Origin of the sequence: Kribbella sp. NPDC051952 (assembly GCF_040680855.1) — a bacterium.
Lineage (GTDB): Bacteria > Actinomycetota > Actinomycetes > Propionibacteriales > Kribbellaceae > Kribbella.
In genome coordinates this window covers 170,719-395,476 of record NZ_JBFAXQ010000004.1, presented here as the reverse complement: position 1 = coordinate 395,476, position 224,758 = coordinate 170,719, and the positions used below count along the sequence as shown (strand labels likewise).

Below are 224,758 nucleotides of genomic sequence, written 5' to 3'. Positions count from 1 at the left end.
CGGGTATCGCGACTATCCGGCGGACGCGGTGGAGTTGCTGCGGTTTATCAAGCGGGCGCAGGAGCTCGGGTTCACGCTCGATGAGGTCGGGGAGCTCTTGCATCTCGGCAACGGCGGCCCGGAGGCTTGCGATACGGCCCGCGTACTCGCGGAACACCGGAAGGCAGACCTGGAGCGACGGATCGCCGATCTGCAGCGGATGCGGGACTCCCTAGCCGAACTCGTCGACACCTGCGACCTACCGCCGGCCGACCGCAACTGCGCCCTACTCGAAGCCCTCCGATGAGCACACCCGCCCTCGAGCTCCTGCAGGTCCCGGACGGCCGGAACGCGGAGCTGCTCCTGGAACGCCTCGCCCAGGTCGTTGACCTACCGGTCACCCGCGACGAGATCAGGTCTCCTTCGATCATCTGGGTCGCCGCGGGGCAGTGTCGGAGGGGGTGGTTAGGGTCGGGGCATGGATCGGTTTGTGGTGGTTCCGGCGGCTTATGTGGTGTTGCGGCGGGGGGATGAGGTGTTGATGATGCTGCGGGCGAACACCGGGTACATGGATGGGTTCTGGGCGGTGCCGGCGGGGCATGTGGAGAAGGGCGAGTCGGTGCTCGAGGCCGCCGTACGCGAGGTGCGGGAAGAGGTCGGGGTGGAGATCGATCCCGCCGATCTGGTGCCGGTGACTGCGATGCATCGGACCGGCGGGAACGGGGATCCCATCGATGAGCGGGTCGACTTCTTCTTCACCACGACACGCTGGACCGGCGACCCAAAGCTAATGGAGCCCGAGAAGGCCGCCGGCCTCGACTGGTTCTCCCTAGACAAGCTCCCAGACCCCGTGGTGCCACACGAGGCCCGAGTACTAACCGCGCTACACGACGCCGGTCTCCCCCCAGTAATCACCCACGGCTTCCACTAACCCCACGAACTCCCTGGGCCGCGCCACCCTCCCCTCACCCCGCACGTCGTTCCCGCCCTCACCCCTCTCGGCTCGGATCGCGGTCTTGGAGGGTTCTTTTGGTGTTTACCGGGGGCTGGGGGGAATGGTTTTAGAGTTCGTTGCGGTGTCGGTGAGGTTGTGGAGGCGGGTATGGGACAGCAGGGTGGCGGGACGAGTCGGCGGCGGGTTTTGCAGGCGGGGGCGATTGGGGCAGGGGCCGTGATCGCACCCGGTGTGATGAGTGCCGGGGAGGCCAGTGCGGCTACCGCTGGGGCTTCCAAGGGCGGGATTGATACGGAGCACCCGCGGTTCACGCTGGCTGTTGTGCCGGATACGCAGTATCAGTTTGATCAGGATCGAGGCGACCCCGCGCCGTTGACCGCGACGTTCGAGTATCTGATCGAGCAGCGCACGGCCGAGAACATCGTGTTCACCGCGCATCTCGGTGACGTGACCGAGAACGCGCTGGCGTCGGAGTTCGCGCAGGCGGATCCGGTGTTCAAGGTGATGGACCGGGCGCGGATGCCGTACAGCGTTCTCGCCGGCAATCACGACATCGACGGGTCGAAGGACGACACGCGTGGGCCGTCGCCGTACCTGGACACGTTCGGACCGCAGCGGTTCCGGCGGATGGCGACGTACGGCGGATCGACGGCGAACGGGTACAACTCGTACCACGTGTTCCGGGCGGCCGGGCGGCAGTGGTTGCTGCTGGCAATGGATTGGCGGCCGTCGGACGCGAGCTTCGCCTGGGCCCGCGACGTCATCGCCAAGCACCCGAAACTGCCCGTCATCCTCACCATCCACGAACTGGTGAACGCCGACCACGGACAGCCCGTCGCCTACTTCACCGACCAGGGCAACCGGGTCTGGGACCAGCTGGTCAACGAGACCGACCAGATCTTCCTCACCCTGAACGGGCACTACTGGCCGCCCGGTCGGGTGACCCGGAAGAATGCCGCAGGCAACGATGTGCACCTGCACCTGACCAACTACCAGGACCGGTACTACGGCGGTTCCGGGATGGTCCGGTTCTACCACTTCGACCTGGCCCGGAACACGATCGACGTCGAGACAATCGCGCCGTGGATCCTCGGCCAGGACCCCGCTCGGCGGAATGCGCTGGAGGAAGGCGAACTGGAGCTGACCGACGACACCAACCGGTTCAGCATTCCGATCGACTTCGAGCAGCGGTTCAACGGGTTCGCTCCCGAGCCGGTGCGGCCGGCGCGGCCGGCGTCGCAGCTCGTGATCGCCGGCACTGCGGCGTACTGGCGGTTTGATGGACCGGTCACGGACAAAGTGATCGATTACTCGGGCAAGGGGAATCATCTGACCCGTGCGCAGTTGGGTGGGGATACGCCGACGGCCAGCGGTGAGTTTCATCCTGATCAGCCTGGACATGCCAGCTGGTTGTTTGCTGGGGGCAAGGATCCGGCGCGGGGCGGTTATCTGCGTACGGCGGACAACGCGCCGCTGAATGCGATGACGTTCAGCCAGGGGTACACGATCGAGGCGTTCGTGAAGCTGGCCGATGATGGGCAGGACCACTCGTGGGAAGGATTGCTCTCGCGGGTCGGGACCGGGCGCGATGCGGGGAAGACCGGTAGCGACCCGGATGAGCCGGTGGTGAAGCTCGGGTTCTCCGGCGGACTACAGGTGCAGTGGGCGGTCTACCCGGCGAACAAGAACGACACGTTCACGAACTGGGGCCACGAGCAGGTGGCCGGCCGGTGGTTCCACCTGGCGGTGGTGAACGACGGGCGGCACAGCATCGTGTACGTCGACTCCTCGGAACTACTCCGCAACCCGGCGACCCCGTCGAACGGACTGGCGACAGTCGGCAAGCCGTGGCTCGTCGGCGCGGGTCACTACGCCAACACCATCGACCAAGGTTTCGCGGGCCACATCGGCGAGGTCCGGATCGTCACCCGCGCCCTCAAACCCGCACAGTTCCTCAACGCCTGACATCCCCGCACGGTCGGCAGAACCCGAGCGGGACCGCGGTCCCTGGGGTACGCGGTTGGCTAGAGGTGGGAGCGGATCAGGGCTTCCTGGGCGGGGAGGAGGGCCTTCTCCGCCGGGGTGAGCGTGACGTTGCGAGCGCGTTCGGCCATTGCGTCGGGAAGGCCGGGTGAGGGGTCGATCGTGTTGGCCAGGTAAACGGTCAGGGCCTCGCGGATCAAAGGTGAGAGGTCCTCGAAGGACGGGTCAAGGATTACCTGCGCGAAGATGATCGCAGTCATCGCCACGTCGAACTCCGGGGTGCCCTCGATCGCGTTGCACCAATCGATCACAACCGGGCCGTCCGCGGTGGCGATCACGTTCAACGGGTGCAGATCGCCATGAACGACAACGCGTCCGGGCGTGCCGCTGGGCGCCGGGATCGCCTGCAGGCGGCGATGCAGATCGGCGTGGATCTCACCGAGCTCGACCGCGGTGAAGTCACCGGCGATCGCAGCGTCCGCGAGGGTCGGCCCGTTCAGCCGCTGGAGCACCATGTCCGGACCGTCGATGTCCCGGACGGCCGGCACCGGGTAGTCGTACTTCGCCACCCACCGCATGAAGTCGCCTTCGTCGCGCACGGGATGGCCGTTGCGATACCGCCGCAGCACCCATTCGTCGTCGATGGCGTAGATGTCCGCATCCCGCCCGAAGGCGAACGGCTCAGCACCGGGCGCCAGGAACGGCGACGGGCGCTGCACGACCTCCGCGTCAGACCGCCCCAGCCTCGCGCCCAGCCCAGCGCTCTCCCCCGGAGTGCTCATCCGACCTGGCACCCGCCGGTCGCCGGTTCGAGCGGTGTCGCGCCGACAGTCGGCATACCAAGCATGACTCCAGGGCTGGCGGACTCCGGCGTCTCCTGCGCGCGTTCCCACGCGTCGCCGGCCCGCGTACGCCGTACCGCTCCGAAAACGTCCGCCACCAAGTGATGCGGCGCGGCATACGTGACCTCGACAGTCGCCAGGTCACCCGGCCGCGGTGTCTCAACACCCTCGGGAAGCGCGAAGTGGACGAGCCGGTTGTCGCGAGCCCGACCACTCAACCGGTGGGTGGCCGCGTCCTTCCGCCCCTCCCCCTCAGCGATCAGCACCTCGACAGACCGGCCGACGAGCTTCTTGTTCTCGTCCCAAGCCATGTCGTCCTGGAGAGCGACGAGACGCTCATACCGCTCCTGCACGACGTCCCGCGGCACCTGCTCCTCCATCGACTCAGCCGGCGTCCCCGGCCGCTTCGAGTACTGGAACGTGAACGCGCCAGCGAACCGCGCCTGCCGAACGACGTCGAGCGTGCCCTGGAAGTCCTCCTCGGTCTCCCCCGGGAACCCAACGATGATGTCGGTGGTGATCGCGGCGTCCGGCATAGCCGCCCGCACGTCCTCGATGATCTTCAGGTACCGATCCCGCCGGTACGAACGCCGCATCGCCTTCAGCACCCGGTCGGACCCGGACTGCAGCGGCATGTGCAGCGACGGCATCACGTTCGGCGTCTCGGCCATCGCCTCGATCACGTCCGCGGTGAAGTCCCGCGGATGCGGCGAGGTGAACCGGACCCGCTCCAGCCCTTCGATCCCGCCACACGCCCGGAGCAACTTGCCGAAAGCGAACCGGTCGCCGAACTCCACGCCGTACGAGTTCACGTTCTGACCGAGCAGGGTCACCTCGAAGACGCCCTCGGCAACCAACGCCTCGACCTCGGCCAGGATGTCGCCCGGCCGCCGGTCCTTCTCCCGGCCGCGCAGCGCGGGGACGATGCAGAACGTGCAGGTGTTGTTACAGCCGACGCTCACCGATACCCAGGCCGAGTACGGCGATTCGCGCCGGGTCGGGAGCGTGGACGGGAAGACGTCGAGCGACTCGAGGATCTCGACCTGCGACTCCTGCTCGACCCGGGCCCGCTCCAGCAGCACCGGCAGCGCGCCGATGTTGTGCGTCCCGAAGACCACGTCGACCCACGGCGCCTTGCGCACGATCGACGCCTTGTCCTTCTGCGCCAGGCAACCACCGACGGCGATCTGCAGGTCGGGCTTCTTCGCCTTCACCGGCGCCAGGTGACCGAGGTTGCCGTACAACTTGTTGTCGGCGTTCTCCCGGACCGCGCACGTGTTGAAGACGACCACATCGGCCTGGTCTCCCTCGGGCGCGCGGACGTAACCAGCGTCCTCCAGCAGCCCGCGCAGGCGCTCGGAGTCGTGGACATTCATCTGACACCCGTAGGTGCGGACCTCATAAGTACGCATGACAGCCACCAAGAGTACGTGCCGCGGTAGACATTTCCCTACCTGGGATCGGCTCCCTGCACCCCCTGACCGGCGCGCGGCCGCCGACAATAGTGAGGGGCATGAACAGTTCTCGCCGTCAGTTCCTCGCCCGCACCGCCGCCGGCGCCGCAGTCCTCGCCGCCGGCTCGTTCACCGCGACGACCACCGCGACCGCCAACGCGACCGCAGCCGCGGGTGCCGCCAGCAAGACGCGGCCGACGATCATCGCCCTGACCAACGCCACCGTCATCGACGTCGCCACCGGGCGCCGCACCCCTCACCAGACCATCCTGATCAGCGGCGAGCGGATCGTCGCCGTCGGCCGACCGGCCGTGCCGCACGGCGCGACCGTGATCGACCTGGCCGGCAAGTTCGTCATCCCCGGCCTCGCCGACATGCACGTCCACAGCCTCGGCGACGAGCACGTGTCGCCGCCGCTGTACCTCGCCAACGGCCTCACGACGATCCGGGAGATGGCCGCGCCCGACCCCGCGCTGTACGACTGGCGCGACCGGATCGAGGCCGGCACCCTGCTCGGCCCGCGGATGATCGTGGGCAGCCAGATCATCGACGGCGACCCGACCCTCTGGGACCCGAACCTCCTGCGCGTCCTTGTCGTCGCGGACGAGCCGACCGCGCGCGCCGCCGTACGCCAGGTCAAGGCCGAGGGCGCCGACTTCGTGAAGGTGTACTCACGGGTGAGCCGGCAGTCGTACGCCGCCATCCTCGACGAGGCCCGCAAGGTCGGCCTCACAGTGCACGGTCACGGACCGGACGAGCTCAACTCGAAGGAGGTCAGCAACGCCGGCCAGCGCAGCATCGAGCACATCCACTCCCTCGGCCTGTCCGTCTCCACACGCGAGGCCGAGGTACGGCGGATGGTCCGCTCGATCAACGTGAAGACCGGCGACTACAACGGCTGGTTCCGGCAGATGCACCCGATCGAGTGGATCGCCGCCAACACCTACAGCCCGGCCCGCGCCGCCGACGTCTTCGGCACGCTCCGCCGCAACAACACCCGCGTGACGCCGACCCTGACCATGCACAACGTGCTCGACCAGATCGACTACACCCGCCTCGACCCGGCCCTGGCCAAGTACCTGAGCGAGGACTCGATCGGCACCTACGACTACGTCATTCAGAACCTGTACGGCGCCAACCGGACGGCCGAGGAGATCTCGCACCAGCACCAGATGTGGGCCTGGCACAAGCGGTTCGTCCGCGAACTGATCGACCACGGCGTCCCGATCATGGCCGGCACCGACACAGGTACGCCGTACTCCGTCCCGGGCTTCGCACTGCACGACGAACTCGAGCACCTGGTCAGCGCCGGCGCCACCCCACGCCAGGCCCTGTACGCCGCAACTGTCGAGCCGGCCAAGTTCCTCGGGATGTCCGCGGACCTCGGTTCGGTCGAGGCACGGAAGATCGCGGACCTGGTCGTCCTGGATGCCGATCCGATCAAGGACATCCGGAACAGCCGGCGGATCCACAGCGTCGTCACCCGCGGCCGCGTGATCTCACCGGCTCAGCGACAGCGGATGCTCGCCGACGTGGAGGCTGCGGTCAAGGCGCCGCCGACGGCGTCGGCCATTGCCGCCGGCGGCTGCTGTGGGGGGCATCCCAAGCGCTGACCGGTGGGTCGGGCGCAAGCGTGCCGTCGGGCGCGACGTGCTCGAAGATCTGCTCGACCAACGCGACAACGTGCGGGTCGTCGACGGTGTAGAACTGCCGGCGGCCCTCACGTCGTGCACTGACCAGTCCGGCCAGCCGGAGCTTGGCCAGATGCTGGCTCGCCGTCTGCACGCTGACTCCCACCCGGGTGGCCAGCGTGCCGACGTCGTACTCACCGCAGCTCGCCAGCGCCACCAGGTGCAGGCGAACCGGCGCCAGCAACAACCCGAAGGTCCGGGCCGCGGTGGCGAGCTGCGGTGCGGTCGGCTCGATCATGCGTCGACGCGAGCCTTGGGTGGAATCGACTCTCCGCGCACGTCCCGCGCCGGATACCCGAGCGCCGCGTCGATCAAGTCCTCGAGCCGGTCGCTGAGACCCTGAGCGAGGGCAACGGCCTCCGCATCCACCTCGTCCAGAGGTACGCCGAGCACCCGGTGCAGGAAGGTCTCGAGCAACTGACGACGTCGGTCGGGCATGGCAGTACTCCTGACTCAATAGATGTTGGACGGACGGACCATGCCCTCGGCGAGATCGCCGAAGCCGGGCGCCATGATCGCGCCGGGGTTGCCGATGATCTCCTCGACCACGGCGGTCTCGGTGGTGATCAGCAGGGCCGCGATCGAGGCCGCGCTCTCCAACGCCGCCCGGGTCACCTTGAGCGGGTCGATCACCGCGTCCTGGATCAGATCGCCGTACTGGCCGGTGAGCGCATTGAACCCATGTCCCCGCGGCAACTCGGCGACGCGGGCAACTACCTCGTCGCCGTCGTACCCGGCATTCACCGCGATCCATCGCAGCGGCTCCGGCAAGGCTCGACGTACGACCTCGCGGCCGATCGCCTCGTCCCCGGTCAGCTCCAGCTTCGACAGCGCGGCCTGGGCCTGGACCAGGACCGTGCCACCGCCGGCCACCACGCCCTCCTCGAGCGCGGCGCGGGTCGCGGCCAGCGAGTCCTCGACCCGCAGCATCCGTTCCTTCAGCTCCACACTGGTCGCGCCGCCGACACGGATCACCGCGACCTTGCCGGCCAGTCGGGCCATCCGCAGCTGCAGGCTGTCCTGGTCGGCGTCGATCTTGGCTCGTTCGAACTGCTTCTCCAGCTGAGAGATCCGCGCCTCCACCAGTGACGTGTCCCCGTGCCCACCGACGATCGTGGTGCTGTCCTCGGTGATCGTGATCCGGTCGCACGAGCCGAGGTGCTCGCGGGTCACGTCGGTCAGATCGAGACCGGTGTCCTTCGCGATCACCGAACCACCGAGCGCGGTCGCGAGGTCCTCCAGCTCGGCGATCCGCCGGTGGCCGAACCCGGGAGCGCGGACGACCACCGATCGCATCGTGTTGTGCATGTTGCCGCCGACAAGCAGTTGCAGAGCGGGCCCGTCGACCTCTTCCGCGAGTACGACGAGAGGGCGCTCGGCCCGCTGCGCGACCTCGAGGGTCGGCATGATCTCCTGCACCTGCGTGATCTTCTTGTTCGTCAGCAGGATCAGCGGGCGGTCGTAGACGGCCTCCATCCGCTCCCGATCCGTGACCATGTACGCCGACACGTACCCGTGGTCGAACTCGATGCCGTCGACAACCTCCACCGACATCCCGAGCGTGTCCGACTCCTCGGTGGTGACGACACCGTTGCGCCCGACCCAGTCGACCGCGTCCGCGATCACCGTGCCGATCGTCTCGTCGTCACTGGCCGCCAGCGTGGCGATGTGCCGCAACTCGTCCCGACCGGCCACCTCGACCGCCCAGCCACGCAGGGTCTCGACAACCACCGGCACGGTCTGCTCGATCCCCCGTCGTACCCGCATCGGGTTCGCGCCCGCGTCGACCTCGCGGAGGCCTTCGCGGACCATCGCCTGGGCCAGCACGGTCGCGGTGGTGGTGCCGTCGCCGACGACACCGTTCGTCTTCATCGCAACTTCCTTGACCAGCTGTGCGCCCATGTTCGCGAACGGCTCGCGCAGCTGGATCTCGCGGGCGATCGTGACACCGTCGTTGGTGATCGTGGGCGGGCCGGTCAGCTTCTCCAGCACCGCGTTGCGGCCTTTCGGCCCGAGCGTCACCTTGATCGCGTCCGCCAGCGCGTTCACGCCGGACTCCAGCAGCCGGCGCGCGTCCTCGTTGAACCGCAGTTCCTTCGCCATCTCAGCCTCCGTCAGGGAATGAGGATCGCCCGGCCACGGACCCGGCCGTGGTCGAGATCGTCGAGAGCCCGCTGGAACTCGTCCAGCGGGTACTTGGTGGTGTGCAGCGCGACCTTGCCCTGCGCCGCGAGCTCCATCAGGTCCTGCAGGTCGTTGTACGACCCGACCAGGTTTCCGACGAAGTTGATCTCGGTCGAGATCATGTCGATGGTCGGTACGTCGAGGTTCTCGCCGTACCCGACCACGTAGTAGTTGCCGGCCCGGCGCAGCATCGCGATCCCGTCGGCGGTGGCGCCGCCCTCACCGACGAAGTCGACGACCGCCTCCGCGCCGTTGCCCCCGGTCAGTTCGAGAACCTGCTCGACCTGGGTGCCGTCGGCAACGATGCCGTGGTCGGCGCCGATCTCTACGGCCAGGTCGACCGCGGCCTTGTTGCGATCGACAACGACCACGGTCGTGGCCGAGATCGCCTTCATCACCTGGATCCCGATGTGCCCCAGGCCGCCGGCGCCGATCATCACGCAGGTGTTCCCCGGTCCGATCGCGCGCGCCGCCTTCGCCACCGCGTGGTACGCCGTCAGCCCGGCATCCGCGAGTGCTGCGACATCGGCCGGCTCCAGCGAGTCGTCGATCCGGACGACGCTACGAGCCGTCGTACGCAAGTACTCGGCATATCCGCCATCGGTGTCGATGCCCGGGAAGGCCGATGCCTCGCAGTGCACATCGTCACCGGATCGGCAGGCTCGGCAGAGTCCGCAGGTGATCAACGGATGCAGGATCACCTTGTCGCCGACGGCAACGTTGGTGACCGCGTCGCCGACCTCGTGCACCCAGCCGGCGTTCTCGTGGCCGATCGTGTACGGCAGCCGTACACCGCTCTTCTCCGCCCACTGCCCTTCCAGGATGTGCAGATCGGTCCGGCACACCCCGGCGCCACCGACCCGCACGATGACGTCGAGAGGGCCGACGAGCTTGGGATCCGGCACCTCGGTCAACTGCAGGTTCGTGTGATAGCCGACGACCTGTACGGCCTTCATCGAGTCCTCCTCGTGTTCGTGATCCGGGCCGTCATCGGCTCGTCGTCGTACCGGGTCGCCAGCAGTCCGCGGCAGAAGTGCGCGTTCCCCTCGACCGAGATCCGCACCGACTTCGCGAACCGCATCCGCAGCGGCACTGCGTCGGCCGGCACCGGTACGCCGTCGTCGTCGACCAGCACCAGGTCGTCCGGGCCGATGCCGAGCCCGATGTCGGTACGGCGCCGCAGCAGCGCCTCCTTGGTGGAACCACCGGGCAGTTCGCCGAGAGTCAGCCCGTGCACCTCGTCGACGGTCCGCCCGGTGGTCCTGAGCAACGCCAGCACGCAACGCTCCATCGCCGCCGTATGAGCCTTGCGCTGAAAGATCTGGCGTAGCTCGTCCAGGTCCTGCTCCGCCTCCGACCCGAACGTGCCGACGTACCCCGCGTTGGCGGCCAGGCCGGCGTTGATCTTGTCCGAGTCGTGGTGATCGTCGAGGAGCACGGTCACCGTGCCCACGCCCGGCACCCGACGCAGGGCGTCCACCGCGTCGGATGCCATCAGGTAGGCGAAGTTGGGCGCGCAGAACGAGGTCGGCAACCGGAGATGCACGGTCACTCCGGTGTCGTCGATCCGGACCGACCGGACGAAGCCCAGGTCGGTGACCGGCTGATCGAGCTCGGGGTCGATGACGGTCGCCAGCGCCGCCACAACATCCGTCTCCAGTCCCAGCGACGTAGCGACCGCGGTCATGACGCCACGGCTTCTTGCTTGGTTCCGGCCTCCGCGGGCAGCCGCAGCTCCTCGGGTACGTCGAGGTCGTACAGCGCCGCCGCGTTGAGCCCGAGGATCTTCTTCTTCTGCGCGATCGTCAGCGGCGCGTACTCCGTCAGGTCCGCCGGGATCTGGAAGTCGACGAACTTCTCGACCAGCCACTTCGGCGTCCAGATGGCGTAGTCGGACGAGAACAGGATCCGGTCCTCCCCGATCCAGTAGAGCAACTCGCCGATGATCTGCGCGAAGTACTTCGGCCGAGTGTGGATGAACGGCATCGCCACCGCGAGACCGCCGTACACATTGGGCTCCTGGGTGGCGATCCAGCAGAAGTCTTCGAGCCGGGGCAGTCCGACGTGCTCGACGATGAAGTTCAGGTCGGTGTAGTCGGTGGCGACCTGGTCGATGTCGGCGACGTCGAACGCGTCCCGGTCCAGGGGCCTGATGGTGGGGCCTTTGTGGACGTGGATGTTCTTGATGCCGAGCTTGAGGCACTCCTCGAGATAGCGCCGCGACCACGGGCTGTCGAGCTTGTAGCCGCGGGAGTCGCCGTGCCACTCGGCGGTGTAGAGCTTGACTCCCTTCAGTCCCATCCGGTCCGCGTCCTTGCGGAGCTGCTCGAGGCCGGCCTCCTCGAACCGCGGGTCCCAGGCGTGGTTGTAGGTCAGCTTGCCCGGGTGCGCCTTGGTCAGCGCGAGGGCGTCCTCGGTCTGACCGAACCCGTTCTTGTAGAAGTCGCCGAGGATCGCGGGCTGGAAGATCGCGTGATCGACGTACCCGTCCTCGAAGAGGTCCTTCAGCAGCCGCTGGCCGCCGTAGTAGGTGTAGGTGTCGTAGTCCCAGACGACCTCCTCGGGGCTGAGGTTCTTGTGGTAGTCGTAGAAACAGTCGATGAACTGCTTGCCGTGGATGTTGCGCTGGTTCTCCGCACGCGCGTCCCACAGCGCGATGTGCGCGTCGCAGATGTAGTACTTCTCACCGTTCTTCTCGTACATGCGACCTCACTTCGTGGTGAGGTCGAAGCCGATGTACTCGGCGGCGTCCTCGGGACTGGCGAACAGGATGGTCTTGTCGTCCAGGTGCACCATCCGGCCGTAGTGGGTGGACGAGATCTCCTCGAACACCGAGCCGTCGAACTCCATCCCGAGCGCCTCGGACAGCTCGGCGTAGTCGAAGTCGAGCAGCCCGGTGCCGTCGACCCGGATCATCGACGGGTACTCGGTCAGCTCGACGCCGTCCTTGGCGCCCATCACCTGGGCGACGACGCGGCCGATCGGGGTGTTCATCAGCGTCACGCCGGTCTTGTTGGAGAACGAGGCCTCTGATCCGAACTGCATGCTCACTGGTCCAGCTCCTTCGGAGAGTCGAGCCCGAGGTCCTCGAGCAGGGAACGGAACTTCTGCTTGGCCGCGTCCAGGCTGTCCGCGAACGTGACCGACTTGTCGGCCGGCTGCGACCAGATCGGCTGCAGGGCGAGCGCGGCGTCGAGGCAGCGCGGTACCCAGGTCGACATCCAGTCGCCGAACAGCACCTTGTTGCTCTCGCCGTACTCGGCGTCCCGGGTCAGCAGCCGGAACAGGTTGCGGCTGTAGCCGAGGTCGCGGTCGTAGTCGTGCTCGCCGGTGCCGACGATGGTCGGCGTGATGTAGTCGCCGTTGCGGGCCGCGATCTGCATCACCAGCTCGGTCCGGAACAGCGATCCGACCAGCTGCTCGAACACGATGTTGGTGGCGAACAACAGCTCGCACCAGTCGCCGACGGCGGTCAGCCGCTCGACCACCTCACGCGTCGGCTGCCACTCCGGCGCGCTCTGCCAGACCTCCTTGTGCGCCGAGCCGTCGAACGGTACGTCTGCCGACCCCCGACCCCCATCTTCTTTCCCTTGTCCAACGGCCTCCGACAGGTCCAGGTTGAACAGCGCCAGGTCTTGCGCGAACCGCATCTTGTGGGCCGCGTTGACGGCGACCGCGGTGTTGATCATGTTGGTCGGGCCGGACCGCTGGATGCTGGTGAAGACGTGCAGCGCGAGACCGTTCTCGGCGTGCATCCAGGCGCCGAGGTTGCGCTCGACGAACTTCAGCCAGGCCGGGTTCCAGGCGTCGTACGCCCTGGCCCGCTTGGCGTTCTGCAGGCCGAGGTCGACCTGGCGGACGACCGCGGAGTTGTTCCGGTAGATCGTCTGGTTCCACTCCTCGTTCGGGTCGAGGAAGGCGTGCCAGTTCGACGACTTCGCCGCGGTCCATTCCTTCGGGTAACCGCCGGGGCCGTCGCCGAAGCCGTAGATCCAGCCCTGGCTCAGATGCCGGTCCGGGTCGGGCTGGACGTCGACCGTGACGTCCTCGTACATCGTCGCGCGCAGCTTGGCCGGCTTGTAGTAGTTGTACGCGCGGCTCTGCGAACTGGGGAACTCCAGCGCACCGGCCTCGGAGTCGGTGAACTCGATCGCCGGGAAGCTGCGTTGCTTGGTTTCTGTCATCTCAGGCTCCATCGGTAACTGGACTGGTGAACTTGTCGTAGAAGACCTGGTCGTTCGGCACGTTGCTTGCCTCCAGCAACGCCAGCGCGGCGTCGACCATCGGCGGCGGTCCGCACAGGTAGATCTCGCTGCGGTGCAGCTCCGCCTCGCGCCGTTCGACGATGTCGGTGACGTTGCCCTCCTCGACGGCCAACCCGTCCGCGTCCTGAGCCGACTCGGACAGGCAGGCGATGAACTCGAAGCCGGTGAGGTCAGCACCGAGCTCCCGGATCGCGTCGAGGTAGAACAGATCAGCCGCCGTACGAGCGCCGTAGTAGAACCGGACCGGCCTCGTGCTACCGGTCTCCTTCAGGTGCCGGAGGATCGACAGGATGGGCGCCATCCCGGCGCCGCCGGCCACACAGACGACCGGCAGCACGTGACCGTCCTTCAAGGTGGACGAGCCGTACGGCCCGGTCAGGGACAGCTCGTCCCCGACCGCGAGTTCGCCGTCCAGCAAGGCCGAGAACCGGCCACCCGGGTACTTCTTGATCAGGAACTCGAGCTGGTCCGGTGTCGACTGCGTCGTCGCCATCGAGAACGACCGGTGGTCCTCGGTGCCGGGGATGGTGATGTCGGCGTACTGGCCCGGCCTGAACTCGAACGCCTGCTCCGTCCTCAGCCGGAGCGAGACGATGTCCCGGGTGACCGGCTCGACACCCTCGACCCGGGCCGTGACGGTCTGGATCGGGATGCCGCCGAGCAACTCGTCCTCGTCGTAGTTGAGCAGCTCGATGGTGCAGTCGCTGAACGCGTGCGCCCGGCACAGCAGCACGTAGCCCTCGGCGACCTCGGCGTCGTTGCAGGCGAAGGTGGAGTACCGCTCCATCTGCAGCTCACCCTCGAGGACGTACGACTTGCAGGCGGAGCACTGCCCCTCCTTGCAGCCGTGCATCAGGTGGATGCCCTGCCGGAACGCCGCGTCGAGGATCTTGTCGTCCTCGGTGACGTCCATCTCGATGTCGACCGGCTCGAACCGGATTCGATGGGTGTCGGCCACGTCAGGAGGCTCTGGTGCCGTTGGCCTTGTAGGCCGCCACATGTGCCTCACGCTCGGCGTCGGACATCTCGTTCAGGAGCACGTTCGGGCTCATGAACGTGTTGCCGCGGACGTCGTCGAGGGTCCACATCTTCTTCGGGTCGTCCAGGTCCAGGTGCGGCTGGCCGATCAGCGTCTTGCCGTCGTCCCGCACGTACCCGAGATCCTGGACGATGTCCGCGAGGTCCTTGTTGTGGTGCAGGGTCTCCCACTCACGGAACCCGGTCAGCCGGCCCATGTTCGGGGTCGGACGGCCGTCGTACTCGGCCCGGAACGCGACCGCGTCGGTCCAGTAGCAGGTCTCCGAGCAGTACGTGCGCCACTGGTCGTCGACCTTCTCGGTGACCATGTCCTCGCGGATCAGGCACGGGACCATGCAGGTCCAGCAGCGGTGCGGGTACTGGTACCCGACCTCCTCGAACGCGATCGGCTTGTTCTTGCCCGGGTAGGCGAGCCGGTTGTAGTTCTCCCACCACTTGCCGTACTTCGAGTACCAGCCTGGGTACTTCTCCTCGAACCACTCGAAGTCCTTGTCGGTCATCGCGTCGATCCGCCAGTAGTTCACCGGCCAGCCGGTGGCGAAGAACCGCGCGACCTCGTGCACGTAGCCCTTGTCGACGATCCGCTTCCAGGCCTCTTCGACCAGGTCGTGCGGAATGGTGAGGCCGTACTTCTCCAGCGGCAGCAGGTAGCTGCGGTAGTAGTCGTCGTAGATCCACCGCCGCCACATCTCCGCATAGCTCTCCCGGTCCTTGCGGCGGTCCTTGGTGCCGTACTCGATGAACGTGCCGATCGCGGCGTCCACGACGCAGTGGTTGTTCCACCAGGCGTAGCGGAGGTCGCGCTCGAGCAGCGGGCGGTTCCGCTCGTCGGCGAGGGCCATCAGCAGGATCGAGTACCCGTTGCTGATGTGCCGGGACTCGTCGGACTGGACCGAGTGGAAGACCGTCGGCAGCAGGTAGTCGCCGTTGGCCGCGGCCTCGTCCGGCATCGCCACGAACAGCGTGTTGGTGAACGCGGTCTCGGCGACGACGGTCAGGTAGATGTTCGCGGCGGTGATCGCGTCACCGGTGATGAACCCCTCGCCGAACTGCCGGCCGATGGTGCCCGCGTAGTTGTTCGCGAACGCCTTCTCGGTCATGTCGAACCCGGCCGGGTCGATGTAGTTGTTCATGTACAGGCGCTTGAGGTTCATCTGGATGGTCGAGTGCCTGACCTCGTCGATCATCTGTACGGCGAGCCCGTTGTGGATCTCCGGGTTCGGTACGGCGTCGATCGCCATCGGCATCGCCCGTGCGGCCGAGATCTCCGGGAACGGGATGATGCTCAGGAACAGCTTCTGCCACTCCAGCCAGCGCTGCTGCACCTGGCGGAACATGTTGCCGCGGATCGCGCCGTCCATGGCGCCGTACACGCGGTTGTCCTTCTCCTCCTCCATCGGGAAGTAGGACCGCATGATCTGCTTCAGCGGGTCCTTCTTCGGCGCCTTCTCGAAGGTGTAGTCGGTGCCGAACCTGGTCGCCGGGGTGGCGAAGGTGGGTTCCCACGACAGCTCGGTGATCTTGGCGTGCGCCTTGGTGAGACTCTGCCTGCTCAATGTGTGCCTCCATGATCGGGAGCGGCTGTCTGCCGGCTCCTGCGGTGCGGCGGGCTGCGTTGAGAAGCGATGAAAGCCGCCGCGAAGGGGTGGCTGTGTCTCAATGTGAGACGGCGGTCACACAGTGGCGAGCTACCGTTGCGGGAATCCGCTGGTGACGGACTGAAGGAGACGGCCTATGAGCGCATCGATGCCGGTCCGCGATTCGATCCGAGTCTCATGGGAGCGCTCGCACGCGTCCCGGGTGGACGTCGATCGGCCGACGCCGACGTACTTCGACCGGGTCGATCGCGAGACGACCCTGCTGCGTGCCGCCAAACCGGTGATCGACGCGCTGTCGTCCGAGCTCACCAACGAGCCGGTCTGCATCATCCTCACCGACGCCGTCGGGGTCGTCCTCGACCGCCGCGGCGGCGACTCGCAACTACTGCGGCGACTGGACTCGGTCGACCTCGCGCCCGGCTTCCGGTACGCCGAATCCGACGTCGGCACCAACGGCATCGGTACGGCGCTCGAGGTCCGCGGGCCGATCCTGATCGACGGAGCCGAGCACTACACCGGCAAGCTGCGGATGTTCTCCTGCGCCGGCGCACCGATCACGCACCCGATCACCGGCGGCCTGCTCGGCGTCCTGGACATCACCACGCAGGCCCGGAACTCGAACTCGATCCTGCTGTCGTTCGCGAAACTCGCGGCCCGGCGGATCCAGGAACGGGTGGTCGAGGAGGCGAACGCGCTCGACCACGCGCTGCTCAGCGATTACTACGCCGCCTGCCGGCACAGCGGCGGCTCGGTGCTCGCGCTCGGCGACGAGGTGTTCATGATGAACGCCTACGCCCAGGCACGGTTCGACGCGATCGACCAGGCGGCGCTGATCGACCGGACCCGGGACGCCCGCGGCACCACCAAGCCGCTGGTCATCCTGACCGACCTCCCCAGCGGTACGACCGCCCGCCTCGCCTACCGGCCGACCTTCGTCGGCGACACCCTGGCCGGCGGTGTCATCCAGATCAAGGAGCAACGACCGCCGACCCGCAACCAGCCGGGCGCCAAGCTTCCGCTGATTCCGGGCACCACCGGCTCCAGCGGGGTCTGGCAGCACGTGACCCAGGAGATGCTCGATGCTCGCAAGCGGTCCGAGTGGCTGATCGCCGACGGTGAAGCGGGCGCCGGCAAGCTGTCGTTGCTGCGTGCGGTGCACCAGCACGTGTCCCCCGGCCGACGGCTGGCTGTCTTTGATCCGGCGCGGGACGACGACCTGTTGGCCGAGGCGCGGATGGAGCTCGAATCCGGTGCTGACCTGGTCATCGCACATGCTCATCAGCTGACCGACGAGGTTCTCGACGGGCTGGCCGAGTTGCTGCAGGGCGTTCGCGACGGTGCCATCGCCGGGGATGCGTGGATCGCGCTGACCCTGCCGGGCGACCGGTCCGACGTCCCCGACCAGCTTGTGGGGTTCTTTCCCCGGACTGTCGATGTACCGCCGCTGCGTCACCATGTCGAGGACATCCCGGCGCTGGTCCGGGCCTTACTGTCCAGGGCTGGTATCGGCGAGCTGACGTTCTCCACGGCAACGATGAATCAGCTCATGCGGCTGCCTTGGTCGGGCAACATCAGCCACCTCCGCGCAGTCCTCGCTGCGATCGCACGGCGGCGCCGTACCGGAGTGGTGGAGATCGCGGACCTGCCACCCGAGTGCCGGGCGACGTCGCGACGACAGCTGACTCCGATCGAGGCCTTGGAGCGGGACGCGATCGTCGACGCGCTGTCCAGGTACGACGGCGACAAGCAGGCGGCCTCCACTGCGCTGGGCATGTCGCGGGCAACCATCTACCGCAAGATCCGTGATTACGGAATCGTCACCTGAGCTGTAGCTGATCGGCTCTCCCGGCAGCGTGCAGAAACGCTCAAACCTACGCGCACCGTGATCATCTGCTCACAAACTGGAGCGGAATATTGCAGATCGTTACCACCGTGGAACCACCCAGCGCTGCGGCCTCGCCCCCCGCTCCGCTAGGTTCTGGCCATGAGCGATTCGGACACCGTGACGAAAACTGGTCTGGTGGCGCTGACCGGTGTCAACAAACATTTCGGTGAGCTGCACGTCCTGAAGGACATCAACTTGTCCATCGCCAAGGGCGAGGTCGTCGTGGTGATCGGGCCGTCGGGGTCCGGTAAGTCGACGCTCTGCCGTGCGATCAACCGGCTGGAGCCGATCGACTCCGGCGCGATCACCCTGGACGGCCAGCCGCTGCCCAGTGAGGGCAAGGCCCTGGCCAGGCTCCGCGCCGACGTCGGCATGGTGTTCCAGTCGTTCAACCTGTTCGCGCACAAGACGATCCTGCAGAACGTCACGCTCGGCCCGACCAAGGTCCGCGGCCAGTCCAAGTCCGATGCCGAGCAGAAGGCCCGGGCCCTGCTGGACCGCGTCGGCGTCGCTGCCCAGGCGGACAAGTACCCGGCGCAGCTGTCCGGCGGTCAGCAGCAGCGCGTGGCGATCGCTCGCGCGCTCGCAATGGATCCCAAGGTCATGCTGTTCGACGAGCCGACCTCGGCTCTGGACCCGGAGATGATCAAGGAAGTCCTCGACGTGATGGTCGACCTGGCCGGTCAGAGCATGACCATGGTCGTGGTCACCCACGAGATGGGCTTCGCCCGCCGGGCGGCCAACCGGGTCGTCTTCATGGCCGACGGCCAGATCGTCGAAGAGGCCGAGCCCGAGAAGTTCTTCACCGATCCGCAGACCAAGCGGGCGCAGGACTTCTTGTCGAAGATCCTCACCCACTGACCGTCTGCGCGGTTTCCCAGCGCAGTACCGAAACAACGGAGGAAATGACATGCGACAGCGAATCATCGCTGCCCTCGGCATCGCGGGCCTGGCTGCGACCGGACTGGTCGCTTGCGGCGACGACTCGAGCTCGGGGGGCTCCGGCTCCGGCAGTGGCGACAAGATCACCATCGGCATCAAGTACGACCAGCCCGGTATCGGCCTGAAGGAAGGCTCGAACTACACCGGCATGGACGTGGATGTCGCGACGTACGTGGCCAAGGAGCTCGGCTACGACGAGAAGAACATCACCTTCAAGGAGTCGCCGTCGGCACAGCGCGAGACGCTGCTGCAGAACGGCCAGGTCAAGATGATCTTCGCGTCGTACTCGATCACCGACGCGCGCAAGGAGAAGGTGTCCTTCGCCGGCCCGTACCTGGTCGCCGGGCAGGACCTGCTGGTCAAGGCCGACAACACCGACATCACCGGTCCGGACGCGCTGAACGGCAAGAAGCTGTGTTCGGTCACCGGCTCGACGTCGGCGCAGAAGGTCAAGGACAAGTTCGCCAAGACCGTGCAGCTGCAGGAGTACGACGGTTACTCCAAGTGCCTCGTGGCCGTCGGCGCCGGCGCGATCGACGCGCTGACCACCGACAACACCATCCTGGCCGGCTACGCCTCCCAGGAAGCCAACAAGGGCAAGTTCAAGGTGGTCGGCAAGACCTTCTCGACCGAGCGCTACGGCGTCGGCCTGAAGAAGGGCGACACCGAGACCTGCACCAAGGTCAACGACGCGCTGAAGAAGATGGTCGACTCCGGCGAATGGCAGAAGGCGTTCGACAAGAACCTCGGGCCGTCCGGCCTGAAGCTCGACGCGGCGACGAACCCGCCGAAGACCTTCGACGCCTGCGCCTGATCTGACGCCGCCGGGGAGGGACCGTTCGCGGTCCCTCCCCGGCGCGCTGATCTCCACCTCGTTCCCAGCAGGAGAAACATGGACGTGATTTCGGAGTTCTTCTCCGAGTACGACGGTCTGCAAGCGTTCCGGACGACCATCTACCTCACGCTGCTGTCGGCGGTGCTCGCACTGCTGATCGGCACCGTGGTGGCGGTGATGCGGGTCTCCCCCGTCCGGGTGCTGCAGGTCATCGGCACCGCCTACGTGAACATCGTCCGGAACACTCCGCTGACCCTGGTCATCGTGTTCTGCAACCTCGGGCTGTTCCTGCAGCTCGGCGTCTCGCTGGCGACCAAGACCTCGAACACCTTCATCGACGACAACAACTTCCGGCTCGCCGTCCTCGGCCTGTCGGTGTACCACGCGTCGTTCGTGGCCGAGGCGATCCGCAGCGGCGTGAACACCGTCCCGCTCGGTCAGGCCGAGGCGGCGCGGGCGATCGGCCTGCCGTTCCTGAAGACGCTGCGGTACGTCGTACTCCCGCAGGCGTTCCGTGGTGCGATCGCACCGCTGGGCAACGTGCTGATCGCACTGACCAAGAACTCGACGGTCGCCTCCGTCATCGGTGTCACCGAGGCGTCGGCGGTGATGAAGGTGATGATGGAGAACCGGCCCGACGTGATCTTCGTGGTGTTCGGCATCTTCGCGATCGGCTTCGTCATCCTGACCCTGCCGGTCGGCGTGCTGTTCACCTCGATGTCCAAGCGGCTGGCGGTGAAGCGATGAGCGGCACCAGCAGCGTTCTGTTCGACGCGCCCGGCCCACGGGCCAAACGCCTGTACGCCGCGGTCGGCGTCGGGAGCATCGTCGTACTACTCCTGATCCTGTGGTTCGTGATCGCCAAGTTCAACGCGAAGGACCAGCTGACCGCGGAGAAGTGGAAGCCGTTCCTCACCGGTGAGATCTGGACCCAGTACCTGATCCCCGGCCTGGTCGGCACCCTGATCGCCGCCGCGATCTCGGTCGTCCTCGCGCTGCTCGTCGGCGTCCTGCTCGGCGTCGGCCGGCTGTCCACCCAGGTGTGGATCCGGTGGCCGTCCAGCGTGATCGTGGAGTTCTTCCGGTCGGTGCCGGTACTGCTGATGATGCTGTTCACGTACGCGCTGTACGCGAACTACGAGGTCTTCCCACCGGATCGCCTCGCACTCGCCGCGGTGGTCACCGGACTCACGCTGTACAACGGTTCCGTGGTCGCGGAGCTGGTTCGCTCCGGTGTCTTCTCGCTGCCGAAGGGGCAGGGCGAGGCGGCGAAGGCGATCGGGCTCACCGGTGGCAAGGCGATGCGGCTGATCCTGTTGCCGCAGGCAATCACGGCGATGTTGCCGGCGATCGTCGGCCAGCTCGTGGTGATCCTGAAGGACACCGCACTCGGCTACATCATCACGTACGAGGAGCTGCTGCGTAAGGCGGAGCAGATCGGCAACTTCAAGTCGAACCTGCTGCCGGCCCTGATCGTCGTCGGCGCGATCTTCGTAATCGTGAACTACCTGCTCAGCCTGGTCGCCCAGCGCGTCGAACGCATGATGCGCCGCCGCGGCCGCTCGGCCGGCGGTCCGATCGCCCCGGACCAGATCGACCAGGCCGCGGTCGCCACGTCGGCCGCTGCCGCCGCACCGCCGCCGGCGCCGTAGTCATCTCACCGCAGAACGGGTCCCCGGAGTCATGCTCCGGGGACCCGTTCTTGTCAGCGGAGGGTGTTGAAGGAGTCTCGGATGATCTCCAGGGCCTCGGCGGTTTCCTCTTCGGTCAAGGTCATCGGCGGCGCCATTCGCAGCACGTTGCCGTACAGGCCGCCCTTGCCGATCAGGAGGCCGCGGTTCTTGGTCTCCTGCTGGAGTTTCGCGCTCGCGGCCGCGTCCGGGCTCCGGTCGTCCGGCTTGACGATCTCGGCGGCCAGCATCAGGCCCTTGCCACGGACGTCGCCGAGCTCGGGGAACTCCTCGGAGATCCCGCGCAGGCCGTCGGCCAGCTGAGCGCCACGCTTGGCCGCGTTCGCCTGCAGGTCGTGGTCGAGCAGGTAGTCGATCGTCGCCTTCGCGGCGCTGGTCGAGATCGGGTTGCCGCCGAACGTGGACAGCGAGCTCGCCTTGATGCTGTCCATCAGATCCGGCTTGGCGACCACGCCACCGATCGCGAACCCGTTGCCGAGCCCCTTCGCGAACGTCATCGCATCGGGTACGACGTCGTGCGCCTGGATCCCCCAGAAGTGCTCGCCGGTCCGGCCCCACCCGGTCTGCACCTCGTCGGAGACGAGCAGGATCCCGTACTCGTCGAGCACCTCCTTGAAGGCGCCGTACAAGCCGTCGGGCGGGGACGAGAACCCGCCGACGCCCTGGATCGGCTCGGCGATCAGGCAGGCGACATCGCCGGAGGTCGTGGTCTCGATGACATTGCGCAAGTCGTCGACGCAGACCTTGATGTAATCCGCGTCGGGCAGGTCGCGGAACGGGCTGCGGTACTTGTACGCACCCTGCACGTACTGGACGTTCACCGGCGACAGGCTGCTCGCGGACCAGCCGCGGTTACCGGTGATCGCGACCGTGCCGAAGGCGCGACCGTGGTACGAGTTGCGCATCGCCAGCACCTGGTTGGAGCGGCGGTTCTGGGTGGCGAGCATCAGGGCGGTCTCGTTCGCCTCGGTGCCGGAGTTGGCGAAGAAGACCTTGGCGTCCGGGATCCCGGACAGCTCGGCGATCTGCTCGGCCAGCTCGATCTGCTTCCGGATCAGGTACACCGTCGAGGTGTGCGCGATCCCACTGCCGAGTTGCTCCCGCACCGCGTCGGAGATCTCCGCGATGTCGTACCCGATCGCGTTGGTCAGAATGCCGGCGAAGAAGTCGAGATAGCTGTTGCCCTCACCGTCGGTGACCCGCCGGCCGGACCCCTGCACGATCTCGATCGGCTCCTCGTAGTACAACGCGAGCCAGTCCGGCATGACGGCCTTGTGACGCTCCCAGAGCTCCGCATGTGTCATGCCCAAGCTTTACCTCAACTGATAGTGCACGTCTATCCAGCTAGGGTGCTCTGCGTGACAATGCCGAGCATCCCGCATGTGGACATCGAGTCGCTGGAGCACTTCGACCGGATCGTGGCCGCCGGGGCCACCTCGATGGACGGGTGGCGGGTGCAGTCGGTGGACCTGACCGCACGGACGGCGGAACTGCTGGGGCTGAGGCCGATGGGCGGCCTGTTCCTGGGCTGCCTGCTCGAGGAGAAGGCCGACACCTGGATCCGCGACGGCGGCGGACTCGTCTTCCCCGCGATCCCGTCCCTGCCCTTCGACCCGTACCGCGGCCGGCTGTACGACGCCGACGACCTGTACGACGGTCTCGAGCGCGGGTACGACGCCACCCCGGACGCCCGGATCTACGCCTGGTCCCGCCAGCACGACGAGAAGGGCGACACCAGCCGGACCCTGGCCGCGGCCCTCCACGACCACGCCATCGCGGACGCCCTCACCGAGCTGCCGGACGACCGCCGGTGGGTCGGTGTGATGGGCGGACACGGGATCGCTCGCGGGAGTACGGCGTACCGCTCAGCGGTCATGCTCGGGCGCAGCCTGGCGCTGGCTGGCCAGACTGTGGTCACGGGAGGCGGTCCTGGTGCGATGGAGGCGGCGAACCTGGGCGCGTCGCTGGCTGCGTATTCACTGGCCGAGGTCGACCAGGCTCTGGCGACGCTGGCCGCCGTACCGTCGTTCCGGCCGTCGATCGGCGCTTGGGCCGCGGCTGGTCTCGCGGTGCGCGCACAGTTCCCGGGCGACGGCGGGGTCTCGATCCCCACCTGGTTCTACGGCCACGAGCCGCCGAATGTGTTTGCCGGCTCGATCGCGAAGTACTTCTCGAACGCCCAACGCGAGGACGTCCTCCTGGGTCGCGCCCGCGGCGGCATCATCTACCTGCCCGGCGCGGCCGGCACCGTCCAGGAGGTCTTCCAGGCGGTCACGCCGAACTACTACGGCGACCCGGCGACCCAGATCCCGCTGATCCTCGTCGATGTGCAGCACTGGACCGTCAACCTCCCGGTCTGGCCCCTGCTCCAGTCCCTGTCCGCCGACCGCCCGATTGCCTCGTCGATCCACCTGGTCGGCACGATCGACGCAGCCTTGGAACTCGTCCTCAGCGCTTGCTGAGCCAGCCGACGGCGAGGTCGAGGAACTGGTCGACCTCCATGATGTCGTAGCCCTCGCGGAGTCGGACGCCGCTGAAGACGACGTTGCGGATCTCGTCGATCGTCACCGGGTCGGCCGCGCGACCGTCGAGGGTCGCGAGGATGCGGTCGACGAAGGCGTCGACCTCGACCATGTCGTAGCCCTCGCGCCAGCGGACGCGGGTGAACTCGGCCGGCGCCGCGGGTCCGGTCACTTGTTCGCGGCGGCGAGCTGGCCGCAGGCGCCGTCGATCTCCTGGCCGCGGGTGTCGCGGACGGTGGTCGGGATGCCGCCGGCCTCGAGACGACGGACGAACTCACGCTCGTCGGCCGGGTCGGACGCGGTCCACTTCGAGCCGGGCGTCGGGTTGAGCGGGATCAGGTTCACGTGCACCCAGCCCCAGTCACCACGGGCGGACAGCTTCTCCGCCAGCAGGTCGGCCCGCCAGGCGTGGTCGTTGATGTCCCGGATCATCGCGTACTCGATCGAGACGCGACGCTTGGTCTGCCGCGCGTACGCCCAGGCCGCGTCGAGGACCTCGTCGACCTTCCAGCGGTTGTTGATCGGCACCAGCTCATCGCGCAACTCGTCGTCCGGCGCGTGCAGCGACAGTGCGAGCGTAACCGGGATGCCCTCGGTCGCGAGCTGGTTGATCCGCGGCACCAGGCCGACCGTCGACACGGTCACACCGCGCGCCGAGATCCCGAGGCCCTCGGGCGACGGATCCGTGAACCGCCGGACGGCGCCGATCACGGCCTTGTAGTTGGCCATCGGCTCGCCCATGCCCATGAACACGATGTTGCTGACCCGACCGGGCCCGCCCGCGATCTCACCGCGTGACAACGCCCGCGCACCGTCTACCACCTGCTCGACGATCTCGGCCGTGGTCATGTTGCGGGTCAGCCCGGCCTGACCGGTCGCGCAGAACGGGCACGCCATCCCGCAGCCGGCCTGGGAGGACACGCACATGGTGGTGCGCCCCGGATACCGCATCAGAACGGACTCGACGAGTGAACCGTCGAGCAGCTTCCACAGCGTCTTGCGGGTCTCGCCGTTGTCGCATTCCAGGTCGCGGACCCGGGTCAGCAGCGGCGGCATCAAGTCGGCCACCAGCTTGTCCCGGGTCGCCGCCGGCAGATCGGTCATCTCGGCCGGGTCGGATACCAGCCGGGAGAAGTAGTGGTTCGACAGCTGGTTCGCCCGGAACGCAGGCTCTCCCAGCGCGGCGACCGCCGTACGCCGCTCCTCCCCGGTGAGGTCGGCCAGGTGCCGCGGCGGCTTCTTGGCACGGCGCGGCTCATCGAAGACAAGAGGAAGGGAGGTAGTCATAACCGATCTATTGTCGCCCGCGGCGACAACCATTCACAAATTCACATCCCATGACCCGCGTCACCCGGGTCAGCCGCGGCGGGCTTCCGGTCCGAGTGGCCGAGCTTGCGGTCCGGCGCGATCCGGTCCCGGACCAGCTGCTTCAGCAGCGGGATCTCGGCGAACCCACCTTCGCCCTTCCGCGACCACAACAGCTCCCCGTCCAGGCTGATGTCGAACACCCCTCCGGTCCCCGGAACCAGTGCGACCTCCCCCAGCTCCTTCGGGAAGGTCGTCAGCAGTTCCTGCGCGGTCCAGGCCGCCCGCATCAACCACCGGCATTGCGTGCAGTACTCGATCTCCAACCGCGGCGCTCTCGTCACGGCGACAACGGTATCGCCGCTCCCGCCGTGACGAGGGACGGTCTCAGGCCGAGTAGCCCTTCGGCGGGATCAGCGTCGCGAGCTGGTTGAACGTGAGCCAGTACGTCGCTGTCGGGGCGAAGCCGGCCGGGTCGGCGATCAGCACGGTCATGTCGCTGGAGTCGTACCCGATCACGGTGAAGTAGTGGTAGATCGTGTAGTTCGGGTAGCCCGGCGGGTGGTTGCTCGCCGGAGCAACGATGTTGGCGACGATCGGGTAGTTGTTGTCGATGTCCAGTACGACGTCGCGCCAAAGCAGGTCGCGCTGCGCCTGGGTGGGCGGATCGTTCGGCATCTCCTTCGTCTCGTACCAGCCGGTGCCGAGATGGTTGTTGAGCACCCGGGTCACCTGACCGATCCAGTCGGTGCCGTTCGTGGTGGTCGGGAGCTCGTTGGCCAGCTGCTGCTGGCTCGGCGGCGAGATCCTTGCCGACAAGGCGATCCGGGTCGCCGCCGGTCCGCACCAGTAGCCGGTCTGCTGGTACTGGAAGTCGATGTTCAGTGTCTTGAGCGTCTGGGTCGAATAGCCGAGCGACGGGACCGTCTTGGCGGCGGCGACGGTCTCCGCCGACAGGGCGGGAGCGGCGGTGACCTGCGCCTGTGCCTGTGTAGATGCCATCGGCAGCGCGGCGGCTGCAACGAGGGTCAGACCGCAGAGCGCGGCCTTCAGTTTCCGCGAAGTGCTTGTCATGTCAGCTCCTCACTTGGACGACTGGGGCGTGTCGTCTCATGTTTGATGCTGACACACTCAGCTGAGTCTGTGTGGAAAAATCACCAACCCTTTCCACCGACGTCGAAAGGGTCGATGATCTCGTCGACCAGCCAGTGCACGGCACGGTCGGGATAGGGCCGGGGCAGTGAGAGCACGATGTGATCGAACCCGAGCTCCACGGCTCGCCGGACGATCGCGCGGGTCGATGCGGGGTCGTCGTACGAGACGATCAGTTGGAGCGACCGGCTGACCTCGCCCGGGTCCCGGCCGATCCGCGTGCACTCGGCGTCCAGTCGCCGTACGCGGTCGGTCAGGAAGTCGAAGTCGTTGTGCGGCGGGCCGGCCACGTTCCAGATGTCGGCGTACTTCGCGATCAGGCGCATCATCCGGTTGCCCCAGCCTCCGATCAGGAGCGGCGGGCCCGGGCGCTGGATCGGCTTCGGCTCGTTCCGGTTCTGCTCGAGGGAGTAGTAGCGCCCGTGGAAGTCGAAGACGTCCTCGGTCCACATCCCACGCAGGATCTCGATCGTCTCGCGGAGCCGATCCACCCCCTCCCCCGGCGGTACGAGCGTCAATCCGTAGGCGGCGTACTCCTCGATGGCCGGGTTCGGTCCGGGGATTCCGCTCAGCCCGGCAGGTTGATGTGTGCCGCCCGCGCCTAGCCCCATGATGAGTCGGCCGCCGGAGATGACGTCCAGCGTGCTCGCGATCTTGCCGAGCACGGCCGGCGGTCGGATCCGGTTGCTGGTGACGAGCAGACCGAGGCGAAGCCGGGTGGTCTGGGCGGCGAGCGCGGTGAGCAGCGTCCAGCCTTCGTAGATCTCACCGTTTTTCGGGCCGGCGAGCGGCAGGAAGTGGTCCCACAACCAGGCGTCGCGGATCTGCGGGACCTCGTCCGCCTCGAGCCAGACGCGCTGGATATCGGCGTACGGGACGTGCATCGGGGTGGTCTTCAGACCGAATGTCAGTGGCATAATCATCAGCCTAACTGATGATCAGCAATCCTGACGATCAGTGCGGCGGTAGATTTGGCGCATGGATCGGTTGGGATACCTGCTCAAGCATGTGCTGGCGCGGCTGACCGACGAGCAGACCAAGGCGCTCGCGCCGTACGGGCTGAACGGCCGCGATCTGGCCGTCCTGTCCGCGATCGTGGCCGGAGAGCCGCTGTCGCAGCTGGAGGTCGCCCATCGGCTCCGCGTGGACCGGACCTCGATCGGCGATCTGCTCGACGGTCTCGAGGAGCGTGGGTTCGTCGAGCGCCGGCGCAGTCCGGAGGACCGGCGCCGCAACGTGGTGGTGCTGACCGAGCAGGGCGAGACCACCTTCGCGACCGCCGAGCGGATCCGGCTGGAGATCGAGCGCGAGTTCCTCGCTCCCCTGGCCGACGGCGCGCGTTTCCGCGATGAGTTGAAGCTCCTACTGGGGGAATGACCGGTCTGCGGTCGCCGTTGGACTCTGCATCATGGGTGCTTTGTCCGGCGTTCCGCTGTCCGTCCTGGACCGCTCGCGAACGCGAGTCGGTGAGACGGAGGCCGAGACGCTGCGCGCGACCGTCGAGTTGGCGCAGGAGGTCGAAGCGCTTGGCTACAAGCGTTTCTGGGTCTCAGAGCACCACAGCGTCCCCGGAGTGGTCGGATCGGCTCCGACTGTGCTGGCTGCCGCGATCGCGGCTCGCACGGACCGCATCCGCGTCGGCACCGGCGGTGTGATGCTGCCGAACCACAAGCCCCTGGTGGTGGCCGAGCAGTTCGGCGTGCTGGAATCGCTGTACCCGGGCCGGATCGACATGGGTCTCGGGCGTTCGGTCGGCTTCACCAACGGCATCCGTCGCGCGCTGGGCGTGGAGAAGGACGCGGCCGAGGACTTCGCCGTACAGGTTCGTGAACTCCTGGCGTATCTCGACGGCACCCAGTCGAACCAGGTCCACGCCCGCCCGGGCGAGGGTCTGCGCATCCCGCCGTTCATCCTGGCCGTCGGTGAAGGCACCGCTATCGCAGCCTCGCTCGGTCTGCCTGTTGTCCTCGCTGTTCGTCCCGGCTCCGAGGCGCTGCTTGAGGAGTACCGCTCGACGTTCCAGCCGTCAGCATCGGCAACGGCGCCGTACGTCGTCCTCGCTGTCACGGCCGCGGTCGGGGAGACCACGGAGGCGGCCCGGGAGCTTTTGTTGCCCGAGGCATGGGCCAGCGCCTACTCGCGCACCCGGGGAGTCTTCCCGCCGCTGGAGCCTTCCGTCCCGTCGGACCTGACCCCGAAGGAGCAAGAACTCTTCGAGAACGCCCTCCGCGGCCAGATCTACGGCACCCCGGCGGAAGTCGATGCAGCCCTCGGCGAGCTGGTACGCCGGACTGCCGCCGACGAAGTGTTGATCACCACGAACACCTATGACCGCAAGGACTTGCTGGCGTCCTACGCCGCGCTCGCGGAGCTCACTGGCTGATGCGGTCCTCTAGCCGCTTGCGGACATCGGGCCACTCGTCGGCCAGGATCGAGAACACCACGGTGTCACGGAACGAACCGTCGGACATCGCCTTGTGCCGCCGCAGCACACCCTCACGGGTCGCACCGAGCTTGGCGATCGCCGCCTGTGACCGGGTGTTCTTCAGGCCGGTCTGGATCTTGACGCGACCGAATCCGCAGTCCTCGAAGGCGTGCTCGAGCAGCAGCAGCTTGGTCGCCGGGTTGACCGCGGTCCCCCACACCGCCGGCGCGTAGCCGGTCCAGCCGAGGTGGATGCTCTCGTTGACCAGGTCGACGTCGCCGAGGCTCGACGTACCGATAACGGTGCCGTCGGCAACCAGTCGGACCACGTAGGCGAACCGCTTCGCCGCGGCGGGAATCCACTCCGCCCGCATCGCGTCCGCACTCGCCGGGATCCCACCGCCGCCGAAACCCCCGGCGTACACCTGCTCGTTGCCGATCGCGGCGTACAGGTCCTCGATGTCACTGTCCTGCAGCCGGTCCAGGCGTACGACGTCGCCGACCAGGGACCGTCCGTCCGGTGCGGTCGTCATGCCTTCACCAGAAGATGCAGCACGAGCCAGACCGCGGGCGCGGTGGCCAGCAGCGAGTCGAGCCGGTCCATCACGCCGCCGTGTCCGGGCAGCAGGTTCGACATGTCCTTGATGCCGAGATCGCGCTTGATCATCGACTCGCCCAGGTCGCCGACCGTCGCGGTCAGGACGGCGATCGCGCCGACGATGGCGCCGACCCACCACTGTCCGTCGAGCAGCCAGACGACGCCGGCGATGCCGGCCCCGATACACGCGAGCACCGATCCGGTGAAGCCCTCCCAGGACTTCTTCGGGCTGATCGTCGGCGCCATCGGATGCTTGCCGAACAGCACACCGGCCGCATATCCGCCGACGTCACTGGCGACCACGACCAGGAAGAACGTGACCACCCGCTCGGGGCCGTCCGCGTCCGGCTGGACCAGCAGGATCGCGAACCCGGCCAGGAGCGGCACGTAGCCGATCAGGAACACCCCGGCGCTCACGTCCCGGACGAATCCGATCGACCCGCCCGGCATCCGCCAGAAGATCGTCCCGAGCACGGTCAGCCCGAGCGCGACCAGCAGTGCCATCGGTCCACCGAAGTACGCCGCCACCAGCATCGCCGTCGTACCGACGAACAGCGGGATCCGCGGGATGATCGCCCCGCCGGTGCGCAGGGCCTTGATCATCTCGTCGACGGCAACCAGCACGACAGCCAGCACCAGAACGGTGAACAAGACCTTCTGCCAGAACAGCGATCCGATGATCAGCGCGCCGAGTCCGACACCCACCGCGATCGCCGCAGGCAGGTTCCGCCCGGCGCGGCTCGGGCTGGGACTCGGCGCGGGCGTGCTCTCGACGCCCATCACACCTCGAGCAGTTCGGCTTCCTTGTGCTTGAGCAGGTCGTCGATGGAGTCGACATACTTCTTCGTCAACCCGTCGAGCCGCTTCTCAGCACTCTTGCCCTCGTCCTCGCCCGCGTCCCCGTCCTTGACGGTCTTGTGCACCTGGTCCATGGCGTGCCGGCGGATGTTGCGGACCGAGACCTTGGCTTCCTCGCCCTTGGTCTTGGCGACCTTGATGTACTCCTTGCGCCGCTCCTCGGTCAGCTGCGGCATCACCACGCGGATGACCGAGCCGTCGTTGCCCGGGTTCACGCCCAGGTCCGAGTCGCGGATCGCCTTCTCGATCGCCGCCATCGCGCTCTTGTCGTAGGGCGAGATCAGCACGGTCCGGGGCTCCGGCACCTGGAAACCGGCCAGCTGCTGCAGCGGCGTCGGGCTGCCGTAGTACTCGGCCAGGATGCCGGCGAACATCTGCGGGTGCGCCCGGCCGGTGCGGATCGCGGCGAAGTCGTCCTTCGCGACCTCCACGGCCTTCGCCATCTTCTGCTCGGCTTCGCGGAGAGCTTCGTCGATCACGACATTCCTCGCTTCCTCTGGGCCGCTGCGGCGCGGCCACTCCAAACCCTACGGAGGCGGGACAACCAGATATCGGACATCCGCCTGTGAGAGAAGATCCTAGTGGTACGCCGGGTGGGCGGGTACCAGGGCCTACTGGCCAGGAGCGACGACCGTACCGATCTTCTCGCCGTGGACGACCCGGGCGATGTTGCCCTCCTCCAGGCCGAAGATCACGATCGGCAGCGCATTGTCGCGGGCCAGGCTGATCGCGGTCGCGTCCGCGACCCGCAATCCGCGCGCCAGGAAGTCGTCGTACGAGAGCTGGTCGAACTTCACCGCGTCCGGGTTCTTCTTCGGATCGGAGTCGTAGACGCCGTCCACACCCTGCTTGCCCATCAGCAGCGCCTCGGCGCCGATCTCCAGCGCGCGCTGGGCTGCGACGGTGTCGGTGGAGAAGTACGGCATCCCGGAACCGGCGCCGAAGATCACCACGCGGCCCTTCTCCAGGTGCCGCTCGGCCTTGCGCGGGATGTACGGCTCGGCCACCTGGCCCATCGTGATCGCGGTCTGCACCCGCGTCTCGATGCCGAGCTTCTCCAGGAAGTCCTGCAGCGCCAGGCAGTTCATCACCGTGCCCAGCATGCCCATGTAGTCGGCGCGGTTGCGCTCCATCCCGCGCTGCTGCAACTCGGCGCCGCGGAAGAAGTTGCCGCCACCGACCACCACGGCGACCTGGACACCGGCCCGGGCCACCTCGGCGATCTGCTTGGCGATCGAATTCACCACGTCGGGGTCGACGCCGAGCTTGCCGCCGCCGAACACCTCACCCGACAGCTTGAGCAGCACCCGGTGATAGGCCGGGGCGTACGGCTCGGAGGCCGGACTCGTCTCGGTACCCAGGGTTTCCGTCACGATTCCGGCCTCCTCGTCGATGCTTTCCTGCTGTCGGTCTGCAGCCTGCGATCAGGCGCCGACCTCGAAGCGGGCGAACCGCTTCACGGTCACGCCGGCCTCGTCGAGCACGGCCTTCACGGACTTCTTGCTCTCCTGGACCGACGCCTGCTCGAGCAGTACGACGTCCTTGAAGAAGCCGTTCACCCGGCCCTCGACGATCTTCGGCAGCGCCTGCTCCGGCTTGCCCTCCTCGCGCGCGGTCGCCTCGGCGATCCGCTTCTCGTTCTCGACCGTCTCGGCCGGGACCTCGTCGCGGGTGGTGTAGAGCGGGCGCATCGCGGCGGCCTGCATGGCAGCGCCACGGGCGGCCTCGACGTTGTCGCCCTCGAACTCGACCAGTACGCCGACCTGGGCCGGCAGGTCCGCGGCACGCTTGTGCATGTACGCGGTGACCTGGCCGTCGAAGACGGCGACCTTGCCGAGCTCGAGCTTCTCGCCGATGACCGCGGCCAGGGCCTCGATGTTCTCGGCGACGGACTTGCCGTCGGACAGCTTCTCGCCCAGCAGGCCTTCGATGTCGCCGACCTTGCTGGCAGAGGCGTGCGCGACGATGTCGGCGGCCAGCTGCTGGAACTGCTCGTTCTTGGCGACGAAGTCGGTCTCGCAGTTGAGCTGGACCAGCGCGTTCTCCGCCGCGGCCACCAGGCCGTTGGTGGCGGATCGCTCGGCGCCACGCTTGGCGGCCTTGGCCGCGCCGTGGATGCGCAGCTCCTCGATCGCCTTCTCGAAGTCGCCGTCGGTGGTCTCGAGCGCCTTCTTCGCGTCCATCATGCCCGCGCCGGTGGCGTCGCGGAGCTTCTTCACGTCAGCGGCGGTGTAGTTCGCCATTCCTCGTTCTCTCGTCTTGTCGATGCGGCTGGATGGGCGGGCTCGAGTGCCGCCCGGAACGAACCGGGCGGCAACTCAGGGCTGTCAGGCCTCGTCGGCCTTGGGGGCCTCGGTGGCCGGCGCCTCAGCGGGGGTCTCCTCGGCAGCCGGGGTCTCCTCGGCCTTGGCCTCGGTCACCGCTGCGTCGGTCGCGACCGGCTCGGTCAGCACGTCCTCGGCCTTCGGAGCCTCGTCGGCCTTCGGAGCCTCGTCGGTCTTCGGGGCCTCGGCGGCCGGGGCGTCGGCGGCCTTGGCGTCGGTGGCCTTGGCGTCGGCGGTGCCGTTCTGGCTCTCCAGCAGCTCGCGCTCCCAGGCAGCCATCGGCTCCTCGGCACCCAGCTCCTCGCCGGCCGCGGCCGCACCCTGGCCACCGCGCGACATCAGACCGTCGGCGACGGCGTCGGCGACCACGCGGGTCAGCAGGCCGACCGAACGGATCGCGTCGTCGTTACCCGGGATCGGGAAGTCGACCTCGTCCGGGTCGCAGTTGGTGTCCAGGATGCCGATGATCGGCAGCTTCAGCTTGCGCGCCTCGTCAACGGCGAGGTGCTCCTTCTTGGTGTCCACGATCCACACGGCGGCCGGAACCCGGGCCATGTCGCGGATACCGCCGAGGGTCTTCAGCAGCTTGTCGTGCTCGCGCCGCTTCTGCAGCAACTCCTTCTTGGTGACGCCGGAGGCGGCCACGTCGTCGAAGTCGATGAGCTCGAGCTCCTTGAGCCGCTGGAGCCGCTTGTTCACGGTCTGGAAGTTGGTGAGCATGCCACCCAGCCAGCGCTGGTTCACGTACGGCATGCCGACCCGGGTCGCCTGCTCGGCGATCGCTTCCTGGGCCTGCTTCTTGGTGCCGACGAACAGGATCGCGCCGCCGGAGGCGACCGTGCTACGAACGAACTCGTAGGCGCGGTCGATGTACGACAGCGACTGCTGCAGGTCGATGATGTAGATGCCGTTGCGCTCGGTGAGGATGTAGCGCTTCATCTTCGGGTTCCAGCGCCGGGTCTGGTGCCCGAAGTGCACGCCGCTCTCGAGCAGCTGCTTCATGGTCACGACGGCCATGAGGGGGTCCTCCTGTCGCGCCCGGTCGTCCGACGGGGCGCTGTTCTCGGTTGTCTCGCGGTGCACCGGGGTTGGTCCACCGCTCCTGATGCCCGTCGGCGCGCAACCACCCGGGGATTCCCCGGGACCGTTGGCGGCACGCTGTTGTGCGGGCATGCGTAGTCGTCCCACTCACATGGGACGCCACCGGAAGTGTACGGGACCAGCCCTACCGAACGCGAACCGGCGGCCGCTTGTCCACAGGCGGCGAATTCGCCGGTCGAAACCGCTCACAATCACGGCATCTTCCCTGGCATGAACGCTCTTCTCTCAGCCCTCATCCTCCCCCTCGCCTCCCCCGACGCCACCGGCTGGCCACTCCAGCCCCGGCCCCAGGTCGTCCACGGCTTCGAGCTCCCCGCCAAACCCTGGCTGCCCGGCCATCGCGGCGTCGACCTGGCCGGCACCCCCGGACAACCAGTACTCGCAGCCACCGCCGGCACGATCACGTACGCCGGACCCCTCGCCGGCCGCGGCGTGATCACGATCGACACCGGGCCCCGGCGTACGACCTATGAGCCTGTCGTCGCGGCTGTGGAAGTCGGTATGGCGGTGTCGGCCGGAGCTGTGATCGGGCATTTGTCCGCCGCGGGCTCGCACTGCAGACCGGCGGCCTGCCTGCATTGGGGTCTCGTTCAGGGACGGCAGTATCTGAATCCGCTCACGCTGGTCCCCGACCGCCCGGTCCGACTGCTTCCGCTCAGCACAACATCACCGGCGCCACCTGGGCACGCCGCCGCGCCCGCCGGCACTGCGTCACCGACCCATGGGCGAACAGCCAGCGCCATCGTTGGGGCGGCCGCTGCCCTGACGGTGGCCGGCGGCCTGCTGATCAGGCGGCACTAGGCAGGCAGGTTGAGCTGCCAGGACACCCCGAACCGGTCATTGACCCAGCCGAACTTCCGGCTGAAGCCGTAGTTGGCGAGCCCCATCAACACCGCGCCGCCCTCGGACAGCGCGGCGTACAACCGGTCGAGCTCGGCCTCGTCCGGGCAGTCGACGAACATCGACACCGACGGCGTGAAGGAGAAGTCGTGATGCACGAAGCTGTCGCTACACATGAACTCCCGTCCCGCGAGCGTGAAGACCGCGGTCATCACCGACCCCTCGGGACCTGGACCCTCGGGCCTGTGGCGCTGGATCGAGACGACCTTGGCGTCGTCGAACAGCGACAGGTAGAAGTTCATCGCTTCCTCGGCCGCGCCCTCGAACATCAGGAACGTGGTGATCTTCTGCTCCGCCATCGCCTTCCTCCTTTAGTCACGACTTATATAAGTCGTGACGGTAGCAGGCTGCAGCCGGGAACGCGAGGCTCAGCTGCCGGGGACGCGGGCCTGCCAGGCATCCTCGTCGCGCGAGCGACGTTCGACGCCGGCCGGAAGCTTGTTCTTGGCGAGGTCGACCAGCGTGGTGTGCTCGAGGACGTCACGCAGGCTGGCGCGAGCTGCGATCCAGACGCGCTGGAGGACGACGGCCCGCTCGTTGTAGGCGACGCTCTCGGGCCGGACACCGGAGATGCTCACGATCGGCCCGTCCACCGCACGCATCACGTCGGCGACCGAGATCTCGTTCGGGTCGACAGCCAACCGCCAGCCGCCGGACTGGCCGCGCTGGCTCACCAGGACGCCGGAGCGCCGGAGATCGGCGAGGATGCCCTGCAGGAAGCCGTGCGGAATGCCCTGCGCGCGGCTGAGCTCCTCGGCCGACACGACCGAGGGGTCGTTCGCGACCCATCGCTGGGTGATCTCGATCAGAGCTCGCAACGCATAGTCAGACTTCGCCGAAACCCGCATGTTCCGCAGTCTGCCGCATCGGCCCGCCACCGCGCCGCATCCCCACTCCATCCGAGCCAGGATCAGTCCCGGGGATCAGGCGCGCGGATGTGCCTGTTCGTAGGCTTTGCGGAGGCGATCGGTCGAGACGTGGGTGTAGATCTGGGTCGTCGCCATCGATGCGTGTCCGAGCAGTTCCTGCACGCTGCGAAGGTCGGCCCCACCCTCGAGCAGGTGGGTGGCGGCTGTGTGCCGGAGGCCGTGCGGCGAGAGATCGGGTGCGTCGACGACCCCGATCCGCTCGTGGACGAGACGCCGTACCGCTCGTTGATCGATCCTGCCGCCGCGAGATCCCAGGAACACCGCCGGTCCACTCCCCTGCCGGACCAGCTGCGGCCGGGCCTCGGTCAGCCAGCGATCGAGCGCTTCGGCGGCCGGCACGCCGTACGGGACCGAGCGCTCCTTACGGCCCTTGCCGAATACGCGGACGACGCGCCGCGACGGGTCGATCTCGTCGATGTCGAGGGCGCAGAGTTCGCCGACGCGGATGCCGGTTGCGTAGAGAAGCTCCATGATCGCGAGGTCGCGGAGGCCGACCGGGCTGCCGTCGTCCGCCGCCACCGCGGCGGCATCGAGGACGGCACGTGTGTCGGCCTGACCCAGGACGCCGGGCAGGCTCTTGTGCGGCTTCGGGCTCACCAGCAGCGCGCCCGGATCCGAGCTGATCCGGCCCGTTCGCTGTGCCCAGGCAGTGAAGACACGCGCGGCGGTCGCGCGGCGCGACATCGTGCTGCGCGCCTTCCCAAGGCTCTGCTGCTTGGCCAGCCACGACCGCAATCCGCGGATGTCGAGGCCGTCCAGCTCATCGTGACCAAGCCGAATCAAATGATCGAGTAAATCCGCGACGTCACCGATGTACGCTCTGACCGAGTGAGTGCTGAGGTCTCTCTCCGCCGTCAGATGCCGTTCGTAGTCAGCCAGTAACACAGTGAAACCTTCCGGCCAGGAAGGGCTCGTACTGACATCGTCCGGCGTCATGATTCGACGATGCGGGAGGCGGCCTGGCATCGCAAGCCACCGCGCGGGGGCGAGGAGAGGAGGGACTGGTCGATAGCCCGACGGTCGACTACTGTTCGGCCCGATTGCCCTAGTAGCAACGGAGGCACCCCTGACCATGGCCCCCTCAGCGAACGGACAGACCGTAGGCCGGCGTTTGCCGGTCGAGTCGGCGTTCACTCGAGTCGAGGACGCACGACACCGTCTGCCGCGCTTGTTCGGTCGTCGCGACCTGGTTGTACTTGGCCTGGGCGTGATGATCGGGTCCGGCATCTTCAGCATCAGCGGTAACCAGGCGGCCAAGGTCGCCGGTCCCGCCGTGATCGTCTCGTTCGTGATCGCGGCGATCGTGTGTGTTCTGGCTGCGGCCTGCTACGCCGAACTGTCGTCCACGATCCCGGTCTCGGGTAGCGCGTACACCTTCAGTTATGTGACTTTCGGCGAGATGTGGGCCTGGCTGGTCGGGTGGGCACTCGTGCTCGAGCTCGTCACCGCGGCCGCCATCGTCGCCCGCGTCTGGTCGGCCTATTTCCTCGCCACCCTGGACGGATTCGGTGTGACGCTGCCCACCAGTGTGGCCAAGTTCTTCGGCCCGGACGCGCAGGTCAACCTCGTCGCCCCGGCGCTGCTGCTGATCCTGACCGCGATGGTTGTCACCGGCACCAAGTTGTCGGCCCGCGTCCTGACCATCGTGGTGATCGCCAAGGTCGCCGTGATCATCCTGGTCGTCGTGGTCGGCGCAGCGCACATCAGCATGGACAACTACCACCCGTTCGTGCCGATGGCCCGGGCCGCGCCGGCGACCGCGAGTCCGACCTTGCTCGGCTGGATACTCGACTCGTCGTTCGGATCGTTCGGCATGATGGGCATCTTCACGGCCGCCAGCTCGATCGTGTTCGCCTACATCGGGTTCGACCTGATCGCGACCGCGTCCGAGGACGCCCGCAGCCCGCGCAAGACGGTTCCGCAGGGCATGCTGCTCGGCGTCGGCGCCGTCACGATCCTGTACATCGCGATGGCCGTCGTACTGGTCGGCATGCGCCCGTACGGGCAACTGGGCGGGAGCGCACCGGTCTCCGAGGCGTTATCCGCGGTTGGCGTCGGCTGGGCCGCAAACGTGGTCAATCTGGGCGCCTTGCTCGCTTTGATGACTGTGGTCATGGTGGTTTTGATCGCCCAGAGCCGCGTGCTGTTCAACATGGGTCGTGACGGCCTGCTGCCGAAGAGCCTCGGCCGAGTCAGCCGGGTGTACTCCTCCCCCGCTCGCGCGGCCGCCGCAGCCGGCTTCGCTGCCTTGTTACTGACGCTCTACCCGAAGGTCCTGGAGCTCGAGGAGCTGCTGGTCATCGGTGCCCTGTTCTGCTTCGCGTTCTGTGCGGTCGGTGTCCTGACCCTGCGCCGCTCCGAGCCGAACCTGGAGCGCGGGTTCCGGGTGCCGATGGTGCCGCTGATCCCGTTGCTGTCGCTGGCCTCGACGGTGTGGCTGATGCTCAACCTGAAGACGAGCACCTGGACGAAGTTCGGCGTCTGGATGGTCATCGGCATCGCGATCTACGGCCTGTACGGGCGCTGGCACAGCCGGCTGGCGAACGAGGACAGCTGGGACTTCGACATCGGCGACACCGACCCGGGCACGGGCGGCCTGCAGGCCGTCCAGCACCAGCCGGACATCCGGTCGAACGAACTGCGCGCGATCCGCACGCCACCAGAGCAGCAGCAGAAGCCCACCCGCGGCAAGCACATGCGCAACTGAAGTCGCTTGCCCTTGGCAACTGTGTTCTCCACAGGCGAGCTGTCGCCCGCAGGTGGGCTGTTGCCCGCAGGTGGGCTGTTGCCCGCAGGCGAGCTGTTGCCCGCAGGTGATTTGTTGTCCGGAGGTGGGCGGTTTGTCCACAGGTGAAAAGTGAGGTCCGAAATCGTGGCCTGATCCCGGCATGTTCTGTGTCGGAGGTGGTCAGCGATGCGGACCAAGAACGTAGTCGGGCGGTACGGCGAAGATCTCGCCGCGAGGTATCTCAGTTCGCACGGTTTCGCCGTGCTCGAGCGCAACTGGCGCTGCGAGCTCGGCGAGATCGACATCGTCGCGCGCGAAGGCGACGCACTCGTCATCTGTGAGGTGAAGACCCGCCGCGGGCTGAATTACGGCTCTCCGCTGGAGTCGATCACCTACCGGAAGCTGACCAGGCTCCGGAAGCTCGCGGGTCGCTGGCTGCAGAGCCACGAGCTCAGGCCCGCGTCGATCCGGATCGACATCATCGCGGTCCTGTTCGACCAGAACACGGCGCCGACCGTCGACCACGTCCGGGGCGCGGCCTGATGCCGCTCGCACACACGTGGTCGGTGGCCCTGGTCGGCCTGGAAGGGCACCTGGTCGAGGTCGAGGCGGACATCGCACAAGGCCTGCCGAAGACGACGCTCATCGGCCTGCCGGACGCATCGTTGTCCGAGGCCCGCGATCGCGTCCGGGCCGCTGTCGTGAACAGTGGCGAGAAGTTCCCCGACCGCAAGGTCACCATCGGACTCTCACCGGCAACCCTGCCCAAGACCGGATCCCACTACGACGTCGCTATCGCCCTGAGTCTCCTCACGGCCGCCGGCGTGGTCGATCCCGATTCGCTTCGGCAGACCGCGATCATCGGCGAGCTCGGCCTCGACGGCCGCATCCGCGAAGTCCGCGGCGCCCTCGCGATGACACTCGCCGCCGCCCGGGCCGGCTTCGACCGCATCGTCGTCCCCGAGCTCAACGCGGGCGAGGCGCGCCTGGTGCCAGGCATCGAGGTGTACGGGGTGCGATCGCTGCGGCAGGTGCTCGCGCTGTTGCGCGGGATCGAGATCCCGGACGAGGCACCGCCGCGGGCCGAGCCGCGGTTGCTGTCTGAATCGCTGACCCGGGTTCCAGAGGTCGATCTCGACGATGTCATCGGACAGCGCGAGGGCCGTCGGGCGATCGAGGCTGCCGCGGCCGGCGGTCATCATCTGTTCCTGCACGGACCACCGGGCTCGGGGAAGACCATGCTGGCCGAGCGGCTCGCTGGGTTGATGCCTGATCTCACCACGGACGACTCGCTGGAAGTGTCGGCCGTGCATTCGCTGGCCGGGCTGCTGACCGGTGATGCCGAGCTCGTGGTCCGTCCGCCGTTCATCGCGCCGCATCACACGGCGTCGATGTCGAGCCTGGTCGGCGGCGGCACGGGGATGCCGCGGCCGGGCGCGATCAGCTGCGCACACCGCGGGGTGCTGTTCATCGACGAGGCTCCTGAGATGCACCCGCTCACGCTCGATACGTTGCGGCAGCCACTCGAGTCCGGGTACATCGAGGTGCACCGATCGGCCGCGGTGGCCAAATTCCCGGCGCGCTTCATGCTCGTGCTCGCCGCCAATCCCTGTCCCTGTGGGCTGTCCGGGACGAACCACGGGATCTGCAACTGCACCCCACAAGTGCTGGCGCGGTACCGGCAGCGGATCAGCGGCCCGATCAAAGACCGGATCGACATCCAACGTCAGATCCTGCCCGCCGCGCGCGGGCTCAGCGACGACGAGCCGGAGTCGACCGCAACCGTCGCCGCGCGCGTCAACGCCGCCCGCGAACGCCAGACACACCGCTACCGCGACACCGCGTGGATCCTCAACAGCGAGGTCCCCGGTCCGGTCCTGCGTCGCGACTTTCCGCTCGACACCACCAGCCAGAAGTTGCTCGAAGGTCTGTACTCCGCCGGCCGGATCACCGCCCGCGGCTTCGACCGCGTCGTCCGCCTCGCCTGGACCTTGGCCGACCTCGAGGGCATCCCCCAACCCACCGTCGACCTGACCCACCAAGCCTTCCAACTCCGCAGCGGCGAACCCCTGACCCCTCTCACCGACACCCGCCCCCTCAAAGGACTCCGAGCATGACACCCACCTGCGCCCCCACACTCAACGACCTCAGCACAGACAAGTACCCCGAGCTGGACCATCGTGCCCACTCAGGCGGAGAACGCGAGAAATGCGCAATTGCAGGCGGTTCAGGTGGTGAGCTCGGGTTGGAGCGAGCCGGGGCAGGTGGGTCGGGTAGTGAGCCCGGGTTGGAACGCGCCGGGGCGGGTGGCCGGGGTGGGGGTGCTCGGGGAGCTGTGGGTGGGGGTGATGATCGGGAAAGGCTGGCTCGGGTTGGGTTGTCCCGGGTGGTGGAGCCTGGCGATCTGGCCGCGTTGAAGGCGTTCGACGGGCTGGGCGTGCTGGAGATCTGGGAGCTGCTGCAGGAGAGCTCTCCCGGAATGGAGCGATGGTCGACCCGGCTCGCCGAGGCTGATCCGGAGCGGGATCTCGAGCGCGCAGCGGATGCCGGAGCGCGGTTCGTGATCCCCGGCGATGACGAGTGGCCCGATCAGGTGGAGATCCTCGCGGAAGCCGGGCAGCTCAGCCGCAGGGCGGGCGTTCCGTTCGGACTGTGGGTCCGTGGGCCGGCGAATCTCCGGCACGTCCTCGCGAGGTCCGTCGCGATGGTCGGTTCGCGCGCGTGTTCGACGTACGGCGAGCATGTCGCGGCGGAGTTGTCCGCGGGCCTGGCGGAGAACGGCGTCACCGTCGTGTCCGGCGGGGCGTTCGGGATCGACGCGGCGGCTCATCGCGGTGCGCTCGCGGCCTCGGGAGTGACGGTCGCGGTGCTGGCGTGCGGGGTCGATGTCAGCTATCCGAAGCGCAACTCGGCCCTGTTCAGCCGGATCGTCGAGCAGGGCCTGGTGATGAGTGAGCTGCCACCGGGATGCTCGCCGACGAAGCTGCGGTTCCTTGCCCGCAACCGGCTGATCGCGGCCGGCACCCTCGGCACGGTTGTGATCGAGGCCGCCGTACGCAGCGGTGCCCTCAACAGCGCGGGGTGGGCCGAGCAATGCGGTCGCGCGGTCCTCGCCGTACCTGGGCCGGTCACGTCACGGATGTCGGCCGGGAGTCATCTGCTGGTCCGAGAGCGCGACGCCGTACTCGTCACCAGCGTCCCGGACATCATCGAGGCGATCTCCCCGTTGGGCACCCGGCTCACGCCGTACCCGCAAGAACCAAGGACCGTCACCGACGACCTGGACCACGACCTCCGTCGCACTCTGGACGCGGTCCCTCGCATCCACCCAGCTCCCGCCCCTCGCATAGCGATCACCGCGGGCCTGGACCTGCTCACAACCCAAACGTCGCTGGAAGCTCTAGCAGATCTCAACCTGGTAGAGCCCAGCGACGAAGGCTGGCGGTTAGCGGCCGAAGTCTGAGTCTTTGGGGACTTCCAGGTCGGACTTGGCGAGTTCTTCGATGTTGACGTCGCGGAAGGTGACGACCTTGGCGTTCTTGACGAAGCGGGCCGACCGGTAGACGTCCCAGACCCACGCGTCGGCCATCGTCACCTCGAAGTAGACGTCACCACCTTCGGTGCGGACCTTCAGGTCGACCGCGTTGCAGAGGTAGAAGCGCCGCTCGGTCTCCACGACGTACTTGAAGATCCCGACGACGTCCTTGTACTCCCGATAGAGCTGCAGCTCCATATCGGTCTCATACTTCTCAAGGTCGTCAGCGCTCATACCTCCACCTCGCAACGCTCGGTTCCGGCATGAGCGCTGAGGGGCGCTGCGTTGTTGGTTCGCTCGCTACGCTCACTCACAGGCTCTCCACTCCGGTGGGACTGGTCACATTCTGTCCCATATCGGGTCGCAGACTGCGGCGGACATTCTCGAACCGCCGTCGATGTTGTGGGCACGGGCCGTATTCGTCCAGTGCCGCCTGGTGTTCGGGCACGCAGTAGCCCTTGTGGATCCCGAAACCGTACTGCGGGTACACCTTGTCCCAGTGCTCCATCACCCGGTCCCGAGTCACCTTGGCAATCACAGACGCCGCCGCGATACAAGCCGCCACGCGGTCACCCTTCCAGATCGCCAGGCCCGGTACGTCGAGACCGTCGACGCCGAAGCCGTCGGTCAACACGTACGACGGCCGCACGTCGAGCCGGAACAGGGCCCGCCGGAGTGCCTGGACGTTGGCGACGTGCATGCCGAGGCGGTCGCATTCGGCAGCCTCGATCGAGACGACCGACCAGGCGAGCGCGCGTTTGCGGATCTCGTCGTAGCACCGGTCGCGGGCCTTGGCGGTGAGCAGCTTGGAGTCGGCGAGCTCGGGGATCTGACCGCGCTTGCCCTCCGGCAGGATCACCGCGGCAGCGACCAACGGGCCAGCGCAGGGTCCACGCCCGGCCTCGTCCACACCGGCGATCGGGTCCAGGCCGACGCGGCGCAGTGCCCGCTCATACCCGTACAGCCCGGCATCCCGCCGTACGGTGCTCCCTCGCGGCAAAGAACTCATACAACCCACTCCACACACCCCACCCTAAGCACGGCGACCCACCCCAACACCACGGGGTTGGAGGGTCGTGCCGGCGCGGCCGAACATCCCACCTCAGGCAGCGCCGACCGGCGCGCGGAGGTGGGGTTGGGGGGTGATTCCGGGGCCGACGGGCGAGGGAGTTTGAGGGGCACCGGGGTTCGCTTACTTGGGGGGTGGAGTGAGGGAGATCGAGGGTTTGTCCGGGGCGGGACCGGGGGCCGGCACCGCCTTGAACGTGTCGGGTACGCCGAGTTTGCCCCACCGTCCGGCGGGCCAGACGATCATGATGGCGCGCCCGGTGATCTTGTCCATCGGCACGAACGCCGCGTCGCCGGTATTACCGCCGTTGGGATCCGTGTCCTGCAAATGGACGCGGGAGTCCCCCGAAGCAGAGCGATGGTCACCCATCACGAACACCCGACCGGCCGGGACAGTCACCTGGAAGTCCATTTGCGACGGCGCGTCACCCGGATACAGATAGCTCGTCTCGTCGAGCGGCTGACCGTTGACCAGCATCCGGCCCTTGGCGTCGCAACACGTGACCTTGTCCCCCGGCATACCGATGAGCCGCTTGATCAGGTGACCGTGGCTGGAGTCCGGGAGCAGACCGACCACCTCGAAGAACCGGCCGACCGAACCGCGCTTCTGACCGCTCTCCTCCGGACCGAGCCAGCCGCCCGGATCCTCGAACACGACCACGTCGCCACGCTTGACGTCCGTCAGCTTCTCGACCACGACCCGGTCACCGACCAGCAGGGTGTTCTCCATCGACTCACTCGGGATGATGAACATCTGCCCGACGAACGCCCGCAGGATCGAGGAGACGATCAGGGCCCCGACCACGATCAGCACGAACTCGCGGGCGGCCGCCGCGAAGCCCGAGCGGTGGGCGGGTTTGGCGTCCGTCTTGGTCGGTGTATCGGTCACTTCTTCAGCCCCGGCTTCTTGAAGGTTTCCGGAGGACGCAGCATCGTCATCCGGTCAGACGGCCAGATTACGCAACAGGCCCGGCCAACCACGTTCTCGACCGGCACGAATCCACCGCCGGGGCCGCCCATATGGGCACGGGAGTCGGCCGATTCGGCCCGGTTGTCGCCCATCACCCACAGATGGCCGGCGGGCACGGTCACGTTGAACGGCACCTCGGACGGTTTGGCGTCCTGGAGCAGGTACTCGCGTTCGTCCAGCGGGATCCCGTTCACGGTGAGCTGGCCGGCCTTGTTGCAGCAGACAACCTTGTCGCCGGCGATGCCGATCACCCGCTTGACCAGGTGGCCCTCGCCGCTGCGCGGCAGGATGCCGACGAACTCACCGACCTTGCGGAACGGGCCGGGCTCGGCCTGCTCCTCGTTCAGCCAGTTACCGGGGTCCTTGAAGACGATGATGTCGCCGCGATCGACGTCGCGGTGCAGGTAGCTGATCTTCTCGGCCAGGATCCGGTCGTCCTTGGTCAGAGTGTCGTACATCGACTCCGACGGGACGTAGAACGCTTCTGCGACGAAGAGCCGCAGTACCACCGTGATGACGAGTGCGAGCACCGTCACGGTGGTCATCTCGACGAGCAGACTGAGCAGCGGATTCCGCTGCTTCAGCCTGCGGTGACGTCCCTTGCTGCGACGTGCCCTCCGGGGTGCCGGGCGAGGGCGAGCGCGAGTCGCAGTGCTCGGCGCCATAGGTGACCGTCGTCGCTAGGGCGATCAGGAGGCCGGGATGTCCCGCTTCTCCTTGATCTTGGCTGCCTTACCGCGCAGCTCACGCAGGTAGTAGAGCTTCGCGCGGCGCACGTCGCCGCGGGTCACGACCTCGACCTTGTCGACGATCGGGGTGTGCAGCGGGAAGGTCCGCTCGACACCGACACCGAAGCTGACCTTGCGGACCGTGAAGGTCTCCTGCAGGCCGCCACCCTGGCGCCGGATCACGACACCCTGGAACACCTGGACGCGGGACCGGTTGCCCTCGACGACCTTGACGTGCACCTTGACGGTGTCACCGGGGCGGAAGGAGGGGATGTCGTCGCGCTTGCTCGCGTTGTCGAGCTCGTTCAGGATGTTGCTCATCAGGTGTCTCTTCCTCGCGCGTGCCACAGGTCACCCACGAATGTCGTTGGTGATGAAGTCATCAGGACGGCTGTGCGTAGTTGCACAGCTCATCGCGTGCCGCCGGTCGGTGGTCACCCCCTGTGGCAGGAGCACCGAAGGGCAGCAACGAGCAATCTTGCCACACCGCCCCAGCGGAACCGAAATCAGCGCCGCCTGCGACGCTTGGCGAACAGAACCAGCTCGACTTTCGCAGTCTGTTGCTCGCGTCGTATCTCACGGTAACCGGCCTTCCGGTACAGACCGAGGTTGCGGTCACTCTCCGCACCGGTGTTCAGCTCGTACGACGTGACCTCGGCCGGCGCGAGCTTCTCGGCGACCTGGAGCAGCCGGGCGCCCAGTCCGCGCCCCTGCCAGTCCGGTGCCACGATCAGCCGCTCGACGCGCCCCACCGAGCCGTCCACGGTCAGCTGGACCGACCCGACGATCCGGGTCCCCGCCACGGCCTTGAGTACGCCGCCCCGCTTGACGCGTTCCACACTCGCCGATGGGTCCTCGGCCAGCGGTGGGATGGTCAGGTCCCCGTAGATCCGCCCCTCCGACAGGAACGACGCCAACTGCAGTGTGTGGATCTCGCCCGCATCAGCCTCCGTCGCGGGCAGTACCCGGACCTGCGCGGCCGCATCGTCCTTCCCCGCGACCGCATCACCCCAGGCCGCGAGCAGATCCGGCCGGCGCTCGGCAGTACGGCGTACCGACTCGTCGTGACGCCACTGCGCGATCACACCGTGGTTCCCGGACAGCAGTACGTCGGGTACGTCGTGACCGCGCCAACTCGTGGGTTTCGTGTACACCGGGTACTCGAGCAGGCCGTCGCCGGAATGGGACTCCTCCGCGAGGGACTCCGGGTTGCCGATCACACCAGGCAGCAGGCGCGCCACCGCCTCGACCATGACGAGTACCGCGACCTCGCCACCGTTGAGAACGTAGTCCCCGATGGATACCTCATCAACGCGCATCCGCTCACCGGCGTACGACGCAACCCGCGCATCGATCCCCTCGTAGCGGCCACACGCGAAAGCGAGCCATGGCTCGGCAGCCAGCTCGTAGGCGAGCTCCTGGGTGAAGGGCCGACCAGCTGGCGTGGGCACAATCAGACGCGGCTGCAGGACGCCGTCCACCGGAGCGATGGCGTCGAGGGCCTCGCCCCACGGTTCTGGCTTCATCACCATGCCCGCGCCACCGCCGTACGGGGTGTCGTCGACGGTCCGATGGCGGTCGTAGGTCCAGTCGCGCAGGTCGTGCAGGTGGATGTCCAGCAGGCCGCTCTTGGCCGCCTTGCCGACCAGGGAGACGTCGAGCGCGGCCAGGTACTCCGGGAAGATCGAGACGACGTCCAGCCTCATCAGTCCGCGTCCGGCTCGGTCGGGACGACCTCGGCGCCCTCCGGGTCCAGGAGACCGGGCCGGTCGGCGACAACGACGTACTGCTTGTCCACGTTGATCTCCGGGACCAGCGCTTCGACCAGCGGCACGAGTACAGCGTTGCCGGCCGGGCGGCGGATCTCCAGGAGGTCCTGCGAGGGCAGGTGTACGACGTCGATCACCTCGCCGGCCTCGACACCGTCGGAGGTCCGAACGGCGAGCCCGATCAGCTCGCGGTCGTAGTACTCCTCCGGGTCCTCGGGACGCTCGTCCGCGTCGATCTCGGCCAGTACGACGAGGTTGCGCAGCTGCTCGGCGGCGGTCCGATCCGGCACCCCGGCGAACTTCACCAGCAGCCGGCCACTGTGCCACCGGCTCGCCTCGATGGTCAGCGTCCGCGGCACCTTCGACTCCGTCACCACGGTCGCCCCGTCCGCGAACCGCCGATCCGGCTCGTCCGTGCGGACCTCCAGCCCGACCTCGCCCTTGATCCCATGCGCCCGGCCGATCCGCCCGACAGTCACCAACACCCGTACAAACCCTTCTGCTCAACAACACGCTCACTTCACCTTCGTGAAGTGACGCTGGACATTTTGTCGCACAACACCTGACGGCTGCCCCACGGGAGCCGACCCAGGTGAGTGGGAAAGGTGGGGTGGCGATGGACTTGAGGATAGGACGAAGGGCCGCGCCCGGGTGGGTGCGGCCCTTCGGAGTACTGCTCGAGTCAGCGGCGCGGGCGCCGGTTGAGCTCGTCGACGAAGTCGATGCGCAACGAGGACTCGGAACTGATCGCGCCGACGACGGTGCGGATGGCGGTGGCGGTCCGGCCGTTGCGGCCGATCACCTTGCCGATGTCGTCGGGGTGCACGTGCACCTCGAGGGTGCGGCCGCGCCGCAGGTTCCGGGACCTGACATTGACGTCGTCAGGGTTGTCCACGATGCCTCGGACCAGGTGCTCGAGCGCCTCGGTCTCCATCATGGTCAGGCCTTGGCGTCGTCGGTGGCGGGCGCCTCGGCGGCAGCCTCGTCAGCCTTCGGAGCCTCGTCCTTGGCAGCCTCGTCCTTGGCAGCCTCGGCCTTAGGAGCCTCAGCCTTCGGGGCGTCGTCCTTGGCGGCCTCGGCCTTGGGGGCGTCGTCCTTAGGAGCGTCGGCCTTCGGAGCGTCGGCCTTCTTCTCGGCCGTCTTCTTCGCCGCGGTCTTCTTGGCGGTGACGGCCTCGGTCTTCAGCGTGCCGTGCGCCTCGGCGAGGGCCTCGTTGAAGATCTCCTGCTTGTCGCGCTTCGGCTCCTTGACCCGCAGCGGCGCCGGGGCGTCCTGGCCCTTGAACTTCTGCCAGTCGCCGGAGGCCTTGAAGATCGCCTCGACGGCCTCGGTCGGCTGCGCGCCGACGCCCAGCCAGTACTGCGCCCGGTCCGACTCGACGTGGATGAACGACGGCTCGGCCTTCGGGTTGTACTTGCCGATCTCCTCGATCGCGCGGCCGTCCCGCTTGGTCCGGGCGTCCATCACGACGATGCGGTAGTGCGGCGCACGCTTCTTGCCGATGCGCTTCAAACGGATCTTGACTGCCACGTTTGTGGGATCTCCTCGGATTACATGTCTGGGTGAGCAGCACAACGTCGTGGGGACAACGGGTAACCGCTCGATTGGGCCGGCCAGCACGTGGAGTTAGAGGGCTGCACGAAATCTGGACGGACTCAGCAGGCCATTGTGCCAGATAGCGGGTGGGCCAACCAACTCGGTGTCAAGCCCGGAACGGAGCCAGGTCGGGGAGTTGGTGGGCGTAGGCGTCCAGGAGCTTTCGGGCGGCGGTTACCGAGTCGATCAGCGGGTGCCAGGCGAGGGCCCGCAGGGCCGCGTCACGTGACCCACTGGCCGCTGCCTCGATCGTGGATCGCTCGACCGCCTTCACCGAGCAGACGAGACCCGCCTGGTGATCGGTCAGCTGCGACACCGTGATGGGCACTGCCCCGTTGGCGTCGACCGTACAAGGGATCTCCACCACCGCGTCGTCGTCGAGGTGATGCAGCACCCCGCGGTTGCGCACGTTCAGGATCAGCGACGCCCGCTCGTTGTGCGCGATCGCCCGCATCAGCGACAACGCGACCTGCTCATATCCCCCAGCAGCCATGTCCCGTTCGTCGCGCTCGCCCGCGTCGGCGACCTCACGGCTCTCCACCATGTACGTCGACTCACGCTCGGCCCGCGTCTTCTGCCACAACTCCAGCGCCTGGTCCGGCCGCTCGGCCGTCTCCGCATAGAACGCGGACTGCTGCTCCAGCAAGAACGTCCCCCGCGTCTGCCGCACAGCCTGTACGGCGGCCAGCGTCTCGCGCGCGAAGTAGTAATAGTGCAAGTACTCGTTCGGGATCGACCCCAACGACCGCAGCCACTCCACCCCGAACAGCCGGCCCTCCTCGAAGGACGCCAGCGCCTCGGACGATGCCAGCAACTCCGGCAGGAGATCACGCCCGCCGGACCGCAGCCCACGGAGCCAGCCCAGGTGATTCAGCCCGGCGTAGTCGTAGAACGCGGTGGACGGGTCCACGTCGAGTGCGAGCGCCGCACGACGCCCCAGGCCAGACGGTGAGTCGCAAATCCCGATCACCCGGTCGCCCAGGTACGGAATCATCGCCTCGGTCACCATGCCCGCCGGGTTGGTGAAGTTGATGGTCCACGCCTCCGGCGCCACCGCGGCGATCCGCTGAGCGATCGACACCGCCACGGGCAGCGTCCTCAGCCCATAGGCGATCCCACCAGCACCAACGGTCTCCTGACCCAGTACGCCGAGGTCCAGCGCGACCCGTTCATCGACAGTCCTGCCTTCCAGCCCACCGACCCGGATCGCCGAGAAGATGAACTGCGCACCCCGCAGCGCCTCGTCCAAGTCGGTCGTCTCGGTCACCACCGGGGCATCAGCGACCCCAGCAGCCTGCTGGCGCAGCACCGCCCCGATCGACGCCAACCGGGACGAGTCCGCATCGAAGAGCACCACCGACGTGATGCGGCCGGCGCCGCGGTCGCCGAGCAAGGCCTGGTAGACCAGCGGCACCCGGAATCCCCCGCCGCCAAGGATCGTCAGCCTCACGTCAACACCACCTGAACCCCTGCCTCTTCCAGTTGGGCCCGGGTCGCCTCGTCGGCGTCGGGCTCGGTCACCACCATGAACAGTTCACTCGGCTCGCACACCCGCGCGACCCCGTGCCCCGGGAACTTCGTCCCGTCCGCGAGCAGCACGACCCGATCGGCGGCCTGGATCATCGCCCGCTTCACCGGCACCTCGATCATCGTGCTGTCCATCACCCGTCCGTCCGGCCGGACCCCACTGGTCCCCAGGAACAGCCAGTCGACATGGATCTGCCGCAGGCTCTCCTCGGTCAAGTACCCCACCAGCGACCGGTAACTCCGGCGTACGAAGCCGCCGAGCACGATCAGCTCGATCTGCTCGTCGTTCTGCAACTCCTCGAGTACGGCCAGGTTGCTCGTGACCACCGTCAACGAACGGCCGCGCAGATGCTGTGCGACCCGCAGTGCGGTGGTCCCGATGTCGAGCAGCACCGACTCACCGTCGTTCACCAACTCGGCGGCCCGGCGAGCGATCCGGTCCTTTTCTTCGGCATGTACGGCGTTGACGTCCGCGAACGGCTCGTCTCCACCGTCGACGGCGAGCGCACCGCCGTACACCCGGGTCAGCCGACCCTCGGTGTGCAACTGCTCGAGGTCGCGACGAATCGTCGCCTCGCTCACCCCGAGCCGCGCGGCCAGCACTTTGACGCCCCCGGCCCCGTCGACCCGGAGCGCGCGCACGATCTCGTCCTGTCGCTGCTTCGGCAACACGCACCGACCGTATCATGCAAACTCCGTCATTATCGATCAAAGTCATGAGCAGGTATTGCGGATCTTGCGTAGGAGATTCAAGATTCATGCACGAGTTTGATCGAGCCTGCAGAGGTTGTGCAGGGGTGTGGAGCGCGCAGCATGAATGAGCTGGACGTGGTCGTGTCCGGCCTGGTCTTCCAGGACCTGGTGCTCGGCCTGCCCGGTCCACCGCGCCCCGGCACCGAGGTGTTCGCCACCGACTCCCACGAGAGCCCGGGCGGCATCGCCAACTTCGCGGTCGCACTGGCCCGGCTGGGCCTGCGGACCGGCATGGCGGCCGCGTTCGGCGCGGACAACGGCGGCGACCGGGTCTGGGACCAGCTGGCTCGCGAAGGCATCGATCTGACTCTCTCCCGCAAGCTCGCCGGCTGGCGGACCCCACTGACGGTGGCCCTTGCCTATGACAACGACAGGGCTTTGGTCACCCGGGGCACCCCTCCCCTGCTGTCGGCCGACGAGCTGATCACCGCACCGCCGGCCGCCCGAGCCGTCGCCGCCCACATTGGTCCCTGGCCCAATGAATGGCTGGCGAAAGCGAAGGCGGCCGGCAGTGTGGTGTTTGCCGATGTCGGTTGGGACCCATCGGAGCAGTGGGACCCCGCTGTGCTCGCGCAGCTCGCGCACTGCGACGTGTTCCTGCCAAACGCCGACGAGGCGATGGCCTACACCGGACGGACAGTCCCGAGCGAGCGCTCGAGCGACTGGCCGAGCTGGTGCCACAGGTCGTTGTGTCGAATGGCGTACACGGAGCCCTGGCGATCGATGCCGGCTCCGGCGAGCGAATCGCCGTACCGGCGTATCGAGTCCCGGCGGCGGACACCACCGGGGCGGGTGATGTGTTCGCCGCCGGCTTCATCGCGGCCACGCTGTGGGAGCTGCCGTTCGAGCAGCGGGTGCGGTTCGCCGCCCTCACCGCGGCCCTGTCGGTCACCCGGCTCGGCGGCGCGGACGCCGCACCCCGTTGGGCAGACCTGGCGCAGTGGCAGGCAGCACACCCCGAAGACCACCACCTCCAAGCGCTGATCAGCGCCCACTCAGGAAGGTAGAACCATGGAGCTCTCACGTCGCACCCTGCTCGGGGGCTTCGCAGCAGTTGCCGGTGGCGCGCTCGTCGGCTGCTCGTCCGGGATGAACAACGCCGGTACGCCGGCCAAGACGAACGCGGCGACCCAGCTGACGATGTGGTGCTGGCCGGGCGGTCTGGGCAAGTCCGTGCTCGACGACACCGTCGCGCACTTCCCGGACCCGAAGATCAAGTACTCCGAGATCGGTGGCGACTACAAGCAGAAGCTGATCACCACCTTCAACGGCGGCACCGGGATCCCGGACATCACCGGCATCAAGGGTGAGGACATCGCGTCCCTGCTCCCGCAGGCCGAGCGGTTCGTGGACCTGAAGACGATCGGCGCGGACTCGATCCTCGGCGACTACCTGGAGTGGAAGGTCAACCAGGCCACAACCCTGGACGGCAAGGTGATCGGGCTGCCGATCGACGTCGGCCCGACCGCGCTGTACTACCGCGAGGACGTCTTCGCCGCGGCCGGCCTGCCGAGCGACCCGGCCAAGGTGGCCGAGGCGATGAAGACGTGGGACGACTTCTTCGCCGCCGGCGTGCAGCTGAAGGCGAAGAACCCGAAGGCGCCGATCGTCTGGGACGCCAGCGACCTGTACGACATGGTGATCGGCCAGGGCACCGAGCGGTACATCTCCAAGGACAACAAGTTCATCGGCGACCAGGACCACATCCGCAAGGCCTGGGACACCTCGGTCAAGGCGATGACGCTGAAGATCGACGGCAAGACCCCGAGCGGCAGCCCGGACTGGAACGCCGGCCTCGACCAGGGCACGGTCCCCGCGCACATCGGCGCCGCGTGGGTCGCCCTCGACATCAAGTCCGCGGTGAAGACCAGCGCCGGCAAGTGGCGGATCGCGCCGACGCCGAGCGGCCCGGCGAACTTCGGCGGTTCGTTCCTCGCGATTACCAAGAACGCCGCCGACCCGCAGAAGGCCTTCGACGTGATCAAGTACATGCTCAGCGCCGACAACGAGGCCAAGGCCTTCGCCGACGCGCAGATCTTCCCGTCGGCGCCGGCGGCCTACGACAAGCCGCAGCTCAAGGCCGCGGACAAGTTCTTCGGCGGCCAGGTGCCGATCGACGTCTTCGGCCCGGCCGCGAAGAGCATCCCGGTCGCGTACCAGAGCCCGTTCGACGACGGCGTCGCGGCGCCGTACCACGACGAGCTGAAGACGGTGCAGACCGGCGCCAAAACCTCGGACGCCGCCTGGGCCAGCGCCGTCTCCAAGGCCAAGGCGATCGCCAAGCGGCAGGGAGTGCAGTGACCGGTACGGCGACGGCACAGCCGGCGACCCGTCCGGCCGGGAAGCTGACCAGCACAGGTCAGCGGCCCGGCCGGCGGGTCCGGTCGTACTGGCGGTTCTATCTCGCGCTGTCGCCGTTCTACATCCTGTTCGCGGTGTTCGGGCTGTACCCGGTGGCGTCCACGATCGTGCTGGCGTTCCAGCGCTGGGACGGTCTGACCCCGCGGCGGTTCAACGGGATCGACAACTTCAGGTTCCTGGTCCAGGACCCGACCTTCTGGCTCTCGCTGAAGAACACCGTGGTGCTGTTCCTGATGTCGACGGTGCCGACGCTGGTGCTGGCGATCCTGCTCGCGGTGATGCTGCAGTCCGCGGTCAGATTCACCAACGTCTACCGGATCGCGTACTTCATCCCCAACGTCACCTCGCTGGTGGCGATGGCGATCTTCTTCAGCTCGATCTTCAGCACCAACTTCGGCCTGGTCAACGCGGCCCTGCGGTCGCTCGGTTTCCAGAACCAGGACTGGCTGGGTGAGCCGTGGGGAATCAAGATCGCGATCACCACGATGATCGTCTGGCAGTGGGTCGGCTACAACACGCTGATCTACCTCGCGGGCCTGCAGGCGATCCCGAAGGACCAGTACGAGGCGGCCAAGGTGGACGGCGCCGGTCCGGTCCGGACGTTCTTCTCGATCACGCTGCCGCAGCTGCGTCCCGTCGTACTGTTCACCGTCATCATGTCGACGATCGGCGGGCTGCAGACCTTTACCGAGCCGCAGGTGATGGTCGGCAACAGCGGCGGCACCGGACAGAGCGGGATGACCGTCGTGCTGTTCTTCTACCGGGCCGCCTTCCTGGACAACGACTACGGGTACGCCGCGGCGATCGCGCTCAGCATCTTCGTACTGGTGCTGTTGTTCACGGCAATCAACTGGCGGATCTTCCGGGGACGGGGTGAGGACCGATGATCAGGTACCGGCTGCGCGGGATCGCGCTGCACGCCTTCCTGGTACTCGCACTGCTGGTGTTCATGTTCCCGTTCCTGTGGACGGTCATCATGGCGTCGAACACGACCGCGGACATCTACCGGTTCCCGCCGAAGCTCACCTTCGGCAGCCACTTCGGCGACAACGTCCAGCACGTACTGCAGAACGTCGCGTTCTTCCAGTCGATGGCCAACACCGCGATCGTCGCGGTCAGTACGACGCTGCTGGTGCTGTTCTTCGACTCGCTGGCCGCGTTCACGTTCGCGAAGTTCCGGTTCCCCGGGCGGAACGCGCTGTTCGTGATCCTGCTCGCGACGATGCTGCTGCCGGCCCAGCTGGCCGCCGTACCGCAGTTCCAGACGATGGCGATCCTCGGATGGGTCGGCTCGCTGAAGGCGCTGATCGTCCCGGGCGCGGCCAATGCCTTCGGCATCTTCTGGATGCGGCAGTACTTCGCGAACTCGATCCACGACGAACTGATCGAGGCGGCGACACTGGACGGCTGCGGCTTCTTCGGCACCTACTGGCACGTGGCGCTGCCGTCGGCCCGGCCGGCGCTGGCCTTCCTCGGCATCTTCACGTTCGTCGGCTCGTGGAACGACTACATGTGGCCGTTGATCGTGCTGACCAACCCGGACCACCTCACGCTGCAGGTCGCATTGTCGACGCTGAACCGCTCGCACGGGGTGGACTACAGCATGATCATGACCGGCGCCCTGATGGCGATGGTGCCGCTGGTGATCATCTTCGGGATCTTCGCGCGGCAGTTCATCAAGGGCGCGACCGAAGGGGCCGTCCGCGGCTGACGCCGCAGGGGTAAGCTGCCGGAACCCACAGTACTGGCGGTACGTCGGAGGGGCGTCATGGTAGGCAAACGGGGGCGCGTGATCGGACGGATCGGACCTGGGATCGTCGGCGAAGTGATGCTGCCGGTCCGCGGTGCCACCGAGGCCTTCTACGCTTACCCCGCGATCGACGAAGTGATCGAGGTGGGCACACAGGTTGTCGTCGTCGACTACGACCCACCGCGCACCGTGTACGTCGCTCGCGCTATCTAACCCACGTTCCCTGGAGGGGAAATGCTGTGGACGTACGTGATCACCGGCGCGATCGCGCTGGTGGTCCTGCTCATCGTGTTCCGGATGGTCTGGCGGGTGGCGGAGCCGAACGAGGCCCTCATCATCTCCGGTCTGGGCGCGCACTCGAGCCAGGAGCAGGTCAACGAGACCCTCGGCTTCAAGATCGTGGTCGGCCGCGGCACCGCCGTACTGCCGGGCTTCCAGACCGTACGGCGGTTGCCGCTGGACATCCGCGCCACCCCGCTGACCGTGACGTGTGTGTCCAGCCAGGGCATCCCGCTGCACATCAAGGGCGTCACGGCGTACAAGGTCGGTGACGACTACGGCTCGATCGCGAACGCGGCCCGGCGGTTCCTGGAGCAGAGCGACGAGCAGGTGATGAGCACGATCCACGAGCTGTTCGCGGGTCACCTGCGCGCGATCGTCGGCTCCACCACGGTCGAGGAGATGCTGCACGACCGGGAGACGCTGACCACGAACATCCGCGGCTCGCTGGCCGGCGACATGGAGAAGCTCGGCCTGGTGGTCGACTCGCTGCAGATCCAGGAGATCGACGACGAGTCCGGCTACATCCGCAACCTCGGCCGTCCGCAGGCCGCCGCGGTCGAGGCCGCGGCCCGGATCGCGCAGGCCGAGCGGGATCGCGAGGCGACCGAGCGCGAGCAGGTCGCGTCCGCCGCCAAGGCCGCCGCGGTGCGGCAGAGCTCGATCGCCCAGGCCGGATACCAGGCCGAGGTCGACCAGGCGAACTCGAAGGCGTCGCAGTCCGGTCCGCTGGCCGAGGCGCTGGCCCGGCAGGAGGTCGTCGTCGCCGAGACGGAGACCGCGAAGCTGAACGCGTCGCTGGCCGAGAAGCAGCTGGAGTCGTCGGTGCTGAAGCCGGCCGACGCCGAGGCGTACAAGCAACGCACGCTGGCCCAGGCCGCCCGGGACGCCCAGATCGCGGGCGCCGAGGCGAACGCCCGGGAGGTCCAGCTTCGTGGTGAGGCCCAGGCGAAGGCGACCGAGCTGAACGGTAAGGCGGAGGCCGCTGCCGTCCAGGCGAAGGCGATGGCCGAGGCGGCCGGTATCAAGGCCCGGGCCGAGGCGCTGGCCACCAACACCGATGCGGTCGTCGCGCAGCAGCTGGCCGAGGCCTACCCGGAGATCGTGGCCGCGGCGGCGGGCGCGTTCGACAAGGTCGGCAACATGGTCGTGCTGAACGGCGCCCAGGGCCTCGAAGACACGCTGGTGAAGACCATCACCATGGGTGGCTCCGGCTTCGCCCTGGCGAAGCAGCTGATCGACTCGCTCTCCACCAAGAAGGACGACGAGAAGCCCGTCCTCGAGCCCGTCCCCGACGAAACCGCCTGACCCACCACGTAACGTCCGAAGAACTGAGGCTGACAGCACTCGGTTCTTCGGACGTTACTGTTTCAGGCGGTGTGGAGGGTGAGGCCGTAGGTCTGGAGGATCTCGTTGACGGGCTGGAACCAGGTTTCGCCGCCGCTGCCGCAGTTACCCCAGCCGCCGGACGTCACGCCCTGCGCCTGGTCGCCGGTGATGAACGACCCACCGGAGTCGCCACCCTCGGCGCAGACGTTGGTCTTGGTCGCGCCGTAGAACAGCTGGCCGTTGCCGTAGTTCACGGTCTCGTTCTTGGCCAGGATCGTGCCGCAGTGCCAGTGCGACGTCGAACCACTGCGGCAGACCGACGACCCGATCGGTGCCTCCGACGAACCGCGGACCAGCTGGTCGCTCACCTGTCCCCAGCCGAGCACCACCGGCACGGTCCACCAGCCGTTGCCGACCGAGACCCAGGCGTAGTCGTTGTCCGGGAACGACCAGCCCTGGAACGCACCGATGGCCGAACCGTCCCAGCCGCTGACCGTGCCGCCGCGACCACAGTGGCCGGCGGTGATGAAACCGCCGTACACGGAGAAGCCGATCGAGCAGCGGATGTTGCTGACGTAGTACGGGTCGCCGCCGACGGTGCCGGCCGCGAAAGTCCGTGGTGCCTGCGCCGCGACCTCCCGCACCGTCACCGCGCCGGCCTTGCCGACCTTGGCCACGAACGCATCGACGGCCTGGGATCGCTTACCTGCTTGGACGTTGACCACCACACTGCCCGTGCGCGGATCAGCGGCCCAGCCGCTCACCGCAGCCGGCACTGCCTTCCCGGCCAGCTTGTCGACCGCGGCCTTGCGCTTGTCGAGGACCGCAGCCGGCTCGGGTACGGCGGTCGTCTGCGCGCCGGTCGCCCGTACGGCGGCCGCGTGCTCGGCGCCGACGAGTCCGATCACCAGCTTGTGGGTGGTCGCGTCGAGCCAGGCGCCACCGAAGTCGGCACCGGCTGCCTTCTGGGCGGCGGGCAGCAGCTTGGCGGCGGACGTCTCGACCGCCAGGCGTTGCTGCATCTGCTGCTCGGTCAGACCGAGGTCCCGCTGCATCGCCGCGGCTTGGCCGGCCACGGTCATGGGCAGCGGTTCGGCCGCGTGGGCCTGACTGGGGACGGTGACCGCGCTCACTGCGAGCACGGCGGCTACTAGGACTTTCATGAACTCTCCTCACCTAGGGGCGGTTCGGTGGATGAGAGCGCTCTCGCACCTGAGAGTGTCGTACTGGGAACAGTGCGTCAAGAGTGAAAGGCCGACGTTGTCAGAGCCCGAGGTGCGCGAGCACGGCGAGCACCCGGCGGTGACCGGAATCGGTCGGGGGCAGGTTGAGCTTCAGGAAGACGTTGCCGACGTGCTTGTGCACAGCGCCTTCGGTGATCACCAGTTTGTCGGCGATCGCGGTATTGCCGAGCCCCTCGGCCATCAGCGCGAGGACCTCACGCTCCCGGGGGGTCAGGCGGTCCAGCGGGCTGCTCCGCTTGACCATCAACTGGCTGACCACCTCGGGGTCGAGCACGGTCCCGCCGGCGGCAACTCGGCGTACGGCCTCCAGGAACTCGTCGACCCGGGAGACGCGGTCCTTGAGGAGGTAGCCGACGCCCTCACTGCCGGCGGCGAGGAGTTCGGCCGCGTAGACCTCCTCGACGTACTGGGAGAACACGAGCACCGGGAGACCGGGCCGGACCCGGCGGGCCTCGATCGCGGCACGCAGGCCCTCGTCGGTGAAGGTGGGCGGGAGGCGTACGTCGACCACCGCGATGTCCACATGGTGCGTCGCCATCGCCTGCGCGAACTCGTCCGCGTCGGTGGCGACCGCGGCGACCTCGAAGCCGGAGTTGTTCAGCAGCAGACTCAGGCCCTCAGCGAGGATCGGGTTGTCCTCGAGGATCATCACCCGCACGGAAGGATCACCTCGACGTTGGTCGGCCCGCCGATCGGGCTCCGCAGCTCCAACTGACCGTCGATCGCCTGCACCCGGCTGAGCATGCCATGCAGCCCACTCCCCCGGCCGAGCAGGTCGGACTGCTCATTGACCCGCGCGCCACCGATCCCGTCGTCGGTGATCGTCAGGTAGAGGTCAGCATCACGCCGTTCCATCAGTACGTCGACATGCCCGGCGGCGGAGTGTTTGGTGATGTTGGTGAGGGACTCCGCGACGACGAAGTACGCAGCGGCCTCCACCGCGGCCGGGACCTGTCCCAGCTCGCCCAACCGGAGGTCGACCGGCAGAGGGCAGCGAGCGCAGAGTGCGGAGACCGCACCGGCCAGGCCGCGGTCGGCGAGGATCGGTGGGTACATGGTCCGCAGTACGCCGCGCAGTTCGTTCATGGCCTGCTCTGCGCCATCACGGGCGTCGTCCAGCAGCTTGGCGGCCTTCTCCGGGTCCTCGGCCATCGTCTGCTTGGCGATGCCGATCCGCATGGCCAGGGAGACCAGCTGCGCCTGCGTACCGTCGTGCAGGTCGCGTTCGATTCGGCGTAGCTCGGCACCGTGCGAGTCCACCGCACCGGCCCGGCTCTTGGTGAGCTCCTCGACCCGCTGCTCCAGTCTGGCCGTCTCCAACTGGTCCTCGCTCGGCGACAGCAGGCCGTGGGCTAAACCAGCGTGCAAACGCGCCAGCGCCGGAGTCCCCCAGCCCAGGACCGCGAGGCTGGTCACTATCTGCGCCGGGCCGTTCGTGAGCGCCTCGAACCAGTTGTTGACGTCGACGCCCATCAGGGCGAAGTCGCCGGGGGCGGTCTGCCACAGCAGCATGCCGGCGATTGCTGCCGGTACGCCGACCACGCCGATCACAGCCACCACCAGCTCCGGGATCATCACCAGTGGCATCAGCAGGAGCCACAGGCTGCGCTTGAACGACTTGTCCCGGAACAGCGCGACCACATCGCCCGGCCGACGCGGGGCCGCGGGCGGCAGCGGCGGTCCCGCCGGTATGCCCAGGTACTTCGCCGCGCGTACCCGCTCGCTGTTGGCCAGCTTGACCAGCGCGCCGGTGAAGGCGGGGATCAGCCAGCCCAGCAGCAGGCCGTTGGGCAGTGCCAGCAAGAGGAGGAGCGCCCGCACGTAGCGGCGGGCCAGGTATGCGCTGGCCCGGCCGCCTCGCGAGAGGATCTTGGTGAACATGCCTCAATCCTCCGCCAAGCAGCCCGGCCAGTCCTTACAGCTGGCTCTACTCTTCCGGTTCTAGCACTCCGGAACCCCGGGGAGCTTCGGGTTCGGGTCCTGGATGTAGATGTTGCTCATGTAGCCACCCTGGTCGCGCAGCTTGGCCCACCAGTTGTTGGTGGTGCCCTCGGCGGTGACGGGGTCGCCCTGCACCTGGCAGGTGACGAACACCTGCGTCGGGCCGGGCAGCTCGGTCACGATCGAGGCGGTCAGGCTCGGTGCCGACCGGACCCTGACCCCGCTGCCGTAGGTGGTGAAGTTGTACTCCGGCGGGTTCGGGTCGCCGCCGTTCACCAGCTGCATGTAGTAGGTCCAGTTCCAGTTCGGACCGGGGTCGGTGTGGGTCTGGTTCGGCATCTCGACGTGACCCTTGATGTGGGCCCGGTCCTTCGGGATGCCACGCCGGTCGGCGATGTTGCGGGTCAGCGCGGCGGACGAGCGATACATCGCGTCGGTGAACCAGGACGGGTCGTCGACGAAGCCCTCGTGCTCGATGCCGATCGTGTAGCCGTTCTCGGAGCCGACGTGCCAGGCGGTGTCCTTCTCGGCCACCATCTGGGTGACCTGGCCGTCGCTCGACCGGATCACGTAGTGCGCGCTGACCTGCGCGGCCGGGTCCTTGAACCAGTTGATCGTGCCGGCGTACGAGCCCTGGGTCACGTGGATGACGATGGTCGAGATGGTCTGGCTGCGGCCGGCCCGGTAGTTGCAGGTGCAGGCTGCGTTCCAGATCGCGCCCGGATAGTCGACCGCCGCGACCGAGGTCGCTGACCGGGTGCCGAGTGGGGCGACCTTGGCGAAGGCGCCGCGGTCCGGGACGACGGGTCGCGGGGAGGTGGTGACGCCGGCGGCGCGGACACCGGTGCCGATGATCCGGTAGACCTCGTCGGTGTACAGCCGGGCGGTCGGGCCGTCGGCGGAGTGCGAGTACTTGGCAACCACGCTGTACCACTTGCCGAGGTTGGCGCGGTCGGTCAGACCGGCCTGATCGGCGTACGAGTCGAGGACGGCGGCGGCGCCGAGGATGTTCGAGGCGTTGTCCTTGGACAGCTGCGCGACCGGGAGGCCGGTGAGCTTGGTTGCCTCGGACATCGTCGTGTTCTGCTTGTTGCTGACCAGATGCATCACGCCGTACCCGTTGGCCTGGCTGGGCTCGCCGTTGTGGCCGTCGAGGTGCGATTCGGCGAACCCGACACTGACGAGCACCTCACGAGGTATGTCGTACTTCGTGGCGGCAGCCTGGAACGCGGACGCGAGGTCCGGTGGGCCGGCGGTCTGGGTTGGCCGGGCCGCGTTGCTCGGCAGTGCGCTACAAGCCAGCACACCGGCGGCGAGAAGGGCGGCTAATTTGGGAACTCGGGCGGCCAGATAGAGAGTACCTAGACCCATGGGGCGGTTCCTTCCCTGATGTGGTCCGCCGAGGGGCGTCGGCGGTCCCGACAGTCACGCTAAGGGAAGATCTTCCGTCAAGACCAGTGGTTGGGTGAATTTTTTCCCGTCACCGCTTGAAGACGACCTGGCCACGGAGTGCGATCAACCGAGGATGCGTCAGTACGGCGGGATTCGCCCGCGGATCCTCGTCGTACACGACCAGATCGGCCGGATCGCCCGGCCTCAGCTCACTCGGCGCCCCGAGCCACTCGCGCGCACCCCACGACCCGGCGGCCAGCGCCTGCTCCCCCGACATCCCGAGCTCGGTCAGCGCCTGGATCTCCTGCGCCACCAGACCGTGCCCGAGGACCCCACCCGCGTCGGTCCCGGCATACACCGGTACGCCGGCCTCGTACGCGTCCCGGAGCCTGGTGATCCGGTGGTCGTAGAGGTCGCGCATGTGGGCCGAGTAGACCGGGAACTTGGCGGCGGCCTGATCGGCGTACTGCGGGAAGTTCTCCAGCTGGATGAGCGTCGGGACCACCGCGACCCTGTGCGCGGCCATCTGGTCGAGCATGTCCGGCAGGACCCCGGTCGCGTGCTCGAGGCAGTCGATGCCAGCAGCAAGCAGATCCGGTAGGGCGTGCTCGCCGAAGACGTGCGCGGTGACGCGGGCGCCGAGCTCGTGTGCCCGGGCGATCGCCGCATTCAGTGCCTCGGCGGGCCAGCACGGCGTGAGGTCACCGGCGTCACGGTCGATCCAGTCGCCGACCAGCTTGACCCAGCCGTCACCACGGCGGGCCTCCTGCTCGACGTACGCGACCAGTTCGTCCGGCTCGATCTCCCAGCCGTAGTTGCGGATGTACCGCTTCGACCGGGCGATGTGCCGGCCGGCCCGGATGATCTTCGGCAGGTCCTCGCGGTCGTCGATCCACCGGGTGTCCGCGGCCGATCCGGCATCACGGACGAGCAGCGCACCCGCCTCGCGGTCGGCGATCGCCTGCTGCTCCTGGACGTCCCGGTCGACGGCACCGTGCTGGTCGAGACCGATGTGGCAGTGCGCGTCGACCAGCCCGGGGACGATCCACCCGCCGGTGTGCACAGTGCTGACATCAGCAACGGTGGGCCGGTCGACGACCAGCCCACCGCTGAGATGGATCTCCTGCTGCTCACCCGCCGGCAACACCGTGCCGACGAGCTTCAGTACGCCGGATGACCGGGGTGGTGGGGCGGGGAAGGAATCCGGCACAGTCATGGCTCGACCGTATCCGGGAGTGGATCAGCCGTGCGAGCCGCCGCCCGGGGTGCAGGTCGGAGCGGTCGGGTCGTTGCCGGCGCACGGCGTACCGCTCGGGGTGCCCGTCGGCGTATCCGTGGGAGTCGGCGTCGGGGTCGGCGTGGGAGTCGGCGTCGGCGTCGGCGTGGGGGTCTTGGTCGGCGGCGTCGTCGGCTTCGTCGGCGGGTGCGTCGGCCGGCGCGTCGGCGGCGTCCAGCTCGGCGGGTCGACCGGCTCCGGCTTCGTCACCTCGCCGATCGGAGTGGACGGCTGCCTCGTCGGCACCGCCGTGGTCTGGGTCTGCGACTGGGTCGGCGTGGTGGTGTCTTCCGGGATGGTCGGCACCGCGCGCGGGTCCACCTTGCGATCGGCGTTGCCGGTCGACTTCGGCGTCGACAGGTTGCCCTTCACGTTCGGGACCAGGACCGCGTTCTTGCTGTAGACCCGCATCCACTTCAGCACGGTGGCGACGAAGTCCTTGGAGTGCTGGTAGCGCAGCAGGGCTCCGACCAGGTCCCGCGGCTGCTTCAGGTCGTCGCCCTCGGCGCAGAGGACCACGGCGACCGTGGTGACGGCGTCGTACACGTTGTTCGGGTTGCGGTAGCCGTCGCCGTTGCCGTCGGCCCCGAACTCGTCCCACACCTGCGGGATGATCTGCATCGGCCCGACCGCACGGTCCCAGGTCAGATCCGTGTCGTACCGGCCCTTGTCGGTGTCGGTGATCCGGCCGTTCCCACTGCGGCCGTTGAGCACCGGGCCGAGGATCTTGCCCCGGGTGGTGCCGGCCACGTCGACCCGGCCGCCACTGGCGTGGTCGGACTCGACCTTGCCGATCCCGGCCAGCAACGGCCAGGTGAGCCCGCAGTTCGGCCGGACCACGGCGAGGTTCGCGGTGGCGCGGCGGTAGGCGGGGAAGACTCCGCGCGGGATGCCGTTGACGGCTCCCGCCCGTCCGGGCCGCACGACGGACCGGCCGTCGGTCGCGCCCTGCACGGGCACGTCGGCGCGGGCGGGTAGATCCGATCCGAGCCGGCCGTCCACTCCGGGACGCTGCGGCACGATCATCGTCAGTTCGTCGAACTCACCGCTGTTGAGCCCGGCTCCAGGCGAAGGAGCAACCGGGCTGTCCGCCGTGAGCGAGCCGGAGGCACCGGTCCCACCCGAAGCGACTGTCACGACGGCCCCGACCAGGAGCGGGGCTGTGCACAGTGAAGCGATGATTATTTTGACCCGACGGTTACCACTACGGGTTAGGCGCATAGACCCCTCAACGATCAATACGCCAGAAAGTTACATCAAGACGACGCAAAGTTACCTGAGCCGCCAACACCCACGGAAACGGGCACCGATCAGGCGTGAAACGCCCGCTTGAGGAGGGTACGCGGCAGGTAACCTGCCCGGTTACCCGCGGCTGAAACCGTACAGGATCAGTTCGCCGCGGTCTTGGTCGGCGTCGGGGTCGCGCAGGTCGGGTCGCCGGTCGGGTCGTCCGACGGGTTGTCGGTCGGGTCCGCGGCCGCCGGAGTCGTCGTCGGGCTGCTCGCAGGCGATCCCGACGGCGCCGTGGCCGGGCTGCTCGGTGTCTCGGAGGGTGGCGTGGCCGGCGTTGTCGGCGTGCAGGTGGGATCCGGCGTACCAGGCGTGTTGGTCGGCGGGGTGCTGACCGGCGGCTTCGTCGGCGGCCGCCAGGTCGGCTTCGACGGCGTCGGCGAGCTCGGAGGCGTCGAACTCGGCGGCGTCGACGTGCTCGGCGTACTCGGCTTCGGCGTGGGCGTCGGCGTCGGCGTCGTCTGCGCGGTGGTTGGCACCGTGGTCGGCACGACGGACGGCGTCGGGGTGGGTGTCGGCGTCGACGTGGCGTTCTCGCGGGTCGGGTCGTTCTCCTGGTCGACGTTGCCTTCGTCGGTCGGCGTGGAGATCGTGCCGGTGGTGTCCGGGATCGTCACAGTCTGCTTGCTGTAGGACTGCATCCAGCGGAGCACGGTCGACACGTACTCCATCGAGTGGTTGTAGCGCAGCACGGCCTGCACGAGGCCTTGCGGATCACCAAGGTTCGCTCCGCCGGCGCAGAGGTAGTCCCCCGCCGCCCGGGCCGCGTCGAACACGTTGTGCGGGTCCTTGACGCCGTCACCGTTGCCGTCGGCGCCGAACGTCTTCCAGGTGCCGGGGATGAACTGCATCGGCCCGACCGCCCGGTCCCAGCTCGCGTTGCCGTCGTACACACCCTGGTCGGTGTCCGCGATCGCGGCCATGCCCGGGCCGCCGTCGAGGACGGGGCCGAGGATCTTGCCGCGGGTGTTCCCGTTCGCCTCGACCTTGCCGCCGCTGGCGTGCGCGGACTCGACCTTGCCGATCCCGGCGAGCAGCGGCCAGGTGATGTGGCAGCCGGGCATCGCCAGCGCGAGATCGTTGGCCGCCTTCTGGTACGCCGCCAGCACGGTGCCCGGGATCCCGGAGGTGTCACCCGTGATGCCGGGAATCGGCTGCACGGTGCCATCCGTCGTACCGGTCAGGGGCACCTGGATCGTCGACTTCTCCTGCGTCGGGAGGCTGCCGTCGACACCGGGCTCGGTCGGGACGTTGTTGGCCAGGTCGTCGAAGACCGTGTCCTGTCGCGGTGCGGCCAGCGCGTGTGCGTCCACGATGAACGTGTTCGACACGCCGCCGACGACGAAGACAGCGATCATGGCAGTGGGAGGCGCCAAGCAGACCCAGGTGGCGGTCAACTTCCCCCGCCACGTATCCAGGTTCTTGAACTGCTGCCTCATCCGATCCGTCCTTCGACGCATACCGCTGGTGTGTTTCCGGGCGTAGGCATGATCTTAGCCGTCACCGGGTCGTGGACAACCGGTAACGGTGTGGCACTTCACGCAGTGACCGGGTGCCGAACGGCGGATTCACCCAAGCGTGACCGAGAACTGCCCTTTCGGGCGCTCAATTACCCCCGAGCATCTTCTTCAGGTCGTCCGGCAGCTCGAAGTCGCCGCCGTTCGCGCCGCCACCGAACGCGGCGGGCAGCTCACCCGGCTGCGCTTCCTGCGGCTGCGGGCTGCCCTGGTTCGCCCGCTTGGCCGGGTTGCCGGAGCCGCGCTTCTTGCCCTTCTTGGCCTGCTGCTTGGCCTTCCGCGCACCGCCCGCACCCGCGCCAGGCATACCCGGCATCCCGGGCATTCCCGGCATGCCCTTGCCGGACGCCATCGCGGACATCATCTTCCGGGCCTCGAAGAACCGCTCGACCAAGCCGCTCACGGTCGCGACCTCGGTGCCGGAACCCTTCGCGATCCGGGCCCGGCGGGAGCCGTTGATGATGTTCGGATCGGTCCGCTCGGCCGGCGTCATCGAGTGGATGACCGCCTCGATCCGGTCGATCTCGCGCTCGTCGAAGTTCTCCAGCTGGTCCTTGAACTGGTTCGCACCGGGCAGCATGCCGAAGATCTTGGTCAGCGGGCCCATCTTGCGCACCGACTGCATCTGGGCGAGGAAGTCGTCCAGGGTGAAGTCCTTGCCGCCCTTCTTCTGCAGCTTGGCCGCGGTCTTGGCGGCCTCCTCCGCGTCGAAGGTGCGCTCGGCGGACTCGATCAGGCTCATCACGTCGCCCATACCGAGGATGCGCGAGGCCATCCGGTCGGGGTGGAAGACGTCGAAGTCCTCGAGCTTCTCGCCGTTGCTGGCGAACATCACCTGACGGCCGGTCACCTGCGCGATCGACAGCGCGGCACCACCACGGGCGTCACCGTCGAGCTTGGACAGTACGACGCCGTCGAAGCCGACCCCGTCGAGGAAGGCCTGCGCGGTGTTGACCGCGTCCTGACCGATCATCGCGTCGACCACGAACAGGATCTCGTCCGGGCTGACCGCGTCGCGGATGTCGGCGGCCTGCTTCATCAGCACCTCGTCGACACCCAGCCGGCCGGCCGTGTCGACGATGACCACGCTGTACTGCTTGGTCTTCGCCTCGTCCATCGCCTTGCGGGCGACCTCGACCGGGTCACCGACGCCGTTACCCGGCTCGGGCGCGAACACCGGTACGCCGGCCCGGTCGCCGACCACCTGGAGCTGGGTGACCGCGTTCGGCCGCTGGAGGTCCGCAGCGACCAGCATCGGGGTCTGGTGCTGGGTCTCCTTCAGCCACTTGGCCAGCTTCCCGGCCAGGGTGGTCTTACCAGCACCCTGCAGACCGGCGAGCATGATCACCGTCGGCGGCCGCTTCGCCATCCGCAGCTCACGGGTCTCGCCACCGAGGATGTTGACCAGTTCCTCGTTGACGATCTTGATGACCTGCTGCGCCGGGTTCAGCCCACCGCGCACCTCGGCCCCGGCCGACCGCTCCCGGACCGCCGCGATGAACTCGCGCACCACCGGCAACGCGACATCCGCCTCCAGCAACGCGATCCGGATCTCCCGGGTGGTCGCGTCGATATCGGCATCAGTCAGCTTGCCCTTACCGCGCAACCCCTTGAACGCACTGGAGAGCCGATCGGAAAGCGTGTCGAACACGAGAACAGCCCATTCCCTCAGAAGCCATGAACTCCCCGAGTCTACCCAGTCCCCCGACCCCTCGTACCTGTGGATAACTCCAACGCCCCCACACCGATCCTCGCTAGCGTTACAACCACCGATCACAAGGAGGAGCAGCCAGATGCCCCTGGACCTCGCACAGTTCAACTCGGCGTTCGCCGACGCCAGATATCGCCAGCGCACGGAGGAGAACTTCGACGTCCCGGCGGCCCAGCAGCAGCTGCGTGGACTGATCGCCGACGAGCCGCCGGGCGACGACCGCGACTTCGCCGAGCGGATGATCGACAAGCTCGCCACGCCGGCCGCTCCACCCCGTGAATGGAGTGCCCTCTACCACGAGGCGGGCGCGATCCATGCCGCTGCTTATCCCGTCGAAGGCACCGTCGACGAGCAGCTCACTGCTCTCGCGGAAGCCCGCCGTCGGATCTGGGAGATCGCCGACCGGGCGACGGACGACGAGGAAGCCGACATCCGGGCAATGACCAGGCCCCTCGAGCACCTCGAGAATCAGCTGCGCGACCCCAGCTGGCCAGTGGACTCGGACTCCCACCAGCGCGACTGACCCATGACGTCCGATCGGCTCATCGCGCGCGACTCCGCGATCTACCAGGAGGTCGCCCGCCTCTATCGGATCGCTCAGTCACTACGCCCGACCGGGATCGATCGCTGGAACGGCGACGTACTAGCAACCACTGCGGACATCTGGGGTGCGATGCATCCGAAATCCGGCGTACTCCGGCTCTCGGAGGCCCGCGTACTGGCTCATCTCGGCGGATCCTCTGGATCCACCAGCAGCCAGCGGGCTCAGGCCCTGGCCACCATCCTGCACGAGGCCACCCACGGCGGGATGCTGGTTGATGCGCCGAACCGGCCGAACGCGGTTCGGACGATCCATTCGGCTGGTTTGACCGAAGGCATCGCCGAGCTACGGACCTTCGCGGACTTCGAGTTCTTCGCCGAACGGGCGTCGTACGGCGACCTGGTTCTCGAGAAACCGCAGTACCCCGGCGTGTTCGTGGCGACCGAGAGCTTGATCGCGCACGTTACCGGTCCCGGTTTCACCAGGGCCGCACTGATCCAGGAGGCCACTCGGGGACCGGTGGTCATGCACTTCGACCAGTTCGCTGAGGCGGCCGTCGCCAATCATCTTCCGGGGATGGTGCCGAATCGTGTCGCCGATCAACTGGCAGTCCGCGCGGCGTTGATTCGACCGATGGTGCATCCGCATTGGCAAGGCTTCCAGTCCATGCCGGCCGGAATCGGCGAGAGCCTCGCCCGCGAGGTACGAATCCGTCTCGACATCACCCTTGAGGAGATCCGGCGGCACTATCGGGTTCGTGGGGGTGTGCCGTTTGCTGAGGGGGCGGGTGGGCGGGAGGTGTCTCGGGAGGGTTCTGGGGGGCGGAAGGCGGGGGTGGACAGTCTTCGGTTTCTTGGGGGGCAGGCGCCGGCGGCTGAGGCTGTGGTGCGGCGTTCGGAGCTGGGCGGGCGTGGGGCGCGAGTGAGGTCTGTTCGTGGGCCGGGGCACGGGGCTGGGCCGCCGAATCGGGGTGGGGTGATTGACAGGCGCGTTTGGGGTCGGGAGGATTAACCGGTTGATGTTTGGTTAATGGTTAGGGGATGGTATGGGGCGGGTTGTGGTGGATGGGACTTCCAACTTGGGGTTGCGGCCGCCGGTGGTGGGGGCGGTGCCGGGGTGTTACAAGTTGGCGGGGGCGGTTCGGGATCTGGGGTTTTTGCGGCGGATCGGGGCTGAGGACGGCGGGGTGGTGACCGCGCCTCGGTATGACCGGGGTGATTGGAAGCCGGGGGACGGCGTGTTCAACGCCGCGGCGATGGCGACGTACTCGGTGAAGTTGGCGGATCGGGTTGAGGGGTTCCTGCGCGAGGGGAAGTTCGTGGTGCTGCTCGGCGGCGAGTGCAGCAACCTGTTGGGGCCGGCGTTGGCGCTGAAGCGGCTGGGGCGGTACGGCGTGGTGTACCTCGACGGGCACTCGGACTTCCGGACCGTCGACAACTCGCCATACGTCGGAGCCGCCGGCGGTGAGGCGCTCGCACTGGTGACCGGGCGCGGCCAGGCGGATCTCACCGACCTCGAGGGTCGCAGTCCGTACGTCGAGGACGCGGCGCTGCTCGGGATCCGGGACGACGACGAGTACGTCGCGGACGTGCACGCGGCCGGGATCCCGGTCTGGCCGGCGGCGAAGATCAAGGATGACCCGGAGGCGGCCGCGAACGGCGTACTCCAGCACCTGCAAACGAAGTCGCCCAGCCGAACGTCAACCAGTGGCACCGATGAGCTCGACGGCTTCTGGGTGCACCTGGACGTCGACATCCTCGACGCCGAGATCATGCCCGCGGTCGACAGCCCGGACCCAGGCGGCATCGACCACGACCAGCTCCGGGCTCTCCTGCGTCCGTTGCTCGCGGCACCGAACTGCGTCGGGATCGACATCGGCATCTTCGACCCCGACCTCGACCCCGACGGTGTCTACGCGGCCGAACTCACCGACACCCTGGTCGCGTCACTCAGCTGACCAGACCAGGTCCTGCCCGTGTGGCGTCGCACGTCCGAGGACCCGGACCTCACCACCCGGCCAGGTCCGCACATCGACGCGATACTCCCAACCTTCCGCCCCGCGCTCGTGGGAGATCGTGTGATGCGGCTCGAGCCGCAGATGGGCCAACGGGCTTGACGCGGTTGCCTGCGCACCAAGCTCCTCGAGCCGGGCCTCGACGGCCGCCCGGTCGGGGCGGCGCAGGTACTGCCACATGATCGAGTGCCACACCACAGTGACGTGGCCCTCCGACAGCTCCAGCCCCTGCAGGAACGAGACCGCATCCTCCCGCCGGATGTCGGCCGGCACCTGCCGCGCGATCGCCAACGCACCACGCAGCCGCGCGAGCCGCTCCGGCATGTCCGGCCAGACGTACGACGTCAACGTGAGCGCACCGTCCTCCGACAACGGGTTCACCGGCGCGATGTCGCACCCCACCCGCTCTGCGATCCGCAGCTCTACATCCGGCACCGGCCCGGTCCACGCCGGATCGAACACCACCGGACTGTCCGCAGGTCCGTACGACGTCCCGCGCGCGACGTACCGGAACCGATCGGCCCGCAGGTTCAAGCCACCGCTGGCACCAATCTCGAACAGCCGCACCGGCAGGGGCACCGCCTCGACCAGGTGCAACAGACCGCCGTACAGCGACGCCGACCGGCCTACCTCGTTCGTCTGCGGCGGCTGGGTCAGCAGCGAACGGATCTCACCCGACCGCGACTGCAGCACCTGCTCGAACGCCTCCCAGCCGAGCACGGGGTCCCAAGACCCGCCCACACTCGGGTAGAACGCCGCCAGCTCAGGCGCCGATCCGGACAGCACCAGCCCGTGTACTGCAGCCAGCAACCGCAGTCCGATCGCCTCACCGAACGAGCGGTTCTCGTAGCCGGCCAGGACCTCGACGGACACACCACCAACTTCGTAGTCGTCCACGAGCAACCGAAGCACCTCGGCGTACATCGGGGACCCGAGGTCCTCACAGGCAGTTGCTTGTCGCTGCAGCGCTTCTACGACGTCCACGAAGCCGAGACTAGAAGGTCAACCGATCCAGTACCGACTTTGCCGTCGTACGCGCGTCCTCTTCCTCCAGAGGCGAGCCATGACTGTCAGTCAGATAGAAGACGTCCACACACTCAGCGCCCAGCGTGCTGACGTGTGCCGACCGGATGTCCGCGCCGGTAGCAGCTATAGCCGCGGTGACGTCGTAAAGCAGTCCAGGACGGTCATGCGCCCGCACCTGCAGCACGGTGGCCGTCTCGGACGCTCCAGGCAACAGATCCACCCGACTGGCGACCCGACTACGAGACGCGTCGCGCGCGGCCAACCGGCGTACGAGATCAGTTGGGTCGCGCAATGCGACCGCGAGGCGGTCCCGCAACCGGACTGGGTCAGGCGGCGACCCAGCCACGGTCCACTGCGAGATCCCGAGCCCTTCCACCGACGTGATCACCGCAGAGCGCACTGCGAGCCGCTCAACCGCCAGTACGGCGGCAACCGTCGACAGCGTGCCCACCTGATCGGGTACGGCGACATTGACCCGGACATCACCGTGGTGGTCGGTCACCGTCAGACCCAGCCGCCCGACGCCGACAATCTGGTGCAACACCGGCACGGGGATCGGCGGAGCCTCGGTCCACATGCCCTCCCCTCCCCCGGACAGCTCGCCGCGGACCCGTCGGCACAACTCACCAACCAGCCGCATCCGCCACGGGGACGAGGCAGCCGGTCCGGCTGCCCGCGCATCGGCGTACGTGAGCGCCTCCAGCAGGTCCAGCGTCTCCGTGGACCGCACGATCCCGACGACGAGGTCCACCGTCATCGGGTCGTCGAGATCGCGTCGCGTAGCAACCTGAGCGAGCATGAGGTGCTGGCGGACCAGCAGGGTGATCGTTTCGGCATCCGCCTCACCGAACCCGAGCCGCCGAGCGATCCGGCCCGCGATGACCGCACCGGTGACACTGTGGTCGCCGTCGACCGCCTTTCCGAGGTCGTGCAGCAGCGCGGCGACCAGCAGCAGGTCAGGCCGCCGTACGTCGCGCACCATCTTCGAAGCCTCGACACACGTCTCCAGCAGGTGCCGGTCGACGGTGAAGCGGTGAATCGCGGACTGCGGCGGCCGGAACCGCACTGTGTCCCACTCCGGCATGATCCGCGAGATGTAGCCGGCCTGGTCCAACGCCTCCCACACTTCGAGCAGTCCGCTGCCCGCACCCAGCAGGGCGCACAGCAACCGCCGCGCCTCTCCCTGCCAAGGCTCAGCCAGGTCAGCAGCCGACGAAGCCAACCGTGCACACACTGCGGGCGACAACACGAGTTCACGATCCGCAGCGACCGCAGCAGCCCGCAGTCCGAGTACGGCGTCCCGCTCGGGACGCGCATCCGGCATCAGCACGACCTCACCCTCGTGCTGACCGACTCCCTCATCGAGTGCCACCAGCAACGGCCCGCCGGTACGCACCCGGCGCCGGGACCGCGGCGGCTTGGTCATGAGGCTCTCGACCCGGCGCCACGACACATCACACACGTGCGCCAGCGTCCGGCCGGTCGAGTACACGTGCCGCAGCAGTTCGTCCCGCCCGGACAGACCAAGCCCAGCGGCGACCTCACCAGCCACGTCAGCAACCAACCTGTCCGTGGCACGACCGGCGACCGTGTGCAGCTCGTCGCGGATGTTCAGCAGATCCAGCCGGGCCCGCTCCACCACCGGATGCGGTACGTCGACCAACCACGAGGCCACCAACGACCGCAGTACGACGGCATCCCGCAGACCGCCGTACGCCTCCTTCAGATCGGGCTCAGCGAGGTGTGCGAGCTCTCCGACCGTCGAGGCGCGATCACGGCACGCCTGGGCCAGTCCGGGCAGCCGGGAGCGCGCCGTACGACGCCAGTCCGCCATCAGCACGGACCGCAACTGCAGAGTGAGATGTGAGTCCCCCGCGACGTGCCGTGCGTCCAGCAGGCCCAGTGCGACCCGTACATCGTCGGCCGCTGCCTGGCGGGCCTCGGCGAGTGTCCGGACACTGTGGTCCAGCTTGGTCCGCGAGTCCCACAGCGGATACCAGATCTGTGCGGCCAGCTCGTCCACCCGTGGGTACCCCTCGGCGTGCACGAGCATCACGTCGAGATCGCTGTACGGCGACAGCTCCTCCCGGCCGTAGCCGCCGACCGCGACCAGCGCGACGCCCTCGGCAGGTACACCGAGGGCGTCGCAAGCCTTCGAGAGGAGCAGGTACAGCAGCGCGTCGGCCTCCTCGGCACGCACGCGCCGCTGTTCTGCCCGATCAACCATCTACAGCGTCCTCACAGGGCGTCGCCGTCCAGCTCACCGGTGCGAACCCGGACGATGCTCTCCACCGACGTCACCCAGACCTTGCCGTCACCGATCTTGCCGGTCTGCGCGGCCTTGACGATCACGTCCACCACGTCGGCACCGTCGCCGTCCTCGACGACGACCTCGAGCCGGACCTTCGGAACCAGGTCCACCTCGTACTCGGCGCCGCGGTAGACCTCGGTGTGGCCCTTCTGCCGGCCGTAGCCGCTCGCCTCGGTGACCGTCATGCCGGTGACACCGAACGTCTCCAGCGCGGCCCGGACGTCCTCCAGCTTGTGCGGCTTGACCACCGCGGTGATCAGCTTCATGCGTTCGCACCTTCCTTCTCGGACGTCTCGGTGGTCCCATTGTCGGTCCCGGCGCCGGCTGCCGCCGGAGCGGGGCGGGCGGACAGCGCGCCACGCAGGCCGCCCGCACTCAGGAAGTCGTACGCCGTCTCGGCGTGCTCGACCTGGTCGACACCGGTGACCTCGTCGTCCTCGGTGACCCGGAAGCCGATGGTCTTGTCGATCAGCTTGCCCAGGATGAACGCCACCGTGAACGAGTAGACCCCGACTACCAGGTTGGCCAGCGCCTGCTTACCCAACTGAGAGGCGCCACCGCCGTAGAACAGGCCGTCGACGGCCGACGGGGCCGCGGCCGAACCGAGGAAGCCGATCGCCAGCGAGCCGAACAGACCGCCGACCAGGTGTACACCGACCACGTCGAGCGAGTCGTCGAAGCCGAGCTTGTACTTCAGCGAGACCGCGAAGGCGCAGACGGCTCCGGCGACCAGGCCGAGGATGATCGCGCCGACCGGAGTCACCGCGCCACAGGACGGGGTGATCGCGACCAGACCGGCGACCGCACCGGAGGCCATCCCGAGCGTGGTGGCCTTGCCGTGCCGGATCCGCTCGATGATCAGCCAGCCGATCACCGCGGCGGCCGTGGCGACCTGGGTGTTCACGAAGGTGACCGCGGCGGTGGTGCCGGCGCTCAGCGCGGAGCCCGCGTTGAAGCCGAACCAGCCGAACCACAGCAGGCCGGCGCCGAGGATGACCAGCGGCAGGCTGTGCGGCCGCATCGGGTCCTTCTTCCAGCCGACCCGCTTGCCGAGCACGATCGCCAGCGCGAGAGCCGCGGCACCGGCGTTCACGTGCACCGCCGTACCACCGGCGAAGTCGATCGCCTTCAGCTTGTCGCCGATCCAGCCGCCGGCACCGTCGTCCAGGAACCAGACCGAGTGCGCGACCGGGAAGTACACCAGCAGGGTCCAGCCGACCACGAACGCGATCCAGCCGCGGAACGTGGCCCGGTCGGCGATCGCACCGGAGATCAGCGCCGGTGTGATGATCGCGAACATCAACTGGAAGGCGACGAATGCGAGCGTGGGCGTCGTCCCGCTCACCGCCTCGGGTGCGAGCAGGCCCTTCAGGCCCACCTCCGAGAAGTCACCGATCACGTGGCCGGTGTCGCCGGCGAACGTCAAGGAATAGCCGACCACCACCCACAGGATCGTGACGACGGCGATGGTGATGAAGCTCATCATCATCATGTTCAGCACGCTCTTCACACGCACCATGCCGCCGTAGAAGAAAGCCAGGCCAGGTGTCATCAGCATCACCAGGGCGGCACTGGCCAAGACCCAGGCGGTATCGCCGGCGTTGATCTCCATCAACGTCATCCCTTCCATCGAACGGGGGTGGCCGGCGTCCTCAGTCGGGAGAACTCCACAACGCCGGGGAGCCCGCGCCTGGCCACATGGCAAACGGTGTCGGCGCGCCGTTTCAGCCGATCGGTCCGTTTGTTTCAGGCATGTGACAAAGCGGCTCGCCAGGTGACATCGAGGTGACATCGACCATGTCAGGGCAAGGTGTGGCACTCTGGCCTGGACCACACGGGGCCGCAGCGCGCCACTGCACCCGTCCGAGGCTGGGACGAGAAATGGGGAGTAACGAAGAGATGCGGCCGCGACGCGGCCGACCACGAGACCCCGACGCCGAACCGCGAATCCGGAGGTACGCCGTCCAGTTGCTGCTGGAGCGTGGATTCGACGGTATGACCGTGGACGACGTCGCCGAAGCCGCAGGAGTGGGCAAAGCGACCATCTACCGGCGCTGGGCCAGCAAGGAACAACTCGCGAACGACGCTATGGCTGACCTGTTCGACCTGGAGATCCCCGACGCCGACACCGGCTCGCTGGCCGGCGATCTGCTCCAGGTTTATCGGTATGCCTTGGCGTTCGTGAACAGTGAGAGAGGGCTCGCGCTGATCCGCCTCGCCGTCTCGGAGGCAAACCGGGACAGACGGTCCGCCGCGATCTACCGGATCTTCCTGGATCGCCGGGTCGACCTCACCAGGGCCGCCCTCGACCGTGCCCGGGCCCGCTCGGAGGCGGTCCGGAGCACCGCGGATCCGGTCCTGATGGTGGAGTGGCTCGCCGGAGTGTTCATCATCCGGGCCTTGACCGGTCAGCCGATGCCGGTGCCGGACGAGGCCGACCGGCTGGTGGCAGTCACCATGCGGGCCATCATGAAGGACGGCTCATGGTCGGACGCCTGGTCCGACAGCCAGACCGTCCACGGCGAGTTCGGTGACGCGCAGCACTCTGCCTAACCGAAGGTCCCAGGCCAAGACCCAGCCTTGGACCTCCAGCAACACCGTGTTGTCGTCGTACCAACCCAGTACGGCGCAGCATCCAGGCGCACGAATCGAGGCCCGATCGGCCGGACCGAGCGGCGTGGTCGGCGAGACCTTGCCCGGATCGCCGAGCACCAACAGGTGACTCGGCATGGTGCGCTGCGTGGAAATGGCCGCAACGACCTGCGGCTGCGAGACATTGCCCGGCACCTGGGGGAGGGCGTCGGCGAGGAAGAGCCGGGCCGCGGTGCCGACCGACGAGAACGTCTGACCGACCCACCGCTGGACCGGCAACTCGAGGGTGCTGTCCTCCATCCACTGGCCGTTGACCAGGTAGCGCAGCACCGCCCCGGACTCCAGCCTGAACGGTGCTGTGATCGACTGCGGATCGTCGGCACCGGTGATCTTGGTCAGGTGCTCCTCGCCGTAGCCACCCTCACCGACCAGCACGCGATAGGCCACACCGGGCCCGCCGACCAGGACACGTTCTGCGTCTCCGAGCCAGGACACACTGCGAATGTCTCGGGTGGGCAAGGGATAGCGGGTCACCTCAGCTGTGCCCGCGTCCACCGTGACCAGCTCACCCGGCTGTGGAAAGGCGGCCACCCGGCCATTGGGTGACACCGCTCCGGCACTCAACGGTGCCCCGGTGGCGATCGGGACCAGCTTCACGTCGGCGCGGGCCCAGGAGGAATCGGAGCCGAGCAGCAACGGCTGGTAGCTGTTGCCCTGCTTGGCAAGCACTACGGCCGCGATCCGGTCGATCGGCTGGTCGGCGAGCGCTCGTACCTTGTCCGGCAGGTGCAGGCGATCGCCCAGCGGGGTCTCAAGCCGGTCCAGGAACCGTTCACTGCCGGACGGCGGAGCCAGCCAGAACTCAATACCGCCGATCTGTCCGGACGGTTGGACGTACCCCGCCGGCGTGGCCGGTGGAGTGTCCGGCGGGGTGAGATCGGCCTTGTTGCCGGAGCTGACTCCGGCCCCGATCGCTGCGATGAGTGCGACCAGGACCACGACCACCAAGGCGATCAGGACGGTACGTCGCTGCCGTCGCCGGGTCGCCACGGCTTCGGCCCACGCGGCGTCGGCCAGGTCGGGCTCGGGCAGCCGGTCGGCCGCCCGGTAGAGCATCGGCCGGATGTCCTCCCGCCTCACCGCGACTCCCCCGAGTCCGCGTCCCGCCAGTCCCCCGCGCCGAGCGCCGTACGAAACCGGCTGAACGCGGTCATCCCGTGTCCGTGCACGGCCTGCTGTGACATGCCGAGCACTTCGGCCACCTCGAACTCGGTGAGCTCCTCGAGGTGTAGCAGCACGAACACGGTCCGCTGCGCAGCTGTCAGCTCGGCCAGTGCGAGCTTGACCGCGTCCTCCTCGCCTTCGAACGGCTTCACCCGGTTCCACCGCGCCAGGGCCGGCTGGTAGAGCAACCCCTGGACGAAGACGTCCGGGTCGTCCAGCTTGGTCCAGCGCAGTGCGAGCCGGGTGAAGGCGTGCAGAAGTACCTCTTCGGCTCGGTCCAGATCGCCGTACACCAGGTACGCCGTCCGGAGCCATCTGCCCTGCCGCGCATCAACGTACGAGGCGAAGTCCGGGTCGACAGTGTCGCGCATCCACCCTCCCGCCCCTATTCAACTCCTCAACTACTCCGCCCTGCTACTGCCAGCTCGATCTCCTCCGTGATCAGGTTCATGTTGAGACCTCCGGCTGCCATGAGTCCGGCGGCCGCGGAGGGCATCACCTGGGCCTTCGGATCGGTCAGGTTGCCGGCCGCGAACACCCCCGGCACCTTCGTCGCCCCCGTCCCGTCAACCGGTACGACGGTGCCGATCAGGATCCCGTTGACCTCCAGAACCGTCGTCTCCAGCCCCAGATCGGCCAGGAAGTCGGACCGCGCCCGCAAGGTGGTCTGGATCGCCAGAGCCTGCCGCGGGACCACCGTGCCGCCTTCCAGCCGCAGCCCGGTCAGCCTGTCGTTCTCAACCTCGACCTGCTCCACTTTCCCTTGTACGACGGAGATCCCGCGCGCAGCGAGCTCCTCCCACTGCTCCTCGGTCGGCTCCGGTGCCGTATGCAGGAACAGCGTCACGTCGTCACTCAACTGCCGGAACAGCTGCACCTGGTGCAGCGCCATCGAGCTGGTCGCCAGTACGCCGATGGCCTGGTCCCGGACCTCCCACCCGTGGCAGTACGGGCAGTGCAGCACGTCCTTCCCCCACCGCTCCGCCAGTCCGGCTACATCGGGCAGTACGTCGACCAGTCCGGTCGTCACCAACAGTCGTCGGCCCTGGTACGCCGTACCGTCCGCCAACTCAACCGTGAAGGCGTCAGCGGACCGCTGCGCCCGGGTCACGGTGCCGGTGACGAATTCACCGCCGTACCCGATCACCTCGTCGCGGCCGAGCGCATACAGCTCAGCGGGCGGTACGCCGTCGCGGGTCAGGTAGTTGTGCACGCCCTCCGCGGGCGCGTTGCGCGGCGTACCGTCGTCCACCACCAGCACCGAGCGGCGCGACCGCACCAGCGCCAGTGCACCACTCAGCCCAGCGGCTCCGCCGCCCACCACGATCACGTCGTACTTCGTCATCTCCGGCTCCTCTCGTTGATCCGAGAATCCGCGATGATTGTCGTTTTCGACAACTTTCTTTGCCAGAATGGCAACATGGACTCACTCGACAACGTACTCGAAGCGGTCGGACCACGCTTGCGAACGCTGCGGATCGAACGCGGTACGACGCTCGCCCAGTTGTCCGAATCGACCGGCATCTCGGTGAGCACGCTGTCCCGGCTGGAGTCCGGACAGCGCCGGCCGACCCTGGAGCTCCTCCTGCCGCTGGCCCGGGCATATCAGGTCCAGCTGGACGAACTCGTGGACGCACCGCCGACGGGTGACCCTCGGATCCACGCGAAGCCGATCAAGCGCCACGGCACGATCTACATCCCGCTGAGCCGGCGGCCCGGTGGACTGCAGGCGTTCAAGCAGATCCTTCCGGAGGGGTACCCGGGCAACACTCTCGAGCAGAAGACACATGAGGGCTACGACTGGTTCTACGTGCTCTCCGGCCGCGTCCGGCTCCGGCTGGGCGACGAGGACTTCATCGTGAAGGAGGGCGAGTCCGCGGAGTTCGACACGCGGGTGCCGCACTGGTTCGGCAACCCAGGCCCTGGACCGACCGAGGTGCTATGTCTTTACGGCCCACAGGGTGAGCGCATGCACGTCAGAGCGCGCACCCACTGAAACAGGAGGAGTTGGTAGTGAGCGTCGCGTTGTTCACCCTGGGCGGCACAATCTCCGTGACCGGCGGCCGCCGGCTGACAGGTGCCGACCTGACCGCCGCCGTACCGGGATTGTCCGAGGTCGGCCACGCAGTGGAGATCCAGGACGTCGAGGCGGTGTCCAGCGCCAACCTGACCGCCGCGAAGATGCTCGAGGTCGTGGACGCCGCATCGAAGGCTGTCGCCGCCGGTGCCACCGGAGTCGTGGTCACGCAAGGCACGGACACCCTCGAGGAGACCGCCTTCCTGGTCGACCAGGTCTGGCCGCACCCACAGCCGTTCGTGCTCACCGGTGCGATGCGCAACCCCACACTGGCCGGACCGGACGGCCCGGCGAACCTCCTGGCCGCGGTCCGCGTCGCCTGCTCCCCCGCGGCTCGTGACCTCGGCGCACTGGTCGTGTTCAAGGACGAGATCCACGCGGCCCGCTGGGTGCGCAAGACCCACAGCATGAGTACGGCGACCTTCGTGTCACCGAACGTCGGTCCGATCGGTCACCTGGTCGAGGACCGGGTCAGTGTGCTCACGCGTCCGCTGCGGCTTGACGGCGTACAGGGCAGTGCGGAGCCCGCGGATCTCGATGCGATCCGGGTGGCGCTGTACACGGTCACGATGGACGACGACGGCCTGCTGTTGCGGGGATTGGCGGACACCCACCAGGGGCTGGTCGTGGCGGGATTCGGCGTCGGACACGTGCCGGCCGCACTTGTTCCCGGGCTCGAAGAGCTGGCCGCGAGGATGCCCGTCGTACTGACGTCGCGCACGGGCGCCGGGTCGATCGGGCGCTCGACGTACAAGTCTCCGGGGTCGGAGTTCGACCTGTTGCAGCGCGGTCTGATCGACGGCGGATTCCTCGATCCGTACAAGGCGCGGGTGCTCCTTCGGTTGCTCTTGGCAACAGATGACGACCTCGCCACGGCGTTTGGACAATACGTTTGAATTAACGGGAATTCGGCGTCTCCTTATTGACCGCGGCGCCGGACAGTGATCGGATCGTTACCGTGACGAGTGAAGATCCTTTCGCCCGGGACCCAGCACAGTCTCCGTACGCGATCCGGCACCAGTCCTTCGGCACCCGCCGGAGGGGGTTCGACCCGAAGGAAGTGACGGCGTACCTGGCCGGTCTGGCCGACCAGATCGAGTACGCCGACGCCGACCGGGCCGATCTACGTTCCGAAGTCGAGCGCCTGCGCACCAGTGCGACAGAGGCCGAACAACAAGCCCACATGGCCGCCCACGCGGTCGGACTGCTCAGCGAGGCACAGGCGATCGCGGACACCCTGGTCGCCGAGGCCCAGCAGTACGCCGAGGACCTGATGGCCCAGGCCCGACGGGACGCCCTGGTGCGGACACACGACCCGGTGCCTTCGACCGTCGACAGCCGGCCGTCGATGGCCCGGCTGGTCGCGGCCCAGTTCGCCGCCGCTCAGAGCGTGGCGGCCTTCCTGGCAAGGTAGTCCCGTTCCGGCAGGCTCGTCGTACGACGGGCTGCCTCGCGGAAGTGCTGGATGGCCGCTTCGCGGTCGCCACGCATCTCGTAGAGGTGGCCGCGGACGGCGTCCAGGCGATAGTGACCGTCGAGCTCTTCGTCCAGTGGCTCGAGGAGTTTCAGGCCGGCATCTGGACCGTCGACCATGGCGGCCGCGATCGCGCGGCTGAGCTTCACCATCGGGTTGCCGGACAGATCCTCGAGCAGGCCGTACAGCGCGAGGATCTGCGGCCAGTCGGTGTCCTCGGCGCGGTCCACCTCGTCGTAGAGCGCGGCGATCGCGGCCTGGAGCTGGTACTCACCGAGTGGCGGCGTGCTGAAGGCTTCGACGGCCAGTGCGACGCCTTCGGTGATGTAGTCCTTGTTCCAGAGCGTGCGGTCCTGCTCTGCGAGTGGAATGAGCTCTCCGGCGGTGCCAGTGCGTGCGGGCCGGCGTGCGTCGTTCAGAAGCATCAGTGCGAGCAGGCCGGTGACCTGACCGTCACCCTGGAACAGCGCGTGCACTGCGCGGGTCAGCCGGATCGCCTCACCGGACAGGTCGCTGCGCTCCAGCTCCGGACCACTGGTGCTCATGTAGCCCTCGTTGAACATCAGGTAGAGCACGTGCAGCACGTTGCGCAGCCGCTCCTCGCCCGCGTCGAGTTCGAAGGCCGCACCCTTGAGTTTTTGCTTGGCCCGGCTGATCCGCTGCGCCATGGTTGCCTCAGGCACCAGATAGGCCGCGGCGATCTCGGCGGTGGTCAGTCCGCCGACCGCACGCAGGGTCAGCGCGATCGCCGAGGCCGGTGTGAGCTCGGGGTGGCAGCACAGGAACAACAGCTGCAGTGTGTCGTCCCGTTCCTCCACGTCCTCCGGCGGCAGGTCCCGCAGCGCCGCCTTCTCCTCCCGGCGCCGCCGGGCCTGTTCCTGGCGTACTTCGTCGATCAGCCGCCGCGACGCTGCCTGGATCAACCAGGCCTTCGGGTTGTCCGGCGTACCGTTCTCCGGCCAGGTGTTGACGGCCGCGAGCAAGGCCTCCTGCACGGCGTCCTCGGCCGCGGCGAAGTCACCGGACCACCGAACCACCGCGCCGAGGACCTGCGGCGTCAGTTGACGCAGCAGGTCCTCCAACGCCGGATCCAGAGCGTCGTCAGCTGTCGTGGAGGTCGCCATCCGACTCCATCACGCGGCGGACCTCGATCGGCTGCTCGAGCGGCACGCCACCAGGTCCGGGCGCGGCCGACTGCCCGGCCGCGATCTCGAACGCGCGCTCCTCCGACTCCACGTCGATCATCGTGTAGCCGGCCAGGACCTCCTTGGCCTCGGCGTACGGGCCGTCCGTCAGCACAGGCGCGGTCGCACTCGTCGCACGGACCACCTTGGCGTGCTTGGGCCAGGTCAGGGCCTGCGCCTCCACGAGCTCGCCGCTCTGCCGCAACCGCTCGAGGTTGTCGGTCAGGTACTGCATGTGCGCCTTCATGTCCGGCTCGTCCCACTCGAGCATCGGGGTGTCGCAGTTCCCGCCGTCCATGTGCATCAACAGCATGAACTTGGTCATGTCATCTCCTGTTCGTAGCCCTTTACCGGGAGACGGAGCCGCTGCCGCATTCTCTACATCAGTCCAGGCCCGACATCAGTCCAGCAGGGCGTCGACGAACTGCTCGGGCTCGAACGGGGCCAGGTCGTCGGCACCCTCGCCGAGCCCGACCAGCTTGACCGGTACGCCGAGCTCCCGCTGGACCGCGATCACGATGCCGCCCTTCGCCGTACCGTCCAGCTTGGTCAGGACCAGCCCGGTGACGTCGATGACCTCGGCGAACACGCGGGCCTGGGTGAGCCCGTTCTGGCCGGTGGTCGCGTCGATGACAAGCAGTACCTCGTCCACCTCGGCGGACTTCTCGATCACCCGCTTCACCTTGCCGAGCTCGTCCATCAGCCCGGTCTTGGTGTGCAGGCGGCCGGCGGTGTCGACCAGTACGACGTCTGCCTTCTCCTCGATGCCCTGCTTGACCGAGTCGAACGCGATGCTCGCCGGGTCGCCGCCCTCAGGGCCACGGACGGTCCGTACGCCGACCCGCTCGCCCCACGTCTGCAACTGGTCCGCGGCCGCGGCCCGGAACGTGTCAGCGGCACCCAGTACGACGTGCTTGTCCTCGGCGACCAGTACCCGGGCGAGCTTGCCGACCGTGGTCGTCTTGCCGGTGCCGTTCACGCCGACCACCAGCACGACGGCCGGCTGGGTGTCCTTGCGGCTCACCTTGAGCGTGCGGTCCATGGACGGGTTGACCAGCGCGATCAGCTCCTCGCGGAGGATCTGCCGGACCTGGTCACCGCTCACGCCTTCCACCCGCATCCGGGTGCGGAGCTTCTCGACCAGCTCCTGCGTGGGCGCCACCCCGACGTCAGCGGTGATCAGCGTGGTCTCGATGTCCTCCCACGCCTCTTCGTCCAGCTTGTCCCGCGACAGCAGTGCGAGCAGGCCCTTGCCGAGTGAACCCTGTGACCGGGCCAGGCGCGCCCGCAACCGGACCAGCCGGCCTTGCGCGGACTCCGGCTTCTCGATCGTGGCTGCCTGGGACTCCGGCAGCTCGGCGTCTTCCAGCGTCCGGGTGAGGGTGTCCCGCGGTTCCTCCGCGTCGTCGCCGACCTTCGGCTCAGCTGTGTCCAGCGGAGCGGGCTTGGCGGCCGGTGGGAGCTCGGACTTCCGCCGCCGGGTGACGACGAGTCCGGTGGTTCCGGCGACCAGGACGACCGCGATCACCACGATGATCGTGATCAGGGCCTGGTCGGTGAGCTGGGTGATGAGCTGGTGGGTCCACACGGTTCCCCATCTTGACAGACGCCCGGCCCGCGACCGGTATCCGTTACGGCAGGCGCACCAGCTGTCGCGTTACGTGAGACGGCACGAGTTCGGGCCTGTGGGTGAGGAGAACGACCGTACGTGCGCCGGCCGCGGCGAACAGGTCCGCGAGCAGGGCCTGACCGGTCTCCTCGTCCAGGTGCTCGGTCGGCTCGTCCAGGACGAGTACATCGCGATCGGCCAGCAGGAGCCGGGCGAAGGCGAGTCGTTGCCGCTCTCCACCGGACAGACGGGCACCATGCTCGCCGACCATGGTGTCGAGCCCGTCCGGGAGGTTCTCGACGAAGATCCCGAGGCGGGCGCGGTAGAGGGCCTTCCAGAGCTGCAGGTCGCTGGCACCGGGTTTGGCGAGCAGGAGGTTCTCGCGGATGCTCGTGTCGAAGACGTGGCTCTCTTGGGTCAGCAGGCCGACCACTGACCGGACCTGGTCGCCCTCGAGGCTCGCGAGGTCGACGCCGTCCAGGAGCACCGCACCGCTTCGTGGCTCGAGGAAGCGGAGCAGGACGGCCGCGAGGGTGCTCTTACCCGAACCGCTCGGTCCCGTGACGACTACACGGCTACCGGCGGGCATGTCGAGGCTCAGCCCATTCAGTACGTCGTGATCGTCGTACCCGACGTTCAGGAAGTTGATGGTGAGGTCGCGGCCGGGTGGGAGCGGCCGGGGATTGGTTGGCTCGGTGATCGGGGCTGGGGTGTCGACCAGCTCTTGCACTCGGGTGAGTGAGGCGCGGACGCGGATGGCGAGCTGGGCTGCGGCCGGGATGCCGCCGAGAACGTCGGCCAGGGCTAGCGGGGTCAGAACCAGTACGGCGAAGACTGCGCCGGTGATGTGCGCCGTACTGCCAAAGACGAGGCCGGCGATGCTCGCGCCGCCGACGCAGAGGACGAGGAGTGCGCTGCCCAGGCCGGCGCTCCAGGCTGAGCGGCGCTCGGCTGCGGCGAGCTGGGCGTCGCTCTTGCTGAAGTCGTCCAGGACCCTGTCGATCGCATTGAAGGCGACGATGTCGGCTGCGGTCAGCAGGGTCTCGGTGGTGGTCGCGGCGACTGCGCCGCGGGCGGTGGCGATGTTCCGCTCGGCCTTCTGGGCGGTCTTGGCGGTGAGCCACGGTACGACGGTGCACGCGACGAGGACGGCTAGTGCTACGGCTGCTCCTGCTGATGGAAGCAGCAGGGCCAGCAGTCCCACGGTTGCGGCGGCTGTCACCGCGGCGACGGCCACTGGCAGGACCACGCGGAGCCAGAGGTCGAGGACCGCATCCACATCCAGCACGAGCCGCGCGAGCAGGTCGCCCTTCCGCTGCGAGGTCAACCCACCAGGCGACAGCTTCTCCAACCGCCCGGTGATGCGGGCTCGCGTCTCCCCCAACACCCGGTACGCCGCATCATGTCCGACCAGCCGCTCCACGTAGCGGAACACGCCCCGCCCGACTCCAAAGGCCCGCACCGCGACGATTGGCACCATGAGCAGAAGCACCGGGGGCTGCCCGGCCGCAGCGGTGATCAACCACGCCGAAGTAGCCAACAGAGCCACCGCACACCCAGCAGCCGCGACCCCAAGCAGCAACGCCAACACAAGACGCCCCCACACGCTTCCCTGAGGACGCACGAGTTCCAGGTTCATGCGTTTACCAGCTCTCGGATTCCTACGGGGACTGTTCGGTCGGCAGCGGCAATCAGGGCGGGGCGGTGGGCGATCATCAGGACGGTCTTGGCGGTTGCTCGTAGGCCTTGGATTACTGCGGCTTCGGCTTCTGGGTCCAGGCCGGCCGTTGGTTCGTCCAGGAGGAGGACGGGGGCGTCGGTGATCAGGGCTCGGGCCAGGGCTACTCGGCGTTGCTGACCGCCGGACAGCAGCTGACCCTGCTCGCCTACAGGCTTGGTCAGCTCCAGCTCGGCGGCGCCGGCTGCGATCAACGCGAGGCGAATCTCGTCGTCGGACGCGTCGGGACGACCCAGCCGGACGTTGTCGGCGACCGTGCCCCGCCGGAGACCGGGCCGTTGTGGGACCCAGGCGAACTGCCGCCTCCACGTCCCCGGCTCGAACTCATCCGCCGCACTCCCACCAGCAACGACCACACCGCGCTCCGGCTCGACAAACCCCAGCAACACGGCCAGCACAGTGGACTTCCCCGCACCGCTGGCCCCGGTGAGCGCCACCACCTCCCCCGGCCGAAGCTCCAGGTCGAACCCCTCCAACGCCGGCTCCCCACGCCCCGGGTACCGCACGGTTACGTCGTACAGGTACAGCGGAGTCACCCGCAGATCAGGCACATCCGTCCGATCACCGCGCTCCGGCAGCGAAGTCTCCAGCACGCGGAACACCTCTTCACTCGCCGCCACCCCGTCCGCGCTGGCGTGAAACTGCATGCCTACCTGCCGCAGCGGCAGATAGGCCTCCGGCGCCAGGATCAACACCATCAACGCCGTCTCCAGCCCGAGCTTCCCGTCCACCAGCCTGAGCCCCACCCCCACGGCCACCAGGGCCACCGAGATGCTGGCCAGCAACTCCAGCGCGAACGACGACAAGAACGCCAGCCGCAGACTCGCCATCGACGCAACCCGGTGCTGGTCCGTCACCCGTCGTACGGCGGACTCCTGTGCCTTCGCGCGCCCGAACAGCTTCAAGGTCGGCAGACCGGCAACGACATCGCCGAAGTGATGCGCGAGTACGGCCAACGCGTGCTGACGACGCCGACTGTGTGCCTGCGTCGCCCACCCGATCAGTGCCATGAAGATCGGGATCAGCGGCAGTGTGACGACCACGGTCCCCGCCGCGATCAGATCACCCGTTGCCATCCACCCGATCACGCCGGCCGGCACAGTGGCCGCGAGTACGAGCTGAGGGAGGTAGCGCGCGAAGTACGGGTCCAGATCGTCAAGCCCTTTGGTGAGGAGGGTTGTCAGCGCGCTACTGCGTTCACCGCTCAGCCAGACCGGACCGAGCTTCAACGAGTGCTCGAGCACCTGCCGCCGCAACGTCGACTTCACCGCAGCCGCAGACCGCTGAGCTACCACCTCCTGCGCCCACACGAGCAGGCCGCGCCCCACCACAACAGCCGCCAAGCCCCAGGCCACGTTCCCAATCGCACTCCCCCGCAGCACCACGCCGGCAATGCCATGCGCCAGCAAGACAGCCTGCGCAATGATCAGCACCCCACTGGCCACGCCGATCAGCACCGATGCGGCCAGGAACACCCGGGCACCCCGGGCCCGCCGCAGCAACCGCGGATCCAGTGGCTTCACGAGACGACCATCACGCGCTTGCGGAACACCCAGTACGTCCAGCCCTGATAGAGCAGCACCAACGGCAGGAAGATCGCGCCGATGATCGTCAACGCTTTCAATGTGTACGGCGTTGACGACGCATCAACTGTTGTCAATGTTGATCCAGGATCAAGTGTTGACGGCATCACGTCCGGGAACAACGCGGCGAACAACGACACCACAGCCAGTCCGATCGCAACCGTCGTACCGATGAACGCCCAGCCTTCACGCCGCACCAGGTTGGCGATCAGACCGCCCGCGAAGGCGACGACCGCCAGCACCGCCACCACGACCGAAGCCGTGTCACCCCGCAACGCCTGCGCCCACCACAGGAAGACGATCGCCAGCACAGCCGCCACCAGCCCGGCCCGCGAGGCCAGCCGATTGGCGCGCCCGCGCAGGTCGTCCGTGGTGCGAAGCGCCAGGAAGATCGCGCCATGCGTGACGAACACCGCCGCAAACGTCAGCCCACCGAGCAACGCGAACGGACTGAGCAGATCGCCCAGGTTGCCGACGTACTCGAACGAATCGTCCAGCGGCACCCCGCGGACCAGATTGGCGAACGTGATCCCCCACAGCACCGCCGGGACCACCGACCCGATCGTGATCAGCGTGTCCATCCGTCCGCGCCAGACCAGGTCGTCGCGCTTACCGCGGTACTCCAGCGCGACGCCGCGCAGGATCAGCGTCACCAGGATCGCGAACAGCGGCAGGTAGAACCCGCTGAACAGCGTCGCGTACCACTCCGGGAACGCGGCGAACGTCATCGCGCCCGCCACGATCAGCCACACCTCGTTGCCGTCCCAGACCGGCCCGATCGTGGTGATCACCGCGCGCCGCTCCGGCTCGTTCCGCCCGAGCACCCGCAACAGCATCCCGACCCCGAAGTCGAATCCCTCGAGCACGAAGTACCCGGTCCACAGCCCTGCGATCGCGATGAACCAAACAGTCGTGAGTTCCATCAGTTCCACCCCCTCAGTACGCGAACGACAGTGGCTTCTCGGCCTTGTCAGGCGACCCGTCCGGCGGTTCCTCCACCGCCGGCCCGTCCGTCCCGGCCAGCCCGCCGCGGATGGTCTTGAACATCAGCTTGGTCTCGACCACCGCGAGCACGCCGTACAGCACGGTGAAGCCCACCAGCGACGTGATCACCTCGGCGCTGGTCGTCCCCGGCGACACACCCGATGCCGTCGGCAACAACCCGAACACCAGCCACGGCTGCCGCCCGGTCTCGGTGAAGATCCAGCCGAAGCAGTTCGCCAGCAACGGCAGCAGCGGCAACGGGATCACCACCCAGGCCAGCCAGCGGCTCGGCGCCCGGCCCCGGCGTGTTGCCCAGAGCAACCACAAGGCGATCGCCGCGGACGCCATCCCGACCCCGATCATCAACCGGAAGGTCCAGTAGGTCAGCGGGATGTTCGGTTTGTACGAGCCCGGCCCGTAGAGCTGCTCGTACGCCTCCTGCAGCGAGTTGATCCCCTTCACCTCGCCGTTGAAGTGCCCGGTGGCCAGGAACGACAGCAGGTACGGCACCTTGACCGAGAAGATCTCCTTCGACCCGTCCAGCGTGCCGACCGTGAAGATCGAGAACGACGCCGGCTGCTCGGTCTCGTACAGCGCCTCCGCTGCCGCCATCTTCATCGGCTGCACCTCGGTCATCACCTTGCCCTGCTGATCCCCGCTGATCGCGACCCCGGCGCTGGCGGCCAGGACGATCACGGCGCCAATCTTGAGCGCCGTCCGGAACACGTCCCGGTCCACCGCGGGACGCCGGACGAGATGCCACAACGCGACCCCCGCCACGAACGCACCGCCGACCATGAAGGCCGCGAAGATCGTGTGCGGATAGGTGACCAGGACGACCTTGTTGGTCAGCACCGCCCACAGATCGGTCAGCTCGGCGCGACCCCGCGCGGCGTTGTAGCGGAAGCCGACCGGGTTCTGCATCCAGGAGTTGGCCGCCAGGATGAAGTACGCCGACAACTGCGTGCCGAGCACCACCATCCAGATGCAGCCCAGGTGGACCAGCTTCGGCAACCGCTCCCAGCCGAACATCCACAACCCGATGAACGTCGACTCGAGGAAGAACGCGAGCAGCCCCTCGAGCGCCAACGGGGCTCCGAACACGTCGCCGACGAAGCGCGAGTAGTCGCTCCAGTTCATCCCGAACTGGAACTCCTGCACGATGCCGGTGACCACGCCCATCGCGATGTTGATCAGGAACAACTTCCCGTAGAACTTGGTCAGCCGCAGGTACTTCTCCTTGCCGGTGCGGTACCACGCGGTCTGCAGGCCGGCCGTGATCGCGACCAGCGAGATCGTCACCGGGACGAAGAAGAAGTGGTAGACGGTAGTGATCGCGAACTGCCAGCGGGCCAGATCCAAGGTGTCCACGACGAGGCCTCCCGAGCCCATCTACGACGTTACGTAGTAGACGATAGCGCGGATCTACTACATCGTGTAGTTATACTGGTCACGTGGCGAGTGAGGACAAGGCCCCGCGCCCGTTGGGCGACCTGGAGCGGCTGGTGATGGAGCAGCTCTGGGCGGCTCCGGACGCGCTGACCGTGCGCGAGGTGCACGAGCGGCTGGCCGGCACCCGCGAGCTCGCCTACACGACTGTGATGACAGTGCTGGACCGGCTGGCGAAGAAGAAGCTGACCGAGCGGCAGCGCGACGGCAAAGCCTGGCGTTACCGGGCCGCGGCGCCGCGCGAGGAGCTCGCCGCCGACCTGATGCGCGACGCTCTCGACCGCGCCGGCGACCGTCGTGAAGCCCTGGTCCGCTTCGTCGGCCAGGTGTCGGACGAGGAGGCAGCACTCCTCCGCGAGGCCCTGGAACGGCTGGAGGATCAGGCCGGATGATCACTCCGGTCCTCCTGGCCGCACTCGCACTGGTGCTGACCGGACCGGCACCGGCACTGCTGGCTCGCTCGAGCTGGCCCTACCGGATCCCACGCGCCGCCGTGGCGCTCTGGCAAGCGATCGCGCTCGCCGCAGTGCTCGCAGCCGTCGGTGCGGGCATAGCGCTCTCCTACTCCACCGCGGGCGAGCCCGGCGAGCCCCGCTTCGACCCGTCCTCCCCCAGAGACCTACTGGCCGCGCTCATCCTCGCCCTGACCGCCTTGGTGGCAGTCAGACTCCTTTGGGCAGCAGGGCGGGTAGCGGTCGGCACCAGAGCCCGCCGCAAGCGTCACCGCGACCTCGTTGACATCCTCGCGACGCCAGACGGCCTGATCCCGGGCTTGCGCGTCCTGGCCGAGGAAACGCCACTCGCCTACTGCCTGCCGGCACTCCGCGGTGCCCGTGTGGTCGTATCGGTCGGTGCACTCGAAAGACTCGACGACAGCGAACTCAAGGCAGTCCTCGCGCATGAGCGAGCGCACCTGCGGGCACGCCACGACCTGGTATTGGAGGCGTTCACCGCACTCCACACTGCCTTCCCGCGCTTTGTCCGCAGCGAGGTAGCGCTCGAACAGGCACGGACCCTGGTCGAACTGCTGGCCGACGACGACGCCCGCCGCCGCAACGGCCCGAAGCCGCTCGCCCGCGCGCTCGTAGCCCTGGCCGGTTCCCCCGCCCCAGAGGCCGGACTCGCGGCCGCCAAGTCGTCCACTGTGCTGCGGGTCCAACGACTCGCGGACGCGGACCCGAACCATCCCCTGCTGGCGGTCGGCACCTACGCGGTCGCCGTACTGCTCCTGGTCACGCCGACCGTCACGGTCGCCGCGCCGATCCTGAAGGCGATCGTCAACGCGATCGGTTAGCCGGCTGGTAGCGGACGAGTACGCCGCCCTTCGCCCACGGCCTGGCCTCGATCAGCTCGAGGTTGACCGGGGAGACGCCATTCGGGAACGCACTCTTACCCTCGCCGAGCAGCACCGGGCAGATCCGCAGCTGGACCTCGTCGACCAGACCGGCCTGCAGCAGTGAGTGGAACAGCGTGATGCTGCCCCACAGGATGATGTCCTTGCCGTCCTGCTCGGCCTTGAGCGCCCGGACCGCATCGACGTCGCGGACCACCATGCCCGGCTCGTAGTCCCCCCACGGCGCACTCGCGAGGGTCGTCGAAACGACCACGAGGTGCAGCGCGTTCAGCTTCGGCGCGATCGCCTCCTCGGCCGAAGCGTCCGTCGGCCAGAACTGCACGAACAGCCGGTACGTCGCAGCGCCGAGCAGCATCGTGTCGACGTTCTCGAGCAACGCGAGATTGTCGTCGTCGGTGTCCCCGGCGATCGTCTCGAAGAACTCCAGCCCACCGTCAGGATCGGCGGCGTACCCGTCGAGCGTGACGTACTCCTGAAAGATCAGTCGCCTCATCCAGTGAGATTACTACCCAAAATACTTACCTTCTCCTCGTGCGACCGCCAGCAGCACGAGCCCCGACAGAACCAGCAGAACAACCATGGTGACGACGAATGTCAGCACATCTCTCCCCGAAAGCCCCAACCCAACACAGGGCATGACGCTCTCAGCGCGCCAGAAGTTCCCCGAAGGCCTTGGCGACTTCGTCGACCTGCCACTCCAGCGTCGTCGGTGTGACCACCATCTCCACCCATGACCAGCCTGGTACGTCGGCCGGCTGCCACGGACCGCAGATCGACTCCCTCGTCACCTCCATCCGCTCGACCGCCGACAGCTCGATCGCGTCGGCCGCGCGGGGCGCGTAGAGCCGGAACGAGTTGGTGTGCGGCGGATCCGGGAAGACCCGGAATCCCCCGCTCTGCAAGGCTTTCGCGGTCTCGACGGCCCGCTGGTACAGGTCGTCCATCGTCGGCAGCACGGTCCGCAGCCCGTCCCGCGCGGACACGGCGTACGGGAACAACGAGTACAGGTTGCCGCCCAACCGCCGCTGCCAGCGCCGCACCTCGGCGATCACGTCATCCGGCCCGGCCAGCGCCGCACCGCTCACGCCGCCCAGCACCTTGTAGAACGACACGTACACCGTCGAGGCGAGCGCCGCGATCTCCGCCAAGCTGTGTCCGAGGTACGGCGTGCTCTCCCACAACCGAGCCCCATCCAGATGCAGGGGTACGCCGCGCTCCGCACACGACTCGGCGAACACCACCAGCTCGTCCCAGGTCGGCAGGACGAACCCGGCGTCGCGGAGCGGCAGCTCCAACGTCACCGCGGCCAGCTTGCCCGGAACGGCGGACAGCTCATCCGGTCGGGGCTGCCGCGGCTCGGACGTCAGCCGCTCGATCCGGAGGTGGTGCACTTCCTCGAGGGCGTTGAGCTCGTGCATCAACAGGTGCGAGAGCCCGTGCACCGCGACCCGGCTGGTCCCCGCGCGATCGGCGTACACCCGCAGGACGGCCTGCTGGGCGAGGATGCCGGTCGGCAGGAACACGGCCGCCGGCTTGCCAAGCAGCTCGGCCACTTCCAGCTCCAGCGTCTCGACCTCGCCGCCGCCGCCGTACACGTCGGTCCGGTCGTCGCCGGCGACGTCAGCCAGCCGCCGGAGCCGTTCCGGCACGGTCAGCCGGCGGTTCGACAGCCAGCGATCGCAGTTGTCGGCCGCCGCCTTGCGCCGGCCGCGGAGGTCGTCGGAGGTAGTAGTCGCCACGAGCCCATCCTCTCGTGTCCCACAACTCAGTTAGATCTTGGCGGTGACCACGTGGTTGCCTTGCAGGGTCTTGATCTCCACCGACCGCACCTGGTCCTGCGGCACGATGACTCCGCCGCCGAAGGTGCTGCCTTCGCGAGCCGCCTTCGCGGACACCAGCCAGCTGCCCGCGTTCCAGACCTTGCCGGACTTGTCGATCACGAACATCTCGCACTGGGCTCCGGCCTTCAGGCCCTTCACGTTCACCCTGATCCAGCTCCAGCCGGCGCGTGGCTCCACGGTCGTCGCCATGGTGGCTCCGGTGGCGGCGTCAGTCGCAGTGACCTGCTTGGAACCGGCGACGGGCGCGTCGGCCTCGGGTGCGGTCTGCCGCCCGATCGCCACGCCACCGCCCACCGCACCGGCGATAACCACCAGCGCAGCGGCCACCATCAGCCAGCGGGAACGCCCCTTGACCGGGGCAGCGTGCGCGGGACCCGACGAAGCAGGCTCCGCCGGGGACAGCTCGCGGACCTCGCGCAGGGTGCGTTGCAGCAGGAGGTCGCCACCCTCGGGTGGGCCTTCCAGGAACGCCTCCGGCGGTACTTCGCCGAGGAACTCCTTCATCTCCTCCAGCTCAGCCACCTCGGCCCGGCACTCGGCACAGGTGGCCAGGTGCTCGTCGACCTCACGAGCCTCGGCCGGCTCCAGCGCGCCGAGGGCGTAGGCGCCCAGCTGCGTACGGTCGTGCTCACTCATCGGGACACCTCCGCTCCAGGTCCAGCCATCACCGCGCGTAGAGCTCGGAGGGCGTAATACGATCTTGACTTCACGGTACCGGGCGGGACACCCAGTTCCTTTGCGGCCTCGGCCACCGACCGACCGCGGTAGTACAACTGCACGAGCACCTCGCGATGCTCGGCCGACACTTTGTCGAGGGCGTCCAGCACAACCATCGTGTTGACCACCGACTCGGAGTGGTCACTCTCCACCGGAGGCCGGTCCACCACATCGGCGACTTCGGCGGGGCGCACCGCACGCGCTCTGGCCCGGTCGGTGACGATGTTGCGCGCCACCGTCAGCAGCCAGCCGCGGACGGATCCCTTACCCTCGGTGAGGTCGCCGGCGTGCTTCCACGCCCGCACCAGTGTCTCCTGTACGACGTCCTCGGCCGCGGCACGATCACCGGTGAGACGGGTCGCGTACGCCAACAGGCTGCGCCCGTGCTCGGCGTACAGGGTGCGGATCAGCGTCTCGGCGGCGTCCGGCCCTGGGTAGTCACCCACCGTCCGAAGGATAGGGGATTCCCCGCCGTTGGCAATGGCGGGGACCCACCACGGCCGTGTTTCAGTAACCGTTGCCATTACCGGAGCTGGACGGCTGGGTCGTGATCTTCTTGCCGTCCGCGCCGACGAGCCACCAGACACCGCCAACTGCCTGGCCCTTGGCGTCACCGGCCGCGGCGTCGCTCGCGAACAGGTACAGCGGCAGTCCGCCGATCGCCAGCTGCTTGCTGCCGTCGGACCGGGTGACCGTGCTGACCAGGGATGCGTCGATGCCCTCGAGCTGCGGAGTGCCGTCGCCGGCCGCCACCGCGGGCCACTTGGCCAGGCAGTCGCCCTCGCAGTTCGACTTGCCCGACGTGTCCTTGTCGAACACGTACACGGCCCGTCCGTTGCCGTCGACAACAACCTTGCCGAAGCTACCGACGTCAGCCGTCGCGAGCTTCGCCCCCGTTGCCGCTTGGCTGCTCGCCGGCGCGTTCGGGCTCGAACCCGAGTCGGAGCTGGAGTCGTCGCCACCACCACACGCGGTGAGTCCGGCCAGGCCGAGTGCCACCACACCGATCACAGTCGCCAGTCGCTTCATCAGATCCTCCTCGGAATGTCGATCTCATCCCGCAACACGTGCGGATTCCGCGACCGGTTCAATCCGGAGGGCTATCGTCTGGATCCATGAGCCAAGAGATCCCGGCCGCGGTCCAGCGCGCGCTCACCGCGATCGACGAGCAGGACAACGATGCGTTCGTGGCGGCCTTCGCCGCCGACGGCTACGTCGACGACTGGGGCCGCCAGTTCCGCGGTCACGACCAGATCCGCGCCTGGAGCGACAACGAGCTGATCGGCAAGCGGGCCACCTTCACCGGCACCGAGGTCTCCACGCCGGGCAACCCGCTCACGATCCTGACCCAGGTCGGCGGCGACGGCTTCAACGGCCCGTCCCACTTCACCTTCGACATCCGGGGCGACGAGCTCGCCTCGATGACGATCACGGCCTGAACAGCACCCGCCCCTGGATCAGGCTTCCGTCATGAGGACCATGCGGAAGCGGGCTGCGCCGGACATCATCCGGGCGTACGCATCGGCGGCCTGGTCCAACGGGACTCGCTCGACCATGGGGCGAACGTCGTTGGCGAGGGCGAAAGTGAGGTTCTCCTCGTTCTCGCTCGGGGTGCCGGTGAGGGATCCCTCGATCGAGCGGCCGCCGAAGATCAGCGATCCGGTCGTGACCTCGAGTGGGTCGGTGGCCGCGCCGACGACGATCAGCTTGCCGCGCAGGCCCAGACCGTCGACGAGCGGCGTCATCGAGGCACCGCTGGCGGCGGTCGCCACGATCACCCGGGCACCACCGAGCTCCTGGAGCGCCTTGGCCGGATCCACGGCCGCGCTGTCGATGTACTCACTCGCGCCGAGCTTCAGCGCCAGCTCCCGCTTCTCCTCGCCCCGTGCGATCGCAACCACCCGCAGCCCGAGCTTGGCGGCGTACTGGATCGCGAGGTGCCCGAGCCCGCCGATCCCCTGCACCGCAACGAGATCTCCAGGTCGCGCTTCGCCCTTCCGCAGACCGTTGAACACCGTGATCCCCGCGCACAACAGTGGCGCAGCCTCAGCCGCGTCCCACTCCTCCGGTACGGCGACCAGTCCGCTCGCCGGCGTGATCAGGGATTCGGCGTACCCGCCGTCGATGGTGTCGCCGGTGATGGGCTGGTTCGAGCAGTAGACGAAATCACCGCGGCGGCAGTTCGCACACACGCCGCACGGGCCGGCCAGGTAGCCGACACCGACGCGCTGGCCGACGGTCCAGGTGGTCACCCCATCGCCGACTGCGTCGATCCGGCCGACCACCTCGTGACCGGGGACGATCGCCGTCCCGGCCGGGTGGTTGCCGAAGAGGTTGTGCACGCCGACGACATCGCTGTGGCAGACGCCGCACGCCTCGACGGCGATCCGGACCTGGCCGGCACCTGGGGCGGTGAGTTCGCGCTCGACCAGCGTGAAGGTGCCGTCCTCGACGGCTTCGATCGCACGGTAGGTGGTCATAGGTTGCTCCTTAAGACGGTCGGTCATCTTGAGATGGGTATGAGAAAGCCACCCCGGTTGAGGGGTGGCTTTACTAGGTCAGCAGAGCGTCGAACGTGACGGCGAAGAAGACGTCGAAGGCATCGGGGTTCTTGTCCGCGCGCATCTGCAGCAGCGTGCCCTCCCAGGCGTTGGTCAGATAGTGCGCGGTCTGCTGCGGATCGAGCGAGCCGCGGATCTCCCCCGCCGCCTGCCCCTCGGCGATCGCGTCCGCGAGCAGGGTCGACCACAGGTTGAGGCTGTCGTGGACGCGCAACCGCAGCGGCTCACTGTGGTCGACGACCTCGGCGCTGAAGTTGCCGAACATGCACCCACGCGCGAAGTCGGGCAACTCGTCCCGAAGGAACTCGAAGTGCCGGCGGATCCGCTCCAGCGGCGGAATCTCCCGGTTGGCGAGATCGGTCAGCCGCCGGGTTTCGCCGTACCGCTCGAGGGCGACCGTGGCGAGCGCTTCCTTGCTCTCGAAGTGGTTGTAGAACGACCCCTTCGGCACCCCGGCCCGGTCGGTAATGTCCTTCACCCCGGCCGCATTGAACCCCTTCTCCAGGAACAGGTCCACCCCGGCCCCAAGAATCTCTTCCTTCATACTCCGCCGCGCCATACCCCCAATATGACCGGTCGTCTCGTTTTACGCAAACGTCACACCGAGCGGACGGTCAGTACGCTGTCGAGTCCCTTGAAGTCGGCCGCGGTGCGGGTGAAGAGCGGCAGGCCACGGCTCGAAGCGATCGCCGCGATCATCAGGTCCATCCGCCGGGGTCGCGGATCCCGGCCGGCCGCGATCACCAGGGCCACCAGCGTGCCGTAGCGCGCGGCGGCGTCACCGTCGAACGGCAACGGCTCGAACTCGGCGACGGCAGCCCCCAGCACCTCGGTCCGAGCGGCTCTGGTGGCCGCATCCTTGGCCATCGCGACGCCCTGATGCAGCTCCGCCAGGGTCACGGCGGTGAGTTCGGGATAGTCCGGCAGCACCTCGGCATCGATCAGATCGAGATCAAGATAGGCGCAGGTATCCAGCACGCCGGAGGCGGCCGGATCACTCACCGCGGCGCTCCCACGGGTCGTCGTCGCCCACTCTGTCTTCAGACCCGAAGACCTCGTCCGCCTCCTGGCGCATCGCAGCAGCATCGACCCGGGGCAGCCGACGGTGCCGAGCCACCAACTCCTGGGCACTCAATCGCCGTCGCCGCTGCAGCGGACGCAACTCAGCGACCTCTGTGCCGTTGCGGGTGATGTGGTAGGTCTCTCCGGCCTCGACCGCATCCATCACCGCCGCAGAGTGGTTGCGGAACTCCCGCTGGGTGATGATCTTCATACCACCAGCGTAGCGCGATGAGACACAGCGTGCTACGCCGATTCGCTAGACCGGTTCGGGTTCGCGGATGCGTTGGGAGATTACGGCGGAGACGCCGTCGCCGCGCATGGTGACGCCGTACAGGGCGTCGGCTACCTCCATGGTGCGCTTCTGGTGGGTGATGACCAGGAGCTGGCTGTTCTCGCGGAGTTCTTCGTAGATCTCCAGGAGGCGGCCGAGGTTGGTGTCGTCGAGCGCGGCCTCGACCTCGTCGAGGATGTAGAACGGCGACGGGCGCGCCTTGAACAGCGCCACCAGGAACGCGACCGCGACCAGCGAACGCTCGCCACCGGACAGCAGCGACAGCCGCTTGACCTTCTTGCCCGGCGGGCGGGCCTCGACGTCGATACCGGTGCCGAGCATGTCGTCCGGATCGGTCAGCACGAGCCTGCCCTCACCACCGGGGAACAGCCGGCTGAAGACGTGCTCGAAGGCGGTCTCGACGTCGCGGTAGGCCTCGGTGAAGACCTGTTCGACCCGCTCGTCGACCTCCTTGACGATGTCCATCAGGTCGCGGCGGGACTTGCGCAGGTCCTCGAGTTGCTCGGAGAGGAACTTGTGCCGCTCCTCCATCGCCTCGAACTCCTCCAGCGCGAGCGGGTTGATCCGCCCCAGCTGGTTGAGCGCGCGCTCGGCCTGCTTCAGCCGCTTCTCGACCTTCGTCCGGTTGAACGGCTCGCCCTCTAGCTCGAGGGTGTCGTCCTCGCCGTCCTTCGGCAGCGGGGGCACCAGCTGGTCCGGGCCGTACTCCGCGACCAGCGCGTCGACCTCGATCCCGATCTCGCCGAGCGCCTTCTCGTACAGCTGCTCGAGCCGCATCTTCTGCTCGGCCCGCGCCAGCGCGTCCCGGTGCACGGTGTTGGTCAGCTGCTCCAGCTCGGAGCTCAGATTCCGCGTCGCCGACCGAGACTGTGACAAGGCCTGCTCACGGTCGGCCCGCTGCGCCTGGATCGCCGATCGCTCGGACGAAGCCAGCTGCAGCGAGGACTCCAGCCGGGCCAGCACGTGACCCGCGGCCAGATGCACGGCCTGCGCCGCCTCCGCCTGCCGGGCTCGCCGCTCGGCCCGCGCGATCGCCCGAGCCCGGGCCTCCCGCTCCTGCCGCGCCGCGCGCTCCAGCGAATCGGCCCGCCCGGACAGTGCCCGGGCCCGCTCCTCAGTGGTCCGCAGCGCGAGCCGCGCCTCCATCTCGGTCGCCCGGCCCGCCTTGGCCGCATCCGCGAGCCGATCGCGCTCCGACGTGTCCGGCTCGTCGCCGTCCTCGTCGAACTGCTCGGCGTCGGTGAGCCGCTCCTCGAGCTCGGCGAGGCCGGAGAGGTTCTTGTCCCGCTCCTCCTCGGCCGCAGCGATGGCCTCAGCCATCCGCTGTGCCTCACCACGGGACGCCTTGGCCAGCGACCCGAAGTGCGCCAACTGCTCGGCGACGGCCGCCATCGCGGCGTCCGACTCGTGCAGCCGAGCCAGCGTGATCTCGACGGACTCCTTCTGCCGGGTCCGCTCCTGCTCCAGCCCGGCCAGCTCGAACCGCAGCCGCTCGCTCCGCGCCGTCGCCTCGATCAGCTTCTCGGACGCCTCGTCGACCGCGGACTGCACCTCGATCAGGCTCGGCGCCGCGTCCGAACCGCCGTACGCGAAGTGAGCCCCGAGTACGTCGCCCGCCCGGGTCGTGCAGGTGACGTCAGGCAGATTCCGTACGAGCGCTTGCGCCGCCGGGACGTCGTCCACCACGGCGACCTTGCGCAGCAGCCGCCGCAACGCGGGCCGCAGCGTCTCCGGGCATTCCACAACCTCGACGGCGTACGACGCTCCATACGGAAGCGCCGGCCACATCGCGAAATCGTCGGCCGGCGCGTCACCCAGGAGCATCCCGGCCCGGCCGAGATCGTGCTGCTTCAGGTGGCCGACGGCCTGCAGTGCGGCGTCGGCGTGCGTGATGGCGACCGCGTCAGCGGCTTCACCAAGCGCGGCCGCGATCGCGGTCTCGTACCCGGACCGGACGCTCAGCAGCGCAGCCACCGAGCCCATCAGCCCGTTGACCTGCTCGGAGGCGGCCAACAGAGCGCCGGCGCCGTCCTTGCGGTTCAGGCCGAGCTCCAGGGCTTCCTTCCGCGCAGCCAGACCGGTGCGCTCACGCTCAGCGTCACGTTCCTCGGCCCGCAGCTTGGCCAGGCGCTCGTCCATCTCGTCGAGCACGGCCTGAGCCGCCTCGAACTGGTCGTCGAGGCCCTTCTCACCGGCATCCAGACCGGCGACCTGAGTCTCCAGCGCGGTGAAGTCGTGCTGTGCCTTGGCGGCGCGGGCCTCGGCCTCACGCATGTTGGTAGCGAGCCGGCCGATCTCGGACTCGGCAGCGGCCGCGCGGCTCTTCAGCGCGTTCACCTGGCCGGTCAGCCGGGCCAGGCCCTCACGCCGGTCGGAGGCGGCCCGGATCAGCGCGGAGATCCGACGCTCCTCCTCGGACTCCTGCGCCTCCAACTGCTGGCGCCGCTCGACTGCCTCGGCCAGCAACTCGGAGTGCGCCTCGACCTCGGCCTCGATCTGCGCCTCGGTCTCGCGAACCCGGGCAGCTTCGAGCTCGAGCTCGTCCGGGTCCCGCCCGGCGCGCGGCCCGTCCTCGGCCTCATCGTTCAGTGAGCGGATCCGGTCCGCCGCGATCCGCGCCGTGCCTTTGATCTTCTCGCCGAAGCCGGACAGCTGGTACCAGGTGTCCTGGGCGGCCTGCAGAGCCGGCGCATCCTCGCGCAGTGCGTCCTCGAGCTCGGCCTCCAGCTCACGCGCCTCGCGCAGCTTGGCCTCGGTCTCGGTCCGGCGCTCGGTCAGCGCGGCCTCGTCCCGAAGCTCCGCCTCCAGCGCCGACTGCGCCTGGACGATGTCGTCGGCGAGCAGCCGGGCCCGGCCGTCCCGGACCTCGGCCTGGATCGTCACCGCCCGCCGCGCCACCTCCGCCTGGCGCCCGAGCGGCTTCAACTGGCGACGGATCTCGGTGATCAGGTCCCCGAGCCGGTGCAGGTTGCCTTCGGTGGCCTCCAGCTTCCGGATCGCCTTTTCCTTGCGCTTGCGGTGCTTCAGGACACCGGCCGCCTCCTCGACGAACCCGCGCCGGCCCTCAGGGGTGGCGCGCAGGATCGAGTCGAGCTGGCCCTGGCCGACGATGACGTGCATCTCGCGGCCGATACCGGAGTCGCTGAGCAACTCCTGTACGTCGAGCAGCCGGCAGTTCTGGCCGTTGATCTGGTAGTCGGATCCGCCGTTGCGGAACATGGTCCGGCTGATCGTCACCTCGGCGTACTCGATCGGCAGCGCGCCGTCGGTGTTGTCGATGGTGAGGACCACCTCGGCGCGGCCCAGCGGGGCGCGGCCGGAGGTGCCGGCGAAGATGACGTCCTCCATCTTGCCGCCACGCAGCGACTTGGCGCCCTGCTCGCCCATGACCCAGGCGAGGGCGTCGACGACGTTGGACTTGCCGGAGCCGTTCGGGCCGACGATGCAGGTGATGCCCGGTTCGAAGTTCATCGTCGTGGCCGACGCGAAGGATTTGAAGCCTCGGAGCGTCATGCTCTTCAGATACAAAGCGATGCTCTCCAACCCGTGAAAGGACAGACGATACCGAAGGAACCGTCATAACTGCACGTAACGCTGCCGCTACCCGGGGGAAGTAGTTCCGCTTCGCAGTCTACAAACACCTGCACGCGAACCTGCGGAGGCCAGCCGATAAGAGTCGGCGGCGATAGATCTGGGCGCACAACATTGAGTGAACACACAACCGGCGGAGGCCCGGACGGGGGCCACCGCCGTGGTAGTGCGGACGGTAGAGGTGGAACTCTGTTGTCGCGGCTTGGGTCTCAGACCGAAGCGGGGGCGCGCAGCGCCTCGTCGACTGTGAGCAACCGGCCCTCGTGGACCTGTGCGACGAGGTGGTCGTTCTCTGCCTGCAGGCGCATCACGTGCGCCTCCAGATCGGCGACACGCCGGTTGAGCAGACGAACCTGCTCAAGCATGCGCGGGTCAGTGCCTCCAAGATGCCCTAGAAGAGCCTTGGCCATTGTGCTGTCCTCCGGAAGGGTTCTGGCCTGTTGCGCCCCTGGTTGCTGGTCACGATGAGGAGCGCCGAAAAAGTGTGCCGTCTTTCAGGGTGTCACCGGCAGAGCCGACGGTCAACCTGGGCCACGTTTATTAACGATACCTCGCTCACCAGCGGACGTGGCGCGGAACCGGCTGACATTTCGGGCACCGGTAGGACGAACGGTTCATGAACGGCTCGCGGCGGATCGGCCGGCCGTCGCGGGGACACGGCGAACCCTCCTGTCCGTAGACGTTCAGGCCGCGTTCGAAATAGCCGGATTCCCCGTTCACGTTGACATACAGGGCATCGAAGCTGGTCCCGCCGACGTCCAGCGCCGCGGCCATCACCTCATGGGCGTGCCGCAGGATCTCCCTTATTTGTAAGGGTTTCAGCGAATCTGTGGCCCGGGCGTAGTGCAGCTTGGCCCGCCACAACGCTTCGTCAGCGTAGATATTGCCCACTCCGCTGATCACGGTCTGGTCCAGCAAGGCTCGCTTCAGGCCGGTCTTGCGGCGCCGGACCGCGGCCACGAAAACCTCCGGATCGAACAGAGGATCGAACGGGTCGCGGGCGATGTGCGCGATTTCCGGGGGCAGCTCCGCACCGCCTTCGGAATAGGACAGACCACCGAACATCCGCTGGTCCACAAACCGGACCTCTCCACCGTCGTCGGCGAACCGGAACCGGACCCGTAGGTGCGGTTCGTCGGGCGCGCCGACCGGCTGGACCCGGAACTGACCGCTCATGCCGAGATGGGTGAGGACCGCGTCGCCCGATTCCAGCGGCAGCCAGAGGTACTTCCCGCGCCTGGCCGGCTCGGTGAACACCTGCCCCTTGAGCCGTGCCACGAAGTCGTCCGGCCCGGCGGCGTGACGCCGTACCGGGCGGGGGTGCAGGACCTCGACCGCGTCGATGGTCCGGCCGGTGGTGAACTCCGCCAGACCCCGGCGTACGACCTCTACCTCAGGAAGCTCAGGCACCTCAGGGCTGCTGCGAGGGGTCCGTGCTGTCCGGGTGAGCGGCCCGGAGCGCCTTCCAGGCGGTCTCCGCGGCCTGCTGCTCGGCTTCCTTCTTGCTCCGGCCGATGCCGTGCCCGTAGGTGTCGGACCCGATCCGGACCCGCGCCTCGAACGTCTTGGCGTGATCCGGGCCGGACTCCGCGATCACATATTCGGGTACGCCGACGCCGAGCTGGGCGACCAGCTCCTGCAGCGAGGTCTTCCAGTCCAGGCCGGCACCGAGGCGGGCCGACGACTCCATCAGGTCGTCGAACAGCGTGTGCACGACCTGACCGGCGGTCTCGAAACCGCGGTCCAGGTAGACCGCGCCGATCAAAGCCTCGACGCAGTCGGCCAGGATCGACGACTTGTCGCGACCGCCCGTGGCCTCTTCGCCGCGGCCGAGCCGCAGGTACTTGCCCAGCTTGAGATCGCGGGCGACCCCGGCGAGCGCGCGCATGTTGACCACTGCGGCGCGCAGCTTGGCCAGCCGGCCCTCAGAGAGGTCCGGGTGGTTCCGGAACAGCGACTCCGTGACGATCACACCGAGCACGGAGTCCCCGAGGAACTCCAGCCGCTCGTTGGTCGGCAGCCCACCGTTCTCGTACGCGTACGAGCGGTGGGTGAAGGCGTGCTCCAGCAAATTGTCAGCCAGCGCTACGCCGAGCCGCTGGTTCAGCTCGGCGTAGATTCCCCCGTCGGAGATCAACTCAGGGTTGACCGAATTCACTGGCTGGTGCCTCTTAGCTCTCGACGACCTGGCGACGCTCGCCCTTCGCGCCGTACTGGCCGCAGGTCGGGCAAACGGTGTGCTGCAGGTGCTTCGCGCGGCAGGCGGGGTTCACGCAGGTCACCAGCGACGGGGCAGTGGTCTTCCACTGGGCCCGGCGGCTGCGGGTGTTGCTGCGCGACATCTTCCGCTTCGGAACGGCCACGGTTATGACTCCTAAGTTCGGCCGGGGGTGCATGACCCGGCCGGCTGGCTGGCGTGTATTCGGTGTTCAGTTGTCCTGCGGTCGTTCGTCAGTCTGGAGCAGGTTGCCCAGGGCTGCCCATCGTGGGTCGCCCCCGTCCTCGTGCTTGTGGCCGGGCTCGTCGGCCAGGCGCACCCCACACTCGGGGCACAGACCCGGACAGTCGTCCGTACACAACGGCTGGAACGGTAGCGCGAGCACCACCTGGTCCCTCAGCGCCGGCTCGAGGTCGATCAGATCGCCCTCCATCCGGCTGGCCTCGTCCGGCTCGGCTTCGCTTTCCGGGTAGACGTACAGCTCCTGGACGTCAGCGAGGAACTCGTCCTCGATATCGACCAGGCACCGCGCGCACTCCCCGACCAGTCGGCCGCGGGCCGTTCCGGTGACGAGGACCCCTTCGACCACCGATTCCAGCCGTAGATCGAACTGGATCGGATCGCCTTCGGGGACACCGATCACGTCGATTCCGAGATCTGCCGGCGCCGGCGCCGTGAAGGTGACTTCGCGTTGGGACCCGGCGCGGCGTGTCAGCTCGTGCGTATCGATCACGAGTGGGGACCGCGGGTCCAAGACGCTCAGAACATCCCTTTCAGGCGTGGGCAGGCAGGAACTCGGTCTCGTCGAGACCGGTGATCAACACTACCAACTCCGCGGCCAGTCGCCCAATTCGGGGTCATCCTAGATCTTCTCCAGCAACCGCGCGTGAACGCCGGCGGGCACGAAAGAGGCCACCTCACCACCGAGTTTGGCGATCTCCTTGACCCAGCTGGACGAGACGAAGGCGTTCTCCGCGCGGGTCGGCAGGAACATCGTATCCACCCCGGTCATGGCGTGATTCAGCTGGGCCATCTGGAGCTCGTAGTCGTAGTCGGCGGCCGAGCGGAGCCCCTTGATGATCACGCCCGCGCCCTCGGCCCGGCAGTAGTCGACCAGGAGCCCTTCGAAGGTGCCGATCCGGACGTTGGCGAACGGTTTGGCCAGCTCTGTCAGCATCGTGAGCCGCTCGTCCAGGTCGAACAGGCGTGCCTTGGACTGGTTCACCCCGGCCGCGACGATCACCTCGTCGAAGGCGGCGGCAGCCCGGCCGATGATGTCCAGATGCCCGTTCGTGGGCGGGTCGAACGTCCCCGGGAAGACTGCCTTAGCCATGGCGGTGACCGTACCAAAGCCGGGCCTCGCCGTACTTGCGATCGCGCAGCGCGGCGAACCCTTCCGGCCACTCCCACGGCTCCCGCTTACCCCGCTCGACCACGACCACCGCGTCGTCGGCCAGCCAGCCGTTCCCGGCCAGTGCGATCAGCACGTCCTGCAGCTCGACCGTCTCCAGCTTGTACGGCGGATCCGCGAAAACCAGGTCGAAGACAGCCGGACTGTCACCCGCTGTGACCTTCTCGACCGGGCGGGTGAGCACAGTCGCCCCGGGCAGCCCGACGGTCCGGACATTCGCCGTGATCACCTCGGCCGCCTTCCGGTCCGACTCGACGAGCACGACCGTCGCGGCTCCCCGGGACAGTGCCTCGAGCCCGATCGCCCCGGATCCGGCGTACAGGTCGAGCACGGCCAGTCCGTCGAAGCTGCCGAACTCGGACTCCAGCGAAGAGAACAGCGCCTCCCGGACCCGATCCGCGGTCGGGCGTGTCCCACTCCCCGCCGGTACGACGATCCGCCGCCCGCCGGCCACTCCCCCGACGATCCGGCTCACGTCTTCTCCAGATACTCGGTCGTCTCGGACTCCAGCGCGCTCCGGACGAAGGACCGCAGCGTCGGGTACTCGGCCAGTTCCGCGTCCACCGAGACGATCGAGTTCGCCACGTGTCGCGCGGTGAAGATGATCTCCTCGTCCCGCAGCACACTGAGCAGCTTCAGACTGGTCCGGCGGCCCGACTGAGCCACGCCCAGTACGTCGCCCTCACGCCGCGTCTCCAGGTCGATCCGCGACAACTCGAACCCGTCCGTGGTCGACGCGACGGCATCGAGCCGCCCGTACGACTTCGAACCAGGCCACAGGTCGGTAACCAGCAGGCACAACCCCGGCACCCGGCCACGTCCGACCCGGCCACGGAGCTGGTGCAGCTGGGAGATCCCGAACCGGTCGGCGTCCATGATCACCATCGTCGAGGCGTTCGGTACGTCGACGCCGACCTCGATCACCGTGGTCGCGATCAGTACGTCGACCTCGCCGGCCGCGAACCGGGTCATCACCGCGTCCTTCTCGTCGGCCGGCAGCCGCCCGTGCAGGATCTCCACCCGCAGGTCGTGCAGGATCTCGGCCAGCGCGTCGGCCACCTGCATGACCGAGATCGGCGGCCGGGCCTGCTTCTTCGTGCCCTTGTCCTCCTCGCCGGCGGCGAACTCGCCCTCCTCGTCGCCCGCGTTCTTCACGTCGTCCCCGATCCGCGGGCAGACGACGTACGCCTGGTGGCCCTTGCCGACCTCCTCGCGAACTCGCGTCCAGGCGCGCTGCAGCCAGTCGGGCTTCTCCTTGGCCGGGACCACGGACGACTGGATCGGCGACCGTCCGGCCGGCAACTCGGTCAGTGTCGAGACGGCGAGATCGCCGAACACTGTCATCGCGACCGTCCGCGGGATCGGCGTCGCCGTCATCACGAGCACGTGCGGGGTGTTCTCCCCCGACTTCTGGCTGAGGGCGGCCCGCTGCTCGACGCCGAACCGGTGCTGTTCGTCGACGACCACGAGCCCGAGATCGGCGAACTGCACTTTGTCCTCGAGCAACGCGTGCGTCCCGACCACGATCCCGGCGGCACCACTCGCCGCGTCCAGCATCGCCGTACGCCGGGCTGCCGCGTTGAGGGATCCGGTCAGCAGACCGACCCTCGTGGCCCGGTCCGCACCACCCAGCATCCCCGCCTCGGCCAGCTCACCAAGCATCCTGGTCAGCGTCTTGTGGTGCTGCGTCGCGAGCACCTCGGTCGGAGCAAGCAGGACCGCCTGGCCGCCGTTGTCGACGACCGACAGCATCGCCCGCAGCGCGACCACGGTCTTGCCGGAGCCGACCTCGCCCTGCAGCAGCCGGTGCATCGGGTGCGGGCGGGCCAGATCCGCGAAGATCTCCTCGCCGACCTCAGCCTGACCCTCGGTCAGCTTGAACGGCAACCGCTGGTCGAACTCGTCCAGCAAGCCGCCCTCGGTCCGCGGCCTGGGTACGGCGTTCAGCGCATCTGTGACCGCGCGACGCTGGGCCAGGATCGTCTGCATCACCAGCGCTTCCTCGAACCGGAACCGGTTCTGCGCCTGGCTGATGTCCTTCTCGGTATCCGGCAGATGCACCAGCTGCAAGGCTTCCCGCAGTCCGAGCAGCTTCTCCTTGCGCAGGATCAGCTCCGGGATCGGGTCGTCGAGATGCTCGTCCAGGCTGTCCAGGACGATCTTCACGGACCGCTCGATCGTTGCGGTCGGCAACTTCGCGGTCGCCGGGTAGAGCGGCCGGAACGGCCGGGCCCGACGCTCGATCTCGGCCTCGGACAGGTCCTCGTCGTCGAGGATCTCGGTGCCCGGGCTCTTCAGCTGCATGATGTCGCGGAACATCGTCACCTCGCCCCAGAACAGGGCGGCCGTCCCCGGGGTCAGCTTGGTCGCGAGCCAGGGCTGGTTGAAGAAGGCGAGCTCCAGGTCGTGCCGGCCATCGGTGACGACGACCTTGGTCAGCGTCTTGCGCCGGGTCCATTTCTGCACGTCGGTCAGCGGGATCTCGGCCTTGGTGTCGAGCGACCGCACGGTGACCTTCTTGACCCGCCCGTTCACGGTCGCCTGGTCGCCGACCTCGAGCTCGTCGAACGGCGTCAGCTCGCCCTTCTTCAGGTACCGGCGCGGGTAGTGCCGCAGGAGTTCGCCGACGGTCTCGATCGCGAGCACGTCCGCGAAGGACTTCGCCGTCTTGGCACCCAGGAAGTCGCGGAGCTTCCGGTCCATGTCGCCAATCATTCCAACACCAGTCATTCCACCCCGATCAGCAGCGGGTACCTGTCCTGTCCTCCGTCGTACACCACGACGTCGACATCTTTGCGGTTCCGGCGGACGTGCCGCTCGATCGCCTCGGCCAGCGCGGGGTCCGCGTCCTGGCCGGTGACGATCGTGAGCAGCTCGCCACCGCCGCCGAGCAGCCGGTCGACCACTTCCCGGGCGGCGGTCCCGAGGTCCTCGGTGATGAGGGCGAAGTCGCCGTCGACCACCCCGAGGGCGTCGCCGATCCGGCACCGGCCGGCCATCGTCCAGGCGTCCTTGACCGCGATCGTGACCGCGCCGTGCCGGGTCTGTCCGGCCGCCGCCGACAGGTGTACGACGTCGTCGTCGAAGCTGCGCTCCGGGTCGTGGACGGCGATCGCTGCCAGGCCCTGGACCTGGGCCCGGGTCGGGATCACGGCGACCCGGATCCCGTCCTGCCGGGCCGCGGTCGCGGCCGCCTCGGCCACCGCGATCGAGTCCTTGTCGTTGGGCAGGATCACGATCTCCGGCGCCTTCGACCGCTCGATCGCCTGCAGGAGTTCGCCGGTCGAGCATCGCCGGCCCGGACCGCCCCTGATGACGTGCGCGCCTGCCTCGCCGAACAGGTTGGCCAGCCCCTCGCCCGCAACGACCGCGATTACCGCCCGCCCCGGAATCGGCTCGTGCTGATGCGTCTGGTCAGCGAAATGGGTGACCCGGATCCGATGCGGACGGCCGATGTCGATGCCCTGCTCGATCGCGGCGCCGACGTCGTCGCTGTGCACGTGGACGTTCCAGAGCCCGTCGCCGCCGACCACGACGACCGAATCCCCCAGCGTCACGAGGTTCTGCCGGAAGTCCCCGATCTTGTCGTCCGGCGCGTCCAGCAGGTACATCACCTCGTACGCCGGTCCGTCGTGCCGCTCGGCGCCCTCACCTTGTGGCTCGACCCGCGCCGGTACGTCGACCCGTACGACCTGTCCCGTCAGTACCGACTCCATCGCGCCGAGGATCACCACCAGGCCCGCTCCCCCGGCATCCACGACGCCCGCGCGACGCAGGACGTCGAGCTGCTCGGTGGTCTTGGTGAGGGCCTGCCGGGCGGACGCGACGGCTGCCAGGCACACGTCGGCCAGGCTCTTCCCGTCGTTCGCGGCCGTCATCGCACCGGTGGCGGCGGCCCGGGCGACGGTGAGCATGGTCCCCTCGACCGGCTGGGCGACCGCGCCGTACGCGGCGTCTGCGGCGTACTTCAGGGCATCCGCGAACGCAACCGGCTCGCTCATGCGGGGATCCGCGAGTACGCCGTCCTCCTGCTGCCGCGGGAGGTTCTCGGCGAGGCGGAGACCGCAGGCGCGGACGAGCTGCGAGGTGATCACGCCGGAGTTGCCGCGGGCGCCGAGCAGCGCGCCGCGCCCGAACGCCTGGACCGCCTCCGCGAACGTGAGCTCGCCGCGCGGGAGCGCGTCGCAGGCGGCCTCCCAGGTCAGGTAGAGGTTGGTCCCGGTGTCGCCATCCGGGACCGGGTACACGTTGAGCTCGTCGATCTCGGTCCGCGCCCGGCCCAACTCGGCCAGCGCGGTCCGAGCCCAGGCCCGCAACACCTCGACGGTCAGTTCCTCCACGCCCGGAAGGCTAACCGGTCCCGCTAGGGTTCGGGGGTGAGTGTGTTGTTCTCGGTCGCGGCCGACAGTTACGAGTGGGCTGTGCGAGAGGTCCGCGGCGAGTTCGGCCGCGAGGTGCGGATCGAGCGGGTGAGTGGCGACCTCGGTCGCGTCACCGGTCCCTCGGTGCACGAGTTGGCCCAGGCGTGTGACGCCGGGCGGATCATGTTCGTGCGCCACCTGACCACCGAGATCGGGAGCTTCGAGGACCTGCCACCCGACTACGAGCTGGCCGACCTGATTCTGGCTGAGCTGCCCGAGTACCCCAGGGCACTCGCGGTGCAGGCCTGGACCGACAGCGCCGCCACCGGCGGGACCTACTACCACCGGATCGAGCACGCGCTCACCGAGCGCGGAGTGGCCGTGACCCGCTCTGATCAGGAGTACGTCGTCTCGTGCTTCGCCGGCCGCCGAGCGGTGCTCCTGGGCGTCAACCGGCTGGCGGACAGCCTGTCGGACTGGCCGGGTGGGCGGATGCGGTTGGCCCGGGCCGACGAGCGGGTCTCTCGGTCGGAGTTCAAGCTGGAGGAGGCGATCGCGACCTTCGGGCTGGAACTGCCGGCCGGTGGGAAGGCGGTCGATCTCGGCGCCTCGCCGGGTGGGTGGACGCGGATCCTGCGGCAGCATGGGCAGGAGGTGTGGTCTGTTGATCCTGGTGAGCTGGACCCACGGCTGCGAGGCGATCGCCGGATCCATCACGAGGCGACCACCGCCGGACGGTTCTTCGCGGCGAATCGGTTGCGGTTCGACGTCGCGGTGAACGACATGCGGATGGATCAGGTGCTGAGCGCCCGGATGATGGTCGACGCGGCGACGCATCTGCGCCGAGGCGCGCTGGCGGTCGTCACGCTCAAGGGCGGCGGGAAGAATCCGCTCGACGGTGCCCGGCGTGGTCTGGACGTGCTCCGGCAGCAGTACGCCGTACTGCACGCCCGGCAGCTGCACCACAACCGGAACGAGATCACGGTCATCGCGGAACGCGAATAGGCGCCCGGGGTGATCCCGGGCGCCTAGTCAGGCCCTACACGGAAGAAAAGCTGGGTCAGCCGACGACGCGCTGGACCTTGCCGGCCTTGATGCAGGACGTGCAGACCTTCATGCGGGTCGGGGTGCCCTTGATGAGCGCCCGGACCGGCTGGATGTTGGGGTTGAACCGCCGGGGCGTGCGAGCCTTGACCCGGCGGATCATTGCACCCTTACCCAGGCGGGCAACGCTGTTGCCGAACGTCGGCTGCTTGCCGCAGACATCGCACTTCTTAGACATGATTCTCCGTGTTCAGGGTCGTGACACCGACAGACCATGTTACATGTGGGTCGGCGCCCGACCAATTCGGCTGGGAACGCCCGATCAGGCAGTGAGATAGGCCACTTCCTCGTCGGTGAGTGTCACCGACAGACCGGGTGTCGAGGTCCGCGTTTCGCTGATGTGCCGCGGGCCGATCAGCGGGAAGACCGGGTACGGCTGGTGCAGCAACCAGGCCAGCGCGATCGCGGTCGGCTCGACACCCTTCGCGGCCGCGAGCTCCCGGGCCCGGTCGAGGCGACGGAAGTTGTCGTCGGAGTAGAAGCAGCGCACCAGCTCCTCGTCCGACCGATCCTCCGGCTTGGCCCGTCCAGTGAAGAACCCGCGCGCCTGGCTCGACCACGGGAAGAGCGCAACCTGCCGCTCCCGCAACCAGGCCTGCGACTCATCGTCCGAGACATGCCTGCACCCGGCCCACGGTACGTCGTAAGCCCGGGCGAGGCTGAGGTGGTTGCTCAGCAGGGTGAACGGCTGCTTGCCGCTCGCCTCGGCGTACGCGTTGGCCTCGTCGAACCGCTCGAGCGACCAGTTGGAGCCGCCGTACGCCTTGATCCGGCCGGCCTTGTAATGGTCGTGCATGACGTCGACGAACTCGGAGACCGGGATCTCCTCGTTGTCGCGGTGCATCAGGTAGAGGTCGAGGTGGTCGGTCTGCAGCCGCTCGAGGCTCTCGTTCAGTTGCGAGGTGATCGACTCGGGGTCGCAGTGCGGCGTGTGCGCACCCTTGCCGATGACAACGATCTCGTCCCGGTTGCCGCGCGAGGTGATCCACTGCCCGAGCAGCGTCTCGCCCCGGCCCCGGCCGTAGATGTAGGCCGTGTCGAACGTCGTACCGCCACGCTCGACGAAGTCGTCGAAGATCGTCGCCGCGTGGGTCAGCGTCTGCTGGTTGTCCACACCCATGACGAGTCGCGAGACCTGCTTGTCCAGCCCGGGCACCCGCCCGTACGTCATCGGGGCGTCGTCGCGGCGCTTGAGCGGCCGTCCGGTCGTGGTCGGGATGATCGCGTCGTCCCGCTCGCTCGCGTACTGCTGCCCGATCGCGGCCCGCCAGGCGTCCTGGACGGTCAGGTTGCCGAGGGTGTCGGCCCAGCTCATCTCGGGCGCCTGCCGCTGCTCGATCGCCGCGGCAACTGCCTCGGCCTCGGCTGCGTAGATCAGGGCCGGGTCCGCGGAGATGTCCCGCGGCTCCTCCCCTACCTTGTGCAGGGTCACGTGGGTCGGCTCACCGTCGCCGCCGAACCACGGGTCCTCGATGACCAGGTAGCCCTCGCTGCCGAAGATCCGGACCTGGTTCTGGTCGCGCAGCCGTACGCCGGTGCTCACCTGAGCGGTCACGCCGCCCTCGAAGAACAGCGTCGCCACGGACCATTCGTCGGCACCGGTCTCGCCGACGTGGCCGACCGCGGTCACCGCGGCCGGGTCGGCGAACGGCTGCCCGATCGCGGCGCCGGCGATCAGCCGGGAGTACGAGACCGGGTAGCCACCGACGTCGAGGATGCCGCCGCCGGCCAGGTCGTCGGCGAAGATCCGCGACTCGGCCCGGAATGCCGACGCGAACGCGAACGTCGCCTGGATCTGGTGGACCGTGCCGATCTCGCCGTCGCGGACCAGCTGGGCGACCAGCTTGGTCTGCGGCAGGCAGCGGTACATGTACGCCTCCATCAGGAAGACGTCGTTGCGTACCGCGGCCTCGATCATCGCCTCGGCCCAGGCCTTGTTGATCGCGAGCGGCTTCTCGCAGAGCACGTGCTTGCCGGCCTCGGCGGCCTTGATCGCCCACTCGACGTGCATCGGGTGCGGCGTGGCCACGTATACCGCGTCCACGGTCTCGTCGGCGAGCAGGTCGTCGTACGAACCGTGGCGGTTGGCGATGTCCCACTTGTCGGCGAAGGTGTTGGCCGAGTCGAGCGACCGGCTGCCGACCGCGACGACCGAGTTGGTCGGCGAGGTCGGCACCTGGCTGGCGAAGCGCGCGGCGATGTTGCCGGTCCCGAGGATTCCCCAGCGGAGCTTGGTGTCAGTCAAGAGGTGTCCCGTTCAGTTGTGGAGTCAGAATTTCATCGCGCCGGCGGCGAGGTCGGCAATGAAGGAGCGGGCGCCGATCAGGAAGACGCCGATCAGCGGGATGACGCTCATCAGTGCACCGGCCATCACCATTGAGTAGTCGGTGCCGTAAATGCCGTTCAGCTGATCGAGTGCGACCTGAAGGGTGAGGCGGTTCGGGTCGGTCATCACGATCAGCGGCCAGAGGTAGTCGTTCCAGACGTTGATGAAGGTGAAGATACCCAGAAATGCCAAGCCGGGCCGTAGCACCGGCAGGCCGACGGTGAGGTACTGCCGGAAGAAGCCGGCGCCGTCGACCTTGGCGGCCGAGATGAGTTCGTCCGGGATCGCGCCGCGGGCGTACTGGCGCATCCAGAAGATGCCGAACGCGTTCGCGGCGCCGGGGATGATCAGTGCCTTCAGCGACCCGATCCAGCCGAACTCGGCCAGCGTCACGAACTGCGGTACCAGCGACAGCTGGGCCGGGATCATGAACGTTGCCAGCAGCAACCCGAAGAGGAAGTTGCGGCCGGGGAACTCGTACTTGGCGAACGCGAACGCGGCCAGTGAGTCGAAGAACAGCACCAGGACCGTGACGCCGAGCGACGCGATCAGGGTGAGCAGCATCGACCCGAAGAAGTCGACGTTGTCGAGCACCTTGCCCATGTTCTCGAACAGGTGCGAGCCGATCACCAGCTTCGGCGGGTAGGCGAAGATGTCCGGAGTGGTGTTGGAGGCCATCACCACCATCCAGTAGAACGGGAACAGCGAGACCAGCACACCGAGCATCAGCACGATGTGGCCGACGGCGGTGCGGATGCGCTCAATGGACATCGGCTGCCTCCTGGTGTGCTGCCTTCTGGGCGGCGATCTTGCGTTCGGCCCGGCGGGCGGCGCGTTTGGTGAGCCGTTCGTCGTCGCTGCCGCCGATCAGCCGCCAGTTGATGATGCTGAACAGCACGATCAGGATGAACAACGCCCACCCGACGGCTGCGCCGTACCCGAACTGGTTCTTGATGAAGGCGCTCTGGTAGAGGTACGAGACGATCGTCAGGCCGGCGTCGCCCGGTCCACCGATGTTGCTGGTGTCACCGAACAGCACCCGGGACTCGGTGAAGATCTGCAGTCCGCCGATGGTCGAGGTGACCGCGGTGAACAGGATGACCGGCCGCATCATCGGTACGGTGATCCGCCAGAAGGTCTGCCGCGACGAGGCGCCGTCGACCTTCGCGGCCTCGTAGACGTCGGCCGAGATGGCTTGCAGTCCGGCCAGGTAGATGATCGCGTTGTAGCCGACCCAGCGCCAGGTGACGATGGTCGCGATCGCGACCTTGATCCCCCAGGGCTGGGTCAGCCATTCGATCTTGCCGAGCCCGATCGATTGCAGGAACGCGTTCAGCAGACCGAAGTTGTTGCTGAAGATCGAGCCGAAGACCAGGGTGACCGCGACCACGGACGTGACGTTCGGGATGAAGTACGCGATCCGGTAGAAGCTGCGCAGCCGGGTCGCGTTGTGCAGCGCGTTCGCGATCACCAGCGCCAGCAGCAGCATCGGTACGGTCGACAGCACCCAGATGATCAGCGTGTTGCCGATCGTCTTCCAGAACACGGGATCGGAGAGCAGGTAGTTGTACTGCTCCAGTCCGACCCACTTCATCTGCCCGATGCCGTCCCAGGAATGGAACGAGATCCAGATCGAGAACAGCACGGGGAACGCGCCGAAGATCGCGAACAGGATGAAGAACGGCGCGACCGCGGCGTACTGCGGAAACGCCTGCTTGTACTTGTTCGGCGGCCGGTCCGCGGCCCGGGTGGCGCGCACGGTCGCGGGGAGCGCCTTGCTGGTGACAGCCATCTCAGATCGCCCCCGCCCGGGTCAGTTCGCGCTCGATCTGTTGCTGAGCGTCCTTCCAGGCCTGGTCCGGGTTCTTGCCGGCCGTCTCGACGTTCACCAGCTCGGCGCTGATCGGCGCGTCGATGATGCTGTCGTACGGCGAGAAGAAGGCGCCCGGGTACTTCTTCGCCGATGCAGCGAAGACGTCGACGATCTTCTGACCGCCGAAGAACGGATCAGGCGCGGCCAGCCGGGAATCGGTGTAGCTGGCCGGCGTGGACGGGAACAGGACCGGGTCGAGGAACGCCTCGGCCTGGTTCTTCGCCGACTCCAGCCAACTGATGAAGGCGAACGCCGCCTCCGGGTTCTTGCAGTACTTCGTGATCCCGAGGAAGGACCCACCACGGTTGCCGGCGCCACCAGGAGCCGCCGTCACCCGCCAGAGTCCCTTCGTCTTCGGTGCCGCGTTCTTCGGGCCGAGCTGGGCCCACCAGACCGCGCCGTTGAACGCGACCAGCTTGCCGTTGGTCACGACGGCATCGGCGTCGGTCGAGCCGTTCTGAGCGTTCGCCGACAGGCCTTCCTTCACGACCCGGACGGCGAGATCGAACGACTCCCGGACGTGGTCCTGGTCGCCGATGTACTTCCCGTCCTGGGTCATGTAGCGCTTGGACTGCTGGGCCATCCGGTACGCGTACACACTGGTGATGTTGTCGGTGATCGACGAACCGGGGACGCCCTGCTTCACCTTCTTGCCGAGCTGGATGAAGGCGTCCCAGTCCGGCGCGAGCTCCGCGACGGCCGCCGGGTCGGTGTCGATACCGGCCTTGGTGAAGACGTCGGTCCGGTAGAACAAGGCGGTCGGCCCGGTGTCCATCGGGTACGCCATCATCTTGCCCTCCGGCGTGGTCCCCCACTTCCACTTCCAGGGCAGGAAGTCCTTCTCGAGCTCCTTGGCGCCGAGCTCGTTGAGATCGTGGAACTGGTCGGCGTTCGGGAAGTACGTCGCCACGTCGTCGTTGATCGCGACGATGTCCGGGACGAGCGACTTGCCGGCCAGCGCGGTCAGCACCTTGGTCTTGTAGTTGGACCCGATCCGGGTCATCGCCAGCTTCATGCCGTCGTACCCGGGGATCGTCTTCTCGGCCTGGCCGATCAGCCCGTCGTTCACCGAGCCGACCCAGGTCCACATGCTGAGCTCGTTCGATCCGCCGAGTGAGCTGCGGGAGCCACAGCCGGTGAGGCCGGTCGTCGCGGCGGCCGCGCTCGCGCCGCCGAGCGCGAGGAAGTTCCTTCTGCTCAAGGTCATACGCCTCACCTGGCGCTTTCTGTTGGATTTCGCCGGAAGGTGTCCAGATATGTTTACGTCGCCATTAGGTAAGCGCATACCGACTGAACCGGTCAAGGGGCCGGTCCAGGTTGGTGTGCTGACAGGATGGCGGCATGCACTCCCCTGTACCCTCCGCCGTTCTCTGGGACGCCGACGGCGTCATCCAACGCCCGAGTCGCGACTGGTGGTCGCGGCTGACCTCGCTCGTCCCCGGTGACGGCGACGCCTTCATCGCGGACCTCATGGCGGCCGAGCGGCCCGCGCTCGTCGGGAAGCAAGACTTCCGCGACGCGGTCGCAGAGGTGCTTCGGCGGTGGGACTCGCCCGTCTCACTGGAGGAGGCGCTCGAGCCCTGGCGCTGGTTCGCCGCCGAGCCCGAGGTGATCGCCCTCATCGGTGAACTGCGGGCGGCTGGGATCGGGTGCCACCTGGCAACCAACCAGCAGGCGTTTCGGCGGGCGATCATGCAGGACGAGCGCGGGTACGGCGAGTGGTTCGACCACACGTTCTACTCGTGCGATCTAGGGCTGGCGAAGCCGGATCCGGCGTACTTCCGGGCGATTCTCGGCGTACTGGATGTGCCTGCGTCATCGGTGCTGTTCATCGACGACAACGAAGCCAATGTGGCCGGGGCTTTGAGCGTGGGGCTGCAGGCTGAAGTGTACGAGCTGTCGGCCGGCGTTCCGGCGCTGGTGGAGCTGCTGCGGCGTTATGGGCTGCCGATTCCGGGCTGAGGTCTTGTGGCGCCGGGGTGGCTGTGGCATCGTCGCCGGGCAGATGACAACGTAGGACAGTCACCAGTCGCTCCCTGGAGGCACCGCCATGTCCGATCGCCGACGTCTCACGCTGACCCGCCGCGCCGCTCTGGGCCTCACTGCCGGAGTTGGGCTTGGGGCGGGATTGGGTTCGTTCTCTCCCGCTGTCGCATCCCCGGCCGGCTATCCCAAGGGTCAGCGGCCGCGGTTGTTGAACGTGCTGGCCGAGGATGGGTTGAGTCCCGCTGAGCGGACGCTCGCAACCACGCTTCAGGGCCTGATGGCGCGTCGCGGCGGCGAATCGCTGTACCTGAACATCCCATCGCTCGGGTACCAGTACTGGCTCGACGATCTCGTCTCCAAGTACGGCGTACGCACCCGAACCGGTGACCTGTGGAAAACCGTCAGCCGGTCCGGCGTGAACGGATATGTTCTCTTTCGTACGGGCACTCCCTCGGTCAACGTGGCGACCACACTCGCCGGCCTGACGGGTGCCGTGGCGATCGAGGAGAGTTTGGAGGCCACCGCGATCCAGGCCGGATTGCGCAAGGTTCTCGACGTACGGGACAAGGACGACCGCTGGGTCTTCGACAACTACTGGCGGCGGTTGCGGCACGACGTCGCGGTCGAGCAGTCGACGAACTGGCCAGAACGACTGCGCGACTACGTGACGATGGCGGGCACCTTCGCCTTCTTCGACGGCAACTCAGACTTCCGCGCGGAGGTTGTCAACGCGCTCGATGACGATGCGACGGTGATCGGCTGGGGTGATGCGTCGAACGGTGAGGATGCGTTCATCGGCGTGAACTCGGCTGCCGGGGTGAAGGCTTTGCCTGCGGACCATGCCCGCAACTTGTCAGTCCTGTCCGGTATCCGCGAAGACCGGCTTGAACAGCGCGGAGGGGGTGGGGGGAGGGCCCTCGATCCTGACCCACAGGCTCACTACGTCACCTTCCTCATCACCGACGGCGACAACATCCAGTGGGCGTTGGGCGATTTCCCCACCGACAAGCGGTGGTTCGGCAGCCCGCGCCGCGGAGAGGTCGACCTCGGTTGGGGCATCTCCCCCTCGCTGATCGACCTCGCCCCGTCCGTGATGCGCTGGTTCTACGCCAACTCCAAGAAGGACCGCTGGGTCGTCGGCCCGTCCGGCGGCGGCTACATGTACCCGAGCCGCTACCCCGCCGCCGCGCTGGAGAAGCACACCGCCTCACTCGCCCAAGCGATGGGCCGAGCGGACCTGTCCGTCGCCCAGATCATCGACTTCAACTCGTTCGAGAACACCAGGTTGTGGTCGTCGTACCTCAAGCGCCGCGAGATCGACGGTCTCATCTATCTCGAGTACTCCCGCTATGACGGCCTCAAGGGCAAGGTCGTCTGGTCCGAAGGGAAGCCGGTCATCTCAGCTCGCACGATGCTGTGGGACGGCCTCGACGGAGCCGACGAAGCATCCGTGACGGCCGAACTCAACGCAGCCACCCGCAACCCACACTCCACCGCCGGGTACTCCGTCGTCGTCTGGCACGCCTGGAGCAAGTCCGTCGACAACGTGCTGGCTGTCGTCGACGGACTGGACCCGCATGTCAAGGTCGTCCCGCCGGACACCCTGGTCCGCATGGTCGGCAAGTACGCGAAGCCGTAGTCAGGGGCGGCCGACTCCAGGGACCGTGACTGGCAGCACGAGGACCTCTCCGGTGCGAGGCCCTTTGGTCAGGCGGCCGAGGTTGTCGGTGATGCTGTCGGCCGCGCGCCACTCCGCGGTCAGAATGAACAGGGTTCGCCGATCGGGACCGCCGAGTGCCAACGCGAACGGAGCACGGTCCTCACCGAACTCGACGCGTTGGAGTACGTCGCCACCCGCGGCCACCCGTACGACCGACGAGCCGCCGGTCGAGACCCACACCGCGCCTTCGGCGTCCATGCAGATCCCATCCGGGCCCAGCCCTTTGGCGAAGACGCGACGGTTGGACAGTCCTCCGTCCGGAGCGATGTCGAACGCCGTGAGCTGCCCCGCGAACGACTCGGAGATGATCAGCGTCTGGTTGTCCGGCGTGATGACCATGCCATTGGGAAACTGGATGTCGCCGGCAACCTCGCGGACGGTTCCGTCCGGCGTGACGAGCTTGATGTACCCGGGCTTCGGCGCCTCTCCGCCGGCGAAGTTGAAGTCCGCGCCGTTCAGGTAGGTGTTGCCCCGGGCATCCACAACGATCTCGTTCGCATGCTGCTCGGCGAAGACGCTGACCGATCCGTCCGGCTCCCAGCGCCGAAGCTTGTCGCCGGTCGTCAGCATCCGGCCGTCCGGTAGCCAGTCGATGGACCATCCCATCAGCTGCTCGACGGGTACGTCGATCGCCTCCGTCGTACCGTCCATGTCGACGGCCACCACCTGCTGCTCGATCCAGTTGCTGAACCACAGCCGGCCGTCATGCCACCGGGGCGACTCGGGAATCCCCAGCCCACGCAGCAGAACCTTCGCCTCAGACATCACGTCACCTCGTACGCGTCGATCCTCGCCGGCTGTCGACCGGCTCTGTCGCCCTCTACACGAATGGGAACCGAGCCGATCGACAGCCGCTCAGGTCAGAGCGTCCGGTAATAGACCGCGACCGGTAGCTGCACGCAGCCGAGACTCTCGTAGAGAGCGCGAGCCGGCGCATGGAAGTCGTCGCCACCGGTACCGATATGCACAACGTCCAGGCCGTGTATGCGCATCGCATCGAAGGCGTGCTCACAGAGAGCGGTGCCGAGATTCTCCCGGCGATGCTGCGACGAGACGGCGAGGATGACAACCTCTCCGCTCCGCCGCTCGGGATTGACCGACCAGGCTACGTAGCCACTCAGTACGCCGTTGTCTTCGGCGACGGCGACGTACTTGTGCTGATCAGGGTCATGAAGCTCGGCGACCTGCTTGCGATAGTCGTCCCGCCAGTTGCCGTGCTGATTGGCGAAGATCGTCTCGCCCATCAGCGGGCGGAACGACTGCTCGTAGAAAGGGCCGAACGTCTCGATGGTGAGCTCGATGAGCCGGGCCAGGTCAGACTGAACGTACGAACGGATGAACATGAAGTGTGCCTCTCGCGCTGAAGGAATCGGCCAGCTGCGCGACCCGGCCAAGCGATACGGCGGGCCGCCCGTCAGCGGCGAATGCGCCAAGCAGCAAAACACTCCATGGGCATCATGTTACTTCCTTCGGTGGACCTGAGCGATCGCTCGCCGAGCCCTGCACTCGGTGAGTGCCGGTTGGGTCGACGTGGAAGGTGAAACCCTGCGGCGTCGTCCATTCCAGCGTCTTGGTATCGAGGCGCCGTACCGTCCAGCCGGGCGCGTGTGTCTTCACCCGGTGACCGAAGCGGCCCAGGGGTGCGAGATTCGAGGTGCTCGTCTGGCCTGGTGGACCGAGTGGGTCGTAGGGCTTGATGTGGTCCAGGTCCATGCTGCGGTGGGTTTCGCGGGTGCCGAAGGGGAACAGTTCGACCGGATGGGTGAGCTTTACTCGTTCGCGGATTCGCTCGGGGATTTCGTAGGCGTCGACACTGACCGCTTCGTTCAGGTCGATGACCGGCTTGACGACGTACGGACCGTGGCCGACGAGCTCGCTGAGTTGCGTCGCGAGCATCGGGCCGGTGCCTTCGACACGGAGGACGCCGCTGCCGGTGGCGAGGGTGTGGTCGGTCAGGTGGACGTAGATCTCGGTCTTCCCCGGACGCAACCGGTCCCGTCCTGCATCGGTGGTGCCGGTGCGCGTGTAGGCGTCGTGTTTGATCTGGGCCAAGCGGGCATTCAGCGCACGCTCAGCGGCCGCATCGAGCGGAGCGCCTTCGCCGGGGTCGATCTGTCGGCCGGGATCGCCTAGCTCGGCTTGCTCGGCTAGGGCATGGGTCGGTACTTCGAGCGGGGCACGGGGTGGCAGGTCTAGTGGGTCTGGGAGTTCGTTATCACTGGGATGAGGCGCGTCTCGATCGGCCTCGTCGTCCGGACCGGGTTCGAGCCACGCGCTCGGGAAGTCACTCAGTAGCTTGCCGCCACGGCCGGGCACAGCGCTCGACCAGGCGCGTCGGTCGGTGATCCGATCCCCGCCGAGGGCGGCAGGACGGGGCCCGGCCACGGCAGGGTCGGTCTGATGGTCTGCCTGACCCGCAGGGAGCGACGCAGCTTGATGGTTCGGCAGACTCGCAAGGCGTGACTCGGCTTGATGGTCCGGGCTGGCAGGTCGGCCTGACACAGCTGCGGTTGATCGGTCTGATGGCTGTGCGAGGTGTTGGTGGCGAGCTTGGAACAGGAGTTCTTCGGTGTAGCGGGGGTCGGCGATGACACCAACTGCCTTGGCGCGGCGGGCGTCGAGTGAGGACGGGTCGCCGAAGATCTTCAGGGCCTCGGCGATGTCGCCGATGGTCGCGTCGTGGCGCCTGACGTCGCCGGTCGCGGCGCGGATGTACATGGTCTTGGTGCCGTGTTCGTCGGCGCTGCCAACGAAGACGCCGCGCTCACGGGACTTCTCATCAGCCTCGGCCCGCGCCGACTCGGGATCCGCGTGCATCTTGGCGGCTCTGACGATCTTGTCCAAGCGGTACGGCGTGATCGAGTCCACGAGCCGTGCCACGCGCTGGTCGATGTACCGGGCGGCTTCCTCCGTCAGCTTCACACAGGCTGCCGCGATCTGGCGCGCCTTCCATGGTGTCGCGTCTCCGGCCAGCACTCGCGCCCAGGTGAATGGGAAGCGATGGCGTAACGCCAGCGATTGGCCGATCAGGTCCGCCGCCACCCGCGGCGAGATCCCGAGGATGACACCGAACTCGGCGATGGCGAACTCTGCGATCGCCGGACAGCCCTCGCCACCCAGCACCACAGCGCGTTCACGGCCGTCGCAGGAGCGGCGGCCTGGGCGGGTTGGGCATACGTCGGGGTGGAACCGGTCGGCGTAGATCTGAGCATGCACGAGGAGCCGAGCGTCGAGCCGGTTGACCTCGGCACGGTGCCCGGCGGCCGACTCCAGCAGGTCAGCCGTCGGCAACTTGGTCAGATCTTCCTCGAACATGCGTTCGATTCTATGCCCGCGTCTGGCCTCTCGCAAATCTATCAAGCGCGGAAATCCCCTATCCACAAGGGCAAATCTCACACCGCTGGCGCGGAGAAACACATGTAAGCGTCCCGCCGAGCAGCTCGCGGGCCGCGCGCCACGGGCCACGGGCCACGGGCCACGGGCCACGGGCCACGGGCATGATGTTCGCCTTCGCCGGGCTGGTCAGTCTGTGTGTGGAGTGCGCGGACGGTCGGCGATACCGGCTTCACTGTCGGGCTCACGGCGTACGTGGAGGTCGTCTCGCTGCACGTGGCGGTTTGCGCGGGAGTGGCTGAGGGCGAAGAGGACTGCGATCAGCGGGAGGGTAACGAGGTACGCCGTACGTAGGTCTAGGACGCGGGCGAGTACGGCGAGGAGCGCGGGGGCGACCAGGATCGCCGTACCGGAGGCTAGGGCTCCGATGGCTGAGAGGCGTGCCGAGCTGAGGCCGGGCGTGGCGACCAAAGCGGCCAGAGTGACTGGGTAGAGAGGCGCGACGCCGAGGCCGGCGATCGCCAGGCCGATGGCAACCCAAGCGGGGGCGTCGAAGCCGCTGACCAGAAGGGTGCCTGCGGCCGCCAGGGCACCGGAGGGGATGACGGGTGACCAGCCGCGCCAGTTGATCGGACCGATTGCCCGGCCGATCGCCATGCCGACAGGGAACGCCGTACCCAGCACCGCGGCTGTTGCCGTCGGCAACCCGGTGGACACCAGGCGAGCCACTGCCCAGACTACGAAGCAGAACTCGACCGATACGGCAAGTACTACGCGTAGCCAGCCGAGGCCGACACTCACAACGACCGCGCGGCCCAGCTTCTTCGATCGCCGACCAGACCATCGCCTGGCGAGACCCACAGCCGGCGCGGAGTCGATCAAGACAGGCACGGGCCCTCGGGGACGAGAGCGTACCGGCGGAGTGGCGCGCCAGGTGAGGACAGCCAGCAAGAGAAGCGGCGGTGCTGCGGCGAGCATCGCGAGTCGACCTGTCGGACCGAGAGAGTCGAGCGCGCCGATGGTGAGCGGCGCGAGTATGCCGGTCCCGCTGGCAACCGCGTTGACGCGGCTCAGCTTGGCGGCCGCGGTCGGACCGTCGAGCAGGAGCGGCGCGACCAGCACCAGCAACGCCCCGCCGAGCCCGATACACAGTCCGCCGGCGATCGCGACGCCGTACGCCGGAGCGAGCGCGAGCAGGACCGTACCAACCGCGCACACCAGCGAGCCGATCGCAAGAACGGTCGGAATCGGCCACGACCGCAGCAACCGCGGACCGACCACCGCGACAATCAACAGCCCAGCGGCGAACCCGGAAGACAGCAATGCGAGTCGACTTGTGGGTTCATCGAGATCCCGCGCCAGAATCGCGACACAGGCACCCAATCCGGCCAGTACGAAGCCCATCGACGACAGGCCGATGCCGATCCGGACCTCGTCGCCCCGGTCCGCGGACACGCTGGAACTCATCCCCCGTCCGCAGTGAAGAGCGCGATGAGGCGGTGGAGGTCAGGCAGCTCGATGTCCGCGGGCACCCCCTTGAGACCGGCCGTGGTCGCACCAGATGCGCGCCCCGCGGCCAGTCCAACAGGCGTGTCCTCGACCACCAGACACTGCGCAATGGGTACGCCGAGAAGCTCAGCGGCCCACTGATAGCCCTCAGGATTCGGCTTGCCGCGACTCACGTCGTCCAGCGTGACAAGGATCGACGGCGTGATCCCCGCAGTGGCCAACCGAGCCTTGGCCAACCGAGTCGATGCGCTTGTGTAGACCGCCCACGGCAGACCGAGTCGTTCGAGCGTGCTGATCAGCTCGAGCGCACCAGGCGTCGGCACGACATCGGACAGGTCATCGCATTCGAGATCCAGCACGCGGGCAACAGCCACAGCACGCTCCGGGGCGGTGAGATCCGGCCGCAGCTGGGCGATTGTCGCCTCCGCCGGGTTCCCGTGCGCGATCGCGAGGACGTCGGCGGCGGGTACGCCGTACTCCGTCCCCCATTGGGTCCAGCTCCGGTCGACGACGGCGTCGGAATCGACCAGGGTGCCGTCCATGTCGAACAGTACGGCGCGGACGCCGGGAAGCCTCATCACCCCTCCAATTAAACTCGTTCTACGAGCATAAGGTAGAACGGTGCTGTGACTCCAGTGCGCCGGGGACAGTGGCAGACGGCTTCGGACGTGCTGGCGCAGGTGAGCCGCCAGCCAAGTATTACGCGGGCGGCAGTGGCGCGGGCGTTGCGGCTGAGCACCGGTTCGGCGACCGAGGTGACCGCCCGGCTACGCGACGTACGACTGCTGACCGAGGCCCCCGCACCGAGTCAGGGACGTGGTCGGCCGACCACTCTGCTGCGAGCGCATCCACAGGGACCGGTAGCACTCGCGCTCGACCTCAGGCAGGGCAGTTGGCGCAGTGCGATCGTCACGCTCGACGGGTCGTTCCAGGACCATCAGTCCAAGCGACACCGGAGCAGACGGCCGCAGGTGGTGATCAGCAACCTGCAGCGTGAGGTCGGGCGGGCACACCAGGTGTATGGCGCTCGGCTGCGGGTAGTGAGCCTGGCTGCGCCGGGCACCATCCGCGACAACCGGCTGATGCAAGCGCCGACACTGGGCTGGGCCGAGCTGGACCTTGAGACCGTCACTGCCGGCACCGGGCTCCGTCTGTTCGCCGGCAACGACGCGACGTTGAGTGGTGTGGCTGAGGCTCGCACGGGCGCTGCCGCGGGGGCTGGTACGGCGCTGCACCTGATCATCGAGGTGGGTATCGGCGGGACGCTGCTGATCGACGGCGTACCGGCTCAGGGTGCATCGGGAGCGGGCGGCGAGTACGGGCACATGGCGCTGGGAGATCGCACCCGGATCTGCCCGTGTGGCGCGCGCGGGTGCTGGGATCTGGAGATCGACGGACGCGCGTTGGCTCGGCACCTCAAGGAAGCGGCTCCGGACGACCCGTACGCGTACACCGAAGCGGTGCTGCAGCGCACGGACCGCACTGCGCGCCGGGCGGTGGTCAAGGTGGTCGCGGCGCTCGCCTCCGGCATCGCTGGACTGGTGAACGCGCACGACCCAGATGTGATCACGTTAGGCGGGCTTGCGATCCCACTCCGCGCTGCTGCTGAGTCGACGTTCGAGGATGCCTATCTGGACGGGTTGATGACGTTCCATCGCACCGCTCCCCCGCCGGTGCTGTCCGCCACGCATCAGCCGGATGGTCCGCTGCGCGGGGCGGCCGCGTTGGCGCTCGACCACCTCACCAGCGAACCAGCCATCGCCGCCTGGGTGGCAGAGCACTAGTCAGCGGCGCTCTGGACCTCAGCTGAAGGCTCAGCTGAAGGCTCGGTGGACTCTGTGGCCTCAGCGGACTCGTCAGATTCGGCCACAGGTTCCGGCTTGGGTTTGGGCACGATCGGGGGTTCGACCTGGGCCAGGATGGTGGTCAGATCGTGCCGGTGGTGCTGGATCTCGTGGGCGGTGTGCCGGATGATCCACCCCAGCGTGCGCGGCGCGCGGACCGGGTAGTTGTAGAGCCCCAGCCGCCCCAACTGCGGCGGCGTGAGCACCCGCGCGGCCGCGCCGAACTCGCGGGCGAACCGCATCAACGCAGCCGCCACCTCCATCGGGTCCTGGTCCTCGTACTTCTGCTGCTTCACCCGGCCGGTCCGGTCCATCGGCGCGTACACCGGCCGGTCCTCCGCCAGGCACTGCGCGATCCGGAACCGCTGTACCTCGAGTACGTCGCGCACGTGGCAGGCGTACTCGATCGCCGACCAGACGTCCGGCTCCGGCCGCAACTTGACGACGCCGGCGTCCGGTCCGGCCGCGGCCTTGGTCAGAGCCATGCTGCACTCCGCCGCCTGCCGAACGAGCAGGGTTACTGTCCCCTGCAGGTCGCCCGTGTCGTAGTTGAAGCCGCACTGCTCGCAGTACCCGTCAACCGGGGGCTGCTGCCTCGTCAACTGCCACTCCCTCGAAATCTCCACGCATGATCGACCGGACCGATCCCAGCACCGAGTGGGAACCCAGCCGAGATCGCCCCAGTCACGTAAGCCTTCGCAGCACCCACTGCGCTCGGTACGTCGTACCCCTGGGCCAGGTACGACGCGATGGCACTGGCCAGCGTGCATCCGGTGCCATGGGTGTGCCGATTGTCCGCCCTCACCGCACTGTACGACCGGCGGACCCCTGGACCGTGCAGCACGTCCACCGAGGCCGTGCCAACGTCGTGACCGCCCTTGACCAGCACCCACGACGCACCGGCGTCCAGGAGGAGCTTTGCCGCGAGCTCGCGGTCCTCCACTGTCTCCAGCCCGATCCCGGCGACCGGTCCGAGCTCCGTGAGGTTCGGCGTGAGGACTGTGGCCAGCGGGACGATCTCCGTGCGTACGGCGTCCATCGCGTCGGCGGCGAGTAGTGAGTTGCCATGCTTCGACACCGACACCGGGTCGACGACCACCGGCACCGACGGCGGCAGTGTCCGCAGGAGTGACGCGACCACGCGGACCATGGACTGCGACGCCAGCATGCCGGTCTTGACCGCGTCCACACCGATGTCGTCGACCACGCTGTGGAACTGGGCCCGGACCTGCTCCTCCGGCAGCTCCCACGCACCCTGCACGCCGAGACTGTTCTGCGCGGTGATCGCGGTCAGCACACTCATCCCGTGCACACCGTTGGCCAGCATCGTCTTGAGGTCCGCCTGGATCCCCGCTCCACCGCCGGAGTCGGAGCCGGCGATGGTCAGCACTCTGGGAAGCATCTCAACTCCTGAAATGGGCGTGACCGGCCTCGGCAGCATAGGTCGCGCCGTCGACAGTCACGATCCCGGCCGGGCGTTCCTCGTTGCCCTCAGCAACCGAGCCGATCACGGTCCAGCCCTCGGGGACGTCGGCAGGCTCGAAGGTGCCGACCAAGGCATGGTCCTCGCCGCCGGTCAGGACGAACTTCAGCGGGTCCGCTCCGGTCGCGGCTGCGACGGCCTGGAGCGGCTCCGGGACGGTGAGCGCAGCCGTGTGGATGTCGATGACGACCTGACTCGCGACCGCGATGTGCCCGAGGTCGGCGACCAGTCCGTCGCTCACGTCACATAGCGAGGAGGCCCCGGCCAGGGCGGCTCGCGGGCCTTCGGCGTACGGCGGTTGGGGCCGGCGATGCGCTTCGACGACAGCCCGCGGTGAGCGGAACCCGCGGGCGAGCACTGCCCAGCCTGCCTCAGCCCAGCCCAGGCGACCGACGTACGCGACCTCGTCGCCCGGGCGCGCGCCTGACCGCAGCACCGGCGGGCGTCCGTCCAGCGAACCGAACGCCGTCACCGAGACCACGATCTTGTCCGACTGGACGGTGTCACCGCCGACGATGCTCACATCGACCAGCTCACACTCGTCCACCAGGCCCTGGTTGAGCTCCAGCGCCCAGGCGGTCGGCAGCTCGGCGGGCGCGCCGAAGCCAACCACGAGTGCGGTCGGGCGGGCGCCCATCGCCATGATGTCGGCCAGGTTCTGTGCGGCGGCCTTGCGGCCCACGTCGTACGCCGATGACCAGTCCTGGCGGAAGTGCCGCCCCTCCACCAGCAGGTCGGTCGTGATCACCATCCGCCCGTCCGGCACGGCCACCACGGCCGCGTCGTCACCAGGCCCGACCAGGACGTCCGCACCTGTGGACAGCCCTTTGGTGACGGCCGCGATCAGGCCGAACTCACCCGTGCTCCCCAACGTCTCTGTCACGTCAACAGACCTCCCATATCGCCAACCGGAGTCTAGGCGGTACCGTGACCGGGCAACGAAGAGTACGCCCGGCCCCCTCGCAGTACCCCTGCAGGGGCATGGCCGGAGCCAGCTGAGGACGACTGAGTGGAGAACGACGTGGTGGTCCAGGCCTACATCCTGATCCAGACCGAGGTCGGCAAGGCTGCCGATGTCGCTGCACAGATCGCCGAGGTCCAGGGCGTCACCCTGGCCGAGGACGTCACCGGTCCGTACGACGTGATCGTCCGCGCGGAGGCCCGCAACGTCGACGAACTGGGCAAACTGGTGGTTGCCCGGGTCCAGAACGTGCCCGGTATCACTCGTACGCTGACCTGTCCCGTCGTCCACATCTGAGCTGACCTACAGGATCCCGCCTTCCTTTCGCATGCCCAGGTTCCTCTTCGCTGCACTCGGCCTCTTCGTGCTGGCCGGGTGCAGCCCTGGTCCGGCCAAGGTCGCCGTACCCAGTCCCGCGCCTGAGGTCGCGACTGCGTGTGAGCAGCTGATGCAGGCCCTCCCGGAGAAGGTGCTCGACGCCAAGCGGCGCAAGACGTCGCCTGCCAGCACCCTGACCGCCGCGTACGGCGATCCGCCGATCCGGGTCACGTGTGGCGTGGCTGCTCCGGCCGGCATGGCTGAAGCCCAATCCCAGTGCTTCGAGGTCAACGGCATCGGCTGGTTCGCCAAGGAAGTCACCGACGGCTTCGTCTTCACCACCATCGGCCGCTCTCTCTATGTCGAGATGATCGTCCCGGCGAAATACAGCCCGGAGGCCAACGCGCTGACCGACGTTTCCGACGCTGTCCACAGGTTCAACAAACTCGTCACTCCCTGCATCTGACGACGGCATACTCCCTGTCGAGAAGTTCCTCTGCGATTCGTGTCCGGTTCGGGGCGGCGGAGGCGACGTCTTGGGTGAGAGGCGCCCGTGGTGGGTGCCCCGAGGACGGGAGAATCTGATGAAGTACATGATCCTGACGTACGCGTCGCAGCAGGACTACGACGGGATGGCGGGGAAGGCGACCGACAAGCCGGCCTGGACGGCGGAGGATTTCGCGGCGATGGGCGCGTTCATGGAGAAGCTGAACGGTGACCTGGTCGAGTCCGGTGAGCTGGTGGAGACACGGGCGCTGGCGGCGCCGGTGCTGACCCGGCGGTTGGGGTCGAAGGATGGTGCCTCGGTGGTGACGGACGGGCCGTACGCCGAGACTCAGGAGGTGCTCGCCGGATACTGGATCGTCGAGTGCGAGTCCTTCGACCGGGCGACCGAGATCGCGAGCCGACTGGCCGACACGCCGGCACCCGAGTTCGTCCGGGCGACGGCGTACGCCGACATCCGGCCGATCGTCGAGTCCGGGGCCGAACTGGTGGAGTGAGCCGACATGACTATCGCTCTCGAGGATCTGCTGCGGGAGCTGGCGCCGCAGGTGCTCGGGGCGCTGGTCCGCAGGTACGGGCACTTCGACACGGCTGAGGATGCTGTGCAGGAGGCGTTGCTCGCGGCGGCGCGGCAGTGGCCGGAAGAAGGCTTGCCGGAGAGTCCACGCGGGTGGCTGATCACGGTGGCTTCGCGTCGGCTGACGGATCTGCTCCGCCGGGAGCAGGCCCGTCAGCGGCGGGAGGACCGGGTGGCGCAGTGGGCGCTGCCGGGTGAGCCGGTCGCGGATACCGACGACACGCTGGTGCTGCTGTTCCTGTGTTGCCATCCGTCCCTGTCCCCCGCGTCGCAGATCGCGTTGACGCTGCGGGCGGTGGGTGGTCTGACCACCACGGCGATCGCGCGGGCGTTCCTGGTGCCGGAGGCAACGATGACCCGGCGGATCACCCGGGCCAAGGCGAGCGTGAAGGAGAGCGGTGCGCGGTTCACCCTGCCGGACGACCGGGATGAGCGGCTGGGGGCGGTGCTCAAGGTCGTGTACCTGATCTTCACCGAGGGGTATGCGAGTACGACGGGGCCGAGCCTGCAGCGGGTCGAGTTGTCGGCCGAGGGGATCCGGCTGGCGCGGATGTTGCACCGGCTGTTGCCGGATGACGCCGAGGTGGCGGGGCTGCTGGCGTTGATGCTGTTGACGGATGCGCGACGGCCGGCGCGGACCGGTTCGCTCGGGGAGCTGGTTCCGATGGCTGAGCAGGATCGTTCGCTGTGGATCCCGGAGCTGATCCGGGAGGGCGTGGAGCTGATCACGGCCGTCTTGCCTCGGGGGCCGGTCGGGCCTTATCAACTGCAGGCCGCGATTGCGGCGGTGCATGACGAGGCGGCGTCGGCCGAGGAGACCGACTGGGAGCAGATCGTCGCGCTGTACGAGGTGTTGCTGCAGCTGACGGACAATCCGATGGTCGCGCTCAACCACGTGGTCGCGGTGGCGATGGCGCGTGGGGCCGAGGCTGGCCTCGATCTGCTCGGCGCGATCGAGGGCGACGATCGGATCGCGAATGACCACCGGCTGTCGGCGGTCCGGGCGCATCTACTGGAGATGTCTGGCGACGCGGCCGGTGCCCGCGCTGCCTACGAGGAGGCCGCCAGCCGGACCACCAGCCTCCCGCAGCAGCGCTACCTCCACGCCCGAGCGAGCCGGCTATGACCGCGGGGCCGGCCGAGAGGCGTTCAGCGGCGGATTCGGTAGCGGATATGGGTTGCGTCGGGGGTGTCGATGACGCGGACGATGTCCAACTCGATCTCGGCCGGGAGGAGATCGAACAGGCGGTGACCACGGCCGAGCAGGACCGGGATCTGATGGATCTGGATCTCGTCCAGGACGCCTGCTTCGAGTGCGGTTCGGGCGACGTTGCCGCCGCGTACCTGGACGTCACGATCCCCGGCGGCCGCCTTGGCCTGCTTCATCGCGCTCTCGATACCGTCCGGCACGTAGGTCACCAGCGGATAGCCCCATCGCGCGGCCGGGCTGGGCGGACGGTGGCTGGGGACGAAGATCGGTGCGCCGTTGTGGTCGCCGCCCCAATGATCCATCAGCTCGGCGGTGCGGCGACCCGCGAGGACTGCTCCGCACGCGTTCCATTCGTCGAGGAACTCGCCCGCCGACCCAGGCGGCCGCAAGATGTCCGCATCCTCGGCGAACCAGTTGTGCAGCCGATGGCCGTCGTCACCACCGAGGTAATCGTCGAGATCGGCGATGTACCCGTCCAGGGACATCGACATGTCGAGCACCGCTGTGGACATAGAACTGCTCCCCTCCTGGCCGCCCGCGGACCGGGCCACTGGTGGGACCGTAGGGCCGCGGGCTTTCAGTCCGCTTTCACAGCGGGCCTGGCCAGGCGAAGCAGGTCAGCGGAGGCCGGTTGGGCGGGTCTCTGCCAGGGTCAACAGGTGCTGGACCAGGGCCGGGTAGTCGAGACCGGATGCCGCCCACAGGCGAGGGAACATGCTGGTCGGCGTGAAACCGGGCATGGTGTTGATCTCGTTGATGATCACCTTGCCGTCGGCGTCGAGGAAGAAGTCGACGCGGGCCAGGCCCTCGGCCTCGATCGCGTCGAACGCGGTCAGCGCCTTCGCCCGGATCTCCGCGACGACCTCGTCGGGGAGCTCGGCCGGCACCGAGAGCGCGGTGTACTCCTCGCCCTCCGGCAGGTACTTGGTCTCGAAGTCGTAGAAGTCGTGCCCGCCGCCCGAGATCGCGACCTCGCCACACACGCTGACCTGCGGCTGGCCGCCGTCCAGCCCGCCGAGTACGCCGACCTCGATCTCGCGGGGGTCCTTCGCGGTGGCCTCGACGATCACCTTCGGGTCATGCGCCCGCGCTTCGACGATCGCGTCGTCGAGCTCGTCCAGGCTGTTCACCTTGCTGATGCCCAGGCTCGAGCCGCCCCGGGCCGGCTTCACGAAGACCGGGTAGCCGAGCGCGTCGACCGCCGCGCGGCACGCGGCCGCGTCCCGGATCCAGTCGCGGTCGCGGATCACGACGTACGGCGTGACGTCGAGGCCGGCGGCCTGGAAGACGACCTTCATGTAGTGCTTGTCCATGCCGACTGCGCTGGCGAGTACGCCGGAGCCGACGTACCGGATGTCGGACATCTCCAGGAGGCCCTGGATGGTGCCGTCCTCGCCCCACGGGCCGTGCAGCAGCGGGAAGACCACGTCGACCTCGCCGAGCGTGCTCGGGACCTGGTCGGGTTCGCTCACCACGAGTTCGCGGTTCGAGCCGAAGATCACCGGCAGCGCGGTCACGTCGACCTCGGGGAGCTTCCCGTCGGTGATCGACAGCCGCTCCGGGTCGCCGCTTTCCAGGACCCAGTGACCGCTGGTGCTGATGCCGACCGGGACCACGTCGTACTTGTCCCGATCGATCACCTGCAGCACGTTGGCCGCGGTCACACAGGAGATGGCGTGCTCGCTCGACCGGCCACCGAACACGACGGCGACACGGGTTTTGCGTTGTTCCCTCGAGTACTCACTCACCGGCTCGACTGTAGCGGTCTGGAGATCAGGATCCGATCGGGGTTCGGTTAAGAGCTGTTCAGATCGCGGACCGTAGCCGTCAGCAGAGGGTGATCACCAGGTGACAGGGAGTGCGGTGACGCCGTAGACGAGAGTGTTGTTCTTGTACTGGATCTGATCGAAATCGACAGCGAGACGAAGGGTGGGGATGCGGGTGTAGAGGCGGGAGAAGACCTCCTCGAGTTCGACCCGGGCGAGCTGCTGGCCGAGGCACTGGTGTGGGCCGAAGCCGAAGGCCACGTGCGCGCCGTCGTTCCGGGTCAGGTCGAGCTGATCCGGGTCCGGGAACACACTCTCGTCCCGGTTGGCCGCCGACAGGGCCGCGATCAGGAAGCCGCCGCCTTCGATCGTCCCGGCGCCGACCGGCAGGTCGTCGGTCACGTGCCGGAACAGACCGAACTGGACCACGGACAGGTACCGCAGCAGCTCCTCGACCGCGGAGGTGGCCAGCGCCGGATCGGCGCGCAGGGCGGCGAGCTGATCTGGGTGGCGGAGCAGCGCGAGGGTGCTGAGCGCGATCATGTTCGCCGTCGTCTCGTGGCCCGCGATCAGCAGCGTGATGCCGACCGACACCAGTTCGGGCAAGCTCAGGGGCTGGCCCAGCTCCTCGCCGCGGGTGATCAGGCGGGACAGCAGGTCGTCGTCACGCTTGGCCTGCTTCGCGAGCACCAGATCGACCATGTACTGGTTCAGCTCGCCGCTGACCCGCATCATCTCGTCCGGATCGCCGTCGACCGTCACCAGCAGAGCACTGCGCTCCTGGAACTGGTCGCGGTCCTCGTACGGGACGCCGAGCAGCTCGCAGATCACCAATGACGGGATCGGCAGCGCGAACTCCTGCACCAGGTCGACCGGTCCGCCCCGAGCCAGCATCGCGTCCAGCTGCGCCTCGATCATCGCGACGATCCGCGGCCGCATCGCCTCCATCCGCTTGACCGCGAACTCGGTCGCCAGCATCCGCCGGAGCCGCTTATGCGCGTCGCCGTCGTTGTGGATGATCGAGCCGGACTCGATCACCCGATCCAGGTCGGCGTTCGGGGTGGCGTGGTCCGACGGGGCGGACCTGGAGCTGAGGCGGGTGTCGCGGAGCACCGTGCGGACCTCGTCGTACCGGGTGACGACGTACGCGTCGACGCCGGCCGGGGTGGAGACCTTCGATGGGGTGTCGCGGTGGCGGAAGGCGGCGTACTCGTGGGCGGGGTCGAACGGGCATCCGGACGGTCGGCTGGTGGGGAAGCTCTCGGTCATGACGCCCTTTCGGTAGAAACTGGAAGTGACTACCATATGACTGTATCTGCCGATCGACAGCAGCGTCCGGCGCGTCGCCGAACCGGTACTCTGCCCGCGGAGGTGGAGATGGGACTGCGCGAGGTGAAGCGGGAGCGGACCCGCCGGCTGATCGCGGACAAGGCGTTCGAGCTGTTCACCGACCACGGCTTCGGCCGGACCACGGTGGAGCAGATCGCGGCGGCCGCGGAGGTCGGTCCGAGCACGCTGTACCGGTACTTCCCGACCAAGGAGACGCTCGTCCTCGAGTTCGTCGAGGACTGCCTGGTCGACGCGGTCGCGTGGTTCCGCGACCAGCCCGGGCTGGACCTGCCGGACGGCCTGCAGGCGGTGATCGAGCGCGTCCTCGAGCAACTCGAGCAGAACCCGGACCGGATCCAGGCCGTCTTCGAGCTGGCCGAGCAAACTCCCTCGGTGAGCGCCCACCTCAACGAGCTGATCTGGCGCTTCCGCAACGACCTCACCGACGAGCTGGTACGCCGGATGCCCGGGAGCGACCCGCGGGACGCCGAGGTCACCGCCGCCCTGGCCGCCGGGATCGCGATGAACATCATCGAGACCGTGGTCCGCGTCTGGGCCGAGGATCTCGACGGCATCGACGTCAGGCAGCTGGCCCGGCGATCGATGACCCTGCTCCGCACCGGCGGCATCCCCCTCCCGGCAGCACCCGACCAGGTCAGGGACAATCCTGGCTATGGCACCTGATCTGGACCCGTCCACTGTCGTCGTCCATTCCGGCCGGCCCGAGCGCGTGCCGAACGCGCCGGTCGGCGAGTCGCCCGTCTTCAGCTCGACGTACGTCGCGGGTGGGGACCGTGGCTACGGGCGGTTCGGCAACGACGCGTGGTCCGCGTTGGAGCAGACGCTCGGGGAACTCGAAGGTGGACGCGGGCTGACGTTCGCATCCGGCATGGCGACCGTCGCGGCGATCGTCGACCTCGTCCCGGTCGGTGGCCGGGTGGTCGCACCGCAGCACGCGTATTCCGGCGTACTCGCGCTACTCGATCAGCAGATGGAGCAAGGCCGGCTGACCGTGGACCGGGTGAACGTCGCGGACACCGACGCGGTCGTCCAGGCTGTCGAGGCCGCCGACATGCTGTGGATCGAGTCGCCGACCAACCCGGCGCTGGAGGTCGCCGACATCCCCACGGTCGCCGCGGCCGGGCGGGCCACCGACGCGATCGTTGTCGTCGACAACACCTTCGCCACCCCATTGCTGCAGCAGCCGCTGAGCCTCGGCGCGGACATCGTGATGCACTCGGCCACCAAGTTCATCGCCGGTCACTCGGACGTCATCCTCGGCGCGGCCGTCACCGCCAACGACGACCTCTGGAACGCGATCGAACTGCGCCGCCGCAGCCTCGGCGCGATCCCGGGCCCGATGGAGGCGTGGCTTGCGCTGCGCGGTCTGCGCACGTTGGCCCTGCGGCTCGAGCGCGCGCAGGCCAACGCGGCCTTCCTGGCCGAGCGGCTGCTTGAGCATCCGCGGGTCAGTCGAGTGCGCTACCCGGGTCTCCCATCAGATTCCGGGCACGAGCGGGCCGCTAAGCAGATGTCCGGCTTCGGCGCGATCCTGTCGATCGAGCTCGGCGGTGATGCCGAGGCCGCTCAGCGGGTCTGCGAAGGCACCGAGTTGTGGGTGCACGCGACCAGTCTCGGCGGCGTCGAGTCGATGCTGGAACGTCGCCGCCGCTGGCCGATCGAGCCCCCGACGATCCCGCAGGACCTGATCCGGCTGGCCGTCGGGATCGAGCACCCCGACGACCTCTGGGCCGATCTGGAACGGGCGCTGGCTAACGCTTTTTGAGCACCGGCCCACCGAAGAACGTTAGTACGCACAGCACGACCGGCAGGATGAACGCGATGTTCAGCGGCATCCAGTGCGCGAGTCCGCCGATCAACGCCGGCCCGGCGAGCAGACCGACGTACCCGAGTCCGACGACGCGAGCCATCAGCGAGCCGGCCGAGCGCGGGTCGAGGTTGCCGGCCGCGGTGAAGAGCTGCGGTACGCCGCCTGCGAGACCCAGACCGAACAACGCCCAGCCGGCCAGCGCGACGGGCACCCAAGGTACGACGATCACGATGGTGAGCCCGACTGCCGCCATCGCGGCGCCCCACCGGACGATCGCGGCGGGTCCGACGACCGCGGCGACCCGGTCGGTGAGGAACCGGCCGACGGTCATCGCGACGGCGAAAGCGCCGTACGCGTAGGCCGCTGTGCTGACCGACGTACCGAGGATGTCGCGGAAGTGGAGTGCGGCCCAGTCGTTCGCGACGCCCTCGGACAGCATCAGGCCGAAGGCGAGTCCGCCGAGCGCCCAGACCAGTTTGGCCGGCGGCTTCGCGCGCTCTTCGGCCGGCTCGTCGGTCTCCTCAACCGTTGCCTCGAGCAAGAAGGGGCGCGCGGCCAGCGAGATGACGATGCAGATCACACCGGCAATCGCCAGGGTTACCTCGGTCGGCACCTCAGCGCGCAGCGTCGCCGCACCGATCAGCGCGGCAATCGCACCGCCGATCGACCACATCGCGTGGAAGGCGGCCATGATCGGACGTGGGTACGCGCGTTCCACCACAACGGCCTGTGCGTTCATGCCGACGTCGATCGAGCCGTTGCCGAAGCCGATCAGGATCAACGTGAGGCCGAGCGTCCACCAGTTCGTGGCCAAGCCCGGCCCGGCCAGGGCAATGCCGAGCAGTACGCCGGCGGCCGGGACGAGCCGGCGTTGACCTAGGCGATCAACCAGTGGGCCGGCGACCTGCATACCGGTGAAGGCGGCGCCGCCGAGTACCAGCAGCAGAAGCCCGAGCGTGCTGTGCGTGATGCCGGTCGCGTGCTCGATGTTGGGAATGTGGACGACCCACATGCCCACCGCGAACCCGTTGAGGCCGAAGTACAGCCACGTGGCAACTCGCGCGGCTCGCGGCGGTGCAGGCTGCGAGCGCACTTCGGTGGCGGTCAAGAGGCCACCTTTACGAGGACTCCGCGTTGCGTGAGCAGCGTGCGCTGGTCCTCGGGTGCACTGTCGTCGGTGATGATCAGATCGGGACGGTCGGCCGGGCAGACGTACGCCAGCGCGGACCGGTCCCATTTGGCGCCGTCGGCAAGCACCATCGACCGAGCGGCGACGGCCAGGGCCTCCTGCTTGACCTCTGCGTCGCCCAGGTCGAAGGCCGTCAGTCCGGCGTCCAGACTGAACGCACAGGGGCTCAGCACGGCGACGTCGAACCGCAGCGCCCGCAGTGACGCGACTGTGAGCGGACCGACCAGCGAGAGCTCGCCCTTGCGCGCCTCACCGCCAGGCATGAGCAAACGGATCCGTGGCGCGTCGGCCAGCTCCTGGGCAACGTGCAACGAGAGCGGCATGACCGTCAGCGCGCGATCGTGCAAGAGCCGTGCGGTCTCCAAAGCCGTCGTACCGCTGTCGAGGACGATCGTCTCGCCGTCGTGGATGTGCTCGACGGCCAGCTTCGCGATCGCCTGCTTGGCGGCGAGCGCCGCCTGGACCCGGAGCGAGTACGGCGGCTCGACACCGGACGGCATCGACGACACCGCTCCCCCGTGGACGCGCTTGAGCACGCCCTGCGCGGCGAGGAAATCGAGGTCGCGACGGACCGTCATGTCCGAGGCCGCAGTGGCCTCGACCAGTTCCTGGACCGAGACTCGGTCGACGGTCCGCAGTCGTTCTACGATCACTTGATGCCGTTCCGCACTTCTCACGCGCAGAAATCTACCATCCGCCTGATCGTTCAAACAGATAGTGTGTTTACTTGTGGCTGAAGACACAAACCTGGTCAAGCGGTCGCGGTACGCCGTAGCCGCGGTGTTCTGCGTGCACGGATCGGTGACGGGATCGTTCGCAACCCGGGTGCCCTGGATCCAGGAGCACTCAGGCCTGTCCGCCGGCCAACTGGGACTGGCGCTCGCGTTCCCGGCACTGGGTGCGGCACTGATGATGCCGCTGGCCGCGCGGGTCACTCACCGCTTCGGGACCCGGACTGCGCTGCGCGGACTGCTCGCGCTCTGGACCCTCGCGCTGATCCTGCCTTCGCTCGCTCCGAACCTGCTCACGTTGTGCGCCGCGCTCTTCGTGTACGGCGGAACTTCGGGGATGGCCGACGTCGCGATGAACGCGCTCGGCGTCGAGGTGGAGCACCGGCTGAAGAAGTCGATCATGTCCGGCCTGCACGGGATGTGGAGTGCGGGCGCGTTGATCGGGTCTGCGATCGGGACCGTGGCCGCGCATATCGGGCTGAGTGCGCAGATCCATCACCTGGTGATGGCCGTCGTACTGACGATTGTCGGAGCGGTGATGTGTCAGTTCGTGCTGAACATCCATCCGGAAGAGGACGAGGAGCCGCCGGCGCGGTTCGCGTTGCCGCCGAAGTCGGCGTTGCTGATCGGGGCGGTCGGGTTCTGCGCGGTGTTCGCGGAGGGGGCGAGCCTGGACTGGTCGGCCGTGTATCTGCGGGACATTCTCGACAGTGGAGCCGGTGTCGCGGCCGGTGCGACGACCGGGTTCGCGTTGACGATGGCGATCGCGCGGATCACGGGTGATGCGGTGGTCGACCGGTTCGGCGCCGTACGGACGGTTCGGTGGAGTGGCGTGATCGCGACGGCCGGCGGCGTACTGGTCGTGGTTGCTCCGAACGCGATCGTGGCGATGATCGGGTTCGGGTTGATCGGGATCGGGATCGCGGTCGTCGTACCGCTCGCGTTCGCGGCGGCGGCTCGCAGCGGAAGCAATGCCAGCCAGGCGATCGCCGGCGTCGCGACTATCACGTACGCATCCGGTCTGGTCGCGCCGTCGATCATCGGTGGCATTGCGCAGGCCAGTAACCTCACGATCTCGTTCGTTGTCGTGACGGCGTTGGCCGCGGGGCTTGCCGTGTTTGCGCCGGTCCTGCGCGCCAAACCGCGGGTGAGCGCGTGAACGTGCGTTTCCGGATGGCCGGGCCGGATGATGCGGTCGCTGTCGCCGGCTTGCATGCGGACAGTTGGCAGCGGCATTACCGCGGCGCGTATGCGGATGCGTTTCTCGATGGGGAGCCGGATGGGTTCCTGACCGGGAGGTGGACCGAGCGGTTGGCCAACCCGTCGCCGGGGGCGCGGACCATCGTGGCGGAGTACGGCGGTGAGCTGGTTGGGCTGTCCCACGTGGAGATCGGTGCGGACGCCACCTGGGGAGCGCTGCTCGACAACCTGCATGTCCAGTCTGGACTCAAGCGTCAGGGCGTGGGGACGCAGTTGCTCGCCCTGACTGCGCAGGCCGTGCAGGACGCCGCACCGGCCTCAGGGCTTTACCTGTGGGTGCTCGAGCAGAACGTCGGGGCGCAGAAGTTCTATTCGGCCCGGGGCGGTGAGAACGTCGAGCGCTCTACTGTCCCGCCGCCTGGTGGCGAACCGGCGAGACTTATTGGGACTCCGGCTTGCTACAGGTTCAGCTGGCCGGACCCGTCGGTTCTCACGTGACGCGACGGGCCACGCTGGTCACAGCGACCGTCTTTCTGGTCGCACTGTCGTTGCGGCCGGCTCTTACCGCGGTTGGTCCGGTTCTGCCGCGGATCGGGGCTGACGAGCATCTTGGTGAGGGCGCGCTGGGTCTACTGGGCACCCTGCCGTTGCTGGCGTTCGCGGCGGCCTCACCGGTCGTCCATCGACTGTCCCGGCGGCATGGCATGGAGCGGGCGGTCTTTGTTTCGCTGTTGATCCTCGCGGCGAGCAGCGTCGTACGGTCGTACACCGGTCAGGTCGGGCTCTGGGCCGGCACGGTCCTGATCGGGGCGTTGATTGCGGTCGGCAACGTACTGGTTCCGGTCATCATCAAACGCGACTACGCCGGGCATGTATCCCGCGCGACCGGGGTCTATACGGCGTTCATCACGAGTGGGGCAGCCCTGGCCTCGATCGTTGCCGTACCTATCGCGGACGCGGTCGACTGGCGGTTGTCGCTCGCGATCTGGGGAGGTCTCGCCGTACTGATCGCCGTGATTTGGCTGCCGCGGACGCTGTCGCCCGCGCCGCTTCCGCCGCCTATTACGTCTGAGGACGCTGCCGTGGTGAGCGTTTGGCGGCAGCCGATGGCTTGGCTGGTCACCGGGTTCATGGGACTGCAGTCGACGAGCTTTTACCTGCTGGTCAACTGGTTGCCCACTATCGAGATCTCGACGGGCATTTCGGAGCGGACTACCGGCGTACACCTGTTTCTGTTCCAGGTGTTCGGGCTCATCGGCGGGCTGAGCATTCGCCGGTTGATGAAGCATCCGACCAGCCAGCGGGCCGGTGCGGTCACGGCGAGCATCCCGATCCTGGTCGCGCTGCTCGGGCTGCTGCTGGCACCCGGACTGGCTCTTGTGTGGGCGACCGTGGCCGGCCTTGGCCAGGGCGCTGCATTGGTCGCTGCGCTGACGCTGATCAGCATCCGAGGACGCACGCATCACGAGACAACGCAGCTGTCCGGGATGGCGCAGGCGGTCGGCTACCTACTCGCGGCGGGTGGCCCGGTGCTTGCCGGCTTCCTGACCGAGCACACCGGCAGCTGGGACACCACGCTGATCGTGTTCGCCGCGCTCTCGCTCGTTCAGATCACCCTAGGCATCGCCGCCGGCCGCGACACCCGCAGCAGCACAAGCACCTCGACCGCGTCCTGACGCTCCGCCTGCGCCGCAGGTCGCAAGGGGCAACCTGCGGCGCTCGGCAGCGCGCCTACTTGTCTGTGGCGAAGGCTGCGTCGAAGGCGGCGGTGGGCTTGTCGAAGGCGAGGGCGCGGATGTTGTTGACGGCCTCGGCGGCGCCGACCTTGCGCTCCATGCCGGCGTCTTCCCATTCGACCGAGATCGGGCCGTCGTAGCCGATCGAGTTCAGCACGCGGAAGCAGTCCTCCCACTGCACGTCACCGTGGCCGGTCGAGTAGAAGTCCCAGCCGCGCCGCGGGTCACCCCACGGCAGGTGCGAACCGAGCCGCCCGTTGCGGCCGCCGCCGACCCGCATCCGGGTGTCCTTGCAGTCGACGTGGTAGATCCGGTCCTTGAAGTCCCACAGGAACGCGACCGGGTCGATGTCCTGCCACACCATGTGCGACGGGTCCCAGTTCAACCCGAACGCCTCGCGGTGGCCGATCGCCTCCAGCGTCAGCGTGGTCGTCCAGTAGTCGTACGCGATCTCCGACGGGTGCACCTCGTGCGCGAACCGCACACCCTCCTCGTCGAACACGTCGAGGATCGGGTTCCACCGGTCCGCGAAGTCCTTGTATCCGGCCTCGATCCGCTCCGCGGGCACCGGTGGGAACATCGCGACGTACTGCCAGATCGACGAGCCGGTGAAGCCGATGACCGTCTTCACACCCAGCTTCGCGGCCGCCCGCGCGGTGTTCTTGAGGTCCTCGGCGGCCCGCTGCCGCACACCCTCGGCATCGCCGTCGCCCCAGATCCGGGACGGCACGATCGCCTGGTGCCGGAAGTCGATCGGGTTGTCGCAGACCGCCTGGCCGACCAGGTGGTTCGAGATCGCCCAGACCTTCAGGTTGTACTTCTCCAGGATGTCCTTGCGCCCCTGGACGTACGAGTCGTCGTCGACGGCCTGCTGGACGTCGAAGTGGTCACCCGAGCACGCGATCTCGACGCCGTCGTACCCGGCCTCGGACGCGAACTGGCAGACCTCCTCGAACGGCAGGTCGGCCCACTGACCGGTGAACAAAGTGATCGGACGAGGCATCTCACAAGCTCCTAAGGGTTCTCGACGGTGATCCAGGCGCTGTCGGCCGCGGCCGAGCGCAGTACGGCGTCGACCACGCGGGCGGACCGCGCTCCGGCGGCGAAATCGGGCAGGCCGTCCGGCTGGTCACCCAGTACGGCGGCATAGCTGTCGGCAACGAACGAGTCGAACGCGTCCTGGTACCCCTGCGCGTGACCGGCCGGCAGCCGGTTCACTCGCGCGGCGGGCGGGCTCAGCGTGTCGGGGTCCCGGGTCAGCAGCTCCGACGCCGTACGACGGCCGACCCACAGGCGATCCGGGTCCTCCTGGTCGAAGCCGAAGCTCGACTCCGTACCGGAGACCTCCAGATACAAGCGGTTCTTCCGCCCGGCCGCGACCTGGCTGACCACGATCGTGCCGACCACACCTGCCTCAGTCCGGAACTGAGCGGTGGCTAGATCCTCGGTGCGGACCTCCACGCCACCACGCTGCGACCGGACCGTCCGCAGCTGCGCGCTGATCGCGGCGATCCGGTCCCCGGTGACAAACTCAGTCAGGTCGCACCAGTGCGAACCGATGTCCGCGAACGTCCGCGAAGGTCCACCGGTGGAGTCGTCGACTCGCCAGTTCTGATCGTCCGCACCGGCGAGCCAGTCCTGCAGGTACGACCCATGCAAGCTGGTGATCACGCCGGCATCGCCCGCTGCGATCCGGGTTCGCAGCTCGCGAACCATCGGGTGGTAGCGGTAGACGAACGGCACGGCGCCGACCAGCTCGGCCTCGAAGGCGGCGGTCTGCAGACCAGTGGCGTCCTGGACCGAGGTCGCCAGCGGCTTCTCACAGACCACGTGCTTGCCGGCCTCGAGTGCCTGCAGAGTCACCGCGAGGTGAGTGTCGTTCGGCGTACAGACGTGGACCACGTCGATGTCGGCGGCAAGCAGTTCGTCGAGGGTCGCGTAGCCGCGCTCGGCGCCGGTGGCCTCGGCCGCAGCCTCGGCCCGTTCGGGCGTCGAGCCGACAGCACCGACGACCTGTGCCCCGGAGACCAACGCGGACCGGCCGTGAACGCGACCCATGAAGCCGCCGCCGACGATCCCGACCCGAAGCTTGCGCGCACTGGTGGACACGTCGAAGGACGCTATGTGACACTTTTGAACCCTGTCAAGCAAAAGTCCACCCGCGTACGACGGAAGTCCGGTGATGAGCGAACTCGGGACAGCAGAAGCCGGCGCCGTACTGCGTCTGCTCCTGGATGGGCAACCGAGGACCCGCGCCGAACTCATCGATCTCAGCGGCCTCGCCCGGTCGACCGTGACCGGCCGGATCGAGGCCCTGCTGACAGCCGGTCTCGTCGTACCGTCCGGTGAAGCGGCGTCCACAGGCGGGCGGCCGCCGGCGCGGTTCCGGTTCAACCCGGCCGCCCGGTTGATCCTCGCCGTTGATGTCGGCGCGACCCACCTGTCCGTCGCTCTCACCGACCTGACCGGCGAGATCCTGGACCGCTCGACGACCCCGATGAATATCGCCGAAGGACCCGAGGTCGTCCTGGACGCCGTCGCCCACAAAGCGCGGGCTTTGCTCCGGGCCGCGCATCGCTCGCCGGGCGACCTCGCCGGTACGGGCGTCGGCCTACCAGGACCTGTCGAGCACAGCACCGGCCGGCCGAACCACCCACCGATCATGCCCGGCTGGGACGCGTACGACGTCGTCGGCCGGCTGACCTGTGAACTCCCCGGACCGGTCCTGGTCGACAACGATGTGAACATCATGGCGCTCGGCGAACACACCGCCGAGTACCCGGACGTCGACGACCTGCTGTTCGTGAAAGTTGCCACCGGCATCGGTGCCGGCGTGATCAGCGGCGGCCACCTGCACCGCGGCGCCCAGGGCGCGGCCGGCGACATCGGCCACATCCAGGCGCCGGGCCGTACCGAACTCTGCCGCTGCGGCAACCACGGCTGCCTCGAAGCCGTCGCCTCGGCCGCAGCCCTCGCCGCACAACTCAACGCGTCAACCAGTCAGGGCATCGTCGACCTGGTCCGCGCCGGCAACACCGCCGCCACCACCGCGGTCCGGCAGGCCGGCCGCGAGATCGGCACCGTCCTCGCCGCGGCAGTCAGCCTGCTCAACCCGTCGGTCATCGTCATCGGCGGATCCCTGTCCCGAGCCGGCGACAGCCTGCTGGCCGGCATCCGCGAAGCCATCTACGCCAGATCGTTGCCCCTAGCCACCACCGACCTACAAGTGGTCACCGCCCGCTCCGGCCCCGACGCAGCCCTCCGCGGCGCCGCCTTCCTGGCCCAGCAACACGTCCTGGCAATCTGACCGTCAAGTCGCGAGCGTGACCGCGAGTTGGTCGGCGAGGGCTACCAGGTCGTCCAGGCCCGATCCACTGCGGGCGCGGCCGAAGCCGTGGCGCCGGCCCCAGTAGGCGCCTTGCACCATCTGCAACTGAACCCACCGGCGCACCCGCACCGGATCGACGCCGGCGGCTTCGGCATAGACCGCGAGCTCGTGCTGCAGTTGCTTCAGCAGGTCATCGGGACCGAACCGCCCGGTCGCGTGCAGATCCGCCGCCCGCACCTTGAGCATCGTCGCGCCGTCGTAGGCCGGATCGCCGACGTAGCCCTTCGGATCGACGGCGAGCCACGGCTCCCGATCGGCGCGGAGGATGTTGCGGGGATGGAAGTCTCCGTGGATGAGGAGCTCGGGCTGGTCGCGAGCCAGGTCGTCGATCACGGCCAGGGCTGCGTCGACCGTAGGGCCCGGCAACTCCTGGTCGAACTCGAACGCGTCCTTGCGCAGCTCCTCTTCCCAGGCGTCGGCCTGGTCGACCATCCGTGGCAGACCTTCCGGCGCGGGAATGGCCAGCCGCCGGCTGAGCTGACCGGCCGCCGCGCAGATGTCCTCGTCCGACTCCGCGAGGGTCGACGGATGCACTCGCTCGAGCAGCATCGCGTAGCAGTCGTCGGCCCGCTCGTACAGCTTTACCGCGCCCCGGCCGGCCCAGCTCTCGAAGGCATCGGGCTCGTGGTCGTTCCCCGGATGCGGGAACGAGACCTTCAGGACAGCATCCTGCACCGGGACGATCACGCCGACCCGGCCGTGAGTCACCTCGCCGTCGGGGACGAGGTCCCATCGCTTCTGCAGCTCGTCGACGATCCCTGGCAGGTCGGCGAGCCAGGCCGCGCCCCGCTCCCCTTCACGAGTGGTGGTCTCGTGCACGAAAGCCGCGGGGATCATCATCCCCAGCGCTCCGACTTCGCGGAGCGGGAGACGAGGCTGAAGAGCATGTCCTTCGGGGTCATCTCGCCTGCGACGACCTTGGTCACGTGTTCGACGATCGGCATCTCGACATCGTGGTGATGGGCGAGCTCCGAGATCGATGCGCAGGACTTCACGCCCTCGGCAACCTGGCGGGTCGCGCCGGCGATCTCGGCGACCGTGAGGCCCTGCCCAAGCTTCTCGCCGAACGTCCGGTTGCGCGACAGCGGCGACGAACACGTCGCGACCAGATCGCCCAGGCCGGCCAATCCGGAGAACGTGTGCTCGTCCGCGCCAACCGCCGTACCAAGGCGAGCGATCTCGGCGAGGCCTCGAGTGATCACCGAAGCGCGCGCGTTGTCGCCGAAGCCGAGGCCGACCGCCATCCCGACGGCCAAGGCGATCACGTTCTTGCAGGCGCCGCCGAGCTCGCAGCCGATCACGTCGTTGTTCGTGTACGGGCGGAACGTCGGCGAATGGCACAGCTTCTGCAACCGGGTCGCAGTCCCCTCGTCCTCACAGGCAACCACCGACGCCGCCGGCTGACCTTCGGCGATCTCGCGGGCCAGGTTGGGACCCGAGACCACCGCGATCCGCTCCGGTCCGGCACCGGTCAGCTCGGCGATCACCTCGCTCATCCGCTTCGTCGTACCGACCTCGACGCCCTTCATCAGGCTGACCAGCGGTACGGCGTTCGGCAGCACGCCGGCCCAATCCTTCAGATTGTCCCGCAGCGACTGCGACGGAACCGCCAGTACGACGGCCTCCGCGCCATCGGCGGCCGCGGCTGGATCGTGGGTCGCGGTGATCGCGTCCGGGAGACGCAGGCCCGGCAGGTAGTCGGCGTTCTCGTGCTGGGTGTTGATCGCTTCACAGAGCGATTCACGCCGGCCCCAGACGGAGACCTGGTTGCCTGCATTCGCCAGTACGACGGCGAACGCCGTACCCCAGGACCCGGCCCCGAACACCGCTACCTTCGTCATGCCTTCTCCTCACCGTCGTCCTTCTCGGCCCTCTCGGCCGCGCGTGCCTTGCGGAGGTCGTAGAGCTCCTTGGGCGGAGTCTCGCCGCGCAGCTCGCCCAGCGTGGCGGCGACCGCGGTCATGATCACCTCGGTTGCCTCGTGCAACAGCTGGTTGGTCAACGGCTTGCCCTCGAACGCGCTCAGGTCGACCGGCGTGCCGGCCCGGACCTGGATCGTCTTACGCGGCAGCAGCCGGAACCTGATCTTGCCGGTGTAGGACCTCAGCACCTCGTGTGCACCCCAGTTGGCGACCGGGATCACCGGACAACCGGTCTGTAGCGCGATCCGGGCCGCGCCGGTCTTGCCCGTCATCGGCCACAGGTCGGGGTCGCGGGTGATCGTGCCCTCCGGGTAGACGCCGACGCACTCGCCCTTCTCGACCGCCGCGACGGCGTCCCGGAACGCGTCGGCGGCCTGTGTCGACTCGCGGTGCACCGGGATCTGCCCCGCACTGGTGATGATCCGGCCGGCGATCGGCACCTTGAACACCGACGCCTTACCGAGGAACCGCGGGATCCGGCGGCATTCCCAGATGAAGAACCCGAGCACCACCGGGTCGAAGTGCGAGATGTGATTGGCCGCGAAGACCACCCCGCCGGACCGGGGCATGTTCTCCCGGCCGGTGAACCGCGACTTGGTGAACACGAGCATGAACGGCTTGACGATCGCGACGATCAGACCGAACCAGAAGCCCCGGCGCGGCCGGGGAACCTCGTGCTGGCCGTCCACTGCTGCCTCCTGGTGCTCGCTACTGCCCTCGGTCATGGGAGAATCCTGCCTGATGGCAGACCTACTGGTCGCTCCCTGGACCCTGGCGATCCCGGTGAAGCGTACGGCGATCGCAAAGAGCCGGCTCGCTCCCGCCTACCCGCAGCACCGTCCGGAGCTCGCCCGCGCCTTCGCTGTCGACACTACTGTGGCCGCCCTCGCCTCTCCCCTGGTGCACGCCGTTCTGGTCGTCACCGACGATCCGGTCGTGGCCGCGGACGTGACCTCGGTGGGCGCGCGTGTCATCCCCGATCTCCCCGGCCTAGGGCTGAACGAAGCCTTGCTGCATGGTGCCACTGTTGCCGCTGCCGAGTTCCCGGGCAACGGAGTGGCCGCCCTGTCCGCGGATCTGCCCGCGTTGCGGCCCGCCGAGCTGACCGCCGTACTCGCGGCCTGTGTCGCCCCACGTTCGTTCGTCGTCGACCTCCCAGGCACCGGTACGACGTTGCTCGCGGCAGCGCCCGGGATTGCGCTGGATCCCCGCTTCGGCGTCGGTTCCGCACTGGCCCACCAAGCCTCCGGGGCGGTGCCGATCGAGCTGACCACGATCGAGTCGGTACGACGAGATGTCGACACAGCAGCCGATCTCGCGCACGCCGTACAGCTGGGTGTGGGTCCGGCGACCGCGGACGTGATGTCGCTGGTGCTCGGTGCGGCGACCGGCACCGAGGGAATAGCCTGCTGACATGCAAGGAACTGTGAGCCGCTACGACACCGAGACGTTCTCCGGCGCGGTGCTGACCGACCGGGGTGTCGAGCTGCCCTTCACCGTGCACGCGGTCGCGGACACTCCGGTGCGGCATCTACGGGTCGGGCAGCGGGTGCGGCTCGAGACCACCGGGTCGGGCGCCGAGCTGGCGATCACGAAGGTGGACTTCGCCACCGAACTCTAGAAAGTTGCCGTAAGCATCACTGGACACGGCGAAGGCCGGTCGCCCCTGGAGTGGGGAGACCGGCCTTCGCTGTAGTGCGGGTACTGCGGTGCTGCAGTGCTGAAGGTCAGCGCGCGGCGCGCTTCGCCGGAGCCTTCTTGGCGGGGGCCTTCTTGGCCGGCGCCTTCTTCGCAACGGCGGCCTTCTTGGCCGGCGCCTTCTTGGCGACGGTCTTGGCCGGGGCCTTCTTGGCAGCTGCCTTGACCGGGGCCTTCTTCGCAACCGTCTTGGCCGGCGTCGCCTTCTTGGCGGCGGCGGTCTTGGTCGCCGCGGCCTTCACCGGGGCGGCCTTCTTCGCCGGGGCGGCCGCCTTGGTGGCGGTCGCGGTCGGCTTCGGCGTGACCAGCTTCGGCAGCTTCTTCGCACCGGAGACAACGGCCTTCAGCTCCGCACCCGCGCGGAACTTCGGCACCGTGGTCTTCTTGGCACGCTTGGTCTCACCGGTCCGCGGGTTGCGCACGATGCGCGCGCCACGCTCGATGGCCTCGAAGGCACCGAAACCGGTGATGGCGACCTTGCCACCCTTTTTGGTCAGCTCGCGCTGCACGGTGTCGATCACCGATTCCAGTGCGTGCTGGGCCTGGCGGCGGTTTCCGTCGAAGTGCACTGCGAGCGCTTCGACCAACTGGCTCTTGTTCACTGCTTCCCTCCGTGAACTAGGCGTCGAGCACAGCGCTCGATCTCACAGGAACGTTATGGACTCAAGTGGCCGTTCACAAACACCAACGCGGCAATTTGGCCTTGTTTTAGGCGATTCAGGCCACAATTTCGCCCGAACCGGCCTATTCGGGGCCCCGAATCCCCTTCTGAGCAACGAACCGATGCCCATCCGTGACCAGGGCAACAGGCTGTCTAGAGCCAGCTGAGCCGCTTGAAGATGAGGTACAGACCACCACACACCAAGCCCATCAGGCCGATCGCGAACGGGTAGCCGTACTCCCAATGCAGCTCCGGCATGTGGTCGAAGTTCATCCCGTAGACCGTGCCGATCAACGTCGGCGCGAACAGGATGGCCGCCCAGGCCGAGATCTTCTTGACCTCTTCGTTCTGCGCGCTGCTGGCGATCGCGAGGCTCTTCATCTCCTCGTTCTGTTGCTGCGCCACCAGGGTCGCGTTCACCGTCAGGATGTCGCGCAGCAGTTCGCGGAATCCGTCCACCTTCTCCACCACCTCGGTGACGTGGTCGGCCACATCGCGCAGTGAACGTTGCAGTTCCTCGTCGACGCCGTACTTCTGGAATCCGCCGCGCAGCGATTCGAGCATGCCGACCAACGGCCGGGTCGCGCGCTGGAACTCGATCACCTCGCGGGACAGTTCGTAGATACGCCGCGACACCTTGGGATCGCCGCGGAACACCTCGGTCTCGATCTCGTCGATGTCGTTCTCGAGACCGGCGACCACTGGCGCGTACCCGTCGACGACCTTGTCCATGATCGCGTAGAGAACCGATTCGGTGCCCCGGTTGAGCAGGTCGGGATCGCGTTCGACCCGGCGCCGGACCGCGGCCAGGTTGGGCGCTTCGGCATGCCGGACCGTCACCACGAAGTCCGGGCCGACGAACACGTGCACCTCGCCGAACTCGACCTCCTCGGTCGCGTCCCGGTACCGAGCGGCCTTCAGTACGACGAACAACGTGTCGCCGTAGCGCTCCAGCTTCGGCCGCTGATGGGCCTGGATGGCGTCCTCGATGGCCAGCTCGTGCAGGTCGAACTCCTGCGCCAGCGAGGCGAGCTCACGGCTGTCCGGCCGGTACAGGCCGATCCAGGCCAGGCTGCGCGGGGCTTTGTGCAGAACGCGATAGGTCTCGGCCAGCGAATCCGGGGACGCGACCCGGCGGCCGCCGCAGTAGATCGCACTGTCGACGACGCTGTGCCCCTTGGGTTTCGGCGTCTCCCGCGACGCCGGGACCGGCTCGAGGGCGGGCGTGGGCTCGTCGTGACGGCGTGCGGCGGCACGAAGCGACGGGGTACGGCCGAAGGCGCGAAGAGTGCGCAGGCGCAGGTCGGACATGAGTCCTCCAGGTGCGGTGAAGTGAGTGGTGGGCACGCATCTGCCCGACCCCCACGGCACTCAGGCCGCAACTACAGAGGACTCAGCCTCTCAAGGTCGAGCGAGATCGGTATGTCTGGAGGGATCGCTGTTCATCAGCGCCTCACCTCCCTGATCTCGCAAGCCTTGTTCTGACAACCCCGCAAGCCTAACACCAGAGTTATCGCCGCCGATGTGCGTTTCGTTACGGCGGCGACAACTGTGGTGGTCAGGCCTTGGCGGGGAGGGTGGCCGGCTTGAAGCTCGGCCGGGTTGCTTCGTACGTGGCGATATCGGCCTCGTGCGACAGCGTGATGCCGACGTCGTCGAGACCGTTCAGCAGCCGGTAGCGGGTGTAGTCGTCGATCTCGAACGGCGCCGAGACGTCGCCCGCCGAGATCGTCTTGTTCTCCAGGTCGACGGTCACCTTGGTGCCCGGGTCGGCCTCGATCGTGGTCCACAACTGCTCGACGACGTCCTCGGTCACGAGCGCCGCGAGCAGGCCCGCCTTGCCCGAGTTGCCGCGGAAAATGTCGCCGAATCGCGAGGACACGACCACACGGAACCCGTAGTCGAGCAATGCCCAGACCGCGTGCTCCCGCGACGATCCGGTGCCGAAGTCCGGTCCGGCCACGAGCACCGAGACGCCCTCGTACTCAGGCTGGTTGAGGACGAAGGCCGGATCGTTGCGCCAGGCCGAGAACAGCCCGTCCTCGAACCCGGTCCGGGTGACCCGCTTCAGGTACACGGCGGGGATGATCTGGTCGGTGTCGACGTTGCTCCGGCGCAGCGGGGCCGCCGTACCGATGTGCTGAACGAACGCTTCCATTGTTCCTGTTCTCCTCAGACGTTCTCGGGTACGGCGACAGCGACAGGCGGCAGGTCCGCGGGCGCGGCCAACGTGCCGGTGACAGCGGTCGCGGCGGCGACCAGCGGCGACACCAGGTGCGTCCGGCCACCCTTGCCCTGCCGGCCTTCGAAGTTGCGGTTCGACGTCGAGGCGCTGCGCTCACCCGGGGCCAACTGGTCCGGGTTCATCCCCAGGCACATCGAGCAACCCGCGCCACGCCACTCGGCGCCGGCGTCCTTGAAGATCGCGTCCAGGCCCTCGGCCTCGGCCTGCAGCCGGACCCGGCCCGAACCCGGCACCACGAGCATCCGGGTGCCGTCGGCAACCTTCCGCCCGGCCAGTACGCCGGCAGCCGCGCGCAGGTCCTCGATCCGGCCGTTGGTGCAGGAACCCAGGAACACCGTGTCCACGTGGATCTCGCGCATCGGCGTACCGGCGGTGAGGCCCATGTACTCCAGCGCCCGCGCGGCGGCGACCTTGTCGTTCTCGGTCTCGAAGTCGTCCGGCGACGGCACGGCCTCCGACAGCGGGATGCCCTGGCCCGGGTTGGTACCCCAGGTGACGAACGGCGCGATGTCCTCGGCGCGCAGCACAACCTCGCGGTCGAAGCTGGCGTCGTCGTCGGTGGCCAGGCTCTTCCAGTACTCGACGGCCGCTTCCCAGTCGACGCCCTGCGGCGCGTGCGGCTTGTCCTGCAGGTAGGCGAACGTGGTCTCGTCCGGCGCGATCATGCCGGCCTTCGCGCCCCACTCGATCGACATGTTGCAGATCGTCATCCGGGCTTCCATGCTCAGCGCCCGGATCGCCTCGCCGCGGTACTCGACGATGTAACCCTGACCGCCACCGGTGCCGACCTGGGCGATCAGCGCCAGCACCAGGTCCTTGGCCGAAACCCCGTCCGGCAGTACGCCGTCGACCGTGACGGCCATCGTCTTCGGCCGGGCCTGCATCAACGTCTGCGTGGCCAGCACGTGCTCGACCTCGCTCGTACCGATGCCGAAGGCAATCGCTCCGAACGCGCCGTGAGTAGAGGTGTGGCTGTCACCGCAGACCACGGTCATCCCGGGCTGGGTCAGACCGAGCTGCGGGCCGATCACGTGCACGACGCCCTGGTCCGGGTCGCCGAGGGTGTGGATCCGGATGCCGAACTCCTCGGCGTTCTTCCGCAGTGTGTCCACCTGCGTCCGCGACACCGGGTCCGCGATCGGCTTGTCCACGTCGAAGGTCGGGACGTTGTGGTCCTCGGTCGCGATGGTCAGGTCGGGCCGGCGAACCGGACGGCCGGCCAGCCGGAGTCCGTCGAAGGCCTGCGGACTGGTCACCTCGTGCACCAGGTGGAGGTCGATGTAGAGGAGGTCGGGCTCTCCTTCGGCCTGGCGCACGACGTGCGCATCCCAGACCTTTTCCGACAACGTCCTACCCATCAGACTTCTCCTCCTTGGATACTTTTCCCGCCCCACCGCCCCGATCGTGCGGTTCGTAGGCGAGGCTCACCGAGCTAGGTGGTGGCGTGCTATCGCTCACAGTGCTCCGGAACCGAGTGCGGAAGCCACTTGCGTTCCACGATTCGAGACGGCAATATCGTCCCATGGACAACTCTAGCGGAGTCGGCGTTCTCGACAAAGCAGCCCTCGTTCTGTCCGCCCTCGAGTCCGGGCCGGCGACCCTGGCTGGACTCGTGGCGGCCACCGGGCTGGCCCGGCCGACCGCACACCGGCTGGCGGTGGCGCTGGAGCACCACCGGCTGGTCGGCCGCGACATGCAGGGACGGTTCGTGCTCGGACCGCGACTCAGTGAGTTGGCCTCCGCCGCCGGTGAGGACCGGCTGCTCGCAACCGCCGGACCGGTGCTGGCGCGACTGCGGGACATCACCGGTGAGTCGGCGCAGCTGTTCCGCCGCCAGGGTGAGTACCGGGTCTGCGTCGCCGCCGCCGAGCGTCCTTCCGGTCTGCGCGACACCGTGCCGGTCGGCAGCCAGTTGACCATGGCCGCAGGCTCCGCGGCGCAAATACTGCTTGCCTGGGAGGACCCGGAGCGGATGCACCGCGGCCTCCACAACGCGACCTTCAACGCGGCCGCCCTGGCCGGCGTCCGGCGTCGCGGCTGGGCCCACTCGGTCGGCGAGCGGGAGCAGGGCGTCGCGTCCGTCTCGGCTCCGGTCCGCTCCCCCAGCGGCAAGGTCATTGCCGCCGTCTCCGTCTCCGGTCCGATCGAGCGGCTCTCCCGTCAACCCGGCCGGATGCACGCCCCGGCCGTGATGGCCGCCGCCGAACGTCTCTCCGAAGCGCTACGTCGCGCCTCTGAGTAGTTGTCACCCGACCGCCCCGGGATCACCATGAGAGTGGAAATCCTCGAGGAGGTCTGGCATGGAGCGGGACTGGCTTACCGTCGGTTGGAAGATGCTGTTCGTCCGGGGCGTGATCGGCATCGTGTTCGGGATTCTCGCGATCGTCTGGCCGATCTCCACGGCGATCGCACTCGCGCTGCTCTGGGGCTTCTGGGCCCTGACAGACGGCATCGGTTCGATCGTCCAGGCGTTCCAGCCGGAGTCTCGCGGTAGCCGGCTCTGGCTGATCGTGCTCGGCGTGATCGCGCTGATCGCCGGCTTCTTCGCGATCACCAGTCCGGGCATGACGGCGAAGACGCTGACCTGGATCCTCGGGATCTGGCTGATCGTCCGCGGGGTGTTCGAGCTGTTCGGCGCGTTCAGCAGTCGTCAGGTGATGCCGCGATGGCTGCTGGTGCTGAGCGCCGCCCTGTCGATCCTGCTCGGCGTCCTGTTCGCCGCGAATCCGGGCGCCGGCGCGGTCAGCATCGCCGTACTGCTCGGTGTCACGGCGCTGGTGTGGGGCGTCGTACTGATCGCCGTCGGCTTCAGCGTGCGTCGGGCACTGGGCTCTGCGCCGCCGACCATCACCCCGTCGCCCGCCTAGCCGCCGGCTGCGACGATCCGGGTCGTGATCTCCTCGGCCACCGCCTCGGTGTCGAGATCGGTCGCGATCCGGACCGTGCCGGCGGGATCGGCGACGAACGCGCTCAGGCCGGTTCCGAGGGTGATGTCGATCCGGCCGGGCGCGGAGAACGTGAACAGGTCGGGCCGGGTCAGAGTCAGGACCGCGACCGGATCGTGCCGGACGTTCCAGGTCTTGTTCCAGTGCGCCCACCATTGCTCGATGTCCCCACCGAGCGCAGCACCCAAGGCACCGGCGGCCCGGATCCGTTCCAGCCGACCCGAGTCGATGCTGACCCGCTGGGTGATCTCCAGCCCGGTGACCGTCGTCGGGATGCCGGCGTTGAGCACGGTCTGCGCGGCCTCGTCACTGCGGAAGTTGTGTTCGGGCTCGGCATCGGGACCGAACGATCCGCCCATCACCCAGAGCCGCCGGACCCACCGCGCCACCTCCGGCTCGTCCCTTCGTGGCCTGCCCACCACACCTCACGTCCCGACAAGGGCTTCGCCGTACCTGCGACGACATCCACCTCGAGGCCGGCGAGGGCGGCGTACCGGCGGGCTATCTGGGCGCGCAGGCGGGTGTCGCCGTACACGGTGTGGACCTCGACGAGGTCGAAGCCCGGGGTGCCCATGAGCTGGGCGAGGGCCATCGCGTCGTCGACGTCCGAGCCGATGTCGGTGTCCAGGATGATTCGGTTCATGGTCTCCTCCAGGTGAGTCGCCAGCCCGTCAGTCTTCGATCGTCGTCAGGGTTTCGATCAAGCGGTCGATGTGACCGGACAGCGCCCGGCCAGTCGGTACGAGCGCCGGCGTCGAGTGCATGAGCTGCGCATGACCCAGGAAGGCGGCGTACGCGAGCAGGCCGCGGTCCCGGGCGCGCGCCCGGGACAGGCCGAGTTCGGTGAAGAGTGAGGTGAGGTAGTCGAGCCGGCGTTCGGTCACCCGAGCGAGCGTGGGCGCGACCAGCGGATGGGTCGCGGTGGCCTGCAACGCCAGCTCGACGGACCCGGTGCCGGTGTCTCCGAGCACGGCCGTGAAGACCAGGCGCAGCAGGTTGCGTAACCGGGTCGCGACCTCCGGGGCCTGATCGGTCGTCGCGATCACCCGTTCGGTATCGCGTTGCTCCCAGCGCTCGAGGGCCGCGGCGATGAGTGCGTTCCGGTCGGCGAAGTGCCAGTAGAAGCTGCCTTTCGTCGCGCCGAGCGCCTTGGCCAGCGGCTCGACCGCGATCGCCCCGAGACCACCTCGGGCCAGCGCATCGAGTGCCGCCGCCGTCCAGTCGTTCGCCGACAAGGATTCGCGCTTCCCAGCTGCCATGGCCATACGCTACCGTATGGACCATCCTCCATACGGAGGCGTATGGAAGGAGTGCCATGCTCGCACCCACCGTTCTGCCCGTGCCGCATCACTACAGGACCAACCCGGCGACCGGACTCGTCCGGCGCCATCCGGTCCTCAGCTTCGTCCTGCTGGCCTGCCTGTTCGGCTGGGCGCCGTGGATCCTGGCCTTCTTCGGCATCGGATCGAATCCCGGCAATTTCCCGCTCGGCCCACTTCCCGCCGCGTTGATCGTGACCGCCTGCCAGGGGCGTGCGGAGCTGCGGGAGTGGGGCGGGCGGCTGCGCAACTGGCGAGCCGCGCCGAAGTGGTATCTGCTCGCCGTCCTGGCTCCGGCCGCGGTGCACGTCCTCAACGTGCTGGTGAATCATCTACTAGGTGCGCCGCTGCCCACCGGGGAACAACTGGCGGGCTGGCCTGGCGCACTGGCGACGATCCCTGTGCTGGTGGTGCTGATCGGGATCGGCGAGGAGGCCGGCTGGATGGCGTTCGCGGCACCGATCCTGCTGCGCCGGCACGGCTTGGTCGTCGCTTGGTTGCTCGCGTCGGCGATGCGGATCCTCTGGCATCTGCCGTTGATGCTCAACGGTGATCTGCCCTGGGTGCTCGGGGTCGTCGGGAACGCCGCTTTCACGATGGTGATGCTGCAGGTCTTCGTCGCAAGCGGCGGGCGGTGGCAACTGGTGGCCGTGTGGCACGCGAGCCTCAACGCCGTCGGCAGCGGGTTCTTCTTCACGATGGTCACCGAAGCGGACAACGCCCGGCTCGGGATCCTGCTCGCGGCCGCGTACACAGTGATCGCAACCCTCACGTACGCGGTCCGGCGGCGCTGAAGCAACAAAGCCTCCCACCCGCGAGGGTGGGAGGCTTTTCTCTGGTAGCCCCGACGGGATTCGAACCCGCGCTACCGCCTTGAGAGGGCGGCGTGCTAGGCCGCTACACAACGGGGCCAGAGGGTTGTCGACCGGTCCTTGCGGGCCGGGCAACGAGGTTGAACCTTACCGATTTCCATCGGCGCGGTCCAATCCGCTGGGGTACTAGGACTCGAACCTAGACTAACTGAACCAGAATCAGACGGGCTGCCAATTACCCCATACCCCAAGGCATTTCTCTGCGATTGTGAGACCGTCTCCGCCCTCACAACCTGGCTCGAAGAGAGTACCCGAGCATCGGCCCGGACACCAAAACGGGTCGGCTCTCGCGGGTTGTCACTCCCGTCACACCAGCCTCGTGCCGGGTGCCGCCGTACCGGTCAACGGCAACGTGCAGACGTTGTCCAGTTTGAACCGGCGGGCCAGCCAGAGCGCGATCGCGCCGAAGGCCACGAACTTCACCACGTCGAGCGTCACGAGGCCCCACGGCGCGTCCTTGACGCCGAGGCTCGCGCCGACGCTGTCCGTCAGGGCCGCGAAGATGAACGTCACCACGTTGTTCGCCGCGTGCGCCGCGATCGAGGCCTCCAGACCGCCCGTACGGATCACGAGCAGGGCAGCGACCAGACCGAACGCGAACCGGTCCAGGAACAGCGCCGGGCTCTGCCACGGCCAGATCCCGTGCGCGATCGTGAAGAGCAGCGTCGTGACCAGGATCGCTATCACCGAACTCCGCACCAGCGCACCGACCGCCTGCAGCAGGTAGCCGCGGAAGAAGTACTCCTCCCCCGCCGCCTGGAACGAGGACGTCAGCACCGTGACCGCGATCACCGCGACCGCATCCGGCGCCGCGCCGCCGCCATGTTGTTCGGCGCCGGCGAGCTCGATGTTGCCGAACTGGATCACCGCGAGCATCACCAACTCGAGCGCGACGGCGATCAGCGCGAACCAGGCCAGCGGCCGCCACCGCAACCGCCCGACCACGGACGACAACAACCCCGGCGCCTGCCCGTTCAGCTTCTGCGCGACCACCATGCTGAGCGGGATCAGGACGATCAACGTCAGGTTCGTCGCCAGCAGCCCGAACCACGAGACCGTGCCCTCGGGGTCCTTCCGGATCGCCTGCTGGAACCCGAGGATCACGACCCCGACGACCATCCAGCCGACCAGGATCGCGAGCGCCCCGAGCACGACGTACCCGCGCGGGCTGTTCGTGTTCCGCAGCAGGCGCAGGTACGTCGGGGCTTCCGGAGTGGAGTCCTGCGGGGTCATGACGTCGTACGGCGGGCCTGCTCGAGCCGGTGCAGCGACTTCTCCCGGCCGAGCAGTTCCAGTGACTCGAACAGCGGCGGCGAGATCCGACGTCCGGAGATCGCCACCCGGACCGGGCCGAACGCGTTCTTCGGCTTCAATCCGAGCCCGTCGATCAGCGACGCCCGCAGGGCCGCCTCGATCGCCTCGGTGGTCCACTCGACGTCCGCGAGCGCCTTCGCCGACGCCTCCAGGACCGCACCCGCATCGCCATTCAGACCCTTGGCCGCGGCATCCGGATCGATCGTGAACGCGTCGTCGTCGATGAACAGGAACCCGAGCATGTCGACCGACTCGGACAGCGTGTTCATCCGCTCCTGCACCAGCGGTACGGCGGCCTGCAGCACCTTGAGCTGGTCAGCCGAAGGCTCGGCCGGAAGCACGCCGCCCTGGGCCAGGAACGGGATCATCCGCTGGGCGAACTCCTCCGGCGGCAGCATCCGCATGTGCGACGCGTTGATCGCCTCGCACTTCTTCGGATCGAAGCGGGCCGAGTTCGAGTTCACCTTGCGGATGTCGAAGGCCTCGACCATCTCGGCCATCGTGAACACGTCGCGGTCCTCGGCGATCGACCAGCCGAGCAGGGCCAGGTAGTTGAGCAGGCCCTCCGGCAGGAAGCCGCGCTCCATGTACTCGCCGAGGCCGGAACCCTTGTCCCGCTTGGAGAGCCGCTTGTTGCCCTCGCCCATCACGAACGGCAGGTGCCCGAACCGCGGGGTCCGGCCGCTGCCGATGCCGATGTCGGCGAGCGCCTCGTACAGCGCGATCTGCCGCGGCGTCGACGGCAACAGATCCTCGCCGCGGAGCACGTGGGTGATGTTCATCAGCGCGTCGTCCACCGGGTTCACCAGCGGGTAGAGCGGGTAACCGTTCGCCCGGACCAGGACGTAGTCGCCCAGATTCTCCGGCAGGAAGGTGATCTCGCCGCGGACCAGGTCGTCGAACACGATCGGCCGGTCGGGCATCCGCAGCCGGACCACGGGCCGGCGGCCCTCGTCGACGTACGCCTTGACCTGCTCGTCGGTGAGGACGCGGCAGTGGCCGTCGTACCCGCTGTGCTGGCCGGCCGTACGCGCGGCCTCGCGGCGCTGGTCGAGCTCCTCCTGCGAGCAGTAGCAGTGGTACGCCTTGCCCGCCGCGAGCAGTTTCGCCACGACGTCGGCGTACGTGTCCATCCGCTCGGACTGCAGGTACGGCCCGTACTCGCCGCCGACCTGCGGGCCCTCGTCCCAGTTGAGGCCGAGCCAGCGCAGCGAGTCGTAGGTGTACTGGTAGCCCTCATCGGTGTTGCGGGCCTGGTCGGTGTCCTCGATGCGGAGCACCAGCTTGCCGCCGTAGTGCCGGGCGAAGGCCCAGTTGAACAGCGCGCTGCGGATGTTGCCGACGGTCAGCAGACCGGTCGGCGACGGTGGGAACCGTACCCGCACCTCGTTCGGCTCGAGGTCGCCCAGCACGTCGTCAGTCACGCACGATCACCTTGTTCGTCAGAGTTCCGATTCCTTCGACGCTGACCGCGACCTCGTCGCCGGGCAGCATCGGGCCGACCCCCGCCGGGGTGCCGGTCAGCACCACGTCGCCGGGCAGCAGGGTGGTGAAGGAGGTGATGTAGGCCAGCACCTCCGGGATGTCGAAGATGAACTGCGAGGTCCGCCCGTCCTGCTTCGGCTCCCCGTTCACCTCCGTCGAGACGCGTACGTCGGACACGTCCAGCTCGGTCGTGATCCACGGACCGAGCGGGCAGAACGTGTCGTACCCCTTGGCCCGGGCCCATTGGCCGTCGCTCTTCTGCAGGTCGCGCGCGGTCACGTCGTTGGCGATCGTGTAGCCGAAGATCACCTCGTTGACCCGCTCCTTGGGCAGATCACGGCAGATCCGACCGATCACGATCGCGAGCTCGCCCTCGAAGTTCAGGTCGTTGGTCTGCTCGGGGTACACGATGCCGTCGCGCGGGCCGATCACACTGGTGTTCGGCTTGAGGAAGATCAGCGGTTCCTTCGGAACCTCGTTGCCGAGCTCCTGCGCGTGGGCCGCGTAGTTCCGGCCGACGCAGACGACCTTGCTGCGCGGGATCACCGGCGCGAGCAGCCGGACATCGGCCAGCTGCAGCTTCTCGCCGGTGAACTGGACCGGCCGGTAGAGCGGGTCCGAGTCCAGCACGGCGACCGTGCCGGTGAGGCCCTCGGGGTCGTCGGTCTCGACAACGCCGTACTTGGGCTCGTCGTCGACGGAGAATCTGGCGATACGCACGGGCTGAGCCTACCGTCGCCGCGGAATGAGACAGTTATGCGGTGACTGTTGATATCCGCCTGGCCGTTCCGGCTGAGTACGACGCGGTGGGCGAGCTGACCGTGGAGGCCTATACGCACGACGGTTTCGTGCGGGGTGATTACGCGCGGACGCTTCGTGCGGCCGCGGATCGGGCCGCCAAGGCTGAGCTGTGGGTCGCGGCCGACGCCGAGGGTCTGCTCGGCACTGTTACTTACTGTCCGCCTGGCTCTGTTTACCGAGAGATCGGGCGAGACGGCGAGGGCGAGTTCCGGATGCTCGGGGTCGCGGGGCGGGCGCGCGGGCTGGGGATCGGGACGGCTCTGACCAACCGCTGCATTGACCGCACCCGGGAATTGGGGGTCGATCGGCTGGTCATGAGCAGCGCGATCTACATGACGACGGCACACCGTCTGTACGAGCGTCTTGGCTTCACCCGGCTGCCGTCGCGTGACTGGTCCCCGATCGCGGGCGTGGACCTGTGGGCGTTCGCCCTGGACCTGCTCGATCCGGACCTGCTCGACCCGGACCCGCTCGACCCGGACCCGCTCGACCCGGACCTGTGACTGTCACGCTGACTGTTGCCGAGTGGACGTCGTACGCGACGGACCACTCGGTCCGCGTGGACGCGTTGCTCGCCGATCACCTCGAACGCCGACAGCGGCGTGAACCGCATCCGGTCGAGGACTTTCTGTTCACCTATTACCCCACGCGCCCGAACCAGCTGCGGGTCTGGCACCCGGGACCGGGAGTGCGGTTGCTGTCGGCTTCGGCGTACGACGGACGCCGGGGGTACACGTACGCCGACGGGGCCGCGTGCCTGGATCCGGCGGAGATCACGCGCCGGGCGGACAGCATCCGGTGGATCCGGCGACTGCTCGGGGCGACGCTGGATCGCCAACCCCAGTTCGGGTGTTTCGGGCTGCACGAGTGGGCGATGGTCTACCGGACTGACGACGTACGTCATGGTTCGTGGCCGTTGCGATTAGGTGCGGAGGGCACCGATCAGGTGGTCGAGTCGCACAAGATCGCGTGCTCGCACTTCGACGCGTTCCGCTTCTTCACGTCACCGGCCCGACCGTTGAACGTCCTGCAGCCGACGCGCGAATCCCAACCAGCATTGGAACAGGGCGGTTGCCTGCACGCCAACATGGACCTCTACAAATGGGCGTCCAAGCTGATGCCGTTCGCGCCGAGCGCGTTGGTGCTGGACTGCTTCGAACTGGCCCGCGACATCCGCACCCTCGACATGCGCGCCTCCCCCTACGACTTCGCTCCCCTGGGCTACGTGCCGGTGCCGATCGAGACCCCGGCCGGCAAAGCCGAGTACGCCGCCGCCCAACGAGCCTTCGCCGATCGCGCCCGCCCACTCCGCCGGCAACTCGTCGACCTCTGCGACGCCCTCCTCGACTAACCTCACCCCATGGGAAAGATCCTCGCCATCGCCTGCGGCATCCTCCTCCTCGCCATCGGCGCGATCTGGACCCTCCAAGGCCTCGGCGACCTCAAAGGCAGCTCCATGACCGGCAGCACCTTCTGGGCCATAGTCGGCCCCCTGGTCGCCGCCGGCGGAGTATCCCTCCTCTACGTCGCCATCCGCGGGCCGCAGAAACGCCGCTAGCACGAACAGCACGAACATGATCAGCAGCAGGATCCAGCGCGGATCGTCGAGCATCAGATCCTTGGCCGCCTGCGCCCGTTCGACGTCGGACAGCGGTTGGATCGAATGATCGGAGTCGGCCCAGCCGAGGCGAGCGGGCACGAAGGCGAGATAGGTCCACACCCGCATCGCGAAGTAGAGAACGGCCGCGGCCACGATCAGGATCCGGCGCCGGCCGGGCCGCCAGGCGACGTACAGGACGGCCGGGATGATCAGCAGTTCGAGGATGCTGTTGACCGCGATGTAGTACGGGATGGACGGCAGGAACATCTGCTCGAGCGCCTCGCCGGTCAGTGAGGTGCTGTTGAGTGCACCGTTCAGCAGGAGGATCGCCATCAGGCCACCGCAGCCTGCGAACGCGAACCCGGCGGTGCCGAGCACGATCAGGCCGTCCGCGACCCGCGGCCTGGCGCCGATCCTGGTGGCGATCAGGCCGATCAGGCATCCCCAGGCCGCGCCGATCACGACCGCCAGGGGCCACGGAATCCAGCTGGACAGGTTGAACAGCCCGGTGATCAGGGCGCTGAACGGGACCACGAGGGCGTAGGGCTTCCAGTTCTCTCTCATAGCAGGAGTGAAGCATTTCGCTGCTTCAAGCATCTACTGCTTACAGCAGCTACCCGGGATCAATCAGGGGTACCCGTAGGTTTGGTCCATGGCGAGCGAGCGGGCAGAGCTGCAGGGCGCATTGGTCCAGGAGATGCCGTGGTACGTGTCGGCAGCAGTGCGCTACCAGATCGCCGTCGCCGACCAGCTCGGCATGCCGCTGACCGACATCCACGCGATCAGTGCCCTGCTGGAGATCGGTCCGGCCGGCGCACGTCAGTTGGCCGACCTGATGGGCATGACTACCGGCGCGGTTACCCGGCTGGTCGACCGGCTCGAGCGTGCCGGCTATGTCCGTCGCGAACCCGACCCAGCCGACCGCCGCCGCATCGTGATCCAGGTCGTGCCCGAACGCGTCGCCGACATCGCGCAGTACTACGAGTCGATGGACACGCGTTGGCAGGACCAGCTCGCCGGCTACACCAACGCCCAGCTCGAGTTCCTGATCGACTTCCTCCGCCAGGGCCGCCACCATGCTCAGGCCGAAACCACGGTCCTTCGCTCGAAGGGGCGTCCGCACGCCACCAGGCGCCGCCGAACGGATTGATTCAGCGGGTGGTTCGGAGGACTGCCCATTGGTAGTGCATGGCCTGGTCGTCGTTCCAGGTTTGCCATAGCTCGAGGTCTGCGTGGAGTCGGAGGGTTTTGCGGAGGGTGGGGTCGGTGCGGATGCTGAAGAAGCGGGCGGGGCCGAAGTCGGTGTTGTCCTGCCAGGCTTGTTCGGTGGGGTCGGAGGCGCCCCAGAGGCCGATGGCCAGTGGGGCGCCGGGGCGGAGGACTCGGGTGATTTCGGACAGGGCTTGGTCGAGGTCCTCGTTGGCGATGTGCAGGAGGGTGCTCATGGTCCAGCCGGCGTCGAAGGTCGCGTCCTCGAAGGGGAGCTCGAGGACAGACGCGACCCGGGCGTCGAGGCCTAGCGAGCGGCAGGTGTCGACGCTCGCCGGCGCGAGATCCACGCCGGTGTAGTCGAATCCGGCGTCCGAGATCGCCTGCCCGTCGCGGCCGGGACCGCAGCCGATCTCCAGGACCGACCGCCGGCTCTCCCGGTCCAGTTGCTGGAGGTACGCCGTACGCCGTGCGACTCGTTCGTCCGGGAGTTCGCGGCCGACGCGGGCCGGAGCCTCGTTGTTGTAGTAGGCGATGAGGTCCTGCTCGCGCTGAGCCCGCTGATCGTCGGTCACGAGGTGATGTTAGTAGCGTCGGGGGGGGTCGTCGCCGGTTGAGCGGTGGACGGTGACCAAGGTCCGGCCATCTTCGGCGGGGGCGGGCACCACTGTGTAGAGGGTGCGGCCGCCGGGAAAGCTGAAGTGCTGGGATGCGCCGGCGGTGTTGGTTGGCACGTCATACGAGGTGATGCCTTCGACCGAGGTCTTCTTGGTGAGGTAGGTGAGGACGAGACCCAGGCGTGCGTCGTGGTCGCCGAAGATATAGGTGTCGTCGGAACCGTTGATCGGCGAGAGGTTGGCGCCCACCGTGTCTTCGGCCTGCGCGCCCGACGAATACGAGCCGTCGGCCGGCATGCTGGCGAACTGGTAGCCGCCTTGGACGGCGAAGACATAGAGCGTCCGATGGCGCAGCATTCCGACGGCGTCGTAGTACATGCGATCGTCGAGCATGATTGGCGTACCGATCGGCGGGGTCGCCTTGACCTGGGCCGACCGCGGATCCAGCGGCAAGGGCGACGCCGTGTGCTGTCCGAGTTCGGACGGATCTGGTGACAGCCGTCGATCCGGCCCGGAGCACAAGGTGCGTTGGCCCACCAGCCAGCCGGTCGGGGTCCGGGTCAGGTCGGTGCGGGCGATGCGCCGGCCGGAGTCGTCGCCGTAGTCGAGTACGCCGGTGTTGCCAGTGAAGGTGAACTCGTACCGCGGTACGCCGTACACCTCTGCTTCCGGCGGCCGTACGTCGGGATTGAGGACGGCGCGAACCCGCTCGCCGGTCGTGGGATCGACACCCGGCACGATGGACATCCGGTCCTTGCAGGCCCAATCACCGATGCTGGCATGCGGCGTCGTCGCGGGTTTCGGCGAGTGGTTGCCGTTGGCAAGGAGCGCGGCGACGACGGCGAACACTGCCAGCACCGAAGCAGCCGCCACGTACGGCGCAACTCGCCGACGCCAGCAGGCCGGATGCGCAGGCACGGGAGCACTCGTGCGGTCCTGCATCGCCTCCCACAGCTGGTCGACGTCGACCTGTACGGCGGACGCGGCTCGGTCGAGCTCCTTCGTCAGGTGGCGCTCGGTTTCGTTCATCGGTGGTCCTCGAGTTCGACCGCGAGCCTGGCCAGGCCACGGCTGACGAGTGATTTGACCGTGCCGACGCGTACCTGCATCGCGTCGGCGATCTCGGCCAGGGGCAGATCCAGCCAGTAGCGCAGTACGAGCGCCTCGCGCTGCCGCGGCGCCAAGCCGTCGAGCGCACGCATCAGCCCGCGGATGGACTCGTCGCGTTCGAGCTGCTCGTCGGCGGGCGCGGCCGTGATCAGGTGCAGGATCTTGCGGTCCGCGAGGAGCTTGCGCCGCTGCCGCGTGCGAACTTCGTTGACCACGATCCGGTTCAGGTACCCGGTCAGGTTGGCGATGTCGCGTTGCTCGCGGGCGACGTACAGCCGGCAGAACGCCTCCTGCACCACGTCTTCCGCGTCCTCGGCACCGAGCAGGTGGGCCAACCGGACCAGCCGGACGGCATGCGCCCGGAACAACGCCTCGAACGCCTCCGGCGGTGGAACGCCGGAGCCCGCTCCCGCCGCCGGCTCCACCACGTCTCCCACGAACAGACCCATACCTAAACGACGATCGCACCGCCAAAAGGTTGAGTCCAGAGCACGAGAGAGCGACCCGCAGCCCGACTCGGCCGGGGGCGGGTGGTCGGGTTAGTTGGAGCGGGTTGCCTTCAGAGCGAACAGGAGGGGGACGCGTGGTGCCTCGTCCGGCAGGCGCCACCAGCCCTCTGGGGTCTGCTGCATCGAGGGCCAGCGGGGCCACTGCAGGACCTCGGACTCACGGAGCGTGGTGACGGTGAAGTTCGAGCCGGCGAGAGTGGTGACGATCTCGCCGAGCCCGTGCCTCCATTCGTAGCTACGCTGCCGGCCCGGGACCTGGTCGCCGGTGTAGGTGACGGTGGAATCGTGCGCGATCGGCCCGCGGCCCTCCAAGTAGTCGGCGCGGAGCGTGAGCTCTTCGGACTCGCCAGGGAGTGAAACCTCGCGGAGGGCGTTGAGCAGCGGGTGAAACTCGACGATGTAGACGAAGCCGCCGGGCTTGAGCAGGTCGTGGACGACCTTGGCCCACTGCTCCAGGTCCGGGAGGTAGCAGAGCGCGCCCTTGCCCGTGTAGACGATGTCGAACTGGCGACCGCTCAATGCATCGACCGCGTCGTACACATTGGCGTGCACGTACTCGACCTCTTGCTCGGCGTCGGCGGCCAACTGACGCGCCTCCTCGAGCGACTTCCGCGAAAGGTCGAGCCCGGCCACGTGTGCGCCACGGCGGGCGAACGCGATCGTCTCGGTGCCGAGGTGGCATTGCAGATGGAGCACGTCGCGACCGTCGAGCGGCCCGAGATCCGTCCACTCATAGTCGGCGAACCAGTACTCCGGAGGCTGAATGTAGAACTGGCTAGCCGCATGCAACGGCGCCCGCGCGTCCCAGTCGGCCTCGTTCGCCGCGATCATCTGCCGAGTCTCTGCGTCCAACGTCACCCCTCCAGTCTGCCCATGACCAGGTCCACCCCTTGTTCAAGGTTGATGGATAAGCTTGAATAAGAGCATGGCACGGGTTGAGTTGCATCGATGGCCTGGGCATCCGGATGGGTTCACCCGGGCAGAGCGGTTGGGCGGGTCGTACGAGTTGTACTTCCCGGACCCACTGGTCGGGCGTGAGTTCGACCTGAGCGACGACGTCCTCGCTGTACTGGAGGACGCCGCCGGCGATCTCGCGCGCCTGGACGCGACCGCGGCCGTGCTGACGAACAGCGAGGCCTTGGCCCGACTGCTGTTGCGGGCCGAGGCCGTCGGGTCTTCGCAGATCGAGGGACTCGTGGTGGGTGCGCGTCGCCTGCTCAAGGCCGACGTCCTGCGCGATCGCCCCGGCAACGGGCCTGGCGACGTCACGGCCGAAGAAGTGCTCGGTGCCGTCGATGCCATGACCTGGGTGACCGATTCGGTCCAGGCCGGGGACAAACTCGAGGTCGACCACCTGCTGGAGGCGCACCGCCGACTGATGGCCCAGTCCCCCACGCCGGAATTCGGCGGGGAGATCCGCTACCTGCAGAACTGGATCGGCGGCCGCTCCCCCGCCGAGGCGTACTACGTCCCGCCACCGGCGCACCTCATCCCCGAACTGCTCGCCGACCTGATGACCTTCGTCCGCGAGTCCCGACTGCCGGTGCTGGCCAAGACCGCGATCGCGCACGCACAGTTCGAGACGATCCATCCCTTTGCCGACGGCAACGGCCGGACCGGACGCGCCTTGATCCACCTGATCCTGCGTGCCGACGGCCTGGTCTCGCGGACCGTGCCACCGGTGTCGTTGTCGCTCGCCACGCACGCGGCGGACTACATCGACGCACTGACCGCGTTCCGATACGTCGGGCGGGCGACCACGGCCAAGGCACAGACGGCGGCGAACCCATGGCTCCGCATGTTCGCCATGGCGTGCAGTCACGCGACCGCGGAGGCCGCTCGATTCGAACAGACCGCAGCTGACCTCAAGACCTCCTGGCGGGAAAGAGCGGCGCCGGTCCGGGCGGGATCTGCGGCCGACCTGTTGATCGAGGCACTGCCGGCAGCGCCGGTCCTCACGCTCGCCGCGGCCGCGCAACTCATCGCTCGATCGCAGCAGGCCGCCAACCAGGGACTCGCGCGACTGGTCGAAGCGAACATCCTCCGCGAAGTCACCGACGGCCGCCGCAACCGTGTCTACGAGGCGCCCGAACTCATCGACGCCTTCACGTTGCTCGAACGCCGATTCGCCAGCCCAGCAGCCGATACGAGGATCGAACCACCTAGCAGACCAGTCCCGTCGAGGCCAGAACCAACACGCCATCCGCATTGACTTTCTCCTTCCCGCCAGGACACAATTCGAACACATGTTCGATCGCGTCTCCAAATCGAGGCGCTGAGACGGGGAGCGTGAGGGACTGTGATGCCGGAGCCGTTCGACTGGGACATCCTGCACCGACCATCCGCGATGGCGATGGTGCGAGGCCAGCTCGGCTTCAGCTGGATGGTGTTGTCCGGCCGGCTCGCCCAACTGACCGACGAGCAATACTTCTGGCGTCCGAGCAGCGAGGCGCTGACCGTCGTACGACGTCAGTACGCCGGTAAGTTCCGATCACTCGGGACCGGCGAATGGGTGGCGCAGTGGCCGGACGAGCCGGACCATCGCGGACCGCGGACGATCGCTTGGCTGATCGCCCACCTGACGGAGATGTTCTTCGAGCGCTGGGAGTGGACCTTCGGCGCGAGTCAGCAGGGCCGCGCCGACATCACCCTGCACGGCAACGCGCGGGATGCGGTCGCGTGGCTGACCCATTGGGTCGACGCGTGGCAGGAATCGATCGCCGCGCTGGACGAGGACCAGGTGATGACGGTCGGCCTGAGCCAGGCCACCGAGCTGGACGCCGGCGAGCCGTTCGGCCACGTCGCGCTGCGACTGAATCGCGAGCTGATCCACCACGGCTCGGAGATCATGACACTGCAGGATCTCTATGCGGTCGCAGCGTGAAGACCGAGTAGCGGCCCGACACGCCGCGACACGCCGGGCCCGCGCCGCGACACGCAGAGGCCGACGGGGCAATACCGGGAATTGTCGGAGCAACCACCTAGCATCACTACTGCTGGTGGTTCGGAGTGGCTGGCACCACAAGATGTGGGTCACTCTGAGGCAACAGGGGAATCCGGTGAGACTCCGGAGCTGCCCCGCAACGGTGAGCGGAGAGCCTCCGCGAGTCCGGATACCTGCCACTGGCGCGCGCACCGCCGGTGCGCGCGGTCCGAGACCTCGCGGGTGGGTCGCAGGGCGTGACGGCAGTGTTCCCGGCCGGTGCGGCCGTGTCGTCGTGCGCCCGCCCGCGCTCAGGTCAAGGGCCTCCGGCACTCGTATGGAGACAGCTTCTGTGACCATCGCTTCGTCCTCCCGGACGGCTGACCAAGCCGACCCGAATTCTTCGGCAGACCTGCCGACCGAGCTGACCGTCGTCCGCCGTGACGGCAGCAGCACCGCCTTCGACCCGACCAAGATCTCGGTCGCGATGAGCAAGGCGTTCCTCGCCGTCGAGGGCGCCGAGGCCGGCGCCACCCACCGGGTCCGTGACCTGGTGACCGACCTGACCGGCCGGGTCGTGGGCGCCCTGACCAGCCGCGGCGACGCCCGTCGCAGCGTCCAGGTCGAAGACATCCAGGACCAGGTCGAGCTGGCGCTGATGCGCGCCGGCGAGCACCAGGTCGCCCGTGCCTACGTCCTCTACCGGGAGGAGCGGACCAAGGCCCGCACCCCCGCCGACGCGGCCGGCATCAGCGAGAAGCCGGCGCTGACAGTCCGCGCGGCCGACGGCAACCGAGCCCCGCTCGACATCGACCGGCTGCGAGTCATCGTCGGCGAGGCGGCCGAAGGACTCGACTCGGTCGATCCTGAGCTGATCCTCAACGAGACACTCGGCTCCTGCTACGACGGCATCGCGCAGCACGAGGTCGAGCTCGCGCTCGTGATGGCCGCCCGGTCGTACGTCGAGACCGAGCCGCAGTACAGCTTCGCCGCGTCCCGCCTGCTGCTCGACCAGATCCGTCGCGAGGCCCTCGGCCGCGTTCACGGTGAGCCCCGGCAGGCCAGCCAGGCCGACATGACCGAGGCGTACGCCGACTACTTCCCGCGCTACATCCAGGTCGGTATCGAGGCCGGACACCTCGACCCCGAGCTGGCCAACTTCGACCTGACCCGGCTGGCCGCCGCGATCCGCCCCGAGCGCGACCTCAACTTCACCTTCCTCGCCCTGCAGACCCTCTACGACCGCTATCTGCTGCACATCGACAAGGTGCGCTTCGAGCTGCCGCAGGCGTTCTTCCTTCGCGTCGCGATGGGGATGGCACTGCGGGAGGACGACCGGGAGGCGCGCGCGATCCAGTTCTACGAGCTGCTCAGTTCGTTCCGGTTCATGTCGTCGACGCCTACCCTGTTCAACTCCGGCACCACCCGGCCGCAGCTGTCGTCGTGCTTCCTCACCACGGTCGACGACGACCTGGCCGGCATCTTCCACGGCATCCGCAACAACGCGCTGCTCGCGAAGTACTCCGGTGGTCTCGGCAACGACTGGACCCCGGTCCGCGGCATCGGCGCCAAGATTCGCGGCACCAACGGCGAGTCGCAGGGCGTCGTACCGTTCCTGAAGATCGCCAACGACACCGCGGTCGCGGTGAACCAGGGCGGCAAGCGCAAGGGCGCGGTCTGTGCCTACTTGGAGACCTGGCACATCGACGTCGAGGAGTTCCTCGACCTACGCAAGAACACGGGCGACGAGCGCCGCCGTACGCATGACATGAACACGGCGAACTGGGTGCCCGACCTGTTCCTGCAGCGCGTCGAGGCGGGTGGCGACTGGACTCTGTTCTCGCCGAACGAGGTCCCCGACCTGCACGATTTGTACGGCGCTGAGTTCGCCGCGGCGTACGCCGGTTATGAGGCGGCCGCCGACCGTGGTGAGATCCGGGTGTTCAAGCGGGTCAAGGCCGTCGACCTGTGGCGCCGGATGCTGACGGTGCTGTTCGAGACCGGGCACCCGTGGATCACGTTCAAGGACGCCTGCAACCTGCGCTCACCGCAGCAACACGACGGCGTCGTCCACTCGTCGAACCTGTGCACCGAGATCACGCTCAACACGACGGTCGAGGAGACCGCCGTCTGCAACCTGGGCTCGGTCAACCTGGTCGCCCACCTCACCGAGGACGGCCTCGACGCCGAACTGCTCCGCGACACCGTGACGACCGCGGTGCGGATGCTCGACAACGTCATCGACGTGAACTTCTACACCACCCCGGAGTCGGAGCGCGCAAACCAGCGGCACCGTCCGGTCGGCCTCGGTCTGATGGGCTTCGCCGACGCGCTGTTCGCGCTGCGGATCCCGTACACGTCCGATGCCGCGGTCGAGTTCGCGGACAGCTCGATGGAGCAGATCAGCTACCACGCCATCGAGGCTTCGAGTGACCTGGCGGCCGAGCGCGGACGCTACTCGACGTACGACGGTTCGCTGTGGAGCCAGGGGGTCCTGCCGATCGACTCGCTCGAGCTGCTCAAGACCGCTCGCGACGGCGACGTGATCGTTGATGAGAGCAAGCAACTCGACTGGGACGCGCTCCGGCAGAAGGTCCGGCGCGACGGCATGCGGAACTCGAACGTGATGGCGATCGCGCCGACCGCGACGATCTCCAACATCTGCGGCGTGAGTCAGTCGATCGAGCCCGCGTACAGCAACCTGTTCGTGAAGTCGAACATGTCCGGTGAGTTCACCGTCGCGAACCCGTACCTCGTCGCCGACCTCAAGGCGCGCGGGCTGTGGGACCAGGTGATGGTGTCGGATCTGAAGTACCACGACGGCGTCCTGGCGGGGATCGAGCGGATTCCGGCCGATCTGCGGGAGCTGTACGCGACGGCGTTCGAGATCGACCCGCTCTGGCTGGTGAAGGCGGCCTCGCGCCGGCAGAAGTGGATCGACCAGGCGCAGTCGCTCAACCTCTATATGGCTGCGCCTTCGGGTCGTGCGCTGGACGAGCTGTACCGGTCTGCCTGGCGGTATGGGCTGAAGACGACGTACTACCTGCGTTCGCAGTCGGCGACGCATGTGGAGAAGTCGACGCTGAAGGGCACCGATGGACGTCTGAACGCCGTACCTGTCAGCGTCCCCGCACCTGTCCCCACCGGGGCCGTGTGCTCCATTGACGATCCTGACTGCGAGGCCTGCCAGTGACCACGACCAACAACTCCACCGGGCTCGGTTCGCTTGCTGTCGGAGCGTCGCGGGTCCAGGTCGCCGACAAGGCGATGATCAACGCGCGGGCCGACGTCAACCAACTGCTCCCTTTGAAGTACCAGTGGGCCTGGGACAAGTACCTTGCCGCGTGCAACAACCACTGGATGCCGACCGAGGTCTCCATGCAGGCCGACATCTCGCTGTGGAAGTCTCGGGACGGGCTGACCGAGGACGAGCGGATGATGCTGAAGCGCAACCTCGGCTTCTTCGCGACCGCCGAGTCCCTGGTCGCGAACAACATCGTGCTTGCTGTGTACCGGCAGCTGACCAACCCCGAGTGCCGGCAGTACCTGCTGCGCCAGGCGTTCGAGGAGGCCGTGCACACGCACACCTTCCAGTACATCTGTACGTCGCTCGGTCTGGACGAGGGCGAGTTGTTCAACATGTACCGCGAGGTGCCGTCGATCTCGGACAAGGACGCGTGGGCGCTGAAGTACACCCAGCATCTGGAGGACCCGGATTTCCGGACCGGGACGCCGGAGTCCGACACCGCGTTCCTACGCGATCTGATCGCGTTCTATGTGGTGTTCGAGGGGATGTGGTTCTACACCGGGTTCGCGCAGATCCTGTCGCTCGGCCGGCGGAACAAGATGGTCGGTATCGCCGAGCAGTACCAGTACATCCTGCGGGACGAGTCGATCCACCTGAACTTCGGCATCGACTGCATCAACCAGATCAAGCAGGAGAACCCGCACCTGTGGACGGAGGCGTTCCAGGCCGAGGTCCGGCAGATGCTGACCGAGGCCTGCGAGCTGGAGGTCGCGTACGGGCGTTCGACCATGCCGAACGGGATGCTGGGTCTGACGGCGGAGCTGTGTGAGCAGTACATGCACTTCATCACCGACAGGCGTGCGGAGCAGATCGGCATCGCCCCCATCTTCGGCGAAACCCGCAACCCCTTCGGCTGGATGTCGGAGGTGATGGACCTGAAGAAGGAAAAGAACTTCTTCGAAACCCGCGTGATCGAGTACCAGTCATCCAGCGGCCTGAGCTGGGACTGAGATAGCCGACAGGTAGAGCCAAGGCGGCGTACGAGCAGATGTGTACGCCGCCTTGTGCGCCGGAGGCTCCCCCAACCTCAGCTCAGGAGGGCGAGGATTTCGGCGGTGGTGCCGGATTCTCCTAGGCGGGGGAAGATTCGGGTTAGGGAGTGGTTGTGGGATTCGGCGGCTAGGTCGGTCATGGCGTCGGTGGCCAGGGTTACGTGGTAGCCGTGTTCGAAGGCGGCTCGGGCGGTGGATTCGACGCCGATGCTGGTGGCTACGCCGGTCAGGACGATCTGGGTGATGCCGCGGCGACGGAGGTGTACGTCGAGGTCGGTGCCGTGGAACGCACCCCAGTTCCGCTTCGTCACGACGATGTCCTCGGGGTGCCCGGCCAACTGGTCGACGATCTGGTCACCGCCCGCGGGTGGCGTCCCGGTCGCGCGGCCCTGCTGCTCGGTCCGGCCGGTCGGGCGATCCCCACCGTCGGCGCTGAAGCTGACCCGGACGAGGACCACCGGAAGGTCGTGCTTCCGGAAGGCATCCGCGAGCTCGACCGTCCGGTTGATCACGTCCTCGGTGGAGTATGGCTCGCCAGGAAGTGCGGCGACGGCGTTCTGCAGATCGATGACGACCAGTGCGGTCTTCGGGTCAAGAGTGGTGACAGGCACGAGCGAACCTCTCAGGTGGGTTGGGTGGAACCGATCCGGCCGAGCGATCGGTCCAGAACGGTGACCAGCACGAGCAGACAAGCGAGCACGAGCAGGAACAGCGACAACTCGTGCAAACCGGCCGTGGTCGCGCCGTGCTGGAAGAATTGCGCGTTGGCAGCGGCAGCGATGAGAGCACCGACGTACCCGCACGTGCGCAGCAAGCCGGCGGACGATCCGATTCGAGCCGGATCCGCCTGGTGATACAGGGCGTTCTGGTTGGCAAGCCCGGTGAGCCCCTGCGACAACCCGGCCAGTACACCGACCAACGCCAGTACAGCGATCACCGTCTGCGCCCCGACGAACTGCGGTGCGATCGCCGCCGCCGCCAGGAGGATGCTCCCGGCAACGAGTTTGCCGCGCACCTTCGCCCGGCGACCGGTGATCACGATGATCAGCACCGCGCTGACCGACAGCGGCAGCATCAGCAACCCGGCGGACGCGGCGCCCAGCCCACGCCCTTCCTCGAGCCACTGCGGGAAGCCGTAAAGGAAAGCGTACGAACCAACCATCGCCAGCACTTGCCGGATGTACGTCGCGATCAACGGGACGTTCCCGCCCAGCACCTGCAGGTCGATGAACGGCTCCACCACCCGCAACTGCACGAGTACGAACGCCACCCCGAGGGCAACCGCGAGTACGACCAGATACCAGCGCGACAACCGCGGCTGCATCAGGAACAGCATCAGCGAAACCAGCGTGGCCGTGAACAGCGCGATGCCCGGGTAGTCGAGGCGACCCGCGGCGCGAGTACGCGGCCGGCCTCGGCCCGGCAACCACAGCACGCCGAGGATCACGCAGATCACCGACAGCGGCACGTTGATGGTGAAGATCAGATGCCACCCACCGAGCCCGATCAGCAGACCACCGAGGGTCGGCCCGATCACCGCGATCACCTGGTTGGACACGGACAAGATGCTGAGGATCCCCGCCGGCGTCTTCATCCCGGTCCGGTCGGCCTCACTGCGGATCAGCGACATCGAGGCCGGGTACGCCGCCGACGTCCCGAACCCGAGCAGCACCCGCGAGACGATCAGTACGCCGAGAGTCGGGGCGAGCGCACCGAGAAGACCGGCGATCCCGACCACCGCCGTACCGATCAGGTAGAGCGGCCGGGGTCCGTAGAGATCGACGAGCCGACCGACCACGGGCTGGCCGACCGCGGTCGCGAGATAGAGGCCGGTGATCAGCCAGGCGGTCTCGGACGGCGGTACGCCGAAGCTGGCGCCGATCGGGATCAGCGCCACCGCGAGCATCGACGAGTTGATCGGGTTGAGGATCCCACCGATCACCATCGGCGCGATCAACCGGCGCTCGAAACGGGCCGGCTCAGCAGGCACTGCGGACGTCACCGGCCGATCGCCGCCGGGGTGGACTCGAGGGCGTTGTCGAGCAGGGCGAGCGCCTTCAGGATCGTCTGGCGTTCAGCCTCGGTACAGCGGTCCTGCAACGTCTGCGCGAGCCACTCCTGCCGGACCTTCCGGTCGCCCTGGAGACGATGACGGCCCGCTGTGGTCAAGGAAACGACTTGGCGGCGGCCGTCCTCAGGATCGGGATGACGCGAGATCAGATCGTTCTCACGCAGCGCGGCCAGGATCGCGGCCATCGACTGCGGGCGAACCCGCTCGGCCGCGGCCAGGTCACTCGCCGACGCCGGGCCGTCCTTGTCGAGCCGGCTCAGCACCGAGGACTGCGAGGGGGTCAGGTCGTCGGTGTCCGCGAGCTCCTTCAGCCGCCGCTTGACCCGTCCGAACACGACGCGCACCTGACTGGCCGCCTGCACCGCCGACGCTGAGATCATGATCCCAGCGTAGATTCATCAGTCTGGACTGTCCAGTTTCAACTGATCAGATCAGACTGTTGAATAGCTCACCTCGAGTACGCCGACGACCTTGTCCAGCCGGGCCGCGACCCGGCCGGCGTCGAAGCCGTCGCCGGCCACGACGACGCGCAGTGTGCACTCCTCGAGCGACAACGCCAGCTCGCGGACGTCGTACGGGTTGAGCAGGACCGCGATCCGGGCCAGCATGCCGCAGGTCTCGACCACCTCGGCGGTGAAGACCGTGGCGGTAGGCCCGGGCACGACCGCGAGGGCGGCATCGGTAGCCGGATCAGCTGCCAAGGCGGTTTCCGCAACCGGGTTGACGGTGAGTGCGCTCATCGGACGACCTCCTTGTGGCGCAGGAGGCCGAAGGTGAAGCCGTCGACGAGTGCCTCCCACGACGCCTCGACGATGTTGTGACCGACCCCGACCGTCACCCACGAGCCTTCGCCGTCGGCGGTCTCGATCAGGACTCTGATGACCGCGTCCGTGCCGTGGCCCTGGTCGAGGATGCGGACCTTGTAGTCGACCAGGTCGAACTTGTTCACGACCGGGTACGCGCGCTCGATCGCGGTCCGGAGCGCATGGTCGAGGGCGTTCACCGGCCCGTTGCCCTCGCCGGTGACGATCTCCCGCTCTCCCCCGGCGACGAGTTTCACGGTCGACTCCGACACCGCTTCGCCGTCGGCGCGCGACTCGGTGATCACCCGCCACGACTCGACGTCGAAGAACGACGCCCGCTGCCCGGTCACCTCTTCGGTCAGCAGCAGCGAGAACGACGCGTCCGCGGCCTCGAAGGTGTACCCGCGGGCCTCCATCTCCTTCACCCGGTCGGCGACCCGGGCGACCAGCTCGCGGTCACTGCCGAGGTCGAAGCCGAGCTCACGGCCCTTCAGCTCGATACTCGCCCGGCCGGCCATCTCCGAGACGAGCATCCTCATGTCGTTGCCCACCCGGGCCGGATCCGTGTGCTGGTAGAGATCGGGATCCACCTTGATGGCGCTGGCGTGCAGGCCCGCCTTGTGGGCGAACGCGGACACACCGACGTACGGCTGCCGGGTCGACGGCGGCACGTTCGTCACTTCGGCGATCGCGTGGGCGATCCGGAACGACTCGGCCAGCTTGCCGGCCGGGAGCAGTTCCATTTCCCGCTTGAGTTCGAGGTTGGCCACGATCGCGAGCAGGTCGGCGTTGCCGGTGCGTTCGCCGTACCCGTTGATCGTGCCCTGGACGTGCGTGACGCCGGCCTCGACGGCGGCGACCGTGTTCGCCACCGCGCAGCCGGCGTCGTTGTGACAGTGGATGCCGAGCCGGGCCCCGGTGGATTCGAGCACGTCGCGGACAATTTCCTGCAGCTCCCGGGGCAGCGTGCCGCCGTTGGTGTCGCACAGGGCAACCACGTCGGCCCCCGCCTCGGCGGCTACTCGTACTACTTCCAGTGCGTACGCGCGGTTGGCCCGATACCCGTCGAAGAAGTGCTCGGTGTCGAGGAAGACCCGCTGACCGTTCTCGCGCAGGTGCGCGACCGTGTCGGCGACCATCCGGAGGTTCTCGTCGAGTGTCGTCCGCAAGGCCCGTTCGACGTGCGCATCGTGGCTCTTGGCAACGAGTGTGACCACGCCGGCGCCGCAGTCGCGGAGCGCGGCGACCTGCGGGTCGTCGGCCGCGGTCGTCTCGGGCTTGCGGGTCGCGCCGAACGCGGCGAACGTCGCCGTACGCAGGTGCAACTCGGTCCGGGCCCGCTCGAAGAACTCCGTGTCCTTGGGGACCGCGCCCGGCCAGCCGCCCTCGATGAAGCCGACCCCGAGATCGTCCAAGTGCTGCGCAATGGCGATCTTGTCGGCCACGGACAGCGCCAGACCCTCCTGCTGCGCACCGTCGCGCAGAGTCGTGTCATAGACGTGGAACTCGTCCGAGATGCTCATGGTCGGCCTTCCGGTGGGGGCTGGTGGCAAACAAAAAACCTCCCGCATGGTGCGAGAGGTCTGCGCGCTCAGGTACTGCCGGCTGAGCGCGCCTAGGGAATAATCACCAGGTAGTTCTTCATGACATTTCGCAGTCTGCCACACAATGTCCGGACCGTGATGAGAATGTCTCGCATCACGAACATTCAGTACGCCGACCAGTACTGACGAGTGCGGTGGAGTTCAGGCAGTCAGCGTGGTGAGCGCCCAGCCCGGGTCGTCCCACGCGGTGTAGAAGTCCTCACGGCAGAGCGGGCGGAGACCCCACTCCTCGCGTTCCAACGCCTTGTCGGTGAGCATGCCCTCGTCGTCCTCGAGGCGCTGCCACCAGTACCGGGTGACATCACCGTCCTCCCGGACTCCCAGCTGCCGTACGACGACCCACTCGCGCTCGTGCCAGACCGCCTCGAAGAGCCAGTCGGTCCCGTTCTCGTCGGCCAGGGCGCCGTACGTGCGCGACGCGGTCCCGCGATCGAGGTCGCGGATCAGCTCGACCGTCGACCGGATCGCGGCGGTCGTCTCGGGCGACCAGTCACGGCGCTGCGCGAGCTCCGCGTAGTAGGCCTCGACATCGTCCGGGAAGGCGCTCATGTCGCCCGACCCTATCGAACCGGGCTGGTGGAGGCACGGACGACCAGTTCCGGCCGCATCAGCAGCGACTGGCCGGGCATCGGGTCGCCGCTGTCGATCCCGGCCCGGAGGTGATCGAAGGCGGCCGCCGCCATCTCGGCCAGCGGCTGACGGATCGTCGTCAACGCCGGTGCGGCCAGATCGGCGAGGACGATGTCGTCGAAGCCGATGACCGAGACGTCGTCGGCGACCCGGAGCCCGGCGTCGCGGATACCGGCGCAGACACCGAGGGCGCACATGTCGTTGACCGCGACGATCGCGGTCGGCGGCTCGGGAGTCGCGAGCAACTCGGCCGCCGCGGTCCTACCGAGGCCGGCCGCGTCCAGATCGCCGTACCGGTGGCTCGGGCCGCCGGACCAGACCAGCGCCTTGGCGGGATCGAGCCCGGCGTCCTCGAGCGCGTCGGAGAAGCCGCGGAAACGTTCACGCCGGTTCACGCTGCCGAGCGCACCGGAGACGAACGCGAGTCGCCTGTGCCCGAGATCGAGCAGGTGCTGCGCCGCGATTCGTCCGCCGAGAACGTTGTCCAGGCTGATGTTGACCAGGCTCTCGTGGTCGCCGGCCTGAGCGGTCCGGTCGAAGGCGACCAGGTGCAGCCCTTCGTCCACCACGGGCATCAGGTGACTCAGATCGGGTAGCGACGAGCACAGGACGACGCCGCGGATGCCGTCGGACCAGAGCTCGTCGACGTACCGGCGCTCGCGGTCGGGTTCACGCTCGCTGTTGCAGAGCAGCACGTGGTACCCGGCCTCGAGCGCGGTGGCCTCCAGGTGCCGGGCGAACGTGCCCCAGAACGGGTTGGCGACCGACGGCACGACCAGGCCGATCACCTGGTTCCGCCCGGTGCGGAGCTGCCGCGCGGCCCGGTTCGGCCGGTAGCCGAGCTGCTCGATCGCGGCCTCGACCCGGCGCCGAGTCGCCGGCAGCATCCGGCCGGCCCGCCCGTTCAGCAGGTTCGAGACCGTGCTCGGCGAGACCCCCGCCTGCGCGGCGACCTGGTAGATCGTCACACCACCCATGCGGTGAGGGTACCGGCCAGATCGTCTGCGGGCCAGCCATTGACAAGTCGCAATGCTCGCATCGATCATCGCTAAATCGATGCACTGGTAAATCGATGCACTCAGACAATCCCGGAGGGGTGAGGCCGATGAATCGGCAACCAGCGGGCAGCACGCGGCGCGAGTTCGGGCAACGGGCGGGCCTTCTGATGCTCGGGCTGCTCGCGGCCGGCTGCGGCGGACCGGCACCGGCGAAGTCAGGGCAGAGCGGCGGTGCGGTGACCGGCGAGATCCGGATGATCACGCCGATCTTCGAGGGGTCCGACGGTGCGCAGGTGCTGTCCGGACTGATCGCCGACTTCACCAAGCAGCACCCCGGTGTCAAGGTGACGCCGGACTACACGACGTACGCGAAGCTCAACGAGAAGCTGACCACCTCGCTGGCCAGCGGGCGCCCGTACGACGTGATGCTGATGGGCGTCGGGTGGATCCCGCCGTTCGCGGCCAAGGGAGTGCTCGCCGACCTCGGTGACACGCCGGCCGCCCTGACCGCGGAGTACAACGATCGCGTGGTCCAGCCCGGGGTGTACGACGGCAAGGTCTACGCGCGGCCGATCATGCTGGACACCCGGTTCGGGTACTACCGCAAGGACATCTTCCAGCAGGCCGGGCTCGACCCGGAGAAGCCACCGGCGACGTTCGCGGAGATCCGCGACTACGCCCGCAAGCTGACCGTCCGCGGCAGCGACGGCAAGTTGACCCGGGCCGGGATCGACATCCTCGGTATCGACATCCGGCAGGGATTCGAGACGCTGGTCTGGGCCGCGGGCGGTGACCTGTTCACACCGGACGGCAAGGTCGCGTTCAACCAGCCGAAGGCGGTCAGCGCGCTGCAACTGATGACCGACATCATCCGGACCGACAAGTCCGAGGACCTCGGCTTCACCGAGCCCGGTGCGGCGACCGGCGTACCGATCGTCCAGGGCCGGGCCGCGATGATGCTGGGGCACAACAACACCTGGCAGGAGTTCGAGCAGAATGCCGCCGACCTGGTGAAGAGCGGCAAGATCGGCTTCTTCGTGATCACCGGCGAGCGGCCCGCGCTGTTCCAGGGCGGCACGATCGGCGCGGTGTCGGCGAAGTCGAAGGTGCAACCGGCGGCCAAGGAATGGGTGAAGTACCTCGCGTCCTCGGGGCCCTCGCTGGCGGCCAACCAGCAGCGCGGCAACGTGCCGGCGCTGAAGAGCCTGCTCAGCTCGGAGTACGTGCAGAAGAATCCGGCCGTCCAGTTCGCGATGAAGAACCTCGGCAACGCCTACTCCGAGGGCGGCATCCCGGCCTGGCTGCAGATCCGGGGCGACTTCAAGGCCACCATCGAGTCCGCCCTGCTCGGCAAGCAGTCACCGCAGCAGGCCCTGGACGATCTGGCGAAGAAGGCCGACGCGGCGATCGCCTCCGGCAAATGACGACGACCGCGGTACGGCGGGAAGCCGTGCGGACGCCCGCGGTCCCGAAGCCCCCGCGACGTGGGCGGCGGCTGGGGTGGGAGCGGCGGCGGGCAGGCGTACTCATGCTCGCCCCCGCCGTCATCCACCTGGCCTGGTGGATCGGCATCCCGACGATCGCGTCGGTGGTGCTCGCGTTCACGCATTACGACGTACTGGCCGGGACGATCTCGTGGGCCGGGCTGGGCAACCTGCGCGACATCTTCGCTGACCCGATCTGGATCCGGTCGATCTGGCACACGGTGATCTACACGTTCTTCACCGTGCCGGTGGCGATGGCGATCGCGGTGGTGATCGCCGTCCTGCTGAACACCAACCTGCGCGGCCGGGCCTGGTACCGGGCCGCGTACTTCCTGCCACACATCACCGCGACCGTCGCGATCGCGCTGGTCTGGATGTGGATGTTCGAACCGACCATCGGCCTGTTCAACGCCGTGCTCGACCAGGCCGGTATTCGGGGGCCGGCCTGGTTGTCGGACCCGCACTGGGCGATGCCCGCGGTGATCGTGGTCAGCGTCTGGAAGGGCATCGGTCTGAAGATGCTGATCTACCTGGCCGCGCTGCAGTCGATCCCACCGGAGCTGTACGAGGCGGCGTCGGTGGACGGCGCGAACGCGCGCCGCTCGTTCTTCGCGATCACGCTGCCGATGTTGCGACCGGCAACGTTCTTCGTGTTCGTGGTCTCGCTGATCGACTCCTTCCAGGTCTTCGAGCAGGTGTACGTGCTGACGCCGGACGGCGGTCCGGCGAACGCGACCACCGTGATGACGCTGGAGATCTATCGCAGCGCGTTCGGCAAGTTCGACATGAGCCGGGCCTGTGCGCAGAGTCTGGTGCTGTTCGTCTTCCTGCTCGTGCTCACGGCGATCAGCCGGCGGCTGACCGGAAGGGACCGAGATGCAGACTTCTGAACGGGCGGCGAGCCGGGTCGTCCTGCACCTGGTGCTCACGGTCGGCGCGCTGCTGATGATCGTGCCGTTCGCCTGGATGGTGCTGTCGTCGCTGAAGAGCCACTCCGAGATCACCTCCTATCCCCCGACCTGGCTGCCCCGGCACTGGGACTTCGGCAACTACCCGGCCGCGCTGAAGTTCGCGCCGTTCGGGACGTACTTCCGCAACAGCCTGATCATCGCGACCGGGCACACCGTGCTCAACGTGGCGCTCGCCTCGATGGCCGGGTACGCGTTGGCGCGGGTCCCGTTCCGGGGGCGGAGCGTGCTGTTCCTGGCGATCCTGGCCACGATGATGATTCCGACGTACACGAAGATCGTGCCGCAGTACCTGATCGCCAAGGGGATGCCGTTCTTCGGTGGCAACGACTACCTCGGCCGGGGCGGTTCGGGGTGGCTGGACTCGTGGTGGGCGCTGATCGTGCCGGGCGCGCTGACGCCGCTGGCGATCTTCCTGTTCCGCCAGTTCTACCTGTCGCTGCCGCGAGAACTCGAGGAGGCGGCCCGGATCGACGGGATGGGCGAGTTCGGGATCTACGCGCGGGTGATGACCCCGCTGATCAAGCCGGCCATCGCGACCGTCGCGCTGATCACCTTCGAGAACAGCTGGAACAACTTCCTCTGGCCGCTGATCGTGACGACTCGCGACGATCTGCGGGTGATCCAGGTCGGGCTGGCCGCGTTCCAGCAGAGCGAGCGCACGTTCTGGGAGTACCTGATGGCCGGGACGACACTGGCGACGGTGCCGATGATCGTGTTGTTCCTGCTCACCCAGCGGTACTTCGTCCAGGGATTCGCCAACAGTGGCATCAAGTAAGGGAGCCGATATGACGTTCGAACTCACCGGCCGCCGGGCACTCGTCACCGGCGCGGGCCAGGGCATCGGCGCCGCGATCGCGGTCGCACTCGCCGATGCCGGAGCCGATGTGGCCGTGCACTACGCGCACTCCGCCGATGGAGCCGCCGAGGTGGTCGGCCGGGTCGAGCAGGCCGGACGCAAGGCCGTTGCCCTCGGCGCCGATCTCACCGTGACCGCTGAGGCCGACCGGATGGTGGGCGAAGCCGTCTCGTTCCTCGGCGGGCTGGACATCGTGGTCTGCAACGCCGGCCACCTCGTCGGCCGGGTGGCGGTCGCAGACATGTCCGACGAACACTTCGATGAGGTGCTCGCCGTCAACCTCGGTACGGCGTTCCGCACGATCCGGGCCGCGATCCCCGCCCTGCGTCAGGCAGGTGCGAATGGTCGGGTGGTCACGATGTCGTCGCTGGCGGCGCACAACGGTGGCGGCGCCGGATCAGCCGTCTACTCGGCGGCGAAGGCCGGGATCCGCGGGCTGACCAAGGGCCTGGCCAAGGAGCTCGCCGCGACGGGTACGACGGTCAACGCGCTGGCACCGGGATTCATCGGGGACACCGCGTTCCACAACACCTTCACGCCGGCCGACGTACAGCAGAACATCGTTGCGGGTACGCCGCTCAAGCGGGCCGGGACCGTCGACGAAGTGGGTGCGGCCGTGGTCTGGTTGTGCTCCGACGGCGCGGGCTACATCACCGGGTCTACGATCGACATCGACGGCGGGGCCTGGTTCCGGTGAAGCTTCCCAGTGAGCGGGGCGGGTGGTGGCATGCATACGTGTGTCCGGCCCACGGGGTCGAACTCGACCACGTCGACCTGCTCTCCGGTGAGTTCCCGGCCGGTGGTGCGCCGTGCTCGTATGGCTGCCGGATCGACACGCCTGCGGTTCGTGGTGCGTGGACTGTGCTGGCGCATCAGGCATGTGCCGCCGAGCTCCTGAGCCAAGCCCGTGCGGGTGAGGATGTGACCGCCGACCTGGAGTCGTACGCGCGGCTTTACGCTTCGGCTGCTGCAGAGGTGGACCCCGGCGTTCAGTCGTGGATGTTGCGGGGGACGCTGTTCCATCAAGCGTTGACCGAGTCGATCTGGGCGGTCACGATCGCCCGGGCAGCCTGGCCCGCGCGTACGCCGGCGATCGCTGAGCTCCTGCGACGGCTCACCGACGCAGCGGCCGAGGCGCGGGACAAGCTGGTTGCTGAGGGCAAGTTCACGTCGAACTACGTCGCCTGGCTGACGGCCGCGGGATACCTGTGTTCGCGCGATCCGGAGTGGCTCGAGGGTGAGCACGGGCTCTACAACCATCTGCTCGCGGCCACATCCGAGGATGGCTGGCAGTGGGAGGCGAGCACCTACTACCACTCGTTCGTGCTCCGGGCTGCTGTCCTTGCGACCGAGGGTCTGACTGTTCCGGACAAGGTTGCCGACCGCATGCAGGCGATGGGTCGCGTGCTCGACAACCTCCGCTTCGGCGATCACCTGGCTGCACTCCATGACGGGCCATATCGTCGTCCGGGCTACACGGCGGAGCTCGTCGAACTGGGCTCGCCTCGCCCGGCGCCGAACGGGGTCACCGTTTGCGCCACTTACGCCGTACTCAGGACGGATGAGCTGCTCGCGATTGTGGACTTCGGGCCGCACGGTGGTTCACACGGGCATCGGGACAAGCTCTCGCTGTACCTGTACGGGCGGGATGCGTGGCAACCCGATCCTGGACAGGTTCCGTACGGGCACACGGGCTGGCGGCGGTACTACGCGAGTACGGCGGCTCATCCGACCTTCCGGATCGACGACCAGGAGCAGGCGGAGTGCACGGGACGGTTGATCGAGGCAACGGATCGCTCGGTCACGGTCGCGTGTGACGACGCGTATCCCGGGGTGACTGCGACGAGGCGGGTGACCATCGCTGGTGGTGAGCTGACGGACGAGTTGGTTGTCGAGTGCACCGACCCACGGAAGATCACCGCGCAGCTCCGGCCCGGCGTACCGCTGGTTGTGAACGGGATGACGACGGACTGGGGGTCGTTGCGCGGTGAGCACGTCGGGCCGCCGGAGTTCCTGGTGCGACCGGGGCCGGGCCCCGCGGACGATCCGCAGCGGGTGGTGCAGCAAGTCGACTGGTCGGCGTACGACGCGACCCGGGCGACGTTCTCTTCGACCTATCGCACGGAGGTGTAGCGCATGTTGCTGCTCGGCGACCTCGATCAGCTGAAGGCGTCACTGACCACGACCCATCGGGCCCAGTGGCGACGGCTCTACGAACAATGCGAGACGTACCGTCAGCAGGTGCCGCCGGTCGAGCATCCGACCGCGAGCATCACGTACTTCGGGCCGGCGGCCGCGAACCTCGCGCTCGCCTACCGGCTGACCGGGCAGCGGCACTACCTCGAGGAGGCGTGGCGCTGGATCTCCACCTGCATCGCCTATCCGCATTGGGGCAAGGCGAAACTGCCCGACCACGACCTCGACGCAGGCTGGTTGCTGCACGGTCTGTCGCTGGCGTACAGCTGGCTGGGCGACGATCTCGAGGCCGATCGCGCCGAGCAGCTGCGGGCCAAGCTCGCGTTGCAGGGCGAGCGGTTGTACGAGTACGCCGTACAGACCGAAGGCAGCTGGTGGTCGTCGAGCTACTGGCAGAACCACAACTGGATCTGTTACGCCGGGCTCGCCACTGCCGGGTACGCGCTCGACCAGCCGGACTGGACGAAACGGGCCCGGGACAACTTCGAGACCGTCCTCGCATTGCTGCCGGCTGATGGCTCGGACTCCGAGGGCGTCGTGTACTGGCGGTACGGCGTGCCCTGGCTGGCCGTGTACGCCGACTTGCTGCAGCGGACCGAGGGCGTGGACGTGTGGTCCGGCTGCGATTTCCTGGCGAACACCTTCCGCTGGCGGTTACACCAATCGGCACCAGGCTTCGAAGAGAACATCGACCACGGTGACTGCCACGACCGACGCAGTGGGCACTCGGTCGCGCTGTACTACCGGTTCGCGTCGGCCTATCAGGACGGGCAGGCGCAGTGGCTCGCCGATCGCGTCGCGGACGAGTACTTCTGGCGCGAGGCCTACGCGTCCGGCGTGAAACCCGGTGTGATGCCGGAGGCGTTCTACGAGCTGCTGTGGTTCGACCCGACGGTCCAGCCGGTCGACCCGTCCGCCGGGCCTTGTACGGCGTACTTCCCGGATCTCGGTCAGGTGGTGAGCCGGACCTCGTGGGACTCGGATGCGACCGCGCTGTCGTTCAAGTCGGCGCCTGGTGGTGGGAACGGTGCCTGGGATGCCGCCGAGCGCTACCGCCGGGAACGCGGCTGGGAGACGCTGAACGCCGGGCATCACCACCCCGACGCCGGTGCGTTCGTGTTGATCTCGGAGGGCGCCTTCCTGGCGGTCGACGACGGGTACAGCAACCGCAAGCGGGCTGAGCACCACAACCTGGTCCTGGTCGACGGCCAGGGCTGGCGGGGCGAGGACCGCTATCACGTCTACAAGGACCTGCCGTACGACGCGCGCCCGACGCTGACCGACGTACTGGCGGTGGATGGGTTCGTGCATGCGACCGCGTCGACGGCTGCGATGTTCGATCCGGAGCTCGGCGTACGGCGGGTTGATCGGACCATGGTGGTCACACCGCGCGGGCGGCTGGTGATCCGGGACGAACTCGCGGCTGATCAACCGCGGACGTGGACCTGGTTGCTGCATTCGGACTGGCCGAGCGAGCAGGTGTCGGATCGGGTGCATGCACTGCGCTCGGGTCCTGGGCAGGCGTGGGTGACGAGGTTTCACGACGACGTCGCGGTGGAGACGTCGCAGACCACGATCGAGGCGAACCCGACCGCTTCCACGCCATCGCTGTCGATCACCAAGCACCTGCAGCGGCTGAGCTGGACCACGCCGGCGCAGGCGACCGCGTCGTTCCTGACGGCGATCGAGCCGACGTCGGCACTCGCTCCGGGCGAACCGTCCGCGCGCGGTGGTGAGCGGTCGGTGGAGTTCGAGGGTGAGCAGGTCTGGTTCGGGCCTGTGATCGGGGCCGGCGGGATGATCGCCACGGCGACCGCGGTGATCCGTAGCGGCGATCGGCTTGCGGTGGTCGGGGCCACTCACCTGAGCCTGGATGGCCGGAAGCTGCACGAGTCGACCGAACCGTTCACCGGCGTACTGGAATGGTCGTCATGACGATGCGCGTGCTGCTCCGGTGGATGGAGTGGATCGCCGTACCCGCGGCGGCCGGGCTCGCGTGCAGCCTGCTCAGTCTGGGCGTCGTCACGTGGTTGCCCGCGCTCGCCGCGGCCGCGCAGGTGCTGCAACGCTGGCGATCGGATGGTGACCAGCGGGCGTTCGTCGGCGTCTTCGGCGCCTTCGGTGCGCAGTGGCGATCCCTCTGGCGGCACAGCCTGATCTCCACCGCGATCGGCGTCGTACTCCTCGCGAACCTCACCTTCCTCGCGGGCCGGACCGGCGTCGCCTTCGTCTTCTTCGCGGTCCAACTCGGCCTGGCCGCAGCGTTCCTCACCTATCACCTGGCTCTGGCCGCCGCCGCCGGCCGTCGTGACGCGTTCGCACGGCAGACGGCGGTCAAGCTTGCCTTCGGCAAATACGGCGTGTTGTTGCTACTAGCAACCGTCCTCGCGGTCCTGCTGACCGCACCCCTCGGCATCGGCCCACTCCTGTTCGGCCCCTCGCTCCCCCTTCTCCTGGCACTGGCCTTTCTCGACCGCCCCATCCCCACACCCGAGAGGTAGCCATGAAGACCCTCCAAATCCTCCTCACCACCACCCTGATCGCAACGGCAACCGCGGTCGCCGTCCCACCAGCAAACGCCACGTACGTCGACGCCCAGGTGCCGGCTGATGTGCTGAATCTGAGCGACTGGAAGGTGACGTTGCCGACTGGGTCGGAAGGTAGTCCGACCGAGGTGAAGCAGCCGGCGTTGGACAGCTTCTCGGTTGATCCCTACTTCACGGTGGTTGGTGATGGTGTGCAGTTTCGGGCGCCCGTTAACGGGGTGACTACGAGTGGGTCGAGCTATCCGCGGGCCGAGTTGCGGGAGATGACGGACGACGGGAGCAGTAACGCGAGCTGGTCGTCGACCTCGGGTACGCACACGCTGGTGGTCAGCGAATCGTTCGATCACCTGCCGGCCGACAAGCCGCACCTGGTCGGCGCGCAGATCCACGACGCGGACGATGACGTCACCGTGTTCCGGCTCGAGGGCAGCAGCCTCTACATCACCGACGGCGACACCACGCACCACAAGCTGGTGACGAGCTCGTACACGCTCGGCACCGTCTTCGAGGCGAAGTTCGTGGTCAGCGGCGGCCAGGTGAAGGCGTACTACAACGGCGTCCTGCAGACCACGCTCAGCAAGAGCTTCTCCGGCGCCTACTTCAAGGCCGGCGCCTACACCCAGGCCAACTGCTCGAACTCCGCCCCCTGCGCGGACTCGAACTACGGCCAGACCACCATCCACAGCGTCAGCGTCACCCACTCCTGACGTACGACGGCCTCCCCGGAACCATCCCGGGGAGGCCGTCGGTGTCAGTAGGGCTCAGCAGACCCGGGTCATCCAGCCGTGCGGGTCCGCCGCCCGGCCGTACTGGACGTCGAGCAGGGCGCTGCGGACAGCGGCCGTGACCGGACCGCCGTTGCCGTCGCCGACCTGGACGTCGCCGTCCTTCCACTTCAGCGAGGCGACCGGGGTGACGACCGCGGCCGTGCCGCAGGCGAACACCTCACGGACCTTGCCGGAGGCCGCGCCGTCGCGCCACTCGTCGATCGAGATCTTCCGCTCGGTGACGGTGTAGCCGAGGTCGGTGACGAGCTTCAGGATCGAGTCCCGGGTGACGCCCTCGAGGATCGTGCCGGACAGCTCCGGCGTGACCACGGTGTTGTCGTCGAGGACGAAGTACAGGTTCATCCCACCGAGCTCTTCGACCCACTTCTTCTCGACCGCGTCGAGGAACGCGACCTGGTCGCACCCCTCGCCGACAGCCTCGGCCTGCGCGAGCAGCGAGGACGCGTAGTTGCCGCCGGTCTTGGCCGCCCCGGTGCCACCGGGGGCCGCCCGGGTGTACTCCTCGCTCAGCCAGATCCGGACCGGCTTGACGCCGCCGGAGAAGTACGAGCCGGCCGGTGAGGCGATCAGGCAGTACGTGACCTGCGCCGACGGGCGGACACCGAGGAACGGGTCCGAACCGAACATGAACGGCCGCAGGTACAGCGACGTCTCGCCGCCGCCGGGCACCCAGGCCTGGTCGAGCTCGACCAGCGTGCGCAGGGAGTCCAGGAACACGCTCTCCGGCAGTTCGGGCAGCGCCAGCCGGTGGGCCGAGCGCGCGAACCGGGCCGCGTTGGCCTCGGGGCGGAACATGTGGATCGAGTCGTCGGGGTGCCGGTAGGCCTTCATCCCCTCGAAGATGCTCTGGGCGTAGTGGAACACCGAGGTCGCCGGAGACAGCTCCAGCGGCCCGAAGGCGGTGATCCTCGCGTCGTGCCAGCCGGACTCCCGGGACCACGTGGCGATCGCCATGTGGTCGGAGAAGTACTGCCCGAATCCCGGGTTCGCCAGGATCTCGGCGCGCTGGTCGTCGCTGGCCGGTTGGGTGTTCGGCTCAACTGCAAATTCCAGATCGGCGCTCATAGCCGCACCGTACCTCTCGACCAAGTGGTCAGGCGAGCATCACCCTGCGCCGTGGCGCAAGCCTCACGCGACGTCACCGCTTCACCCGGCCGCGCGCTTGGCGATCGCGTCGCCGATCTCCGCGGTGGCCCGGGGCGCGCTGGTGCGCTCCTCGATGTCGGCGGTCACCGCCGCCTCGATCGCGGCCGCCGCCTCGGTCAGGCCGAGGTGGTCGCACAGCAGCGCGGTGGACAGGATCGCCGCGGTCGGGTCGGCCTTCTGCTGGCCGGCGATGTCCGGCGCGGAGCCGTGCACCGGCTCGAACATGCTCGGCGCGGTCTTGTCCGGGTTGATGTTGGCGCTCGCCGCCAGCCCGATCCCACCGCTGATCGCGGCGGCCAGGTCGGTGATGATGTCGCCGAACAGGTTGTCGGTGACGATCACGTCGAAGCGGGCCGGGTCGGTGACCAGGAAGATCGTCGCCGCGTCCACGTGCAGGTAGTCGACCGCGATCTCCGGGAACTCCGCGGCGACCTTGTCCACGGTCCGCTTCCACAGGTGACCGGAGTACACCAGCACGTTGTTCTTGTGCACGAGCGTGAGCTTCTTGCGCGGCCGCGCCTGGGCCCGGGCGAACGCGTCCCGGACGACCCGCTCCACGCCGTACGCCGTGTTCACCGACACCTCGGTGGCGATCTCGGCCGGCGTGCCGACCCGGAGCGCGCCGCCGTTGCCGACGTACGGGCCTTCGGTGCCTTCGCGGACGACGACGAAGTCGACCTCACCCGGACTCGCCAGCGGGGAGCCGACGGACGGGTAGATCTTGGAGGGACGCAGGTTCACGTAGTGGTCGAGGGTGAACCGGAGCTTCAGCAGCAGGCCACGCTCGAGTACGCCGGACGGGACCGACGGGTCGCCGATCGCGCCGAGCAGGATCGCGTCGTGGCCGCGAATCTCCTCCAGCTCGGCGTCCGGCAGCGTCTCACCAGTGGCGTGCCAGCGCTTCGCACCCAGGTCATACTCGGTCCGCTCGAACGTCACGCCGTGCTGCGCCGCGACCGCATCGAGCACCTTGAGCGCCTCGGTGGTCACCTCGGGTCCGATCCCGTCCCCGGGTACGACGGCCAGCGTGAAGTTCTTGTTGTCGCTCACTTCTTGGGTTCTCCCCCATTGTCGCGGCGGTTCATGGCCTCTTGGACAGCCTTGACCTCGTCACTCACCCGGCGGGTGGTCCGGCGACGCCGGGTCGCCTTCCGCTCCCGGGCGTCGATCGCGGGCCAGTTGGCTGGATACATGTCGTACATGCTGCTCCTCCCGAAAGGGTCTCGCGGGCGGCAGGGCGCTCCAAAATTTACTCTGACGTCCGACTATTTCACCACTATGCGGGCAGCTTGTCCCGAGATATGAGATACCAGTGCTGGTACTGGACCAGAGCTGTGCAACTCTCAACCGGTGAGTGCTCCCCCAGAACTGCCGCCGCTGGTGTCGGCGGCCCTCAGCCTGTCCGGCCGGCGTGGATTCGTCAGCTCCACCCGGAACGAGACAGGTCGCTTGCTCGCCTCGCTGGCCGCGTCGAAGACCGGCCTGCTCGGTGAACTCGGGACCGGCTGTGGCGTCGGCTCGGCCTGGCTGCGCAGCAGCGCCGGCGAGACGACCCGGATCGTCACCGCGGAGAGCGACCCGCAACTGGCGAAGGCGGTGGCCGAGCTGTTCGCCGCCGACGAGCGGATCGAGGTCGTCTCGGCGGACTGGACCGCGCTGATGGAACGCGGCCCGTTCGCGCTGCTGTTCGTGGACGCGCGCGAGGCCAAGCTGTCGGCCCGCGACATCATCGCGGATGTGGTCGAGCCGGGCGGTTTCGTCGTACTGGACGATTTCACGCCGTCCGCCGTGTGGCCGCCGATGTACGAGGGCCGCGTCGACACGCTGCGGCAGGAGTGGCTGATGGACAAGCGGTTCACCACCGTCGAGGTGATGGTCGCGCCGGACGCCGCCGTACTGCTCGCCACCCGCCACTAAATAGAAGCGGGCCCGAGCTATTGAGCTCGGGCCCTTGTCAGCCGCCATGCGCCTGCGGGCGGCTGACCGCTTCCAGTAAAACAGTCGTTCGTGTGACTCAGGCCTCGAGGTCCACGGTACGAGCGGTGTCCGCCTGGACCGCGCCCGCGATGTCGTCGAGGACCGTCGTGGCGATCGCCGAGTCGACCGACAGCGCGACCAGGGCCTTGCCGCCCTTGCGGTCCCGGCTGACCTGCATGCCGGCGATGTTCACCTCGGCGTCGCCGAGGATGCGGCCGATCTGGCCGACGATGCCCGGCCGGTCCTCGTAGGTGAGGAAGGCCAGGTGGGCCGACAGCTCGACCTCGAGGTCGAACCCGTCGATCTCGACCAGCCGCTCCGACTGCCGGACGCCGACCAGCGTGCCGGACACCGACACCTGGGTGCCGTCGGCGAGCGTGCCGCGCAGCGTGATCAGGTTGCGGTGCTCCGGGCTGTCGTGGTCGGTGACGAGCCGGACCTCGAGCCCCCGCTCGGCCGCGAGCAGCGGCGCGTTCACGTAGGAGACGTTGTCCTCGACGACATCGGCGAAGACACCCTTGAGCGCGGCGAGCTCCAGCACCTTCACGTCGTACTGCGTGATCTCGCCGCGGACCTCGACGTCGAGCTGCTGCGCGACGCCACCGGCCAGCGCGGTGAAGATGCGGCCCAGCTTCTCGGTCAGCGCGATGCCCGGCCGGACGTCCTCGGCGATCACGCCGCCCTGGACGTTGACCGCGTCGGGGACGAGCTCGCCGGACAGCGCGAGCCGGACCGACTTGGCGACCGCGATACCGGCCTTCTCCTGCGCCTCGTCGGTGGACGCGCCCAGGTGCGGGGTGGCGACCACGTTCTCGAACTCGAACAGCGGCGAGTCGGTGCACGGCTCCTTGGCGAACACGTCCAGCCCGGCGGCCGCGACCCGGCCCTCCTTGAGGGCGGAGTACAGCGCCTGCTCGTCGACGATCCCGCCGCGGGCCGCGTTCACGATGATGACCTCGGGCTTGACCTTGTGCAGCTCCTCGTCGCCGATCAGGCCGATCGTCTCCGGGGTCTTCGGCAGGTGCACCGAGATGAAGTCGCTGGCGCTGAGCAGCTCGTCGAGGGTGGCGAGCCGCACACCCATCTGCGCGGCCCGGCCGGCCTGCACGTACGGGTCGTAGGCGATCACGTTCATGCCGAAGGCGGCCAGCCGCTGCGCGACCAGGACGCCGATCTTGCCGAGGCCGACGATGCCGACGGTCTTCTCGAACAGCTCGACACCGGAGTACTTGCTGCGCTTCCACTCGCCGTTCTTCAGCGACTGGTCGGCGGCCGGGACCCGGCGCGCGGCGGCCAGCAGCAGCGCGACCGCGAGCTCGGCGGCGCTGACGATGTTGGAGGTCGGCGCGTTCACGACCATCACGCCGGCCTGGGTGGCGGCCTTCACGTCCACGTTGTCCAGGCCGACGCCGGCGCGGGCGACCACCTTCAGGCGCTTGGCGGCGGCGAGTGCCTCGGCGTCCACCTTGGTGGCGCTGCGGATCAGGATGGCGTCGACGTCGGCGATGGCCGGGATCAGCTCGGCGCGGTCGGCGCCGTTGGTGTGCCGGATCTCGAAGTCGGGGCCGAGCGCCTCGACGGTGGCCGGGCTGAGCTCTTCGGCGATCAGGACGACGGGCCGGGTTACGTCAGTCATGGAGGAGTCTCCTGGATTAGCGGTAGGGGCTCGTATGAACTGAGCACCGCGCTGTGCCCGCTGTAGTGATCGTACCGCGTCGGCTTCCGGACCCGTGCGGGGACCCGAATGCCGGTCAGTCGGTGTCGCAGCTGGCCTGACCCATCGACGAGGCCTGGTCCATGACGAGCTTCCCGCCCTCCCGGACCAGCCGGTAGCGCAGATCCAGCCGGTTGCACGCCAGGCCCTGGGCGCCCTTGGCGTTCGGCGAGAACAGCGCCGTGAACGTCATCCGGGCGTTCGCGCCGTCCACGCCGGCCCGGGTCACCTCGGTGATCTTGGCGCCGAAGAAGTACGACGTCTGGTGGCTGCTCTGATCCCGGGTGACGGTGATGGTCTTGGCCAGCCGCTGCGAGTAGACCGCCTGGAGCGCGCGGAAGTCGCGCTGGTTCTCCAGCGTCAGGTAGTTGCCCAGCAGCCGCTGCACCTCGCCGGCCAAGGGGGTGCCCGCGACCTGGAGCTCCGGCACGATCGCGGCCTGCGGACCCCGCGACTGCTCACAGGTGCCACCGGCCTCGGGCGTGATATCGGTCGAGCCTGTCGCGATGTACCCGCGCAGCTTGTCGACTCCGACGATCGTGCTGGCCGGAACCGTGTCACCGACGACCAGGCCGACCACCTGACCGGCCTTGTCGACGACCGGGCCGCCGAGCTTGGCCGGGTTCATCACCGTGCCGAGTGCTCGCGGCTGCTCCGTCGTACCGACCGACTGGATCGTCTGTTTGCCGGCCTGCGTGTAGCCGATCAGGGCCCGCTCGGCCTTCGGGTCGGGATCGGTCACCGCGAGCGGCACCGGAGTCTCGTCCAGCCGCCCGATCATCGTCAGTACGGCGACCCCGTCCGCGGTGCTGCCGAGCTGGTTGGCCCGGCGGATCCGGTTGTCCGGGGTCACGATCACGATCGACAACGGCTGCTTGACCGCCGATGCGGCGGTCAGGATCCGCCCGTTGTCGAGCAGTACGCCGGTCGCTTCACCGGTCCCCTCGCACGTCGTCGCGAGCACCCGGACGACGCTGCCGCCGATCGACTCGAGCACCTGCTCGGTGTTGACCTTCAGGCTCTGGGAGCGAACCCACCAGCCGGCCGTCGCACCACCGGCGACGATGAGCAGGAGGACGAGGAAACCGGCCAGGATCCGGCCGAAGATCCACGGCTGTCGCGGCGGGGGCGCCGGGGTGCGCGGCGTACTCGTCTGGAGTTGGGTGAGCGTGCCGGCACCGGCCGGGATACGCCGAGGCGGCCGGGGCAGCTCGCGCCCGTCCATCGATACCTCCCCCATCACCCGTCCAGACCGGAACCGTCACCGATTGTGCCAAATTACAGTGTCGTGCACGCAAAGACAGGGCCCGAACCACCCACCTGGATGGTTCGGGCCCTGCAGGTTGCTGCAATCAGCGAGCGGCGCTGCCCTCGACGTAGTCGTCGTCGTGCGACTTGACCCACGCCATCAGGCCGCGCAGTTCCTTGCCCACGGCCTCGATCGGGTGCTCCTGGCTCTTCTTGCGGAACTCCGCGAACTCCGGCGCGCCGGCGTCCTGGTCGGCGATGAAGCGGGCCGCGAAGGTGCCGTCGGTGATGTCGCCGAGGACCTCCTTCATCCGCTGCTTCACCGACGCGTCGATGATCCGCGGGCCGGACACGTAGTCGCCGTACTCGGCGGTGTCGGAGACCGACCAGCGCTGCTTGGCGATACCGCCTTCGTAGATCAGGTCGACGATCAGCTTGAGCTCGTGCAGGCACTCGAAGTACGCGACCTCGGGCTGGTAGCCGGCCTCGGTCAGTACCTCGAAGCCGTTCTGGATCAGCGCCGACACACCACCACAGAGGACGGCCTGCTCACCGAACAGGTCGGTCTCGGTCTCCTCGGTGAAGGTGGTCTTGATGCCGCCGGCGCGCAGGCCGCCGATGCCCTTGGCGTACGACAGCGCCAGGTCCCACGCCTTGCCGGTGGCGTCCTGCTCGACCGCTACCAGCACGGGTACGCCGCGACCCTCGGAGTACTCGCGGCGGACCAGGTGTCCCGGGCCCTTCGGCGCGACCATGAACACGTCCACGCCGGCCGGCGGCTTGATGTAGCCGAACCGGATGTTGAAGCCGTGACCGAACACGAGCGCGTCGCCGTCGACCAGGTTCGGCTCGATGGCCTCCTTGTAGAGCTTGCGCTGGGCCGGGTCCGGCGCGAGTACGACGATGACGTCGGCCTCCTCGACCGCCTCGGCCGGGCTGAGCACGCGCAGGCCCTGGGCCTCGGCCTTGGCCCGGCTCTTCGAGCCCTCGGGCAGGCCGACCCGGACGTCGACGCCGGAGTCGCGCAGCGAGAGTGCGTGCGCGTGGCCCTGGGAGCCGTAGCCGAGAACGGCCACGTGGCGGCCCTGGATCACCGACAGGTCGGCGTTGTCGTCGTAGAACATTTCTGCTGCCACTGGTGGCACTTCTCCTCTGAGTTGTCAGTTACGGCTGTCAGGCCTGGCGCGCCGGGGCGACCGGCCGGCCGGGTGGTGGGGCCGGCACCGGGTGGTGCGGGTGTGGGTGCGGACGCTCGGCGGGGGGTTGCGCCTGGACGTTCGGCGCGCCGGACGCGACGTGCGGCGGCGGCACCGGGACCGGCCGCAGGGTGCGGTCGGAGATGGAGCGACTGCCCCGGCCGATCGCCACCATGCCGGACTGCACCAGCTCACGGACGCCGAAGGGTTCCAGCACCCGGAGCATGGCCTCGAGTTTCTCGGGATTGCCGGTCGCCTCGATCGTGATCGCGTCCGGTGCCACGTCCACCACCTTCGCACGGAACAGCTGGACGGTCTCCAGCACCTGTCCCCTGGTCAGGGTGTCGGCCTTGACCTTGACCAGCAGCAGTTCGCGCTGAACCGTCTGGCTGGGCTCGAGCTCGACGATCTTGATCACGTTCACCAGCTTGTTCAGCTGCTTGGTGATCTGCTCCAGCGGCTGCTCGTCCACGCTGACCGCGATCGTCATCCGGGACACCTCGGGGTGCTCGGTCGGGCCGACCGCGAGCGAGTCGATGTTGAACCCCCGCCGCGAGATCAATGCGGCGACGCGGGCCAGCACACCATGCTTGTTCTCGACCAGGATGCTCAAAGTGTGCTTGGTCATCAGATCTCCTCGTTGTCCCAGGTCGGGGCCATGTCGCGGGCGATCTGGATGTCGTCGTTGCTGGTGCCGGCGGCGACCATCGGCCAGACCATCGCGTCCCGGTGTACGACGAAGTCGACCACGACCGGCTGGTCGGTGACCGACATGGCCTTGTCGATCGTCGCGTCGACCGAGTCCTTGTCGGAGCAGCGCAGCCCGACGCCACCCATCGCCTCGGCCAGCTTGGCGAAGTCCGGGATCCGGGCCGAGTGCAGGTCGGTGTTGGAGTAGCGCTTGTCGTAGAACAGCGTCTGCCACTGCCGGACCATGCCCAGCGACTGGTTGTTGATCACCGCGACCTTGATCGGGATGCCCTCCAGCGCACAGGTGACGAGCTCCTGGTTGGTCATCTGGAAGCAGCCGTCGCCGTCGATCGCCCACACGGTCTTGTCCGGCCGGGCGACCTTGGCCCCCATCGCGGCCGGAACGGCGTACCCCATCGTGCCGAGGCCGCCGGAGTTCAGCCAGTGCCGCGGCTTCTCGAACGGCAGGTAGTGCGCGGCCCACATCTGGTGCTGGCCGACGCCGCTGGTGTAGATCGCGTCCGGCCCGGCGATCTGGCCGATCCGCTCGATCACGTACTGCGGGGACAGGCTGCCGTCCTCGGGTTCGTCGTACCCGACCGGGTACTTGGCCCGGACGCCCTCGAGCTGGTGCCGCCAGGTGTCGTACGACGGGGTCCGGCCGGCGTTCGCGATCTCGGTCCGGAGAGCGGCGAGCAGGTCGGTGATGACCTCCTTGCAGTCACCCACGATCGGCACGTCGACGATCCGGTTCTTGCCGATCTCGGCGGGGTCGATGTCGGCGTGGATGACCTTCGCGTCGGGGGCGAACGAGTCGAGCTTGCCGGTGACGCGGTCGTCGAAACGGGCGCCGAGACAGATCAGCAGATCAGACCGCTGCAGCGCGCCGACCGCGGAGACCGAGCCGTGCATGCCCGGCATACCGAAGTGCAGGTCGTGGGTGTCCGGCAGTGCGCCGCGGGCCATCAGCGTGGTGACCACGGGGATGCCGAGGAGCTCCGCGAGCTCCTTCAGCTCGGTGTGGGCCTGGGCCCGGATCACGCCGCCGCCGACGTACAGGACCGGCTTCTCGGCCGCGGCGATCAGGCGGGCCGCCTCGCGCACCTGCTTGGGGTGCGGGCGGGTCACCGGCCGGTAGCCGGGCAGCGAGAGCTCGGTCGGCCACTGGAAGTCGACCTTCGCCTGCATCGCGTCCTTGGTCACGTCGACCAGCACCGGACCGGGCCGGCCGGTCGAGGCGATGTGGAACGCCTCGGCCACCGTGGTGGCGATGTCGTTCGGGTCGTTGACCAGGAAGTTGTGCTTGGTGATCGGCATCGTGATGCCGCGGATGTCGGCCTCCTGGAAGGCGTCCGTACCGATCGCGGGACCGGCGACCTGGCCGGTGATCGCGACCAGCGGGACCGAGTCCATGTACGCGTCCGCGATCGGCGTCACCAGGTTCGTCGCGCCCGGGCCCGAGGTCGCCATACACACGCCGGTCTTGCCGGACGCGGCGGCGTACCCCTGGGCGGCGTGGCCGGCGCCCTGCTCGTGACGTACCAGGATGTGGCGGATCTGGGTCGAGTCGAGCATCGGGTCGTATGCCGGGAGGATCGCGCCACCCGGGATGCCGAAGACGGTGTCGACTCCGGCATGTTCCAGTGCGCGGATCAGAGCCTGTGCCCCGGTCAGCTGCTCACTCATGAGTGCCTTCCCTAAGTCCTGTCACGATTGGCTTCGTCTGGCTTTGTCGCGACCGATCCATCCTCGCTTGTGTTCGTCTTCAGGTCACTTCTGGATCTCAGATAGTCGCCCTGGCAACAAAAAACCCCTTCCGCCGGTTGGCTGAAGGGGCGCGCTCGACTCTGTGGTCGCGTCAGTCGGCGCGCCGCACAAGTACGAGGAGAATCGATCGCATGTAGGCATTATTCGCCGACAGACCACGACCCGGTCAAGTTCGGCCCGACGATGTCTCATTGCGTGAGATGACTGTCTTAGATCCAGCCGCCCTCGGCGTCGGACGGGCACCGTCGCCGGTCGGCAACAAGACGGCGCCCTGCAGATCGATCCCGGCCCGGTCGCGTGCGGTCCGCAGCTCCGCCGGCACGACGTCGGGGCTGCGTACGCCGGCTGCCTGGCCGTGCAGCCCGGTGACGAGATCGCCGACCAGCTCCCGTGGATCGGCGATCAGCGCCGACGACGCGCCACGCGGCGGAACCGGTTCGGCTCGGGCCAGCTCGGTGGTGTGCGCCATCATCTCGGTCCACGTCATCCGCCCCGCGGTGTGCTCGCGCCGCAGCAGCTCCATCTGCTCGACGGTGAACGCCCGCTGCGGGAAGAGCTCGTTGCTCTGGCTGAGCGTGAATCGATCGTTGGCGTAGATCTGGCACTGGGATTCCAGGTAGGGCACGGTCAGTTCGCGGGGCAGCTCGACCTCGGTGCCGTCGCTGAAGGCGGGCACGGCGAGGGTTGCCCGGTTCCGTTCGAGCAGGAGCCCGAGCCCACGACGCAGTCCGCCTTGCAGCGCCAGATCAGATTTGTCGGCGTCGCTCATCGCGGCACCCAGTGGCCGGTCCGCCGTCGACCTGGTACCGATCCCGTCCTGCGGCGTCGCACCCACGACCTGGGTGTTCATGATCAGATCGTCGACGGTGTCGTAGCCGGCCTGGGTGAACAACTCGGTCGGCCGGTAGCCGTGTTCGCGTTCGTAGGCTCGCATCGCGTCCTGGGCAGCGATCACACTCAACCGCTCACGGTCCGGACTCAGGTCGTAGGTCAACGGGCGCAGGGGTGCTCCGGCCCGCTCCAGCTGGTGGCGCAGGATCGCCTGCCGTTCGTCGACCTCGATCAGGGCCGCGCGGTGCGGACTGCCGTCGTACGGACCGCCGACCTCTTGGACGTGGTCATGGTGGATTCCGGCGATCAGGGCGAAGGGCACGGCCTCCGGCGGCTCCAGTCCTGCCTCGACCAGCCTGGCCGCACCACGGGCCGCCTGCCACGCCACCCGGAGGTTGTGCGTCGCGTTGTGGTTGCCCCAGCCGTCGCGAAAGCGGTCGTCGACGCCGTACCGGCGTACCAGGAAGGTGAACTGGGCCCGGGTGATTGTGCTCGCGGCCCGGTGAACCTCGGCCAGCTGCTCGGCATCCATCCGCGTACCTAAGCAGCCAGCCGGTTCACCTCAGATGCAGACGGCGCCTTCGGAGGCGGAGCGGACCAGGCGGGTGTACTTGCCGAGCACGCCCTTGGTGATGGCCGGGGCCTTCGGGGTCCAGCCCTGCTTGCGGGACTCGAGCTCCTCCGGAGTGACGTGCAGGTCGAGGGTGCGGTTCTTCACGTCGAGCGTGATCCGGTCGCCGTCGCGGACGAACGCGATCGGGCCGCCGTCGACCGCCTCGGGGGCGACGTGCCCGACGCAGAGTCCCGTCGTACCGCCGGAGAAGCGGCCGTCGGTGAGGAGCAGGACGTCCTTGCCGAGGCCGGCGCCCTTGATCGCGCCGGTGACCGCGAGCATCTCGCGCATCCCGGGGCCACCCTTGGGACCCTCGTACCGGATCACGACGACGTCGCTGGGATTCAGATCGGCGACGGCGTCCATGGCGTCGCGCTCGCCGTCGAAGACTCGCGCCGTACCTTCGAAGACGTCGGAGTCGAAGCCGGCGCTCTTGACCACGGCACCTTCTGGTGCGAGCGAGCCGTGCAGGATCGTGATGCCGCCGGTGCCGTGGATCGGCTTGTCCAGGGCGCGGATGATCGTGCCGTCGACGTCCGGCGGCGCGATGTCGGCGAGGTTCTCGGCCATCGTCTTGCCGGTGACGGTCAGGCAGTCGCCGTGCAGGAGGCCGGCGTCGAGCAGCGCGCGCATGACCACCGGGATGCCGCCGACCCGGTCGACGTCCGTCATCACGTACCGGCCGAACGGCTTGAGGTCGCCGAGATGCGGCACCCGATCGCCGATCCGGTTGAAGTCGGCGAGGGTCAGGTCGACCTCGGCCTCGCGGGCGATCGCGAGCAGATGCAGTACGGCGTTGGTCGAGCCACCGAGCGCCATCACGACGGCGATGGCGTTCTCGAACGCCTCCTTGGTGAGGATCTGGCGGGCCGTGATCCCCTTGCGCAGCAGGCCGACCGCGGCCTCACCGGACTTGCGCGCGTACCCGTCGCGGCGGCGATCGACCGCCGGCGGAGCGGCCGAGCCGGGGAGGGACATACCGAGCGCCTCGGCGGACGCGGCCATCGTGTTGGCCGTGTACATGCCGCCGCAAGCGCCTTCACCCGGGCAGATCGCGCGTTCGACCGCGTCGACCTCCTCCTGGGTGATCAGGCCGCGAACACAGGCGCCGACGGCCTCGAACGCGTCGATGATCGTGACGTCTTTGTCGCCGAGCTTGCCGGGCATGATCGAACCGGCGTACAGGAACACCGACGCCAGGTCGAGCCGCGCCGCGGCCATCAGCATGCCGGGCAGGGACTTGTCGCAGCCGGCCAGCAGGACCGAGCCGTCCAGCCGCTCGGCCTCCATCACGGTCTCGACCGAGTCGGCGATGATCTCGCGGCTGACCAGCGAGTAGTGCATGCCGACGTGACCCATCGAGATGCCGTCGGAGACGCTGATCGTGCCGAACTCGAGCGGGTACCCGCCGGCCGCGTGCACGCCTTCCTTGACCGCCTTCGCGAGGCGGTCGAGCGACAGGTTGCACGGGGTGATCTCGTTCCAGCTCGAGGCGACGCCGACCTGTGGTTTGGCCCAGTCGTCGTCGCCCATCCCGACCGCCCGGAGCATTCCCCGGCTGGCGGTGGCTTCGAGCCCATCGGTCACTGTCCGGCTACGAGGCTTCACATCGACCATGCGCGTCACTCTATTCCTCCGGGTTCGCGCCCGGAGGAACAGAGCGACACATTCACCTGCTCAGCGCACCGGCACCAGGTCGAGGACGGTCTGGTCCACCGAACCGCCGGACCGGTCGGTGACGGTGGCCCGGACGGACAGGGTCTTGCCTGGCAGCAGCATCCACGGCGCAACGACGGTCCGGTAGCCACCCGCGGACCGCACCAGCGGCGCGGCGGTCCAGGTCTTGCCGTGATCGGACGACAGCAGGAGCTTCGCCGACTTCACCGGTACAGCCGCACCGCCGGAGTAGCCGAGGTCGAGATCGAACAGCATCGGCCGCCACGCCCGCGTGCTGCCGTCGACCGCAACGGCCGGATCGTACGACGGCCGGATCAGTTGCGGCTCGACACCGCTCGCTCCCGGATCGTCGGACGAGGTCGCGCTGAACTGCCACGTGGTCCTGGCCTGCCCGGAGGTCGGGACCGCCTTGGTCGACCAACTGTGTTCCAGCCGCCACCGGGCCGCGCCGGCCGGAACCTGGAAGGCGCCGGTCGCAGTTGGCAGCGCATCGATCAAGTCACCGTTGCGGTACAGGGCCAACTGCTGTCCACCAACCAGATTCTGATCCACCACTCCGATGTGGTTGGCATCCGCGAGACCGACCTGCACGTTGAACCAGCCACCTTGCATGCTGGCGACACTGAGCTGCGGATGCAGCGCGGCGCCGAGCATCGACCGGACCTTCTCGCCGCGCTGGTAGGTGCGGTACGGATCGTCGCAGAGGCCTGCTGTGCCGGTATTGGGCACTTTGTGGCACTGCCACCAGGTAATTCCCGGACCGGCGGACAACAATTCCACCATCTGTCCGGGGGCCTTGACCGTCCGACGGGTCGACCAGCCGACCTGGGTGAAGGTACTCAGCACGCCCCGGTCGACGACCTGCGTGCCGTCGCCCCAGGTACTACCGAAGGTCGACTCGACCCTCGCCATGTCGCGCACGGCCTTCGCGTCGATCGGCTGGACCAGCGGCGAGCTGAACCGATTCGCGCTCTGGTAGACCTCGTACACGTCCGGGGTGGCCTGGTGGGCCTTCCTGGTCGGCTCCAACTGCCACCGGGTGATCGCTTCGGCGACGCCGGTCGAGGGGGCCGTCGTGGGGGTGACATAGATCCGGCCGGCACTCAGGTCGTCAGCGGTCACCGGCACGTGGTCGAACTGCCACTCGTCCTTGCCCTTGCCCCGCATATAGGCGACCGCACCCTGGGTGACGGTGGTCGGTTGCCCTTGGACCACGGGTGCCTTCACCTGGACCGCCTTGCGGGCATCCAGCGTGAACGAGGTGTCCTTGGCCACGTTGAGATTCGCTTCGATGGCGAACGTCGTCGTGTCTCCCGTGGGTACGAAGCTGTAAGCGCCGTACACGCCGGGCGTGACCCGGGTCTTGCCGCGGCCCTGGTCGTCCAGGAACAACTGGTTGTAATGGCCGTCACTGGCGTTGAACACATTCACGTAGCCACCGGAGACAGGCTTCCCGGCCCGGTCGAGCACGCGGACCGAGAGATCCTGCATCGGCGGCTCGTCGTACGCGTTCAGAGCCAGCCGCAGCCGTCGCTTGCCGGTGCTGTCGATCACGTCGAGCGCACCCTGCCAGTCGTTGTCCGCGAGCGTGACCCACGGCCCGACAAGATCGCTCAGGCCGGTCCGGTCGAAGGTCACGGTGGCGTCGGCGGTCCCGCCGGCCGGCACCGTCAGGGTGGCAGGGGTGACGACGACAGTGGACTCCGGCGCCGCCTTGTTCCAGATGGTCGTCTCCCGGTCGGCGAAGGTGAGCGTGACCGGCTCGGCGCTGGGGTTCGTCAGCGTCAGCGTGCGTCGCTGCGATGTCCCGTCGTCGTGCTTGACGCGTCCGTAGTCGATCGATCCGACGTCGGGGACGAGGCCTTCCGGCGAGGTCGCGACGTCCAGGTTGATCCGGCCGCTGCCGGTCCACCCCGCGTAGATGCCGTTGCTGTCGACGGCGCTGCTGCTCAATCGCGCCTTCAGTTGCTGCCAAGTCAGCTCCGGGTGCTGCTGGAGCAGCAGGGCGGCCGCTCCGGTCACCAGGGACGCGGACCGGGACGTGCCGAAACCCGTCTCGTACAGGTCGCCGTCGCGGGCGCCGGTGCGAGCGGCGAGGATGCTCGTGCCCGGCGCGGACAGCTCCGGCTTCTGCCGGAACGAGTTCGTCGGTCCCATGCTGGTGAAGAGGGCCCGGCCGCCGGTGTCGTTGAGCGCACCCACGGTCAGAGCGGAGGCAGCCGTTCCCGGCGTCTCGACGGTGAACGGCGAGGCGTAGATGTCCCCGTCGTCGCCGGCCGCCGCCACGAACAGCGTCCCGCTCTGCTGCGTCAGCCGGTCGACCGCGTCGGCGAGCAGGTCATCGCCCTGGTACGGAGCGCGTGCGCCGAGCCCGACGTTCACCAGGTCCGCGTGCTGGTCGACGGCCCATTCCATCGCAGCGATCAGCTCGGACACCGTGCCCTCGCCGGCCGCGTTCAGGATCTTGCCGGAGATCAGTTCGGCACCGGGTGCGATCCCCTTGCGAGCGCCGTCGGACCCCGCACCGTTGCCTGCCACCAGGGAGGCCAGCTGGGTGCCATGTCCGAGGTCGTCCTGCGGGCCTTCGCCGGTGAAGTCCGCGGCCGCCGTCACCTTGCCCTCGAGCGCCGGGTGGCCGGTGTCGATCCCGGAGTCGAGGATCGCGACCTTGACGCCGTGGCCATCGAGGCCGCGCCGCCACGCTGTCGGCGCCTGTACCTGTTGCAGATACCCGTCCAGCGGTGCGGCGGTCGTCGTGGGACCACTGGCCGGCTTGGTCGCGGGAGCGGGCTTGGTCACGGGGTCCGCGTGCAGCGCGGCGTCCAGCCAGATCTTGGTCGCACCGGCCGCGTGGTCCGTGGTCAGGGCAGTCCCGAAGGCCGCGGCACGAGCCTTCTGGATGCGGCCGGCGGTCGCGCCGATGCCGGTCAGAGTGCGTGTGGCGGTGAATCCACCGCTCGCCATCGTGCGGTCGCCGGAGTTGCGGACGATGACGGGCAGGTCCGTACGGTGCGCGTCGTCGTACCCCATCTCGACCAGCCCGGTCACGTCGAACAGCGAGGGATCGAGGACGGCGGGAACCAGGCTCGCGACGTCGTGCGGGATCACGCTGATCCGGCCGTGGTCGTTGTGTACGGCGTACCCGACCGCAGGCCGGCCGTCGCGGGCCTGCACGTCGACCTGCGGCCTGCCGTCAGGACCGGGGCGGAGCGTGACATGTTCGCCGGTCAGCAACGTCACCGTCGCTGCGCCGCGTAGCCCGGGCGCCTGCCCTTCGTCCCGGGTCGGGGGCGGGCCGGCTGCGGCCGCGGGCGCGAGGCCGGTCAACGCCAGCGCGCAACTGGCCACGAGTGCCGGTATCGGTAACGATCGTGGAAACCCCACCGGGGACACCATCCTTGCTCTTGGCACCTATCAGGTGCATGCGAATGCTCCCTGTGGTATCCGATCCAGACCGATAGGGCCACGAATCCGCGGTGACAGGAGCCCGACATGGCCGGAATCAGTCAGCACTAAGCTGGCCGTCAACCGCGACTGGCGAGGGTGGAGTACCACCGGGGAGCGGATGGTCAGAACAAGGCGTCGTCCGCCTGGGCGCCTCCGATTCTTCGGAGGTGCTGAATGCGTTATGGGATGAATCCACACCAACCCGCCTCGATGACGGTTCTGGGTGAGGCGCCGTTCGCGGTTGTTTCGGGGGCGCCGTCGTACATCAACGTGCTTGACGCGCTGACGGGGTGGCAGTTGGTGCGGGAGGCATCGAGGGCGTTCGGAGTGCCGGCGGCTGCGTCGTACAAGCATGTGTCGCCGGCTGGGGCGGCCGTTGGTGCGGACGCTTATGTGCGGGCGCGGGATGCCGATCCGAAGTCGTCGTACGGCGATTTCATTACGGTCTCGGAGCCTGTCGACGCGGAGTTGGCCGGCGTGCTGAAGAAGGTGGTGTCGGACGGGATCATCGCGCCCGGGTACGACGAGGGCGTGGTCGCGACGCTGGCTGCGAAGAAGCGGGGGACGTTCCTGGTGCTGGAGGCGGATGCGTCCGTCGAGCCGCCGGTGGAAGAGGTGCGGGAGTTCTACGGGCTGCGGCTGACGCAGCGGCGGGACGACGTGCCGCTGACACGCGAATTGCTGGATCCGGCGGTGCCGGACGCGGCGGCCCGGGATCTGGTGCTGGGGATGATCGTTGCCCGCTACACCCAGTCGAACAGCGTGGTGATGGTGAAGGACGGGATGGTCGTCGGGGTCGGGGCCGGTCAGCAGTCGCGGGTGGATTGCACGCAACTGGCGGGTGAGAAGGCTGCCACCTGGGCGCGTCGTTCGGGTGCGGTCTTGTCCGGTGTGTCGATGGTTTCGGACGGCGCGTTGCCGTTTGTCGACAACATTGAGGTGGCTGCCGGTTATGGGGTCGCGCATATCGCTGAGCCGGGCGGATCGATCCGGTCGGGCGAGGTGGCCGCGGCGTGTGCCGAGCGTGGAATCAGCTGGTCAACGACCGGGGTGCGGCTGTTCAGGCACTGAGTCGGTGGGTGCCTGAGGCAACCGCCTTGCGGACCTCGGCGGCGGTCTGACCGGCGTCGAGGTCCGTGGTGTCGAGCGCGTGCGGCTCCAGCTCGCCGAGGTTCGCGAACGCGCCGTGCAGGCCGGTGATTGCTTCGACGTTCTTGAGCTCGGTCTCGGCCCGTTGCCGGGCCCGGTCCAGCGTGGTCCCGAGGTCGGGACGGAGTACGACGTACGACATCGTCCACTCCCCCTCCGCCGCAGCCTTGAGGTACGGCGGAAGGAACCACGGCCCGATGATCCCGTCGACGACCACGTCGTACCCACCTCGAGCCCACACGTCGACCGCCGCCACGATCGCGTCGACGACCACCACGTTCTGCTGCTCGGCACCCGGCAGGTACGGCGGCACGAAGCCGGTGCGGATGGCCCGGAAGAACTCGTCGGTGGTCACGTGCACGGTCGGGCGGGTCGTGTCGGTTGCGACGAGGGTGGCAACTGTCGTCTTGCCTGATCCGGGGGCGCCGGTCAGGAGGAGTACGTCGGTCATGCCGCCAGACGCTAATCACATCGCGCGGCAAACGGCAGTCTTGTCTTTTCAGCCGCCGGCGACGCTAGGCAATATCAGGAGTTCGTCCCCGTCGGTCAGCTGCGTGCCCAGGCCGTCCAGATCGCGGATGTTGTCGTCGCCCAGGTAGATGTTCACGTGCCGGCGGATGGCGCCCTGCTCGTCCGTCAACCTCCTGCGCAGGGCCGGATCCAGCGCGGCGAAGACCTCGCCGACCGTGGCCCCGTCGACCTCCACCCGCTCGGCTCCAGCCGCGAACGGCCGCAGCACGGTCGGCAGGCGGACGGCGATCACCCGATCACCGCGGCCCGCACACTCAGTACGTCGGGCAGGTGGCTCACGACCTCGACCCACGTGTCACCGGCGTCCGCGCTCGCGTAGACGCAGCCGTCGCGAGTACCGACGTACACCCCGGCCGGATCGGCCATGTCGGTGGTGAGGGCATCGCGCAGGACCGGGATGTACGAGACGTCCGGCAGGCCTTTGGACAACGGCTCCCAGGTGGCCCCCGCGTCCCGGGACCGGTAGACGCGGCACTTGGCGTCGGTCGGGATCCGGTTCGCGTCCGCGACCAGCGGGAAGACGTACACGGTCTCCGGCTCGTGCGGATGCACCGCGATCGGGAACCCGAAGTCCGACGGCAGCCCGTCCGCGATCGACTTCCAGATCGCACCACCGTCGTCGGACCGGTAGACCCCGTGATGGTTCTGCGCGAACATCCGATCCGGTACGTCGGGATGCGCGGCGAGCTTGTGCACACACTGGCCGAACTCCGGATACGGGTCGGGGAAGAATTTCGCCTGGATCCCCTGGTTCGCCGGCTCCCACGACGTTCCGCCGTCGGCGGTCCGGTAGACGCCGCCGGTCGACATCGCGACGCTGACCCGATCGGGATCGGACGGATGCGGCAGGACCGTGTGCACGGCCTGCCCGCCGAACCCGGCGCCCCACTCCTTGCGGTGCGGGTGGTCCCACAGCCCGCGGACCAGTTCGAACGTCACTCCCCCATCGGTCGACTTCCACAGTGCCGATGGCTGGGTCCCGGCGTACACAACGCCCGGCTGCCCGACCGGACCGGGCTGAATCTGCCAGACCCGCTCGAGGGAAGCCTCGGCGTCGGCCGGGAACCCGATCGAGCCCTCCGGCGGCTCGGCCCAGGTCGCACCGAGGTCGTCGGAGTGGAAGACCGCCGGACCCCAGTGCTCACTGGTCCCGCCGGCGAAGATCCGCGGCCGCTCACCTCGGGTGTCGATGCCCACGGCGTACACGCCCTGCATCTCGAACTCCGGCCCGTCGAGGGTCCAGTTCTGCCGGGCGGCGTCGCTCCGGCCGATCCACAGACCCTTCTTGGTCCCGATCAGCAGTACGGCCTCGGACATCGGTGTCCTCCTAACGTGGCGGGCCCGCCACGACGTTGATCAGTGGTTCGCCGGATGCGTAACGCTCCAGTTGTGCACGCACAAGCCGGGCAACTCGCGGCGGGAAGGCCGTCGAGGCGCCACCCCGGTGCGGGTTGATCAGCACGTTCGGAGCAGACCACAGCGGATGTCCGGCGGGCAACGGTTCGGGATCGGTCACGTCCAGCGCGGCGCGGATGCGGCGCGTCTCCAGCTCGGCGATAAGCGCATCGGTATCCACCACGACACCGCGAGCGACATTGACGAGCAGCGCGCCGTCCTTCAGCTGCGCCAGGAACTTCGCGTCGACCATCCCCCGCGTCTCCGCGGTCGCCGGAGTCAGCAGTACGACGACATCCGCGCGCGGCAACAGCTCCGGCAGCTCGGAGATCGCATGCACGCCGTCCCGCGCCCGCCGCGCGACCCGGATCACGTCGCACTCGAACCCGTTCAGCCGACGCTCCAGCGCCTCCCCGATCGACCCGTACCCGAGGATCAGCACCGTCCGGTCCGCGAGCGAGTCGTCGACCTCGTCGTACGACGCGGGCCAGACATGCTCGGCCTGGTTGCGAATGGCCCGCGGCAGCCGCCGGTACGTCGCCAGGATCAGGCCGACCGCGAGCTCGGCGGTGGAGGCGTCGTGGACGCCGCGGGCATTGCACAAGGTGACGCCGCCGGCCAGATGCGGCAGCACGTTCTCGAAGCCGGCGGTCTGCAGTTGCACGACCTTCAGTGCGGGCATGTCCCGGACCACCTCGGCCACCTTCGCGCCGCCCATGTACCCCGGGACGTAGAACTCGACCTCGGCCAGCGACGCCGGCCGCTCACCACCGTCGTAGAAGTCCACGTCGTACCCGGCGGGCAACCCACCGAGGAAGCTGTCGGGGTCCTCCCAGGGCAGCCACGCCTTCACCAGATCAGCCATGCCGTAGAACTTACCCCCGGGTGATAGATGTCCCATGCCAGACGCCGGGCATAGTCGTACTCTGGATCGGTGCCTTCGACATCGGATCTGGCGGCGACGCTCGAGCATGATCAGGCCGTAGGACGGCTGCGCGAGTCGTATCAGCGCATCCCCACCGGGGACCCCGTCCGGCTGGCGAAGCGCAGTTCGAACCTCTTCCGGCCGAGAACCGAGGTCGACCGCCCCGGGCTGGACGTGTCGAAGCTGACCGGCGTGATCAGCGTCGATCCGGTCGCCCGGACCGCCGACGTCCAGGGCATGTGCACCTACGAGGACCTGGTCGCGGCGACGCTGCCGCACGGGCTGGTCCCGATGGTCGTCCCGCAACTGAAGACGATCACCCTCGGCGGTGCGGTCACCGGCCTCGGCATCGAGTCGTCGTCGTTCCGGGCCGGCCTGCCGCACGAGTCCGTCCTCGAGCTCGACATCCTCACCGGCGCCGGTGAGGTGGTCACCGCGCGACCCGACGGCGAGCACGCGGACCTGTTCCGGATGTTCCCGAACTCCTACGGCACCCTCGGCTACGCGACCCGGCTGCGGATCGAGCTGGACAAGATCTCGCCGTACGTCGCGCTGCGCCACGTCCGCCTCGGTCTCGACGAACTGGCTCCGGCGATCGACGAGATCGTTGCTTCCGGCACGTACGACGGGACGCCGGTGCACTTCGTCGACGGGGTCGCGTTCAGCCCGTCGGAGGCCTATCTGACGCTCGGACGGAACAGCGACGCCGCCGTCCGGACCAGCGACTACACCGGCCAGCAGATCTTCTACCGCTCGATCCAGCAACGGCAGACCGACTTCCTCACCGCGCACGACTACCTCTGGCGCTGGGACACCGACTGGTTCTGGTGCTCGGCCGCGTTCGGCGCCCAGCAGCCGGTCGTGCGGCGGCTCTGGCCGCGACGCTGGCGGCGGAGCGACGTGTTCCACAAGATCATCGGCTTCGAGAACCGGCACCATTTCGCCGCGCGCCTGAGCAAGCGCCGCGGCCAGCCGGATCGTGAACGCGTCGTCCAGGATGTGGAGATCCCGGCCGACCGGCTGGCCGGCTTCCTGCGCTGGTTCGACGCCGAGGTCGGGATGCGGCCGGTCTGGCTGTGCCCGCTGCGGCTGCGCGGTGACCAGGACTGGCCGCTGTACCCGCTCAAACCCCGCGAGACCTACGTCAACGTCGGCTTCTGGGGCACCGTCGCGATCGCCGACGGTGCGGCCGACGGCGACGTCAACCGCCGGATCGAGGCGGCCGTCGCCGAGTTCGGCGGGCACAAATCGCTGTACTCCGACGCTTACTACGACCGAGACACCTTCGACCGGCTCTACAACGTCCCGGCCCTGACCGAGGTGAAGCAACGCTATGACCCGAACGCCCGGCTGACCGGGCTCTACGAGAAGGCGGTGACGCGGCGATGACGACGCTCGCGACCCAGGTTTCGATCGCTGACGCACTCACGACCGTGACCCCGGACGGCCTGCCGTTCCGGTTCACGGCGTACGACGGCAGCGCGACGGGCCCGGAGGACTCGCCGATCCACATGCATCTCGCCTCCGAGCGCGGCCTGTCCTACGTACTCACGGCACCCGGTGACCTCGGCCTGGTCCGTGCGTACGTGATGGGTGACCTGGAGATCACCGGCATCCACGAGGGCAACCCGTACGACCTGATGCGGATGATGCTCAACCAGGTGCACTTCGAGCGCCCGACGCCGTCGGAGGCCCTCCGGATCGTCCGCGGGCTCGGCTGGAACCACCTGAAGCCACCGCCTCCCCCGCCGCAAGAGCACCTGCCGAAGTGGCGCCGTACGTTCGAGGGTCTGCGGCACTCGAAGGCGCGGGACAAGGCGGCGATCCACCACCACTACGACGTGTCGAACACGTTCTACGAGTGGATCCTCGGGCCGTCGATGACGTACACCTGCGCGGTTTACCCGACGGCGGACGCGACGCTGGAGCAGGCGCAGCACGAGAAGTACGACCTGGTCGCGCGCAAGCTCGACCTCAAGCCGGGGCAACGGCTCCTCGACGTCGGCTGCGGCTGGGGTGGCATGGTCCGGCACGCGGCTCGCGAGTACGGCGTCCACGCGCTGGGCGTCACATTGTCGGCGGCGCAGGCGGAGTGGGCGACCGAGGCGATCAAGCGGGAAGGGCTGGAGGACCGGGCGGAAGTGCGGTTCCTGGACTATCGCGACGTACCCGAGCGGGACTTCGACGCGATCAGCTCGATCGGGCTGACGGAGCACATCGGCGTACGCAACTATCCGTCGTACTTCGGGTTCCTGCTGGACCGGCTGAAGCCGGGCGGGCGGCTGCTGAACCACAGCATCACGCGGCCTGACAACCGGTTCCGCAACACCGGCGCGTTCATCGACCGGTACATCTTCCCGGACGGCGAGCTGATCGGGTCCGGGCGGATCATCGCCGAGGCCCAGGACGCCGGGTTCGAGGTCCGGCACGAGGAGAATCTGCGCGAGCACTATGCGCTGACGCTCGCGGCGTGGTCCGACAACCTGGTCGAGCACTGGGACGAAGCTGTCGCTGAGGTCGGCCACGGGACCGCCAAGGTCTGGGGGCTCTACCTGGCCGCGTGCCGGGTCGGCTTCGAGCGCAACAACACCCAGCTCCACCAGTTCCTGGCCGTGAAACTCGACGACAACGCCGACGCGCACTTCCCGCTCCGCCCGAACTGGCTGAGCTGAACCGATTTGGGCCGTGCGGTGTAGTAGGGGGTAGGACCAGCAGAGGAGACGGCGTGGGCGGGACGACGGTCAGGCGACGGGGGCGCGGGGCGGTGGTGCTGGCCACGGTGGCTTTGGTGGCGGGGTGCTCGGACGACGGCGGTACGCCGACGCCCGGGCCCGCCGCGCCGGGCACCTCGAGCACGGCCTCCGGGCCGGCCTCGGTGCAGCTCACGGTGGCTTCGACGGTGGCGACGGGGATCGAGGTGCCGTGGGGGCTGGCGTTCCTGCCGGACCAGAGTGCGCTGGTGGCCGAGCGGGACTCGGGGAAGATCAAGCGGATCGCCGACGGGCAGGTGAGTGACGTCGGCGAGGTGGATGACGTGAATGCGTCGTCGGAGGGTGGGCTGCTCGGGCTGGCCGTCGATCCTGGGTATCCGGGCCGGCCGTACATCTACGCGTACTACTCCGGCGGCGACGACAACCGGATCGCGCGGATCACGTACCAAGGCGGCAAGTTGTCCGATCAGCAGGTGATCCTCGAGGGGATCCCGTCGGCCGCCATCCACAACGGCGGCCGGCTGCGGTTCGGGCCCGACGGGTTCCTGTACGCCGGGACCGGCGACGGCTCGGATCGGCCGAACTCGCAGGACGACGGGTCCCTGGGCGGGAAGATCCTGCGCATCACCACCGACGGCAAGGCCGCGCCGGGCAACCCGGACGGCCGCGTGTGGATCACCAAGGGGCACCGGAACGTGCAGGGGCTCGCGTTCGACGGCAGCCAGTTGTACGCCGCCGAGTTCGGGCAGAACACGTGGGACGAGTTGAACGTCATCACGCCCGGCAACAACTACGGCTGGCCGGGTGCCGAGGGGATCAGTCAGCTTGATGGGATGACTGATCCGATCGCTCAGTGGCATACGTCGGATGCATCGCCGTCGGGGATCGCGTTCGCCAAGGGACACATCTTCATGGCGTCGCTGCGCGGTGAGCGGCTGTGGGCGATACCTGTTGCCGGAGGCAAGCGAGTTGGCGAGCCGCAGGCGTTCTTCACCAACAAGTACGGGCGTTTGCGGACAGTTGAGGCAGCTCCGGACGGTTCGTTGTGGGTGACGACGTCGAATACTGACGGGCGTGGGGACACCAAGGACGGCGACGATCGCATCCTGCGGATCACGATCGGCTGATTGCCAACCGTTTCAACTCTTCGGTCGTCTGGTACTTGTTGGGAGAGACCCACACGACCTGAGGAGGAGATCGGCATGCAGACCGGCCAGGGGCCCGTTGTTCCCAGCAGTGTGATCGCGGCGGTGAGCAGCTTCGACGATGCTCAGCGCACGGTCGTCTACCTGCGAAGTTACGGGATGGACGCGGGGAGCCTGGAGGTGGTCGGCGCCGAACTCCGGCAGACCGAGAGACAGCGAGTGGTCCCGGTCGCGAAACTCGCCGGTGTGGGTGCGCTGCAAGGCGCGCTCCTCGGGGTGCTCGCCGCGATCTTCATCACACTGGTCGCCGAGACGACGCTCACCGGTTTGGCGGTCGTCGTGTGGGGCTTCGTGTACGGCGTACTCATCGGTGGGCTGTGGGGGTTGTTCCGGGGGCTGGTTCGCAACCGCCCGGACGCGCTCACCACCAATGTCGTCCCCACCCGCTACGAAGTCCGCTGCCCATCCGACGAACTAGCCATAGCCCAAACCCTCCTGGCCGACGCCGCCGACGTAGACGACGGCCGGGTCGAACGAGAAGTAATAGCCGACACTCCCCAGAGAGACGCCGCCTAAGCGCTCCAGGCGGGCCTGGGTTGGACGGATGCCGGGCGCCCATTGGTTGGTGGGCGCCCGGCATGCCTCCTGGTACTAGATGCCGAGCTTGGCGTTGAGGAGTTCGCGGACCTTGGCTGCGTCGGCTTGGCCTCGCATGTCCTTCATGACGGCGCCGATGAGGGCGCCGGCTGCGGCCGGCTTGCCGGAGTTGACCTTTTCGACCACGGCCGGGTTGGCGGCGATGGCTCGGTCGATGGCTTCGAGGAGCGCCGAGTCGTCCGAGACGAGCGCCAGGCCACGCGCGGAGATGATCGCGTCGATCGGCCCCTCGCCCTTCAGCAGACCGTCGAACACCTGACGCGCCAGCTTGTCGTTCAGCTCACCCTTGTCGACGCGCTCCTGGACAGCCGCGACATCCGCCGGAACGATGCCGAGATCCAGCAGATCCTTGCCCGACTCGTTCGCGGCGCGGGCCAGCTCGCCCAACCACCACTTCTTCGCCGCAGCCGCTGGGACCCCGAGCTCGACCGTCGCCACGATCGGCTCCAGCGCGTTCCCGTTGATGACGTCGCGCATCTCCAGGTCGGTGAAACCCCACTCCTCCTGCAGCCGGACCCGGCGTACGGAAGGTGCTTCCGGCAACGACGCACGGATCTCCTCGACCCACTCCCGCGACGGCGCGACCGGGACCAGATCCGGCTCCGGGAAGTACCGGTAGTCGTCCGCGTCGGACTTCTCCCGACCGGACGTGGTGATGCCCGTGTCCTCGTGCCAGTGCCGGGTCTCCTGCAGGATCTTCCCGCCGGTGGACAGGATCGCCGCCTGCCGGGTGATCTCGTACGTCACCGCGCGCTCGACCGACCGGAACGAGTTCACGTTCTTGGTCTCGGTCCGGGTCCCCAGCGTCGAGGACCCATGCGGCTTCAGCGACACGTTGGCGTCGCACCGCAGCGACCCCTGGTCCATCCGAACGTCGGAGACGCCCAACGCGAACAGCAGATCGCGCAGCATGCTCACGTACGCCCGCGCCACCGCCGCGGCCTTCGCCGGCGGCACCTCGATCGTCTTCGTGACGATCTCGATCAGCGGGATACCGGCCCGGTTGTAGTCGACCAGCGAGTGCGAGGCACCGTGGATCCGGCCGGTCGCGCCACCGACGTGAGTGGACTTGCCGGTGTCCTCCTCCATGTGAGCGCGCTCGATCTCGATCCGGTAGGTCTCACCGTCGACGACCACCTCGGTCCAGCCGTTGAACGCGATCGGCTCGTCGTACTGCGAGGTCTGGAAGTTCTTCGGCATGTCCGGGTAGAAGTAGTTCTTCCGGGCGAACCGGCACCACTCGGCGATCTCGCAGTTCAGCGCGAGGCCGATCTTGATCGCGGACTCGACGCCGCGCCGGTTCACCACCGGCAGCGCGCCCGGCAGACCGAGGCAGACCGGGCAGGTCTGCGTGTTCGGCGGCGCGCCGAACTCGGTCGGGCAGCCGCAGAACATCTTCGACTTGGTGTTCAGCTCGACGTGGACCTCGAGGCCCATCACCGGGTCGTACTGCGCCAGCGCGTCGTCGATCTCGAGAACGGTGTCAGTCATCGGGTCACCTCCAGCTCCGGAGCCTGTGCCATCAGCACGCCACCCCACTGCTCGGCCAGCGCGGACTCCAGCGCCGCGCCCACGGTGTAGCACAGGTCGTCACGCATCACCGGTGCCATCACGTGGAAACCGACCGGCATGTTGTCCTCGTCGGCCAGACCACACGGGAACGACGCGGCCGCGTTGCCGGCCAGGTTGGACGGGATCGTGCAGAGATCGTTCTTGTACATCGCGATCGGGTCGTCGATCCGGTCGCCGATCGCGAACGCCGTCGTCGGCGTCGCGGGCGAGACGAGCACGTCGACCTGCTCGTAGGCAGCCGCGAAGTCGCGGGCGATCAGCGTCCGCACCTTCTGCGCCTGGCCGTAGTAGGCGTCGTAGTACCCGGCCGACAACGCGTGCGTGCCGAGGATGATGCGGCGCTTCACCTCCGCACCGAAGCCGGCCTCGCGGGTCAGGCTCGTCACCGTCTCCGCACTGTTCGTGCCGTCGTCGCCGACGCGCAGCCCGTACCGCATCGCGTCGAACTTGGCGAGGTTGGACGACGCCTCACTCGGCAGGATCAGGTAGTACGCCGGCAACGCGTACTCGAAGTGCGGACACGAGACCTCGACCACCTCGGCGCCGAGCTTGGTGAGCAGCTCGACCGCCTCGTGGAAGCGTGCCTCGACACCCGGCTGGTATCCCTCACCGCCGAGCTCCTTGACCACGCCGATGCGCAGACCGGCCACGTCACCGTTGCGAGCCGCCGCGACCACGGCCGGGACCGGCTGGTTGATCGAGGTCGAGTCCATCGGGTCGTACCCGGCGATCGCCTCGTGCAGCAGGGCCGCGTCGAGCGTCGTCCGGGCACACGGCCCAGGCGTGTCGAGTGAGGAGGCCAATGCGATCAGCCCGTAGCGCGAAGTCCCGCCGTACGTCGGCTTGACGCCGACCGTGCCGGTGAACGCACCCGGCTGCCGGATCGAGCCACCGGTGTCGGTGCCGATCGCGAGCGGCGCCTCGTACGCCGAAATCGCCGCCGACGACCCACCGCCGGAACCACCGGGGATCCGGCCCAGGTCCCACGGGTTGTGGGTGGTGCCGTACGCCGAGTTCTCCGTCGACGAGCCCATCGCGAACTCGTCCATGTTGGTCTTGCCGAGGATGACGATCCCGGCTGCCCGCAGCCGCTTCACGACCGTCGAATCGTACGGCGGCTTCCAGCCCTCGAGGATCTTCGAACCGGCTGTGGTCGGAATGCCCTCCTGCGTCAGCACGTCCTTCAACGCCAGCGGGACGCCGGCCAGCGGGCCCAGCTTCTCGCCGGCCGCGCGCTGCGCGTCCACGGCCGCGGCCTGTGCCAGCGCGCCTTCGGTGTCGACGTGCAGGAATGCGTGCACGGCACCGTCGACGGCGGCGATCCGGTCCAGATGCGCCTGGGTGACCTCGACCGAACTGGCCTGGCCGGACGTCATCAGCTCCGCGAGCTCGGCTGCGGTCTTCCTGGTCAGGTCAGACATCAGTCCTCCTCCAGGATCCGCGGCACCCGGAAGCGCTGCTGCTCCGCGGCGGGCGCACCGGAGAGCGCCTGCTCGGGCGTGAGGCACGGAACGTTCTCGTCCGCGCGCATCACGTTGGTCAGCGGCAGGGCGTGTGAGGTCGGCGGAATGTCGTCCGCGGCCACCTGGCTGACCTGCCCGACCAGGGTGATGATCTGGTCGAGCTGTGGCGCGAGGTGATCGAGCTCGTCGTCGCTGAGCTCGATCCGCGCCAGTCGCGCCAGGTGCGCGACCTCTTCGCGGGTAATCGATGGCATGAACTGAATCCAATGCTTGCAAGTGTGCCGAAGGAGTCAACACCGGGAAGTTCTCGGTGTAACCCGAGCCATCCTAGTAGGCGGCTGTGACGGTCGTGTGTCGTTGTCCCCCGGGCTGTGGACAGCCGGGTTCGTGACATGGTGTGGTCAGTTGCCGAGAGGGCCGGGCGTGTCTTCGCGTTCCGCTCTGTAACATTGGCGGCGACAGGGCGTTACGCGCATGGTGATCGGCTGGGAGATGATCGTTCGGTGTTCCTGCTGCGATTGATCATCCCGGACCGGCCCGGCTCGCTGGGTACCGTGGCGACTGCCCTCGGTGAGGTGAATGCCGACATCCACGCCATCGAGATCGTCGAGCACCGGCGTGAGAACGGCACCGCCGTCGACGACATCGTGGTCGACCTGCCGCAAGGCGTGCTGCCCGATCGTCTGGTCTCGGCCTGCAACAGCGTGCCCGACGTCGAAGTGATCTGGTTCTCCCGGTACGGCGCCGGCGGCGGACTGCACATGGACCTCGAGGCCGTCGAGCAGATGACGTCGGCTCCCTCGGACGCGATCGACATCCTGGTCGAGCAGTCGCCCGCCGTGCTGCACGCCGACTGGGCCGCGTTGCTGGACGGCACGGGCAGCGAGGTGAAGGTCGCGCTGGAGACGAGCGCCACGCCCGAGTTCGGTGAGATGGCCGGCCGGTGGTTGCCGATGGAGAAGGCGACGACGCTGGAAGCCCCGGACCACAAGGGCCTGTCGGAGTCCGTCCTGGTCGCGGCACCGCTGGAGTCCGACCGCCGCATTCTCGTCATCGGCCGCCGCGGCGGCCCCGAGTTCCTCGGCTCCGAGGTCGCCCGTCTGAGCTACCTGGCCTCGCTGGCAGTCACCATCCGCGCCTCCGCTTGACCCCAGACACGCAGAAGCCCCCGCCCGAAGGCGGGGGCCTCTCGCTGTTCTAGGTGAATTGAAAGTACGCGAGGGTCCACAGGCCGGCGATGACCAGCAGGACCACGACGCCGACCAGGGCGACGATCAGGATCGCCTGGCTGTTGCTGCCGTTGCGGTCCGGGAGGTCGAACTGGGTGGGGCCCCAGGCCCCACCACCGTCGACCCGCTGGGCTGCCTCCGGCGGGGGCGCGGCCGTCGTCCGTGCCTCCCGCTTCTCGCGAGGGAACTTCATCCAGCCTCTCCTGCCGTCGCGGTCTGTCCCGGTCGAACCTCAGACGTAGAACGACTCGTACGAGATGTCGATCTCCTGCGAGGCGTAGTCGTCCGAGTTGTTGCCGGTGATCTCGATCCGCCACCCGGCCACATAAGAAGCGTACGACTTCCCGTCGTTGTGTGCCTGGATGTACGACTTCACCGCCGCCGCATCGCCGCCCTTCAGTACGCCGAACGCGTCGTTCACCGCGACCGGCAGAGCCTTCTTGACGTTGGCCGGGTCACCCGAGGCGCTGATGGTGAGGTTCTTGATGCCCTCGCCCTCGCTGGCGTAGAAGTACACCCGCTGCGAGTCGAACTTGGCGACCTGCTTGCTGCACGAGCTCGTGCAGACGTAGTTCTTCGCCTTCAGCGCCGCGGTCAGCTGGGCCGCGGTGGTGTCGAAGGTCTGCTTGGGCAGGTCGAACGAGTCCGATCCGGACTTGCCGCCGGACAGCGCGTAGGTGTCACCGTCGTTGCGCAGCTGGAACTCGCCCCAGCTGCTGCCGACCTTTTGCGACTTCTGGCCGTTGTTGACCGCGTCCTGGATCTTCTTGACCTGGTCGCCGCCGAAGGTGTCGTTGCCGATCGCCTGCAGCGCCTGGTCGAAGGTGACCTTGGCGTTGTTGACGTTGTCCTCGTCCTGCGAGCTCAGCTTGACGCCGATGATCGTGCCGTCGGGCTGGAACTGGAAGATCGCTTCCGCCTCGGTGGCACCGGCGTACTTGAAGCAGCCGCGGTGTGCGCCCTGGGAGGTGTTGAACAGGTCGCTGCAGCCGAAGCCGGCACCCTGGAGCTTCTCGGTCGCGGTCTTCGCCTGCCCGGTCGCGTTGCCGAGCTGGCCGTTGTCGCCGCCGCCGGTGGTCTGGTTGCCGGTCGGCTCCGAGGTGGTCGGGTTCGACTCGGGCTTGTCGTCACCACCGAACGCGTGGATGCCGAGGAAGACCAGCAGGCCGATCAGCACGATGCCGACGACACCGCCGCCGATCACCAGCGGCAGCTTGTCCTTGCTGATCCCGCCGGGACCCTTCGAGCCGCCGGGACCACCCGGCTGCCATTGGGGTCCGCCCGCCGGGCCGCCCTGCTGCTGGTGCTGCCAGCCGGCTTGCTGCTGCCCCTGCTGGCCCCAGGACTGCTGCGAGTAGCCACCGCCCTGCTGCGTGGAGCGCTGACCCCAGCCGCCACCCTGCTGAGCCGGCTGGCCCTGCGGGGGCTGGCCCTGCTGCGGTCGCTGACCCCAACCGCCCTGCTGGGGAGGCTGCCCTTGCTGCGGCGGCTGTCCCTGCGGGGGCTGACCTTGAGGGTGACCCTGTGGCTGGCCTTGGTGGGGCTGGCCCTGCTGCGGCTGGCCTTGCTGTGGCTGCTGCGGTCGCTGACCCCAGCCTCCACCACCCTGGCCCGGAGGCTGCTGTCCCCAGCCGCCACCCTGCTGCGGAGGCTGGCCTCCCTGTCCCCCCTGCTGCCCGCCTGGCTGGCCCCCCGGCTGCCCAGGACCCCAGGGTCCCTGCGGCGGCGTCGTCATATTCGCTCCTTTTGACCCACGTATCGACGTGCAAAGTTAACAGTCCGACGGCTCAGCACAGCCGCCGGATCCACCGATGTACGACGTGTTTTCAGCCCTGGTCGGAATCCGGAGTCGTGGCGACCTCCGCTGCGGCCTCGGCGCCCTGGTCCAGCAGCACCCGGAATCCGGACGCGTCCAGAATCGGTACGCCGAGCTGGACCGCCTTGTCGTACTTCGATCCGGGCGAGTCGCCGACCACGACGAACGACGTCTTCTTCGACACCGAGGACGCCACCTTTCCGCCCCGCGAGACGATCGCCTCGGTCGCCTCGTCCCGGCTGAACCCCTCGACCGTCCCGGTCACGACGACCGACAGACCGGTCATCGTCTGCGCCACGGTCGGTCCGGTGTGCTCCTCGCGGAGCTGGACGCCGGCCGCCTTCCACTTGTCCACGATCGCCGCGTGCCAGTCGACCTCGAACCACTCGATCACCGCGTGCGCGATGGTCGGCCCGACGCCCTCGATCTCCGACAGCTCCTCTTCACCGGCCGCGCGGACCGCGTCGATGTCGTCGTACACCGCTGCGAGCGCCTGCGCGGCGGTCGGTCCGACGTGCCGGATCGACAGTGCGACCAGACCGCGCGACAGCGGCTGGGTCTTGGCCTGTTCGAGGTTCGTCAGCAGTTTCAGTGCGTTCGCCGACAGGGATCCGGCCTTCGTGGTGAAGAACGAGCTCCGGGCCAGGTCCTCCTCGGTGAGCCCGAACAGGTCGCCCTCGTCGGTGATCAGCCCGTCGCTGATCAGCGAGTCGGCGCCCTTGAACCCGAGCGCCTCGATGTCGAACGCCGATCGCCCCGCCAGGTGGAAGAGCCGCTCCCGCAACTGCGCCGGGCAGGCCTGCGTGTTCGGGCAGCGGATGTCGACGTCGGCCTCCTTCATCGGCCGCAGCTCGGTGTTGCAGGACGGGCAGTGCGTCGGCATCACCCAGGGCTTCGCGTCCTTGGGCCGCAACTCGATCACCGGGCCGAGGATCTCCGGGATCACGTCACCGGCCTTCCGCAGTACGACGGTGTCGCCGGGGACCACGCCCTTGCGCTCGACCTCCCGCGCGTTGTGCAGGGTGGCGAACTCGACCGTTGACCCGGCCACGCGGACCGGCTCCATCACGCCGTACGGAGTGACGCGGCCGGTGCGGCCGACGTTCACCTCGATCTTGAGGAGCTTGGTGGTGACCTCCTCCGGCGGGTACTTGTACGCGATCGCCCAGCGTGGGGCGCTCGACGTCGAGCCGAGCGCGCGCTGCAGATCGACCTCGTCGACCTTGACCACGACACCGTCGATCTCATGGTCGACGGAGTGCCGGTTCTCGCCGTAGTACGCGATGAATTCGTTGACCTGGTCAAGCGTCTCGACCTTGCGGGCCCGCTCACTGACCGGCAGGCCCCAGGCCTTGAGCTGCTCGTACGCCGAGGACAGCCGACTGACGTGATACCCGTCGACGCGGCCCAGACCGTGGACGACGAACCGCAGTGGGCGGCTCGCGGAGACTCGCGGGTCCTTCTGCCGCAGCGAACCGGCGGCGCTGTTGCGCGGGTTGGAGAACGGGTCCTTGCCCGCCTCGACCAGCTGCGCGTTCAGCTCCTCGAAGTCCTCGACGCGGAAGTAGACCTCGCCGCGGACCTCCAGGAACGACGGGAGATCCTTGCCGGCGAGCTCGTTCGGGATGCTCTTGATCGTGCGAACGTTCAGTGTCACGTCCTCACCGGTCCGGCCGTCACCGCGGGTCGCACCGCTGACCAGCTTGCCGTCCTCGTAGACCAGGTCGAGCGCGAGCCCGTCCACCTTCAGCTCGCAGATGAACCCGCTCTCGTGGATCTGTTGCAGCGTGACCTCCCGCTCCAACCGCTTCGCCCAGGCCTCCATCTGCTCGGCGGAGAAGGCGTTGCCCAGGCTCTCCATGCGCGTCGGGTGGTTTACCGCCGTGAACAGCGTGGAGATCGGTACGCCGACCTTCTGCGTCGGCGAGTCCGGCGTCCGGAGCTCGACGTACTGCTCCTCGATCGCCTGTAACTCGTGCATGAGCGCGTCGAAATCCGCGTCCGAGATCGTCGAGGTGGCCAGGTAGTACCGCACCCGGTGGTCCTCGATCTCCTTGCTCAGGGCCGCATGCCGCTCCCGCACCTCAGGCGGCGCGGCGGGAATCTCCGTACTCATAAGCAGAACTTACAGCGACCCACCGACGTTTTAAGTGTTCTCCGCAGCTTCGGCGACAACATCCGCGGTACGGCGCAACAGGTCCAAGCGCGATCGCGCATCAGAGGGTGACGGTGCGGACGCGAGACCGCACGCGGGCGTGATCACGACCTGCTTGAGGATCTCGGGGTCGAGACCGAGCTCTCGCCAGCGGCGGACGAGTGGATCGGCTGCCTGCTCCGGATTCGGCAGATTGCCGGTGGTGGCGATCAGTCCCGCGTACAGCGTGGATCCGGCCTCGGCGGCCACTGCGATCTGGTCCCAGGCGGCGTGATTGAGCAGTGAAATATCCACAGCCACCCCCGCCGCACCCGACTTGGTGAAGACCTCGATCGGCGGCCGGGCGGCGCAGCAGTGAATCACTGTCGGTGCCTGCGTGGTGACGAGGCTCAACAGCTCGACTGCACCAGGCCCGTCCACCGAGCGGTGCTTACTCCAGCCGGACGCAGTCGGGATGGCCCCGGCCAGTACGGCGGGCAGCGCCGGCTCATCGATCTGTACGACGAGCTCCGCCCCGGGCACCCGGCGTCGTACCTCGGCCACGTGGTCAGCCAGCCCCAACGCCAGCCCCTCGGCCAGATCCCGCCGCGCACCGTGGTCGGCCAGCACCTTGTCACCGCGCGGCAACTCCACCGTCGAAGCCAGCGTCCACGGACCCGTCAACTGCAGCTTGAAAGGACCGCTGTACCCGTCGGCGAACTCCTCGAGCACGTCCATGTCCTCAGCGAGCAAAGACCGAGCCCGCCGCTGATCCAGGCTCGCCCGCGGGTCACTCCCCCCGGTCAGCCGCCACCCAGCCGGTTGCAGATCAGCAGCCAGCTCACTCAGTACGGCGACGGCCCGGCTGAGCATGTCGCCGTACGGACGCACCGGCAGTTCGGCCAGGAAAGGAATGTCAACCGCTTCGAGCAGGACCTTCGTCCACTCGCGGATGTCGTCACCCGGGAGTGAACCCAGGCCGGTGGTGGTCATGCGTTTTGCGTGGCTACGCGTGCGACCGTGTCGATGGTTGCCGACCCGATCACTCGCGTCCCGTCGTACAGCACGACTGCTTGACCGGGCGCGACCGCTGCGGTCGGCTCGTCGAAGTCGACGTGGACGAGTTCCCTGTCGAGCCGCGCGGTGACGGCGACCTCCTCGCCGTGCGCGCGGAGCTGAGCCTTCACTTGCATCTCACTGGTCGGCACCGGCCCGCACCACCGCGGCTTGGACGCGGTCAGCCGCGCGACTGCCAACTCCTCGCGCGATCCCACCGTCACCGTCCGGTCCACCGGGCTGATGTCCAGTACGAACCGCGGCTTGCCGTCCGCGGCCGGCGTACCGATCTTCAGGCCCTTGCGCTGACCGACGGTGAAGCCGTGGGTGCCCTTGTGCTCGCCGAGCTTGTTGCCCTGCGCATCGACGATGTCGCCGGGCGCCTCCCCCAGCTGCTTCCCGAGGAAGCCTGCGGTGTTGCCGTCGGCAATGAAGCAGATGTCGTGGCTGTCCGGCTTGGCCGCCACCGACAGCCCGCGCCGCTCGGCCTCTTCCCGGACCTCGGTCTTGACCGTGTCACCGAGCGGGAAGAACGCGTGCTTCAGCTGCTGCTGCGTGAGCACTCCGAGCACGTACGACTGGTCCTTGGCCGGATCCACGGCCCGGTGCAGCTCCCGGCCGGCGTCCGTCTCCACGATCCGCGCGTAGTGCCCGGTCGCGACCGCGTCGAAGTCGAGTGCCAGCGCCCGCTCGAGTACGGCGCTGAACTTCACCTTCTCGTTGCAGCGCAGACACGGGTTCGGCGTCCGGCCGGCGGCGTACTCGCTGACGAAGTCCTCAACCACATCTGCGTGGAAGCGCTCGGCCAGGTCCCAGACGTAGAACGGGATGCCGATCACGTCCGCGGCCCGGCGGGCGTCGCGGGAGTCCTCGATCGTGCAGCAGCCGCGCGCGCCGCTGCGGTACGACTGCGGGTTCCGGCTCAGGGCCAGGTGCACTCCGACCACGTCGTGCCCGGCTTCGGCCATCCGCGCCGCCGCGACGGCGGAGTCGACCCCGCCGGACATGGCTGCGAGTACCCGCATCAGTTGTTCCTTCCCACGTTCTGCAGACCGGCGGACTTGGCCCGCTCCACCACCGGTCCGATGTTCTCCAGTACGGCGTCGATATCTGCCCGGGTGCTGGTGTGGCCGAGGGTGAACCGGAGTGACCCGCGCGCCCGCTGGTCGTCGTACCCCATGGCCAGCAGCACATGGCTCGGCTCGGCGACCCCGGCGTTGCACGCGGATCCGGTCGAGACCTCGATCCCACGTGCGTCGAGCAGCAGCAACAGCGAGTCACCCTCGCAGTCGCTGAAGGACAAGTGTGCGTTGTTGGGCAAGCGGTCGCTCGGGTCGCCGGACAGCTTCGCGCCCTCGACCGTGCTGGTGATGCCCTCGATCAGCGTGTCTCGCAGCTCGGTCAGCCGCCGCGCCTCGTCGGCCTGGTGCTTGATCGCGTGCTCCATCGCCACCGCGAACCCGGCGGTCGCCGGCGCATCCAGCGTGCCGGAGCGGACGTCGCGCTCCTGCCCGCCACCGTGCAGGATCGGCGTCAGCTTGGTCTCCTTGTGGACGACCAGCGCCCCGATCCCGTACGGGCCGCCGAGCTTGTGCGCGGACACGGTCATCGCGTCCACCCCGAGCTCCGCGAAGTCCACCGGCACCTGCCCGATCGCCTGGACCGCGTCGGTGTGCACGGGTACGCCGTACTCCTGGGCGATCGCCGCGATCTCACGGACCGGCTGGATCGTGCCGACCTCGTTGTTCGCCATCATCAACGTGACGAAGGACACGGACTCGGGATCGGTCTCGATCGCCCGGCGGACGTCGTCCGGCCGCACCCGGCCGAGCTCGTCGACGGGCAGCCACTCGATCTCGGCCCCCTCGTGCTGACCCAGCCAGATCGCCGGGTCGAGGACGGCGTGATGCTCGATCCCGCTCAGCAGGATCCGGCGCCGGCGCGGCTCCTCGGCCAGCCGGGACCACCAGAGGCCCTTCAGCGCGAGGTTGTCCGCCTCCGTGCCGCCGGAGGTGAAGACCACTTCGCTGGGCTGCGCTCCGAGCGCTGCGGCGATCGACTCGCGCGATTCCTCCACCGTCCGCCGGGCGGCCCGGCCGGAACCGTGCAGGGACGACGCGTTGCCGGTTCGCGCGAGGTGATAGGTCATCGCCTCGATCGCGGCCGGGAGCATCGGAGTCGTCGCCGCGTGGTCCAGGTAGACCGTGCGGCGCTCGGAAGAAGTCATATCGGTTTCAAGGGTATGTCCGCCGCCCTTGTTCCCGCGCATCGAGGCTCAGCTTCCCGCGCATCGAGGCTCAGGGCTCGGACAGCAGGCTGAGCGTGCGGGTGTGCTCGAACGCGGCCCCGATCTGCTCGAACCGCTCCGCCGCCGCCCGGAACAGGTCCTGGTCCCCGGTCAGCCGGCCCCGCGCCCGCAGGAGCACCGCGTCGGACCAGGCGTTCTCGCTCACCGCGCGTTCGACGTACTGCTCGGCGTCCGGGAGGCCGGCCGCGACCGCCAGTTCGGCCCCGGCGCCGCGGGCGTACGGCACCCACCAGGGCTCGGGGAATTCCGCGAACGCCCGCTCGACGACGTCCGGCACGTCAGCCGGTTGCTCCCCGAGGTCGAGCTGGTGGAGGGCAAGCCTGGCCTCGACGAAGGCGGCAGTGGTCATTAGCATCCGGGCCTGCGACGGGTCGTCGACCCTGGCGAACTCCAGCGCCCGGGCCTGCCAGACCGCTGCCTGACCTGTTCCCAGGAGTCCGTGGGCCATGGCAGCGGCGGATGCGGCCGATGACATCCAGGCGTGCGAAGGGCACCCGGCCGCCCGCCAGCCGGTCCACATCAGGTCCGCCTCCCGGATCGCCTCGTCGAACAATCCGCTCAGCGCGAAGGCCCGGATCTTGCGCGGAGCCGTGATGTACGGGTGCTCGTTCACCGGATCGTCGTTCAACCGGGCCAGCCGAACCGCTTCCGTCAGCTCGCCGACCGCGACGGCCGTGGTCGAAGCTACGTGGTACGCGTCCACGATCTCCGCGACCGCTCGCGGGTCGTGCTCAGGCAGGGTCGCCGCCAGGGCGAGCCGCTCCTTGGCCGCCTCGCGGGCCGCGTGCAGCCGGCCGGCACCTCCAAGCGCGGTGCCGTACGCGTCGAGCGCGTTCATGATGGCCAGCGGGTCCTTGGCCTCTCGAGCCGCCTCGACCGCGTCCTCGGCCAGTTCGAGGTCGAAGCGGCCGACCCAGGCTCGGGCGATGCGATCCGCCACCGTGTCGCCGCCGGGAACCAGCAGGCTGGCGCCGCGATCCGGCGGCATCGGGATCTCGACCTCGTACCGGTTGATGATGGTGACCGCGTTGGCCAGCGCCTCCTGCCGCACCTGCGGGTCGTTCTCGGCCGCGGCTCGCAGCATCAGGTGGTACGACTCGGTGCCGTCGGCCACTGTCAGCGTCGCATCGGCCGCGTCCCGCAGATCGTCGTACAGCTCGGTGGCGTCGGCAGCATGATCTGCAGCGGTGAGGTAGTGGTCGTGCGCCTCGATGAAGCGCTTCCGCGCGAAGGTCAGGTGCGCGAGCGTGCGGGCCAGCTTGCGTACGCCGGGATTCGGCCGACTGACCGCCTCCCTCAGGTCCGCCGTCACCTGGTCGAACTCGGACCAGTCCTCACCGGCTTCCAGGCTGGCCTCCAGCCGGGCGGCCGTGCTCTCGGCCCATGCCAGGTGCAGTACAGCGACTTCGTCGTACTCACCGGATCGGTCCAGCTCGTCCAGTGCGTAGGCACGGACGGTCTCCAGCATTCGCCACCTGCTCGCACTGACATGCTGGGTGCGGTGCAGCAGGCTCTTGTCGGTCAGCCGCCCCAGGAGATCACTCAGCTCGGCCTTTGTCGTTGTGGGCGTCAAGGCGGCCGCAGCGGTCAGATCGAAGCCACCGACGAACACACCGAGCCGTCGGAACAGCTTGCGCTCGGCATCGTCCAAGAGCTCGTAGCTCCAGCCGATCACCTGTGCCAGCGAGCGATGCCGCTCATTGGGCCCGCGTCCGCCCGCCAGCAACCGCAGCAGGTCGTCAAGCGCCGCCAGCAACCCGTCCGGCCCAAGCGAACCGGCCCGAGCGGCAGCCAACTCAATAGCCAGCGGTACGCCGTCCAGCCCGGCGCACAGCTCGCCCGCGACCTGTGCGTCGGCTGCTAGCTCTGGTGCGACCAACTCGACCCGATCGCGAAACAGCTGCTCCGCTTCGGATCCGAGCGCCAGTGGACCCAGGTGCACCGGACGTTCGCCGGCCACCCCGATCCGCTCTCGACTGGTGACCAGCACGGCGGTATCCGGCGCCTGGGTGAGTACTCGGGCAAGCAGGTCGCCCACCTCGTCAACCACGTGCTCGCAGTTGTCCAGCACGAGCAAGGTGCGGCCTCGACGCAGTCGATCGAGCAGTGTGTCCGTGGGAGTTTGCGGAGGCTGCTCCCGGACCCCGAGGGCCTCGGCGACCGCGGCCACGACGAACCCGGGCCGGACCGGGACCAGATCGACGAAGGCACCGCCGTACGGGTAGTTGCCGCCGATCTCGGCGGCGACCTGCAGCGCGAGCCTGGTCTTGCCGACCCCGCCCGGTCCGAGCAGGCTGACCAGCCGGTTGCTGCCCAGCGCCGCGAGCAGTTCGGCCTTCTCTTGCTCCCGACCGACGAAGCTCGTCCCGGGCTTGGTCAGCAGGATGAACCCGGGTGCCTGGTCGTTGAGGTCGGCGACGGCCACGAGTTCACGGCGGTCGGAGACGCCGTACTTGCGCAGGAGTGCGGAGACGTGGCTCTCGACCGTGCGGACGCTGATGTGCAGTTGCCGCGCGATCTGTGCGTTCGACCGGTCCCCCGCGAGCGCGGACAGGACCTCGGCCTCCCGCGCAGACACCTCCCTCGGACCCGCCATTGGGCCATCATGCCGTTTCCGTGGTCCGTCAGTGGTCGGCACGGAGGACTTTCCGTACCGCCGGCTCGCAGTGTGGTGTGCACGAACCCCACTGATTGGAGCAGACCATGGGACACGTACTGCTGGACATCACGATGTCGCTCGACGGCTTCGTCACCGGACCCGGCGCCGACCTCGCCCACGGCCTCGGCGTCGGTGGTGAGCCGCTGCACGACTGGATCGCCGGTGAGCAGACCGAGGACGACCAGGAGGCGCTCAGGCGCACGTACGACGGCATCGGCGCCGTCGTGATGGGACGCCGTACGTTCGACGTCATCGACGGGCCGATCGGCTGGCCCGACACCGACGATGATGCGCGGCCGCCTATCTTCGTCGTCACCTCACATCGACCGAGCCGGGTCCGGCTCGAAGGGTGGTTCGAGTTCGTCACCGAGGGCATCCACGACGCGCTCAAGCGCGCGCAGGACGGCGCCGGTGAGCGCGACATCATGATCATGGGCGGAGGTCACCTCTGCCGGCAGTACCTGTACGCCGGACTGGTCGACGAGGTCCGCATCCATGTCGCCCCGATCGTCCTCGGCGACGGCACGCCGCTGTTCGAACGTACGACGATCGCGCCGATCCGGCTCGTTCAGCGCGAAGCTGTGCATACGCCGAACGCCACCCACCTCACGTACGACGTAACCCGCAAGGAGTCCTGATGTCCGCCGAGATCCTCGACCAGCGCGCAGCCGCGGTCATCGAAGCCAACAAGTACCTGACGCTCGGGACGGTCGACGCCGACGGCCTCCCGTGGGTCACGCCGGTCTACTTCACCCCGGACGGCCACGACACCTTCTACTGGTGCTCATCACCGGCAGCCTGGCACTCGAAAAACATCGCGACGACGCCGACCGTCAGCATCGCGATCTTCGACTCCAGCGTCCGCATCGGTGGCGCATCCGCCGTGTACTTCCGTGCCCAGGCCGAGCTGGTCCCGGACCACGAGTTGGAGGCCAGCGCGGCGCTCTTCTCGTCCCGCTACCCCGAACTGCGCTCGTACGGCGCCGACGCCTTCCGCGACCCGGACGACCTCTTGCTCTACCGGGCCCGTGCCACCGAGCACTGGATCCTGGTCCGCGGCAGCGACCCGGACTACGGCAAGGGCATCGACTCACGTCATCCGGTCTGGCGATGAGATCGATGCCAGCCACGGGTGGCCTGGGTGCAGGCGCTCGATCATGTCGGCCAACCAGGTGCGTCGGGTCGCGCTGAGCAGGGGCAGTGCGGCTGCGAGGTCCTGCTTGTCCTTCGGCCGATCGAGGCGAGCTTTGTAGGCGAGTGCCATCTCGGGGTTGAGATAACGGATGCCGTCGGCACCGATCCAGGTGATCTCGTCGAGGGCGAAGTCGAGGGTCGGGTCACGCCGGAAGACCCAGCGGTCGTTGCGATCCGGATTCGGCTGCAGGTCGAACTCCCATGGCGCCAGCGCGTGCCTGCGGATCCAGATCTGGTCGGCGTCCTCCGGCTGCTCGGGTCGCTCGTCGGTGAGGGGCTGGAGGCGGCCGCCTGCATTGGACCACAGGTCGTAGCGGTCTTTGAGATACAGCCGGAGTTTCTCGATGTCGCGGCGCCAGAATGACACGTCGACGTCCTCGTGCTCGCGTCGTACGCCGGTGAACGCCTCGATCGCGTAGCCGCCGTTGACCCACCAGTCACCGTCGAATCCTTCGAAGGTCTCCTGGGCGTCCGCGGGAGTGGAGACCTTCCACGGCCCGTAGAGGCGTTGGAAGGCGAGTTCCTCCGGGTCGAGGCCGTCCGGGTAGCCGGTCATTGGGTGCGCCAACGGCTGTGGTGGGTCCAGCCGATGAGGTCGGCGGCGCGTTGGCAGTTGAAGAGGGACTCGGTGCCGTTGAGAACCCCGTGGATCCTGGTGTCGGGTGAGTAGCGGGCCAGGAG

General features: G+C 68.1%; 224 protein-coding genes, 2 tRNA genes, 3 pseudogenes and 2 riboswitches (2 of these 231 running past the window's edge). Of the genes and pseudogenes, 76 read left to right on the top strand and 153 right to left on the bottom strand.

The annotated features are described in order from the left end of the window. From AB0L70_RS11255 to AB0L70_RS11245, 3 genes are all read left to right on the top strand, one after another. A protein-coding gene (locus AB0L70_RS11255) for a MerR family DNA-binding protein (RefSeq protein WP_363682570.1) crosses the window boundary here: on the top strand, positions 1–286 show its 3' portion. Its footprint begins 101 nt before the window's first position; the window shows 286 of its 387 coding nt (coding positions 102–387); its start codon lies off the left edge, out of view; its stop codon occupies positions 284–286. Between the two features lie 171 nt (positions 287–457). Beyond that, positions 458–910 carry an NUDIX domain-containing protein gene (locus AB0L70_RS11250; RefSeq protein WP_363682568.1) on the top strand — a complete coding sequence of 151 codons (453 nt, stop codon included), beginning with the start codon at positions 458–460 and terminating at the stop codon, positions 908–910. 345 nt (positions 911–1,255) lie between these two features. Then, on the top strand, positions 1,256–2,899 hold the full coding sequence (locus tag AB0L70_RS11245) for a LamG-like jellyroll fold domain-containing protein (RefSeq protein ID WP_363682566.1): 1,644 nt from the start codon (positions 1,256–1,258) through the stop codon (positions 2,897–2,899). A 59-nt stretch (positions 2,900–2,958) separates the two neighbouring features. Here AB0L70_RS11245 and AB0L70_RS11240 read toward each other — a convergent pair whose 3' ends face one another. Next, positions 2,959–3,699 carry a phosphotransferase gene (locus tag AB0L70_RS11240; RefSeq protein ID WP_363682564.1) on the bottom strand — a complete coding sequence of 247 codons (741 nt, stop codon included), beginning with the start codon at positions 3,697–3,699 and terminating at the stop codon, positions 2,959–2,961. Then, complete coding sequence (gene miaB / locus AB0L70_RS11235) at positions 3,696–5,171, bottom strand: tRNA (N6-isopentenyl adenosine(37)-C2)-methylthiotransferase MiaB (protein WP_363682562.1); 1,476 nt, start codon at positions 5,169–5,171, stop codon at positions 3,696–3,698. The genes AB0L70_RS11240 and miaB overlap by 4 nt, the downstream gene beginning before the upstream one ends. A 101-nt stretch (positions 5,172–5,272) precedes the next feature. Between miaB and AB0L70_RS11230 the strand changes: the two genes are divergently transcribed. Continuing rightward, positions 5,273–6,826 (top strand): amidohydrolase family protein, encoded by a 1,554-nt coding sequence (locus tag AB0L70_RS11230; protein WP_363682560.1) that lies wholly within the window; start codon positions 5,273–5,275, stop codon positions 6,824–6,826. On the opposite strand, the gene AB0L70_RS11225 is transcribed toward AB0L70_RS11230, so the two are convergent. Genes AB0L70_RS11225 through AB0L70_RS11180 form a run of 10 tightly spaced genes read right to left on the bottom strand, consistent with a single transcriptional unit; the run spans position 6,759 to position 15,947 of the window. After that, the gene (locus AB0L70_RS11225; protein ID WP_363682558.1) at positions 6,759–7,142 is read right to left on the bottom strand and encodes a metalloregulator ArsR/SmtB family transcription factor; all 384 of its coding nucleotides are present in this window, start codon (positions 7,140–7,142) and stop codon (positions 6,759–6,761) included. The two genes, AB0L70_RS11230 and AB0L70_RS11225, sit on opposite strands and share 68 nt — an antisense overlap. After that, a complete protein-coding gene (locus AB0L70_RS11220) occupies positions 7,139–7,342 on the bottom strand; it encodes an iron dependent repressor, metal binding and dimerization domain protein (RefSeq protein ID WP_363682556.1) in 204 nt (67 codons plus the stop codon). The genes AB0L70_RS11225 and AB0L70_RS11220 overlap by 4 nt, the downstream gene beginning before the upstream one ends. 15 nt (positions 7,343–7,357) lie before the next feature. After that, entirely contained in the window at positions 7,358–9,007 is a 1,650-nt protein-coding gene (gene groL, locus AB0L70_RS11215) for a chaperonin GroEL (RefSeq protein ID WP_363682554.1), read from the bottom strand. 11 nt (positions 9,008–9,018) lie between these two features. Next, positions 9,019–10,044, bottom strand: a complete 1,026-nt coding sequence (locus tag AB0L70_RS11210; RefSeq protein ID WP_363682552.1) for an NAD(P)-dependent alcohol dehydrogenase — start codon at positions 10,042–10,044, stop codon at positions 9,019–9,021. Then, positions 10,041–10,775: an iron-sulfur cluster assembly protein gene (locus AB0L70_RS11205; protein ID WP_363682550.1), complete on the bottom strand. Its 735-nt coding sequence runs from the start codon at positions 10,773–10,775 to the stop codon at positions 10,041–10,043. Before AB0L70_RS11205 ends, AB0L70_RS11210 begins: the two co-directional genes overlap by 4 nt. Next, on the bottom strand, positions 10,772–11,791 hold the full coding sequence (locus tag AB0L70_RS11200; protein ID WP_363682548.1) for an amidohydrolase family protein: 1,020 nt from the start codon (positions 11,789–11,791) through the stop codon (positions 10,772–10,774). The genes AB0L70_RS11205 and AB0L70_RS11200 overlap by 4 nt, the downstream gene beginning before the upstream one ends. Before the next feature lie 6 nt (positions 11,792–11,797). Further along, positions 11,798–12,133 carry a propane 2-monooxygenase effector subunit MimD gene (gene mimD / locus AB0L70_RS11195; RefSeq protein ID WP_363682686.1) on the bottom strand — a complete coding sequence of 112 codons (336 nt, stop codon included), beginning with the start codon at positions 12,131–12,133 and terminating at the stop codon, positions 11,798–11,800. Positions 12,134–12,135: 2 nt separating this feature from the next. Next, complete coding sequence (locus AB0L70_RS11190; RefSeq protein WP_363682546.1) at positions 12,136–13,272, bottom strand: aromatic/alkene monooxygenase hydroxylase subunit beta; 1,137 nt, start codon at positions 13,270–13,272, stop codon at positions 12,136–12,138. Between the two features lies 1 nt (position 13,273). Then, positions 13,274–14,311, bottom strand: coding sequence for an FAD-binding oxidoreductase (locus AB0L70_RS11185; RefSeq protein WP_363682544.1), 1,038 nt, complete (start codon positions 14,309–14,311; stop codon positions 13,274–13,276). Between the two features lies 1 nt (position 14,312). Beyond that, a complete protein-coding gene (locus tag AB0L70_RS11180) occupies positions 14,313–15,947 on the bottom strand; it encodes a hypothetical protein (protein WP_363682542.1) in 1,635 nt (544 codons plus the stop codon). A gap of 178 nt (positions 15,948–16,125) precedes the next feature. Between AB0L70_RS11180 and AB0L70_RS11175 the strand changes: the two genes are divergently transcribed. The 5 genes from AB0L70_RS11175 to AB0L70_RS11155 all read left to right on the top strand — a co-directional run bounded on the left by AB0L70_RS11175 (position 16,126) and on the right by AB0L70_RS11155 (position 21,303). Next, positions 16,126–17,814 carry a helix-turn-helix domain-containing protein gene (locus AB0L70_RS11175; protein WP_363682540.1) on the top strand — a complete coding sequence of 563 codons (1,689 nt, stop codon included), beginning with the start codon at positions 16,126–16,128 and terminating at the stop codon, positions 17,812–17,814. A 159-nt stretch (positions 17,815–17,973) separates the two neighbouring features. After that, positions 17,974–18,735: an amino acid ABC transporter ATP-binding protein gene (locus AB0L70_RS11170; RefSeq protein WP_363682538.1), complete on the top strand. Its 762-nt coding sequence runs from the start codon at positions 17,974–17,976 to the stop codon at positions 18,733–18,735. Positions 18,736–18,784: 49 nt separating this feature from the next. Then, positions 18,785–19,630 (top strand): glutamate ABC transporter substrate-binding protein, encoded by an 846-nt coding sequence (locus AB0L70_RS11165; protein WP_363682536.1) that lies wholly within the window; start codon positions 18,785–18,787, stop codon positions 19,628–19,630. 78 nt (positions 19,631–19,708) lie between these two features. Next, positions 19,709–20,398 (top strand): amino acid ABC transporter permease, encoded by a 690-nt coding sequence (locus AB0L70_RS11160; RefSeq protein WP_363682534.1) that lies wholly within the window; start codon positions 19,709–19,711, stop codon positions 20,396–20,398. Further along, on the top strand, positions 20,395–21,303 hold the full coding sequence (locus tag AB0L70_RS11155; RefSeq protein ID WP_363682532.1) for an amino acid ABC transporter permease: 909 nt from the start codon (positions 20,395–20,397) through the stop codon (positions 21,301–21,303). Before AB0L70_RS11160 ends, AB0L70_RS11155 begins: the two co-directional genes overlap by 4 nt. Positions 21,304–21,356: 53 nt before the next feature. On the opposite strand, the gene AB0L70_RS11150 is transcribed toward AB0L70_RS11155, so the two are convergent. Beyond that, positions 21,357–22,646: an aminotransferase class III-fold pyridoxal phosphate-dependent enzyme gene (locus tag AB0L70_RS11150; protein WP_363682530.1), complete on the bottom strand. Its 1,290-nt coding sequence runs from the start codon at positions 22,644–22,646 to the stop codon at positions 21,357–21,359. Positions 22,647–22,706: 60 nt separating this feature from the next. On the opposite strand from AB0L70_RS11150, the gene AB0L70_RS11145 reads away from it, so the two are divergent. Continuing rightward, on the top strand, positions 22,707–23,804 hold the full coding sequence (locus tag AB0L70_RS11145) for a Rossmann fold nucleotide-binding protein (protein WP_363682684.1): 1,098 nt from the start codon (positions 22,707–22,709) through the stop codon (positions 23,802–23,804). On the opposite strand, the gene AB0L70_RS11140 is transcribed toward AB0L70_RS11145, so the two are convergent. The 5 genes from AB0L70_RS11140 to AB0L70_RS11120 all read right to left on the bottom strand — a co-directional run bounded on the left by AB0L70_RS11140 (position 23,791) and on the right by AB0L70_RS11120 (position 27,238). After that, entirely contained in the window at positions 23,791–24,036 is a 246-nt protein-coding gene (locus tag AB0L70_RS11140; RefSeq protein ID WP_363682528.1) for a DivIVA domain-containing protein, read from the bottom strand. The genes AB0L70_RS11145 and AB0L70_RS11140 overlap by 14 nt on opposite strands. Continuing rightward, on the bottom strand, positions 24,033–25,151 hold the full coding sequence (gene rlmN / locus AB0L70_RS11135; RefSeq protein WP_363682526.1) for a 23S rRNA (adenine(2503)-C(2))-methyltransferase RlmN: 1,119 nt from the start codon (positions 25,149–25,151) through the stop codon (positions 24,033–24,035). The genes AB0L70_RS11140 and rlmN overlap by 4 nt, the downstream gene beginning before the upstream one ends. Positions 25,152–25,192: 41 nt before the next feature. Beyond that, positions 25,193–25,513 carry a SelT/SelW/SelH family protein gene (locus tag AB0L70_RS11130; RefSeq protein WP_363682524.1) on the bottom strand — a complete coding sequence of 107 codons (321 nt, stop codon included), beginning with the start codon at positions 25,511–25,513 and terminating at the stop codon, positions 25,193–25,195. Between the two features lie 43 nt (positions 25,514–25,556). After that, positions 25,557–26,243, bottom strand: coding sequence for a C39 family peptidase (locus tag AB0L70_RS11125; protein ID WP_363682522.1), 687 nt, complete (start codon positions 26,241–26,243; stop codon positions 25,557–25,559). 80 nt (positions 26,244–26,323) lie between these two features. Then, entirely contained in the window at positions 26,324–27,238 is a 915-nt protein-coding gene (locus tag AB0L70_RS11120; protein WP_363682520.1) for an LLM class flavin-dependent oxidoreductase, read from the bottom strand. 61 nt (positions 27,239–27,299) lie between these two features. Here AB0L70_RS11120 and AB0L70_RS11115 point away from each other — a divergent pair, with 61 nt between their 5' ends. Further along, positions 27,300–27,698: a MarR family winged helix-turn-helix transcriptional regulator gene (locus tag AB0L70_RS11115; RefSeq protein WP_363682518.1), complete on the top strand. Its 399-nt coding sequence runs from the start codon at positions 27,300–27,302 to the stop codon at positions 27,696–27,698. Between the two features lie 31 nt (positions 27,699–27,729). Beyond that, positions 27,730–28,704, top strand: a complete 975-nt coding sequence (locus AB0L70_RS11110; RefSeq protein WP_363682516.1) for an LLM class flavin-dependent oxidoreductase — start codon at positions 27,730–27,732, stop codon at positions 28,702–28,704. On the opposite strand, the gene AB0L70_RS11105 is transcribed toward AB0L70_RS11110, so the two are convergent. The 6 genes from AB0L70_RS11105 to rpsB form a co-directional block, all read right to left on the bottom strand. Beyond that, positions 28,694–29,278 carry a GNAT family protein gene (locus AB0L70_RS11105; protein ID WP_363682514.1) on the bottom strand — a complete coding sequence of 195 codons (585 nt, stop codon included), beginning with the start codon at positions 29,276–29,278 and terminating at the stop codon, positions 28,694–28,696. The genes AB0L70_RS11110 and AB0L70_RS11105 overlap by 11 nt on opposite strands. Then, positions 29,275–30,123, bottom strand: coding sequence for a phosphatidate cytidylyltransferase (locus AB0L70_RS11100; RefSeq protein ID WP_363682512.1), 849 nt, complete (start codon positions 30,121–30,123; stop codon positions 29,275–29,277). Before AB0L70_RS11100 ends, AB0L70_RS11105 begins: the two co-directional genes overlap by 4 nt. Next, positions 30,123–30,677: a ribosome recycling factor gene (gene frr / locus AB0L70_RS11095; RefSeq protein WP_363682682.1), complete on the bottom strand. Its 555-nt coding sequence runs from the start codon at positions 30,675–30,677 to the stop codon at positions 30,123–30,125. Before frr ends, AB0L70_RS11100 begins: the two co-directional genes overlap by 1 nt. Positions 30,678–30,812: 135 nt before the next feature. Beyond that, positions 30,813–31,574 (bottom strand): UMP kinase, encoded by a 762-nt coding sequence (gene pyrH / locus AB0L70_RS11090; RefSeq protein WP_363682510.1) that lies wholly within the window; start codon positions 31,572–31,574, stop codon positions 30,813–30,815. A gap of 51 nt (positions 31,575–31,625) precedes the next feature. Next, entirely contained in the window at positions 31,626–32,444 is an 819-nt protein-coding gene (gene tsf, locus AB0L70_RS11085) for a translation elongation factor Ts (protein WP_363682508.1), read from the bottom strand. An 84-nt stretch (positions 32,445–32,528) separates the two neighbouring features. After that, positions 32,529–33,542, bottom strand: coding sequence for a 30S ribosomal protein S2 (gene rpsB, locus AB0L70_RS11080; protein ID WP_363682506.1), 1,014 nt, complete (start codon positions 33,540–33,542; stop codon positions 32,529–32,531). 294 nt (positions 33,543–33,836) lie between these two features. Between rpsB and AB0L70_RS11075 the strand changes: the two genes are divergently transcribed. After that, complete coding sequence (locus tag AB0L70_RS11075) at positions 33,837–34,427, top strand: M23 family metallopeptidase (RefSeq protein WP_363682504.1); 591 nt, start codon at positions 33,837–33,839, stop codon at positions 34,425–34,427. Here AB0L70_RS11075 and AB0L70_RS11070 read toward each other — a convergent pair. The 3 genes from AB0L70_RS11070 to AB0L70_RS11060 all read right to left on the bottom strand — a co-directional run bounded on the left by AB0L70_RS11070 (position 34,424) and on the right by AB0L70_RS11060 (position 36,391). Beyond that, positions 34,424–34,825, bottom strand: coding sequence for a VOC family protein (locus AB0L70_RS11070; RefSeq protein WP_363682502.1), 402 nt, complete (start codon positions 34,823–34,825; stop codon positions 34,424–34,426). The two genes, AB0L70_RS11075 and AB0L70_RS11070, sit on opposite strands and share 4 nt — an antisense overlap. A 69-nt stretch (positions 34,826–34,894) precedes the next feature. Continuing rightward, on the bottom strand, positions 34,895–35,374 hold the full coding sequence (locus AB0L70_RS11065) for an Rrf2 family transcriptional regulator (protein WP_363682500.1): 480 nt from the start codon (positions 35,372–35,374) through the stop codon (positions 34,895–34,897). 75 nt (positions 35,375–35,449) lie between these two features. Continuing rightward, entirely contained in the window at positions 35,450–36,391 is a 942-nt protein-coding gene (locus AB0L70_RS11060) for a tyrosine recombinase XerC (protein ID WP_363682498.1), read from the bottom strand. Positions 36,392–36,527: 136 nt separating this feature from the next. Between AB0L70_RS11060 and AB0L70_RS11055 the strand changes: the two genes are divergently transcribed. The 4 genes from AB0L70_RS11055 (at position 36,528) to dprA (ending at position 41,646) form a co-directional block, all read left to right on the top strand. Further along, positions 36,528–38,162 carry an amino acid permease gene (locus tag AB0L70_RS11055; protein ID WP_363682496.1) on the top strand — a complete coding sequence of 545 codons (1,635 nt, stop codon included), beginning with the start codon at positions 36,528–36,530 and terminating at the stop codon, positions 38,160–38,162. A gap of 207 nt (positions 38,163–38,369) precedes the next feature. Then, a complete protein-coding gene (locus AB0L70_RS11050) occupies positions 38,370–38,726 on the top strand; it encodes a YraN family protein (RefSeq protein ID WP_363682494.1) in 357 nt (118 codons plus the stop codon). Beyond that, complete coding sequence (locus AB0L70_RS11045) at positions 38,726–40,300, top strand: YifB family Mg chelatase-like AAA ATPase (protein ID WP_363682492.1); 1,575 nt, start codon at positions 38,726–38,728, stop codon at positions 40,298–40,300. The genes AB0L70_RS11050 and AB0L70_RS11045 overlap by 1 nt, the downstream gene beginning before the upstream one ends. A 269-nt stretch (positions 40,301–40,569) precedes the next feature. Then, positions 40,570–41,646: a DNA-processing protein DprA gene (gene dprA / locus AB0L70_RS11040; protein WP_363682490.1), complete on the top strand. Its 1,077-nt coding sequence runs from the start codon at positions 40,570–40,572 to the stop codon at positions 41,644–41,646. On the opposite strand, the gene AB0L70_RS11035 is transcribed toward dprA, so the two are convergent. The 11 genes from AB0L70_RS11035 to AB0L70_RS10985 all read right to left on the bottom strand — a co-directional run bounded on the left by AB0L70_RS11035 (position 41,629) and on the right by AB0L70_RS10985 (position 50,048). Continuing rightward, a complete protein-coding gene (locus tag AB0L70_RS11035; RefSeq protein ID WP_012922325.1) occupies positions 41,629–41,952 on the bottom strand; it encodes a DUF2469 domain-containing protein in 324 nt (107 codons plus the stop codon). The genes dprA and AB0L70_RS11035 overlap by 18 nt on opposite strands. 76 nt (positions 41,953–42,028) lie before the next feature. Next, positions 42,029–42,727, bottom strand: a complete 699-nt coding sequence (locus AB0L70_RS11030) for a ribonuclease HII (protein ID WP_363682488.1) — start codon at positions 42,725–42,727, stop codon at positions 42,029–42,031. Between the two features lie 183 nt (positions 42,728–42,910). After that, on the bottom strand, positions 42,911–43,675 hold the full coding sequence (gene lepB, locus AB0L70_RS11025; protein ID WP_363682486.1) for a signal peptidase I: 765 nt from the start codon (positions 43,673–43,675) through the stop codon (positions 42,911–42,913). Continuing rightward, on the bottom strand, positions 43,672–44,301 hold the full coding sequence (gene lepB / locus AB0L70_RS11020; RefSeq protein WP_363682484.1) for a signal peptidase I: 630 nt from the start codon (positions 44,299–44,301) through the stop codon (positions 43,672–43,674). Before lepB (AB0L70_RS11020) ends, lepB (AB0L70_RS11025) begins: the two co-directional genes overlap by 4 nt. Positions 44,302–44,445: 144 nt before the next feature. Further along, the gene (gene rplS / locus AB0L70_RS11015) at positions 44,446–44,805 is read right to left on the bottom strand and encodes a 50S ribosomal protein L19 (protein WP_363682482.1); all 360 of its coding nucleotides are present in this window, start codon (positions 44,803–44,805) and stop codon (positions 44,446–44,448) included. Between the two features lie 185 nt (positions 44,806–44,990). Beyond that, entirely contained in the window at positions 44,991–46,190 is a 1,200-nt protein-coding gene (gene trmD / locus AB0L70_RS11010; protein ID WP_363682480.1) for a tRNA (guanosine(37)-N1)-methyltransferase TrmD, read from the bottom strand. Further along, positions 46,190–46,738, bottom strand: a complete 549-nt coding sequence (gene rimM, locus AB0L70_RS11005) for a ribosome maturation factor RimM (protein WP_363682478.1) — start codon at positions 46,736–46,738, stop codon at positions 46,190–46,192. The genes trmD and rimM overlap by 1 nt, the downstream gene beginning before the upstream one ends. 197 nt (positions 46,739–46,935) lie before the next feature. After that, entirely contained in the window at positions 46,936–47,187 is a 252-nt protein-coding gene (locus AB0L70_RS11000) for an RNA-binding protein (RefSeq protein ID WP_363682680.1), read from the bottom strand. A gap of 5 nt (positions 47,188–47,192) precedes the next feature. After that, complete coding sequence (rpsP, locus tag AB0L70_RS10995) at positions 47,193–47,783, bottom strand: 30S ribosomal protein S16 (RefSeq protein ID WP_363682476.1); 591 nt, start codon at positions 47,781–47,783, stop codon at positions 47,193–47,195. Positions 47,784–47,955: 172 nt separating this feature from the next. Further along, positions 47,956–49,299 carry a 6-phospho-beta-glucosidase gene (locus tag AB0L70_RS10990; RefSeq protein WP_363682474.1) on the bottom strand — a complete coding sequence of 448 codons (1,344 nt, stop codon included), beginning with the start codon at positions 49,297–49,299 and terminating at the stop codon, positions 47,956–47,958. Next, entirely contained in the window at positions 49,296–50,048 is a 753-nt protein-coding gene (locus AB0L70_RS10985) for a DeoR/GlpR family DNA-binding transcription regulator (protein WP_363682472.1), read from the bottom strand. The genes AB0L70_RS10990 and AB0L70_RS10985 overlap by 4 nt, the downstream gene beginning before the upstream one ends. 141 nt (positions 50,049–50,189) lie before the next feature. On the opposite strand from AB0L70_RS10985, the pseudogene AB0L70_RS10980 reads away from it, so the two are divergent. The 6 genes and pseudogenes from AB0L70_RS10980 to AB0L70_RS10955 all read left to right on the top strand — a co-directional run bounded on the left by AB0L70_RS10980 (position 50,190) and on the right by AB0L70_RS10955 (position 55,827). Then, positions 50,190–51,136: pseudogene (locus AB0L70_RS10980) on the top strand (PfkB family carbohydrate kinase). Between the two features lie 4 nt (positions 51,137–51,140). After that, entirely contained in the window at positions 51,141–52,430 is a 1,290-nt protein-coding gene (locus tag AB0L70_RS10975) for an extracellular solute-binding protein (protein WP_363682470.1), read from the top strand. Continuing rightward, on the top strand, positions 52,427–53,377 hold the full coding sequence (locus AB0L70_RS10970; protein ID WP_363682468.1) for a sugar ABC transporter permease: 951 nt from the start codon (positions 52,427–52,429) through the stop codon (positions 53,375–53,377). Before AB0L70_RS10975 ends, AB0L70_RS10970 begins: the two co-directional genes overlap by 4 nt. Further along, positions 53,374–54,201 carry a carbohydrate ABC transporter permease gene (locus AB0L70_RS10965; RefSeq protein ID WP_363682466.1) on the top strand — a complete coding sequence of 276 codons (828 nt, stop codon included), beginning with the start codon at positions 53,374–53,376 and terminating at the stop codon, positions 54,199–54,201. Before AB0L70_RS10970 ends, AB0L70_RS10965 begins: the two co-directional genes overlap by 4 nt. Positions 54,202–54,279: 78 nt before the next feature. Next, positions 54,280–54,453: a hypothetical protein gene (locus AB0L70_RS10960; protein ID WP_363682464.1), complete on the top strand. Its 174-nt coding sequence runs from the start codon at positions 54,280–54,282 to the stop codon at positions 54,451–54,453. A 21-nt stretch (positions 54,454–54,474) separates the two neighbouring features. Then, entirely contained in the window at positions 54,475–55,827 is a 1,353-nt protein-coding gene (locus AB0L70_RS10955) for an SPFH domain-containing protein (protein WP_363682462.1), read from the top strand. 62 nt (positions 55,828–55,889) lie between these two features. Here AB0L70_RS10955 and AB0L70_RS10950 read toward each other — a convergent pair whose 3' ends face one another. From AB0L70_RS10950 to ffh, 8 genes are all read right to left on the bottom strand, one after another. Then, a complete protein-coding gene (locus tag AB0L70_RS10950) occupies positions 55,890–57,011 on the bottom strand; it encodes a S1 family peptidase (RefSeq protein ID WP_363682460.1) in 1,122 nt (373 codons plus the stop codon). A gap of 100 nt (positions 57,012–57,111) precedes the next feature. Then, positions 57,112–57,750 (bottom strand): response regulator transcription factor, encoded by a 639-nt coding sequence (locus AB0L70_RS10945; protein ID WP_363682458.1) that lies wholly within the window; start codon positions 57,748–57,750, stop codon positions 57,112–57,114. Next, complete coding sequence (locus AB0L70_RS10940) at positions 57,741–58,973, bottom strand: histidine kinase (protein ID WP_363682456.1); 1,233 nt, start codon at positions 58,971–58,973, stop codon at positions 57,741–57,743. The genes AB0L70_RS10945 and AB0L70_RS10940 overlap by 10 nt, the downstream gene beginning before the upstream one ends. Before the next feature lie 60 nt (positions 58,974–59,033). Continuing rightward, complete coding sequence (locus tag AB0L70_RS10935; protein WP_363682454.1) at positions 59,034–60,404, bottom strand: N-acetylmuramoyl-L-alanine amidase; 1,371 nt, start codon at positions 60,402–60,404, stop codon at positions 59,034–59,036. Positions 60,405–60,513: 109 nt separating this feature from the next. Next, positions 60,514–61,641, bottom strand: a complete 1,128-nt coding sequence (locus AB0L70_RS10930; RefSeq protein ID WP_363682451.1) for an amidohydrolase family protein — start codon at positions 61,639–61,641, stop codon at positions 60,514–60,516. 24 nt (positions 61,642–61,665) lie between these two features. Beyond that, positions 61,666–62,838, bottom strand: a complete 1,173-nt coding sequence (locus AB0L70_RS10925; protein ID WP_363682449.1) for a lytic transglycosylase domain-containing protein — start codon at positions 62,836–62,838, stop codon at positions 61,666–61,668. Positions 62,839–63,089: 251 nt separating this feature from the next. Then, positions 63,090–64,430: a lytic transglycosylase domain-containing protein gene (locus tag AB0L70_RS10920; RefSeq protein ID WP_363682447.1), complete on the bottom strand. Its 1,341-nt coding sequence runs from the start codon at positions 64,428–64,430 to the stop codon at positions 63,090–63,092. 166 nt (positions 64,431–64,596) lie between these two features. Then, complete coding sequence (gene ffh, locus AB0L70_RS10915) at positions 64,597–66,159, bottom strand: signal recognition particle protein (RefSeq protein WP_363682445.1); 1,563 nt, start codon at positions 66,157–66,159, stop codon at positions 64,597–64,599. A 142-nt stretch (positions 66,160–66,301) separates the two neighbouring features. Between ffh and AB0L70_RS10910 the strand changes: the two genes are divergently transcribed. The 3 genes from AB0L70_RS10910 to AB0L70_RS10900 all read left to right on the top strand — a co-directional run bounded on the left by AB0L70_RS10910 (position 66,302) and on the right by AB0L70_RS10900 (position 68,717). Continuing rightward, on the top strand, positions 66,302–66,742 hold the full coding sequence (locus tag AB0L70_RS10910) for a hypothetical protein (RefSeq protein WP_363682443.1): 441 nt from the start codon (positions 66,302–66,304) through the stop codon (positions 66,740–66,742). Between the two features lie 3 nt (positions 66,743–66,745). Then, the gene (locus tag AB0L70_RS10905) at positions 66,746–67,771 is read left to right on the top strand and encodes a hypothetical protein (RefSeq protein ID WP_363682441.1); all 1,026 of its coding nucleotides are present in this window, start codon (positions 66,746–66,748) and stop codon (positions 67,769–67,771) included. Between the two features lie 175 nt (positions 67,772–67,946). Next, positions 67,947–68,717, top strand: coding sequence for an arginase family protein (locus AB0L70_RS10900; protein ID WP_363682439.1), 771 nt, complete (start codon positions 67,947–67,949; stop codon positions 68,715–68,717). Here AB0L70_RS10900 and AB0L70_RS10895 read toward each other — a convergent pair. Genes AB0L70_RS10895 through AB0L70_RS10880 form a run of 4 tightly spaced genes read right to left on the bottom strand, consistent with a single transcriptional unit; the run spans position 68,706 to position 73,732 of the window. Continuing rightward, on the bottom strand, positions 68,706–69,758 hold the full coding sequence (locus tag AB0L70_RS10895; protein WP_363682437.1) for a DUF2332 domain-containing protein: 1,053 nt from the start codon (positions 69,756–69,758) through the stop codon (positions 68,706–68,708). The genes AB0L70_RS10900 and AB0L70_RS10895 overlap by 12 nt on opposite strands. A 10-nt stretch (positions 69,759–69,768) precedes the next feature. After that, a complete protein-coding gene (locus tag AB0L70_RS10890; protein ID WP_363682435.1) occupies positions 69,769–72,027 on the bottom strand; it encodes a [protein-PII] uridylyltransferase in 2,259 nt (752 codons plus the stop codon). Between the two features lie 11 nt (positions 72,028–72,038). Next, a complete protein-coding gene (locus AB0L70_RS10885) occupies positions 72,039–72,377 on the bottom strand; it encodes a P-II family nitrogen regulator (RefSeq protein WP_363682433.1) in 339 nt (112 codons plus the stop codon). Continuing rightward, positions 72,374–73,732 (bottom strand): ammonium transporter, encoded by a 1,359-nt coding sequence (locus AB0L70_RS10880; RefSeq protein ID WP_363682431.1) that lies wholly within the window; start codon positions 73,730–73,732, stop codon positions 72,374–72,376. Before AB0L70_RS10880 ends, AB0L70_RS10885 begins: the two co-directional genes overlap by 4 nt. Before the next feature lie 278 nt (positions 73,733–74,010). Between AB0L70_RS10880 and AB0L70_RS10875 the strand changes: the two genes are divergently transcribed. Next, positions 74,011–74,664 (top strand): TetR/AcrR family transcriptional regulator, encoded by a 654-nt coding sequence (locus tag AB0L70_RS10875; protein WP_363682429.1) that lies wholly within the window; start codon positions 74,011–74,013, stop codon positions 74,662–74,664. Here AB0L70_RS10875 and AB0L70_RS10870 read toward each other — a convergent pair. The 3 genes from AB0L70_RS10870 to AB0L70_RS10860 are packed head-to-tail and all read right to left on the bottom strand — an operon-like array spanning position 74,593 to position 77,272. Continuing rightward, positions 74,593–75,843, bottom strand: coding sequence for a hypothetical protein (locus tag AB0L70_RS10870; protein ID WP_363682427.1), 1,251 nt, complete (start codon positions 75,841–75,843; stop codon positions 74,593–74,595). The two genes, AB0L70_RS10875 and AB0L70_RS10870, sit on opposite strands and share 72 nt — an antisense overlap. Beyond that, positions 75,840–76,298: a sigma factor-like helix-turn-helix DNA-binding protein gene (locus tag AB0L70_RS10865; RefSeq protein WP_363682425.1), complete on the bottom strand. Its 459-nt coding sequence runs from the start codon at positions 76,296–76,298 to the stop codon at positions 75,840–75,842. Before AB0L70_RS10865 ends, AB0L70_RS10870 begins: the two co-directional genes overlap by 4 nt. A 26-nt stretch (positions 76,299–76,324) precedes the next feature. Continuing rightward, positions 76,325–77,272, bottom strand: coding sequence for an NAD(P)/FAD-dependent oxidoreductase (locus tag AB0L70_RS10860; protein ID WP_363682423.1), 948 nt, complete (start codon positions 77,270–77,272; stop codon positions 76,325–76,327). 75 nt (positions 77,273–77,347) lie between these two features. Between AB0L70_RS10860 and AB0L70_RS10855 the strand changes: the two genes are divergently transcribed. The 3 genes from AB0L70_RS10855 (at position 77,348) to AB0L70_RS10845 (ending at position 79,418) form a co-directional block, all read left to right on the top strand. After that, on the top strand, positions 77,348–77,923 hold the full coding sequence (locus tag AB0L70_RS10855; RefSeq protein ID WP_363682421.1) for an XRE family transcriptional regulator: 576 nt from the start codon (positions 77,348–77,350) through the stop codon (positions 77,921–77,923). Between the two features lie 17 nt (positions 77,924–77,940). Then, positions 77,941–78,900 (top strand): asparaginase, encoded by a 960-nt coding sequence (locus AB0L70_RS10850; RefSeq protein WP_363682419.1) that lies wholly within the window; start codon positions 77,941–77,943, stop codon positions 78,898–78,900. Between the two features lie 62 nt (positions 78,901–78,962). After that, on the top strand, positions 78,963–79,418 hold the full coding sequence (locus AB0L70_RS10845) for a DivIVA domain-containing protein (protein WP_363682417.1): 456 nt from the start codon (positions 78,963–78,965) through the stop codon (positions 79,416–79,418). Here AB0L70_RS10845 and AB0L70_RS10840 read toward each other — a convergent pair. From AB0L70_RS10840 to AB0L70_RS10810, 7 genes are all read right to left on the bottom strand, one after another. Then, positions 79,388–80,602: a sigma-70 family RNA polymerase sigma factor gene (locus AB0L70_RS10840; RefSeq protein ID WP_363682415.1), complete on the bottom strand. Its 1,215-nt coding sequence runs from the start codon at positions 80,600–80,602 to the stop codon at positions 79,388–79,390. The genes AB0L70_RS10845 and AB0L70_RS10840 overlap by 31 nt on opposite strands. Further along, entirely contained in the window at positions 80,580–80,987 is a 408-nt protein-coding gene (locus tag AB0L70_RS10835; RefSeq protein WP_363682413.1) for a YciI family protein, read from the bottom strand. The genes AB0L70_RS10840 and AB0L70_RS10835 overlap by 23 nt, the downstream gene beginning before the upstream one ends. 75 nt (positions 80,988–81,062) lie before the next feature. Then, positions 81,063–82,250, bottom strand: coding sequence for a signal recognition particle-docking protein FtsY (gene ftsY / locus AB0L70_RS10830; protein WP_363682411.1), 1,188 nt, complete (start codon positions 82,248–82,250; stop codon positions 81,063–81,065). A gap of 43 nt (positions 82,251–82,293) precedes the next feature. Beyond that, the gene (cydC, locus tag AB0L70_RS10825; RefSeq protein WP_363682409.1) at positions 82,294–83,910 is read right to left on the bottom strand and encodes a thiol reductant ABC exporter subunit CydC; all 1,617 of its coding nucleotides are present in this window, start codon (positions 83,908–83,910) and stop codon (positions 82,294–82,296) included. Next, on the bottom strand, positions 83,907–85,532 hold the full coding sequence (gene cydD, locus AB0L70_RS10820) for a thiol reductant ABC exporter subunit CydD (RefSeq protein ID WP_363682407.1): 1,626 nt from the start codon (positions 85,530–85,532) through the stop codon (positions 83,907–83,909). Before cydD ends, cydC begins: the two co-directional genes overlap by 4 nt. After that, complete coding sequence (cydB, locus tag AB0L70_RS10815) at positions 85,529–86,515, bottom strand: cytochrome d ubiquinol oxidase subunit II (RefSeq protein ID WP_363682405.1); 987 nt, start codon at positions 86,513–86,515, stop codon at positions 85,529–85,531. Before cydB ends, cydD begins: the two co-directional genes overlap by 4 nt. A 13-nt stretch (positions 86,516–86,528) precedes the next feature. Beyond that, the gene (locus AB0L70_RS10810; protein ID WP_363682403.1) at positions 86,529–87,947 is read right to left on the bottom strand and encodes a cytochrome ubiquinol oxidase subunit I; all 1,419 of its coding nucleotides are present in this window, start codon (positions 87,945–87,947) and stop codon (positions 86,529–86,531) included. Positions 87,948–88,030: 83 nt separating this feature from the next. Between AB0L70_RS10810 and AB0L70_RS10805 the strand changes: the two genes are divergently transcribed. Both AB0L70_RS10805 and AB0L70_RS10800 read left to right on the top strand, forming a co-directional pair. Beyond that, the gene (locus tag AB0L70_RS10805) at positions 88,031–88,417 is read left to right on the top strand and encodes a BlaI/MecI/CopY family transcriptional regulator (RefSeq protein ID WP_363682401.1); all 387 of its coding nucleotides are present in this window, start codon (positions 88,031–88,033) and stop codon (positions 88,415–88,417) included. After that, positions 88,414–89,319, top strand: coding sequence for a M56 family metallopeptidase (locus tag AB0L70_RS10800; RefSeq protein WP_363682399.1), 906 nt, complete (start codon positions 88,414–88,416; stop codon positions 89,317–89,319). Before AB0L70_RS10805 ends, AB0L70_RS10800 begins: the two co-directional genes overlap by 4 nt. Here the strand turns inward: AB0L70_RS10800 and AB0L70_RS10795 are convergent. The 5 genes from AB0L70_RS10795 to AB0L70_RS10775 form a co-directional block, all read right to left on the bottom strand. Next, complete coding sequence (locus tag AB0L70_RS10795; protein WP_363682397.1) at positions 89,303–89,872, bottom strand: dihydrofolate reductase family protein; 570 nt, start codon at positions 89,870–89,872, stop codon at positions 89,303–89,305. The genes AB0L70_RS10800 and AB0L70_RS10795 overlap by 17 nt on opposite strands. 151 nt (positions 89,873–90,023) lie before the next feature. Beyond that, on the bottom strand, positions 90,024–91,118 hold the full coding sequence (locus AB0L70_RS10790) for a beta-eliminating lyase-related protein (protein ID WP_363682395.1): 1,095 nt from the start codon (positions 91,116–91,118) through the stop codon (positions 90,024–90,026). 30 nt (positions 91,119–91,148) lie between these two features. After that, entirely contained in the window at positions 91,149–91,856 is a 708-nt protein-coding gene (locus AB0L70_RS10785; protein ID WP_363682393.1) for a zf-HC2 domain-containing protein, read from the bottom strand. Beyond that, complete coding sequence (locus AB0L70_RS10780; RefSeq protein ID WP_363682391.1) at positions 91,853–92,383, bottom strand: sigma-70 family RNA polymerase sigma factor; 531 nt, start codon at positions 92,381–92,383, stop codon at positions 91,853–91,855. Before AB0L70_RS10780 ends, AB0L70_RS10785 begins: the two co-directional genes overlap by 4 nt. Before the next feature lie 61 nt (positions 92,384–92,444). Beyond that, positions 92,445–92,966 (bottom strand): hypothetical protein, encoded by a 522-nt coding sequence (locus AB0L70_RS10775; RefSeq protein WP_363682389.1) that lies wholly within the window; start codon positions 92,964–92,966, stop codon positions 92,445–92,447. 86 nt (positions 92,967–93,052) lie between these two features. On the opposite strand from AB0L70_RS10775, the gene AB0L70_RS10770 reads away from it, so the two are divergent. Next, positions 93,053–93,376, top strand: coding sequence for a nuclear transport factor 2 family protein (locus tag AB0L70_RS10770; protein ID WP_363682387.1), 324 nt, complete (start codon positions 93,053–93,055; stop codon positions 93,374–93,376). Between the two features lie 18 nt (positions 93,377–93,394). On the opposite strand, the gene AB0L70_RS10765 is transcribed toward AB0L70_RS10770, so the two are convergent. The 14 genes from AB0L70_RS10765 to AB0L70_RS10700 all read right to left on the bottom strand — a co-directional run bounded on the left by AB0L70_RS10765 (position 93,395) and on the right by AB0L70_RS10700 (position 107,412). Next, positions 93,395–94,417, bottom strand: coding sequence for an alcohol dehydrogenase (locus AB0L70_RS10765; protein ID WP_363682385.1), 1,023 nt, complete (start codon positions 94,415–94,417; stop codon positions 93,395–93,397). A gap of 73 nt (positions 94,418–94,490) precedes the next feature. Continuing rightward, positions 94,491–95,057 carry a TetR family transcriptional regulator C-terminal domain-containing protein gene (locus AB0L70_RS10760; RefSeq protein WP_363682383.1) on the bottom strand — a complete coding sequence of 189 codons (567 nt, stop codon included), beginning with the start codon at positions 95,055–95,057 and terminating at the stop codon, positions 94,491–94,493. Positions 95,058–95,095: 38 nt separating this feature from the next. Continuing rightward, positions 95,096–95,500 carry a type II toxin-antitoxin system VapC family toxin gene (locus tag AB0L70_RS10755; protein ID WP_363682381.1) on the bottom strand — a complete coding sequence of 135 codons (405 nt, stop codon included), beginning with the start codon at positions 95,498–95,500 and terminating at the stop codon, positions 95,096–95,098. Further along, positions 95,493–95,771 (bottom strand): type II toxin-antitoxin system prevent-host-death family antitoxin, encoded by a 279-nt coding sequence (locus tag AB0L70_RS10750; RefSeq protein ID WP_363682379.1) that lies wholly within the window; start codon positions 95,769–95,771, stop codon positions 95,493–95,495. The genes AB0L70_RS10755 and AB0L70_RS10750 overlap by 8 nt, the downstream gene beginning before the upstream one ends. 45 nt (positions 95,772–95,816) lie before the next feature. Then, positions 95,817–99,380 (bottom strand): chromosome segregation protein SMC, encoded by a 3,564-nt coding sequence (gene smc / locus AB0L70_RS10745; protein ID WP_363682678.1) that lies wholly within the window; start codon positions 99,378–99,380, stop codon positions 95,817–95,819. 272 nt (positions 99,381–99,652) lie between these two features. Then, on the bottom strand, positions 99,653–99,808 hold the full coding sequence (locus AB0L70_RS10740) for a hypothetical protein (RefSeq protein WP_233712037.1): 156 nt from the start codon (positions 99,806–99,808) through the stop codon (positions 99,653–99,655). Positions 99,809–99,998: 190 nt separating this feature from the next. After that, a complete protein-coding gene (gene mutM / locus AB0L70_RS10735; protein ID WP_363682377.1) occupies positions 99,999–100,853 on the bottom strand; it encodes a bifunctional DNA-formamidopyrimidine glycosylase/DNA-(apurinic or apyrimidinic site) lyase in 855 nt (284 codons plus the stop codon). A 1-nt stretch (position 100,854) separates the two neighbouring features. Then, on the bottom strand, positions 100,855–101,550 hold the full coding sequence (gene rnc, locus AB0L70_RS10730; protein ID WP_363682676.1) for a ribonuclease III: 696 nt from the start codon (positions 101,548–101,550) through the stop codon (positions 100,855–100,857). A 64-nt stretch (positions 101,551–101,614) separates the two neighbouring features. Next, positions 101,615–101,806, bottom strand: coding sequence for a 50S ribosomal protein L32 (rpmF, locus tag AB0L70_RS10725; protein ID WP_077012766.1), 192 nt, complete (start codon positions 101,804–101,806; stop codon positions 101,615–101,617). A gap of 66 nt (positions 101,807–101,872) precedes the next feature. Beyond that, positions 101,873–102,394: a DUF177 domain-containing protein gene (locus AB0L70_RS10720; protein ID WP_363682375.1), complete on the bottom strand. Its 522-nt coding sequence runs from the start codon at positions 102,392–102,394 to the stop codon at positions 101,873–101,875. Between the two features lie 129 nt (positions 102,395–102,523). Then, complete coding sequence (gene coaD, locus AB0L70_RS10715; protein WP_363682373.1) at positions 102,524–102,994, bottom strand: pantetheine-phosphate adenylyltransferase; 471 nt, start codon at positions 102,992–102,994, stop codon at positions 102,524–102,526. Then, positions 102,987–103,547: a 16S rRNA (guanine(966)-N(2))-methyltransferase RsmD gene (gene rsmD / locus AB0L70_RS10710; protein WP_363682371.1), complete on the bottom strand. Its 561-nt coding sequence runs from the start codon at positions 103,545–103,547 to the stop codon at positions 102,987–102,989. Before rsmD ends, coaD begins: the two co-directional genes overlap by 8 nt. Then, a complete protein-coding gene (gene recG, locus AB0L70_RS10705) occupies positions 103,544–105,775 on the bottom strand; it encodes an ATP-dependent DNA helicase RecG (protein WP_363682369.1) in 2,232 nt (743 codons plus the stop codon). The genes rsmD and recG overlap by 4 nt, the downstream gene beginning before the upstream one ends. A gap of 23 nt (positions 105,776–105,798) precedes the next feature. Next, on the bottom strand, positions 105,799–107,412 hold the full coding sequence (locus AB0L70_RS10700; RefSeq protein WP_363682367.1) for a DAK2 domain-containing protein: 1,614 nt from the start codon (positions 107,410–107,412) through the stop codon (positions 105,799–105,801). A 36-nt stretch (positions 107,413–107,448) separates the two neighbouring features. On the opposite strand from AB0L70_RS10700, the gene AB0L70_RS10695 reads away from it, so the two are divergent. After that, the gene (locus tag AB0L70_RS10695) at positions 107,449–108,438 is read left to right on the top strand and encodes an SAM-dependent methyltransferase (RefSeq protein ID WP_363682365.1); all 990 of its coding nucleotides are present in this window, start codon (positions 107,449–107,451) and stop codon (positions 108,436–108,438) included. A gap of 55 nt (positions 108,439–108,493) precedes the next feature. On the opposite strand, the gene rpmB is transcribed toward AB0L70_RS10695, so the two are convergent. From rpmB to AB0L70_RS10670, 5 genes are all read right to left on the bottom strand, one after another. Continuing rightward, positions 108,494–108,715 carry a 50S ribosomal protein L28 gene (gene rpmB, locus AB0L70_RS10690; RefSeq protein WP_132153237.1) on the bottom strand — a complete coding sequence of 74 codons (222 nt, stop codon included), beginning with the start codon at positions 108,713–108,715 and terminating at the stop codon, positions 108,494–108,496. Positions 108,716–108,799: 84 nt separating this feature from the next. Further along, positions 108,800–110,782 (bottom strand): aldo/keto reductase, encoded by a 1,983-nt coding sequence (locus tag AB0L70_RS10685; RefSeq protein WP_363682363.1) that lies wholly within the window; start codon positions 110,780–110,782, stop codon positions 108,800–108,802. Between the two features lie 24 nt (positions 110,783–110,806). Then, positions 110,807–111,634: a carbohydrate ABC transporter permease gene (locus AB0L70_RS10680; RefSeq protein ID WP_363682361.1), complete on the bottom strand. Its 828-nt coding sequence runs from the start codon at positions 111,632–111,634 to the stop codon at positions 110,807–110,809. Then, complete coding sequence (locus AB0L70_RS10675) at positions 111,624–112,655, bottom strand: sugar ABC transporter permease (RefSeq protein ID WP_363682359.1); 1,032 nt, start codon at positions 112,653–112,655, stop codon at positions 111,624–111,626. The genes AB0L70_RS10680 and AB0L70_RS10675 overlap by 11 nt, the downstream gene beginning before the upstream one ends. Before the next feature lies 1 nt (position 112,656). After that, positions 112,657–113,943, bottom strand: a complete 1,287-nt coding sequence (locus tag AB0L70_RS10670; RefSeq protein ID WP_363682357.1) for an extracellular solute-binding protein — start codon at positions 113,941–113,943, stop codon at positions 112,657–112,659. 134 nt (positions 113,944–114,077) lie between these two features. Between AB0L70_RS10670 and AB0L70_RS10665 the strand changes: the two genes are divergently transcribed. Both AB0L70_RS10665 and AB0L70_RS10660 read left to right on the top strand, forming a co-directional pair. Beyond that, on the top strand, positions 114,078–114,698 hold the full coding sequence (locus tag AB0L70_RS10665; RefSeq protein ID WP_363682355.1) for an HAD-IA family hydrolase: 621 nt from the start codon (positions 114,078–114,080) through the stop codon (positions 114,696–114,698). Positions 114,699–114,786: 88 nt separating this feature from the next. Continuing rightward, positions 114,787–116,361 (top strand): GxGYxYP domain-containing protein, encoded by a 1,575-nt coding sequence (locus AB0L70_RS10660; RefSeq protein ID WP_363682353.1) that lies wholly within the window; start codon positions 114,787–114,789, stop codon positions 116,359–116,361. Here the strand turns inward: AB0L70_RS10660 and AB0L70_RS10655 are convergent, their stop codons facing one another. The 5 genes from AB0L70_RS10655 to AB0L70_RS10635 all read right to left on the bottom strand — a co-directional run bounded on the left by AB0L70_RS10655 (position 116,362) and on the right by AB0L70_RS10635 (position 121,862). Then, on the bottom strand, positions 116,362–117,207 hold the full coding sequence (locus tag AB0L70_RS10655) for an SMP-30/gluconolactonase/LRE family protein (protein ID WP_363682351.1): 846 nt from the start codon (positions 117,205–117,207) through the stop codon (positions 116,362–116,364). Positions 117,208–117,302: 95 nt separating this feature from the next. Further along, complete coding sequence (locus AB0L70_RS10650; protein ID WP_363682349.1) at positions 117,303–117,785, bottom strand: GNAT family N-acetyltransferase; 483 nt, start codon at positions 117,783–117,785, stop codon at positions 117,303–117,305. Between the two features lie 112 nt (positions 117,786–117,897). Next, entirely contained in the window at positions 117,898–119,757 is a 1,860-nt protein-coding gene (locus AB0L70_RS10645; protein WP_363682347.1) for a hypothetical protein, read from the bottom strand. 207 nt (positions 119,758–119,964) lie between these two features. Then, complete coding sequence (locus AB0L70_RS10640) at positions 119,965–121,242, bottom strand: MFS transporter (protein ID WP_363682345.1); 1,278 nt, start codon at positions 121,240–121,242, stop codon at positions 119,965–119,967. Next, positions 121,239–121,862 carry an HAD-IA family hydrolase gene (locus AB0L70_RS10635; RefSeq protein WP_363682343.1) on the bottom strand — a complete coding sequence of 208 codons (624 nt, stop codon included), beginning with the start codon at positions 121,860–121,862 and terminating at the stop codon, positions 121,239–121,241. The genes AB0L70_RS10640 and AB0L70_RS10635 overlap by 4 nt, the downstream gene beginning before the upstream one ends. A 135-nt stretch (positions 121,863–121,997) precedes the next feature. Between AB0L70_RS10635 and AB0L70_RS10630 the strand changes: the two genes are divergently transcribed. After that, entirely contained in the window at positions 121,998–123,068 is a 1,071-nt protein-coding gene (locus tag AB0L70_RS10630) for an ROK family protein (protein WP_363682341.1), read from the top strand. On the opposite strand, the gene AB0L70_RS10625 is transcribed toward AB0L70_RS10630, so the two are convergent. Genes AB0L70_RS10625 through AB0L70_RS10615 form a run of 3 tightly spaced genes read right to left on the bottom strand, consistent with a single transcriptional unit; the run spans position 123,065 to position 125,494 of the window. After that, the gene (locus tag AB0L70_RS10625; protein WP_363682339.1) at positions 123,065–123,730 is read right to left on the bottom strand and encodes a DinB family protein; all 666 of its coding nucleotides are present in this window, start codon (positions 123,728–123,730) and stop codon (positions 123,065–123,067) included. The two genes, AB0L70_RS10630 and AB0L70_RS10625, sit on opposite strands and share 4 nt — an antisense overlap. Then, positions 123,727–124,530 (bottom strand): bifunctional hydroxymethylpyrimidine kinase/phosphomethylpyrimidine kinase, encoded by an 804-nt coding sequence (thiD, locus tag AB0L70_RS10620; protein WP_363682337.1) that lies wholly within the window; start codon positions 124,528–124,530, stop codon positions 123,727–123,729. The genes AB0L70_RS10625 and thiD overlap by 4 nt, the downstream gene beginning before the upstream one ends. 1 nt (position 124,531) lies before the next feature. After that, positions 124,532–125,494, bottom strand: a complete 963-nt coding sequence (locus AB0L70_RS10615) for a thiamine-phosphate kinase (RefSeq protein WP_363682335.1) — start codon at positions 125,492–125,494, stop codon at positions 124,532–124,534. A 141-nt stretch (positions 125,495–125,635) separates the two neighbouring features. On the opposite strand from AB0L70_RS10615, the gene AB0L70_RS10610 reads away from it, so the two are divergent. The 4 genes from AB0L70_RS10610 (at position 125,636) to AB0L70_RS10595 (ending at position 128,097) form a co-directional block, all read left to right on the top strand. After that, a complete protein-coding gene (locus tag AB0L70_RS10610) occupies positions 125,636–125,869 on the top strand; it encodes an Lrp/AsnC ligand binding domain-containing protein (RefSeq protein WP_041290445.1) in 234 nt (77 codons plus the stop codon). A gap of 31 nt (positions 125,870–125,900) precedes the next feature. Further along, on the top strand, positions 125,901–126,356 hold the full coding sequence (locus AB0L70_RS10605) for a DUF3515 domain-containing protein (RefSeq protein WP_363682333.1): 456 nt from the start codon (positions 125,901–125,903) through the stop codon (positions 126,354–126,356). 118 nt (positions 126,357–126,474) lie between these two features. After that, complete coding sequence (locus AB0L70_RS10600; protein WP_363682331.1) at positions 126,475–126,891, top strand: YciI family protein; 417 nt, start codon at positions 126,475–126,477, stop codon at positions 126,889–126,891. 6 nt (positions 126,892–126,897) lie between these two features. Then, positions 126,898–128,097, top strand: a complete 1,200-nt coding sequence (locus AB0L70_RS10595; RefSeq protein ID WP_363682329.1) for a DUF6596 domain-containing protein — start codon at positions 126,898–126,900, stop codon at positions 128,095–128,097. 23 nt (positions 128,098–128,120) lie between these two features. On the opposite strand, the gene AB0L70_RS10590 is transcribed toward AB0L70_RS10595, so the two are convergent. From AB0L70_RS10590 to AB0L70_RS10580, 3 genes are all read right to left on the bottom strand, one after another. Continuing rightward, a complete protein-coding gene (locus tag AB0L70_RS10590; RefSeq protein ID WP_363682327.1) occupies positions 128,121–128,693 on the bottom strand; it encodes a dihydrofolate reductase family protein in 573 nt (190 codons plus the stop codon). Between the two features lie 105 nt (positions 128,694–128,798). Next, positions 128,799–129,929, bottom strand: a complete 1,131-nt coding sequence (locus tag AB0L70_RS10585; RefSeq protein WP_363682325.1) for a D-alanine--D-alanine ligase family protein — start codon at positions 129,927–129,929, stop codon at positions 128,799–128,801. 93 nt (positions 129,930–130,022) lie between these two features. Beyond that, positions 130,023–131,216 carry a cytochrome P450 gene (locus AB0L70_RS10580; protein ID WP_363682323.1) on the bottom strand — a complete coding sequence of 398 codons (1,194 nt, stop codon included), beginning with the start codon at positions 131,214–131,216 and terminating at the stop codon, positions 130,023–130,025. Between the two features lie 108 nt (positions 131,217–131,324). Here AB0L70_RS10580 and AB0L70_RS10575 point away from each other — a divergent pair, with 108 nt between their 5' ends. Next, complete coding sequence (locus AB0L70_RS10575) at positions 131,325–131,960, top strand: TetR/AcrR family transcriptional regulator (protein WP_363682321.1); 636 nt, start codon at positions 131,325–131,327, stop codon at positions 131,958–131,960. Beyond that, positions 131,950–133,062, top strand: a complete 1,113-nt coding sequence (locus tag AB0L70_RS10570; protein WP_363682319.1) for an aminotransferase class I/II-fold pyridoxal phosphate-dependent enzyme — start codon at positions 131,950–131,952, stop codon at positions 133,060–133,062. The genes AB0L70_RS10575 and AB0L70_RS10570 overlap by 11 nt, the downstream gene beginning before the upstream one ends. Here AB0L70_RS10570 and AB0L70_RS10565 read toward each other — a convergent pair. Together AB0L70_RS10565 and AB0L70_RS10560 are read right to left on the bottom strand one after the other, a co-directional pair. After that, positions 133,049–134,215: an MFS transporter gene (locus tag AB0L70_RS10565; RefSeq protein ID WP_363682316.1), complete on the bottom strand. Its 1,167-nt coding sequence runs from the start codon at positions 134,213–134,215 to the stop codon at positions 133,049–133,051. The genes AB0L70_RS10570 and AB0L70_RS10565 overlap by 14 nt on opposite strands. Continuing rightward, the gene (locus AB0L70_RS10560; RefSeq protein WP_363682314.1) at positions 134,212–134,973 is read right to left on the bottom strand and encodes a DeoR/GlpR family DNA-binding transcription regulator; all 762 of its coding nucleotides are present in this window, start codon (positions 134,971–134,973) and stop codon (positions 134,212–134,214) included. The genes AB0L70_RS10565 and AB0L70_RS10560 overlap by 4 nt, the downstream gene beginning before the upstream one ends. A 52-nt stretch (positions 134,974–135,025) precedes the next feature. On the opposite strand from AB0L70_RS10560, the gene AB0L70_RS10555 reads away from it, so the two are divergent. The 3 genes from AB0L70_RS10555 to AB0L70_RS10545 are packed head-to-tail and all read left to right on the top strand — an operon-like array spanning position 135,026 to position 137,903. Continuing rightward, complete coding sequence (locus tag AB0L70_RS10555) at positions 135,026–136,186, top strand: MFS transporter (protein WP_363682312.1); 1,161 nt, start codon at positions 135,026–135,028, stop codon at positions 136,184–136,186. Then, complete coding sequence (locus tag AB0L70_RS10550) at positions 136,183–136,725, top strand: GNAT family N-acetyltransferase (RefSeq protein WP_363682310.1); 543 nt, start codon at positions 136,183–136,185, stop codon at positions 136,723–136,725. Before AB0L70_RS10555 ends, AB0L70_RS10550 begins: the two co-directional genes overlap by 4 nt. Then, positions 136,722–137,903, top strand: coding sequence for an MFS transporter (locus tag AB0L70_RS10545; RefSeq protein WP_363682308.1), 1,182 nt, complete (start codon positions 136,722–136,724; stop codon positions 137,901–137,903). The genes AB0L70_RS10550 and AB0L70_RS10545 overlap by 4 nt, the downstream gene beginning before the upstream one ends. A gap of 55 nt (positions 137,904–137,958) precedes the next feature. Here AB0L70_RS10545 and AB0L70_RS10540 read toward each other — a convergent pair whose 3' ends face one another. Both AB0L70_RS10540 and AB0L70_RS10535 read right to left on the bottom strand, forming a co-directional pair. After that, on the bottom strand, positions 137,959–138,966 hold the full coding sequence (locus AB0L70_RS10540; RefSeq protein ID WP_363682306.1) for a sugar phosphate isomerase/epimerase family protein: 1,008 nt from the start codon (positions 138,964–138,966) through the stop codon (positions 137,959–137,961). A gap of 11 nt (positions 138,967–138,977) precedes the next feature. Continuing rightward, positions 138,978–140,072, bottom strand: a complete 1,095-nt coding sequence (locus AB0L70_RS10535) for a Gfo/Idh/MocA family oxidoreductase (RefSeq protein ID WP_363682304.1) — start codon at positions 140,070–140,072, stop codon at positions 138,978–138,980. A gap of 73 nt (positions 140,073–140,145) precedes the next feature. Here AB0L70_RS10535 and AB0L70_RS10530 point away from each other — a divergent pair, with 73 nt between their 5' ends. Continuing rightward, on the top strand, positions 140,146–141,270 hold the full coding sequence (locus AB0L70_RS10530) for an ROK family protein (protein WP_363682302.1): 1,125 nt from the start codon (positions 140,146–140,148) through the stop codon (positions 141,268–141,270). 3 nt (positions 141,271–141,273) lie between these two features. On the opposite strand, the gene AB0L70_RS10525 is transcribed toward AB0L70_RS10530, so the two are convergent. The 3 genes from AB0L70_RS10525 to AB0L70_RS10515 are packed head-to-tail and all read right to left on the bottom strand — an operon-like array spanning position 141,274 to position 143,998. Beyond that, positions 141,274–142,191, bottom strand: a complete 918-nt coding sequence (locus AB0L70_RS10525; protein WP_363682300.1) for an aminoglycoside phosphotransferase family protein — start codon at positions 142,189–142,191, stop codon at positions 141,274–141,276. Continuing rightward, positions 142,188–143,192 (bottom strand): NAD(P)H-dependent glycerol-3-phosphate dehydrogenase, encoded by a 1,005-nt coding sequence (locus AB0L70_RS10520; protein ID WP_363682298.1) that lies wholly within the window; start codon positions 143,190–143,192, stop codon positions 142,188–142,190. The genes AB0L70_RS10525 and AB0L70_RS10520 overlap by 4 nt, the downstream gene beginning before the upstream one ends. Next, a complete protein-coding gene (locus tag AB0L70_RS10515) occupies positions 143,189–143,998 on the bottom strand; it encodes a lysophospholipid acyltransferase family protein (protein WP_363682296.1) in 810 nt (269 codons plus the stop codon). Before AB0L70_RS10515 ends, AB0L70_RS10520 begins: the two co-directional genes overlap by 4 nt. Before the next feature lie 16 nt (positions 143,999–144,014). Here AB0L70_RS10515 and cofC point away from each other — a divergent pair, with 16 nt between their 5' ends. Both cofC and AB0L70_RS10505 read left to right on the top strand, forming a co-directional pair. Continuing rightward, positions 144,015–144,686, top strand: coding sequence for a 2-phospho-L-lactate guanylyltransferase (cofC, locus tag AB0L70_RS10510; protein WP_363682294.1), 672 nt, complete (start codon positions 144,015–144,017; stop codon positions 144,684–144,686). A 1-nt stretch (position 144,687) separates the two neighbouring features. Next, positions 144,688–144,894 carry a hypothetical protein gene (locus AB0L70_RS10505; RefSeq protein WP_363682292.1) on the top strand — a complete coding sequence of 69 codons (207 nt, stop codon included), beginning with the start codon at positions 144,688–144,690 and terminating at the stop codon, positions 144,892–144,894. A gap of 106 nt (positions 144,895–145,000) precedes the next feature. Here the strand turns inward: AB0L70_RS10505 and AB0L70_RS10500 are convergent, their stop codons facing one another. The 4 genes from AB0L70_RS10500 to leuC form a co-directional block, all read right to left on the bottom strand. After that, complete coding sequence (locus AB0L70_RS10500; protein ID WP_363682290.1) at positions 145,001–145,573, bottom strand: HU family DNA-binding protein; 573 nt, start codon at positions 145,571–145,573, stop codon at positions 145,001–145,003. Positions 145,574–145,785: 212 nt separating this feature from the next. Beyond that, positions 145,786–146,943: a magnesium/cobalt transporter CorA gene (gene corA / locus AB0L70_RS10495; RefSeq protein ID WP_363682288.1), complete on the bottom strand. Its 1,158-nt coding sequence runs from the start codon at positions 146,941–146,943 to the stop codon at positions 145,786–145,788. Between the two features lie 247 nt (positions 146,944–147,190). After that, on the bottom strand, positions 147,191–147,790 hold the full coding sequence (gene leuD, locus AB0L70_RS10490; protein ID WP_363682286.1) for a 3-isopropylmalate dehydratase small subunit: 600 nt from the start codon (positions 147,788–147,790) through the stop codon (positions 147,191–147,193). 14 nt (positions 147,791–147,804) lie between these two features. After that, positions 147,805–149,235 carry a 3-isopropylmalate dehydratase large subunit gene (leuC, locus tag AB0L70_RS10485; protein ID WP_363682284.1) on the bottom strand — a complete coding sequence of 477 codons (1,431 nt, stop codon included), beginning with the start codon at positions 149,233–149,235 and terminating at the stop codon, positions 147,805–147,807. 164 nt (positions 149,236–149,399) lie between these two features. On the opposite strand from leuC, the gene AB0L70_RS10480 reads away from it, so the two are divergent. Together AB0L70_RS10480 and AB0L70_RS10475 are read left to right on the top strand one after the other, a co-directional pair. Next, positions 149,400–150,119, top strand: a complete 720-nt coding sequence (locus AB0L70_RS10480) for an IclR family transcriptional regulator (protein ID WP_012922430.1) — start codon at positions 149,400–149,402, stop codon at positions 150,117–150,119. A gap of 58 nt (positions 150,120–150,177) precedes the next feature. Beyond that, complete coding sequence (locus AB0L70_RS10475) at positions 150,178–150,744, top strand: HdeD family acid-resistance protein (protein WP_363682282.1); 567 nt, start codon at positions 150,178–150,180, stop codon at positions 150,742–150,744. Here the strand turns inward: AB0L70_RS10475 and AB0L70_RS10470 are convergent. Genes AB0L70_RS10470 through AB0L70_RS10460 form a run of 3 tightly spaced genes read right to left on the bottom strand, consistent with a single transcriptional unit; the run spans position 150,741 to position 152,081 of the window. Further along, positions 150,741–151,211, bottom strand: coding sequence for a nucleoside hydrolase (locus AB0L70_RS10470; protein WP_363682280.1), 471 nt, complete (start codon positions 151,209–151,211; stop codon positions 150,741–150,743). The two genes, AB0L70_RS10475 and AB0L70_RS10470, sit on opposite strands and share 4 nt — an antisense overlap. Then, on the bottom strand, positions 151,181–151,465 hold the full coding sequence (locus AB0L70_RS10465; protein WP_363682278.1) for a nucleoside hydrolase: 285 nt from the start codon (positions 151,463–151,465) through the stop codon (positions 151,181–151,183). Before AB0L70_RS10465 ends, AB0L70_RS10470 begins: the two co-directional genes overlap by 31 nt. Positions 151,466–151,493: 28 nt before the next feature. Then, positions 151,494–152,081: a TetR/AcrR family transcriptional regulator gene (locus AB0L70_RS10460; protein ID WP_363682276.1), complete on the bottom strand. Its 588-nt coding sequence runs from the start codon at positions 152,079–152,081 to the stop codon at positions 151,494–151,496. Between the two features lie 56 nt (positions 152,082–152,137). Between AB0L70_RS10460 and AB0L70_RS10455 the strand changes: the two genes are divergently transcribed. Next, entirely contained in the window at positions 152,138–152,935 is a 798-nt protein-coding gene (locus AB0L70_RS10455; RefSeq protein WP_363682274.1) for a CPBP family glutamic-type intramembrane protease, read from the top strand. A 42-nt stretch (positions 152,936–152,977) separates the two neighbouring features. Here the strand turns inward: AB0L70_RS10455 and AB0L70_RS10450 are convergent. The 5 genes and pseudogenes from AB0L70_RS10450 to AB0L70_RS10430 all read right to left on the bottom strand — a co-directional run. Continuing rightward, a tRNA-Glu gene (locus AB0L70_RS10450) sits at positions 152,978–153,053 on the bottom strand. 78 nt (positions 153,054–153,131) lie between these two features. Further along, a tRNA-Gln gene (locus AB0L70_RS10445) sits at positions 153,132–153,203 on the bottom strand. Between the two features lie 116 nt (positions 153,204–153,319). Next, positions 153,320–154,246: a type II CAAX endopeptidase family protein gene (locus AB0L70_RS10440; protein ID WP_363682272.1), complete on the bottom strand. Its 927-nt coding sequence runs from the start codon at positions 154,244–154,246 to the stop codon at positions 153,320–153,322. Beyond that, positions 154,243–155,751 (bottom strand): glutamate--tRNA ligase, encoded by a 1,509-nt coding sequence (gene gltX, locus AB0L70_RS10435; RefSeq protein WP_363682270.1) that lies wholly within the window; start codon positions 155,749–155,751, stop codon positions 154,243–154,245. Before gltX ends, AB0L70_RS10440 begins: the two co-directional genes overlap by 4 nt. A 4-nt stretch (positions 155,752–155,755) precedes the next feature. Then, positions 155,756–156,532, bottom strand: a pseudogene (locus AB0L70_RS10430) (fumarylacetoacetate hydrolase family protein); the annotation flags it as partial. Positions 156,533–156,573: 41 nt separating this feature from the next. Between AB0L70_RS10430 and AB0L70_RS10425 the strand changes: the two are divergent. Beyond that, positions 156,574–157,116 carry a GNAT family N-acetyltransferase gene (locus AB0L70_RS10425; protein ID WP_363682268.1) on the top strand — a complete coding sequence of 181 codons (543 nt, stop codon included), beginning with the start codon at positions 156,574–156,576 and terminating at the stop codon, positions 157,114–157,116. Between the two features lie 500 nt (positions 157,117–157,616). On the opposite strand, the gene AB0L70_RS10420 is transcribed toward AB0L70_RS10425, so the two are convergent. Beyond that, a complete protein-coding gene (locus AB0L70_RS10420) occupies positions 157,617–158,777 on the bottom strand; it encodes a hypothetical protein (RefSeq protein WP_363682266.1) in 1,161 nt (386 codons plus the stop codon). Between the two features lie 88 nt (positions 158,778–158,865). Between AB0L70_RS10420 and AB0L70_RS10415 the strand changes: the two genes are divergently transcribed. Then, positions 158,866–159,363, top strand: a complete 498-nt coding sequence (locus AB0L70_RS10415; RefSeq protein WP_363682264.1) for a MarR family transcriptional regulator — start codon at positions 158,866–158,868, stop codon at positions 159,361–159,363. A 1-nt stretch (position 159,364) separates the two neighbouring features. Here AB0L70_RS10415 and AB0L70_RS10410 read toward each other — a convergent pair whose 3' ends face one another. The 4 genes from AB0L70_RS10410 to AB0L70_RS10395 form a co-directional block, all read right to left on the bottom strand. Next, entirely contained in the window at positions 159,365–159,997 is a 633-nt protein-coding gene (locus tag AB0L70_RS10410; RefSeq protein ID WP_363682262.1) for a class I SAM-dependent methyltransferase, read from the bottom strand. A 9-nt stretch (positions 159,998–160,006) separates the two neighbouring features. Further along, positions 160,007–161,068, bottom strand: coding sequence for a hypothetical protein (locus AB0L70_RS10405; RefSeq protein ID WP_363682260.1), 1,062 nt, complete (start codon positions 161,066–161,068; stop codon positions 160,007–160,009). Continuing rightward, positions 161,065–161,598 (bottom strand): sigma-70 family RNA polymerase sigma factor, encoded by a 534-nt coding sequence (locus AB0L70_RS10400; RefSeq protein WP_363682258.1) that lies wholly within the window; start codon positions 161,596–161,598, stop codon positions 161,065–161,067. The genes AB0L70_RS10405 and AB0L70_RS10400 overlap by 4 nt, the downstream gene beginning before the upstream one ends. Positions 161,599–161,688: 90 nt before the next feature. Beyond that, positions 161,689–162,516, bottom strand: a complete 828-nt coding sequence (locus AB0L70_RS10395) for a class I SAM-dependent methyltransferase (protein WP_363682256.1) — start codon at positions 162,514–162,516, stop codon at positions 161,689–161,691. Between the two features lie 67 nt (positions 162,517–162,583). Between AB0L70_RS10395 and AB0L70_RS10390 the strand changes: the two genes are divergently transcribed. The 4 genes from AB0L70_RS10390 (at position 162,584) to AB0L70_RS10375 (ending at position 168,838) form a co-directional block, all read left to right on the top strand. Continuing rightward, the gene (locus tag AB0L70_RS10390; protein WP_363682254.1) at positions 162,584–163,870 is read left to right on the top strand and encodes a Fic family protein; all 1,287 of its coding nucleotides are present in this window, start codon (positions 162,584–162,586) and stop codon (positions 163,868–163,870) included. A 90-nt stretch (positions 163,871–163,960) separates the two neighbouring features. Next, positions 163,961–164,542 carry a DinB family protein gene (locus tag AB0L70_RS10385; protein ID WP_363682252.1) on the top strand — a complete coding sequence of 194 codons (582 nt, stop codon included), beginning with the start codon at positions 163,961–163,963 and terminating at the stop codon, positions 164,540–164,542. A gap of 99 nt (positions 164,543–164,641) precedes the next feature. Further along, positions 164,642–164,798: riboswitch (cobalamin riboswitch) on the top strand. A 135-nt stretch (positions 164,799–164,933) separates the two neighbouring features. Then, positions 164,934–167,774, top strand: coding sequence for a ribonucleoside-diphosphate reductase subunit alpha (locus tag AB0L70_RS10380; protein ID WP_363682250.1), 2,841 nt, complete (start codon positions 164,934–164,936; stop codon positions 167,772–167,774). Then, positions 167,771–168,838 carry a ribonucleotide-diphosphate reductase subunit beta gene (locus AB0L70_RS10375; protein ID WP_363682248.1) on the top strand — a complete coding sequence of 356 codons (1,068 nt, stop codon included), beginning with the start codon at positions 167,771–167,773 and terminating at the stop codon, positions 168,836–168,838. Before AB0L70_RS10380 ends, AB0L70_RS10375 begins: the two co-directional genes overlap by 4 nt. Positions 168,839–168,915: 77 nt before the next feature. Here AB0L70_RS10375 and AB0L70_RS10370 read toward each other — a convergent pair whose 3' ends face one another. The 7 genes from AB0L70_RS10370 to AB0L70_RS10340 all read right to left on the bottom strand — a co-directional run bounded on the left by AB0L70_RS10370 (position 168,916) and on the right by AB0L70_RS10340 (position 174,965). Continuing rightward, entirely contained in the window at positions 168,916–169,491 is a 576-nt protein-coding gene (locus tag AB0L70_RS10370) for an isochorismatase family protein (protein WP_363682246.1), read from the bottom strand. An 11-nt stretch (positions 169,492–169,502) separates the two neighbouring features. Next, the gene (locus AB0L70_RS10365; RefSeq protein WP_363682244.1) at positions 169,503–170,882 is read right to left on the bottom strand and encodes an MFS transporter; all 1,380 of its coding nucleotides are present in this window, start codon (positions 170,880–170,882) and stop codon (positions 169,503–169,505) included. After that, a complete protein-coding gene (locus AB0L70_RS10360; protein WP_363682242.1) occupies positions 170,879–171,331 on the bottom strand; it encodes a MarR family transcriptional regulator in 453 nt (150 codons plus the stop codon). Before AB0L70_RS10360 ends, AB0L70_RS10365 begins: the two co-directional genes overlap by 4 nt. Before the next feature lie 51 nt (positions 171,332–171,382). Then, positions 171,383–171,691, bottom strand: a complete 309-nt coding sequence (locus AB0L70_RS10355; RefSeq protein ID WP_363682240.1) for a hypothetical protein — start codon at positions 171,689–171,691, stop codon at positions 171,383–171,385. Beyond that, entirely contained in the window at positions 171,688–173,277 is a 1,590-nt protein-coding gene (cimA, locus tag AB0L70_RS10350) for a citramalate synthase (RefSeq protein ID WP_363682238.1), read from the bottom strand. Before cimA ends, AB0L70_RS10355 begins: the two co-directional genes overlap by 4 nt. Positions 173,278–173,499: 222 nt before the next feature. After that, the gene (locus AB0L70_RS10345; protein ID WP_363682236.1) at positions 173,500–173,907 is read right to left on the bottom strand and encodes a hypothetical protein; all 408 of its coding nucleotides are present in this window, start codon (positions 173,905–173,907) and stop codon (positions 173,500–173,502) included. An 11-nt stretch (positions 173,908–173,918) separates the two neighbouring features. Next, entirely contained in the window at positions 173,919–174,965 is a 1,047-nt protein-coding gene (locus AB0L70_RS10340) for a LacI family DNA-binding transcriptional regulator (RefSeq protein WP_363682234.1), read from the bottom strand. Positions 174,966–175,093: 128 nt separating this feature from the next. Here AB0L70_RS10340 and AB0L70_RS10335 point away from each other — a divergent pair, with 128 nt between their 5' ends. From AB0L70_RS10335 to AB0L70_RS10300, 8 genes are read left to right on the top strand one after another with little or no spacing between them, the layout of a single operon-like run. Further along, positions 175,094–176,410, top strand: a complete 1,317-nt coding sequence (locus tag AB0L70_RS10335; RefSeq protein WP_363682232.1) for an ABC transporter substrate-binding protein — start codon at positions 175,094–175,096, stop codon at positions 176,408–176,410. Next, positions 176,407–177,360 carry a sugar ABC transporter permease gene (locus tag AB0L70_RS10330; RefSeq protein WP_363682230.1) on the top strand — a complete coding sequence of 318 codons (954 nt, stop codon included), beginning with the start codon at positions 176,407–176,409 and terminating at the stop codon, positions 177,358–177,360. The genes AB0L70_RS10335 and AB0L70_RS10330 overlap by 4 nt, the downstream gene beginning before the upstream one ends. Continuing rightward, positions 177,347–178,216 (top strand): carbohydrate ABC transporter permease, encoded by an 870-nt coding sequence (locus AB0L70_RS10325; RefSeq protein ID WP_363682228.1) that lies wholly within the window; start codon positions 177,347–177,349, stop codon positions 178,214–178,216. The genes AB0L70_RS10330 and AB0L70_RS10325 overlap by 14 nt, the downstream gene beginning before the upstream one ends. 10 nt (positions 178,217–178,226) lie before the next feature. Next, complete coding sequence (locus AB0L70_RS10320; RefSeq protein ID WP_363682226.1) at positions 178,227–178,994, top strand: SDR family NAD(P)-dependent oxidoreductase; 768 nt, start codon at positions 178,227–178,229, stop codon at positions 178,992–178,994. Continuing rightward, positions 178,991–180,430, top strand: coding sequence for a heparinase II/III family protein (locus tag AB0L70_RS10315; RefSeq protein WP_363682225.1), 1,440 nt, complete (start codon positions 178,991–178,993; stop codon positions 180,428–180,430). Before AB0L70_RS10320 ends, AB0L70_RS10315 begins: the two co-directional genes overlap by 4 nt. 3 nt (positions 180,431–180,433) lie before the next feature. After that, positions 180,434–182,428: a heparinase II/III family protein gene (locus AB0L70_RS10310; RefSeq protein WP_363682223.1), complete on the top strand. Its 1,995-nt coding sequence runs from the start codon at positions 180,434–180,436 to the stop codon at positions 182,426–182,428. Beyond that, the gene (locus AB0L70_RS10305) at positions 182,425–182,994 is read left to right on the top strand and encodes a DUF624 domain-containing protein (protein ID WP_363682221.1); all 570 of its coding nucleotides are present in this window, start codon (positions 182,425–182,427) and stop codon (positions 182,992–182,994) included. The genes AB0L70_RS10310 and AB0L70_RS10305 overlap by 4 nt, the downstream gene beginning before the upstream one ends. Positions 182,995–182,996: 2 nt before the next feature. Next, positions 182,997–183,746, top strand: a complete 750-nt coding sequence (locus AB0L70_RS10300; RefSeq protein ID WP_363682219.1) for a polysaccharide lyase family 7 protein — start codon at positions 182,997–182,999, stop codon at positions 183,744–183,746. A gap of 54 nt (positions 183,747–183,800) precedes the next feature. On the opposite strand, the gene AB0L70_RS10295 is transcribed toward AB0L70_RS10300, so the two are convergent. From AB0L70_RS10295 to AB0L70_RS10285, 3 genes are all read right to left on the bottom strand, one after another. Then, complete coding sequence (locus tag AB0L70_RS10295; protein WP_363682217.1) at positions 183,801–184,892, bottom strand: branched-chain amino acid aminotransferase; 1,092 nt, start codon at positions 184,890–184,892, stop codon at positions 183,801–183,803. Positions 184,893–184,973: 81 nt separating this feature from the next. Continuing rightward, on the bottom strand, positions 184,974–186,023 hold the full coding sequence (locus AB0L70_RS10290; protein WP_363682215.1) for a 3-isopropylmalate dehydrogenase: 1,050 nt from the start codon (positions 186,021–186,023) through the stop codon (positions 184,974–184,976). Next, positions 186,020–186,175, bottom strand: coding sequence for a hypothetical protein (locus AB0L70_RS10285; protein WP_363682213.1), 156 nt, complete (start codon positions 186,173–186,175; stop codon positions 186,020–186,022). Before AB0L70_RS10285 ends, AB0L70_RS10290 begins: the two co-directional genes overlap by 4 nt. A gap of 148 nt (positions 186,176–186,323) precedes the next feature. Here AB0L70_RS10285 and AB0L70_RS10280 point away from each other — a divergent pair, with 148 nt between their 5' ends. Further along, positions 186,324–186,890 (top strand): class I SAM-dependent methyltransferase, encoded by a 567-nt coding sequence (locus AB0L70_RS10280; RefSeq protein ID WP_363682211.1) that lies wholly within the window; start codon positions 186,324–186,326, stop codon positions 186,888–186,890. 97 nt (positions 186,891–186,987) lie between these two features. On the opposite strand, the gene serA is transcribed toward AB0L70_RS10280, so the two are convergent. The 8 genes and pseudogenes from serA to AB0L70_RS10240 form a co-directional block, all read right to left on the bottom strand. Then, on the bottom strand, positions 186,988–188,586 hold the full coding sequence (gene serA / locus AB0L70_RS10275; RefSeq protein WP_363682209.1) for a phosphoglycerate dehydrogenase: 1,599 nt from the start codon (positions 188,584–188,586) through the stop codon (positions 186,988–186,990). Positions 188,587–188,701: 115 nt separating this feature from the next. Beyond that, positions 188,702–189,889 (bottom strand): serine protease, encoded by a 1,188-nt coding sequence (locus tag AB0L70_RS10270; protein WP_363682207.1) that lies wholly within the window; start codon positions 189,887–189,889, stop codon positions 188,702–188,704. Positions 189,890–190,016: 127 nt separating this feature from the next. Next, positions 190,017–191,036 (bottom strand): ketol-acid reductoisomerase, encoded by a 1,020-nt coding sequence (ilvC, locus tag AB0L70_RS10265; RefSeq protein WP_363682674.1) that lies wholly within the window; start codon positions 191,034–191,036, stop codon positions 190,017–190,019. 196 nt (positions 191,037–191,232) lie between these two features. Beyond that, positions 191,233–191,736: pseudogene (gene ilvN / locus AB0L70_RS10260) on the bottom strand (acetolactate synthase small subunit); the annotation flags it as partial. After that, positions 191,736–193,484: an acetolactate synthase large subunit gene (locus AB0L70_RS10255; RefSeq protein WP_363682205.1), complete on the bottom strand. Its 1,749-nt coding sequence runs from the start codon at positions 193,482–193,484 to the stop codon at positions 191,736–191,738. The pseudogene ilvN and the gene AB0L70_RS10255, both read right to left, overlap by 1 nt. A gap of 247 nt (positions 193,485–193,731) precedes the next feature. Continuing rightward, positions 193,732–194,928, bottom strand: a complete 1,197-nt coding sequence (locus AB0L70_RS10250) for a hypothetical protein (protein WP_363682203.1) — start codon at positions 194,926–194,928, stop codon at positions 193,732–193,734. 30 nt (positions 194,929–194,958) lie between these two features. Continuing rightward, positions 194,959–196,626: a dihydroxy-acid dehydratase gene (gene ilvD / locus AB0L70_RS10245; protein ID WP_363682201.1), complete on the bottom strand. Its 1,668-nt coding sequence runs from the start codon at positions 196,624–196,626 to the stop codon at positions 194,959–194,961. A 60-nt stretch (positions 196,627–196,686) separates the two neighbouring features. Next, positions 196,687–200,034, bottom strand: coding sequence for a S8 family serine peptidase (locus AB0L70_RS10240; RefSeq protein ID WP_363682199.1), 3,348 nt, complete (start codon positions 200,032–200,034; stop codon positions 196,687–196,689). A 172-nt stretch (positions 200,035–200,206) separates the two neighbouring features. Continuing rightward, positions 200,207–200,289, top strand: a riboswitch (ZMP/ZTP riboswitch). Positions 200,290–200,307: 18 nt separating this feature from the next. Here AB0L70_RS10240 and AB0L70_RS10235 point away from each other — a divergent pair. Continuing rightward, on the top strand, positions 200,308–201,204 hold the full coding sequence (locus AB0L70_RS10235; protein WP_363682197.1) for a 5-aminoimidazole-4-carboxamide ribonucleotide transformylase: 897 nt from the start codon (positions 200,308–200,310) through the stop codon (positions 201,202–201,204). Here AB0L70_RS10235 and AB0L70_RS10230 read toward each other — a convergent pair. The 4 genes from AB0L70_RS10230 to AB0L70_RS10215 are packed head-to-tail and all read right to left on the bottom strand — an operon-like array spanning position 201,194 to position 204,073. After that, positions 201,194–201,733 (bottom strand): AAA family ATPase, encoded by a 540-nt coding sequence (locus tag AB0L70_RS10230; RefSeq protein ID WP_363682195.1) that lies wholly within the window; start codon positions 201,731–201,733, stop codon positions 201,194–201,196. The genes AB0L70_RS10235 and AB0L70_RS10230 overlap by 11 nt on opposite strands. A gap of 48 nt (positions 201,734–201,781) precedes the next feature. Beyond that, a complete protein-coding gene (locus AB0L70_RS10225) occupies positions 201,782–202,045 on the bottom strand; it encodes a MoaD/ThiS family protein (RefSeq protein ID WP_363682192.1) in 264 nt (87 codons plus the stop codon). Continuing rightward, a complete protein-coding gene (locus AB0L70_RS10220; RefSeq protein WP_363682190.1) occupies positions 202,042–203,130 on the bottom strand; it encodes an exo-alpha-sialidase in 1,089 nt (362 codons plus the stop codon). The genes AB0L70_RS10225 and AB0L70_RS10220 overlap by 4 nt, the downstream gene beginning before the upstream one ends. A 10-nt stretch (positions 203,131–203,140) precedes the next feature. Then, the gene (locus tag AB0L70_RS10215) at positions 203,141–204,073 is read right to left on the bottom strand and encodes a 2-hydroxyacid dehydrogenase (protein WP_363682188.1); all 933 of its coding nucleotides are present in this window, start codon (positions 204,071–204,073) and stop codon (positions 203,141–203,143) included. Positions 204,074–204,142: 69 nt separating this feature from the next. Here AB0L70_RS10215 and AB0L70_RS10210 point away from each other — a divergent pair, with 69 nt between their 5' ends. From AB0L70_RS10210 to AB0L70_RS10195, 4 genes are all read left to right on the top strand, one after another. Further along, on the top strand, positions 204,143–205,522 hold the full coding sequence (locus AB0L70_RS10210) for an FAD-binding oxidoreductase (protein ID WP_363682186.1): 1,380 nt from the start codon (positions 204,143–204,145) through the stop codon (positions 205,520–205,522). After that, positions 205,519–206,805: a cyclopropane-fatty-acyl-phospholipid synthase family protein gene (locus AB0L70_RS10205; RefSeq protein ID WP_363682184.1), complete on the top strand. Its 1,287-nt coding sequence runs from the start codon at positions 205,519–205,521 to the stop codon at positions 206,803–206,805. The genes AB0L70_RS10210 and AB0L70_RS10205 overlap by 4 nt, the downstream gene beginning before the upstream one ends. A gap of 53 nt (positions 206,806–206,858) precedes the next feature. Continuing rightward, complete coding sequence (locus AB0L70_RS10200) at positions 206,859–207,971, top strand: PQQ-dependent sugar dehydrogenase (protein WP_363682182.1); 1,113 nt, start codon at positions 206,859–206,861, stop codon at positions 207,969–207,971. A 75-nt stretch (positions 207,972–208,046) separates the two neighbouring features. Beyond that, entirely contained in the window at positions 208,047–208,565 is a 519-nt protein-coding gene (locus AB0L70_RS10195) for a general stress protein (RefSeq protein ID WP_363682180.1), read from the top strand. Positions 208,566–208,640: 75 nt separating this feature from the next. On the opposite strand, the gene gatB is transcribed toward AB0L70_RS10195, so the two are convergent. The 3 genes from gatB to gatC are packed head-to-tail and all read right to left on the bottom strand — an operon-like array spanning position 208,641 to position 211,935. Beyond that, positions 208,641–210,137 carry an Asp-tRNA(Asn)/Glu-tRNA(Gln) amidotransferase subunit GatB gene (gene gatB, locus AB0L70_RS10190; protein ID WP_363682178.1) on the bottom strand — a complete coding sequence of 499 codons (1,497 nt, stop codon included), beginning with the start codon at positions 210,135–210,137 and terminating at the stop codon, positions 208,641–208,643. Next, positions 210,134–211,639, bottom strand: coding sequence for an Asp-tRNA(Asn)/Glu-tRNA(Gln) amidotransferase subunit GatA (gene gatA / locus AB0L70_RS10185; protein WP_363682176.1), 1,506 nt, complete (start codon positions 211,637–211,639; stop codon positions 210,134–210,136). The genes gatB and gatA overlap by 4 nt, the downstream gene beginning before the upstream one ends. Then, the gene (gatC, locus tag AB0L70_RS10180) at positions 211,639–211,935 is read right to left on the bottom strand and encodes an Asp-tRNA(Asn)/Glu-tRNA(Gln) amidotransferase subunit GatC (RefSeq protein ID WP_363682174.1); all 297 of its coding nucleotides are present in this window, start codon (positions 211,933–211,935) and stop codon (positions 211,639–211,641) included. Before gatC ends, gatA begins: the two co-directional genes overlap by 1 nt. A gap of 249 nt (positions 211,936–212,184) precedes the next feature. Here gatC and AB0L70_RS10175 point away from each other — a divergent pair, with 249 nt between their 5' ends. After that, positions 212,185–212,829, top strand: a complete 645-nt coding sequence (locus AB0L70_RS10175; protein WP_363682172.1) for an ACT domain-containing protein — start codon at positions 212,185–212,187, stop codon at positions 212,827–212,829. A gap of 49 nt (positions 212,830–212,878) precedes the next feature. Here the strand turns inward: AB0L70_RS10175 and AB0L70_RS10170 are convergent, their stop codons facing one another. Then, positions 212,879–213,103 (bottom strand): hypothetical protein, encoded by a 225-nt coding sequence (locus tag AB0L70_RS10170; protein ID WP_363682170.1) that lies wholly within the window; start codon positions 213,101–213,103, stop codon positions 212,879–212,881. A gap of 39 nt (positions 213,104–213,142) precedes the next feature. Then, positions 213,143–214,114 carry a hypothetical protein gene (locus AB0L70_RS10165; protein WP_363682168.1) on the bottom strand — a complete coding sequence of 324 codons (972 nt, stop codon included), beginning with the start codon at positions 214,112–214,114 and terminating at the stop codon, positions 213,143–213,145. Here AB0L70_RS10165 and AB0L70_RS10160 point away from each other — a divergent pair. After that, positions 214,052–214,660: a hypothetical protein gene (locus tag AB0L70_RS10160; protein WP_363682166.1), complete on the top strand. Its 609-nt coding sequence runs from the start codon at positions 214,052–214,054 to the stop codon at positions 214,658–214,660. The genes AB0L70_RS10165 and AB0L70_RS10160 overlap by 63 nt on opposite strands. A 76-nt stretch (positions 214,661–214,736) precedes the next feature. On the opposite strand, the gene ligA is transcribed toward AB0L70_RS10160, so the two are convergent. The 5 genes from ligA to AB0L70_RS10135 form a co-directional block, all read right to left on the bottom strand. Further along, positions 214,737–216,842 (bottom strand): NAD-dependent DNA ligase LigA, encoded by a 2,106-nt coding sequence (gene ligA / locus AB0L70_RS10155; RefSeq protein WP_363682164.1) that lies wholly within the window; start codon positions 216,840–216,842, stop codon positions 214,737–214,739. A gap of 30 nt (positions 216,843–216,872) precedes the next feature. Then, positions 216,873–217,853, bottom strand: coding sequence for a methionine synthase vitamin-B12 independent (locus AB0L70_RS10150; RefSeq protein ID WP_363682162.1), 981 nt, complete (start codon positions 217,851–217,853; stop codon positions 216,873–216,875). After that, a complete protein-coding gene (gene mnmA, locus AB0L70_RS10145; protein WP_363682160.1) occupies positions 217,850–218,941 on the bottom strand; it encodes a tRNA 2-thiouridine(34) synthase MnmA in 1,092 nt (363 codons plus the stop codon). The genes AB0L70_RS10150 and mnmA overlap by 4 nt, the downstream gene beginning before the upstream one ends. Beyond that, complete coding sequence (locus AB0L70_RS10140) at positions 218,941–220,143, bottom strand: cysteine desulfurase family protein (protein WP_363682158.1); 1,203 nt, start codon at positions 220,141–220,143, stop codon at positions 218,941–218,943. Before AB0L70_RS10140 ends, mnmA begins: the two co-directional genes overlap by 1 nt. 70 nt (positions 220,144–220,213) lie before the next feature. Further along, a complete protein-coding gene (locus AB0L70_RS10135) occupies positions 220,214–222,820 on the bottom strand; it encodes a LuxR C-terminal-related transcriptional regulator (RefSeq protein WP_363682156.1) in 2,607 nt (868 codons plus the stop codon). A gap of 107 nt (positions 222,821–222,927) precedes the next feature. On the opposite strand from AB0L70_RS10135, the gene AB0L70_RS10130 reads away from it, so the two are divergent. Next, positions 222,928–223,521, top strand: coding sequence for a dihydrofolate reductase family protein (locus AB0L70_RS10130; RefSeq protein WP_363682154.1), 594 nt, complete (start codon positions 222,928–222,930; stop codon positions 223,519–223,521). Then, the gene (locus tag AB0L70_RS10125) at positions 223,521–223,997 is read left to right on the top strand and encodes a pyridoxamine 5'-phosphate oxidase family protein (RefSeq protein WP_363682152.1); all 477 of its coding nucleotides are present in this window, start codon (positions 223,521–223,523) and stop codon (positions 223,995–223,997) included. The genes AB0L70_RS10130 and AB0L70_RS10125 overlap by 1 nt, the downstream gene beginning before the upstream one ends. Here AB0L70_RS10125 and AB0L70_RS10120 read toward each other — a convergent pair. Together AB0L70_RS10120 and AB0L70_RS10115 are read right to left on the bottom strand one after the other, a co-directional pair. Beyond that, a complete protein-coding gene (locus tag AB0L70_RS10120; RefSeq protein WP_363682150.1) occupies positions 223,974–224,633 on the bottom strand; it encodes a hypothetical protein in 660 nt (219 codons plus the stop codon). The genes AB0L70_RS10125 and AB0L70_RS10120 overlap by 24 nt on opposite strands. Beyond that, positions 224,630–224,758: the final stretch of an NAD(P)-dependent oxidoreductase gene (locus AB0L70_RS10115; protein WP_363682148.1), read on the bottom strand. Its footprint extends 678 nt past the window's final position; only the last 129 of its 807 coding nucleotides appear in the window; its start codon lies off the right edge, out of view; its stop codon occupies positions 224,630–224,632. The genes AB0L70_RS10120 and AB0L70_RS10115 overlap by 4 nt, the downstream gene beginning before the upstream one ends.

Coding starts and splice junctions, on each gene's coding strand:
- AB0L70_RS11250 (WP_363682568.1), top strand. CDS start 458: ATGGATCGGTTTGTGGTGGTTCCGGCGGCTTATGTGGTGTTGCGGCGG.
- AB0L70_RS11240 (WP_363682564.1), bottom strand. CDS start 3,699: ATGAGCACTCCGGGGGAGAGCGCTGGGCTGGGCGCGAGGCTGGGGCGG.
- miaB (WP_363682562.1), bottom strand. CDS start 5,171: ATGCGTACTTATGAGGTCCGCACCTACGGGTGTCAGATGAATGTCCAC.
- AB0L70_RS11230 (WP_363682560.1), top strand. CDS start 5,273: ATGAACAGTTCTCGCCGTCAGTTCCTCGCCCGCACCGCCGCCGGCGCC.
- AB0L70_RS11225 (WP_363682558.1), bottom strand. CDS start 7,142: ATGATCGAGCCGACCGCACCGCAGCTCGCCACCGCGGCCCGGACCTTC.
- AB0L70_RS11220 (WP_363682556.1), bottom strand. CDS start 7,342: ATGCCCGACCGACGTCGTCAGTTGCTCGAGACCTTCCTGCACCGGGTG.
- groL (WP_363682554.1), bottom strand. CDS start 9,007: ATGGCGAAGGAACTGCGGTTCAACGAGGACGCGCGCCGGCTGCTGGAG.
- AB0L70_RS11210 (WP_363682552.1), bottom strand. CDS start 10,044: ATGAAGGCCGTACAGGTCGTCGGCTATCACACGAACCTGCAGTTGACC.
- AB0L70_RS11205 (WP_363682550.1), bottom strand. CDS start 10,775: ATGACCGCGGTCGCTACGTCGCTGGGACTGGAGACGGATGTTGTGGCG.
- AB0L70_RS11200 (WP_363682548.1), bottom strand. CDS start 11,791: ATGTACGAGAAGAACGGTGAGAAGTACTACATCTGCGACGCGCACATC.
- mimD (WP_363682686.1), bottom strand. CDS start 12,133: ATGCAGTTCGGATCAGAGGCCTCGTTCTCCAACAAGACCGGCGTGACG.
- AB0L70_RS11190 (WP_363682546.1), bottom strand. CDS start 13,272: ATGACAGAAACCAAGCAACGCAGCTTCCCGGCGATCGAGTTCACCGAC.
- AB0L70_RS11175 (WP_363682540.1), top strand. CDS start 16,126: ATGAGCGCATCGATGCCGGTCCGCGATTCGATCCGAGTCTCATGGGAG.
- AB0L70_RS11170 (WP_363682538.1), top strand. CDS start 17,974: ATGAGCGATTCGGACACCGTGACGAAAACTGGTCTGGTGGCGCTGACC.
- AB0L70_RS11165 (WP_363682536.1), top strand. CDS start 18,785: ATGCGACAGCGAATCATCGCTGCCCTCGGCATCGCGGGCCTGGCTGCG.
- AB0L70_RS11160 (WP_363682534.1), top strand. CDS start 19,709: ATGGACGTGATTTCGGAGTTCTTCTCCGAGTACGACGGTCTGCAAGCG.
- AB0L70_RS11155 (WP_363682532.1), top strand. CDS start 20,395: ATGAGCGGCACCAGCAGCGTTCTGTTCGACGCGCCCGGCCCACGGGCC.
- AB0L70_RS11150 (WP_363682530.1), bottom strand. CDS start 22,646: ATGACACATGCGGAGCTCTGGGAGCGTCACAAGGCCGTCATGCCGGAC.
- AB0L70_RS11145 (WP_363682684.1), top strand. CDS start 22,707: ATGCCGAGCATCCCGCATGTGGACATCGAGTCGCTGGAGCACTTCGAC.
- rlmN (WP_363682526.1), bottom strand. CDS start 25,151: ATGACTACCTCCCTTCCTCTTGTCTTCGATGAGCCGCGCCGTGCCAAG.
- AB0L70_RS11125 (WP_363682522.1), bottom strand. CDS start 26,243: ATGACAAGCACTTCGCGGAAACTGAAGGCCGCGCTCTGCGGTCTGACC.
- AB0L70_RS11120 (WP_363682520.1), bottom strand. CDS start 27,238: ATGCCACTGACATTCGGTCTGAAGACCACCCCGATGCACGTCCCGTAC.
- AB0L70_RS11115 (WP_363682518.1), top strand. CDS start 27,300: ATGGATCGGTTGGGATACCTGCTCAAGCATGTGCTGGCGCGGCTGACC.
- AB0L70_RS11110 (WP_363682516.1), top strand. CDS start 27,730: ATGGGTGCTTTGTCCGGCGTTCCGCTGTCCGTCCTGGACCGCTCGCGA.
- AB0L70_RS11105 (WP_363682514.1), bottom strand. CDS start 29,278: ATGACGACCGCACCGGACGGACGGTCCCTGGTCGGCGACGTCGTACGC.
- AB0L70_RS11100 (WP_363682512.1), bottom strand. CDS start 30,123: ATGGGCGTCGAGAGCACGCCCGCGCCGAGTCCCAGCCCGAGCCGCGCC.
- tsf (WP_363682508.1), bottom strand. CDS start 32,444: ATGGCGAACTACACCGCCGCTGACGTGAAGAAGCTCCGCGACGCCACC.
- rpsB (WP_363682506.1), bottom strand. CDS start 33,542: ATGGCCGTCGTGACCATGAAGCAGCTGCTCGAGAGCGGCGTGCACTTC.
- AB0L70_RS11075 (WP_363682504.1), top strand. CDS start 33,837: ATGAACGCTCTTCTCTCAGCCCTCATCCTCCCCCTCGCCTCCCCCGAC.
- AB0L70_RS11070 (WP_363682502.1), bottom strand. CDS start 34,825: ATGGCGGAGCAGAAGATCACCACGTTCCTGATGTTCGAGGGCGCGGCC.
- AB0L70_RS11065 (WP_363682500.1), bottom strand. CDS start 35,374: ATGCGGGTTTCGGCGAAGTCTGACTATGCGTTGCGAGCTCTGATCGAG.
- AB0L70_RS11060 (WP_363682498.1), bottom strand. CDS start 36,391: ATGACGCCGGACGATGTCAGTACGAGCCCTTCCTGGCCGGAAGGTTTC.
- AB0L70_RS11055 (WP_363682496.1), top strand. CDS start 36,528: ATGGCCCCCTCAGCGAACGGACAGACCGTAGGCCGGCGTTTGCCGGTC.
- AB0L70_RS11050 (WP_363682494.1), top strand. CDS start 38,370: ATGCGGACCAAGAACGTAGTCGGGCGGTACGGCGAAGATCTCGCCGCG.
- AB0L70_RS11045 (WP_363682492.1), top strand. CDS start 38,726: ATGCCGCTCGCACACACGTGGTCGGTGGCCCTGGTCGGCCTGGAAGGG.
- AB0L70_RS11035 (WP_012922325.1), bottom strand. CDS start 41,952: ATGAGCGCTGACGACCTTGAGAAGTATGAGACCGATATGGAGCTGCAG.
- AB0L70_RS11030 (WP_363682488.1), bottom strand. CDS start 42,727: ATGAGTTCTTTGCCGCGAGGGAGCACCGTACGGCGGGATGCCGGGCTG.
- lepB (WP_363682484.1), bottom strand. CDS start 44,301: ATGACCACCGTGACGGTGCTCGCACTCGTCATCACGGTGGTACTGCGG.
- rplS (WP_363682482.1), bottom strand. CDS start 44,805: ATGAGCAACATCCTGAACGAGCTCGACAACGCGAGCAAGCGCGACGAC.
- trmD (WP_363682480.1), bottom strand. CDS start 46,190: ATGAGGCTGGACGTCGTCTCGATCTTCCCGGAGTACCTGGCCGCGCTC.
- AB0L70_RS11000 (WP_363682680.1), bottom strand. CDS start 47,187: ATGGAGACCGAGGCGCTCGAGCACCTGGTCCGAGGCATCGTGGACAAC.
- AB0L70_RS10975 (WP_363682470.1), top strand. CDS start 51,141: ATGGAGCTCTCACGTCGCACCCTGCTCGGGGGCTTCGCAGCAGTTGCC.
- AB0L70_RS10965 (WP_363682466.1), top strand. CDS start 53,374: ATGATCAGGTACCGGCTGCGCGGGATCGCGCTGCACGCCTTCCTGGTA.
- AB0L70_RS10955 (WP_363682462.1), top strand. CDS start 54,475: ATGCTGTGGACGTACGTGATCACCGGCGCGATCGCGCTGGTGGTCCTG.
- AB0L70_RS10950 (WP_363682460.1), bottom strand. CDS start 57,011: ATGAAAGTCCTAGTAGCCGCCGTGCTCGCAGTGAGCGCGGTCACCGTC.
- AB0L70_RS10940 (WP_363682456.1), bottom strand. CDS start 58,973: ATGTTCACCAAGATCCTCTCGCGAGGCGGCCGGGCCAGCGCATACCTG.
- AB0L70_RS10935 (WP_363682454.1), bottom strand. CDS start 60,404: ATGGGTCTAGGTACTCTCTATCTGGCCGCCCGAGTTCCCAAATTAGCC.
- AB0L70_RS10930 (WP_363682451.1), bottom strand. CDS start 61,641: ATGACTGTGCCGGATTCCTTCCCCGCCCCACCACCCCGGTCATCCGGC.
- AB0L70_RS10920 (WP_363682447.1), bottom strand. CDS start 64,430: ATGAGGCAGCAGTTCAAGAACCTGGATACGTGGCGGGGGAAGTTGACC.
- AB0L70_RS10910 (WP_363682443.1), top strand. CDS start 66,302: ATGCCCCTGGACCTCGCACAGTTCAACTCGGCGTTCGCCGACGCCAGA.
- AB0L70_RS10905 (WP_363682441.1), top strand. CDS start 66,746: ATGACGTCCGATCGGCTCATCGCGCGCGACTCCGCGATCTACCAGGAG.
- AB0L70_RS10890 (WP_363682435.1), bottom strand. CDS start 72,027: ATGGTTGATCGGGCAGAACAGCGGCGCGTGCGTGCCGAGGAGGCCGAC.
- AB0L70_RS10885 (WP_363682433.1), bottom strand. CDS start 72,377: ATGAAGCTGATCACCGCGGTGGTCAAGCCGCACAAGCTGGAGGACGTC.
- AB0L70_RS10880 (WP_363682431.1), bottom strand. CDS start 73,732: ATGACGTTGATGGAGATCAACGCCGGCGATACCGCCTGGGTCTTGGCC.
- AB0L70_RS10875 (WP_363682429.1), top strand. CDS start 74,011: ATGCGGCCGCGACGCGGCCGACCACGAGACCCCGACGCCGAACCGCGA.
- AB0L70_RS10865 (WP_363682425.1), bottom strand. CDS start 76,298: ATGCGCGACACTGTCGACCCGGACTTCGCCTCGTACGTTGATGCGCGG.
- AB0L70_RS10860 (WP_363682423.1), bottom strand. CDS start 77,272: ATGACGAAGTACGACGTGATCGTGGTGGGCGGCGGAGCCGCTGGGCTG.
- AB0L70_RS10855 (WP_363682421.1), top strand. CDS start 77,348: ATGGACTCACTCGACAACGTACTCGAAGCGGTCGGACCACGCTTGCGA.
- AB0L70_RS10840 (WP_363682415.1), bottom strand. CDS start 80,602: ATGGCGACCTCCACGACAGCTGACGACGCTCTGGATCCGGCGTTGGAG.
- AB0L70_RS10835 (WP_363682413.1), bottom strand. CDS start 80,987: ATGACCAAGTTCATGCTGTTGATGCACATGGACGGCGGGAACTGCGAC.
- cydC (WP_363682409.1), bottom strand. CDS start 83,910: ATGAACCTGGAACTCGTGCGTCCTCAGGGAAGCGTGTGGGGGCGTCTT.
- cydB (WP_363682405.1), bottom strand. CDS start 86,515: ATGGAACTCACGACTGTTTGGTTCATCGCGATCGCAGGGCTGTGGACC.
- AB0L70_RS10800 (WP_363682399.1), top strand. CDS start 88,414: ATGATCACTCCGGTCCTCCTGGCCGCACTCGCACTGGTGCTGACCGGA.
- AB0L70_RS10795 (WP_363682397.1), bottom strand. CDS start 89,872: ATGAGGCGACTGATCTTTCAGGAGTACGTCACGCTCGACGGGTACGCC.
- AB0L70_RS10785 (WP_363682393.1), bottom strand. CDS start 91,856: ATGAGTGAGCACGACCGTACGCAGCTGGGCGCCTACGCCCTCGGCGCG.
- AB0L70_RS10775 (WP_363682389.1), bottom strand. CDS start 92,966: ATGAAGCGACTGGCGACTGTGATCGGTGTGGTGGCACTCGGCCTGGCC.
- AB0L70_RS10770 (WP_363682387.1), top strand. CDS start 93,053: ATGAGCCAAGAGATCCCGGCCGCGGTCCAGCGCGCGCTCACCGCGATC.
- AB0L70_RS10765 (WP_363682385.1), bottom strand. CDS start 94,417: ATGACCACCTACCGTGCGATCGAAGCCGTCGAGGACGGCACCTTCACG.
- AB0L70_RS10760 (WP_363682383.1), bottom strand. CDS start 95,057: ATGGCGCGGCGGAGTATGAAGGAAGAGATTCTTGGGGCCGGGGTGGAC.
- AB0L70_RS10750 (WP_363682379.1), bottom strand. CDS start 95,771: ATGAAGATCATCACCCAGCGGGAGTTCCGCAACCACTCTGCGGCGGTG.
- AB0L70_RS10740 (WP_233712037.1), bottom strand. CDS start 99,808: ATGCTTGAGCAGGTTCGTCTGCTCAACCGGCGTGTCGCCGATCTGGAG.
- coaD (WP_363682373.1), bottom strand. CDS start 102,994: ATGGCTAAGGCAGTCTTCCCGGGGACGTTCGACCCGCCCACGAACGGG.
- recG (WP_363682369.1), bottom strand. CDS start 105,775: ATGGACCGGAAGCTCCGCGACTTCCTGGGTGCCAAGACGGCGAAGTCC.
- rpmB (WP_132153237.1), bottom strand. CDS start 108,715: ATGTCTAAGAAGTGCGATGTCTGCGGCAAGCAGCCGACGTTCGGCAAC.
- AB0L70_RS10680 (WP_363682361.1), bottom strand. CDS start 111,634: ATGTCCATTGAGCGCATCCGCACCGCCGTCGGCCACATCGTGCTGATG.
- AB0L70_RS10675 (WP_363682359.1), bottom strand. CDS start 112,655: ATGGCTGTCACCAGCAAGGCGCTCCCCGCGACCGTGCGCGCCACCCGG.
- AB0L70_RS10670 (WP_363682357.1), bottom strand. CDS start 113,943: ATGACCTTGAGCAGAAGGAACTTCCTCGCGCTCGGCGGCGCGAGCGCG.
- AB0L70_RS10665 (WP_363682355.1), top strand. CDS start 114,078: ATGCACTCCCCTGTACCCTCCGCCGTTCTCTGGGACGCCGACGGCGTC.
- AB0L70_RS10660 (WP_363682353.1), top strand. CDS start 114,787: ATGTCCGATCGCCGACGTCTCACGCTGACCCGCCGCGCCGCTCTGGGC.
- AB0L70_RS10655 (WP_363682351.1), bottom strand. CDS start 117,207: ATGTCTGAGGCGAAGGTTCTGCTGCGTGGGCTGGGGATTCCCGAGTCG.
- AB0L70_RS10650 (WP_363682349.1), bottom strand. CDS start 117,785: ATGTTCATCCGTTCGTACGTTCAGTCTGACCTGGCCCGGCTCATCGAG.
- AB0L70_RS10645 (WP_363682347.1), bottom strand. CDS start 119,757: ATGTTCGAGGAAGATCTGACCAAGTTGCCGACGGCTGACCTGCTGGAG.
- AB0L70_RS10640 (WP_363682345.1), bottom strand. CDS start 121,242: ATGAGTTCCAGCGTGTCCGCGGACCGGGGCGACGAGGTCCGGATCGGC.
- AB0L70_RS10635 (WP_363682343.1), bottom strand. CDS start 121,862: ATGAGGCTTCCCGGCGTCCGCGCCGTACTGTTCGACATGGACGGCACC.
- thiD (WP_363682337.1), bottom strand. CDS start 124,530: ATGCTTCCCAGAGTGCTGACCATCGCCGGCTCCGACTCCGGCGGTGGA.
- AB0L70_RS10605 (WP_363682333.1), top strand. CDS start 125,901: ATGCCCAGGTTCCTCTTCGCTGCACTCGGCCTCTTCGTGCTGGCCGGG.
- AB0L70_RS10600 (WP_363682331.1), top strand. CDS start 126,475: ATGAAGTACATGATCCTGACGTACGCGTCGCAGCAGGACTACGACGGG.
- AB0L70_RS10595 (WP_363682329.1), top strand. CDS start 126,898: ATGACTATCGCTCTCGAGGATCTGCTGCGGGAGCTGGCGCCGCAGGTG.
- AB0L70_RS10590 (WP_363682327.1), bottom strand. CDS start 128,693: ATGTCCACAGCGGTGCTCGACATGTCGATGTCCCTGGACGGGTACATC.
- AB0L70_RS10580 (WP_363682323.1), bottom strand. CDS start 131,216: ATGACCGAGAGCTTCCCCACCAGCCGACCGTCCGGATGCCCGTTCGAC.
- AB0L70_RS10575 (WP_363682321.1), top strand. CDS start 131,325: ATGGGACTGCGCGAGGTGAAGCGGGAGCGGACCCGCCGGCTGATCGCG.
- AB0L70_RS10570 (WP_363682319.1), top strand. CDS start 131,950: ATGGCACCTGATCTGGACCCGTCCACTGTCGTCGTCCATTCCGGCCGG.
- AB0L70_RS10540 (WP_363682306.1), bottom strand. CDS start 138,966: ATGCCTCGTCCGATCACTTTGTTCACCGGTCAGTGGGCCGACCTGCCG.
- AB0L70_RS10530 (WP_363682302.1), top strand. CDS start 140,146: ATGAGCGAACTCGGGACAGCAGAAGCCGGCGCCGTACTGCGTCTGCTC.
- AB0L70_RS10525 (WP_363682300.1), bottom strand. CDS start 142,191: ATGATGATCCCCGCGGCTTTCGTGCACGAGACCACCACTCGTGAAGGG.
- AB0L70_RS10520 (WP_363682298.1), bottom strand. CDS start 143,192: ATGACGAAGGTAGCGGTGTTCGGGGCCGGGTCCTGGGGTACGGCGTTC.
- AB0L70_RS10515 (WP_363682296.1), bottom strand. CDS start 143,998: ATGACCGAGGGCAGTAGCGAGCACCAGGAGGCAGCAGTGGACGGCCAG.
- cofC (WP_363682294.1), top strand. CDS start 144,015: ATGGCAGACCTACTGGTCGCTCCCTGGACCCTGGCGATCCCGGTGAAG.
- AB0L70_RS10505 (WP_363682292.1), top strand. CDS start 144,688: ATGCAAGGAACTGTGAGCCGCTACGACACCGAGACGTTCTCCGGCGCG.
- corA (WP_363682288.1), bottom strand. CDS start 146,943: ATGTCCGACCTGCGCCTGCGCACTCTTCGCGCCTTCGGCCGTACCCCG.
- leuD (WP_363682286.1), bottom strand. CDS start 147,790: ATGGAAGCGTTCGTTCAGCACATCGGTACGGCGGCCCCGCTGCGCCGG.
- leuC (WP_363682284.1), bottom strand. CDS start 149,235: ATGGGTAGGACGTTGTCGGAAAAGGTCTGGGATGCGCACGTCGTGCGC.
- AB0L70_RS10480 (WP_012922430.1), top strand. CDS start 149,400: ATGGACAACTCTAGCGGAGTCGGCGTTCTCGACAAAGCAGCCCTCGTT.
- AB0L70_RS10475 (WP_363682282.1), top strand. CDS start 150,178: ATGGAGCGGGACTGGCTTACCGTCGGTTGGAAGATGCTGTTCGTCCGG.
- AB0L70_RS10465 (WP_363682278.1), bottom strand. CDS start 151,465: ATGAACCGAATCATCCTGGACACCGACATCGGCTCGGACGTCGACGAC.
- AB0L70_RS10460 (WP_363682276.1), bottom strand. CDS start 152,081: ATGGCAGCTGGGAAGCGCGAATCCTTGTCGGCGAACGACTGGACGGCG.
- AB0L70_RS10455 (WP_363682274.1), top strand. CDS start 152,138: ATGCTCGCACCCACCGTTCTGCCCGTGCCGCATCACTACAGGACCAAC.
- AB0L70_RS10440 (WP_363682272.1), bottom strand. CDS start 154,246: ATGACCCCGCAGGACTCCACTCCGGAAGCCCCGACGTACCTGCGCCTG.
- AB0L70_RS10420 (WP_363682266.1), bottom strand. CDS start 158,777: ATGAGAGAGAACTGGAAGCCCTACGCCCTCGTGGTCCCGTTCAGCGCC.
- AB0L70_RS10415 (WP_363682264.1), top strand. CDS start 158,866: ATGGCGAGCGAGCGGGCAGAGCTGCAGGGCGCATTGGTCCAGGAGATG.
- AB0L70_RS10405 (WP_363682260.1), bottom strand. CDS start 161,068: ATGAACGAAACCGAGCGCCACCTGACGAAGGAGCTCGACCGAGCCGCG.
- AB0L70_RS10400 (WP_363682258.1), bottom strand. CDS start 161,598: ATGGGTCTGTTCGTGGGAGACGTGGTGGAGCCGGCGGCGGGAGCGGGC.
- AB0L70_RS10390 (WP_363682254.1), top strand. CDS start 162,584: ATGGCACGGGTTGAGTTGCATCGATGGCCTGGGCATCCGGATGGGTTC.
- AB0L70_RS10385 (WP_363682252.1), top strand. CDS start 163,961: ATGCCGGAGCCGTTCGACTGGGACATCCTGCACCGACCATCCGCGATG.
- AB0L70_RS10360 (WP_363682242.1), bottom strand. CDS start 171,331: ATGATCTCAGCGTCGGCGGTGCAGGCGGCCAGTCAGGTGCGCGTCGTG.
- AB0L70_RS10355 (WP_363682240.1), bottom strand. CDS start 171,691: ATGAGCGCACTCACCGTCAACCCGGTTGCGGAAACCGCCTTGGCAGCT.
- cimA (WP_363682238.1), bottom strand. CDS start 173,277: ATGAGCATCTCGGACGAGTTCCACGTCTATGACACGACTCTGCGCGAC.
- AB0L70_RS10345 (WP_363682236.1), bottom strand. CDS start 173,907: ATGAGCGCCTTCCCGGACGATGTCGAGGCCTACTACGCGGAGCTCGCG.
- AB0L70_RS10340 (WP_363682234.1), bottom strand. CDS start 174,965: ATGGGTGGTGTGACGATCTACCAGGTCGCCGCGCAGGCGGGGGTCTCG.
- AB0L70_RS10335 (WP_363682232.1), top strand. CDS start 175,094: ATGAATCGGCAACCAGCGGGCAGCACGCGGCGCGAGTTCGGGCAACGG.
- AB0L70_RS10330 (WP_363682230.1), top strand. CDS start 176,407: ATGACGACGACCGCGGTACGGCGGGAAGCCGTGCGGACGCCCGCGGTC.
- AB0L70_RS10325 (WP_363682228.1), top strand. CDS start 177,347: ATGCAGACTTCTGAACGGGCGGCGAGCCGGGTCGTCCTGCACCTGGTG.
- AB0L70_RS10320 (WP_363682226.1), top strand. CDS start 178,227: ATGACGTTCGAACTCACCGGCCGCCGGGCACTCGTCACCGGCGCGGGC.
- AB0L70_RS10310 (WP_363682223.1), top strand. CDS start 180,434: ATGTTGCTGCTCGGCGACCTCGATCAGCTGAAGGCGTCACTGACCACG.
- AB0L70_RS10305 (WP_363682221.1), top strand. CDS start 182,425: ATGACGATGCGCGTGCTGCTCCGGTGGATGGAGTGGATCGCCGTACCC.
- AB0L70_RS10300 (WP_363682219.1), top strand. CDS start 182,997: ATGAAGACCCTCCAAATCCTCCTCACCACCACCCTGATCGCAACGGCA.
- AB0L70_RS10295 (WP_363682217.1), bottom strand. CDS start 184,892: ATGAGCGCCGATCTGGAATTTGCAGTTGAGCCGAACACCCAACCGGCC.
- AB0L70_RS10285 (WP_363682213.1), bottom strand. CDS start 186,175: ATGTACGACATGTATCCAGCCAACTGGCCCGCGATCGACGCCCGGGAG.
- serA (WP_363682209.1), bottom strand. CDS start 188,586: ATGACTGACGTAACCCGGCCCGTCGTCCTGATCGCCGAAGAGCTCAGC.
- AB0L70_RS10270 (WP_363682207.1), bottom strand. CDS start 189,889: ATGGACGGGCGCGAGCTGCCCCGGCCGCCTCGGCGTATCCCGGCCGGT.
- ilvC (WP_363682674.1), bottom strand. CDS start 191,036: ATGTTCTACGACGACAACGCCGACCTGTCGGTGATCCAGGGCCGCCAC.
- AB0L70_RS10255 (WP_363682205.1), bottom strand. CDS start 193,484: ATGAGTGAGCAGCTGACCGGGGCACAGGCTCTGATCCGCGCACTGGAA.
- AB0L70_RS10250 (WP_363682203.1), bottom strand. CDS start 194,928: ATGGATGCCGAGCAGCTGGCCGAGGTTCACCGGGCCGCGAGCACAATC.
- ilvD (WP_363682201.1), bottom strand. CDS start 196,626: ATGGTCGATGTGAAGCCTCGTAGCCGGACAGTGACCGATGGGCTCGAA.
- AB0L70_RS10235 (WP_363682197.1), top strand. CDS start 200,308: ATGCGTTATGGGATGAATCCACACCAACCCGCCTCGATGACGGTTCTG.
- AB0L70_RS10230 (WP_363682195.1), bottom strand. CDS start 201,733: ATGACCGACGTACTCCTCCTGACCGGCGCCCCCGGATCAGGCAAGACG.
- AB0L70_RS10220 (WP_363682190.1), bottom strand. CDS start 203,130: ATGTCCGAGGCCGTACTGCTGATCGGGACCAAGAAGGGTCTGTGGATC.
- AB0L70_RS10215 (WP_363682188.1), bottom strand. CDS start 204,073: ATGGCTGATCTGGTGAAGGCGTGGCTGCCCTGGGAGGACCCCGACAGC.
- AB0L70_RS10205 (WP_363682184.1), top strand. CDS start 205,519: ATGACGACGCTCGCGACCCAGGTTTCGATCGCTGACGCACTCACGACC.
- AB0L70_RS10195 (WP_363682180.1), top strand. CDS start 208,047: ATGCAGACCGGCCAGGGGCCCGTTGTTCCCAGCAGTGTGATCGCGGCG.
- gatB (WP_363682178.1), bottom strand. CDS start 210,137: ATGACTGACACCGTTCTCGAGATCGACGACGCGCTGGCGCAGTACGAC.
- gatA (WP_363682176.1), bottom strand. CDS start 211,639: ATGTCTGACCTGACCAGGAAGACCGCAGCCGAGCTCGCGGAGCTGATG.
- gatC (WP_363682174.1), bottom strand. CDS start 211,935: ATGCCATCGATTACCCGCGAAGAGGTCGCGCACCTGGCGCGACTGGCG.
- AB0L70_RS10170 (WP_363682170.1), bottom strand. CDS start 213,103: ATGAAGTTCCCTCGCGAGAAGCGGGAGGCACGGACGACGGCCGCGCCC.
- ligA (WP_363682164.1), bottom strand. CDS start 216,842: ATGAGTACGGAGATTCCCGCCGCGCCGCCTGAGGTGCGGGAGCGGCAT.
- AB0L70_RS10150 (WP_363682162.1), bottom strand. CDS start 217,853: ATGACCACCACCGGCCTGGGTTCACTCCCGGGTGACGACATCCGCGAG.
- mnmA (WP_363682160.1), bottom strand. CDS start 218,941: ATGCGGGTACTCGCAGCCATGTCCGGCGGGGTCGACTCCGCCGTCGCG.
- AB0L70_RS10140 (WP_363682158.1), bottom strand. CDS start 220,143: ATGACTTCTTCCGAGCGCCGCACGGTCTACCTGGACCACGCGGCGACG.
- AB0L70_RS10135 (WP_363682156.1), bottom strand. CDS start 222,820: ATGGCGGGTCCGAGGGAGGTGTCTGCGCGGGAGGCCGAGGTCCTGTCC.
- AB0L70_RS10130 (WP_363682154.1), top strand. CDS start 222,928: ATGGGACACGTACTGCTGGACATCACGATGTCGCTCGACGGCTTCGTC.
- AB0L70_RS10125 (WP_363682152.1), top strand. CDS start 223,521: ATGTCCGCCGAGATCCTCGACCAGCGCGCAGCCGCGGTCATCGAAGCC.
- AB0L70_RS10120 (WP_363682150.1), bottom strand. CDS start 224,633: ATGACCGGCTACCCGGACGGCCTCGACCCGGAGGAACTCGCCTTCCAA.